The following is a 222,403-nucleotide window of genomic DNA, read 5'->3' on the forward strand; positions in this document are numbered from 1 at the left end:
GGGCGACCTCGTCGGCGGCGACGTGGTGCTGCGCATCCTGCGCGGCCTCGGCGCGACCACCGGCGATCCCCGCTACCGGCCGAGCCCGTGGCTCACCGAGCGCGTCGCCCTCGGCCTGCCGCTGACGACGGCCGGGACCACCCCGTCCGACCTGCTTGAGTCCTAAGAGGACTTACCGGACGACCTGGACTTCGTCGCCCGTCTCGAGGGTGTTGAAGAACTTCAGCGACGCCGCACTCGAAAGGTGCACGCAACCGGCCGAGTACCTGCTGAGGCTGCCCTCGTGGAACGCGATGCCGCCGGGGGCGAAGAAGACCGAGTTCGGCATCGGGGCACCGTCGAACTCGGTGCTGTGGTGCAGCTTTTCCTTGTACTGCACCTTCCACTTGCCCACCGGGGTCGGGTCGTCCTTCTTGCCGGGCAGCATCTTCACCGGGCCGTACACGATCTTGCCTTCGTCGAGCAGCCAAGCCTGCTTGCCGGAAAGGGACACGCACGCCTTCGCCGTGATCGTGCACGGGACCCCGGCCGCCATCACCGGTTTCGCCTTGGCCGGGGCCGACGTCGGAGTCGGCTGCGGAGCCGAGCTCGGAGCCGGGGCGGAGGTTTCCGGGGTGGACGAGGGCGTGTTCGCCGCCAGCCGGACGTCCGCGGACCCGCCGGCCGAACAGGCGGTCAGCACGGCCGCCGGCGGCCAAAGTGGACAGAGCAGCCAGAACGCGCCGCACGCGCATGTGGTCCCCCAGAAGTTCGTGTTTCCTGCTTTCTGCCACCCAAGACGTGCGGTGGTGGCCCGAGGTTGAGCGGGCGGGAGAAATCTTCGTGGCGGGTCACCAGCGACGATCTCGGGGCCCGGCGTAGGTGTAGGTGATGTAGCCGCCCTCGAAGTCGCTGCGCCACCCGCCGCTCGTCGCGTACTCGTCCGACTTCGGGTAGTGCAGGTAGGAATACTCCCAGCCGAGGGCCGCCCAGCGCTTGCGGATCTCGCCCTTCACCACGTGGGCGCCCGTGGACCACGTGTAGTAGATCGAGCCGCCGGCGGTGAAGTGGTTGTACCGGCCGCGGCCGTCCGGCGTGCCGAGCTCGTCGGTCGCCGGGTAGCCGAGACCGCGCTCGTAGTCGAGCGCCGCCCACTTCTTCCGGATCTCCCCGTAGATGGCGTGCGCACCCGTCCACGGCGTGTAGTAGATCGATCCGACGTTGCCGTTCTTGACGAAGTGGTTGTAGCGAGCCACCCCGTCCGGCGTCCCCAGCTCGTCAGTTGTCGGATATCCGAGACCACGCTCGTAATCCAGCTCCGCCCACTTCTTCCGGATCTCCCCGAAAATCGCGTGCGCACCCGTCCACGGCGTGTAGTAGATCGACCCAATCGTGCCGTCCTTGACGAAGTGGTTGTAGCGAGCCACCCCGTCCGGCGTCCCCAGCTCGTCGGTCGTCGGATACCCGAGACCACGCTCGTAATCCAGCTCCGCCCACTTCTTCCGGATCTCCCCGAAGATCAGGTGCGCGCCCGTCGCCGGCGTGGAGTAGATCGAACCCACCGTGCCGTTGATGAGCGTGTGGTTGTACTGGGCCACTCCGTCCGGGGTCGTCAGCGTGTCGGACAACGGCGGGCCGAGCACGCTGTGCCCGCCGTAGGAGAGGTACTTCTCCAGCACCGGGCCGGTGAGGTACCGCGTGCCGGTTTCGGCGCTCCAGTACATCCGGCCGTTCGCGTACACCCGGTAGTGCACCGGACCGTCGGTGATCTCGGCCGCCGCCGGCGCGCCGAGGGTCGCCCGCACCGCCGCGTCGGCGTCGTAGCGCTGGTCGATCGGGGTCGTGTAGTTCGCCGTCAGCGTCAGGTCGGTCGCGCCGACCGTGATGACCCAGGTCGGGTCCGCGGGGCCGTCCTGCCAGCCGGAGAACTTCGACGCGCCGTCGGTGGCCAGCGGCGCGGCCTCGACGTCGAAGGAAGCGCCTTCGGTGACCATGGCCGAGCTGGCCCCGCCCGCCACCGGGATGCTCAGCGCGGCGGGTTGCGTGCCGCGCAGCGTGATCCGGTGCTGCCGCGGCATCGCTGTGTACGTCTTGGCCGTGGATACACCCGCGCTGTCGGTCACCGTCGCGGTGAATTCCATCCGCGAGTCCGGGTGCCCGGTGAACGCCTGCGAGAAGCTCGCGCCGGTTCCGCCGACGCCCGGGTGCGAGTGGCACGTCGCTTCGCTCGGGCAGTGCCGCACCGCCGTGGTCCAGGTGATCGGCAGGGTTCCGTCCTCGGCGTCGGTCGCGGTGGCGCGCACGGAGACCGTCTGGTTCACGGCGAACGTCGTGGCCGCGGGCGGGGTCAGCGTGAGCACCGGGGTGCGGTTGCCGGGCGCCACCGCGATGGTGGCTTCGCCGGTGAGCCCCAGCGGGTCCCGGACCCGCAGCTTCGCGGTGACCGACGCGGTGACCGCCGCGTAGGTGTGCGACACCTTCGGACCGGCGTCGGCCGCGGTGGCGCCATCGCCGAAGTCCCAGTCGTACCTGAGCACGTCGTTGTCGTAGTCGACCGAAGCCGAGCCGTCGAACGACACCGTGCGGGTGTCCGGGTCCGTCGACGTCGTGGCGTTCGCCACCGGCGCGGTGTTGCCCGCGGTGTAGGCCAGCCGGCGCAGGTTGCCGGACACGATGTCGGCGTAGACGATGTCGCCGTTCGGCGCGGCCGCGAACTTCACCGGACCGCCGACGCCGTCGAAGACCGGCGGGTTTTCCGGGGCCTGCACGAGCTTTCCCTGGTCGTCGTACCGCAGCGTCCAGATCCGGTTCGACACGTAGTCGCCGAAGAAGTACGCGCCGCGGTAGGCCGCCGGATAACTGGATCCACTGTAGACAATGCCGCCGGTGATGCTGTTGCCCGTCATCACCCCGTCGCCGTGCGGGAGCTCGAACAGCGGCGGCTGGTTCGGCACGCCGGCGCACCCCGGGAGGGAGCTGTAGCCCGGCGTCTGGTGGTTGCCCTCCCAGCACGGCCAGCCCTGGTTGGCCCCGCGCTGGACGACGTCGAGCTCTTCCCAGCTGCCCCAGCCGACGTCGCCGCCGACCGGCAGGCCGAGACTCGGGTCGAGGCTGAAGCGGAACGGGTTCCGGAACCCGCGCGCGAACACCTTGCTCGCGGTCGCGTCCGGGGCGGCCGCGTCGTAGTACGGGTTTCCCGGCACACCCTGGCCGTCGGCGGTCAGGTGGAGGAGCTTGCCGTACGGCTGGCCGACGTCCTGGGCGCGCAGCGCGCCCGGGTCGACCTGCCGGTAGTCGCTGTCGTCGCCGACGGACAGCCACAGCGTCCCGTCCGCGGCGGCGAGGACGGTGTCGATGCCGTGGACGTCGAAGGTGCCCGGCGCCTCGAACACCGGCCGCTCACCGGTCAGGCCGGCCGGCGCGCCCGCCGCGTCCACGGTCACGGTGAACCGCGACAGCCGCATGACGAAGCCGCCGGCGGTGTTGATCGACCGCGTGAGGTAGACGGTCCGCGAGGTCGCGTAGTCCGGCGCCACGGCCAGGCCGACGAGCCCGAGGTCCCCGTCGGCGCGGACCGGCAGCGTGGCGATGGTCCGGCCGGCGCCGGTGGCCGGCAGCCAGCGGACACGGCCGTCCTTGCCGGTGGCGAGGACGGAGGTGTCGGGCAGGTACGCGAAGTCCGTGAGCTGGTACGGCCCCAGCCCGGAGTCGGTGTCCCGGAGCACGAACCCGGGCGGGAGCGTCGCCGCGGCCGCCACTGCGGGGGCGATCACGGGCAGCAACGTCCCGGTCAGGACGGTCGTCAGCAGCAGGCGAAGCTTCCGAAAGGCCATCTGGCCCCCCTTCCCATGCGACTGTTGTCGCAAGAGCAGGGGGGCCGGTTGCAGCAATCGGGAAAAGTTGATCTTAATGTGACCTACCCCACGTGACCGTGGGTAGCGTCCTTACGGGACGACCTGCACGACGTCGCCGACGTGCAGCGTGTTGAAGAACTTCAGGGACGCGCCCGCCGACAGGTGGATGCAACCGTGCGAGTACACCGAGAGGCTGCCCGTGTGGAAGGCGTCGCCCGGGTAGAAGAAGACCGAGTTCGGCATCTCCGCGTTGTCGAACTCCTTCGACAGGTGCATCTTCTCCTTGGAGAGGACGTGGAACGCGCCGGTCGGGGTCTCGTAGCCCTTGCGGCCCGGCAGCATCGGCACCGGACCGTAGACGACCTTGCCGCCCTCCAGCAGCCACGCCTTGTGCGCGGAGATGTCGACGCAGGCGGCCGTGCCAGCCGACGCGGCCGCCGCGGCGCACGGGACGCCCGGGTCCGGCGCGGGCTTCGGGGTCGGCTTCGGCGTCGGCTTGGGCTTCGGCTTGGCCGAGGTGCTGGTCGGCGTCGGTTTCGTGGACGACGGGGTCGGCGTGGCCGACGGCGTCGGCACGGTCACGGTGCTGGTCGGCGCCGGGGTGGTGCTGGAGGTCGTCGGCGTCCCGCCGCCGGTCCCCGCCGCGGCGACGGCCCCGCCGCCCGCGTTCGCACCACCGGCCGAGCCCCCGCCGGAGCACGCGGCCAGCACGAACGCGGTGGCCAGCGCGGCCGCTCCCGCCAGAAGCCTCTTCACGATCCGTTACCCCCAGCTGTTTCGATCATCGCGTTTGGACACCGGTAAAGACGGCGTTCACCCGGTCGAGGTTCGTCGGCGAAGGTCACGATTTGGGCAGGCGCCGCTCAACCCGGGGGTGGAGGCCGGAATCCACCCGGATCCGGCCCGCAGACCGACGAATCCGCGCCGCCGGCCGCCGAAGCTGAGGAGACCTTCGAAAACCCAGGGGAGCTCCGAAATGCCCGAAGTCCTGCTCTACGCCGCCATCGCCGGTCTCGTCCTCTACCGGGTCGTCTACCAGCAGGTCCGCGGCACGCTGCTGAGCCTCCGGACGCTGGTCGTCATGCCGCTGCTGCTCACGGTGCTGGGCGGGTACCTGGCGCTGAAAGCGCTGCCCGGCGCGTCCGCGGCGGAACTGGGCGTGCTCGCCGCCGACCTGCTGGTGCTCGCCGGGCTCGGTGTGCTGCGCAGCACCACGACCACGCTCACCGAGCGCGACGGGACGACGTTCCAGAAGGGTTCGGCGATCACGATCGGGTTGTGGGTGCTGACGGTCGCGGTGCGGATCGGGGTGGCCGCGCTGGGTACCGCCCTCGGCGTCGACGGTTCGCTGACCTCGGCGTCGATCGCGCTGACCCTCGGCGTGAGCATCGCGGTGCAGAACGCGACGACCTACCGGCGCATCCGGCGCCGCGGCCTGCCGCTCGCCGACCGGCGCCCGGCGGTCAGCCGCTGACCCGGCCCAGCATCCGCGCGTACATCCGGCCCGGGCTGGGCACCGACGGCGGCACCAGGAACCCCGGCAGCGGCGGCAGCCCGCCGACGAACGCGCCCAGCCGCTCGTACAGCGCGGCGGCGCCCGCCGGGCGGGCCTCCGGGTCCTTGGCCAGCACCTCGGCGAGCAGGCGGTTCAGCGGTTTCGGCAGGCCCGGGACCGGCGGCGGCAGCTCCTTGACCTGCCGCTCGAACACCGCGTACGCGGTCGGCCCGTCGAAGAGCCGCCGCCCGGTGAGCATCTCGTGCAGCACGCAGCCCAGCGCGTAGAGGTCACTGCGCGGTTCGGCGCCGCCCCGCTGGATCTGCTCCGGCGCCATGTACGACGGCGTCCCGAGCAGCTGCCCGGCCCGGGTGAACTGCGCCGCGTCGGCTTCGCGGAGCACGGCCAGCCCGAAGTCCATCACCTTCACGCCGCCGTCGGGCCCGAGCATCAGGTTGGACGGCTTGAGGTCGCGGTGGCAGACGGCGAGCGCGTGAGCGGCGGTCAGGACCGCGCACGCCTGCGCCGCGATCGCCGCGGCCCACGACACCGGCAGCGGCCCGTGCTCGGCGAGCAGGTCGGCCACCGTCACGCCCTCGACGAACTGCATGACCTGGAACAACCGGTCGTCGTGGGTGCCGTAGTCGTACAGCGTCGGGACGCCGGGGTGGTCGAGCGTCGCCAGGATGCGGGCCTCGCGGGCGAAGCGGGCTTCGAGTTCTTCGTCGCGGCCCGGCAGCCTGAGCAGCTTGATCGCGACGCGGCGGCCCAGCCTGCGGTCGTACCCGCCGTGCACCGCGCCCATCCCGCCGCGGCCGAGCGGCAGCTCGTCGAGCTCGTAGCGGTCGGCGATCAGCATCCGTTCCCCTATTGGCCCGGCTTGAGCCGTCCTTCGACAAGTCCCGCGAAGCCTAGCCGGACCAGGTCGCGGCCCGTTTCGGCCGCCTGGCGCAGCGCGGTGTCGAACTCGGCGAGCTCCCTGAAGATCCCGCCGTACTCCCGCTGAACGGCGATCGGCAGCCGCGGGATCCGCACGCGCCTGCCGTCGATCCGGGTGGACGCCGACGCCGTCGGCAGGTCGGCCGCGCGCAGGCAGCCGGCGAGGAAGTCCGCGTCCAGCCGCTCCGCGTCGACGCGGTACACGGTGAGCCCGGCCCCCACCGGCCGCGGTGGTCCACTGTGGACGTACGCGATCCCGGTCACCGACGCGACGACGTCACCCGCCTCGGCCGGCGGGTGCTCGGCGTCCGCGCGCACCGGCGCGTACCTGACCTCGACGACCCCGGCCTTGACCAGCTCGCCGATCGTCGTGAACACCGGTTCGGCGGCCGCCGGTTCGAGCGGCGGCAGCCGCGGGGCCAGCTCGGCGAACCGGGCGCGCACGGCCTGGAAGGCCTGCCCCGGATCCTCGTCCCGAGTGCGGCGGCGGGCCGGCGTCAGGTCGACGTCGTCGTCGAGCAGATCGATGATCCGGACGCCGGATTCCGGGTGGGCGTGGAACTCCCGCCACATTTCTTCCACTGTGGACAGTTCGTCGCCCGCTTCGGCGAGCAGCACGGTGGACGGCGCGCGCTCGCCGGGAGCCGGCCGCCGCAGCAGCCACAGGTCGGGCCCGGCCGGCGTCAGCGTGACGACCGCGCGGACCGCGCCCGCGCGCAGCAGGTTGCCGCGGATGCGCTTGCCGCTGCGCCGCCCGGCCGCCGCGCCCGGCATCAGGATCGCCACCGTGCCACCGGGTTCGACGTGCGCGAGGCAGTGCTGCACCCAGGCCAGCTCGGGTTCGCCGCGCGGGGGCAGGCCGTACTCCCAGCGTTCGTCGCCGACCAGTTCGTCGTGGCCCCACGCGCGTTCGTTGAACGGCGGGTCGCACAACACCGCTTCGGCGGTGCGGCCCGTGAAGGCGTCTTCACGCAGCGCGTCAACCGCGTGGACCTCGGCCTCGATGCCACGCAGTTTCAGGCGCAGGGCCGCGATCGACGCCGTCATCGGGTCACTGTCCTGCGCCAGCACGGTTTTCGCGCCGCTCGCCAGCGCGAGCGCGCCGAACCCGCACGCGGGGTCGAGGATCGTCGACACCGGACCGGCGAGCCGGGCCATCAGCTCGGCGACCGGCTCCGGCGTGGCCGACAACCGACGTGAATGCGCCTCGAAGTACCGGCGGCACAACAGCTCGAACGCCTCGACCGGCCCCGACCGGTGCGTCATTTCGCTGAGCAGGGTCAGCAGCTCCGGGTCGTCGAGTTCGCTGTCGAAGGTGTCGAAGACGCCCGCCTGGAAGGCGAAGAAGCCGCCCGCGCGGCTGACGCGCTCGGCGAGGTCGAGGTCGTCACCGAGGGCGCGCAGGCGCTGCCACGCGCGTTCGCCGGCGCTCAGCTCGAACTTCTTGCCGCGGGCGCGGAACCAGCCGGCGACGGCGGAGAGGCCGAACAGCGGGCTCGACGCCGTGCCGCCGATCGGCTGCGGGAAGTCCGGGTAGCGGCGGCGCCAGTTGCTGACCGCGGCCCGGCCGACCCCGGCGAGCCGCGCGATGTCGGCCGCGCTGACCGTGGCGTCGTCGTCCATGGCGAGGACTCTATCGGAGGATGCTCCATTCAGCCGCCATGCTTGTGAACTCAGTCAACCAATGCTTTCATGGGAGGCATGACACACGATCGGTACGTCCTGCGGTACGCCGCCGGCTCGGACGTCGGACGGCGACGCCGGGTCAACGAGGACGCGGTCTACGCGAGTTCCCGCCTGCTCGCCGTCGCCGACGGCATCGGCGGCCAGCCGCACGGAGAGGTCGCCAGCGCAACGGCGGTCGACGTGCTGCGCGAGCTCGAAGTCGACCTCCGACGGCTCGACCTGACGAACGTGGACCTGGTCGCGACCCTGGCCGGCGTGGTCAAGTCGATCGACCAGCGGCTGCACGAAGTGGCGTCGCAGGAGCCGACGACCGAAGGCATGGGCACCACGCTGACGGCCCTGCTGTTCGACGGTGCCGAGTTCGCGGCCGCCCACATCGGCGACAGCCGCGGCTACCTCCTGCGCGATGGCGGCCTGCGCCGGCTGACCCGCGACCACACGCTCGTGCAGGCGCTGGTCGAGGACGGCCGCGTCGCCGCCGAGGACGCCGAGTCCCACCCGCGCCGATCGCTGCTGATGAAGGCGTTGCAGACGGCGGGTTCCGGCGACCCGGACATCTGGACGTTCAAGGCCGAGCCCGGCGACCGCTACCTGCTCTGTTCGGACGGCTTGAGCGGCCCGGTCCCCGAACCCACCCTGCGCGACGTCCTGGCGGCGGGCGCGGAGCCGGCCGAGGTCATCCCGGAGCTGATCCGCCTGGCCAACGAAGGCGGCGGCCCGGACAACATCACGTGCGTGGTCGCCGACGTAACCCACCTTCACGAGTGACGGAGGCCATCCGGTATCGTCTCCTGCGGAGGATTGGCCGAGCGGCCTAAGGCGCACGCTTGGAAAGCGTGTTGGGTTCACGCCCTCGCAGGTTCGAATCCTGTATCCTCCGCCGGTTGATCAGACGAACGCCGGGCCGTCCTCACGGGCGCCCGGCGTTTCGTCTTTCTCGCCCCTGTCACTCGAGTCCCGGCCGCACCGTGCGCCACCCACCGTCGGTATGTCCCGGACACAGTTGTGCGGCACTTTCAGCCCAGCCGAACGTGAAATGCCTTCGGTGCTGCGGAATTCTCTGCCTGTACGAGGAGTTACGAACAGGGCTGACCGAAGGCGCTTACTCCGGTCGCGCTAGTCTCACCAGCACCTCGCCCGCCCCTGTCGAGAAAGGCCAGCAGTGGCACGAAAACCGCTCTGACCTGGGGTAGCGCTGGCCGGCGACTTCAGTGTGCGGTACTGGCGCCGGGACAATCCCCGCACAGACCGTGATCGGCCCGGCCCCGGACGTGACACGTCCGGGGCCTTGCTGATTCCGGGCCCGCGATCACTCGGCAAAGTCTGATGATCACGCTGAGTCGCTGGATCTGTTTCAATGGAATCCGTCCCCGTACGACACCACAGATTCGAGGAGTAGAGGCCCGATGGCCGGAGTCGAAGAGATCCGCGCTGGCATCGCGCTCGCCAACGAGAAGGCGTCCGCGAGCATCGCCGCCCTGCAACAGGCAGCGCAGTCTCTCGAAGAAGCCCAGCAGTCGCTCGCACAGGCGACCCAAGGGAGCAGCCAGCACGAAGTGAGCCAGGCGCACGGACTCCTGGCGGAGGCCCTGCAAGGCATCAACGGCTTGCAGAGCACCGTCCAAGCAAGCATTTCCTCCGCCGACTCCTACTCGGCGCGTCTGTAAGCCGGATGACGCTCGCCGAACTCCACCAGCTGCTCACCGCTGCCGTGACCGGGCTCGCCGACGCGCGCGCCCACTCCGAACGGGCCACAAGCCTGCTCGGGGAAGCCCGGCAAGCTCTCGTGGACGCCCAGGCCAAGGCCGATCCTTGGCTTCCTTCCCAGTACGCACAGGCCGGCGAGGGGCTGGACCAGCTCCTCGTCCGCCTGCACGCCGCCGAGGATCTGGTGAGCGGATACCGGTCGCGCCTGTAATCCTTTTCAGGGGACACCATTTTCTTGGGGACGCCGATGGCCAACAAGTCAGCCGAGCAACGCAACCGCGTCGAGACCGCGCTCGACCGGGTCCGCCACCAGATCGGGCTGGTGCTGGGCGCGGCGGCCGGGGCGCGCCAAGCCGCGGAAGCCGACCTCGCCAAGCTCCGGCTGGAGCAGGACATCGTCAAGGTCGGCATGAACCACGCCACGGCCGAGCAGCAGAACGAGTGGTCCCGCCACCCCGCCGCGCACGAAGTGTTCGGCGCGCTCGGCAGCGTGCGAAGCGCTTTCTACACCGATTGGAGTCAAGGTCCCGCGACCCTGCGGGAACTGGTCGCCCAGAACGCACCCGGCGCGGCCGGGCTGCCGCCGGGCGACTGGCTCGGCACGGTCGGCCACAACCCCGGCCTGACCTCGCCCGGGCTGTGGCGCGTCGGCTCGGCCACCGCCGCCGGTGGCGACGCGACCCGCACGTTCGACGTCGCCGTCCCATTGCTCGACGAGTCGCACCTGGCGATCACCTCGGCGCCGAAAACGCGGCCCGCGATCGACGGCATCGTGCAGAACCTGCTGGTCCGCGTGCTCTCGACGTTCGAGCCCGGCGCGGTGCGCGTCCACCTGTGGGACATCGGGCAGCTGACCGCGATCCTGCCCGACCTCTACCCGCTCAGCCAGACCAGCGCGCTTTCGCTCTACGACCCGGGACGGCTCGAGGACCTCCTCGACGAGCTGGCCGGGCACATCCGCCGCATCCACGCCAGCTGCATGTCCGCCGGGTACACGTCGCTGCGGGAGATGCGGGCCAAGACCGGTCAACGCGGCGAGCCGTACCGCATCGTCGTGCTCTACGGCAACGGCGAGACCCTCGAGCCCGAACGCGCCCGCGACCTCAAGCGCGTCGCGAGCGGCGCCCTGGCCGCCGGCATCTGCCTGATCATGGTCGACGTGCCGACCGCGGTGAGCGCGCCCGTCGAGACGCTGAGCCTGCTCGACGACCGGCACGCGATCAGCAGCATGACCGGCACCGACCTGGTCGTCGACCTCGACGCCGCGATGCCGTCCGCGCAGGTGATCCGGGCCGTCGACACGATCTCCAAGGCGCTGATCGCCAAGCAGGGCGGCCCGCGCTCGTTCGACGACCTGCTGCCCGCCGAGCTGGGCCAGGAGAGCTCGGCGCGCGAACTGCGGGCCCCCGTCGGGTTCTTCGAGGGCGAACCGGTCGAGGTCGTGATCGGCGACGCGAGCCCGCACGCCCTGATCGGCGGTCCGTCCGGCTCGGGCAAGACGAACTTCCTGTACGCGCTGCTGGGCAGCCTCGCGGCCCGGTACACCCCGGAAGAGCTGGCGCTGTACCTGCTGGACTTCAAGGAAGGCGTCTCGTTCGCCGGCCTGGCGCCGGGCCGGAAGGACGCCAGCTGGCTGCCGCACGCGCGGCTGGTCGGCGTCAACGTCAACACCGACCGCGAGTTCGGCCTGGCGCTGCTGCGGTTCCTGGCCGACGAGCTGCGCCGCCGGTCCGCGGCCGCGAAGGAGCACGAGGTCACCAACCTCGCCGACCTGCGCGAAGCCGACCCGGGCGGGCACTGGCCGCGGATCGTCGCGGTGATCGACGAGTTCCAGTACCTGTTCGCGGGTCGCGACCAGGTGACGGCGACGGCGACGCAGCTGCTGGAGGACATCGCGCGGCGCGGTCGTTCGCAGGGCATCCACCTGGTGCTGGCCAGCCAGGACGTCGCCGGCATCGAGGCGTTCTGGGGTAAGCCGGCCGTGTTCGAGCAGTGCACGCTGCGGATCGCGATGCCGAAGGCGCGGCGCGTGCTGGCCGAGACGAACAACGCGGCGGTGTCGGCGCCGAAGTGGCACGCGGTGATCAACCACGACTCCGGTGTCGCGCACGGCAACCAGCTGGCCCACATCCCGGACGCGAGCAGCAAGAACGTGTTCGTGCGGCTGCAGCACCGGCTGTGGGAGGAGTACGCGGGCCGCTTCCCGCGGCCGCGCCTGTTCGACGGCGCGCACCAGCCGGTCCTGGAGCAGTTCCCGGCCTACCTGGACCTCAAGCCGAACTCGAAGCCGCGCGCCCTCCTCGGCCAGTCGATCGACGTCACCGAGACGGCGTGCGGCGTCGACCTGCCACGCGCGCCCGGCCGCAACGTCGCGGTGCTCGGCTCGGCGACCGCCGAGGCACTGTCCATCATGGACTCGTCGGCGCGGTCGCTGTCCCGGCAGTACGAACCGGGCGAAGTCGAGTTCGTGCTGAGCTGCCCGATCGACGCGTGCGCCCCGGCCGCGCTGGAGCTGACCGAACGGCTGCGCCAGGACAACCACGCGGCGTCGCTGGTGGACGACCTGACCGGCGTCCTGGAGTCGATGACCGGTTCGCTGTCGGGCGGCGCCAAGGTGCTGCTGCTCTACGGCGTCGACGCGGCTTTGCCCGCGCTGGAGGCCAAAGCGGTCGGCCAGCTGAAGAGCGGGCTCGACCACCTGCGGGTGCTCCTGAAGCAAGGACCGGGGCACGGCATCCACACGATCGGCTGGTGGCGCAGCATCGCCCGGCTCAAGGACACGCTGGGCTTCGGCGGCACCGACGACATCGGCACGTGGGCGGCGCTCGACGTCCAGGGCAACGAGCTGTCGCCGTTCGCGGCGGGCCAGGTCGTGCACTGGTCGCCGCGGCCGGGCCGCGCGTTGTTCTTCGACCGCACCACCCACGGCGCACCCGAAGTGATCATCCCGTTCCAGCGTCCGGAGAACGACCGATGACCGACGACGCCACCGCCGCCATGCGGTACAAGGAAATCATCGCCCTCTCCCGCGGCTCGGCGGAGAACCTGCGCGAGTGGGAACTGGCGCGAGCCGAGGCGCTGGAGGCCGAGATCGAGGCGGCGACGTCGGCGATCGAGGTGGCCACCGAGCGCGAAGCGAGGGCGGCCGAGCGGGCCACGCGCTGGTGGAAAATGGCGCTGCACAACATCCAGGGCCTGCCGTGGCTCACCCCGGGCGACGATCCGCGCCCGGTGCCCACCGCCCGCGCGGCCTACCTGGAGCGGTACCTCGAGGAGGTCAAGCCGAGTTACCAGGAGCTGGTCCAGGCGGTGCTGGCGCTGGGGTGGCGAGCCAAGCGCGCGGCCGCGAAGCGAGGCGAGCAGCCCCCGCCGGCTTAGATGTCGAACACGGTGTCGTAGGGGTCATCGTCCTCCGCCGGGGTCGGTCGGCGCTGCGGGGTTGCTTGGCGCGGTGGGGTTGCCTGGTGCGGTGGGGTTGCCTGGTGCGGTGGGGTTGCCTGGTGCGGTGGGGTTGCCGTCCCGTTGCCGGCGGCGACGGCTTCGCGGATGGCCGCGGTGATGGTCCGGCTCAACGTGACGGCGTCGAACCGCATGGCTTCGGGCGCAAGCCGGACCTCGCTGACGACCCCACCGGGCCCGGCCAGCACGGTGACGGACCGATCCGGCGAGACGACGGTCGTGTGGTCGCTACCGGCGATATTGGCCAGGAGGCGCTGGTTCTCGGCCTTGCGGTCTTCGATCTGCCGGAGCTGCCAGCGCATTTCCTCGATGAGCTGTGCGTTGTCGGTCATGCGCTCCTCCCGGTTCGAGTGGCGTGCAGACGAACCGTCGGACCAGCGATGACCACGACCGCCATCGTGCTGATCACGACGTTTCTCCGCTCCGGAGGCTCCAGGCCACCTTCGCCGTCGCCTCGGCCACGGCGGGCCAGGCGTCCTCGGACTCCGCGATGACCGAGAGGATCACCACGGACCGGCCGTCCGGCAGGGGGATCTGGTACTCCGCCTTGATCTGGGTGCGGACGTCCCGCTCGGGCAGGTGGAATTCGCCACCGCTGATCGCCACGATCGCCGGGCCGATGGGGAGCCGGACCGGCTGTACCACCGCGCGCTTGTGCCGGCCGCGGTAGTCCTCGGCCATCGCCGCCACCACGGCGTCGCGGTTGCCGGGTGCCTCCGCGGGCCAGTGGGCCACGCCGAGGGTCAGGGTGGCGACATCACCCTTTCGAGGTCCGACCGCGAACTTGCCGAACACCCGGATGCCATTGGCCTGCATGGTCGGGACCAGCGCCATCAGATAGCTGCCGAACTGCTCGGGACTCGCCCCGGACGCGACGTTTTCGGCGACCATCCAGGCGTGCCCGCGGTTGAGCCTGTCGTCGTTGCCCACCGGCATGCCCGCGAACCCGGGCGGCAGGTCGATTTCCAGAGGCATCAGTTCCACACCTCGTCTTCCGCCCGGCGGCGCCGGCGGTCCGGCGCGTTGTCGGCCTGCATCCCGGCGTCGGCCGCATTGCCCACTGCGACCGCGGCCCACGGACCAGGACCCGCGACGAGCGTCCCGGCGACGGCCGCCACCTGGCCCATGTCCTTCGGCACCCAGTAGGTCTTGAAGTCGTCCAACGGGCTTTCGAAGTTCTTCCCGGCGACGGCCTCGGCACCCAGTTGGGTGGCCAGCGCACCGTAGGTCGCGACCTTGATCACGGTGTCGGGCATCATCGGGTTGATCCCGGCGAGCGAAGTCGCCGCACCCGCCGCGTCGAAGATCAAGGTCTCGGGCGCCACATCCGCGCCGGCCGCCTTGGCCACCGTGTGACCGCCGAGTGCGGCCAAGCCGAACGTGGTCGCGACGAGGCTCGTGACCTCTCCGGCCGGGGAGGGGAGCACGTCACTCAGGACACCGAGGCCGTTGCCGATGTCGCCGATCACGTCCGAAAGCTTCGAGATCAGCTCCGCGTGGTCCTGGACGAAGTTCCACGCCTCGTCGACACCGTCGGCGAGGGTGTTCGACAAGTCGACAAGTGCCCCGCCGACCGCGTCGCTCAGCTTGTCGAGGAGGTCCGGCTCGTCCGGGGCCAGCTCCTTCGCCTTCTGCAGCTGTTCGGCGACCCTGGCCGCGGCCTCCGTGTGCTCCTGCTGGAGCTGCTTCGCCGCGTCTTGGACGTTCTGGCAGCCGTCGATGGCCGCCTGGAGCTGCTGACCCGCGTTGTCCAGGAGACGCTGGGCGAGCTGCAGGGACTGCTGGTCCGGGAACGTCCGGTTGGCCAGCGCCAGATCCGGGTTCGCGCGCGCCTGCTCGGCCGCTCGGGCCGCCGCTTCCGCTCGGGCCTCGAGGTCGGCCGCGCGTTTCTGCAGGTCACCGAGGTTCTGGGCCCAGCCTTCGAGCGCGTCGGCGGCTCGGGTCATCGATTTGGCCGCGTCGTCGAGGTACTCCGGTAGCGGGCCGACGCGCCGGGCGAAGGCTTCGCTCGCCTCGCCCTGCCAGATGCCCTGCTTGCGGACGATCCGGCGGAGCGCATCGTCGGCTTCGGTCAGGTTGCCGCCCACCGCGCGGTACTTGCCGGCCAGGTCGGTGATGCCGTCGAGGTCGCCGGGCGCCGGGTCGAAACCCAGGGCCGGGAAGTCGCGGGCGCTCACCGGTCGAGGCCGTTCAAGAGGTCGGTGATGCCGCCGGTCGCGCCGCCGCCCACCGGACCTTCGCCCGGATCAGGCTTCGAAGCGAGCTTGCCGATACCCGGCGCCCCACTGGTATAACCACCGCCCACCGGTCCCTCGCCCAGGTCAGAGCCAGGGTCGGTCTTCGCAGCGAGGCCGCCGATCCCGGGCACCCCTCCGGTGTATCCACCGCCCACCGGGCCGCCGTCCGGCTGCCCGATCCGCGGGTGGCTTCCCTTCACCCCACCCGTGGACTCCCCACTAGCGGGCCCCACCTTCCCCAGCTCCCCGCCGAACTCGGCCTCGATCTGCTCGTACTTCTGCTTCGCCACCTTCAGCCGCTCCGTCACCTCCGAAGCCGCTTCGCCCAGCTGGCCGATTCCGAACCGCCAGGCCTCCTCGAACTCGACCCCGGCCCGGCCCAGCTCCGGCGCGCCCAGCGAGCCGAACGCCCCACCGCCGCCGAGCTTCTTGTTGGCCTCGGTCATCCGGTCCGCCGCCGTGCCGAGGTCGTCGATGAGCTTGCCCAGCTCGTCGACCTTCACCGCGTAGCCGTCCACGCCACCCTCCCCTTGTGGTCCCGTCCACCGTAAGACGGCCGTCAACGCTCCGCGGTTTCCTCGTCACCCAAAAGGGTCAGGTACGAACAAGGCCACCTCCGCGCGGAGGCGGAGGTGGCCTTGTCAGCAACGAGAACTACGTGCCGAACACCTGCTCCAGCCAATCGAGGAAGTCGTAGAGCCCGTCCTCGACCGGGTTGCCCGCGCCCGGCCGGAACCGGACCACCTGCGGGTCGTGGTCGCTGGCCTGGTCGGCGAACTCCGCGTTGATGTGGACCATGTCGTAGTCCACCCCGCGCGGCGCCCGCGACGCCAGGATGTGGTCCAGCACCTGCGACTGGCCCTCGAAAACGTAGCTGTACCGCTCGGCTTCGGGCACCGACGCGATCAGGTCCTTCAGCGCGCCACCCGCGGTGAGCGTCTGGACCGCCGGCGAGAACGGGTAGTCGTTCAGGTCGCCCGCCACCACGATGTTCGCGTTGCGATCGGCCGCCAGCAACGAATCCACGAACCCGCGCAGCACCGTCGCCTGCTTAGCGCGCTGCACTTCGGAACTGCGCGCCGGAGGCTGGAACCGGCCGTGCGTCGGCTGGTCGCCGCCCTTGGAGTTGAAGTGGTTGGCGATGACGAACACCGTGCGGCCCTTGAACACGAACTCGCCGGCCAGCGGCTTGCGGCTGGTCGTCCACGCTTCGTTCGCCGGGTCGACGCGGCCCGGCGACGCCGTCAGGTGCGCCTTGCCGTGTTCGCGCACGACGCCGACGGCCGTGGTCGACGTCCCACCGGGACGGTCTACAAAGGACACGCGCGCCGGGTTGAACAGGAACGCCACGCGGATGTTGCCGCCCGGCTGCCCGCCGTCCTGGTCGTTGACCGGGTCGATCTCGCGCCACTGGTAGCGCGGGCCGCCCTTGGCCACGATGGCGTCGGTGAACTTCTGCAGCGTCTGGTCGGCCGCGACGGTGCCGTCGTCGGTCGCGCCCGTGTTGTCCTGGATCTCTTCCAGGTTCACGATGTCCGGCGTCGCCAGGTGCGTCACGATCGCTTCGCCGAGGCGGTCGTACTTCGCCTGCGGGTCGCTTGGCGCGAGGTTCTCGACGTTGTACGTGGCGACGGCGAGCTCGCCGGTCCGCTGCTTGCGCGTGGTCTCGCCCTGCAGCCCGTTGTCCTTTTCGGTCCCGAGCACGCTGGCGAACAGCGTGTAGCCACCGAAGTTGCTGTACTCGACCGGGCCGGACGTCGTGCCGGTCAGCACGTCACCGACGTTGAGCTTCGGGAACGGCCGCTCGGCGAACGGGATCAGCGACGAAACCTTCATGACGCCGCTGTTGAGCTGGTCGTAGCCCAGGTAGACGCTGCCGCCGCGGACCGACCGGTGCTGGTCCGGCTTCGACGTCACGTACAGCTCGTTGAACGAGTTCGACGGGCCGACGACACGGGCGTCGCTGATCGAAACGATCTCGCTCTCGTGCGACTCCCAGAAGTCGAGCGCGTACTTCGCCGGCTCCAGGGTCAGGGGCTCGATGTTCCCGCCGGGCGACGGCGCGTACGTCGTCGGCACGGTGTCCGGGTTCAGCATCGTCGGTGCCGGGAGGGCGTTCCCGTGCGAGTCGACCGTCCACTGTGCACTGCTCAGCTCGGTGAGCGACTGGTAGTTCGACGTCGCGGGCGCGTCCGGGTAGAACTCGCGCACGGTGCCGGTCGCGGTGACCGCGTCGCCGACCGCGACGGCCGGGCTCGTCGAGCCGGTGAAGACGAACAGGCCTTCGCTGGTGCGCGGGTCGGTGTCCGGGCTGGGGTCGGTGACCCAGAAACCGCGCGACGAACCGAACGTCCGGGTCGCGGTGACGATCCCGGTGACGCCGGAAACCTTCTTGTCCTTGAAGGGCGAAATCCGCGTGGTGCCCTGGATGTCGTGGATCTTCGCCGGGGTCGGCGCCGGGCCGGGGTCGCCGCCGGTCGACTCGCCCGCGGTGTTGGTCGGGGTCGGCTCGCCGGCGGTGAAGTCGGCGGCGTTGTCGTCGGTGTCGGCCAGTGCGGTGCCGCGCGCGACCGACGTCGTGTTCGACGGCGCCGCGGCCGGGTTGCCCTCGCGCACGGTCGCCGTGCCGAAGCCGACGAGGTCCTTGATCCGCGCGTCGGCGGCGCAGTCGGCCGCGGTCTTGCAGGTCAGCGCGGTGGTGCCGGAGACGAGGGCGATCGTGCCGGCGGTGGCCGACATCGCGATCGTGCCGGTCGCGTCCGGCGTCGGCAGCGCGACGGTGCCGCCGGAGCCCTTGCTCTCGGCGACGAGGTACCGGCCGCCCGGCGCGACGCTGCCGGCCAGCGGCGTCACCTGCCAGGTGCTCGACGGGCTCGCCGAACCCGGCAGGTACTGGACGCTGAAGCCGGCCAGGCTCGCGGCGGCCGCGCCGCGGTTGGCGAGCTCGACGAAGTCGCTGACGAGCGTCGCTCCGGAGTTGCCACCGCCGCCGTAGACCTCGGCGATGACCGCGTCGGCGCTCGGTGTGGCGAGCGCGGCCGGTGCCGCCACGCCGCCGAGCACCAGGCCCGACGCGACGGCCACCGTGAAGGCGGCCTTGGATCTGTGGGTCTTGGTCACCCTGAGTCCCCTTTGTGCTTGAACAGTCGTGGCATAGTCCCCCGAACAAGTGAGGAGGAGGAAGACAAAGATGCAACGATTCGTAACAACTACTTTCGTCGTCACTCACTCGGCAGAGCAGGTTTCGTGATCACGCTTGTCCTCGGCGGAGACGTCGGCTTCCCGGCTCGCACCACCCCCTCGGCGGCCTTCGAACGGTTGAACCCGCTGCTCGACGGGGCCGATCTCCGGTTCGTCAACCTCGAAGGCCCGGTCGACGCGGCCGCGGCCGAAGCGCTGAAGGCGACCGGCGTCGACGTCGTCTCGGTCGCCAACGACGCACCCCACTCACCGGCCGCGCTGGCGGTTCTCGACCAAGCCGGGATCGCGTACTGCGGCGCCGGCGCGAACCTCGAGGCCGCGCACGCACCCGCGGTGCTCGAACGATCCGGCCGCAAGGTCGCTTTCCTGGCGTACACCTCGATCCGCGCCCACGGCCAAGCCGCGCAGGCGGACTCCCCGGGCGTTGCGCAAGCGTTTGCGACGACGGCGTACCAGCCCGATCCCCGCGTCGGGGAGATTCCGGGCCGGCCACCGCTCGTCCGGACGGCACCCGTCCCCGAGCACCTCGCACGGCTCGTTGCCGACGTGAAGCGCGCGAAAGCCGAGAACGACCACGTCGTCGTCTCGATGCACTGGGGTCTGCCGGGGCCCGATCTGGCCGAGTACCAGGTCGCCTACGGGCACGCCGCGCTCGACGCCGGCGCCGACCTGGTCGCCGGGCACGGGCCGCAGACCATCCAGGCCGTCGAGGTGTACCGCCGCCGTCCCATCCTCTACAGCCTCGGCAACCTGCTCTCCGCGCGGCCGGACGGGCTGCTGGCCGGGTGCATGTTCGGCGCCGAACCGAGGCTCGAACTGATCCCGGTGCGGCGGAACGCCGGCCACCAGTGCGAGCCGCTCGCCGGGGACGAAGCGGACAAGGTGCTGCGGTACGTCGCGGAGATTTCGGCCCTGCGGTCGACGCCGGTGTCCGTCCAGAGCGGAATCGCCTCGGTACCTGTTGGTGCGTAACGGATTGCGCCCGCTCTGTGACAGCCGGACACGGGCGCGTCACCCATCCGGCGCATCTGCCTTAAATGAAGGTCAAGGGCCGGAGCAACCTGCGTGAAGCGGCGGTACGGTCTGCGTGAGCCGCCGGAAAAGTGGCACAGACCACTCCTCGACAGCTCGCGGTCGGCACGACACGGGGGGAGGGAGAACGATCATGTGGGGGCTGATTGTTCTCAGTTGCGTGTTCGTGCTGGTGCTGGGGATAGCCGCGGTCGTGGACCTTCGGGACCACGACCGCGGCGAACACCGCGTCTAGCGCACCGCCTGCCTCGCCTTGTACCGGCCGAGGAGCGAACGCGCGCCGGCCAGCGCGACCCGCCCGGCACCCTTCGCGCTCGCGGCCAGCACCGTCGTCCAGTCGAAGTAGTCGCGCCAGAGCACGATCCGGCCCGCCTCGACCTCGAACGTGCCGCACACCCAGAACTCCGCCTCCCACGCGCCGCGGCGCAGCACGTCGGTGCGTTCGGTGAGCACGACGTTGCCGTCTGCGGCGATGTGGTGGGTCCGCGCCTCGAACCCGGAGCCGTACTTGGCCATCACGCGCAGCTGCTTCTCGAACGCGGCGATGCCGCGGGCGGGCGGCAACGGCACGTTCTGGTACACGATGTCGCTCGCCACGAACGTCAGCGCCCGGTCGACGTCGAGGTCTTCGAGGGCCTTGAGGAAACCGGTCACCACTACCCGGGGTTCTTCGGTCATGACGCCAGGCTACTGCTCAGTAAGGCCGGTCGCCCGCGATCGCGACGCGCTCGGCGATCCGGACGTGCGGGTGGTAGTCGTTGACCGCGTAGTGCTGCGTCGCGCGGTTGTCCCAGAACGCGACCGAGTTCGGCCGCCAACTGAACCGGACCTGGAATTCGGGCGTGTGAGCCTGGAGGAACAGGTACCGCAGCAGCCGGTCGCTCTCGGCCCGGTGCAGGCCCACGATGTGCGTGGTGAACGCCTGGTTGACGAACAGGGTGCGCCGCCCGGTCTCCGGGTGCGTCCGGACCACCGGGTGCTCCACCGGCGGGAAGCGGTCCTGCCACCGCGCGAGCAGCGCGGGATCGGAGAACCGGTCGAAGCCGGGGAGGTAGTCGTGCACCGCGGTGAGCCCGTCGATCCGGTCGCGGACGTCTTCGGGCAGGTTGTCGTAGGCCGCGGCCATGTCGGCCCACATCGTGTCGCCGCCCACGGGCGGCACCTCGATCAGCCGCAGCACCGAGCCGAGCGCCGGTTCGGGCCGCCAGGTGACGTCGGTGTGCCAGATGTTCTCGTACCCCGGCATGGCCGCGGTGCGCTCGAACCGCGTGACGGCGTCGTCGTCGCCCTTCGGGATGAACGGGTTGGTCTCCAGCTCGCCCCAGTTCGCGGCGAACGCGCGCTGCTGCGCCGAGGTGATCCGCTGGTCGCGGAAGAAGAGCACTTTCCACTCGAGCAGGGCCTCATTCAGCTCTTCGCGCAGGTCAGGACCCACCGGCTCGCCGAGGTCGACGCCGTCGACCTCGGCGCCGATCACCCGGCCCAGCGGGCGGAGGGTGAACAGCTCGTACTGCTTCCGCTGCGGTTCCCGGAGAATCCGGGGGCCTTCGACGATGCCATCCGCGGGCGTGACGGCCCCACGCAGCTGAATCCGGGCAGGAAGATCTACGGACATGGTTGTGCTCCAAGGGTTTTCGGGGAGATCGGACGCGGGTTCGCGTCAGGCGGGCGGCGAACCCAGGCGGCCGCGGCGCAGCAGGAGCTCCACGACGCCCTCCCCGATCGACCGCGCGAAGGCCCGGATCGGTGCGCTTTCCGAGGTGGCGGGCATGCGTTCATGGTCGCTTTCGTCCCGGCGCGCGGTCAAGACGTCCACTGGGTGGAACGCCGCCAACGCCGCAGGTCACCGCGATGCGGGCGGCTCGGGAGCATGAGGCAAGATCTTCCCCGATCGGGTGAGCGCCCTTGATGACGGAGGTCCCCATGCCGGAAGGCAGAGGCTCGCGGATCAGTGACAACCCAGGGCTGCGCCCTGGGGCCGGGGGCTTCGCCACCCGGAACCCCCAGGAGAGGGCGGACCGGCTGCGCGCCGGAGCCGACCTGCTCGACCAGGCGGCCGCCGCCGACGACAAGGCCGCGGGGAGGTTCGCCGAAGCCCGCGTCGATTCGACGCCGTTCGGCATCTCGCCGCAGGCGCGCGAGCTCGCGGCACGCTGGGCGACGGCGCTGGCGGCGCGGGAGGCGGACGCGCGCGTCCTCGGCGACGCGACGTCGGACCTGGCGGGCCGGCTGCGCATGTCGGCGGTAAGCACCCGGAGCACCGGCTTCCGGGGGCGGTTAGCGGTGGCGCCGTGACCGTCGAGGTCTTCGAACACCCGGCCCTGACGACGGCGGCGGCCCAGCTGGCCACGTTGCGCGCGGCGGCCGGGCGCCTCGGCGTCGCCGACCCGGTGGCGGCGCTGCGGCACCTCGACTGCTCGCCGTCGTCGATCCGCACGTCCGCCGCCGCGATCGACACCGGCGGGTTGGCGGTGACCGCGGCACAGGCCGAGTTCCGCGCCGGCGTCGACCGCGCCGAAAACGGCGGCAGCGCCGAGACGTTCGGCACCTGGGCGGACACAGTGGACGGTCAGTACGGCGCGGCGGCGCGCGCGGCCGCGTCGACGGCGGCGTTGGGTGTCCGCATCGCCGACCGGCTGGACGAGCTGGCGGTGGCCGCGTCCGAGGAGGTGTGCGCGCTCGCTGCCGCCGCCTCGACCGCGGTGTCGGCGGTGCTGGACGGCGACCGCTCGGCCGAGGTGGTCAGCGAGGTCGGCGCCACGTGCGCGGCGGTGGTCCGGGCCGTGCAGGAGAAGGTCGCGGCGCTGACCGCGCTGGCGGCCGAGCTGGAGCCGCTGACGGCCCCGGCCGTCCAGCTCAGCTGAAGTGCTCGCGGGCCCACTCGGCGAAGGGCCGCGCGGGATGCCCGGTCACCTGCGCCACGTCCAGCGAGACGGGCTCGGGGTCGTCGACGAGCGACGCCCAGTAATCGACGGCACTCGCCGCGAATTCCACTCCCATGTGGACGCTCAACTGCGCTTTCGCATCCTCCGGCGGCTGTTCTTCCCAGGCGACCGGCTTCCCGAGCGCTTCGCCGATGAGCCGCACCTGCTCGGCCTGCGCCACGGCTTCCGGGCCGGTGACGAGGTAGATCCGCTTCGCGTGGTCTTCGGTGAGCGCCTTGACGGCCATGTCGGCGACGTCGCGTTCGTGGACGACCGACCGTTTCGCCTGCCCGTAAGGGGCCCGCACGACACCCGTTCCGGCCTGCTGCGCCCAGGCGAGCGCGTTGGTGGCCAGGCCCGTGACACGGAGGAAGGTCCAGTCGTCGGTGACCTTTTCGATCGCGGCTTCGACGTCTCCCCACACGCCGCCGTCTTCGGCGGACATGGCGGAGAGGTAGACGATTTTCTTGCCTCTGAAGGGTTCGAGGGTTTTCTCGATGCCGTCGGCGGAGAAGAAGGGCCAGAGGAGGTAGACGGCGTCGACCCCTTCGGCAGCTTCGGCGAGATCGGTGATGTCGCCTTGGACGACGTCGACGCCTTCGGGCGCTTTGGTCTTGTCTCGAACGAGGACTGTGGTGTCGACGCCCGCGGCTTCGAGCCCGGCGACGACGTGCCGTCCGGTGTGGCCGGTGGCCCCGGTGACGAGAACGGTCATGGTGCGCTCCTGGTGATCAGCTGGTGCCGACCACGGTCACACTTCAAGAGCCCTTCAAGTCAACAGGCCGCCGCCCAGCAGGACACCGGCGAGGCGAGGATCGCGGGCCACACCTGCGTCTGCATGGCGCACTTCATACCAAAGAACAGCAAAACGCCCGGCGATCTTCTCGAAGATCACCGGGCGTCTGGCCACAAGAGCGGTGGCGGTGGGATTTGAACCCACGGACGGGGATTAGCCGTCACACGATTTCGAGTCGTGCTCCTTCGGCCGCTCGGACACGCCACCGGGAAGAACAATACCGGAGCCTCCGGGCGGCCCTCACGAGGGGTCCTCCACGAGCTCAGCGGCGGATCGCGAAGTACGTCTCCAGCACCGCGGCGCACTGAGGCTCGAGCACGCCGCCGTGGACTTCCGGGCGGTGGTTGAGCCGCCGGTCGCGGACGACGTCCCAGAGCGACCCCACCGCGCCCGTCTTGGGCTCCCACGCCCCGAACACCAGCCGGGCGATGCGGGCGAGCACCAGCGCGCCCGCGCACATCGTGCACGGCTCCAGCGTCACCGCCAGCGTGCAGCCCTCGAGCCGCCAGCCGTCGCCGACCACCGCCGCCGCCGCGCGCAACGCCAGGATCTCCGCGTGCGCTGTCGGGTCGCCCAGCTCGACGCGGGCGTTGCGGGCCGCGGCCAGCGGGGTGCCGTCGGGGCCGAAGACCACGGCCCCGATCGGCACGTCCGCACCGGGGGCGCGCGCCGCTTCCAGCGCGGCCTCCACGGCCTCGGTGTCGGACGGGCGTCTCAGAGCTCGTCCAGGAACTTGGCGAACTCGCTGCCGAACCCGCAGCGCTGCGCGACCATCTGGAGCTGCTCGTCCGGATAGAGGTCGACCTCGCCGACGATGACCTCCAGCTCCGGCCCGGGCAGCCCGAGGTCCGCCAGGATCTCCAGGTCACCCTCGGGCCAGACGGAGTCGTCCTCCTCGTCCGGCGGGTCGACGCGCAGGACGTCGAGGACGTCCGCCGCGATGTCGTAGTCCAGCGCCGCCGCCGCGTCCGAGAGCAGCAACGACGGCCCCCGCGGGCTGGGCCGGACGATCACGAAGAACTCGTCGTCGACCGCCAGCAGCCCGAAGCTCGCGCCGGTGGACCGTAGTTTGCCCAGTTCAGTGATCGCTGCGTCCAGCTCGGTCAACGCCCCCGGGTCGAGCGCACTGCACCGCCACCGACCGTCTTCCCGGACCACAGCCACCGCGAAGCCCGTGACCGGCTCATCCACCGCCATGCGCACACCGTATTCCGCCGGTGGGTCCGGCGCACGCACGGTGCGCCCGAAGCGCCGCATGCGGCACTATCGTGACCATGACCGGCCCCACTGACCTGCCCACCTTGCCCGGCACGCCGTTCGCCGGGCTGCTCGACGACGCGCGGGCGCTGCAAGACCGCACGGTCGCCCTCCGGCGGGCCGTGCACCGCCACCCGGAGCAGGGCCTCCACCTGCCGCGGACGCAGGCGGCGATCCGGGAGGCCCTCGACGGCCTGCCGCTCGAGATCACCGAAGGCAAGGCCACGACGTCCCTGACGGCCGTCCTGCGCGGCGCGCGGCCCGGTCCGGCGGTGCTGCTGCGCGGCGACATGGACGCGCTGCCGCTGACCGAGGAAACCGGCCTCGACTTCGCGTCGGAAGACCCGGAGTCGATGCACGCGTGCGGGCACGACACGCACGTGGCGATGCTGGCTTCGGCGGCGCGGCTGCTCGCCGAGCGCCGGGACCGGCTGGCCGGGTCGGTCGTGTTCATGTTCCAGCCGGGTGAGGAGGGTCACCACGGCGCCCGGTTCATGATCCACGAGGGCGTCCTCGACGCGGCCGGGACCCGGGTCGAGCGCGCGTTCGGCGTGCACATTCTGGCCAACGCGCCCAGCGGCCTGCTGCAACTGCGGCCCGGCCCGCTGATGGCGTCGGCGGACTCGTTCCACGTGCGCGTCACCGGCAAGGGCGGGCACGGCTCGGCGCCGCAGCACACGATCGACCCGGTGCCGGCCGCCGCGGCCATGGTCGGGGCGCTGCACACGATGATCAGCCGCCGGGTCAGCGTGTTCGACCCCGCGGTGCTCTCGGTGACCCGGATCCAGGCCGGCACGACGTCGAACATCATCCCGGAGACCGCCGAGCTCGAGGGCACGATCCGGACGCTGTCCGAGCAGACGCGCGCGCTGGTCCGCGCCGAGCTGCCGAAGGTGTGCGAGCAGGTCGGCGCGGCCTACGGCTGCCGCGTGGTCGCCGACGTCGAGCCGGGCTACCCGGTGACGGTGAACGACGACCGGATCGCCGCCGAGGTGCTGCGGCTCGGCGCGGAGGTGCTCGGCCCGGACAACGTCGAGCTGCTCGCGGACCCGCTGATGGGCGCCGAGGACTTTTCGTACGTCCTGCAGCGCGTCCCCGGTGCGTATGCGTTCCTCGGCGCGTGCCCTCCCGGCGTCGACCCCGCCGAAGCGGCGGCGAACCACTCCAACCGCGTGCTCTTCGACGAGGACGCGATGCCCCACGGCGTCGCGATGCTCGCCGCCTTCGCGCTCGACGCCCTGCGTCAGGGCCCGGTCCGCGACGGGCGGCCGTCCTCCAGGTGACCGGCGAACCGGCGGCGCCACCCCGGCGTCTCGAACGTGACGTCGTACCAGCCGTTGCTGGTCGGCACCGGGAAGTCGTGGGCGCCGCCGGGCGGAAGGGTGACGCCGTTCAGCGTGACCGGTGACGGCCCGCGGTTGGTCACCGTGACCCGCAGCGCGGGCGCGCCGGTGTAGGTGACGGCCGCGTCGAGGTCCAGGCCGCCCGAAGCCTCGACGACGAAGCCGTTCGGGCCGTGGATGGCGACGTCGTACGTCCCGCCGTGCGCGACTTCCCCGGTGAGCTCGCTCTTCGGGCCGACGTCGAAGCGTTGTGACGCCCCACCCGCGTGGTAGGCGTACGCGGCCAGGTGCAGCGCCTGCGTTCCGTGGTTGGCCAGGTGCAGGTGCAAGGCCTGCGGATCGGCCATGACCCAGGCGACCGGCTGGTACGGCAGCGGGCGCGCCTTCGCCGTGCCGGGGTCCTGCACCAGCGCGGCCGGGCCCAGCCCGGGCTTCGGGAGCCGTCGCTGCGTGCGGTCGGCTTCGGCGCGCAACGCGTTCGCGTCGGGCAGCAGCGGGATGGTGGTGTCGGGCGCGCGGAAGTCGAAACAGCTGGTCAGGTCGCCGCAGATGGCCCGGCGCCAGGCCGAGATGTTCGGCTCGCGCACGCCGGTCCAGGTCTCCAGGAACCGCAGCACCGACGTGTGGTCGAAGACCTGCGAGTTCACCCAGCCGCCGCGGCTCCACGGCGAGACGACGGTCATCGGCACCCGCGGGCCCAGCCCGATCGGGAGGGGCGGCCCGGACGGCTCGCCCTTCTCCGGCCGGTTCCCGGGCAGGTACTCGCCGGGGGTGCCGGGCGGCGGCGTCGGCGGGACGACGTGGTCGAAGAAGCCGTCGTTCTCGTCGTAGTTGATGAAGACGACGGTCGATTCCCACAGGTCCGGCTTGTCCCACAACGCCTTCAGCATGCGCTGGACGTACGCGGCGCCGTCGACCGGACGCGCCGCCGGGTGCTCGCAGTAGCCGTACGGGGCCACCACCCAGGAGACCGCGGGCAGCGTGCCGGCCGCGCAGTCGGCGATGAACTCGGCCAGCACGTGGTCGAGGTCCTTCCCCTTCCCCGAGTCGGGCTTGAGCTGCTTGCGCAGGTTCCCGCGTTCGGCCAGCCGTCGCTTGACCGGGTCCATCGAGTACAGCGCGTCGTGGAAGTTCTGGAACAGCCAGAGCGGGTTGTCGCCGTAGTCGCCGACGAAGTGCTCGGGGACGCCGCGCTCCTCGTCGTTGGCGTAGATCCGCCACGAGATGCCCGCGGCCTCGAGCCGTTCGGGGTAGGTCGTCCAGCGGAAGGAGGGTTCGTAGTCCGGGGCGTTGTGCGTCGCGGGGCCGCCGGCGAGGCCGTCCGGGTCGATGGTGCCGGTCCAGTGGTAGAGCCGGTTCGGGTGCGTCGGGCCCTGGATCGAGCAGAAGTAGTGGTCGCAGAGGGTGAACGCGCCGGCCAGCGCGTGCTGGAACGGGATGTCGTCGCCGGTGAAGTACCCCATGGTCATCGGGCTCTTCGCCGCCGTCCAGCGGTCGTAGCCACCGCCGTTCCACGCGCGGTGCGTGCTGTTCCAGTCGTGCGGCAGCTCGCCGAGGTCCTGACCGTCCACAACGGACGTGTCGATCCGGAACGGCAGCACCGGGCCGCCCTTGTCGCCGCGCTGGCGGAAGACGTCGCGCAGGGCCGTGCGGTCGCCGAAGCCGCGGACGCCGGCCATGGTGCCGTAGTAGTGGTCGAACGACCGGTTCTCCTGCATGAGGACGACGACGTGGCGGACGTCGTCGATCGTGCCCTTCCGCGGCGCGGGGGCGCAGGCGGCGGACAGCGCACCGGCGGCCGTGACCGCGGCCGCGCCGCCCAGCACCGTGCGACGCCGGATCCGGCCCATGCCTCACCTCCTCGCCTGTTGTACGGACGCCGTGGTCGTCCAGTTCATCACTGGTAATTACACAACAGTGTTGATTTAATGCTTGCATGACCGAAGCCGACCGCCTCGCCCAGCTCGCCGAGCAGGAGGAACGCCTCCAGTTCACCCGGTTCGACAACGAGACCGCCCTCGCCCTCGGCCAGCACCTGCTGGCGGCCGCCCGCGACCGCCGGCTGCCGGTGACGATCTCGGTCCGGCGCAACGGCCAGCGGCTCTTCCACGCCGCGCTGCCCGGGACGTCGGCCGACAACGACGCCTGGATCGACCGCAAGAGCCGGGTCGTCGACCGCTACGGGCACAGCTCCTTCCTGATCGGGACGCAGTTCCGCGCGACGGGCGGCTCGTTCGAGGAGGACTCCCGCCTCGACCCGGACCGCTACGCGGCCCACGGCGGCGTCTTCCCGGTGCTGGTCCGCGGAGTCGGGCCGGTCGGCACGGTCGGCGTCTCCGGGCTCCCGCAGGCCGACGACCACGCGTTCGTCGTCGAGCAGCTGGAGCTGTTCCTCGGCTCGTGAAAACGGTTGGCGGCCGCTGCTACCGTCGATCCCATGAAGCGCGCAGCACAGACGACGACGCCGAGGAGTGTCCCGGCGCGCTGAAGCATGCTCACGAAGCCCGGGGCGGTTGCCCCGGGCTTTCGTCTTGTGGTCTCCCGCCTCGCCGTCCACGAGGGAGTCCACCATGCCCGACCACCGCAAGCTCGGCCGCGAACTCGGCCTGTTCGGCACCGATCCACTGATCGGCGCCGGCCTGCCCTACTGGCTGCCCGACGGCGCGATCGTCCGCCACAGCCTGGAGCAGTACGTCCACGACCTCGAACGGCGCGCGGGGTACCGGCACGTCCACTCGCCGGTGCTGGGCAAACGCGAGCTGTACGAGATCTCCGGGCACTGGGCCCACTACCGCGACGACATGTACCCGCCCATGGACGTCGGCGGCGAGCAGCTCGTGCTGCGGCCGAGCCTGTGCCCGCACCACGCGCTGATCTACCGTTCGCGCGGCCGCAGCCACCGCGAGCTGCCGCTGCGGCTCGCCGAGATCGGCGGGATGTACCGGGCCGAGCTCTCCGGCGCGCTCGGCGGGCTGAACCGGGTGCGCGCGATCCAGCTCAACGACGCGCACGTCTTCTGCACCCTCGACCAGGTCGAAGCCGAGGCCGCCGCCGCGCTCGCCCTGATCCGGCGGGCCTACGACGCGCTCGGCATCAGCCCGGCGCGCTACCGGCTCTCGCTGCCCGGCCCCGGCGGGAAGTACGTGCCCGGGAACTGGGCCGACGCCGTGGCCATCCTGCGGTCGGTCCTCGGCGGCCTCCCGTACGACGCCGTCGAGGGTGAAGCGGCGTTCTACGGGCCGAAGATCGACGTCCAGATCGCCGACGGCGCAAGCCGCGAATCGACCCTGCCCACCGTCCAGGTCGACTTTCACCAGCCCGCGCAGTTCGGCCTCGAGTACGTCGGCGCGGACGGGGCCAAGCACCGGCCGGTCATGGTGCACCGGAGCATCATCGGCAGCGTCGAGCGCGCGGTCGCCCAGCTGATCGAGGTGCACGGCGGCGCCTTCCCGGCCTGGCTGGCGCCCGTGCAGCTCCGGCTGCTGCCCGTGTCCGCCGCCGAGCTGCCGTACGCCCAGGACGTCCTGGACCGGTGCGGCGATCTGCGGGCCGAGATCGCCGTGGACGGCAGCCTCGGCGCACGGATCCGGGACGGCCGCCTGGTGCCGTACCAGGCCGTGATCGGCCCGCAGGAGGTCGCCGCGGGGCAGCTTTCCGTACGGCTGCGTGACGGGAGCCGGCTCGACGCCCAACCGGCGGAGGACGCGCTGGCCTCGATCCTGGAGGCGGTCAGGCAGCCATAGCCTCGGCCAGCCAGTCGAAGGCGGGAGCCAGGCTTTCCGGTGCCGCCCAGCCGTTGATCACCCCCAATAGCTCCACGTAGCGCTCGCGGCGCGGATCGTTGACGACACCGAGCCATTCCCGGAGCTCGCCGGGATCGCGCCCGAGGCCGTCGACGATCGCCTTCGCCTCCGGGGATTTCGGCACGATCGCGGCCACGACGGCCGGGGTGACGACCTCCCGCACCTCGGCCGCCAGGTCGCGACGCAACCCGCCTTCGTGGCCGTCCGCGAGCCGGCGCAGGTTCGCGCGGAACTCCGTGTCCCGCATCAGCGCGGCCAGCTCGACCCACGCCTCGGCCTGCTCGGGGGTGGGATCCTCGGGCAGCTCCGGGGTCAAGGTGCGGGCGATCCCCGCCAGCTCGGGACGATCACCCAGGGCATCGGCGAGGAAGTCGCCGACCAGGCATTGTCGCTCCACTTCGGACAACAGGGCGCGTTGGTGCACGAGACTCCTTTCCTCGGGGTGCCGGCCGCGACTCGCCACCGCGTCCAGCACCGCCCTTCGACGGCGCAGCACGCCGATCTGCGCCTCCACCGCCGCAGCGTGCTCGGCCGCCACCTCCGCGACGGTGGTCTCGCCCTCGATCACCCGCCGGATGGTGGCGAGGTCGATACCGAGGTCGCGGAGGACGCGGATGACGTCGAGCCGGGCGAGCGCGGCGTCGTCGTAACGGCGCTGGCCCGCGGCGTTGCGCCCGGACGGCGGCACGAGGCCGCGATCCGAGTAGAACCGGACGGCCTTGACCGTCAGCCCGGTCCGGTGGGCGAGTTCGCCGATCGAATACTGCATGCCGCCAGCGTGTCAGCTCCCCTCGGGGGAGGCGCAAGACCTGCGGGTTCGCTCGATCGTGTCGATCATGCGTTCGACTTTTCGCGGTAGAGTCGAACACGTGAGCGAGCCGGTCAGGTCTCCTCGCGGATCCGGGTCACCAGCTGGGTCGGGTTCACGAACCGCAACGCGATGAGAAGGAGCACGAGCATGGAAGCGGTGTAGATGGTCGCCATGGCGTCGACGGACTGGTTGGCGCGGATGCCGGCGGCGAACACGGAGTTGTAGAGGGCCACCACGAGGGTCGTCGAGTCCGGGCCGGCGGTGAGGAACGTCAGCTCGAACATGCCGACCGTGCGCACCAGCACCAGGATCGACGCGGCCAGGATGCCCGGCAGCAGCAGCGGGCCGAGGATGCGGGTGAACACCGAGACGGTCCGCGCGCCGGACATGCGGGCCGCGGCCTCGATCTTCGGGTCGATCTGCTCGATGAACGGCGTCATCGTCAGCACGACGAACGGCACCGAGGGCACGAGGTTGGCCAGGATGACGCCGGTGATCGTGCCGGCCAGGTGGAACTTGTACAGCACGGTGGCCAGCGGGATGCCGTAGGTGATGGGAGGGATCAGGATCGGCAGCACGAACAGCAGCATCACCAGGCGTTTGCCGGGGAAGGAGCGGCGGGCCAGCGCGTAGGCGGCCGGAACGCCCACCGCCACCGACACGGCGATCACCACGAGCGCGACGACCGCCGTCGTGAGGAGGACGTCCGAGAGGCCGAACTCGCGCCAGGCGTCGGCGTACCAGTGAGTGGTGAAGCCGTCCGGGAGCCAGGTGCCGAACCACTGCGTGCCGAACGAGTCGACGACCACGGAGAGGACCACGCCCGCGAGGTTGACGAAGAAGAACACCACGACGGCCCAGACGACCCAACGTCCGGGACGCGCGACCCAACCGGTCATCCCTTGCCTCCGGTCGCTCCGCGGTACAGCGTGCCGCGCCACGCCATGACCAGGCCGATCACGATCAGCATGACCACCGCCATGAGCATCGCGACGGCCGAGCCCATCGAGTAGTCGTACTCCTCGAACGCGGCGTGGTAGGCGGCGATCGAGATGACGCGGGTCTCGTTGGCGGGGTCGCCGACGAGCTGCGCGCTCGGGAAGACCGAGAACGCCATGACGAAGGAGAGGCAGAAGGTGATCGCCAGGCCGGGCGCCAGCAGGGGCAGGGTGATCCGCCGGAAACGCTGGACGCCGTTGGCGCCGAGCGTCGCGGCCGCCTTCTCCAGGGAGGGGTCGATGCCCGAGAGATAGGACAACGTGAGCAGGAAGGAGAACGGGAAGCCGGTGATCACCAGGGACAGCAGCACGCCGGTGTAGTTGTGGATCAGCGGCAGCGGCTGGTCGGTGACGCCGAGGACGGTGAGCACCTTGTTCAGCCAGCCCGCCGGCCCGCCGTACATGATCAGGCCCTGCGCGGTGAGCACCGTGCCGAGCGTGATCGGCACGACCAGGATCGTCGTCAGGAGGCGCTTGCCGCGGACGCGGCCGCGCATCACGTAGGCGATCGGGATGCTGGCGAGGACGTTGATGAAGGTCGCCGGCAGGGCGATGCCGAGCGTCGTCCAGATGGTGTTGCGCAGGTAGGGATCGCCGAAGAAGCGCGCGTAGTTGGCGAAGATCCCGCCCTTGCGCGGCGCGAACGACAGTTGGAGGCCGTAGAGGAAGGGGTACAGGAACAGGCAGGCGGTGACCAGCAGACCGGGCACCAGGAGCAGCAGGGTGCGGTCGATGCCGCGCTCGGCCAGGCGGTGCCGCAGCGCGGGGCGGGCGCTCGCGACGGCGGTCATGGCGCGACCTCCGCGACGCGGGCGGCAGTGATCCTTAACGGGTTCATGGCGCGAACACCAGGACCCGCTCGGCGGGGACGCCGATCCTGACCGGGTCTCCCGGAGCGAGGCGCTTGTCGGTGCGGAAGTAGACCGGCACACCGCTCTCGAGCCGGGCCGAGACGGACAGCTCGCGGCCGTGGTACTCGACGATCTCGACCGTGACGTCGAGGGCGTTCTCCGTGCCGTCGCCGACGACGAAGTCCTCCGGGCGGATCGCCACCTTCGCCGGGCCGTCCGTGAGCGTGCCGCGGCCGGTGAGGCGGACACCGGCGCCCTCCACGGTGACCGACGAGGCCGTCGCGGAAGTCACCGTCACGTCCAGGAGGTTGCGGTAGCCCATGAAGGAGGCGACATAACTGTTCACCGGCTGGGCGTAGACCTCCTCCGGCGTGCCGATCTGCTGCACCGAGCCCTCGCGCAGCACCACCAGGCGGTCGGCCAGTGACAGGGCCTCTTCCTGGTCGTGGGTGACGTACACCGTGGTCAGGCCGAGCGTCTGGTGGAGGCGGCGGATCTCCATCCGCATCTCGAGCCGGAGCTTGGCGTCCAGATTGGACAGCGGCTCGTCCATCAGGACGACCGGCGGCTCCAGGACCACGGCGCGGGCGATGGCGACGCGCTGCTGCTGCCCACCGGAGAGCTGGGCGGGGAACTTCGCCGCGTGCTCGGTGAGCTGCACCAGGCGGAGCGCTTCGTCGACGCGCCGGCGGGCCTCGGCGCGGCCGACCTTGCGCATCTTGAGGCCGAAGCCGACGTTGGCGCGCACGGACAGGTGCGGGAACAGCGCGTAGTTCTGGAAAACCATCCCGAACCCGCGCTCCTCCGGCGGCTGCCCGTCGATGCGGGTGTCGTCGAGCCAGATGCTGCCCGCCGTCAGGGGCAGCAGGCCGGCCAGGCAGTTCAGCGCCGTCGACTTGCCGCAGCCGGACGGGCCGAGCAGGGCCACGAACTCGCCACGCGTGATGGCGAGGTCGAGGCCGCGCAGGGCGTTCGCGGTGCCGAAGCTGCGCGAGACGCCGTCCAGCCGCAGCTGTACGAACGTCACTTCTTGCCGACCTTCGAGCCGCCGACCAGCTGGTTCCACTTGTCGAACGCCTTCACCTGCTGCTCGGCGGGCAGCGAGGTCTCCTTGGGGTACTGCGCGATCCAGTGCTCGTACTCCGGGCGGCCGAACTGCCGAAGAGTGTCCTGGCTCTTCTGCGGCGCCATCTGCAGGGTGACGTCCTTGACCGCCGGGCCGGGGTAGAAGTACCCGTCGTCGTAGGCGATCGCCTGCTGGTCCGGCTTGAGCATCCACGCGATCAGCTGCAGGATCGCCGACTCCTGGTCGGGCGAAAGGCCCTTGGGGATGAGGGCGTACTGGGCGTCGGTGACCCAGTGCATCGGCTGCATGATCGCCGTCTTGACCGTGTCGGGCACCGTGCCGAGCTTGCGCGGGTTGATGTCCCAGCCGGTGGTCGACATGATCATGTCCACCGAGCCGGACGCGAGGTTCTTCATCGTCTCCGTGGTGCCCGACGGGTAGTACTTCACGTACTTGCCGAGCTCCTGCAGGAACGCCCAGGTCTTGTCCCAGCCCTTGTCGGGGTCCTTCGGGTCCTTGTCGCCGAGCAGGTACGGCAGGCCCATCAGGAACGTCCGGCCCGGGCCGGAGTTCGACGGCTGGGCGTACTGGAACTTCTCCGGGTGCGCCTTCGCCCAGTCGAGCAGCTCCTGCGGCGACGCCGGGGCGGCGGGCACCGCGCCGGGGCTGAACTCCAGCAGCGGGCCCGACGGATAATAGACGACCTCGATGCCGTAGCCGTTGGCCAGCTCCTGCATCTTGGCCGCGGGCTCGAGGTAGTTCTGCATCAGGTTCGGGAACCGGCTCGAGAAGTCCGGCAGGACCTTGGCCAGGGTGCCGTTCGCGATGCCGGCCGAGAGACCGTCGGTCCCGCTCAGCACCAGGTGGGTCTGGGCGACGCCGCCGTCCTGCTCGGCCTTCAGCTTGCCCGCCATGCTCGGCGCGGGTGCCGTCGAATAGGTGACCTTCGCGAGCACGTCCGGGTGCGCGGCCTTGAAGTTCTCGATCATCTGCTTGGTGAGCTGCAGGTTGCCCGCGACGTCGAGGATGTTGAGCTCGACCGGCTTGCTCGGCTTGTCCGGCACGGCCTGGGGATCGGCCGCCTGGCCGCCGTCGCCACCGGGCGCACCGCAGGCCGCCAGACCGGCCGCGAGACCCACCGCCAGCAACACTCGTCGGAATCGGAAGCCGGTGCAACGCTGCATGGCTGCTCCCTAGGTCCGTGATAATGTTGTATGTCGCATCGTATATCAGATCGGACATGCCAGTGGCGCGCACTTCTTCGGCCCGAAGGCCGCCGCCGCCCGTCTCGCGGACGGATTTCGTGCGTGACGCGATCAAGGAAGCGATCTTGAGCGGGGAGTTCGGGCCGGGCGAAACGCTCGTCGAAGCCGAGGTCGGCGCCCTGCTCGGGGTGTCGAAGACGCCGGTGCGCGAGGCCCTCCGGATCCTGGCCGGTTCCGGTTTGGTCACGATGAGCACGTACAAGGGAGCGGCGGTCCGGGTCATGGACGCCGAGAGCGCGTACACGGTCTACGACCTGCGCGCGCTGGTGGAGCCCGAAGCCGTCCGGCGGGCCGTCGAGCGGGGCTCGGACTTCGGAGCAGCGCGGCAAGTGCTGGCCGGGGTCGAGACCGGCGCGGCGGCCGGTGACCGCGCGAAGGCCAGCCTGGCCAACCGGCTGTTCCACCGCGCGCTCTACGCCGGGTGCGGAAACCCGCTGCTGGTCGAGGTCCTCGACGGGCTGCGCGACCAAGCCGCGCTGATCACCGTCACGGGCTGGGGCATCAGCCCCACCTGGCAGGGCGAAGCGGCCGAGCACCGGGCGATCCTGAACGCCGCCGAGAGCGGCAACGCCCGGCAGACCGAACACCTGCTGCGCAAGCACATCACCGATTTCATCGACCGGATCGCCTTCGGGCTGTCCGGCGAACGCACCACCGAGACCGGCGATCCGAAGGGGGCCCGATGACGTTCGAGGAGCAGAGGCGGCGGCTGTCCGGGGTGGTGGCCATCCCGGTCACGCCGTTCGACGCCGAGGGCGCCGTCGACGGCCAGACGTACGCGAAGCTGGTGGATCGGCTGATCACCGGCGGCATCGAGGTCGTGACGCCGAACGGCAACACCGGCGAGTTCTACGCGCTCGACGCGGGCGAAGCGCGGCAGTGCCTGGAGGTCACCGTCGAGGCCGCGGCCGGCCGGGCGAGCGTGCTCGCCGGCATCGGGCACGACGTCGCGTCGGCGACGCGGTCCGCGATCCACGCGCGGGAGGCGGGCGCGGACATGATCATGATCCACCAGCCCGTGCACCCGTACATCTCCGGCGACGGCTGGGTCGACTACCACGCGGCGATCGCCGCGGCGGTGCCGGAACTCGGCGTCGTGCTCTACGTCCGCAACCCCGCGATCGCCGGCGAGCAGCTGCGTGCGCTCGGGGAGGCGGCGCCGAACGTCATCGGCGTGAAGTACGCGGTCCCGGACCCGGTGCGGTTCGGCTCGGTCGCCCGGGACGCGGGCTTCGACCGGTTCGTGTGGATCGCCGGCCTGGCGGAGCTCTCCGCGCCCGGCTACTTCGCCGTCGGCGCGACCGGCTTCACCTCCGGGCTGGTGAACGTCGACCCGGCGATCTCGCTGGAGATGTTCCACGCACTGTCCACAGCGGACTACCCGGCGGCGATGGCGGTCTGGGAGCGGATCCGGCCGTTCGAGGAGCTCCGCGCCGCCGACGGGAACGCCAACAACGTCAGCGTGGTCAAGGACGCCCTCGCCCAGCTCGGCCTGTGCCGCCCGGACGTCCGACCCCCGAGCCGCCTGCTGACCGAAGCCGAACGGGAGCACCTTTCCAGGCTGCTGTCGTCGTGGGGTCTCTCCTAGGTGACGCAAGTTACTGGAGCGTTAATAAGGAGTAAGCGGCCAACCCACAGCCGTCAGGACGGCATTTACGGGTGATCTCCGGGCCCGGTCGCGGGGGTGTCCTGGCGGGGTCCGATCCGCCGTGATGCCCGGAGGCACCCGTGACGCTCAGCGAGCTTCTTCCCAGCCTCGGCTGCGAAGCCGCCGATCACCTCGAGCCAGGAGTCTGGCCGCGAAGCACCCGAATCGGCGAAGACGGCGAGCTGCTCTTCGCCGGCGCGCCGGTCAGCCACCTCGCCGCCCGCTTCGGGACGCCGTCGTACCTCATCGACGAGCAGCAGGTCCGCGACACCGCCCGCGAGTACCGCGAAGCGCTGCCGGACGTCGAAGTCGCGTACGCGAGCAAGGCGCTCTGTACGCGGGCCGTACTGCGCTGGATCGCCGAAGCGGGGTTGTCGCTCGACACCTGCTCCGCCGGCGAGATCGCCGTCGCACGCTCGGTCGGCTTCCCCGCGGAGCGCATGCTGCTGCACGGCAACGCGAAGACGCCCGAAGACCTGAAGGCGGCGCTGAGCTACGGCGTCCGGCGGATCGTGGTCGACTCGCTCGACGAGATCGAGCAGCTCGGCGCGCTCGCCCACGGCGCCCAGCAGGTGATGATCCGGGTGACGCCGGGTATCGCGGCCGGGGCGCACGCCGCCATCAGCACCGGCACCGAAGGCCAGAAGTTCGGCTTCTCGCTCCTCGAGGGCGTCCCCGACAACGTCGACGCCGCTGTCGAGGCAATAACAAAGCAACCCGGGTTGCGGCTTCAAGGCCTGCACTGCCACATCGGCTCCCAGGTGACCAGGGTCGACCGGTATGAGGCGGCCGCGCGGCGGATGGCCGAGGTGCTCGTCCGGATCCGCGACACCCACGGCGTCACGCTGCGGGAGCTCGACCTCGGCGGCGGGCACGCGGTCCCGTACGTCGGCGGCGAGCCCGCGTTCGACCTCGGCGGCTACTCGCGGCGGCTGCGGGTGGCGCTGGCGTACGAATGCGCGGCGCACGGCTTTCCGCTGCCCCGCCTGACGATCGAGCCCGGCCGGGCGCTCGTCGGGCCGGCCGGGATCACGGTCTACCGGGTCTGCGCGGTCAAGCGCGGCAGCCGCACGTTCGTCGCGGTCGACGGCGGCATGAGCGACAACGCGCGCCCGTCCCTCTACGGCGCCCGCTACACCACGCGCCTGGTGGGACGGCGGTCGAAGGCGCAGCGCGTCCCGATGACCGTGGTCGGCAGGCACTGCGAAGCCGGGGACGTCCTCGCCGACGGCATCAACCTGCCCGCCGACCTGCACGTCGGCGATCTCCTCGCCGTCCCGTGCACCGGCGCGTACCACCACTCGCTGGCGTCGAACTACAACCAGGTCGGCCGCCCGCCGCTGGTCGGCGTCCGCGACGGCGTCGCGACCCTGCTGGTGCGCCGCGAGACCGAGGAGGACCTCAGCCGGCGCGATCTGGGGTGACGATGCCGTCGCCGCCGCGCGGCACGATCCCGCGCGGCAGGCGGCGGCCGGCGAAGAACTCCCGGCAGGCCCGGTGCACCGCGAACATCAGCGGCACCCCGAGCACGATCGACACCACGCCGATCACCGCGACACCGCCGATGCCGAACACCGTCGTCTCGCCCGCGTCCGGCCGCGCGTACTCGATCAGCGCGAACACCAGCACGGCCAGGAAGAACACGCCGCCGGTGAACGGCAGCAGCCCGCGCAGCACGAAGTTGCGCACGCTCGCGAACAGCGTCCGCCGGAACACCCAGACGCACGCCAGCGCCGTCATCGTGTACTCGATCGCGATGGTCAAGCCGACCGCGTCCACCGAGTCGGACAACACGTTGTCGCTGACCAGCGCCAGGAGCACGTACACCGCCAGCGAGACCAGCCCGAACGCCCAGGTCGCCACGGTCGGTGTCCGGAACCGCGGGTGCACGCGCCCGAAGACGCGCGGCAGGGCGCCGTGGCTGGCCATCGACAACGTCGTGCGCGCGGCCGGCATGATCGTCGCCTGGCTGGTGGCCGCGCCGCTGGTCAGCACGGACACGATCAGCAGCACGCCCAGGACCTTGCCGGTCGTCCCGTCGCCGAACACCGCGCCGCCCAGGCCGGCCAGGACGTCCTCCGAGTTGGCCTCGTTGGCCAGGCCGATCCCTTCGCTGCCGACCCCGGCGAAGGCGAGCGCGGCGACCGTCACCAGCAGGTAGTTCAGTACCAGCAACACCGTCGAGAGCACCGCCGCGCGGCCCGGCGCCCGGCGCGGATCGGCCGACTCCTCGTTGACCGACAGCGAGCTTTCCCAGCCCCAGTAGATGAACACGGCCAGCAGCACCGCCGAAACCGCGGTGGCGGCCGAGACCCCGCCCGGCCACAGCCAATCGAGCTTCGGCAGCGACGCCTGCGGCCCGGCCGTCCCGTCGAAGACGCGGACCAGCGCGACGACCGAGAAGAGCACCAGGACGGCGAGTTCCACGCTGAGCAGGATCCACTGCGCCCGCGCGGAGACCTCGATGCCGCGGTGGCAGAGCCAGCACAGCGCCAGCAGCCAGGCGGCCCCGATCGCCGTCGTCACCCACCGGTTGTCCGCGGCTCCGGACGCGCCGAACAGCAAGAGCGTGTACCGGCCGGTCAGTGCGGACTGGCTGCTCATCACCAGCAGCTGCGCGACCGTGACGACCCAGCCGGTGAACCACCCGGCGTGCGGGCCGAACGCGCGCGCGGCCCAGGTGAAGTTGGTGCCGCAGTCGGGTTCCGCGGTGTTCAGCTCGCGGAAGGCGAAGGCGACGAACAGCACCGGCACGAACGACAGCAGCACGAACGCGGCCGCCTTGAACCCGGTGCCGGCCAGCACGATCAGCCCCAGCGTGGCCGCGATGGAGTACGCCGGCGCCGTCGACGACATCCCGATGACCATCGACGACACCATGCCCAGCGCGCCGCCGCGCAGCCCCTTCGCGGGAACGGCGGGGGCGACGCCGAGCGCCACGGCCTCCGACATGCGTTGGTCCTCCTGGGGTTGCTTCGGACGAGAGAGCCGCCAGACGGTACCTGCCGCGGCCCCGGGAGCGCGTCCAGCTGTGCGCGGGCGCACAAAACCGCCTCGGAAAGCCTCGTCAGTTTCGCTCTTGACCACCGATTCCTCGGCTGAGCGCGGCGTGCACGTCGAATCGCGCGAAGCTGGCGCGGAGGGCTCGCTTTCTCCGCAGGTCTCGATACGCTGCGCACTTGACAAATCACATGCCGAAACACAGGGAGGGACGGCATGGGTGACGAAACACGTGCGCGCGCGCTGGACAATACGGACAGATCGCTGATCGACCTGCTCCAGAAGGACGGCCGGGCCTCGTTCACCGCGCTCGCCAAGGCGGTCGGCCTTTCGGAAGGAGCAGTGCGCCAGCGCGTGCAGCGGCTGCTGCGCGACGACCTGATGCAGATCGTCGCGGTGACCGACCCCGCCAACGTGGACCTGACGCGCCAGGCCATGGTCGGCATCAACGTCGACGGCGTCGATCCCCGCGATGTCGCCGACAAGCTGTCCGAGCTGACGAACGTGCACTACGTCGTGCTCTGCGCCGGGCGGTACGACCTGCTGGCCGAGCTGGTCTGCCGCGACGACGACCACATGCTGGAAGTGCTCGGCGAAGAGGTGCGCAAGATCCCGGGCGTGTCCGGGACCGAGCTGTTCGTGTATCTGAAGCTGGCCAAGCAGAACTACTCCTGGGGCCGGCTCACGGCCTAGCGGTGCGGGGATGACGGGTACCGCCGCCCGCCACCCCCTGCTCGCTACAGGAATCGCCGGTGCCCGGACCTCGCGGGCACCCCGGCCTCGGCGAGGCCGGTCAGCGCCGCCGGGAGCGGATCCCGGTGCAGCACCCCGAGGCGCTGCGTGGCGCGCGTGAGCGCGACGTAGAGCTCGGCCGCGCCGCGCGGGCCCGCGGCCAGGATCCGCCCCGGCTCGACCACGAGCACGGCGTCGAACTCCAGACCTTTGGCCGCCGCGGCCGGGATCGTTCCCGGGACACCCGGCGGACCGAGCACGACACTGGTGCCTTCCCGCCCGGCCTCGTCGCGGAGGAAGTCGTCGATGGCGTCCGCGAGCTCGTCGTCCGCCACTCGTCTGGACCACGGCCGCGTCCCGCACGCGCGCACCGACTCCGGCGCCCGCGCGTCCGGCGCGAACCGCGCCAGCAGCGCGCCCGCGACGGTCATGATCTCCGCCGGGGTCCGGTAGTTCACGGTCAGCTCGCGGTACACCCACCGGTCGCCGACGTACGGCGCGAACACCGGGCCCCACGCCGTCGCCCCGGCCGCCGAACGGCGCTGGGCGAGGTCGCCGACGACCGTGAACGACCGGCTCGGGCACCGCCGCATCAGCACCCGCCAGTCCATTTCGGACAGTTCCTGGGCCTCGTCGACGACGACGTGCCCGTACGTCCAGTCGCGGTCCGCGGCCGCCCGCTCGGCGAGGTCGCGGTGGTCGCGCTCGACGAACCGCTCGGCCAGGTCTTCGGCGCCGAGCAGGTCCTCGGCGACCAGCTGGACGTCCTCGTCGAGCTCTTCGGTGTCCAGCTTCATCAGCTCCATGACGCCGGAGGCGTACTCGGCCTCCGCTTCCGCCCGCCGGCGCGCGGCGGCGCGTTCCTCGGCGTCGTCCCGGCCGAGCAGGTCGACCAGCTCGTCGAGCAACGGGACGTCCGAGACGGTCCAGGCCGTGCCGTCCGCGCGGAACAGCGCCGGGTCGGCCCCGGCGGCCTCCAGGCGACGCGGGGACTCGTACAGCGGCGCCAGCAGCGTCTCCGGCGTCAGGCACGGCCACAGCCCGTCGAGCGCGGCGGTGAGCGCTTCGTGCGCCGCGAGCTCGTCGAGGACGTCGGCGCGCAGATCCGCCCACAGCAGGCGGTCCGCCGGGGTGAGCCAGCCCTCGCCGATCTTGGCCACGACCCGATCGGCGACGAGCTCGATGGCGTGCTCGCGGAAGATCGCGCGGGCTTCGTTGTGCAGCAGCCCGGTCTCGCGCGCTTTGAGCCGGGCCTGCGCCACGAGGTCGGCGTCGAGCGCCACCACGACGTCACCCAGGTCGATCGGCACCGGCTCCGCGGGCAGCTGCTGCCGGTCGGCGATCGCCGCTTCCAGCACGTCGAGGATCTCCAGCGATCCCTTGAGCCGCGCCACCTCCGGCGCGTCCTCGGCCGTGACGCGCAGGCCGGGGACGAGCCCGCCGGTGGTCGTGAAGACGACGTCCGACTCGCCGAGCGACGGCAGCACGCGGCCGATGTGGTCGAGGAACAACGGGCTCGGGCCGACCACGAGCACGCCGCTGCGCGACATCCGCTCGCGCCGCGTGTAGAGCAGGTACGCCACCCGGTGCAGGGCGACCGCCGTCTTGCCGGTGCCCGGGCCGCCCTCGACCACCAGCACGCCCGCGTGGCCGAGGCGGATGATCTCGTCCTGCTCGGCCTGGATGGTCGCGACGAGGTCCCGCATGCCCTCGCCGCGGGGCGCGCTGACGGCCGCGAGCAGGGCCGCGTCCCCGCGTTCGGCGTCCCCGGGGCGACCCAGGACTTCGTCGGTGAAATCGAGGACGCGACGGCCCATCGTGTGGAACTGACGGCGGCGGCGCATGTTTTCCGGCCGCGCCGCGGTGGCGACGTAGAACGGCCGCGCCGCCGGGGCCCGCCAATCCAGCAGGAACGGTTCGTAGTCGTTTTCCGCGTCGAAGAGCCCGATTCGGCCGATGTAGCTGGTTTCGCCCGAAAGGGCGTCCAACCGGCCGAAGCACAGACCGTTGTCGGCGACGTCCAGCCGGGCCGCCTCCCGCGACCGGCAGCGGACGTCGTCCTCTCGTTCTCCCGGCGACACCTCGGTTTGCCCGAGTGCGCCGTGGTACCGGGCCTGCGCCGCCGCGCGCTCGCGGTCGAGCCGCTCGTACAGCGCGGCGACGTAGGCCCGTTCTTCCCGCAATTCCTCGTCGTACCCCTGGTTTGACAAGTTCCCCTCACAGCGGTTAGACTCATATCAGGTTCGGCGATCGCTCCTGGTGTTTCCGGAGAGCACGCCGATTTTTTATTGTCCACCCGCTGTCAAGGGCCTCAGCCCAGCATGAATTCGCGCGGGTTCAGCGGCCGCCCCACCACCCGCACGTCACCCAGCAGCCCCGCGAAACTGCGGTCGACCTTCCCGCCGTAGGACGACGCACCGACCAGCCACGGCCCGCCCGGATCGGCGAGCCCGACCGCGGGCGTGGCCGGGTTCCGGACCACCGGGCAGCCGTCGACGTACATCGTCGTCCGCCGTCCGTCGTTGACCACGGCCACGTGCCACCACTTCTCCACCGGCAGCTCGTGACCCCAGTTGGTCGACGTCCGGTTCTGGTTCAGCGGGTACACCGCCCACTGCAGCTCGCCACCGTCCGAAAGGGACAGTGTGGCCGCCGACTCCTGCGGGTCGTCGCCGGTCTTGCCCGCGGCCGCGCCGCTGCCCTGCCGGGCGAACAGGCCGCACCAGCCGTGGTGGCCGTCTTTGAAGTTCGACGGCAGCCGGAAGAAGGCCTCGACGGTGTAGCCGCGCTCGAAGTCGAGCTTGTTGATCGGCGCCGTGTCGACCGTGCGCAGGTAGGCGCCGCGGCTCGGGTCACGCTGTCCGTCGAACCGCAGGCTCGCCCGCGACGGCTGCCGCGGCGAGAACTCGCTCGAGTACTTGAGCGAGTCGGGGCCACTGCCGGGCGCGGTGACGCGCGTGAGGTCGTTGCCGCCGCCGGTCTGGTCGCGCACGACGACGTCGTCCGGCACCGGCTTGCCGTCCTGGCCGCCTTCGAAGCGCCAGTACGCGACGGTGCCCGGGATCAGCAGCTGCTTCGCCGGGCGTCCGGGCGGGACCGGCACCGGCGCGAAGCCCTTGAAGCGTTCGGCGAAGTCGATCTCCAGGCTGAAGTAGTCGGCCGCGCCGCTGCGCTCGGCCTCGACCTGCTGCAGTTCGCTCAGGTGGTCCTGCGCGGCGAGCCACGGCGAGAACGTCCGGACGTCGATCACGCCGCGCGCGAGGTCGAACTGGTAGAGCCGGACCATCGCGCTGCCGCCGTAGTAGCGGTCCTGGTAGTTCGCGATGTGGACGTGGACGTCGTGCCCGGCGGCGTTCTTGCGGACGGTGCGCCCGGTCGGCCAGTAGTGGCCGTTGAGCGTGAGGAAGATCTGGTCGTTGCCCTGGACGAGCTCCTGCCAGACGTGCTCGCCGAACGTCGAGAACTGGGCCTGGTGGTCGTCGTCGGCCCAGACCAGCTCGTGGATGGTCAGGATCGCCGGCAGCGTCGGGTGCTGGGCGAGAACCTGCTTCGCCCAGTTCAGGCCGCCGGCGGACGGCCGCCAGTCGAGGGCGAGCAGGAGCCACTCCCGGCCACCGCCGCGGAAGATGTGGAACGTGTTGTAGCCGTCCTTGGACGCCCCCTTGAACGTCGGCGAGGTGCGCTGACGCTGCGGGCCGAACGCGTCGAGGTACGGCGACGGGCCGCGCTGGTCGTCCTTCGAGCCGTCGATGTCGTGGTTGCCCGCGAGGGTGCTGTACGGGAACCGGCGGCGGTCGAGGGCCTGGAACGAGCGGCTGATGCGGGCGAACTCGTCCGCCCGGCCGTTCTGCGTGAGATCGCCGAGGTGGGCGAGGAAGACAACGTTGTCGTCCTGCGCTTCGAGGACGTACCGCAGCGAGGCGTCCAGCGGGGCCGCGTCACCGCGGTCCTCGTCGAACAGGTACTGCGTGTCCGGCATGACCACGAGCGTGAAGCGCGGATCTTCGGTGTCCGGGCGGTGCCGGCCGGTGGCTTGGGCGGCGGGCGCGCCGAGGACGTTCGGCAGGGTCGCCGCGGCGGCGACGGCCGGGGCACCGAGGAGGAAGGTCCGGCGAGAAGTGTCAGTCACGGGCGGGAAGCTACGGGCGACTTCCGACCACCCCGGCAACTGCTGCCGAACACGGGATGAACAGCGGTACTGTGCCCGCATGAGCGGCCCGCGGGTGTTCCGGTTGATCCAGCCCGTCGACGACATCGAGGTCGCCGTCGCGTTCTACGCCGCCGTCTTCGGCGACCCCGGCGAACGCATCGCGGTCAACCGGCACTACTTCACCTGCGGTGGCGTGGTGCTGGCCTGCGTCGAGGCCCCCGCCGAACACCGCGAGCCACGCCCGCAACGCGACCCGCGGATCGTCTACCTCGCCGTCGAGGACGTCGAGGAGACGTTCGAGCGGGTGCGCGCGGCCGGGCCGCGCTGGGCCGACGACGCGATCGAGACGCAGTTCTGGGGCGAACGTTCCTTCTACGCCGACGACCCGTTCGGCAACCCGCTCTGCTTCGTCCAGGAGGACACGCTCTACTTGGGCGGCCCCGTCGGCTGAACGTCCCGGTGCACCTGGAACGGCATGACGAACCAGAGGATGCCGAAGATGAGCAGGCACAGCACGCCCATGATCGCCACGGCGACCCCGCCGTAAACCACCTTCGCGATCAAAGCGACCGTCGACGTGATCGCCAAGGCCAGGCAGACCAGCCCGGCGAGGACCAGCCGGTTGCCGACGGTGAGGATCCGCTCCCGGCTGCCGGTGCGGAACAGCAGCCGGTGCCAGGCCGCGGGCGCGGTCAGCAGGGCCGTGGCCGCGACCGCGAGCGTCACCGCGGACAGGTGCAGCGACTTCTCGAATCCGCTGGCGTCGTGGAACCGGTCGGTGAACACCACCGACAGCAGGAAGCCGAAGAGGATCTGCACCCCGGCCTGCGCGACCCGCAGTTCCTGAAGCAGCTCGCCGAGGTTGCGCTGCAGCTTCTCGTTGCGGGATTCGCCGGTGTGTTCGGGCACACAGGCACAATAACCGGACCCCGGAGCGGCCACACGCCGGGAAATCCGTGACTTTTCCACGAACTCCCGGCGTGCGACCGTCCGAAGTGGACTCGGTGCGCACGCTAGCGCGACGCCACCCGCCGCGCGTACCGCGTCCCGGCCGCCAGCAGCACCAGGCCCGCACCGAGGAACGCGCCGACCCTGGCCAGGCCGTCGAGTGCGGCGAGGTCGAACAGCACCAGCTTGAGCACGGCCGCACCGACCAGGATCAACCCGGTCACCCGCAGCGCGGCGACCTCGATCCCGCGCAGGAGCAGCACGAGCGCCGCGATCGTCCAGGACACGGTGATCAGCGCGTGGCCGAGGAGAAACCCGGTCCGGCCGGGGACGGCCAGCAGCGCCCCGCAGAGCACCACCCCGGCGGCGCCGTAGAGCGCCGCCAGCCCGGCGAGCAGCCAGATCGGCAGGTCGTCGGCCGGACCGCGGAACACTGCCAGCCGCGCCGCCGCCCACGGCAGCGCGACCGACACGGCGAGGATCAGCGCGGCGACCACGAGCGCGCCGGTCAGCTCGGCGGCCGGGTGGGGGCGGGGCACGATCAGCAGCGCGGGCGTGACGTCGAAGACCACGCCGAGCAGCCCGCCGATCGCCGCGAACCCGAGCGCGGCGGCGAGCGTGCCGCGGTTACGGGCGCCGACCGCGGCCACGACCAGCAGCAAGGCCTCGCCGAGCAGCACCCCGGCGCGGGCCGGGCCGTCGAACTGGGTGACCGTCGCCTGCAGGATCGCGACCAGCCCGGCCAGCCCGGCGACCTGCCCGGCGAACCCGGGCCACCAGCGGCGCGCCGCCCAGACGGCGAGCAGCAGGACGCCGGCCCCGGCCGTGATCGGCACCGCCTGGGCCTTCGGCAGCAGCAACGCGGCGACAAGCGTCGGAAGCACGGCGGTCGCCAGCAGAGCGAGTGCCGCGGGGTCGTTCTCGCGACGGCGCAGCACGATCAGCGCGAGCACGACGCCCGTGAGCCCGGCCCCGCCGGCCGCGGCGGTGTTGGCCCAGCTGCCGCCCCCGCCAAGCCACGCCGTGCTGATCACGGAGGCGAGCAGCGGCGGGATACCGGCGGCGAGGGTCAGCGACGACCAGTCGCGGCGCAGCTGCACCGGTGCCGTCGCGAGCTGGACCATCAGCAGGAAGGTGACCAGTTCGGGGGTGAACCCACCGACGATCATCGGCGCGCACACGACACAGCCGACGACGACGGCGGAGGCCAGCAGCCGCGACGCCCAGCGCACGGCCACCAGCAGCCCGCCGACGGCGATCGCCAGCCCGGCGGCGAGCCCGGCGAGCATCGGCAGGAACTCGTACAGCGAGGTCGCGGCGACGACGTCCAGGTAGAGCGTGGCGATCCCGGTGGCGGCCAGCGCGAAGGCCCCGGTGCGGCCGGCGGGCTTGCGGTGCAGCCACACGCCGGTGCCGGTCAGCGCGAGCCCGAACCCGGCGCCGACGAGCACCCGCGGCAGCGGCCCGAGCCAGCCCCGCTGCACGGCCAGCACGAGCAGCAGGACGACGCCGAGCAGCGTCACGGCCCCGCCGACCCAGGCGAGCACGCGGCTGCCGGCGCCCTCCTTGCCGAGCTTCTCGCCCAGCGTCTGCCGCGGAACGGGCAGGTAGGGCGACGGCGGGGTGTAGTGCTGCTGAGGCGGGACGTACTGCTGTTGGGGCGGGACGTACTGCTGCTGGGGCGGCGGCTGCCACTGGTACTGCGGCCACGGGACCGACTCGGGCCGCATCGGCCGAGGCTGCGGCTGGGGTTGCGGCTGGGGTTGCGGCTCAGGCTGGGGTTGCGGCTGTGCTTGCGGCGCCGGCTCCGGCTGGGCGGCCTGCTCGGGCTCTTCGGTGTCCGGGCGCTCTTCGGCCCGGACGGTCCGCAGTTCGGAACCCACCAGCGCGAGACGACGCCCCAGGTCGTCGATCTCGCCGGCGAGCCGGAGGAGCACATCTGCTTCGGTGGTCATACCGGACAGGGTCACGCACGGCGTCCACCTGCGGATCCGTAGCACTACTCAATCCCGGGTCACGTCCTGGTCGCGGCCAGCACCTCGTCCATGGTCGTCATGATCGAGACGGTCTCGGCCAGCGGCATGAGCGGGCTCTCGGTCTCCCCGGCGGCCAGCCGTAGCGCCACGTCGTCGGCCTGGTGCCGCAGGCCACGGCCCGCATCGACGTATTCGAAGCGGCTCCGCTCGCCTTCACGCGGAATGAAGGTGAAGGAGGCGGGAGCGTAGAAGGGCCCGTCGATCTCGATCCGCGCTTCCGTGCCGACGATCGACGCGGTGGTCGGCGAAACGGCACTCAAAGTGCAGGTCAGGACGGCTTGCGCCCCGCTCGCGTAGCCGAACAGCATCGACATCTGGGCGTCCACACCGGTGAAGGCGGGCGTCGCCATCGCGGCCACGCGTTCGGGCGGCCCGAGGACCATCGAAGCGAAGGACACGGGATAGATCCCGAGGTCGAGCAGGGCACCCCCGCCGAGTTCGGGAGCGAACAGCCGGAAGGCGGGATCTTCGGCAAACCACTGCCCATGATCGGCGGCGACGGTGACGACGTCCCCGAGGCGTGGCAGGAGCTCGCGGACGTGCCGGATGTGCGGCAGGAAGCGCGTCCACATGGCTTCCATCAGGAAGAGGTGCTTGGCCCGCGCCAGCTCGACGAGATCGCGCGCCTCATCGGCGTTCATCGTGAACGGCTTCTCGACGAGCACGGGCTTCCCGGCTTCGAGGGCAAGGCGGGCATTGGCGTGGTGGAGCGGATGCGGCGTGGCGACGTAGACGACGTCGACGTCCGAATCGTTCGCGAGGGCTTCGTAGCTGCTGTGGCGGGCAGGGATGTGGTGCGTCCCAGCGAACCGTTCGGCGCTCTCCGCCGAGCGCGATCCGACCGCGGCGACCACGCCGGACTCGGTGAGCTGCAGGTCCTCGGCGAAGGCGCCGGCGATCCCGCCGGTGCCCATGATTCCCCAGCGGAGAGGCGCGTTCGTCATACGCCGAACCCTATGCCCGGCCGAAGGACGAGACGATCACCGCGCGGCCGCGCTGGCGGAGCCGGCCGCCCCCTGGTCGCCGTGATCGACACCACAGGCGACAATGGAGGGCGTGACCGCCACCTTGAGCAAGCCCGCCCTGAAGATCGGCCCCTACGAGGTCGATCCGCCGGTCGTGCTCGCGCCCATGGCCGGCATCACCAACGTCGCCTTCCGGCAGCTGTGCCAGGAGTACGGCGCCGGCATCTACGTGTGCGAGATGATCACCGCCCGCGCCGTCGTCGAACGGCACCCCGGGACCATGCACATGATGACCTTCGGCGAACACGAAAAGCCCAGGTCCATGCAGCTCTACGGGGTCGACCCCAAGACCATGGCGGAGGCCGTCCGGATCATCGTCGGCGAGGGCCTCGCCGACCACGTCGACTCCAACTTCGGCTGCCCCGTCGCGAAGGTGACGCGCAAGGGCGGCGGGGCCGCGCTGCCGTTCAAGCGGAAGCTGTTCGAAGCCATCGTCCGCGAGTCCGTGAAGGCCGCCGGGGACACGCCGTTCACGGTGAAGTTCCGCATCGGCATCGACGACGACCACCACACCTTCCTCGACGCCGGCCGCATCGCCGAAGCCGAGGGCGCGGCCGCCGTCAGCCTGCACGCCCGCACCGCCGCGCAGCGCTACTCCGGCCAGGCCGACTGGACGAAGATCGCCGCCTTGAAGGAGGCCGTGACCAGCATCCCGGTGCTCGGCAACGGCGACATCTTCTCCGCCGCCGACGCCCTGCGCATGGTCGACGAGACCGGCTGCGACGGCGTGGTCGTCGGCCGCGGCTGCCTCGGCCGGCCGTGGCTGTTCGGCGAGCTCGAAGCGGCGTTCCAGGGCCGCCCGCAGCCGACCCCGCCCAACCTCGGCGAAGTCGCGCAGGTCCTCCGCCGCCACACCGAGCTGCTCATCGAGCACGACGGCCACGACAAGGCGATGCGCGACATCCGCAAGCACATGGCCTGGTACCTCATGGGCTTCCCGGTCGGCTCCGAGCTGCGCCGCGGCTTCGCGATGCTCTCGTCGATGGACCAGCTCGACGACCTGATCGCCCAGCTCGACCACGACGCGCCCTTCCCGGAGGCCGCCACCGGGCCGCGGGGGCGCCAGGGCTCCCCGGGCAAGGTCACGCTGCCGCATGGCTGGCTCGACGATCCGGACGACGACTGCGTCCCCGAAGCGGAAGACATGCATTCGGGCGGCTGAGCTGCACCAGGCTCAGGCCGAACAGCAACACCCCCAGCGGGACGTGCACGGTTTTGACGTGCGCGATCCCGAGGACCACCTGCGCGGTCACGAGCCCCAGGAACACGACCGCGTAGAGGATCATCCCCGGCGAGCCCCCGCCCGGCCGCCACACCAGGACCGCTGCCACCACCTGCACGACGGCGACGACCCACACCGTGTACGCCGAAACGCTGTGCAGGACGTGCCCGTTCGGGGTGGTCAGCAACAGCCCGGCGGTGACCGGCGCGAGGAAGGCCACCAGCGTCTGCAGCGCGATCGTGCCGCGCAAAAACGTCGTCATGCCTTGTAGACGGCGCAGCCGCCCGAAACGTGAGGTGACTACGATTGCTCGCGGCTCTTGCGCTTGATTTCCAGCGGCGGGTGCAGGGCCTTCGCGATCTCGGGGATGTCCTGCGGTCGCGCCTTGGAGACCAGGGTTTTCGCGGTCAGCCACTTGCAGAGCGGCCTGACGACAGAACCGACCGCGATTCCGCTCGCCATCACGATGGCCGCGAGTTCCGGAAGTCCGGCTGCCATACTCCGCTCCCTTGCCTACCCGATCGGGCGAGCAAAGCGCGCAAGCCGACCCGACCAGCGTTTCCACTGGGTAGGCCGAGGACCTCCCGTCTCAGCGCTAGCGACTTGCCGAGATGACTACCCCTCGCGTGGTGCCCCACAGAACCACAAGCGGTCAACTCAATCGCGGTGCCGATTCTAGCAAGCCGGTCGTGACATCTGTCAGCCCCAAGTCGTGGCGGACGGCATCCTTCCCGAGGTCCCCGCCGCGACAAGCTCATCCCATGACGACGAACCAGCCGGGAAGCGCCCTCCTCAAGACCCTCGCGATCGACATCGCCGTCCCGATCGGCGCCTACTACGCGCTCCACTCGCTCGGCGCGAGCGACTTCGCCGCCCTCGCCGCCTCCGGTGTCTTCCCGCTGGCCCGGACCCTCGTCCAGTTCGCCAAGGACCGCACGATCAACAGCCTCGCCCTGGTCGTCCTGGTCACGAACGTCGTCGGCATGCTGCTCACCTTCGTCACCGGCGACGCCCGGATGATGATCGCCAAGGACTCGCTCGGCAGCGGCATCACCGGCCTGGTCATCCTCGCCTCGGCCTTCACCGCGGCCCCGATCATGACCAAGACCATGCGGCCCTTCCTGACCCGCGGCAAGGCCGAAAACGAAGCGGCGTGGGAACGGCTCGGCGGCAACCACACCTTCAACGCCATCCTGCGGCGCTGCAGCGTGATCTGGGGGATCGGCTTCGCGCTGGAGAGCGCGATTCGCATCGTCGGCGCGTTCACGCTGCCCGTCTCGACCATGGTGTGGCTCAGCACCACCATCTTCGCGGTCGCCTTCGCGGTGATCATGGTCGTCTCCGGCAAGGTCGCCGAGAAGGCGGGCAAGATGATCGCCGCGGAGGCGCAGGCTCGCTCACTCGTGGCGGCTTGACCTGCGGCAACGCCGGGTGTACAGGTGTGGACATGTACAGCAAGCGGCAGCAGCTGGTCGGTGACCTCACCGACCTGATCCGCTCCGGGCGCCTCGCCCACGGCGAACGCCTGCCCGGCGAGCACCAGCTCGCCCTGCAGTACCAGGTCAGCCGCGGCACCGTCCGCAGCGCGCTGTCCGAGCTCCAGCAGCTCGAGCTCATCTCCACCCAGGCCGGGGTCGGTTCGTTCGTCACCTTCGACGGCGTCCAGCTCGACCAGCGGATCGGCTGGGCCCGCGCCCTCGCCGACGCCGGTGCGCCGGTCACCACCGAAGTGCTCGGCATCGAGACCGTCGAAGACGTCGCGCTCGAAGAGGAATTCGGCGAGCGGGCCTACGTCGCCGTGCGGCGGCTGCGGCGGGAGCACGACCGCGGGATCTCGCTCGAAACCGCCACCGTGCCCGCCGCCGGGCCGCTCGCCGACCTCCCCGCGACCGGCCTGCAGGACGGCTCCCTGACCAAGACCCTCGAAGCCGCCGGGCGGATCTCCGTCGGCGGCGACCAGTGGATCAGCACCGAACGCCTCGACGCCTGCGCCGCCGAAGTCCTCGGCCGTTCGATCGGCGAGCTCTTCCTCCGCGCCGAGCGCACCTCGGTCGACGTCGAAGGCCGGCTCGTCGAGCGCGTCGTCAGCCTGCTGGACCCGGACCGGTTCCAGTTCCACCTCACCTTCGGACACCGGTGACCGCGCGGGACCGGGCGCTCGGCGCGTTCACCGGGCTGGCCGTCGGCGACGCGCTCGGCATGCCGACGCAGTCGATGTCGCGCGCCGCCATCGCCGCCACCTACGGGCCGGTCACCGGCCTGCTCACCGCCGCCGCCGAACAGCCGGTCGCGCCGTCGATGCCCGCCGGCTCGGTCACCGACGACACCGAGCAGGCCGTCCTGCTGGCCCGGCTGCTCATCGACGGCCGGGGCGTCGTCGAGCCGCACGTCTTCGCCGACGCGCTGCTGATCTGGGAGGCCGACATGGTCCGCCGAGGCTCCGCGGACCTGCTCGGGCCGTCCACCAAACGCGCACTCGCCCGGCTCCAGGACGGCGTCCCGGCCGACGAAGCCGGCCGCACCGGCACCACCAACGGCGCCGCCATGCGGGTCACCCCGGTCGGCATCGCGACGCCGTCGGACGACCTGCACCGGCTGGTCGACGCCGTCGTCGCGACCGCGCGGGTCACGCACAACACCAGCCTCGGCATCGCGTCCGCCGCCGCGGTCGCGGCCGCCGTCTCCGCCGGGGTCGACGGCGCGAGCCTGGCCGAAGCACTCGACGCGGGCGAGCGCGCCGCCGTCGTCGGCGGGGAACGCGGGCACTGGGCACCCGGCGGCGAGATCGCCGCCCGGATCCGCTGGGCGCGCGGCTGGGTGCGGGGCATGGCCCCGGCCGCCGTCGCCGACGCGGTCGCGCGGGTCATCGGCACGTCGGTCGCTTCGCAGGAGTCCGTGGTGGCCGCGTTCGCGCTGGCCGAGGCCATGGGCGACGACCCGCCGTCGGCGTTGCGGCTGGCCGCCGGGCTGGGCGGCGACACCGACACCGTCGCCGCGATCTGCGGGGCGATGCTCGGCGCCGCGCACGGTGCCGGCGCGTTCCGCCCCGACGTCGTCGAGACCGTGCTCGCCGTCAACCGGCTCGAATTCGGGCCGCTCGTCGACGAACTGCTGAAGCTGCGCCGCCGATGACCGGGCGGCTGGTGCACACCGGACAGGTCGTCGTCGACCTCGTCATGACGGTACCGGCCTTGCCCCCGCCCGGCGGTGACGTCCTCGCTTCGTCGACGAACCTGTTGCCCGGCGGCGGTTTCAACGTCATGGCCGCCGCCGCGCGTTCCGGGGCGCGCGTGCTTTACGCGGGCAGCCACGGAATCGGCGGCTTCGGTGATCTCGCGCGTGCTGCTCTCGCGGCCGAAGGCGTTGCACTGGCCCATGAAGCAACGTCCGAAATGGACACTGGTGTCGTCGTCGTGTTGGTGGACGCGACCGGCGAGCGCACGTTTGCGACCGGCACCGGCGCCGAAGGGCGGCTGAGCGCGGAACTGCTCGACCGGATCACCCCAAAGAATGACGACGTCGTGTACGTGAGCGGATACAGTTGGTTGCACGAGATCAATCGCGGGGCCCTCGTCGAGTGGCTGCCCCGTCTTCCCGGCTCGAGGATCCTGTTCGATCCTGGCCCGCTCATCGGTGACATCAACCCTGGAGACCTTCATGACCTTTTGTCCACAGTAGACATAGTGAGCTGCACCGCCCGCGAAGCCGAGGTGCTGGGCGAGCTGCCGCCCGTCGCCGTCATCCGCGAGGGCGCGAAAGGCTGTCGTGTCCACGAAAACGGCCGGATCACCGACGTGCCCGGGTTCCCGGTCGACGTCGTGGACACCACCGGCGCCGGCGACACGCACTGCGGCGTGCTGGCCGCGGAGCTGTTGCGCGGCAGTACCGTCCTCGACGCCGCCGTGCGCGCCAACGCGGCGGCCGCGCTTTCGGTGACCCGGCGCGGCCCGGCGACCGCGCCGGGGCGGGAAGAGATCGACCGACTGGTGGAGGCCATGCGATGACCGGTACCCGCAGGCTCGAGGTGGAGACCAACGGCCTCGACGTGATCGACGACGCCGAGCGGCGCGGACGCCCGCGGCAGCTGTTCTGGCCGTGGTTCGGCGCGAACGTGTCGGTGCTGGGGCTGAGCTACGGCTCGTTCACCCTCGGCTTCGGCATCTCGTTCGGGCAGGCGCTGGTCGCCGGCGTCGTCGGCATCCTGTTCTCGTTCCTGCTGTGCGGGTTCATCGCCATCGCGGGCAAACGCGGGTCGGCGCCGACCATGCTGCTCTCGCGGGCGGCGTTCGGTGTGCGCGGCAACCGGCTGCCGTCGGCGATCTCGTGGCTGCTGACGGTCGGCTGGGAAACCGTGCTCGCGGCGCTGGCGACACTGGCCACGGCAACGGTGTTCGAACGCCTCGGCTGGGGCGGCGGAACGCCGACGAAGGTGGTCGCGCTCGTCGTGGTGGCGGCGCTGACCGTCGCCGCCGGCGTGCTCGGCTTCGACGCGATCATGCGGCTGCAGACGTGGATCACCTGGATCACCGGGGTGCTCACGGTCGTGTACGTGGTCCTCGTCGCCGGTGACGTGCACTGGGCGGCGGTGAGCGCGCTGCCGTCCGGCTCGGCGCAACAGTGGGTGGGCGCGCTGGTGTTCCTGATGACCGGCTTCGGCCTCGGCTGGGTCAACGCGGCCGCGGACTACTCGCGCTACCTGCCGCGGTCGTCGTCGAGCCGGGGCGTGGTCGGCTGGACGACGTTCGGCGCGTCGGTGGCGCCGGTGGTGCTGCTGGTGTTCGGGCTGCTGCTGGCCGGCTCGTCGCCGGACCTGAACAAGGCGATCGCGGCGGACCCGATCGGCGCGCTGACGACGTTGCTGCCGCTGTGGTTCCTGGTGCCGTTCGCGATCGTCGCGGTGCTCGGCCTGGTCGGCGGCGCGGTGCTGGACATCTATTCATCGGGCCTGGCGCTGCTCTCGACAGGCCTGCGCATCCCCCGCCCGGCGGCGGCGCTGGTCGACGGTGTGATCATGATCCTCGGCACGATCTACATCGTCTTCTTCGGCGGCGAATTCCTCGGCCAGTTCCAGGGTTTCCTGGTGACGCTGGGCGTCCCGGTGGCCGCGTGGTGCGGCGTGATGCTCGCGGACGTCCTGCTGCGCCGAGGCAACTACGCCGAGCGCGAGCTGTTCGACCCGGCCGGCCGCTACGGCGACGTCCGGTTCGGCCCGATCGCCCTGGTCCTGGTGGCGACGGCGCTCGGCTGGGGCCTGGTGACGAACACGTCCGCGGAGTGGCTGAAGTGGCAGGGCTACCTCCTGGAGCCGTTCGGACTCGGCGGCCGCGAAGGCGCCTGGGCCTTCGCGAACCTCGGCGTCCTGCTGGCACTGGCCCTCGGGTTCCTGGTGACATTGCTGACGCGGCGGCGGGTCCGCGAACAGGAGGCAGCGTGAGGAGAATCCTGGCGGTCATCGACCTGCAAAACGTGTTCGCCGACCCGGCAAGCCCGTGGTTCACCCCACGCTTCGCCGAGGTGGTCCCGCGGATCCACCGCCTGGTGACGGCGTTCGGCAACGACGTGGTGTTCACGAGGTTCGTCGCCCCCGCACGCCCGGATGGAGCGTGGAAGCGGTACTACGAACAGTGGTCGTTCGCCCTGCAGCCACCGGATGCCCCGCTGTACCAGGTGGTCGACACGTTCCAGCCACCATCCACAGTGGACGCAACCACGTTCGGCAAGTGGAACCCCCGCCTGGCGACCCGCGTCGGCGGCGCGGGCCTGGTGCTGGCGGGCGTCTCGACGGACTGCTGCGTGCTGTCCACAGCCCTGGCAGCAGCCGACGCAGGCGTCGCGGTCACCGTGGTTTCGGACGCCTGCGCGGGCGCGGACGACGAAAGCCACACGAAAGCACTCGATATCCTGCGGCTGTACGGGCCGTTGGTGACGGTTGCCACAACCGAGGAGGTGCTCGGCTAAACTGCCGCCGGTGAGCGGGCTAGAGGCATCAGCGATAGCTTTGACGACAGCGGTAGTGAAATCGGCGGCCAAGATCTGGTTCGGCGATCGGCCGGTCGCGGCCGATGTGTCGGCCAAGGTGTTCGATTTGCTGGAGAAGCAGCTCACCGGCCAGAACGACCGCCGCAAGCTGCGGCTGTTGTTCACGAATCTCGAGTCACGCGTGACAGACCGGCTGCTTCCGTTCCTCGACGTGGAGTTCCGCGCGCTGCCCGACCACGAGCGAGCCGCCGCGATCGACGCCGCAAGAGAGACGTTCGAGCGCGCCGCACTGACCGATGATGATCTTTTCGACATCGACCTCGACGCGGCTTTCCTCTACCGTTATCTACTCCAAACCGCGCCACGGATTCCGCACGAATTCCTCCTGTCGGCGGACGCCGTCGAGCTGTACCAGCGGGTCCTTCGCGAATGCTGCGCCTACCTGGTTCAGGTGACCAGCACCCTGCCCCGCTTCCAGCCGGGCGTGCTGATCGAGATCCTGCGCCGGGAGACGGAGATCCTCGAAACCGTCCGGAACGTGCTGAGTGCTTTGCCGGAACGCCGCCACCCAGACGACTTCGCCGCCGATTTCCGTCGTCAGGTGGTGACGACCCTCGACCGGATGGAACTGTTCGGTGCCGGCCTGACCGAAGCCACCCGGCTGTACCCGCTGTCGGTCGCCTACCTGAGCCTCAGCGTCGCCACCGACCGGACCGCGGTGCCCACCGATCGGATCGAACAGGTCCTGCCGCACACGTCACGCATCCTCCTGCGCGGCGAGGCAGGCTCAGGAAAGACCACGTTGCTGCAGTGGCTGGCCGTTCAGTGCGCGAGCCGGCAGCTGCGGATGGTCGACGGCTGGGCGAACCTGGAGCCGTTCCTCGTGCGCCTGCGCCGGTACAGTCAGTCGCCCCTGCCGCCGCCGGAACGCTTCCTCGACGAGGTCGGCCGACACATCGCCGACGAGATGCCGCCCGGGTGGGTACAGCAGCGGCTTCGCAGCGGCCTCGCGGTCGTCCTGGTCGACGGCCTCGACGAGCTGCCGGACGACCGCCGCCACGAGGTGCGTTCCTGGCTCCGCGAACTCATCACCGCTTTCCCGAGGGCGCGGTACGTCGTGACGACCCGGCCGGCCGCGGTTTCGCCCGACTGGCTGCGCCGGGAGAGCTTCACCGAAGTGCGGCTCCAGCCGATGACGCCGCGGGACGTCCGCACCTTTGTCACCCGCTGGCACGCGGCGATGCAGGGCGAGGGGCTCGTCGCCCAGCGCGACGCCCTCGTGGCCGCGATCAGCACGCGGAGCGCGCTGCGGCGGCTCGCCGAGAACCCATTGCTCTGCGCCTTGCTCTGCGCGCTGCACCACGAGGGAAACGGCAGCCTGCCGGACAACCGCATGGAGCTGTACGACCTCGCCCTGCGCATGCTCGTCGATAGCCGTGACATCGAGCGGCAGATCAAGCCCCACCTGCGGCTGTCGCGCACCGAGAAGCTCGTCCTGCTCCGCCACCTCGCTTACTGGCTGGTCCGCAACGACCAGACCGACATCTCGACGATGAGTGCCGAAGACCGGCTGTCGAAGAAACTCGCGGTGATGGGTCAGATCGACGCCGGCCCGCGGCGGGTGCTGCAGCACCTGCTCGACCGTGGCGGTGTGCTGCGCGAACCCGTGCCCGGCCGCATCGACTTCGTGCACCGGACGTTCCAGGAGTACATGGCGGCGCAGGCCGCGGTCGAAGAAGACGACATCGGCGTGCTGATCAAGAACGCGCACCTGGAAACGTGGCGCGAGGTGGTCGTCATGGCCGCGGAACGCGCTTATCCGGGGCAGCGGAAACAACTGCTGAGCGGGTTGCTCAAAGCGGAGGCAGACACGGCGCGGCGGCTCAAGCTCGACCTCGTCGCCCTCGCGTGTTTGGAGACCTCGCCCGAACTGAACGAAGACCTGCGGACGGAAATCCGGGTCCGCGCGAATTCTCTGATCCCGCCGAAAACGCTGATCGAGGCGAAAGCATTGGCGAAGGCCGGCGAATTCGTGCTCGACCTGCTCGGCGACTGCACCCCGAGCCCGGCCGACGTTCCGTTCCTGCTGCGCACGGTGTCGCTGATCGGTGGTCCCGGCGCGCTCGACTTGCTCGCCCAGTACAGCAACAGCCAGAACTACTCCGTTGTCCTCGAGCTCATCTCGGCCAGGGAACAGTTCGACCCGGCCGAGTACGCCGAGACGGTCCTGGCGGATTCTCCGCTGCTGAGCGGCTTCCTCGAGATCCGCGATCCGGTGTCGCTCTCCGGCCTCGAACATCTCAAGAATCTCGTATCACTCAAATGTCAGTTCGAAGACGGATACGGCCGGATGGATTTCGTCCGGTACCTGCCGAAGCTGAGAACCTTGGAGGTGGCCGACAGAGCCGGGTACGACCTCGAATCACTGACCGAGACGGACCTGATCCGGATCACGCTGTCGGAACCACTCGCCCAGTCGACCGACCTTTCCCCGCTCGCCCACGTGCACGGCCTGGAAACCATCAGCGTCATGGCGAAATCGCACGGATGGGCGGCACTGGCCGAGCTTCCGCGGCTGCAGTCACTCGAGCTGAGCTGGATCGGCGACCCGGCCCGGCTGACCGAACTCGCGAAGCTGCCCGGCCTGAACTCGTTGTCCCTGCACCACGTTTACCAGCTTCGCGAATTATCGCCGCTGGCCCTCGTGCCCGGTCCGAGCAATCTCGCCCTGGCCGACTGCCGGACGCTCCAAGACGTGTCACTGCTGTGCCACTGGTCTCCCTGGCTCCAGCAGCTGAGTTTCAGCGCCTGTCCCCGTGTGGATCCCGCGCCGTTGGCCGAGCTGACCGAACTCCGCCAGCTCGACCTCACCGGCATCCCGATGCCCGAGCTGTCGGTCCTGGCCGGCCTGACGCGGCTCCAGCAGCTCAAACTGCGGGTGAACGACGCCGTTCCCGACCTCGAGCCGCTCGCCGGGCTGCCCGAACTCGAAGCGCTGACGGTGACCGGGCAAGGGCTGCTGAACCTCCGGCCGCTCGCCGGGTGCCGGAACCTACGCATCAAGGTGGGCAGTCACGTCCGGACGATCGGCGGGTCGGAACTCGGCCCGGGCAGTGCTCTCGTGGTCATCGCCAACCGTTGACCCGGTGTTCGCCCGCGCGAAGTAGATTCGCCTGCGTGATCGACCACATCAGCATTCCCACCGAGGCCGGCTCCTTCGACGCCATCGCCGCCGGGCCCGAGGACGGGCGGCCCGTGCTGCTGCTGCACGGCTTCCCCGAAGCCGCGATCGAGTGGGAGCACCAGGTCGCCACCCTCGGGGTGCTCGGCTTCCGGGCTGTCGCGCCGGATCAGCGGGGTTACTCGCCGGACGTGCGGCCCGAGCAGGCGAGCGACTACTCCATCGATCACCTCGTCGGGGACGTCGTCGCGATCACCGAAGCGCTGGGGTGGCCCCAGTTCGACCTCGTCGGACACGACTGGGGTGGCGCCGTGGCCTGGTGGACCGCCGACGCGCACCCGGAACGGCTGCGAAGCCTCGCCGTCGTCTCCACCCCGCACCCCGCCGCGCTCGCCGACGCCATGAAGACCGACGAGGACCAGCACCTGCGGACCCGGTACATGACGGAGTGGCGGCAGACCCGCGTTACCGAACGGCGGATGCTGGAAAACGACGGCCGCGCGCTGCGGGACATGTTCGAGCGGCGCGTGTCGCCGTCGAAGGTCGACGACTACGTGCAGCGGCTGTCCGAGCCGGGCGCGCTCACCGCCGCCCTCAACTGGTACCGGGCCGGGCGGCCGGGCGGGAAGATCGGCAAGATCGCCGTGCCGACGCTGTACGTCTGGAGCACCGAGGACGTCTCCTTCGGCTCCACCGCCGCGCTCGACACCGCCAACTGGGTCACCGGGCCCTACCGGTTCGAGATGCTCGAAGACGTCACGCACTGGGCGCCCGAGGAAGCTCCGGAAGCCGTCACCACGCTGCTCGTGGAGCACCTCCACGCGCGGTGACGGCCCGTCACCCCGCCGGGCGGACTGCGGGTAACCCACCCGCCTCGCGGTACGGCGCGCCACGGCCCGTCGTGTTCACTGGGCACGTGGATACCGCGACCGAACCCGAGACCGAGCAGGTCGTCTTCGTCACCGAAGACGGCGTGCCCACCGGTGAGACCGGCCCGAAGCTGGCCAGCCACCACGAGCACACCCGGTTGCACCTGGCCTTCTCGTGCTACGTCCTGCGGCGCAGCGACAACGCCCTGCTGATCACCCAGCGCGCCCTCCACAAGAAGGTCTGGCCGGGGGTCTGGACCAACAGCGTCTGCGGCCACCCCGCACCCGGCGAATCCCTCGAGGACGCCGTCCTGCGCCGCGCGGACTACGAGCTCGGCTTGCCGTCGCTGTCCGGGTTGCACTGCGTGCTGCCGAAGTACCGGTACCGGACGCCGCCGTTCCAGGGGATCGTCGAGAACGAGTTCTGCCCGGTGTTCGCCGCGTGGGCCGACGACGAGCCCGCGCCGAACCCGGAGGAGGTCGGCGACTGGCGCTGGATCCCCTGGCCCGACTACGCAGAGTTGCTGAACGATGCGACAGCTAATGTGAGTTACTGGGCGAAGGACCAGTATGCCCAGCTCAAGGGCATCGAACCCTTCTCCGGGCTCTGAACCGAAGACTTCGGAGCGTAGCTGCAGCAGTCCCGTTTGAGCGAAATTCATCTTCGTCCGCACCGGTACCTCAAGGGCAACCGCCCCCACGACGACAACCATGGGGTGGTGGAGGTGGGGATGGTCGCCGAGGGCGAGGGCACGCCGGGCCGGACAGCCGGCCCGCGGCCGCCGGACCTGCTTCGCCTGCACGAGGCCATCGCCGACCTCTTCGCCACCCAAGGCGACTGGCGGCGCGCCTACCAGCACCTGCGGTCCGCGCTGGACATCGCCCGCGACGGCAATCTCCGTGACGCGCTGACGTCGAGTTACAACCGCCGCTATCTCGACGAGCGGCTGTACGGACCGTTCACCGATGGTCCGCCACTGGCGCTCGCGCTGATCGATCTCGACCGCTTCAAGAGCGTCAACGACACGTACGGTCACCTCGTCGGCGACCGCGTCCTGCGCCGGGTCGCCGATCTACTGCAGGAGAACCTTCCGCCGGGCGGCTTCTGCGCGCGCTACGGCGGCGAGGAGTTCGTGCTGTGGCTGCCCGGGATCGACGCCCGGCGCGCGGTGCACGTCGTCGAGGACGCCCGGGTGCGCGTGGCCCGTCATCCCTGGTCAGAGCTGCAGCCGGGGCTGCGGGTGACCATCAGCGCCAGCCTGGCGCACGAGTCCGGGACACCGCCGTCGCCGGAGCGCCAGCTGCGCAGCGCGGACGTCCTGCTTTATGCGGCAAAACGCGCGGGCCGCAACAAAGTCGCCTATCGCGACGCGCAAACGGCACAGTTAATGACCCACTCTGAGTAACGCAAAGCCCGCATTACTCCGCCCGCCGACAAGGGGCATCACCCGTTTGTCGACGCACACCGGCCGTTCGTCGACTCAAGGTGAAGAAAATTCCGGGAGGGTGTCGTCACGAACGGGGGGTATCCGTACGATAACGAAAACCTCGGCGGGAACGATCACCTCCTGCGGGGGAAGACGGCCAAGTCGAAGCCACCCCCTTCGAACGCGCGAAAGGAGACCGAGTGCCGGACGAGCTCGACAGCCCGGGAACCGGTCGCCGCCTCGACGGTCCCGCGCGGCCCCGGCCCGGACGGCGCCGGTCGATGGAGGACCAGGGCGGGATCAGCGTTTCGGACGTCGTCGCCAAGACCACCGGTGCCCGTCCGTTGCCGCCCCGCGAGCAGCAGGACCGCTCCGACCAGCCGGGACGCCGGGTCCCGCCGGCTTCGCAGCCGCGTGGCCCGATGTCGGCGCAGACCCCTGCGGACAACCCAGTACCCACGGACGCCACTCGTCAATCGCGCCCGCCCCGTCCCCGTCAGCCGCGCCGCACGACGGCCGCGGCCCCGCTGCCGGAGGCGCCGCTCCAGCGCCGCCCGCCGGCGGCGAACCCGGGCCCGCAGCAGACCTCGGCCGCCCCCCAGCCGCCCCGCCGCCCGCGCCGCCCGGCCGCCGAGCCGGCCGAAGGAGCTCGCCGCGCCCCGCAGCGACCGACGCCCGACAGCCCGGCACCCCGCCGAGCGGCCGATCGCCGCCCCGCGGTGGATGGCCCGGCGCCCCGACGCACGGGTGAGGCAGCCGTGCCCCCGCGGGCCACGCCGGACAGCCCGGCACCCCGGCGCGCCGGGGAGGGTCCTGCCGGCCGCCGGGCCGCTGACGGTCCGGCACCCCGCCGTGCCGCGGCCCCGGCCGAGGCAGCCGGTTCGGAGCCCCGCCGCGCCAGCGATGGCCCCGCAGGCCGCCGAGCCACGGCTCCGGGCGACGCCGCTGTGCGCGCGACACCGGACAGCCCAGCACCCCGCCGCACCGGCGATGGCCCCGCTGGCCGCCGGGCCGCGGCTCCGGCTGAGGCAGCCGGTTCGGAGGTCCGCCGCGCCGCCGACGCGGGCCGCCGCCCCGTCGGCGACGGACCCGCTGGCCGCCGAGCCGCGGCTCCGGCCGAGCGCGCCACACCGGACGGTCCGGGACCTCGCCGCACTTCCGAAGCAGCCGCAGGCCGCCGAGCCGCCGCTCCGGCCGAGGCTGCCGTACGCGCGACACCGGACAGCCCAGCACCCCGCCGCACCGGCGATGGCCCCGCTGGCCGCCGCCCCGCGGGCCCGGCCGAGACGGCCGTGCACGCCACACCCGACAGCCCCGCCCCCCGCCGCACCGCCGAAGCAGCCGCAGCGCGTCGCGCCGGGGCTCCAGCCGAGGCAGCCGGGCCCCAGCGCTCCACCGGCGAGGCTCCCGCAGGCCGCCGAGCCCCGGCCGAACCGGCGACCCCGCGCGCCGCCGCTGGTTCAGATGGTCCAGCCGTGCCTCCACGGGCCGCTCTTGATCCGCTGACCATGACCGACGAGATGGAAGCGATCGACGAGGCGACCCAGTACCGCCGCAAGATCGACCACACCCTCGCCCGGTTCTCCGCCGCCCACGACGAGATGGAAGCCGAAGAAGCGAAGCGGCGGGAACGCCGTGAACGGCTCTCGCCCGCCTCCATCATCGAGAGCACCCGGACCGCCCTGCAGCGCGTTGTCACCACCGGGCCCTCTGCCGAAGAAGAGGCCGCGCAGCAGGCCGAAGAGAGCCGGCTGCAGGCGAAGAAGCGGCGGACGGCGCTGGCCGGGCGGATCGCCGCCGCCGTGGTGGCCGGGCTCGTCTTCCTCGGGATCGGGGGCGCCTGGGGCGCCCAGACCTACTTCGACGCCAAGTTCACCCAGGTCTCCGCGCTCGACGAGAACTCCGCCGACATCCAGGACGCCGACGCGCAGGCCAACGACGAGAACTTCCTGATGGTCGGGTCCGACACCCGCGACGGCGCCACCGCCGAGGAAGGCGTCGGCACCGCCGACAGCACGCCGGGCGCCCGGAGCGACACCGTGATGGTCGCGCACATCCCGGCCGACCGGAAGCGCGTCGTGGTCACGTCGTTCCCGCGCGACCTCGAGGTCAACCGCCCGGACTGCCAGAAGTGGGACCCGGCGCAGAACAAGACCACCGACGAGATCTACAAGGGCGCGAAGTTCGCCAAGCTCAACACCGCCTACGCGGTTGGCGGCCCCGCGTGCGTCACCAAGGTGATCCAGCAGATCACCGGGCTGCGGATCAACCACTTCGTCGGCATCGACTTCAACGGCTTCAAGGAGATGGTCGACGCGGTGCACGGCGTCACCATCAACAACGAGATCCCGATCGACGACAGCATCCTCGGCAAGGTGCTGCTGCAGACCGGCGAGGTGACGATCTCCGGCGACCAGGCGCTGAACTTCGTCCGCGCCCGGCACGTCAAGGGCGACCCGACGTCCGACTACGGCCGGATCAAGCGGCAGCAGGAGTTCATCGGCGCGCTGCTGAAGAAGGTCATGTCCTCGGACGTCGTGCTCGACCCCGGCAAGCTCAGCGACTTCATCAACGCCTTCGCGAAGGCCACCTTCGGCGACAACCTCGGCGTCAAGCAGATGATGACGCTGGCGCAGTCGATGAAGGGCCTGGACCCGTCGAAGATCACGTTCCTCACCGTCCCCACGGTGGGCATGGCCAACAACCGCGGCAACGAGGTCCTCGTCGTCAGCAAGACGAAGGCCCTGTTCGACGCGCTGCGCAACAACACCCCGCTGCCCGACGCGAACGCGCCGGTCCCGGTGAGCGAGCAGGCCCCGCCGACCAGCACGTCGAAGGCGAAGCCCGGCGGCAGCTCCAAGTCGACGACCACCCGGAAGAGCACCTCCACGGGCTGATCCGCGAGGATCGTTAGTCCGGGTTCACGTGCGGTTCACCCGGCGATGCGGTATTTGGCCACGGTTGGCCGTAGGGTTGGGCCATGCGTGAGGCTTACCATGTCGAACTCGAACAGCTCGCCGACCACCTGGCCGCGATGTCGGTCCAGGTCGCCGAAGCGATGGAGCGCGCCACGCGGGCACTGCTGGAGGCCGATCTGAGCCTCGCCGAGCAGGTCATCAGCGACGACGCCAAGGTCGACGACGCCCGCGCCCAGTGCGAGGAGCAGGCGTACGCCCTGCTGGCCCTGCAGGCCCCGGTGGCGACCGACCTGCGCACGGTGCTCGCCGCGATCCACGCCGCGGAAAGCCTGGAGCGGATGGGCGACCTGGCGCTGCATGTGGCGAAGGCCGCGCGGCGCCGTCACCCCGAGCCGGTGCTGCCGGACGCGGTGCGGCCGTACTTCGCTGAGATGGGCGAAGTCGCGGTCAAGCTGGCCCGCCAGACCGAGCAGGTCATCAAGACGAAGGACGTCGAAGCGGCGAAGACGCTGGAGTCCGACGACGACCAGGTGGACGACATCCACCGCCACCTGTTCACGGTGATCATGGACCGCGAGTGGCCGCACGGCGTGGCCGCGGCGGTCGACGTGACGCTGCTGGGCCGCTTCTACGAGCGCTACGCCGACCACGCCGTCTCGGTCGCGAAGCGGATGATCTTCGTGGTCACCGGGAAGATGCCGGGCTACGGTTCCGGCGAAGACCTCTGAGCCACACCGACGAAGAAAGCCCCCGGCCGCGCGGCCGGGGGCTTTCTTCGTTCCACTGTGGACTCAGCCGAACCGGCCGGAGATGTAGTCCTCCGTGGCTTTTTCGTCCGGGTTGGAGAAGATCTTCTCCGTGTCGTTCAGCTCCACCAGCCGGCCCGGCTGGCCGACGCCGGCGAGGTTGAAGAACGCCGTCTGGTCGGAAACCCGGGCCGCCTGCTGCATGTTGTGCGTGACGATGACGATCGTGTAGTCCTTCTTCAGCTCACCGATCAGGTCCTCGATCGCCAGCGTGGAAATCGGGTCCAGGGCCGAGCACGGCTCGTCCATCAGCAGCACGTCCGGCTGGACCGCGATCGCGCGGGCGATGCACAGCCGCTGTTGCTGACCGCCCGAGAGCCCGCCGCCCGGCTTGTTGAGGCGGTCCTTGACCTCGTTCCACAGGTTCGCGCCGCGCAGGGCGCGCTCGGCGATGTCGTCGAGGGTCTTCTTCCCCTTGGTACCGCCCAGCTTCAGGCCCGCGACGACGTTGTCCTTGATGGACATCGTCGGGAACGGGTTGGGACGCTGGAACACCATGCCGATCGTGCGGCGCACCTGGACCGGGTCGACCGACGACGCGTAGATGTCCTCGCCGTCGAGCAGCACCTGGCCGTCCACGCGGGCGCCGGGGATCACTTCGTGCATGCGGTTGAGCGTGCGCAGCACCGTCGACTTGCCACAGCCCGACGGGCCGATGAAGGCGGTGACGTTGCGCGGCGGCACCGACAGGGTGACGCCGTCCACGGCGTGGAACTTGCCGTAGTAGATGTCCACGTCCTTGACGTCGATTCGCTTGGCCATCAGGAACAGCTCACTTCTTCTTCGGGGCGACGAGGCGCGCGAACACGGTGGCGAGGAGGTTGATCAGCGCGATGATGAGCACCAGGGTCAGTGCCGCGCCCCAGATCCGGTCGAAGCCGACCGAGCCCGGGTCCATCGGGTTGCTGACGCGCTCGTTGTTCATCAGCAGCGGCAGCGCGGCCTGCTCGCCGTGGAAGATGTCCCAGTTCGTGTAGGCCGAATAGCCGACGAGGACCAGCAGCGGCGCGGTTTCGCCCATCACGCGGGCCAGCGCCATCATGACGCCGCCGACGATGCCGGACAGCGCGGTCGGGAGCACGATCTTCATGATCGTCTTCCACTTCGGCACACCCAGCGCGTACGACGCCTCCCGCAGGTCGTCCGGGACGATCCGCAGCATCTCCTCGGACGAGCGGACGACCACCGGAATCATCAGCAGCACCAGGGCGAGCGAGACGGCGAACCCGCTGCGGGGCAGGCCGAGCGTGGTGATCCACAGCGCGTAGATGAACAGCGCGGCCACGATCGACGGGACACCGGAAAGGATGTCCACCATGAACGTGGTCGCCTTGGCCAGCCTGCCGTTGCGGCCGTACTCGACGAGGTAGATCGCCACCAGCATGCCGATCGGCACGGCGATGACCGCGCACACCAGCCCCTGCAGCAGGGTGCCGATGATGGCGTGCACCACGCCGCCGCCGACCTCGTCCGACAGGACGTCTCCGAAGTCGTCGGACCACCAGTTGCTGTACGGGATGCGCTTGATGCCGTACGCGATCACCGTGTACAGCACCCACACCAGCGGGACGACGGCGATCACGAACGACAGCCAGACCAGCGTGGTCGCCAGCCCGTTCTTGACCTTGCGGCCCAGACTGACCTGCTGGAACGCCGGAGTCGATGCGGGAGCTTCGAGCGTGGAGGTGGACATGCTCAGTCCCCCTTCTTGTCGCCGATGATGGACCGCGCGAAGAAGTTGACGACGAAGGTGAGCACGAACAGCACCAGGCCGGCCGCGATGTACGCGCCGGCCGAGACCTCGTTGTTGAACTCGCTGTAGTTCGCCGCGATCTTCGACGCGAACGTGGCGCCGCCGTCGAAGAGGCTCCAGTCGAAGTTCTTGCCCTGCGGGATGAGCAGGATGACGGCCAGCGCGATCGTCTCGCCCAGCGCGCGGCCGAGGCCGAGCATGGACGCGCCGACGTAGCCGGCCTTGCCGAACGGCAGCACCGTGGTGCGGATGACCTCCCAGCGCGTGGCGCCGAGGGCGAGCGCGCCTTCGATGTGCGGGGTCGGCGTCCGCTCGAACACCTCGCGGGAGAGCGACGTGATGATCGGCAGGATCATCACGGCCAGCACGATGCCGGCGGTGAAGATGGTGCCGCGCACGCTCGGCGCGACGTTGCCGGGCGCCAGGATCGGGAACCACGAGAACGTCTCGTTGATCCACTGCGCGAACGGCTCGATCGCCGGGGCGAACACCAGGATGCCCCAGAGGCCGAAGATGATCGACGGCACCGCGGCGAGCAGGTCGATGACGTAGGCGAACGGGCGCGCCAGGCGCGGCGGCGCGTACTGGGTCAGGAACAGCGCGATGCCCAGCGAGATCGGCATCGCGATGATCAGGGCCACCACCGACGTCGCCACGGTGACCTCGAGCAGGTCGAGGATGCCGAACGACATGTTCGCCGGGTCGCTGGTCGACCAGCCGTGGTTGGTCAGGAAGTTGACCTTGTCGGCCTTCAGCGCCGGGATCGCCTGGATCAGCAGGAAGAGCCCGATCAGGCCGATCAGGGCGACGACGAAGATCCCGGCCCCGGTGGTCAGGTTCTGGAAGATGCGGTCACCGGGCCGCACCTTCTTCGGTTTGTCGCTCGCGGGCGGCTGCGGCGCCGCCGGGGAGCCTGGCTGTTCCGAAATCGGGACCTCCGGGGGCGTCGTGACGGACGACGAACGCCCACCGGGGTCGCCGGTGGGCGTTCGCGTCGAGGATGACTCGCTCATCAGGGCTTCTGACCAGCCTCTATCACTCGGATGTCAGTCGCAACGCCGGGTCAGGAGATGGCCTTGACGGCGGCCAGCACCTTGGTCTGCAGCGACTGCGGGATCGGCACGTAGCCCTTGGCGGACAGCGGCTTCTGCCCGTCGGTGGCGGCCACCGTCAGGAACGCCTTGACGGCTTTCGCGACGTCCGGGTTCGCGTACTTCGAGCAGACGATCTCGTAGGTGGTCAGCAGCAGCGGGTAGGCACCCGGGGTGTTGCTGGCGTAGATGCCGTTGAGGTCGAGCGCGAGGTCGTTCGAGCCCTCCTTGAGGAACTTGGCCGCGTCCAGGGACTTCGCCACGTTCTCCGAGGTGAGCTCGACGCCGCCGGAGCCGCTGTCGATCAGGGCCGGGGTCAGGCCGTCCTTGGCGAACGCGCCCTCGACGTAGGTGATGCCGCCGTCGGACGCCTTCACCGCGGTCGCGACGCCGTTGGAGCCCTGCGCACCGTTGCCGACGCCACCGTTGAACTTCTTGCCGGCACCCTTGGTCCAGTCCGCCTTCGCGGCCGCGCCCAGGTACTTCTGGAAGTTGTCGGTGGTGCCGGACTCGTCGGCACGGGACACGACCTGGATCGGCTTGTCCGGCAGGTTCAGGCTCTCGTTGCCCTTGACCGCCTTGATGGCCGGGTCGTTCCACTTGGTGATGGCGCCGCTGAAGATCTTGGCGGTCACCGACGGGGTCAGCACCAGCTTGTCCACGCCGTCCAGCTTGTATGCGACCGCGATCGGGCCGACGACCAGCGGGATGTTCCAGGCGTCACTGGCGCAGCGGGCCTTGGCGGCCTCGGCGTCGGCGTCCTTGATCGGCGAGTCGGAGCCGCCGAAGTCGATCTGGTTGGCGGTGAACTGCTTGACGCCCGCGCCGGAACCGCTCGGGTTGTAGTTGACCTGCTGGCCCGAGCACTTCTTGCCGTACTGCTGCGTGAAGATGTCGATCGCGTTCTTCTGCGCCGACGAACCTTCCGCGGACAGCGGGCTCTTGCCACCGCACTGGACGTCGGCCGTCTCGGTCGCGGCGGGGGCAGCAGCGGAGCTCGAGCCGCTGCTGTTGGACGCCGCGGGGTCGGTGCCACAGGCGGCGAGCACGAGAGCGGCGCTCGCCACGATGCCGACCGCGCTCAGGGGCCGCATGATCTTCACTGCTGTTTCCTCCATCAGGAGCTTCGCCGGTTCGGCCGCGGCGGTGGTCGCCGTGCCGGAACCGGACATTAGGCAGCGCTGATGGACGGTCGGCCGTGAACAAATGAACGGAAAGTGAACAGACCCCCGGATGTGAGCAGTGCTACTAGCCCGAGAGGCCGCCGTGTCCGGGCTGTGACCTGCGCGTTTGCCGTCAGTGACGAGGTGCTCGCGCCGCGTCGACCGTGGTCACCGACCGTACTGGACGTCGGTTTCGTGACGACTGAACCCGAGCTTGGTGTAGACCGCCAGCGCCGGTGCGTTGTCGCCTTCGACGTACAGGATGATCTGCCGCAGCCCGCGGCCGGCGAGGTACCGCAGCCCGGCGAGGGTGAGCGCCCGCCCGAGCCCGCCGCCCTGCGCGGCCGGGTCGACGCCGACGACGTAGACCTCGCCGACGCGCTCGCCACCGAACCGGCCCGGCGTGGGTTCGTGCACCTTCGTCCAGTGGAACCCGATGACCTCGCCGTTCTCTTCCGCCAGGAAGAACCCGTCGGCGTCGAACCAGGAACGTGCTTCGTCGGCGCGGATGTCGTCGGCGGTCAGGGCGCCCTGCTCGGGGTGCCAGTCGAAGGCCCGCGCGTTGACCCGGACGACGGCGTCCTCGTCTCGGCCCGGCACGAACGTCCGCAGCGAGACGCCGTCGCGCACTATCGGCTCCGGCCAGTCCGCGCCTTCGACGTCGACGTGCAGGATCAGCAGCTCGCGCTTGCGCTCCAGGCCCGTCTTCACGGCCAGCTTCTGCGCGGCGGGGTGGTCGCCGTGCGCCCAGACGCGGAAGCCGACCGCGGCCCGCTCGTCGACCGCCTGGAGCAGCTTCGCGCCGTAGCCACGGTCACGGTGGGCGGGGTGCACGAACAGCTCGGCGACCTGGTGCCCGAAGGAGTCACCCGTGGTGTCGAGGTGCGCGTAGCCGACGACTTCACCCTCGACGCAGGCGACGAGGTGCTCCCCGCCGTCGAACTCGCCGGGTAGCGCGCCTTCGGGTTCGACCTCGGGCCGCCCGTCCGCCTCGCGCACGGCCAGCAGCAGCCCGCGCACGTCCGCCAGCTGCTTCTCGTCCAGTTCCTGCCGCCACTCTCCGGTCACCCCTGCGACCGTACCCGGGGAAGAGGCAACGCGACGGTTGTCGCCGCGTCCAGGTGAAGGTGGGGACGTCAGTGGGTGAGTTCGGCAGGCTCGGCTGGCGCTTCCGCCTGCGCGGGCACGCCCGGCCGCGGGCCGCCGCTCTTGGCGGGCCGCTCGAACTTGTAGCCGACGTTGCGCACGGTGCCGATCATCTGCTCGTGCTCGGGGCCGAGCTTGGCGCGCAGCCGCCGGACGTGCACGTCGACCGTGCGGGTGCCCCCGAAGAAGTCGTAGCCCCAGACCTCCTGCAGCAGCTGGGCGCGGGTGAACACCCGGCCCGCGTGCTGCGCGAGGTACTTGAGCAGCTCGAACTCCTTGTAGGTGAGCTCGAGGGTGCGCTTGCGCAGGCGCGCGGTGTAGGTCGCCTCGTCGATCACCAGCTCGCCGACCCGCAGCTCGGCGTCGACCTGCGCGGAACCGCCGTCGCGGGTGGTCACCAGCCGCAGCCGGGCGTCGACCTCGGCCGGGCCGGCGGTCGGGAGCAGGATGTCGTCGGTGCGCCACTCGGCGCTCACGGCGACGAGGCCGCCTTCGCCGACGACCGCGATGATCGGGGTGGCCGCCTCGTCCTCGCCGGTGCCCTTGAGCAGGCGGCAGAGGCTCTTCGCCGAGGCCAGGTCGCTGCGGGCGTCGAGGAGGATGACGTCACGGTGGCCCGCGTCGAGCAGGGCCGTCACCTCGGGAGCGCGGACGCGTACGGTGTGCGGCAGCAGGTCCAGCGCGGGCAGCACCGAGGTGGCGTCGGCCTCCGCAGTCAGTACCAGAAGGTCCAGGCTCATCAGCCGCACCGCCTTCTCGAGTCGTCGCCGCACAGCGGCGTTGGTCGGTGCTAAGTGAGAATAGCGGCTGAACGGCCGGGCACCTAACCCTTGCTGGATCGATCACACCTGGAGGAATCCGGGTGTCCCCGACGAACAGGAGTACGGACGCGATGGTGAGCAGGCCCGTGACCCGGGACGACCGACCCGCACCGAGGCCCGACGCACGACGCCGCGGACGCCGTGCCCGGCGCTGGGTGATCGCACTGGTCGTCCTGGTTCTTCTGCTGGTCGGCGCCGATTTCGGGGCCGCCGCCTTCGCCGAGCACATGATTTCCCAGAAGGCCCGGACGCAGCTGCAGCTGAACGACGACCCGTCGGTGACGATCCACGGCTTCCCGTTCCTCACCCAGGCGCTGGGCGGTGACTACCGTCACATCAGCGTGTCCGCCGCGGGCCTCCCCGTCGCCGGCAAGCTGCAGGACGTCGCGGTGAACGCCGAACTCGAGGACGTCACCGCGCCGCTGGCGGACATCACGAACGGCAACACGAAGGCGATCACCATCGGCAAGCTGACCGGCGCGGTCACCATCAAGGCCGCCGACCTGGCGCGCTTGTCCCCGCTGGACAAGATCAAGGACCTGCGGATCGAGCCGTCGACCACCGAGTACGTCCAGAACGGCGACAGCGGGCAGAGCGAGCCGGCGCCGACCACGACGAAGACCACCGAGGGCCAGCCGGACCAGGACGAGTCGAGCACCGGTGTCCGCATTTCGGGACACCTTCAGTTCGCGGGCAAGGATCTGGAAATCTTCTGCTTCGCGATGATCGAGGCCGATGCCGCGAAGGGCACGATCAACTTCCTCCCCAAGCGGCTGCAGTTCGGGAATGACCAGGAGACCACGGTCGTTCCCCAGGCGGTGCAGAAGGCGCTGATGCCGAACTTCAACGCGTCGATCAGCACGAAGGACCTGCCGCTGTCGGTGACCCCGACCGGCGTGCGGGTGCAGAGCGGATCGGTGACGATCAAGGGCAAGGCCGCGAACGTGTCCTTCGCGGACCTGAGCAGGTAGGGAGCGGTGCGGTGACGGGGCTGTGGGTGCTCGTGGCGACGCTGGTGGCCGCCGCGGCCGTCGGTGCGCTGCTCAAGGCCCGCAACGGCCGGGTGCGGGCCGCCAAGCCCGCCGCCCGCGAGCTGCCCGCCCCCGTCACCGACGTGCTCGACCCGGCGTCCGCGGTGACGCTGGTCCAGATCTCCACCACCTTCTGCGCGCCCTGCCAGCACGCGAAGGCGGTGCTCGCGCCGCTGGCCGAGCGCACCGACGGCCTGCACCACGTCGAGCTCGACGTGACGAACCAGCCGGAGGTCGCGCAGTCACTGGCCGTGCTGCGGACGCCGACCACGATCGCGCTGACCCCGGACGGCCGGGAGCTGCTGCGCGTCGGCGGCGTCCCCAAGGGCCCGGAACTGCTGGACGCCCTGCGGCCGCATCTCACGACTCGGACGTCTTGACCAGGATTCCTCCCGGATCCCGGGAATCGTCCCAAGGTATGAACGTGGTTCCCACCTTCAGAGAGCGCTGGGTACCCTCGCACCCGTGACCGGGCTGACCAGCTTCTTCTTGACGCAGCGGCGCGCAGTGGACCTCTGCCGCGTCCGCAGCAGCCTGTGTCGCGTTCAGTCCGACCGGCACTGAACTCCCGATCCGGTCCCCGCCAGCCCTGATGCCGCTGACGCGTGCCGTTCGCACGCACCCCTTGCTCCAGCTGGAGGCACCATGTCCGCCGGACCGGCCGTCGACCCGCGAGGCCCGCGGTTCGCCGCCATCCTGACCACGATCGTGCTCGCGGTCGTCCTGGTCACCGAGTGGTGGCCACTGCTGGCGATCCAGACCGTCGTCTTCGCCATCGGCGCGTTCATCGGGCTCAAACCGGCGCCGTACTCGCTGGTGTACCGCTATCTGATCGCCCCGCGCCTCGGTCCCACGACCGAGCGGGAGGACGCGGCGCCGCTGCGGTTCGCCCAGGCCGTCGGATTCGTGTTCGCCCTGGTCGGCACGATCGGCTTCGCCGCCGGGATCACCCCGCTCGGCATCGTCGCGACGGCGTTCGCGCTGTTCGCGGCCTTCCTCAACGCGGCCTTCAACTTCTGCTTGGGCTGCGAAATGTACTTGCTCATCAAACGCTTCAGCCCCGCCCGCGCGTCCTGATTGCAGTTCAACCAGAAAGAGAGTCCAAGTCCATGAGCCGTGAAGACGTCCTGGTCACCACCCAGTGGGCCGAGGAGAACCTGGACACCCCCGGCGTCGTGTTCGCCGAGGTCGACGAGGACACCACCGCCTACGACGCCGGCCACATCCGGGGCGCGGTGAAGTTCGACTGGCGGAACGACCTGCAGGACGGGGTGCGCCGCGACTTCGTCTCCAAGGAGGGCTTCGAGAAGCTTCTCTCGGAGAAGGGCATCTCCAACGACGACCTCGTGATCCTCTACGGCGGCAACAACAACTGGTTCGCCGCGTACGCGTACTGGTACTTCAAGCTGTACGGCCACGAGAAGGTCAAGCTGCTCGACGGCGGCCGCAAGAAGTGGGAGCTCGACGGCCGTGAGCTGAACTCCGACGAGGTCAAGCGCGACCGCACCGAGTACCAGGCCCAGGACCAGGACCTGTCGCTGCGCGCGTTCCGCGACGAGGTCGTCCAGTCGATCGGCTCGAAGAACTTCATCGACGTCCGCTCGCCCGACGAGTTCTCCGGCAAGCTGCTCGCCCCGGCGCACCTGCCGCAGGAGCAGTCCCAGGTCCCCGGCCACATCCCCGGCGCGCTGAACGTGCCGTGGGCGAAGGTCGCCAACGAGGACGGCACCTTCAAGACCGAGGAAGAGATCAAGGAGCTGTACAAGGACGAGGGCATCGACGAGGGCAAGGGCACCATCGCCTACTGCCGCATCGGCGAGCGCTCCTCGATCGCGTGGTTCGCGCTCCACGAGCTGCTGGGCTACCAGGACGTGAAGAACTACGACGGTTCATGGACGGAATACGGCTCGCTCGTCGGCGTGCCGGTCGAGTTGGGAGCCAAGTGATGGCGGTTGACGACAGCTGCGGCGCACCGGTCCAGGAGGCCACGCCGGCGGACTTCGACACGCGCGGGCAGGTCGTGCTCGCCGGCAAGGTGACCGGAGCGGACGGGCCGGTCGGCGGCGCGTTCGTCCGGCTGCTGGACGGCGGCGGCGACTTCACCGGCGAGGTGGTCTCCTCGGCCGACGGCGACTTCCGCTTCTACGCGGCGCCGGGCGAGTGGACCGTCCGCGCCCTGCACCGCTCCGGTAACGGCGAAGCCTCGGTCACCGCCGAGGGCCCCGGCCTGCACCAGCTGGCCATCTCCGTCGGCTGAGTCTTTTCCCGCGAAGGCCTTCCTGCTCCGGCAGGGAGGCCTTCGCCGCGTTCCGGGGCGGAACTTTCCCTATGAAAGCTCCGCCCGGGGCGGAGCTTTCATAGGGAAAGTGACCACCCGGGCGGTGACTGTGCTCACCGCGGCGACCCTGCGCAGGGCCGTCCCGGGCCGGGCGGACTATTCTGCGCGTGTGGAAGCCTTCTTTACGACTCTGCTGGTCCTCGCCGGCATCGCGATCACCTGGTTCGCCGTGTACGTCGTCTACCGGCTGTACGCGGACCAGCGCTGACCCATGACCGCCAGCGGCGACGAAGCCATCGTGGCAGCGGAGAAGCGCGCGGAGAGCACCCGCGACCGCAACCTCCCGCTGTGGGACGACCTGCCCATCCCCAACGACACGGCGAACCTGCGCGAGGGGCCGAACCTCAACGACGCCTGCCTCGCGCTGCTGCCGCTCGTCGGCGTCTGGCGCGGTCAGGGCGAGGTCGACTACCCGACCATCGACGGCCCGCGCAAGTTCGCGCAGCAGCTGACGATCTCCCACGACGGCCGCCCGTTCCTGATCCACGAGTCCCGGGCGTGGCTGCTGGACGATGAAGGCAACGTCATCCGCCCCGCCGCCCGCGAGTCCGGGTTCTGGCGGCCGCAGGCGGACGACACGATCGAGCTGCTGCTCACCCACAACACCGGCATCGTCGAGCTGTACTACGGCAAGCCGCGCAACCAGACGTCCTGGGAGCTCGGCACCGACGCGGTGATCCGCACGGCCACGGCCAAGGACGTCACCGCGGCCCAGCGCCTGTACGGCCTGATCGAAGGCTCCCTCGGCTACGTCGAGGAGCGGGCCATGGTGGGCCAAGAGATGCAGCCGCACACCTCGGCGCTGCTGCACCGCGTCGTCGGCTGACGCCGTGCGCTGGCGGCGGTGCGGCGAGGACGCCGCCCTGCTCGACTGCGACTCGCTCGACCAGGCACGGGCCGCCCACGCCACCGTGCTCGCCGCCCGGCCGCCCGGGGTCGTCGACCTGGTGCCGGGCGCGCGCAGCCTGCTCGTCGTCGGCGGCGTCGCGGCCGTGCGGGCCCTGCTCGAAGACGCCGATCTCGCGCACCCGCCCGCGGGCGAGCCCCGCGAAGTGACCCTCGACGTCCGCTACGACGGCGAGGACCTGGCCCTCATCGCTGCCGACGCCGGGATCTCGCCCGAGGCCGTCGTCGCGATGCACACCGAAGCCGTCTACACGGTCGCGTTCACCGGGTTCGCCCCCGGCTTCGGCTACCTGACCGGCCTTCCCCCGCAGCTCCGGCAGCCTCGCCTGGAGTCGCCGCGCACCCGCGTCCCAGCCGGGTCGGTCGGGCTGGCCGGCGAGTTCACCGGCGTCTACCCGCGGGAGTCGCCCGGCGGCTGGCGGCTGCTCGGGCACACGTCGGCGACGCTGTTCGACCCCCACGCGGACCCGCCCGCGTTGTTCGCGCCGGGGGACCGCGTCCGCTTCCGGAACGTCCGATGAGGCGCCTGGAGGTGCTCGACCCCGGGCGGTACGCGCTAGTCGAGGACCTGGGCCGACCCGGCTACGCCCACCTGGGGGTCGCGCCTTCGGGGGCCCTGGACACGGCGTCGCTGCGGCTGGCGAACCGGCTGGCGGGCAACGCCGAGGCCGCCGCCGGGATCGAGGCGCTGCTCGGCGGGCTCTCCGTGCGCTTCACGGCCGCGGTGACCGCGGCGGTGACCGGCCCGCCGGTCGACGTCCGGATCGATGGCCGGTCCGCTGGCTCCCACGTGCCGCTGGCGGTGCGCGCGGGGCAGACACTCACGCTGGGCACGCCCTCCGCGGGCCTGCGCTGCTACCTGGCGGTGTCCGGGGGCATCGCGGTGGAGCCGGTGCTGGGCAGCCGCTCCCGGGACGTCCTGTCCGGCATCGGCCCGCCGCCGTTGCGCGCCGGTGACGTCCTCCCCCTGGGCGAGCCCGGGATTCCCGTCGGTGCGGACGTCGTCGTGCCCGTGCGGGCACCGGGCGAACTCGTTGTGCCGGTGACGCTCGGCCCGCGCGACGACTGGTTCGACGACCCGGCAGGCGGGCTCTCGGCGGGCTGGACGGTCACGGCCGAGTCGAACCGCGTCGGCCTGCGCCTGGACGGGACGCCGCTGCGCCGGGCGGTCGACGGCGAGCTGCCCAGCGAAGGTGTGGTCACCGGCGCGATCCAGGTGCCGCCGAGCGGGCTGCCGGTGGTGTTCCTCGCCGACCACCCGACCACCGGCGGCTATCCGGTCGCCGCCGTGGTCGCAACGGCCGCGCTGAGCGCTCTCGCGCAGGCTCGGCCGGGTACCCGAATCCGCTTCCGGCCTTCCTGAGCAAGGCGTACCGCCGCGCGGGTGAGACCCGGGTCACCCGGTGCACCCGTCCGGGTAGGGGCTGGAACCTTGTCGCGCCGCCGCCCGTCCTCATGAGTGTGGAACAGGTGACGATCAGCGGTGGCACGGGTTTCCTCGACGTGAACGCGCGGGCGCGGGCGGAGCTGCCCCAGTCGCTGCGGATCGCGCTGGCCACCGGGCAGCTGCGCCGTCCGCTGGCCACCACGCTCGGACCGGTCCTCGACCTGCTCGTCGACGGCGACTACCGAGTGAGCGGCCCGGAGCGGCTGCCGGCCGACCGGCTGCTCACGCCGACCGACGCCTGGCCGCCGCCGGACGAGTCCCGCGTCGGCTACTACCGCGCCGCCATCCGCACCGGGCACCGGCCGGTCGCGGTGGTGCTGGCCGACGGCGAACGCGAGCTGATCCTCGACGGCCACCACAAGATCGCCGCCTACCGCGCCGAAGAGGTCGCCCCCGCCGTCGTCCGGATCACCCAGGGTCAGGCGTATTCGCCTTCGTAGGCCGCGACGAGCTCGGCGTACACCGCCGCGGAATCGGGCAGCCGCTCGCCGTCGAGCGTGTGCACCCGGGTCAGCTTGCGGACGCTGGAGGCCATGAACACGCCGTCGCCCTCGACGAGGTCGCGCACGGTCAGCGGCTCCACCTTGACCGCCCAACCCGCCTTCTCGGCGCCGCGGAACACCGCGGCCTGCGTGGTGCCCGGCAGGATCCCGATGCTCGACGGCGGCGTGTAGAGCGTCCGCCCCTTCGCGAGCACGACGGTCGAGGTCGGCCCTTCGAACACCGAACCGTCGGCCGCGGTGAAAATCACATCTTCGGCCCCGCGGCGCCCCGCCTCGCGGATCGCGGCCATGTTCATCGCGTACGACAACGGCTTCGCGCCGAGCAGCAGCCACGGCGCGCGCTCGGCGAGATCCGGCGGGAAACCGCGTTCGAGGGTGATCGCGGCGACGCCGTCCTCGCGGGCTTTCAGGATCGACGGCGCGACCTCGGAACCCAGCGCGAAGCCGGTCGGGACCGCGGCCGGATCGCCGTCGGATCCCCGCGTGTACACCAGTTTCAGCACCATTTCGGGTCCGCCGGCCCACCTTTCGAGCACCAGCGAAACGACCCGCTCCCACGCCGCGAGGTCCGGCTCGGGCAGGTCGAGCATGGCCGCCGAACGGGCCAGCCGCTCGAGGTGCGGCCGGAGCTCGCGGGGCTTGCCGTCGACGACGAGGATCGTCTCGAAGACGCCGTCGCCGCGCAGCAGCCCGAGGTCGTCGACCTTGATCTGGGCCTGGTCGGGGTCGGCCGGGGTTCCGTCGAGGAAGACGAGGACGCGCATGGGCACACGGTACTCACCTAGGCTGGGTGGTATGCCGTACCGCTCGCCGCTGCTGGACGTGCCCGGATCGATCCCTTCACCCGACGACCACCCCGAAGCCGGCGTCCCCTGGCACTGGGGAGACCCCTTCGCGGAGCAGCGCACGGCCTCGCGCAGCGTGGTCGTGATCGACCGGTCGCACCGCGAGTTCCTCGCCGTGACCGGTGAAGAGCGGCTGTCGTGGCTGCACCTGGTGATCTCCCAGCACGTGACCGGGCTGGCCGAGAGCTCGGGCACCGAGGCGCTGGTGCTCGACAGCCAGGGCCGCGTGGAGACGCACATGGTGGTCGCGCACCTCGACGGCACGGTGTACCTCGACTCGGACCCGGGCTCGAAGGTCACCAGCGCGCTGCCCAAAGGCGGCCCGCAGACGCTGCACGAGTACCTCGAGGCGATGAAGTTCTGGTCCAAGGTGGACATCCGGGACGCGACCGGCGAGCTCGCGCTGCTCACCGTGCTCGGCCCGGACGCCGAGCGCGTGCTGAGCGCGGTCGGCGCCGAAGTCGGCCCGGAGCCGTACGCGGTGGCGGCGCTGCCGGGTGGCGGGTTCGCGCGGCGGATGCCGTGGCCGGGCCGGTGGAGCGTCGACCTGGCGGTGCCCCGGGCTTCGCTGGTGGACTGGTGGAAGCGGCTGACCGACGCCGGCGCCCGCGCGGCGGGTAGCTGGGTGTTCGACGCGCTGCGCGTCGAGTCGGTGCGCCCGCGGCTCGGCGTCGACACCGACGACCGCACGATCCCGCACGAGGTGGGCTGGGTCGGCTCGGCCGCGCACGTCGCGAAGGGCTGCTACCGCGGCCAGGAAACCGTGTCGAAGGTCCACAACGTGGGACGCCCGCCGCGGAACCTGCTCCTGCTGCACCTCGACGGCTCGCCCGAGGTCACCCCGGAGACCGGCGACCCGGTGCTGCTCGACGGCCGGACGGTCGGCCGGATCGGCACGGTGATCCAGCACCACGAGCTCGGCCCGATCGCGTTGGCGCTGGTCAAGCGCTCGACGCCGGTGGGAGCGGAGCTGCTGGCGGGGTCGGAGGACAACCTCGTCCAGGCGGCGATCGACCCCGATTCGGTGCCCGCGGAACAGCCCGCGCCGGGGCGCGCGGCGGCGGCGCAACTCCGTGGCTGAACGAAAGCCCCTGACAGCGAGATCACGCTCAACCGGGATAAACTGCGCTGTGATCGAAGTGCGGCCCGGTGGCAGGCGGCGGATCGACCGCGTGCTCGGCCCGGGGTACCTCAGCGGCCTGGGTGAACTGCCGCTGGACGTGCTGCGCGAGCGGCGCGACGAAGCCGCGCAGGAAGAGACCGACCTGTCCTACCTGCGCCGTCTCCTGCACGCCCGGATCGACATCGTGCGCGCGGAGCAGGCCCGGCGCAGCTCGGGCGGCGAAGCGAGCATCGTCGACCAGCTGGCGACGATCCTGGCCGACAACGCACTGGGCCCGGCGGCGGGCTCGGGTCGTCACCAGCAGCTGGAACCCTCCCGCGCGGGTGAGCACCGGCGGCACGCGGAGGCCCTGATCGGCGATACGGACCTGACCGACGTCGGGTCCCTCTCGGACGAGAAGCTCGCCTCCGCTTTGGACACGTACGCGCGCGAAGAGCTGTCGGTGTCGTCGTTCCGCCGTGAGGTTCAAGGCGTGATGGACACGCTGAACGCGGAGATCGCGAAGCGCTACCAGCAGGGATCGGCCACAGTGGACGAGCTGCTGGAGAACGAAGGCGGCCGCGGCGAGTGACCAACCCCGTGCTCGCCGAAGTCGTGCGGTCGGGTTTCGTCGAAAGCGTCCACCGGGGCGCGCTCGTGATCACCGGCCCGGAAGGCGCCGCCCGGCTGGCCCTGGGAGACGTGTCCTCGCCGGTGTACCCGCGGTCGTCGAACAAGCCGCTGCAGGCGGTCGGCATGCTCCGGGCGGGTTTGGCCTTCACGGGCGAGGACCTGGCGCTGGCGTGCGCGTCGCATTCGGGCGAGCCCGGGCACGTGAAGCGGGTGCTGGAGCTGCTCTCGGCCGCCGGCCTGGGTGAGCGCGACCTGGCCTGCCCGCCCGACTTCCCGTTGCACGTGCCGAGCATGCGCGACGCGGCCGAGCCGCGGCGGGTGATGATGAACTGTTCGGGCAAGCACACGGCGATGCTCACGACGTGCGTCCGGGCGGGCTGGCCGGTGGCCGGGTATTTCGCGCCGGACCATCCGCTGCAGCAGGCGCTCGCCGCTGCCGTCTCCTCGCTGACGGGCGAGCCGATCGCCCACACGGGTGTCGACGGGTGCGGCGCGCCGTTGTTCGCGTTTTCGCTGACGGGGCTGGCTCGCGCGTTCGGCCGGATCGCGAGCGCGGTGGACGGGCCGTCGGCGGAGGTGGCTTCGGCGATGCGGGCGCACCCGTGGCTGGTGGCGGGGACGGGCCGCGAGGACACGGCGTTGATGTCCGGTGTGGAGGGACTGATCGCGAAGGCGGGCGCGGAGGGGGTCCAGGCGTTCGCGCTGCCGGACGGGTTCGCGGTGGCGATCAAGATGGACGACGGCGCGAAGCGGGCTTGCGCGCCACTGGCGGTTTCGGCGCTGCGGTACCTCGGGGTGGACGTGTCCGGGCTCGAGGAGCTGGCGCAGCCGCCGGTTTCGGGTGGCGGGCAGCCGGTGGGCGAGATCCGGGTGCCGGAACTGCGCTGACCGCTGGTGGGTGCCGGAGCTGCACTGACCGCTGGTGGGTGCCGCCTGCCCGGACCGCGCCGCCTGCCACTCGCCCCTGCCGCGCCGCCGGATGCCGCTGGCCGTCTCCGGCGCCCCGCCGGCTGCGGACCGCGACTGAGCAGCCCCCGTTTTCCACGCTACCGGCGGGCACCGACAGTTTTGGGCCGGAGGAGTCGCCGGGGCGTTCGGTTGTCCACTAGTTGGCGCGCTCGCGGGCGGCCACGTCACCCCAGAACTCGCGCAGGTCCGAGAACAGCTCGGCCAGCTCCTCGACGTTGCCCGAGCGCAGGGCGTCCAGGATGTCGTGGACCTCGTCGGCCGTGTTGTCGGCTTCCAGGACCGGGTCCGTGAACAACTGCACCAGGCCGCCGTAGTCGAGCTCGACCACCGAGTCCGCGTGGAAGTTGTCCAGCCAGCGGCGCGTTTCGAACAGCACGCGGCCCGGTCCGGAGTCGCCGAACGTCTGCTCCAGGAGCTCCCCGGCCTCGCGGGCGCGGTGCTGCGCGTCGGCCAGCGTCGCCCGCCAGGACAGTTCGCGCCGTGGGTCGGCGCGGCCGTTGCCGAGCACCAAGCGCCGCTCCTCCGGCTCGATCAGCACGAACCACGGCAGCGGGACGGTCCAGGTGGTCGACAACGTGTGCGCCGCCGACGTGCTCAGGTCCACCATCGCCGACTTCGTGCGGGCGCGGATCGTCTCCTGGGTGAAGCCGCCTTCGCCGAGGACGACGTTCTTCAGCGCCGGGTGCGCGTCGCCGAGGAAGGTGACCAGCGCGGCCGCCGAGCGGGCACGCAGTTCCAGCGGGCAGACGAGCGGACCGTGCTCGGCCTTGCCGCCCGGCACGTCCTCGGGGTCGAGCACCAGGACGTCGGTCAGCAGGCTGGGCGCCGGACGGCCGTCGGCGAGCTCGGCGGGCAGCAGCCGCCGCGGGGCGGCCACCTGTGACTTGAGCCACATGGCCTGCTCGCGCGCCCCCGCGTCCGTCCGCCTCAGCTTCGCCGCGGCGACGGCCGCACGCAGCCGCTCGTCCGGCGGATCGCCCAGGGCGAGCAGGGGTTCGTACACCCGCAGGTAAGCCACGAAGGGACGGAGCACGGGTAGATCGTGGCACGTCTACCTGCGCCGATCGCCACCGACCGGCCGGTAACCGGTGTCCGGGGAACACTGTCGTGACCGGCACACCGTGCCACGTCGCATCGAACCCCCCGGACACGGTACGGTGTGAGCAGGAAAGAATTGTCGAGACGATGCGGGGCCGCCGATTCCCCCGGCCGCCCCGCCCCTGTGCGAGGGGGTCGAGCCATGGGGCGCGGCCGGGCTAAGGCCAAGCAGACGAAGGTGGCGCGTGAGCTCAAGTACAGCTCGCACGAGACCGACTTCGATGCTTTGCAGCGCGAGCTGTCGAGTAACTCCTCCAGTGACAACCACCACGAGGAACCCGCCGACAGCCGGTATGAAGACCCGTACGACGACGGGTACGACGAGTACCGTCGTTGAGCACGCGTAACCGCGCGAGGGTGGTGCCCATCCGGCATCCGCCCTCGCGCGCTGCGTGCTGCCTGCAAAACATGCGGGTCGCGAAGCGGACGAAGGAGTGAGCCGGTGGTAAGTCGGGTTGGAGTCGTCGGGGCGGGCCTCATGGGGTCCGGCATCGCCGAGGTGCACGCGCGGTCCGGATTGGACGTCGTGATCACCGAGGTGAACCAGCCGGCGCTCGACGCGGGCAGGGCGCGCATCGAGAAGTCGCTGCAACGCGGCGTCAAGAGCGGCAAGCTGACCACCGAGGACGCCGACGCGGCGCTCGCGCGAGTCCGGTTCACCACCGACATCGCCGAGTTCGCCGACCGCGAACTGGTCATCGAGGCGATCCTCGAGCAGGAGCAGGCGAAGGTCGACGTCTTCCGCCAGCTGGACAAGATCGTCGAGGCCGAGGACGCGCTGTTCGCGTCCAACACGTCGTCGATCCCGATCATGAAGCTGGGCATGGCGACGAGCCGGCCGCAGCAGGTGGTCGGCATCCACTTCTTCAACCCGGTGCCGGTGCTGCCGCTGGTGGAGCTGGTGCCCTCGCTGCTGACCAGCGACGAGACCGCCCGCCGCGCGGAAGAGCACGCGACGACGGCGCTGGGCAAGACCGTGATCCGTTCGCAGGACCGCGCCGGGTTTATCGTGAACTCGCTGCTGGTGCCGTACCTGCTTTCGGCGATCCGCATGATCGAGTCGGGCTTCGCCTCGGCCGAGGACATCGACCGCGGCATGGAGCTGGGCACGGCCCACCCGATGGGTCCGCTGCGGCTGTCCGACCTGATCGGGCTGGACACGATCAAGGCCATCGCGGACTCGATGTACGCGGAGTTCAAGGAGCCGCTGTACTCGTCGCCGCCGCTGCTGCTGCGCATGGTCGACGCGGGCCTGCTCGGCAAGAAGACGGGCCGCGGCTTCTACTCCTACAGCTGACCCCGGTCGAAGGTCACGGGTGCCTCGAAGGCGGCCCGCCTGGCGGCGCGCCTCAGCACCGCCAGGACGGCGGGCCCCAGCAGGACGATGGCGACCGCGTTGGTGATGGCGCGACCGGTGTCCCAGCCGAGCGTCGAGGTCAGGACGGTGTACGCCGCGAACCGGCGAAGGTTGTCGAGGAGCGGCGCACCGGGCACGAAGCCGAGCTGCGTGCTATCCCCGGCGAGGAACGGCCACGACCACAGGCTCATCAGCATCCCGAAGAAGTAGGCCGCGAAGACGCCGTAGCCGACGAGCAGGGCGATCTCGGGTTTCCCGCGCGGGTTCCGCGGGAGCAGCCCGGCCCCGAGCCCGATCAGCGACGAGGCCAGCATCTGGAACGGCAGCCACGGCCCAACCCCGGCGGTGAGCAGCGCACTGGTGAACAGCGACGTCGACCCGAGCACGAAGCCGAAGCCGGGCCCGAAGACCCGCCCGGCGAGGACGAGCAGGAAGAAAACCAGCTCGATCCCGCCGGTGCCCGCGCCGAGCGGCCGCAGCCCCGCGTTGACGGCCGAGAGCACGCCGAGCAGCGCGAGCGCCTTGGCATCGATGCCCCCACGCGACAGCTCGGCGAGCACGACGAGGATCAGCACCGGCAGGCTCGCCATGAAGACGAAGGGCGCATCGGCGCTGTGCGCGGCGGCGGTCGGCTGGGGGTGGGCGAGCAGGGGCCAGCAGAACATGGCCAGCCCGAGGATGCTCGCGACGGTGAGGACCAGCGCGGGCCGCGGGGTCAGGCGGATCGTGCGGGGCGGTGGGGTGAGGAAGTCGGTCATGCCGGGATCACCGCCGCCGGTTCGCGGGTGATGGCGATGGTTGGTGGAGTGGGGCCTCGGCGCTGACCGATGGCCGAATGCGCGCCGGAACGGCTGGGCGCGCGGGGGACATCAGCGGCCATGATCCGCGGGTCGGCCCAGGCGCGGCTCGGCAGCCTCGGGTCATCGGCAACCGCGATCCGCGGGTCGGCCCAGGCGCGGCTCGGCAGCCTCGGGTCATCGGCAACCGCGACCCGCAAGCCCGCACAGCCATGCACCCGCCGGGCAGCGTCGGCCCCGGCCCGCGAGGCGGCGGGGCGCGCTCGTTTCCCTGGGCCCCCCCGCCCGCCCCCGCCCCCTCCCCTCCTCCCGCGCCCTTTCCCTCGCCCTCATGCCAGTGCCTCGGCTACCTCGTCCACCGTCAGCCACCGCTCCGGGGCCAGGATTTTGGCCACCTGCGGGGCGAACGCCGGTGAGGCGACGACCACCTGCTTCGTCGGGCCGTCCGCTACCACCTCGCCGTCGGCCAGGACCACCACGCGGTCGGCCACCGTGGCGACGAACTCGACGTCGTGGGTGGCCAGCACTACCGCGTGGCCCTGCGAGGCCAGCTCTCGCAGGGTCGCCGCGAAGCGCCGTTTTGCGTGGTAGTCGAGGCCGCGGGTCGGCTCGTCGAGCAGCACCACCGGTGGGGCCGACGCCAGCTGGATCGCCAGCACCAACGCCAGTCGCTGCCCTTCCGAAAGGTCGCCGGGGTGCGCTTCACCGGCGATTCCGGGGGCGAGCCGGTCCAGCAGGGCCCGAGCCGTTCCCGCCGGCACCTCCGACTCGGTGTCCGCCTGTGCGCACTCGGCGTCCACCGAATCGAGGTACAGCAGGTCGGCCGGGGTCTGCGGGACCAGGGCGACGCGCTGACGGGCCACTCGTGGCTTGAGCGACGCCGGGTCCACGCCACCGACGTCGACCTTCCCCGCCGACCTCGGGCCGCTGCCCTGCACCGCCCAGAGAAGCGACGACTTGCCGGAGCCGTTGCGTCCCATCAGCGCGACCACCTCTCCCGGTCCGACACGCAGGTCGACCCCGCGCACCGCCAGGACATCTCCGTATCGGACCACCACCCCTCTCACATCCAGTGCCGAACCGGTCACCGAGAGACTACGACCCACCACCGACAATTCCGCGAGCCGCGCGCGCAGCGGCCCGGCGACCCGCCGCGCGTCCCGGACCGACAGCGGCAGCGGTGACCAGCCCGCCAGCCGCCCGAGCTCGGCGATCGGGGGCGCGATCGGCGACGTCGCCAGGATCTCGGCCGGCGGCCCGGACCGCACCGAACCGTCGCCCGGCAGGTACAGGAGCCGGTCCGCGTACTGGGCCACGCGCTCCATGCGGTGCTCCGCGACGATCACCGTCGTCCCCAGGTCGTGCACCAGCCGGGTGATCGCCGCGAGCACGTCCTCCGCCGCCGTCGGGTCCAGTGCCGACGTCGGCTCGTCCAGGACGACGACGGACGGGTGCGCCGTGAGCACCGAACCGATCGCGACACGCTGCTGCTGGCCGCCCGACAGCGTCCGAAGTGGACGATTGCGCAGCTCCGCGATCCCCAGCAGGTCGAGGGTTTCCTCGACGCGCTTGCGCATGACGTCCGGCGGCACCGCCAGCTGCTCCATCGCGTAGGCGAGTTCCTCCTCGACGGTGTCGGTCACGAACCCCGCGAGGGGGTCCTGCCCGACGACGCCGACGACCGACGCCAGCTCCCGCGGCGGGTGCACAGCCGTGTCGAAACCACCCACGACCACCCGGCCGGACAGCCGCCCGCCGGTGAAGTGCGGGACGAGCCCGTTGATGGCGCCGAGAAAGGTCGACTTGCCCGCTCCGGTCGGCCCCGCGACCAGGCACAACTCGCCCTCGTCGATCAGCAGCGACACGTCCGACAGCACCGGCCGCGAAGCGTCCGGGTAGGTCACCGTGACCCGCGAGAACTCGATCACCGCACGACCTCCGGAACCGGGGGCGCCACGAACGCCGGCAACACCGCGACCAGCAGGGACACCACGTGCACCCAGGACACCTCCGGCCAGCGCAGCGGGCTCAGCGACGGGAACAGCCGGCCCGCGTCGATCCGCGCGGTCGCGAACAGCAGCACGCACGCCCCGACGCCGGCCGCAACGACCAGCGTCTCCGGCCACCGCCACGGGTCGGGCCGGTACGCCGTCCGCCGCACCCGGCGCCCGCCGAGGACGAAGCCCACGACCGCCACGACCAGCCCGGCCGCCAGCAGCGGCACCCCGAGCCAGGACGACGTCCCGTCGAGCACGCCGTAGACGCCGACGCACACGCCGACCAGCCCGGCCAGGACGCAGGCCGCGATCAGCACCCGCAGGCGCGTCCCGAGGTACTCACGGCGGCCGTAGCCCCGGGAGTCCATCGCCGCCGCCAGCCGCAAGGACCGGTCCATCGCGTCTTCCAGCACCGGCACCACGATGCCCTTCACCGCCCGCAGCCCACGACTCCGCCCCGCCCGCAGCCGGCGGGCCCGCCGCACCCGCTGCACGCTCTCGACGAGCTGCGGGGCCACCGTCAACGCCACCGTCACCGCCGTCCCCACCTCGTACAACGCCCCCGGTACCGCCTTGAGCAGGCGTTTCGGGTTGGCCAGGGCGTTCGCCGCGCCGACGCAGACGACCATCGTCGCCAGCCGCAGGCCGTCGTAAAAGCCACCGAGCAGCTCCTCCGCCGACGTCGGCCCGAACAGGGACAATCCCGCGGCGAGCGGGATGCGCGGCAGCGCGAACAGCACGTGCCCGCCGTCGTCCCCGCCGATCAGGATCCGGAACAGCACGCGCGAGGCGACGATCAGCGCGCCGACGTAGACGTACAGCCGGAACGCCAGCGCCCAGGGCGCGTCACTGCGCCGGTTCGCCACGACGAACCCGGCGACGGCGATGATCAGGCCGAGCAGCAGCGGGTTCGTCGTCCGGCTGGCCGCGACGGCCAGCGCGAGCGCCCACGCCCACCAGGCGCCGGGGTGCAGCGCCCTACTGGGCACGCCGACGCCGGGCGACGACGATCCCGGCGCCGCCGACCAGCACGATCACGACGGCCCCGGCGACCAGGCCCCAGGGGAACGAACTGCCCTGGTCAGAGGCGGCGGGCGCGGGCGAGGAGACCTGGCGGACCGGCGGCACGCGCGGCGGCGACGGCAGGTCGTTCGCCGACTTCGGCCGCGCGAACGCCCACCCTTCGAACCCGCCGGGAACCGGTTTCGCCGTCTGAGCGCCTTCCTGGCTCGACGTCCAGCTGCCCCCGGCGGGGGCGTGCCAGTAGCTCCAGTACGCCGTCGCCGACGGCATCCCCGCGCAGGACTCGACGTCGGGGCCCGGCTTGCCGTTGATCCGGCAGGCGACCGCGAGGCCGTACTTCTGCGAGCCGGCCACCTCGATCCCGGCCTCCTGCAGGGCGGCGATGCCGTTCGACGGCGTCCCGGCGGCGCAGCGGACCAGCGGCTGCGGGCCGAGGTCGCCGAAGTCGACGACCACCGTCACGCCGTCGCCCTCGGGGCAGGCTCCGTCGGTGCCTGCCGCCGACGCGGGTGCGGCGCCCACGAACGCGGCACCGAACAGAAGGGCGCAGACAACGGCGAACCGGGAGGCGATCATGCAGGCACTTTAACCAGGCGGATGCTCGCTGCAGGTGCGGTTTCTGCGCGACGCGGGACACACCTAGACTGCGGGCCGTGGGACAGCTCATCGCGGACGGACAACTGCGCGTCGGCCTGATCGGCGCCGGCCCGTGGGCGACGACGATCCACGCACCCGGACTGGCGGATCACCCCGGCACGGCGCTGACCGCGGTCTGGGCCCGGCGGCCGGAGGCGGCGCAAACGCTTGCGGAGACGCACTGCGCGGCCACCGCCGGCAGCGTCGAGGAGCTGTTCGAGCAGGTGGACGCGGTGGCGTTCGCCGTTCCCCCGGCGATCCAGGCCGAGCTCGGCGTGCGGGCGGCCGAGGCCGGGAAGCACCTGATCCTGGAGAAGCCGATCGCCGCCGACCTCGACGGCGCGCGGCGGCTGGCCGACGCGGTCGCGGCGGCCGACGTGGCCGCGCTCGTGGTGCTGACCTTGCGTTACTCCGCCCAGACGCAGGAGTGGCTCGCCGGCCTCGCCCAGGCGGGCGGCTGGGCGGGTGGCGGCGCGCGCTGGCTGTCCGGCGCCCTGCTCGGCGGCCAGTTCGCCGCCTCCGAGTGGCGGCAGGAGGACGGCGGCGCGCTGTTCGACATCGGCCCGCACGCGCTCGACATGCTCGACGCCGCGCTCGGGCCGATTACCGGGGTGGTGGCGGCCCGGCAGAGCCCCGGCGACCTCTGGCACCTGATGCTGGCCCACGAGGGTGGCGTGATCAGCACCGCCACGCTCTCGCTGCGGCTGCCGGTGCAACCGACCGTCGTCGAGGTCGCGGTCTGGGGCGAGCACGGCTACCGGACGCTCGGGCGCAAACCGGGCTCGGCGCAGGAGTCCTACACCGCCCTGCTGGACGATTTCGCGGCGATGATCGCGAGCGGCACGACGACGCACCCCTGCGACGTCCGGCGCGGCCTGCACCTCCAGGAACTACTCGAGCAGGCGCGCCAACTCGCCGCAGAGTAGTACACAGGGCGGTTTCCCGCTTTTTCGTTGCTCCACAACGTTTCCGCGCTTGTCCCCAGAATTCATCCACAGGGTTGTCCACAGCGTCCATTGTGGACAGTACGGTCCGTTCGAAATAAACCGGTTGCCCGCCGTGCCACCATGACCGGGAAGAGCCCGCTCGACTCCAAGGAATGACCGCCTATGCCTGGCGCCGTCTCCGGCGTCGGCCCCCGCTAGGCCCGACGCCCGGCGAACTGCCCGCACGCCCCGGTCCGGGGGCTGCGGTTCCTTGACGTGCTCTTCGAAAGGCTCACATGTCCGCCATCCAGACCTATGTCCGCGCGACGGCACCGCGCGGCCGGGAGACCGAGCAGGTCGGCCCGTTCCTTGCCACCTACTCGCCGAACCGGCACCCGATGCTCAACTACGCGATCCCGGACGACGGCGCCCAGCCGACGCCGGCCGAGATCGACGCCTTGACCGCGGTCTACCGGCGGCGGGATCGGCTCCCGCGGCTGGAGTACTTCACCGACGTCGCTCCCGGCCTGGAGAAACTGCTGGTCGAGGTGGGGTACGCGCTCGAACGGCGGGTGCCGTTGATGACGTGCGCACCGGCCGAGCGGATCGATCAGCCGGTCCCGGATGGAATCCGGCTGCGCGTACCGGAGTCCGAGGCCGACCTCAGGCAGCTGCGGGCCGCGCAGAACACCGCGTTCGGCGAACCCGCGGAAGTCGGCGACGGCGAGGTCGAGCACCTGAAAGCCGAGACCGGCGTGCGGCATCTGCTCGCGGAGGATCTCGGGACTAAAGCCGTGGTCGGCGGCGGGCTCGCGCTCGAAATCGTCGACGGCACCACCGAGATCGCCGGGATCGCCGTGCTCGAGCCGTACCGCGGCCGCGGGATCGCCGCGGCGCTCACCGCGCACCTCACCCGCGCGGTCCACGAGGCCGGTGCGCACACGGCGTTCCTCACCCCCGGTGATCTGGGGATCGGCACCGTCTACGCCCGCGTCGGCTACCGGACGGCCGGGGAGTGCGTGCACTTGTCCCTGAGTTAGTCGTCGAAGCGGCCGGAGCGGCCCTTCTTCACGTCGCTCCGGCGCTTCTTCGACGCCAGGCGGCGCTCCTTCGAACCCCGCGAGGGCTTCGTGGGGCGCCGTTGGGCGGGCGGCGGGGCCGACGCGTCGAGCAGCAGGTTGGCCAACCGCCCCCGCGCGGCCTCGCGGTTCTGCAGCTGGGACCGGTGTTCGCTGGCCGCGATCGTCAAGACGCCGTCGACGAGCCGGGACGCCAGCGCGGCCAGCACGCGCTCACGCAGGTGCCCGGGGATCGACGGCGACCCGGCGACGTCGAACGACAGCTCGACCCGCGAGTCCGTCGTGTTGACGCCTTGACCGCCGGGGCCGGACGACCGCGAGAAGCGTTCGCTCAACTCGGCTTCCGGGATGACGAACCGGGAGCCGACGACGACGTCCCCGGTGGCCACGCCTCAGAACCGCGGGTGGTCGCCCGAGAGGACCGCGCGCGGGCCGTCGACGTCTTCGGCGGGCTGGACGTCGCCCAGCACCCACGCCGGGACGTGCCGCGCGGTCAGCATGGCCAGCGCCCGGTCGACGTCCTCGGCGCCGACGATCGCGACCATGCCGACGCCCATGTTGAACGTCTTCTCCAGCTCGGCCCGCTCGACCTTGCCGCGGTGGCCGATCAGCGCGAACACCGGCGCCGGCGTCCACGTGCCGCGGTCGAGCCGGGCGACCAGGCCACGCGGCATGACGCGGGCGAGATTGGCCTCCAGGCCGCCGCCCGTGATGTGCGCGAACGTCCGGACCTCGGTCTCGGCGGCGAGCGCCAGGCAGTCCTTCGCGTAGATCCGCGTCGGCTCCAGCATCTCCTCGCCGAGCGTGCGGCCGAACTCCTCGACGTGCCCGTCGAGCGGCATCCGGGCGATGTCCAGCAGCACGTGCCGGGCCAGCGAGTAGCCGTTCGAGTGCAGGCCGGACGAGCCGAGCGCCAGCACGACGTCACCCGGGCGGACCTTCTCCGGCGAGAGCAGCTGCGACGCCTCGACCACGCCGACGCCGGTGGCCGACATGTCGTAGTCGTGCTCGCCCATCAGGCCCGGGTGCTCGGCCGTCTCGCCGCCGAGCAGCGCGCAGCCGGCCTGGACGCAGCCCTCGGCGATGCCGCCGACGAGCGCGGCGATCTTCTCCGGGTGCACCTTGCCGACGGCGATGTAGTCCTGCAGGAACAGCGGCTCGGCCCCGGTCACGACCAGGTCGTCGACCACCATGGCGACCAGGTCGATGCCGACCGTGTCGTGCTTGTCGAGGGCCTGCGCGACGGCGATCTTCGTGCCGACGCCGTCGGTCGACGACGCGAGCACCGGCTCCTTCCACTTGTCGAGCTTCAGGGAGAACAGCCCGGCGAAACCGCCGACACCACCCATGACCTCGGGCCGCGTCGCCCGCTCGGCGTGCGGCTTGAGCAGCTCGACGGCTTCATCGCCGGCGTCGATGCTGACGCCGGCGGCGGCGTACGTGGCGCTCGTGGACTCGCTCACGGTGGAAGGACTCCCTACTGGAAGGACGGTCAGGGACGCCGGACGGCGTCTTCGGCACCGTACCCGGCGGGACTGACGGGGGTTGCCGCGCCATTGACCGCGTCGAGGCTTTCGAGCAGGTGTTTCCCGATCAGCGCGTCCTCCGGCAGCGGGATCGGGTACTCGCCCGAGAAGCACGCCGTGCACAGCCGCGACTTCGGCTGCTCGGCCGCCGCGACCAGGCCGTCCAGGGAGATGTAGCCCAGCGAGTCGGCCCCGATCGAGCGGCGGATGCCGTCGAGGTCGACGCCGTTCGCGACCAGCTCGGCCCGCGACGCGAAGTCGATGCCGTAGAAGCACGGCCAGCGGACGGGCGGCGAGGCGATCCGGACGTGCACCTCGAGCGCGCCGGCCTCCCGCAGCATCCGGACGAGCGCGCGCTGAGTGTTGCCGCGGACGATCGAGTCGTCCACGACGACCAGGCGCTTGCCGCGGATGACGTCCCGCAGCGGGTTCAGCTTGAGCCGGATGCCCAGCTGGCGGATGGTCTGCGACGGCTGGATGAAGGTGCGCCCGACGTAGGCGTTCTTCACCAGGCCGGTGCCGTAGGGGATGCCTGAACCCTGCGCGTAGCCGATCGCGGCCGGGGTGCCCGATTCCGGCACTGGCATCACCAGGTCGGCCTCGACCGGCTGCTCCTTGGCGAGCCGGCGGCCGATCTCGACGCGGGTGGCGTGCACGCCGCGGCCGGCGATCGTGGTGTCCGGGCGGGCGAGGTAGACGTACTCGAAGACGCAGCCCTTGGGGTCCGGGTTCGCGAACCGGGACGAGCGCAGGCCCGCGGCGTCGATGGCGATGAGCTCGCCCGGCTCGACCTCGCGGACGAAGGACGCGCCGACGATGTCGAGGCCCGCCGTCTCGCTCGAGACGACCCAGCCGCGCTCGAGCCTGCCGAGCACCAGCGGGTGCACGCCGTGCGGGTCACGCGCCGCGTACAGCGTGTTCTCGTCGGAGAACACCAGGCAGAAGGCGCCCTTGAGGGTGGGCAGCAGCTCCATGGCGGCGGCTTCGATGCCCTTGTCGGCGGCGTTCGCCGCGAGCAGGCCGCAGATCAGGTCGGAGTCGCTGGACGAGCCGGTCAGGCCCGCGTGCGGCTTGAGCCCCGCTTCGATGGTGCGTTCGCGCAGCTCGGCCGTGTTGACGAGGTTGCCGTTGTGGGCGAAGGAGAGACCGCTGCCGGTCTCGGTGGTGCGGAAGATCGGCTGGGCGTTTTCCCAGATGGTCGCGCCGGTGGTCGAGTACCGGCAGTGCCCGACGGCGATGTGCCCCTGCAGCGACTGCAGGATCTGCTCGTCGAACACCTGGCTGACCAGGCCGAGGTCCTTGAAGACCACGATCTGCGAGCCGTCGGAGACGGAGATGCCGGCCGCCTCCTGGCCCCGGTGCTGCAGGGCGTAGAGGCCGTAGTAGGTCAGCTTCGCGACTTCTTCCCCGGGAGCCCAGACGCCGAAGACGCCACACTCCTCACGGGGTTCCGGTTCGGGCTGGTCGGACACGAGCTGCGGGTCGGAAACCACCGAGGAGCTCCTGGGAAGACGTGGTCAGGCCAGTGTCAGTGTAGACGGTCCGGACATGAGCCAGGCCCCGCCGGGCGTGGTTCTGACCACTTCGGACGGGGCCTGGAAGCCTGTACGTCTAACACGCATCCGGCAGCGAAAGAATCTCCGTCAGCACCTGCGCACCTTCCCCGCGGCGGCGCCACAGCCACCGCTCCGGCTCGAAGATGTTCTCTTCGGAGCCGGGCATCCTGGTCGCCACGACGTCGTCCTCGGCGTTGAGCCGGACCACGTCCACCACGTCGTCGTGCACCCGCACGCCGACGACCGCGAGGACTTCACCGCGTTCGTCGGCGGGGTGGACGAACTGGTAGCCGCGGGCCACCAGTTCCTGCAGTCCGGTTTCGATGTCGAAGACGGGGGCGACGGCCTCAGCCGAGGACATCGTCGAATTCACCGTCCTTCGCGCCCGCCAGGAACGCCGCCATCTCGGCGCGCGTGTACACGAGCGCCGGGCCGGTCGGGAACCGCGAGTTGCGCATCGCGATCTCGCCGTTGGACAGCGGCGCGACCTCCACGCAGTTGCCGTAGGCACCGCTGTAGCTCGCCTTGCGCCACTCGGCACCGGACAGCCGATCGGCCGGGATGCCGTTCTCGAATCGCTCAGCCATGTTCCCACCTCTCGATGCGGAAAACCCTGAGGCAATGCATATGCATGTGCATTTGCCCGCGTGTTCGAGGCTAGCACGTGTGACTGCAACGGTAAATGCACGTGCAGAATTTCTTGCAAAGTTCGCGGACGGTAAGAATTACCAGATCGCCGTTAACCTATCCAGTGACGCGCGTGTGCACGAATGGAGTAACAACTACGGTTCGTTACCGCTCAGCGGAGCAGATTTGCCTGCGGAGACAGGCAAAAGGGCAGCTAGATCTCTTGGCGGCGCTTCCCGAGCATCGACCGGCTGCGCTCGGGCGTCTCCGCGTCGACCGCGAGCATGTCCAGCGCGCGGCTGTACTTCTCGATCTCTTCGCGCTTCTCGATGTAGTGCGCGCCGGTCATGTACTCGACGTAGGCGATGTTCGGCAGTTCCGGTTCGCCGAAGCGCAGCAGCGAAAACGCGTGTTCCGCGGACAGGCCGCTGCGCGAGTACGGCAGGACCTGGATCGACACGTGCGGCAGCGCGCTCATCTCGAGCAGGTATTCGATCTGCTGCTTGAGCACCTTCATCCCGCCGATCGGGCGGTAGAGCACCGACTCGTCGAGCACCATCCAGACGCGCGGCGCGTCCGGCCTGCTGAACATCTTCTGCCGCCGCATCCGCAGCGCGACCAGCTGGTCGACCCGCTCGTCGGCCATCTCGGACCGGCCGTGGCTGAAGATCGCCCGCGCGTACGGCTCGATCTGGAGCAGGCCCGACACGTAGAGCGGCTCCCAGATCTGGATCCGGGCGGCGGCTTCTTCGAGGCCGACGAGGTCGGTGAACCAGTTCGGCATGGTGTCGCCGAAGCGCCGCCACCAGCCCGGCTCGTTCGACTGCTTGACCATGTCAAGGAACGCCCGGCGCTCCGTCGGGTCGTCGACGCCGTACATCGTCAGCAGGTCGGTGACGTCGCGTTCCTTGAACCCGACCCGGCCCAGCTCCAGCCGGCTGATCTTCGACTCGGAGCCACGGATGTTGTAACCGGCCTGCTGACGGGTGATGCCGGCCTCTTCACGGAGCCGCCGCAGCTGCGAGCCCAGGATCATGCGGCGCGCCGTGGGGCCGATGTTCTGTTCACCTGCGGACGCGTTCACCGCGTTCATTCCCGGCCCTTCCGCGCTCACGTCACCAGGGGGTCCTAGCCCGACTACCGAAAGTACACGTTGGGCCGTCCTGCGCAAAGAGGTGACCCGGTTTACCGCATGCGTGTGGAGTCCTACTCTACGTAGAGTACGAGACTTTCAACACAGAACTTGCGAGGTTCAACATGCCCGACGCCGCGACCCGGACCGAACGAGTTCCCGTGGGGGTCGACCCGACCCGAGCGAGCATCGCGCGCGTGTACGACGCCTTCCTGCTCGGGAAGGACAACTACGAAATCGACCGCGAGGTCCTGCACAAGGTCCAGAAGGCGGCCCCGGAAGCGCAGGACCTGGCGTTCGAGAACCGGGGCTTCCTGATCCGCGCCTGCCGCTTCCTCGCCAGCCAGACCGGCATCACGCAGTTCCTCGACTGCGGCTCCGGCCTGCCGACCGCGGAGAACACCCACCAGGTCGTCCAGCGGATCAACCCGGAGATCAAGGTCGTCTACGTCGACAACGACCCGGTCGTGCTCGCCCACGGCCGCGCGCTGCTCGAGGAGAACGAGAACACCCACTTCGTCGCCGAGGACATCTTCGAGCCGCAGCGGATCCTCGAGCACGAGGTCGTCCGGCAGCACATCGACTTCTCGCAGCCGGTCGCCCTTCTCCAGATGGGCACGCTGCACCACTTCAACGGCCCGGACGAGCGGCCGGCCGAGATCATGAAGGAGTACATCGACGCGCTGCCGTCGGGCTCGTTCGTGGCGATCTCGCACTTCTTCGACCCGGAGGACGAGGACTCCGCGACCGCCCGCAAGATGGAGGACTTCTTCCTGCACAGCCCGATGGGCTCGGGCACCTTCCGGACGCAGAAGCAGATCGAGGACCTGTTCCCCGGGCTCGAGATGGTGCCCCCGGGCGTGGTCCGGTGCGCCGACTGGTGGCCGGACGGCCCGCGGCTCAAGGACCTCAACGTGGCCCAGCGGACCATCGCCGGCGGCATCGGCCGCAAGCCGTAGGGCAGTTCCCGGTCCCCACCGGCCCTGCGTCAGTCCTCGAAACCCGTGCGTCCGATCCGCAGCAGCGGAAGCCAGTGCGACAGGTCGGCCCGGGAGCCCGACGCCGACACCCGGCCGTCGGCCACGGCCGTGATCCAGTCCAGTTGCCCGGTGGCCAGTTCGAGCCACGTGCGCGGGTCGGTCTCGATCACGTTCGGCGGCGTGCCGCGCGTGTGCCGCGGGCCCTCGACGCACTGCACCGCGGCGAAGGGCGGCACCCGCACCTCGACCGACCGGCCCGGCGCGTCCGCCGCCAGGGCACGCAGCGACAGGCGGACCGCGGCGGCCAGCTCCGGGCGCGCCGGATCCGGCGCGTCGCCCTGCAGCCACGGGGAGATCGCCAGCACCGCCGCACGTAACTGTCCGGGGTCGACCGAACGCGAAGAGGCCATGGGCAAACAGTAGAGTGGCGCACCAAGACTTGGCAGGCACACCCGAGAACATGGGGATGACGATGGCGCAGCGGGACGAGGCGGATCGGATGGTTTCGCAGCAGCCCACCGGAAGCGAAGCCGATCGCCCCGGGGGGCACGGCAAGCACAACCGCGCCGCGCGGCGCGAAGGCAGGCAGGCGCGGCGCAGCGGCAAGCACGGGACGCCCGAGATCACCGCGGAGATGCGCGCGAACGCCCGCGCCAATCCCGACAGCTGGCTCTACGTCATCGACGAGGCCTTCGACCCGAACGGCCCGGTGCCGTCGTGGGCGGTCGTCGGCGCGTACCCGGTGAACGGCGCGGGCGACGTCATCGCCGACTTCCACCCCAACGACCGCTACCGGCCCTCGCCCAAGGCGCTCGGCTTCCCGGACCCGGCGAACGACCTCGAGCACCTGCTGCAGCTCGTGCGCACCGAGCACCGCCCGCCGTCGGACCTGCCGAAGGCCGTCCTCGACGCGACGCTGTTCGTCTACGCGATGTCGCCGGTGCAGCGGACCGTCATCGGCTTCCACAACACCGACGGCCGGGTCATGGTGCCCGCCTACACCCGCAAGTCGCTGGTGCCGCGCGAGTGGCCGCACGCGCGGGCGGTGGTCGGCCGCGACATCGTCGACCTGCTCGGCGGGCACCCCGTCGCGATCAACCCGCACGACCTCATCACCGCGGTCGTGCCGGCCGAGCACCTGCTGAAGGCCATCGCCGACGAGCGGCGCTGACCTGCGGGTTCAACCCCATCGAGTGATCATCGAGTCGCCGATCCGGCGGTGCCGGTGCATCGTGAGACTGAAGAAGTCTCACGAGATCGGTGGGGAGCCAGAGGGTGAAACGACGTTCGCTGCCCTTCGCCGCCGTCCTCGCGTCCGTCCTGCTCGTGGCCGGGCAGACGTCGGCGAAGGCCGACGACCCCTACGCCGGCGCGGAGGACCACTACGCGGGTTCGCAGATCGCCGAGGTCGAGGGCGTCGGCGAGGGCCCCGACGTGCTGTACGGCGGTGACGACCAGCTGCTCGGGCACGACGTCAGCGGGCACCAGGGCCCGGTCGACTGGCCCGGCGCGGCGGGGGCGGGCGCCAAGTTCGTCTACGTCAAGGCGACCGAGGGCACCGGGTTCGTGAACCCGCAGTTCGCGCAGCAGTACAACGGCTCCTACAACGTGGGCCTGATCCGCGGCGCCTACCACTTCGCGCGGCCGGACATCTCCGACGGCGCGTCGCAGGCGCGGTACTTCCTCGCCCACGGTGGCGGCTGGTCGGCCGACGGCAAGACCCTCCCGGGCGCGCTCGACGCGGAGTACAACCCGTACGGCGAAACGTGTTACGGCAAGGACGCCGCCGGCATGGTCGCCTGGATCCGCGCCTTCTCCGACACCTACCGCGCGGCCACCGGCCGGTTTCCGACGATCTACACGTCGACGAGCTGGTGGAAGCGGTGCACCGCGAACAACGGCGAGTTCGGCGCCAACCCGCTCTGGATCGCGCGCTACAACAGCTTCATCGGGGAACTGCCGTCGAGCTGGAGCATCCACACGATCTGGCAGTTCGCCGACCGCGGCACCCTGCCCGGCGACCAGAACTGGTTCAACGGCTCGGCGGACCGGCTGCTCGCCCTGGCGCTGGGCTGAACGGCCCAACCGTCCAATAATAGGTGTTAACTCGTCACCGATTAACGATCTTCTCGCCGGGAAAATCACCCACACGTATACCCAATTTCACGGAACTGAGTGACAAACGCCACTTCGTCCTCAACAATCGTGCTCGGGCGGCTACCTGCAGTTAGCCGCTCATCGCGAGGGTATCTGTGAAGGGAACCAAGATGTCCACTTCCCGAAGAGGGCGGCTGTTCGCTGCCCTGGTCGTCCCGGCCACGCTGCTCCTGCTCGGCAGCACGGCGCAGGCGACGACCTTCTCCCCCGAAGTCGACCCCGTGGCCGCGATCAACGCGGACATCGCACAGCACAACCACGAGCTGGGGTCGCAGATCCGGCGCGTCGAAGGCGACACGTCGACTCCGGACAGCCAGAAGTCGGCGCAGCAGCCGCAGCCCGGACAGGCCATGCCCGGCCAGGTGCTGGCCACGGTGGCCGGCATGGACGTCGCCAGCTACCAAGGCAACGTCGACTGGGCGAACTGGTGGAACCAAGGCAAGCGGTTCGTGTGGACCAAGGCCACGGAGAGCACCAACTACACCAACCCGTACTTCACCCAGCAGTACAACGGCTCCTACAACCAGGGCTTCATCCGCGGCGCCTACCACTTCGCCACGCCGAACACCTCGAGCGGCGCGGCGCAGGCCCGGTACTTCGTCGCCCACGGCGGCGGCTGGTCCAAGGACGGGAAAACGCTCCCCGGCGCGCTGGACATGGAGTACAACCCGTACGGCGCGACCTGCTACGGGCTGAGCAAGGCGGGGATGACGTCGTGGATCCTCGACTTCCACGACACCTACCACTCGCTGACCGGCCGGTACCCGGTGATCTACACGTCGACGAGCTGGTGGGGCAGCTGCGTGAGCGGTGACTTCTCCAGCACGGCCCCGCTGTGGGTCGCGCGGTACGCGTCGTCGGTCGGCACCCTGCCCTACAACTGGGGCTACTACACCGTCTGGCAGTACACCTCGAGCCCGCTCGACCAGGACACCTTCAACGGTGCCTACGACCGGCTCCAGGCCCTCGCCAACGGCTGATCCACCCCACAACCGGCTCCCGGATCGTGACGGCTTCGCGCCGTTGCGATCCGGGAGCCGGGTTCATGCCGTACCGTCCGAGCTTGCAGAACGCCGCAGCCACGTCCTGGGGGAACCGCACGCCGCCACCGGACGTCGGAAGCGCACGAACACCCAGCGCCCGGAAGGCACGAACCCGATGACCTACCCGCCTCAGCCGGGCCAGCCCGGCCAGCCCGACCCGTACGGCCAGCCGCCTTCCGGCGGCTTCCAGCAGCAGGGTGGCTGGGACCCCAACCAGCAGCAACAGCCGTACCCGACGCAGCAGTACCCGCAGGGCTGGGACCCGAACCAGCAGCAGGGCTACCCGCCGGCGTCGGGCGGCTTCCCGGCGAACCCGCAGCCGGCGTGGGGCGACCCGTACGCCCAGCAGCAGCAGCAGTCGGCGTGGGCGGACCCGAACGCGCAGCAGTACGGCCAGCAGGCCTGGGACCCGAACGCGGCCGGCCAGGTGTCCGGCTGGGACCCGGCGACCGGGGGCTACACGCAGGGCTTCGGCGGGCCGCCCGCGCCGCCGAAGAAGAGCAAGACCGGGATGTGGATCGCCATCGGCGCCGCCGTGGTCGTCGTGCTCGCCCTGGTGGGCATCACGGGCTTCGTCGCACCCGGGTTCTTCCTCTCGAAGGACGACACCAACACGGCCGCGGCCCCGACGTCGAGCACGTCGGCCAAGCCGTCGGCGCCGACGTCGAAGCCGACGGCCAAGAAGCCGACGGTCACGAAGCCGACGACGCCCGACAGCGGCGGCGGCAGCTCGGACGCCAAGGCCGTGCTGCAGGGCTTCATCGACAAGCTGAACGCGGGCGACAACAACGGGGCGGTCGCGCTGGGCTGCGCCGACTCGAAGGAACTGCTCAGCTCGTGGCTCGAGACGTTCCTCAAGCCGCCGCTGCAGCTGCAGCTCGGCGACGTGCCCGCCGACAAGTACCTGGTGGAGGGCGAGGTCACCGGGACGTCCGCCGGCAAGCCGGTGAAGGGCACGCTGAGCGCGACGAACTTCGACAAAAAGGGCTTCTGCGTCAGCACCATGCTGGTGTCCTGAGCGCCGTGAAGCTGTGGCGATCGCCGCTGGCGTGGACGTTCCTCGCGTCGGTGGTGCTGCTGCTCGGGGTCGGCGGCTGGCTGCTGACCGACCCCGCCACCAGCCGCAGTGACGCGCTGAAGACGGGCGGCCTGGCCGGCGGCGCGATCGTGGCGCTGTACGCGCTGTGGCTGAACGACCGCCGTCGCCGGGTCGAGGAGCGCCGCCAGGACATCGAGCGGCAGCGGCACGAACTCGAGGCGCAGCGCGCGGAACAGGACCGCGAGCGGGTCGCGGACGAACGGTTCGCGAAGGCGGTCGAGCTGCTCGGGCACGCGGCCGACCAGGTGCGGGTGGGGGCGCTGCACGCGCTGGCGGGGTTGGCGCGGAGCCGGCCGGACTACACTCAGACGGTGCTGGACGTGCTGTGCTCCTACCTGCGGCGGCCGTTCGAGCACCCGCGGTACGCGGCAGGCTTGGAGCGCCACGTCCGCAGCGACACCCGAGGCGACCCCGAGCAGGAGCAAGAACTCCAGGTGCGCCTCACCGCACAACGGCTGCTCAAGGACCTGCTCCCGGCCACCGACGTGCCGGATGCGCGGGACTACTCCCTCGATCTCACCGGCGCCGTCCTCGAATACCTCGATCTCGGCGGGCGCAGGATCGGCGGGATGCTCCTGCGGTACGCGGCGCTGCACAGCAGCACGAACCTCAACGGATGCCGCTTCACCGGCCGCGTGTACTTCACCGCCGCAGGCACCGGCGACGGTCGGCTGATCGGCGCCTTCCGTTGCCGGGGAGCGGTGTTCGAAAGCCACGCGTGGTTCAGCGGAACCCATTTCGCCGAGCTCGCCGACTTTGCCGAGACCACGTTCGCCGGGCCAACGGCGTTCAAGGACGCGGAGTTCGCCGCCGATGCGGTCTTCACCGGGGTGAAGGCCACCGGCTCACTGGACCTGCGGCGGGCTTCGTTCGAGGGGCAGACCGATCTGCGGTTCTTCTCGCTGCCGTCGTCGGTTTCGCTGTACAACACCTTGGTGCGCAACGAAAAGGACGTGCGCATACCCGCGGAGTGGGACCTGGAGGAACTGCGGGACGGGACGGCCCGGGTCGTCGCCAAGGCGGGCTGAGCAGCCCCCGTTTTCCACGCTACCGGAAGGCACCGACAATTCCGGTTTCCGTCCACAGTGGACGTCACCGCCGGGCGATGGCGGCCGCGACGCCGTCCAGGATCAGGTCCAGGCCGAACGTGAAGTCGTGGTCGGCCGGGTCCACGCCGGACGGCTCGAAGACCTGGGCCCCGAACAGGCCGGCCGCGTACGGGAAGCGCTGGGGTTCCACCAGCTCCGCCAGCGTCCGGCCGTAGTCGCGCTCCACCTCGGCCTGGTCCGCCGCCGCGTACTGGCGAGCCAGCAGGGTCGCGTTGCGCACGTGGCCACTGACCGCGTTCAGCACGCCCGCCTGGGTGCCGAGATCCAGCCCGGTGCCGCGCAGGGCGCGCAGCAGCGCGTCCACCCAGCTGATGGCGTTCGGCCCGCGTGGGGGGCCCGCCATCGGCACGTCCACCAGCCACGGGTGCTCGGCGTACCTCGCCCGGACCGCCGTCGCCCACTGCCGCACGCCGTCGCGCCAGTCCGGCGGCTCGCCGAGGTCGGGCGCGGGACCGGTGGCGTGGTCGGCCATCAGCTCGAACAGCTCGTCCTTCGAGCCGACGTGCCGGTACAGCGCCATCTTCGTGAAGCCGAGGTGCTGCGCCACCTTCTGCAGCGTCACCCCGGCGAGCCCGTCGCGGTCGGCCAGGTCGACGGCCGCGCTCACCACGCGGTCGACGTCCAGCTCGGCCGGGCGGCCCCCGCGCGGCGGCGCCGGACGCCGCCACAGCCGGCTCAGGGCAGCGGGCAGCTCCCGATCAGGCACCGGACTTCCTCCACTTAGTGTCCAAGGGATAGTATCTATGGGACATTAACTACTGACCTGGGGAAACACCGTGACCAGACCGCTCACCGCGGGGAAGACCCGCGTGCACGACGTCGATGCCCTGCGCGGGTTCGCGCTCCTCGGCATCTTCATCGTCAACATCACCTTCATGGCCTCCGGCTACCCCGGCAGCCTCGTCACCGACCCGGCGTTCTCCTCGACCTTCGACGACGTCGTCCGCGGGCTGTCGTCGGTGTTCGTCGACATGAAGTTCTACCTTCTCTTCTCGTTCCTCTTCGGCTACAGCTTCACGCTGCAGGTGCAGGCCGCGGCCCGCGCGGACGCCGCCTTCGCGCCGCGCATGCTGCGCCGCATCGCCGGCCTGTTCGCGCTGGGCGTGCTGCACATCGTGCTCCTCTACGGCGGCGACATCCTCACCACCTACGCCGTGGTGTGCCTGATCCTGTTCTGGATGCGGGGCGTCCGCGACCGGACGGCGCTGCGCGTTGCGGCCGTCGTCTACGGCGTCGTCCTGTTCAGCGCGCTGGTGAGCGGGCTCTTCCTGGACCGGTCGGCGTTCGTGCCGTCCGGCGCCGAAGCGCTGGCCAACGCCGAGCGCTCGACGAACGCGCTGCTCGGCGGCTGGGGCGACGTCATCGGCGAACACCTCGACGGGCTGTCGCTGCTGGTCGTGCAGGCCGTCTCGCTGCAGGGGCCGGCCGGGCTCGCGATGTTCCTGCTCGGCATGGTCGCCGGCCGCCGTCGCCTGTTCGCGCTGGTGCGCGGAGACGAGCCGGTGCTGCGCCGGATCCAGTGGCTCGGCTTTCCGATCGGGATCGCCGGTGGCGTGGTGTACGCGCTCGGCGGCGGGAACGGGAACACCCTCGCCGTCTCGGCCAGCATCGCCACCGCGCCGCTGCTGACCGCGGCCTACGTCGCGACGCTGCTGCGGGTGATGCACCGGGCCGCTTTCGTCCGCGACGCTCTCGCGCCGGCCGGGCGCATCGCGCTCACCAACTACCTCGCCCAGGCGCTCTTCGGCCTGCTGGTCTTCACCGGCGTCGGGCTCGGTCTCGCCGGCACGTTTTCCCCACTGGCCACGACGGGACTGGCGGTGGCGTTCTTCGCCGTCCAGCTCGCGGGCAGCGCGTGGTGGCTGCGCCGGCACCGGTACGGGCCCGCCGAATGGCTGCTGCGCTGGATCACCAACGCGCGGCGCCCGGCCTGGCGCGCGTAACCGGGTTGGGGCCTCCGGCCGCGCCGAAGGCCCCAACCGGTCAGTCGAACAAGGCGGGAAGGGTGCGCTCCCAGGCCTCACGCAGCTCGTCGAGCGTGAACTCCGTGATGCCCTGCAGCTCCAGCGTCCCCGAATCCGGGTCGACCACGCCGGTCTTGCGCCACGGGAGGCCGCGCGCGGTGCACATCTCCGTGAAGCGGAGCTCTTCCGTGCGCGGGACCGCCACCAGCACGCGGCCCGCGGACTCGGAGAACAGCTGCACGAACGGGTCCTGGTCGGCGTCCAGGAACACCCGGGCACCGCACTGTCCGATGAGGACGGTCTCGACCAGGGTCTGGATCAGGCCGCCGTCGGACAGGTCGTGGGCCGCCGAGATCATGCCGTCGCGGGACCCCGCCACCAGGATCTCGCCCAGCAGCTTCTCGCGGGCCAGATCCACCTTGGGCGGAACGCCGCCGAGGTGGCCGTGGAGCTCGCGGGCCCAGGCCGAGCCGTCCAGCTCGTCGTGCGTCTCGCCCAGCAGGAGCAGGGTTTCGCCCGCCTCCGCGCCGATGCCGGTCGGAATGCGGCGGGTCACGTCGTCGATCACGCCGAGGACGCCGATCACCGGCGTCGGGAGGATGGCCGTCGACCCCGTTTGGTTGAAGAAGCTGACGTTGCCACCGGTGACCGGGATGCCCAGCTCGACGCAGCCGTCCGCCAGGCCGTGCACCGCCTGCTCGAACTGCCACATCACGCCCGGGTCGGTGGGGGCGCCGAAGTTCAGGCAGTCCGACACCGCGACCGGCGTCGCGCCGCCGGTGGCGACGTTGCGGTACGCCTCCGCCAGCGCCAGCTGCGCGCCGCGGTACGGGTCCAGGTAGACGAACTTGCTGTTGCAGTCCGTCGCGACCGAAACGCCGCGACCGGTCGACTCGTCGATCCGGATCATGCCGGAGTCCGAGGGCTGGGCCAGCACGGAGTTGCCGCGCACGTACCGGTCGTACTGCGACGTCACCCATTCCTTCGACGCCTGGTTGGGCGCGGAGATGAGCTTGAGGACGTCCGCGCGCAGTTCGTCCGGAGTGGACGGACGCGGCAGCTTCGCCGAGGTGTCGGCGATCAGGGCGTCCTGAAAGGACGGACGCTCGATCGGGCGGTCGTACACCGGGCCCTGGTGGGCCACCGTGTGCGCGGGGACGTCGACGACGACCTCGTCGTGCCAGGTGATGACCAGGTGCTCGCCGTCGGTGACCTCGCCGATGTCGGTGGCGATGACGTCCCACTTGCGGCAGACGGCCATGAACGCCTCGACGTTCTCCGGCGAGACGACCGCGCACATGCGCTCCTGCGACTCGCTGGAGAGCACCTCGGCGGGCGTCATCCCGGTGGCGCGCAACGGAACGCGGTCGAGGTAGATGTGCATGCCGCCGTCACCGGCCGCGGCGAGCTCCGACGTCGCGCAGGACAGCCCGGCGCCGCCGAGGTCCTGGATGCCGACGACGAGTTTCTGGGCGAACAGCTCGAGGCAGCACTCGATGAGCACCTTCTCGGTGAACGGGTCGCCGACCTGGACGCTCGGGAGCTTCTTGCGGCCCGACGCGGACTCGTCACCCGAAAAGGTGTCACTCGCCAGGACGGAAACGCCGCCGATGCCGTCGAGGCCGGTGCGGGCGCCGAACAGGATGATCTTGTTGCCGGTGCCGGACGCGAAGGCGAGGTGCAGGTCCTCGACGCGCATCGCGCCGACGCACAGCGCGTTGACCAGCGGGTTGCCCGAGTAGGACGGGTCGAAGACGAGCTCGCCGCCGATGTTCGGCAGGCCGAGGCAGTTGCCGTAGCCGCCGACGCCGGCGACCACGCCAGGCAGCACACGCTTGGTGTCCGGGGCGTCGGCCGGGCCGAAGCGCAGCGCGTCGGCGACCGCGAGGGGCCGCGCGCCCATCGCCATGATGTCGCGGACGATGCCGCCGACGCCGGTCGCCGCGCCCTGGTACGGCTCCACATAGGACGGGTGGTTGTGGCTCTCCACCTTGAAGGTGACCGCCCAGCCCTCGCCGATGTCGACGACACCGGCGTTCTCGCCGATGCCGGCCAGCATCTTGGCCTTCATCTCGTCGGTGGCGGTCTCCCCGAAGTAGCGGAGGTGCTTCTTGGAGGATTTGTACGAGCAGTGCTCGCTCCACATGACCGAGTACATCGCCAGCTCCGCGTCGGTGGGCCGGCGGCCGAGGATCTCCCGGATGCGGGCGTACTCGTCGTCGGCGAGGCCCAGTTCGCGGTAGGGCTGGGTGTGGTCCGGGGTCGCCCCGGCGCGCTCGGTGGTGTCAACGGTGCTGGTCACGGTGTCCGTGTCAGGGTTCGCCACGGCCGTCAGGATACGTGCCGGGCCCGGCCGCCCCGGACGGTGGGCCACTGAACCGGGAGGGCCCTTCGAGGGTGTGACCGGGGCGACATCCGGAGCGGCTCGGGCCGGTGGCGCGCATTGTGGACAACTCGGGTGCGGCCTGGGCGCGCGGCCCGGAATTGTCGGTGGCCGCGAGTAACGTTGAACTCGGGGGTCCCCCGAGCGCCGGCGGTGCTGCTGGGGACAACTCGGGCGCGTGCGCGCCGTTGGGGACAACTCGAGGCGCGGCTCGGGCGGCGGTCCGGAAATGTCGGTGGCCGCGAGTAACGTTGAAACCGGGGGTCCCCCGAGTGGCTGGGGCGCGCGGCTGCCCGGAAGGGCACCCGGCGGTGGCGGTCGGAGCGCGCGAAAATCGGTCGCCTTCTGCTGGTCGGCGGCTTACCGTCGGGAATCGTGCTTTCCGCCACGTATCCCTTTCCGCCGCTGCGGCTGCCCGCGCGGCCGACCGCGAGCCGCTTCCTGCTCGCCGTGTTCCGGGCCCGGCTCGGCACGGTGCTCGGGGCCGCCGCGATCGGTGTCGTCTGGGCGCTGCCCGGTGCGCTGCTGCCGCTGGTCGTCGGGCAGGGCATCGGCGCCATCGGCGCGCACGACGGTGCCGCCGTCGCGCGGTGGGCGCTGGTCGCGGCCGCGCTCGGGCTGGTGCAAACGCTCTTCGGGACCTGGCTGCACTTCCTCAACTACGGCCTGTGGCTGCACGGCGCGGGCTCGACCCAGCGGCTCGTGTCGGCGCACACCACGCGCGTCGGCGCCGGGCTGCGCGAGCAGACCACGACCGGCAACCTCGTCGCGATCTCCACCACCGACATCAACCACATCGGCAACACCGTCGAGATGACCGGCCGCGCGTTCGGCTCGCTGCTGGCGTTCGTGGTGGTCGCGGTGTGGCTGGTTTCGACGTCGCCGCTGCTGGGCGTGGTCGCGCTGGTCGGCGTGCCCGTCGCGGTGCTCGGCATCGGGCCGCTGCTCGCCCCGCTCCAGAAGCGCAAGGCGAAGCAGCGCGAGAAGCGCGGAGACGTCAACGCCCTCGGCGCGGACATCGTGTCCGGCCTGCGGATCCTGCGCGGCATCGGCGGCGAGCGGCGGTTCTTCGCCCGCTTCCGCGACACGAGCCAGCGGGTGCGGCGGGCCGGCGTCGAGGTCGGCAAGGCCGAGGCGTGGCTGGCCGCGGCGGAGATCGCGCTGCCCGGCCTGGTCACCGTGGTGATCACCTGGCTCGGCGCGCGGCTGGCCGTGGCCGGCTCGATCGACGTCGGCCAGCTGGTGGCGTTCTACGGCGTCTCGGCCTTCCTGATCTGGCCGGTCAACGCCGCGACGGAGGCCGTCGGGTCGATCACGTCGGGCCTGGTCGCGTCGCGGAAGGTGGTGGCGCTGCTGGCGATCCGCCCGAAGCTGGCGGACCCGGAGACGCCGGTGCCGCTGCCCGGCGGCCCGCTGGAACTGGTGGACACCGAGTCCGGGGTCCGGGTGGCGCCCGGCCGCCTGACGGTCGTCGACTTCGGGGCCGGCGGCGAAGCGGTGGCCGACCGGCTGGCGCGGTTCGCCGATCCGGCCGAGGGCGAAGAGGTGCTGGTCGGCGGCGTCCGGGCGGACCACGTGGCGCTCGCGGAGCTGCGGCGGCGGATCGTCTACGCGCACAACCAGGACATCTGGTTCTCGGGCGTGCTGCGCGAGCAGCTGGCGCCGGCGCGGCCGGGCGGCGTCAGCCTCACCGAAGCGCTGTACACGGCCGACGCCGACGACATCGTCGAGGCGCTGCCCGACGGCATCGACGAGGTGATCGGCGAGCGCGGCCGCGAGGTGTCCGGCGGCCAGCGACAACGGCTGAACCTGGCCCGCGCGCTGGCGACCGACGCCGACGTCCTGGTGCTCGACGAGCCGACGTCGGCCGTCGACGCGCACACGGAGGCCCGCATCACCGAACGCGTCGCCGAGCTGCGGCGCGGCCGGACGACGGTGGTGTTCAGCCAGAGTCCCTTGTGGACACATGTAGCGGACGAAGTCTTCACGGCAAAGGCAGTGACGGTATGAAACGGCTTCCCACGGCGGCCCGGCGGGACGTCCGCCGCTGGGCCTGGCAGACGACCATGAGCCACAAACGCGAGTTCGGCCTGCTGCTCGGCTCGCTGGCCGTGGCCACGCTGATCGGCCTGGCCGGGCCGCAGCTGCTCGGCTCGCTCGTCGACGACGTCGCGGCCGGCACCACGACCACGCACGTCGACGTGCTGGCGGTGGTGTTCGTCGCCATCCTGCTGCTGCAGGCGGTGGCGCGGAAGGTCGCGCGGATGCGTGGCGCGGTGTTCGGCGAGCTGGTGCTCGCCGAGACGCGCGAGGAGTTCGTCGGGACGGCGCTGCAGCTGCCGCTGGGCACGGTCGAGGCGGCCGGCACCGGCGACCTGCTCAGCCGCGCCACCACCGACCTCGGCCGGATCGACCACGCGGCGCGGTTCGCGGCGCCGGAGATCCTGGTCGCGACGGTGACCGTGGTGTTCACGATCGTCGCCATGGTGGTGACGTCGCCGCTGCTGTCGCTGGGCCTGCTGGTCGCGCTGCCGCTGCTGGTGCCGGTGAACGTCTGGTACCAGCGGCGGATCCCGTCGGTCATGCAGTGGATGCTCGACCGCTGGGCCGACCTGACCACCAGCGTCCACGAGACCGCGGAGGGGGCGCGCACGACCGAGGCGCTCGGGCTGACCGAGCGGCGGATCGGCGCCGCGCACGACGCGCTGGAGCAGAGCATCTACGGCGAACGCCGGATGCGCGCGCTGCAGCTGCGGTGGCTGCCGTCGCTGGAGATCAGCTACGTGCTGCCGCTGGCGGTGATGCTGGTGCTGGGCCTGCTCGCGTACGCGCAGGGCTGGGCCGGGCTCGGCGAGATCACCACGATGCTGCTGTACGTGCAGGGCATGGCGGCGCCGCTGAACGAGGCCCTGTTCTGGCTGGAGGACCTACAGGTCGCGGCGGCCGCGGCGCGCCGGATCCTCGGCGTCCGGTCGGTCGCGGTGGAGGACGTGGCGAAGGTGGCGGAGGTGCCGCGCGGGCGGGACATCGACGTGCACGACGTCCGGTTCAGCTACACCGCCGACCGCGAGGTGCTGCACGGCATCGACCTGCGGGTCCCGCGCGGCGAACGGCTCGCGATCGTCGGGCCGTCGGGCGCGGGCAAGTCGACGCTCGGCCGGCTGCTGGCCGGCATCGCGGCACCGTCGGCGGGCTCGGTGCGCATCGGCGGCCAGGACGTCTCGGCGCTGGCCGACGACGTGCTGCGCGGCGAGGTGCTGCTGCTGACCCAGGAGCACCACGTGTTCTCGGGGACCCTGCGGCAGAACCTCGCCCTGCCGGCCCGCCGCGCGGGCGGCGACTGGACGGACGAGGAGCTGACGGCGGCCCTGGCGTCGGCGGGCGCGGCGGACTGGGTGGCGACCCTGCCGGCCGGGCTGGACACGAAGCTGGGGCCGGGCGAGCACCCGGTGCCGGCGGCGATCGCGCAGCAGCTGGCGCTGGCCCGGGTGGTGCTGGCGGACCCGCACACGCTGGTGCTCGACGAGGCGACCTCGCTGCTGGACACGGGCTCGGCGCGGGACCTGGAGCGGTCGCTGAACAGCGTGCTGGCGGGCCGGACGGTGATCGCGATCGCCCACCGCCTGCACACGGCCGCGGCGGCGGACCGCGTCGCGGTGGTCGAGGGCGGCCGCATCACGGAGCTGGGCCCGCACGAGGAGCTGCTGTCGGCGGGCGGCTCGTACGCGCGGCTGGTCGCGGCGGCGAGCTGAACCCAGGCCGAGGCGAACATCCGCCTCCTCGGCCCGGCCCGGCCGCCGCGAGGGCCGAGCCGGACCGTGGCGGCCGAGCTGGGCCCGCAGCGGGCGGCGAGCTGAACCGGGCGGGGGGCGGATTGGTCCGGAATGTCCGGAGCAGCGGACGTGTTGCTCCCCAGGGAGACGATCTTCTACCTGGGGAGTGCCATGTCTTTCGTGATGACCGCGGCCGAACGCGAGCAGTTCCTGAGCGGCGCGCACGTCGGGGTGCTGGCGGTGGAGCGCGCCGGCCGGGCGCCGCTGGCCGTGCCGGTTTGGTACGACTACGAACCCGGCGGCGAGCTGCTGATCTGGATGGAGCGCGACACGGTCAAGGACCGGTCGATCCGCGCGGCGGGCCGGCTGAGCCTGGTGGCCCAGGACGAGAACCCGCCCTACAAGTACGTGACGGCCGAGGGCCCGGTGATCGCGAACGACGAGCCCCCGACGCGCGAGCAGGCGCTGCGGATCGCGAAGCGGTACTGGCCGGAGGACCAGGCGACGGCTTACGTCGACTCCGCGCTCGGGGAGCGGTCGGTGCTGGTCCGGGTCCGGCCCGAGAAGTGGCTGTCGAACGACCAGAGCAAGAGCTGACCTTGCTCCGGGGCTGTGGACAACTCGAGTCCGCAGCCCCGGAACTGTCAGTGCCCCCCGCTAGCATGGATACCGGGGGGCGCGGCCCGCCCTCAGGCCTTGACCAGCGCGTCCACCGCGCTGAAGAACATGCCGAGCCCGTCGTCCGACGGCCCGGTCAGCGCGTCGATCGCGTGCTCCGGGTGCGGCATCAGCCCGACGACCCGGCCGTTTTCGCTGCGGATCCCGGCGATGTCGTTGCGCGACCCGTTCGGGTTGCCGCCGACGTACCGGAACACCACGCGGCCTTCGCCCTCCAGCTCGTCCAAAGTGGACTGCTCGGCCACGTAGCAGCCGTCGATGTTCTTCATCGGGATGAGGATCTCCGCGCCTTCGTCGTAGCGCGTGGTCCACGCGGTGGACGTGTTCTCCACGCGCAGCCACTGGTCGCGGCAGATGAAGTGCAGGCCCTGGTTGCGGATCATCGCGCCCGGCAGCAGGCCGGCCTCGCACAGGATCTGGAACCCGTTGCAGATGCCGAGCACCGGCATGCCCGCGCGCGCCGCCTCGATCACCGGCGTCATGACCGGCGCGAACCGGGCGATCACGCCCGCACGCAGGTAGTCGCCGTAGGAGAAGCCGCCCGGGACGACCACCGCGTCGACGTCACGCAGGTCCTCGTCGGCGTGCCACAGCGGCACGGCCTCGCCGCCGGCGTAGCGGACCGCGCGGGCCGCGTCGCCGTCGTCCAGCGTGCCCGGGAAGGTGATGACACCGATGCGCGCGCTCACGCGTCCACCCGCTTGATCGTCCACTGCTCGATGACGGGGTTGGCGAGGAATCCCTCGGCGATCTTCTCGAGCGTCGCGTCGTCGACCGTGTCGTCGACCTCGATCTCGAAGTGCTTGCCCTGGCGGATCTCCTTGATCCCGGTGAACCCCAGGCGGCCGGCGGCGCCGAGCGCGGCCTGTCCCTGCGGGTCGAGGATTTCGGGCTTCGGCATGACGTCGACGACGACTCGGGCCACGGCAGGCTGCTCCTTATTCACGCAGGTCGTGGGTACCTCCCGAGCATAGTTCACCCTCTCGACCCCCTGGCGGGGCCCACCGGGAAACCTAAACTGGCCGACGGCGCGGAGCTGCGCCATGATGAGTCGTTGACATCTCGCCAACAGGAGGCACCGTGGCCGTCCAGGAGTCCTACGACTACGTCATCGTCGGCGCCGGCAGCGCGGGGTGCGTCCTCGCCAACCGCCTCACCGAAGATCCTTCGGCCCAGGTCCTGCTCCTCGAAGCGGGCGCGGAGGACACCGCGGACGAGATCCACATCCCGGCCGCGTTCCCGTCGCTGTTCAAGACCAAGTGGGACTGGAACTACGAGACCGTCGAGCAGAAGCACACGGGCAAGACGTCGTACTGGCCGCGCGGGAAGGTGCTCGGCGGCTGCTCGTCGATCAACGCGATGATCTACATCCGCGGCAACCGCGCCGACTACGACGGCTGGCGCGATTCTCACGGCGCTACCGGATGGGGCTGGGACGACGTCCTGCCGTACTTCAAGCGCGCCGAGGGCAACCAGCGGCTCGGCGGGCCGCTGCACGGCACCGACGGCCCGCTGCACGTCGAAGACCGCCGGTTCACCCACGAGCTGTCGCACGCCTGGGTCGACTCGGCCGTCGCGTGGGGCCTCAAGCGCACCGACGACTTCAACGGCGAGAGCCAGGAAGGCGCCGGCGTCTACCAGGTGACGTGCAAGAAGGGCCGCCGGTGGTCCACGGCGGACGCCTACCTGCGCCCGGCGCTTTCGCGGCCGAACCTGACGGTGAAGACGCTCGCGCCCGCCACCCGGGTCGTCTTCGAGGGCACGCGCGCGGTCGGCGTGTCCTATTTGGACAACGGGGTGGAACGGACGGCGCACGCTTCAGCCGAGGTCATCCTTTCGGGCGGCGCCGTCAACTCGCCGCAGCTGCTGATGGTGTCGGGCGTCGGCCCCGCCGAGCACCTGCGCGAACACGGCATCGACGTCGTCGTCGCGCTGCCCGGCGTCGGCGAGAACCTGCACGACCACCCGGCGTGCGGGATCATCTGGTCCACCCGCGACACGACCGACCTGGTCGACGCGGCTTCGCTCTTCGGCCTGGCGCGGTACCAGCTGACCCGGCGAGGTCCCTTGACGTCGAACATCGGTGAAGCGGGCGCGTTCTACCCGACCACGGACGGCCTGCCGGCGCCGGACATGCAGATCCACGTGGCGCCGACGTTGTTCTACGACAACGGGTTGCGCGAACCGACGGTTTCCGGGTTCACGTCGGCGGCGACGCTGGTGGACGTCGCGAGCCGCGGACGGCTGCGGCTGAAGTCGGCGAACCCGTTGTGGAAGCCGGAAATCGACCCGGCGTACTACGCCGAGCCGCGGGACATGGAGACGATGATCGCCGGGCTGCGGGCGTTGATCGAGATCGGGCAGGCGGGGCCGCTGCGGCGGTTCCTGGACAAGCCGTTCCTGCCGCTGCGGCACGATTTGAGCGATTCCGAGCTGGCCGAGCACATCCGGGAGAACACGCAGACGCTCTATCACCCGGTCGGGACTTGCTCGATCGGGTCGGTGGTGGATCCGGAGCTGCGGGTTCAGGGCGTGGCGGGGCTGCGGGTGGTGGATGCCTCCGTGATGCCCGTGGTGCCGCGGGGGAACACCAACGCGCCGACGATCATGGTGGCGGAGAAGGCGGCGGACCTGATCCGGGGGCGGTCGGTTTAGCGCGGCCGCGGCCCTCGGCCCCCCGGTTGTCCAGTTTACCGGCGGGCACCGACAGTTTCGGCGCTGTTCCGGGGTTGTGGACCCGAGTTGCCCACAACCCCGGGTGGCTCAGCGCTTGCCGTGGAGGATGGTCACCAGCTTGGTGACCAGCGCGTCCGTCGATTCCTTGCGGCTGAACGAAGTCAACGTGAGCGGGGCCGTGAAGCGCTGGCGGGCGATGGCCTTCGTGCGGGCGAACTCGCGCAGGCCCTCCGGTCCGTGGATGCGGCCGAAGCCCGAATCGCCGACGCCACCGAAGGGCAGCGACGCGATTCCCGCGAAGGACAGGGGCGCGTTGATCGCCGTCATGCCCGTGCGCAGCTTCTCCGCCAGCTCCACCCCGCGGGACTTCGAGAACACCGTCGAGCCCAGGCCGTACTTCGTGTTGTTCGCGCGCTCGACCGCTTCGTCCATGTCGCGGACTTTGGCGATCGTCACCGTCGGGCCGAACGTCTCCTCCGTCACCGCCTCGGAATCCTCGGGGACGTCCACCAGGACCGTCGGCTGCGCGTAGCGGTCGCCGACCGCCTCCTCGCCGCCGAGCACCGCCTTGCCGCCGCGGGACAGGGCGTCGTGGATGTGGCGTTTGATCACGCCCAGCTGGGACGGCATCGTCACCGGGCCGTACTGGGCCGCCTCGTCCGAGCCGGCGCGGACGTCCTTCGACTTCTCGACCACCTTCGCCACGAACTCGTCGTGGACCTTCTCGTGCACGTACACCCGCTCGACGCCGATGCACGTCTGGCCGGAGTTGGAGAACGCGCCCCACACCGTCGCGTCCGCCGCCGCGTCCAGATCCGCGTCCGCGTCGACGAGCACCGGGTCCTTGCCGCCCGCCTCGATGACCACCGGTGTCAGCGTCTCGGCCGCCGCGGCCATGATGCGCTTGCCCGTCGCCGTCGAGCCGGTGAAGGCGATCTTGTCGACCCCGGCTCGCACCAGCGCCGCGCCCGTCTCGCCGAAGCCGGTGATCAGCTGCAGCACCGGCTGCTCCGGGACGATCTCGGCGAACGCGTCGACCAGCCACTTCCCCACGCCCGGGGTGTACTCGCTCGGCTTGAACACCACCGCGTTGCCCGCTGCGAGCGCGTACGCGACCGAGCCGAGCGGGGTGAACACCGGGTAGTTCCACGGGCCGATCACGCCGACCACACCCAGCGGCTGGTACTCGACGGTCGCCGCCTGGTTCGACATCAGCAGCCCCGCGGACCGCTTCTGCTTGCCGAGGATTTTCTTGGCGTGCTTGCCCGCCCACGCGATGTGCTCGATGGCCAGGACGCTCTCCAGCTGCGCGTCGGCGATCGGCTTGCCGGTCTCGTTGCGGACCACCTGGCACAGCTGCGGCAGCCGCCGCGTCAGCACGCCCTTCCAGCCCTTGAGCCGCTCGGCGCGCCCGGCGAAGCCGAGGCCCGCCCACCACTCCGCCGCGACGCGCGCCCGTTCGACGGCCGCCTTGACGTCCTCCGCGGTGTGGATCGGGTAGGTTCCGACCACCTCGTCGGTCGCCGGGCTGAGCGAGTCGAAGGTCTCGCCGACCGTCGTCGGCTTCGGCTGGACGGCAGTCATCGGCGTCTCCCGTGGGTCGAGGGTCAGCCCAGGTTACGACGTTACTGACACTGTGCCAATAGATCGTCCGGGCTTCCGCACCAGCATTGCACCGGCGATCGCCGCGGCAAAGACACCGAACAACGGGGTCACCCACAGCGGCAGGACGCCCACGGCCAGCGAGCCGAGGCCGAAGCCGGCCGCCTGCACGGTGAACGACAGCGAGAACCCGGCTGACCTGCGGTTCTTCGGCAGGACGTGCTGCAGGTTGACCGACGTCGTGGCCACCAGCGGCCCGGTGCAGCCGCCGATCACCGCGACCGACCCGACCAACCCGGGCCAGCCCAGGTCGGCGGCGAGCGCGAGCCCGCCGGCCATGAACCCGGCGAGGAACAGCCGCGGATCGCCGGTCCGGCCCCGCCACGCGTAGAGCGCGCTGCCCGCGATGCTCGCGCCGCTCAGCACCGCGATCACCACCGGCGCGGCGGCCGCCGGTGCCCCGAGGCGCTGGACCAGGGGCAGCGGCGCCACCTCGATGGTCGACAGCAGCAGCCCGACGGTGAACGCGCAGCAGAGCCACGGCAGGTAGGCGCGGAGGCGGGCCGCCGGGACGTCGTCACCGGACTCCACTGGATCGGGCTCGCCCCGGCGGCGCGGGACGAGCACCGCGGCCGCCACGCTGACCGCCGCCATCACGGCGAGCGGGACGAACGTGCCGGCCACGTCGAGCAGCGCGACCAGCGCCGGGCCGCCGACCAGCACGCCTTCCATGATCATCGCGTCGACGGAGATGGCCCTGGGCAGCAGCGCGTCGTCGACCGTGTCGGCCAGGAGCGTCCGGAAGCCGCCCGAAAGCGCGCCGCCCGCGATGCCCGGCAGCAGGACGAGCGCGACCAGGACCGGGGCCGGAGCGTCGGCGGCCAGCGCCAGCACGGCGTACCCGGCGGCGGTCAGGAGCAGCAGCGCGGGCAAGCCGCGCGAAGGGCCGACGCGGTCGAGCAGCCGCCCGACCGGCACCGCGCACACCATCTCGGTGGCGACGTAGACCGACATCAGCACGCCGCCGAGCCGGTAAGAGCCGGTCGTGGCCGTGGTGAGCAGGGTGAACGCGAGCGGCGCCATGGTCGCCGGCAGCCGGGCGAACTGGACACCCGCCGACCAGCGCCAGTACGCGCGATGGGTCATCAACGACATGCCGTCACGCTCTCCTGGCGCGCTCCCGCGGCATACTGATTCGGGTGAGAGCGAATCAGCCGTGATCGAGCTGGCCCTGACCGCGGCCGGGAGCCAGCGCGTCCGCTTCGCGATCTCGCCGCTGGAGGAGGTGCTGGGCGCCGTCCAGACGCTGCTCGGCATCCGGCGGCACCCCGCGCCCCTGCCGTGGCTCTCCGGCGTCCCCGACGTGCCGGAGCTGACGGCGGTGCTGAGCGCGCGGCACTACATCACCGAGTTCCTGAGCCCGCCGCCCGACGGCCCCGAGACGACCGCCGAAGCGCAGCTCGAGGTGGTCCGCGCGACGCCGCCGGAGCAGGTGGCGCTGGAGCTGGACATGGTCGACGCGGACCTGTCCGGGCTGCCGGCCGACCCGGCGGCCGCGCGCGACCTGCTGGCCGGCCAGCTGGAGACGGTGTGGCGGTCGGTGCTGGCGCCGCAGTGGCTCCGCCTGCGCGAGCTGCTCGCGGCGGACATCGCGCACCGGACGCGGCAGCTCGGCTCGGGCGGGCTCGCGGCAATGCTGGCGGAGCTCCACCCGCGCGTCCGGCTGTCGGGGACGTCGGTACTGGTCGACGTCCGGGCCCGCGAGCGGCTTTCGATCGACTCGCGCGGGCTGCTGCTGATCCCGGCGGTGTTCGCGTGGCCGAACGTCGGGGTGGTGACGGTGCCGCCGTGGCAGGTTTCGCTGCTGTACCCGGCGCGCGGAGTAGGTTCGCTGTGGAGCACCTCCGCGCCGTCCGAACCGCTGGTCGAGGTGCTCGGCCGGACGCGAGCGCTGCTGCTGACCACGCTCGACACCCCCGCGGCGACGACCGACCTGGCCCACCGGCACGGACTGGCGGCGGCGACGGTTTCGGCGCACCTGACGGCGTTGCGTGGCGCGGGGTTGCTGGCTTCGGAGCGGCGGGGGCATCGGGTGCTGTACCGGCGGACGGAGCTGGGAGACGCGTTGCTGACGGGGAAGCTTTGACCAGCAGTTGTCGACAAATTCTCCAGCAAGCGACCAGGGAATTGTGGTTGAGTCAGCCTTTCGTGGGTTTCGGCGGACACGGAGTCGTCGAGGCGCTAGAGTCGCGGTCTTCGGCCGGAACCTCGGCCGGACTGGTGTGATGACTAAGTCGAGGATGGTCAATGATTCACCAAGGTGGCGAAGGCGGAGACACGTAGTTTCGCCTGCAACAGCCCCGTCGCTCGGACGGGTTACCTCGGCTTTTTGAGGTCGAGGCGCATCCCGACGCGAAGGCGTGGCGGGATGTTCCTCGCCACCAGGCACACCTCGGTGGGCCCGGCACCGTTGCGCCGGACCGCCAGCGAGTAGTCGTGCTGCCCCTTCAGCAGGCCGATCGCATCACAGGCCACGTCACTGCCTTCGGGCAGTTGAATCGCGTACTCCAAGTAGTCGGTGACACACGCGAACCTCAACGCGAATTCGTCCGGGCGCCGATCCCGCATCAGGGGAGCACATTTACCGGGCCACACCTTTTCGATCACCATGACGATTTCGTCGCCCCGCCTCGCCGGACTGCCGAAATGCGCGATGATTTCGAGCCTTCCATCGTTCAGCCAAGTCGAAGTCGCATCTCGACGGGTGCCGCCGATACCGTCGACTTCCAGCGACTTGACATCCACCTTCACTTTGCGGCGCGCGCGTTCGGACTGCTTCCACCCCGCACCCGTGCGGATGGCGAAGAAGTCGAGCAAATCGCATTCGACGATCGCCTTGACGGTGATCACCTCGCTGGCGTCGCCGTTCGGCCGCACCACGGCGGACTCCACCCAGCTGGCGATCCGCCACGAGTGACCGTGGCGCTCCTTGAGGACCGTGCAGTAGTACTGGAGCAACCGGCGGTCGAGCTCCGTTCGTGACCGCCATTCCACCCGGTTCGCGATCAGGAGGATGTACAACCCGATCACCCCGAGCAGCACCGCCACGATTGCGCCCGCCTTTATCGCCGAGTTGCCCAGCAACGCACTGAGCAAGCCGCCGAAGGCCAGGATTCCCAGCACGCCTTCCACCAGACCGACAATGCCGGTGTAGATGACATATTCTCGGAGCCAGCCGAGGAAGCTCTTCAGCATTGGGCGCCCCACTCCCTTGCCGCAACGGGTGCCGGACGCTCAAGAATAAGTCATTGCCGCATCTTCCGACCAAGTTGCTCCGTCCGAGTGGACAAATTGGTGACATTCTCGAAAAACGGAAACCGAGCGTCACCGCCGCCGCGGATTTCGGTCCGGCAGCGGAGGAGGGGCCGCCCCTCGGCCACCGAGCGTGTTGGCGGGCCGCCGACAACCTGCCTAGGCTGGGATCGACCACCCGTGAAGGAGTACCAACGATGCGTATCGTCCATTTCGGACACGCCTGCCTGTTGCTGGAGACCGGTTCCGAGCGGATCCTGATCGATCCCGGCGTCTTCTCCACCGGCTTCGAGGGTGAGCGGGAGCTGTCCGCCGTGCTGGTGACGCACCAGCACTTCGACCACCTCGACGTCGAGCGGCTGCCCCGGGTCCTCGAAGCCAATCCCGGTGCCAAGCTGATCGTCGATCCCGGCTCCGCTCCCGAGGTCGAAAAGCTGGGCCTGGAGTTCGACGTCGCCAACGTCGGGGACGCCTTCGCCGTCGGGGACACCTCGATCAAGGCCGTCGGCGGGGAGCACTCCGTCATCCACTCCGACATCCCCGTCATCCCGAACATCGGGTACGTCTTCGACGACGGTGCCTTCTTCCACCCCGGCGACTCGTTCTTCGTTCCGGAGCAGAAGATCGACGTGCTCGGGCTGCCCACCGGCGCTCCGTGGCTGAAGGCCGGGGAGGCCGTCGACTACCTGCGGGCCGTGGCGCCGCGGGTGGCCGTTCCCATCCACGAAGCCGTGCTCGCCAATCCGGCCATGCACTACGGCCTGTTCGGCAACCTCGCGCCCGAAGGGTCCGAGGTCAAGGTGCTCGACCGGGGTGAACCGGCGAAGTTCTAGGCCGCGACCGCGCGCAGCGAACCGTAGGTCGCGCCGAACGCGCGGTTCTCCAGGGCGACGTCCACCGCGTCGAGCAGGGCCTGGCGGAGGCCGGGTCGGGTCAGGTCCGTGGCTGTGACCCCCAGCCGGACCAGCCCGCCCCGGCGGGCCGAGCGCGCCGCCGCCAGCACCAGCGCGAAGCAGCGCACCGTCTCCGTGCGGTGCGACTGGCTCGTGAACTCACTCACCCGCGCGCGGCGCACCTCGCCGGTGACGAGGTCCCGCACCGCGCCGAGGTCCGCGCACAGCCGGAAACCGTGCTCGGCCAGCGCCTGCAGCGTGCCGGGGGAGGCGATCCAGCGCGGCGGCGCGAAGCCGTCCACCGACAGCCCCGCGTTGTCCAGCGCGGCCTTCGCGGCGATCAGGCGCAGGCGTGCCTCGTGCGCCGGCAGCGCCGCGAACTCCGCCTTCTTGCCCAGGTGCACCGTGCGGTGCGTGGGCGTGACGGTGTGGTCGTAGCCGTGCAGCAGCACGGAATCACCGCCGCGGGCGCGGGTGCGCACCCACTCCGTCACCGGGCCTTCGCCGGTGCGGGCGGCGTACAGCACCGACAGCGGCACCTTGCGGCGGTCGAGCTCGGCCGCGAGGTCGGCGCACCGGTGCAGCGTGCGCGGGGTGATTCCCGACAGCGATACCAGCAAGCGAGCGTCCACGCCTTCATTGGGACGCACGCGTCTGACGTCGCCGTGAACTGCGCAGAACGGGCGAGCGTCCGTTGCCGGAAGGGTCAGGCACCCTGGCGCAGCCGCGACACCGCCACAGCGATCCGGCCGCGCAGGTCGGGATCGGCGACCTGGCCGTCGGCGACGTCCGCCCGCGAGACCGGGATCCGCGCGCACGCCTCCTCGACGATCTTCGCCCCCGCGTACGTCAGGACCTTGCGCAGCGAGTCGTGGGCGTCCCGGCCGCCGGTCGGGGCCGCGACCGAGGACGCGTTGATCCACGCCACCGGCTTGCCGTACATCTCGCCGCCGCCGACCGTCCAGTCGAGGAGGTTCTTGAACGAGCCCGGCAGGCCGCCCGCGTACTCCGGCGTGCAGATCAGGACCGCGTCGGCCTCCTTCAGCGCGGCACGCAGCGCCGCGACCTCGGGGTGCAGCGGGTCGCGGTCGTCATCGGGGTTGAAGTGCGGCAGGTCGCCTAGGCCGGTGTACGTCTTGCTCGCGGTGAGGGTCGCGACGGTCCCCAGCACCGCCGCATTGCCCGAGCCGGCTCGCAGGCTGCCGCAGATCAGCAGGATCACGCGGCCAGTCTGCCAGCGAAAGCCCGGTGATGCGGTGGTACGCCTCGAAGTACCGGTCGCGCGTGGCCGTCACCACTTCGGGTGGCAACGGCGGCAGCGCGGACACGCAGTCCCAGCCGGACGCCGGGTCGACCAGCCAGTCGCGCACGTGCTGCTTGTCGAACGACGGCTGCGGGACGCCGGGCTGGTGACCGTCGGCGAGCCAGTAGCGCGCCGAATCCGGCGTCAGCAGCTCGTCGGCGAGCACCAGGTCGCCGTCGCGGCCGATGCCGAACTCGAACTTCGTGTCGGCCAGCAGCAGGCCCTGCTCGGCCGCGCGCGCCGCGCCCCGGCGGTACAGCTCCAGGGACGCCTCCCGGACCTCCTCGGCGAGCGCGCGGCCGAGCACCGACACGCAGGTGTCGAAGTCGATGTTCTCGTCCTTCTCCCCCGGCAGCGCCTTGGTGGACGGCGTGAAGATCGGCTCGGGCAGCCGCGCCGATTCCGCCAGCCCGGGCGGCAGCGCCAGCCCGCACACCCGCCCGGACCGGCGGTAGTCGGCGTATCCGCGGCCGGTGAGGTAGCCGCGCACGACCGCCTCTACCGGCAGCATGTCGAGCCGCTCGACCAGCAGCGCGCGGCCGCGGACGGACTCGGGGATGAGCGGCCCCTCGCACGTCACGAGGTGGTTCGGGAGGACGTCGGCGAGCTCGCGGAACCAGAACACGCTCATCGCGGTGAGCACGAGGCCCTTGCCGGGGACCGGCGTGGGGAAGACGCGCTCGAAGGCGGAGATGCGGTCGGAGGCGACGACCAGCAGGTGGTCGCTTCCCACGGCGTAGAGGTCGCGGACCTTGCCCGTGGCGAGCCGCTCGAGGGTGGGGAGGGGTGTCACGCACCGAACCCTAACGGGCACCCTCCGCCACCATGGATGATGCTGGCATGGCGTACGACTGGATCTCGGTGACGACCGACTACGGCCTGCGCGACGGCTTCGTGGCGGCCTGCCACGGCGTGATCGCGCGGCTCGCGCCCGCGGTGCGGGTGATCGACGTGACCCACGAGGTGCCGCCCCAGGACATCCGCCACGGGGCGATGGCGCTGGCCCAGACCGTCCCCTACCTGCCGGAATCGGTGCACGTGGCCGTCGTCGACCCCGGTGTCGGCACGACCCGGCTCGGCGTGGTCGTCGTCGCGGAGGACGGGCTGCTCGTCGGGCCGGACAACGGCCTGCTGCTGCCGGCCGCGCAGGCTCTCGGCGGGGTCCGGGCGGCCTACGAGCTCGCCGAGCCGTCGCTGCGGCTGCCGGCGACGTCGGCGACGTTCCACGGGCGGGACGTCTTCGCGCCCGCGGCCGCGCACCTGGCCCTGGGCGTCGCCCCGTCGGACTTCGGCGACCCGGTGGACGGCCTGGTCGCGATGCCGGAGCCGTTCGTGGCGGCGTTCCCGGGGAAGCTCGTGTCGGAGGTGCTGACGGTCGACCACTTCGGCAACGTCCAGCTGGCCGCGACCCCGGCGGACCTCGAGCTCTCGGGCCTGTCCGGCGCGGTGACCGTGCACAGCGAGCGGGTGGCGGTGTCCACGGTGCTCGGGCGGACCTTCGCCGACGTGCCCGCCGGCGCTTCGGTGCTCTACACCGACTCGGCGGGACGGCTCGCCGTCGCCGTGAACGGCGGCTCCGCGGCGGCCGTGCTCGGGCTCGGGCCGGCCCAGGAGTGCACGATCACCTCGTCGCCGACGGCGACCTGACCGGGGCGCAGCACCGCGGCCTTCATCCCGAAGACGACGCCGCCCTGCGGAGAACGCCGGTAGGTCGCGAGGGTGCGGATCGGCTCGGGACCGGCCCTCGCGCCGGTCTCCTGGTCGATCATCGGGACCTGGCAGCGGACGCACTGCTCGGCGTACCCGATCCGCGCGGTGCCGACGGTCAGTTCGCGGGCGTCGTCTTCGCGGTGGGGTTCGGCCCAGCCGGCGATGACGATGTTGGGGCGGAAGCGATCCATCGGGACGGGCTCGCCCTGCCCGGCGGCGATCCGCTCATTCAGGGTGTCCAAAGAGGACTCGGAAGCGACGAGCAGCGCGTGCCCGTCGGGGAAGGCGGCCGCACCCGGGGTCTCACCGCCGGTGACGCGGTGGTGGTCGGGGGTGAGGCCGATCAGTTCGGCGGCCCGGCCGAGCAGATCGGAGAACCACTCGTCGGCTCGGGGGTCTTGCCGGACGCCTTCGCCGTCCCACCCCGCCATCGACACCGGGCGCCGCGGGCCGTCGCGCCGGATGCCGACGACGAGGTCTTCACGGCCGGGAGCGGACAGCGCGAGCCGGTCGCCGAGCACCCGCGGCCGGACGGTCGCCAGGACCGGGTGCGGCCGCTGGGTGAGGATCTCGCTGTCCGGGGTGATGACCTGGAAGACGCGGTCGTTCGGGAGCCCGGTGCGGGTCACCTCGGCGGCGGGCACGTCGATGCCGGCGCAGGACTTGACCGGGTAGTACGTCAGCCGAGCGATTCTCGCCATCTTCGCAGGTTACCCGGGCTGCGGCCGCCGAAGCGTCCTCTTTTCAGAGCACCCTGCGAGGTTCACAGGACCTGCGAGAGGAACCGCTGCAAGCGGGGGCTTTGCGGCTCGTCGAAGATCTCCGCCGGTGGGCCCTGCTCCACGATGCGGCCCGCGTCCATGAACGCCACCTCGTCGGCCACGCTCCGGGCGAAGCCCATCTCGTGCGTCACCACGATCAGGGTCAGGCCCCGCGAGGCCAGGCCCGCCATCAGGTTCAGCACGCCCTTGACCAGCTCCGGGTCCAGCGCGCTCGTCGCCTCGTCGAAGAGCATCACCTCGGGGTCCATCGCCAGCGCCCGGGCGATGGCCACGCGCTGCTGCTGGCCGCCGGACAAGGCGCTGGGCCGGTACGGGGCCTTGTCCGCCAGGCCGACGTCCGCCAAGCGCGCGCGGGCGATGGCCGAGGCCTCCTCCTTGCTCAGTTTCTTCACGCTGCGCAGCGGGAGCACGATGTTGTCCAGCACGCTCCGGTGGCCGAAGAGGTTGAAGTGCTGGAACACCATGCCGACGCGCTGGCGCAGCGCGTCCGGATCGGCCTTGATCACCGACTCGCCGTCGAGCAGCAGGTCGCCGGAATCGGGCTCCTGCAAGCGGTTCACGCAGCGCAGGAGCGTCGACTTGCCGGAGCCGGACGGGCCGATGACGCACGTCGTCTTGCCGCTTTCCACGCGGAGGTCGACCCCACGCAGGACTTCGAGCGTGCCGAAGCTGACGTGGATGTCCCGCAGCTCCACACTGGACGAACGCACCGCCGTGGTCACGAGGGGACCTTTCCGCTGGCCACCAGGTCCAGCTCGTCTCCGTCGCCCGGCTCGTCGACGCGCACCTTGCGGCCGGTCCGGAGCTTCTTGTCGATGTAGTTGACCAGGTGCGTCAGCGGCACGGTGATCACCAGGAAGAACACGCCCGCCGCGACCAGCGGGGACAGGTTGCCCGTGTTCGCCGCGAGGTCCTGGCCGATCCGGAACAGCTCGCGCTGCCCGGACAGCAGGCCGAGCACGTAGACCAGGCTGGAGTCCTTGACCAGCGCGATGAACTGGTTCACCAGCGCCGGCAGCACCCGCCGGACGCCCTGGGGGATGATCACCAGCAGCATCGCCTTGGTGTAGCTCATCCCGAGCGCCCGGCTGGCCTCCATCTGCCCCTTGTCGACGCTCTGGATGCCGGACCGGAAGATCTCGCCGATGTAGGCGGCCGCGATCAGCGACAGCGCCAGGATGCCCATCGGGTACGGGTTCGTGCCGACGACGTCCCGCGCCAGCGTGCCGAGGCCCTGGCCGATCAGCAGGATCGTCAGGATCGCCGGCAACCCGCGGAAGATGTCCGTGTACACCCGCGCGGGCCAGCGCAGCCACCACTTGGTGGACAGGCCCATGACGGCCAGCACCATGCCCACCACCGTGCCGATCAGCGCCGAGGACACCGACAGGATCAGCGTGTTCAGCAGGCCGGTCTTCAGCAGGTCCGGCAGGACTTGGGAGATGTAATCCCAGCTGAGGAACGTATTGATGAAATCGTTCACAGTGGACTACTGCCCCGGCTTGAACTCGGCGGGCACCGGCGCGGTGGGCTCGAACTGGTCGTGCACCTTGACCCAGGTGCCGTCCGCGATGACCTTCTTCAGGCCGTCGTTGATCTTGTCGATCAGCTCGGTGTTGCCCTTCTTGAAGGCGAACCCGTGCGGGATGGTCGTGGTGATCGCTTTGGTCACCTTGAGCTTCGCGTCGGCGTTGTTCTTCGCGTAGTCCTCGGCGGTGGCCTGGTCGAACACCGCGCCGTCGATCGCGCCGGTCTTGAGGGCGTTGAGGGCGGCGGCGTCGTTGGGGAACCGGACGGCCTGCGCGGTCGGCGCGTTCGTGCCGAGCCAGGTGTCCGAGACCGTGCCCTGGACGACGCCGACCCGCTTGCCGGACAAGGAGTTCTCGTCGGTGATGCCGGCGGTTTCCTTGGCTTCGATGCCGAGGGCCTGGTAGTTGTACGGCGCCGAGAAGTCGACCGTCTTCTTGCGGGCGTCGGTCTGCGAGATCGCCGAACTGCCGATGTCGAACGTGCCGTTGGCGACCTGGCCCAGCAGCGCCGAGAACTCGGTCGCGGCGAACTCCAGCTTCAGGCCCTCCTTCGCCGCGATGGCCTTCAGCAGCTCGTTGTCGAAGCCGGTGTAGTTGCCGTTCTCCTGGTAGGCGTTCGGCTTCGAGTCGCTCAGCGTGCCGACGCGCAGGGTCTTCCCGCCGCCGTTGTCCGAGCCGCCGCACGCCGTGAGCGCGGCCAGCAGGGTCGCGGTGAGCGCCGTGACCAGTGTCTTCCTCATGCTTCTCCTAACCCTGGAACCCGGCCGGCACCGGAGCGGTCGGCAGGAACTGCTGGTGCAGCTTAAGCCAGGTCCCGTCGGAGATCACCTGCTTGAGCCCGTCGTTGATCTTGCCGAGCAGCTCGGCGTTGCCCTTCTTCACCGCGAAACCGTGTGGCACGTCCGTGACGAAGCTCTTCACGACGACCAGCTTGGCGTCCGGGTTGTCGGTGACGTTCTTCTCGGCAATGGACTGGTCCAGGATGTACGCGTCGACCGCGCCGCTCTTCAACGCGGTCAGCGCGGCGGCGTAGTCCGGGAAGCGCACGGCCTGGGCGCTCGGCACCGTGCTGGTCAGCCAGTGGTCGCCGACGGTGGCCTGGATGACGGCGACGCGCTGGCCGGCCAGGCCCTTTTCGTCGGTGACCGGCGTGCCCTGCTTGGCCTGGATGCTCATCGTTTCGAAGTCGTAGGCCGCGGAGAAGTCGACCGTCTTCTTGCGCTCGTCGGTCTGCGCGATCGCCGAGCTGGCGATGTCGTAGCGGCCCGACGCGACCTGCCCGAGCAGCGCGGAGAAGTCGGTCGCGGCGAACTCCAGCTTCAGGTTCTGCTTGGCCGCGATGGCCTTGAGCAGCTCGTTGTCGAAGCCGGTGTAGTTGCCGTCCTTGAGGTAGATGTTCGGCGGGGCGTCGCTCAAGGTGCCCACGCGCAGCGTCGAGGAAGCGCTGTCCGAGCCGCCGCACGCGGTCAGCGTCAGGACGGCGGCCAGCACGGTGACGATCAGCTTCTTCATGTCACGCACCCAGGTTCTTCACGGGCAGGCCGGGGCCACCCTGCTGGAGTTCCTTCGACAGCGGGGTGTTCTTGTAGAACTGCCCGTAGATGCGGGCGACCGTGCCGTCCGCAATGGCCTTCGCGAGGCCGTCGTTGAGCTTGTTCAGCAGGTCGGTGTTCTTCTTGGCCACCGCGAACGCCGACGGCGTGTCCTTGTCCTCGACCGTGTACCCGAGCTCCAGCGGGACGGCCGGGTTCTGGTCCAGGTACTTCTGCCCGATGTCCTGCGGCACGACCCAGCCGTCGAGGGTGCCGTTCTTCAGCTGCGCGAAGCCCGCGTTGTAGTCCGGAAAGCGGACGACCTGGGCCCCGGCGACCTTGCCCGCGAACTCGTCCTGCACCGAGCCCTGGACCACGCCGAGCCGCTTGCCGCCCAGCGCGGCGACGTCCTTCAGGTTTGCGCCCTTCGCCGTGACGACCGTGGTGAAGCCGGTGTTGTAGCCGTTGGAGAAGGCGACCGTCTTCTTGCGTGCCTCGGTGCTGGAGATCGTCGAGCTGCCGATGTCGAACTTGCCGCCCGCGACACCGGCCAGCAGGCTGGAGAACTCGGTGCCGACGAACTCGACCTCGAAGCCCTCCCGCTTGGCGATGTCGCGCAGCAGCTCGTTGTCGTAGCCGGTGAACCGGCCGTTCTCCAGGTAGATCGACGGCGGGGCGTCGCTCAGCGTCCCGACGCGGAGGGTCTGCCCCGCGGCCGAGCTCCCCGAACCACCGCAGGCGGCCAGGGTCAGCGTCAGCGCGCCCGCGGTGACGGCCGCGGCGATTTTCGACAGCGTGGATCTCATCGCTTCTTCCAGAGGTTGGCGCGCCCAGGGCGCGAGGAAAGCACGTCAGGTCACTGGGTAAACGTCCTGACGCTCCGGTTTCGTGCGATCGAGATTAGGGATTTCGCCCGTTCGTGTGGATTCGTTCCACTCCGTGGACGGGTGCGTCAGCTCACAGGATCGGCTGCGGCACGTACCCCGCGGCCTCGGGGAACCGCTCGAGCACCTGCGCGACGCGCTCGGCCACCTGCGTGACCTGACGCCCGGCCGTGCCGGTGAACGAAATCCGGTCGGCGAGGAGTTTGTCCAGCTCACCGCGGTCGAGCGGGATGCGCTCGTCGGCGGCGAACCGGTCGAGCAGGTCGTTTTCCGCGCGGCCTTCACGCATCTCGAGCGCGACGGCGACCGCGTGCTCCTTGATCGCTTCGTGGGCCGTCTCACGCCCGACGCCGGCGCGGACCGACGCCATGAGCACCTTCGTCGTGGTGAGGAACGGTAGATAGCGATCGAGCTCATGCTCGATCACCGCCGGGAAGGCGCCGAACTCGGCGAGCACGGTGAGGAACGTCTCCAGCAGGCCGTCGAGCGCGAAGAAGGCGTCCGGCAGCGCGACGCGGCGGACGACCGAGTCGGAGACGTCACCTTCGTTCCACTGGTCGCCGGCCAGTTCGCCGATCATCGAGAGGTAACCGCGCAGCACGACGGCGAGGCCGTTCACGCGCTCGCAGGAGCGGGTGTTCATCTTGTGCGGCATGGCGGACGAGCCCACCTGACCGGGCTTGAAGCCCTCGGTGACCAGCTCGTGGCCCGCCATCAGCCGGATCGTCTTGGCCAGGCTCGACGGCGCCGCGGCGAGCTGGACCACAGTGGACAGCACGTCGAAGTCGAGCGAGCGCGGGTACACCTGGCCGACGCTGACGAACCGCCGATTGAAGCCGAGGTGCTGCGTCACGCGGTCCTCGAGCTGGTCCAAAGTGGACTCGTCGCCGAGCAGGTCGAGCATGTCCTGCGCGGTGCCGACCGGGCCCTTGATGCCGCGCAGCGGGTACCGCTGGATGAGGTTGTCGAGGCGCTCGAAGGCGACCAGCAGCTCGTCGGCCGCCGTCGCGAACCGCTTGCCGAGGGTGGTGGCCTGCGCGGCGACGTTGTGCGAGCGCCCGGCCATCACGGTGTCGGCGTGCTCGACGGCGAGGGTGGCCATCCGCGCCAGCACCGCGGCGACGCGGGTGCGCACCAGCTCAAGGGAACGGAGCAGCTGCAGCTGCTCGACGTTCTCGGTGAGGTCGCGCGAGGTCATGCCCTTGTGGATGTGCTCGTGGCCGGCGAGCTCGCTGAACTCCTCGATCCGCGCCTTGACGTCGTGGCGGGTGACGCGCTCGCGGGCGGCGATCGAATCCAGCCGCACGTCCTCGAGCACGCGCTCATAAGCCTCGATCACCCCGTCGGGCACCTCGACGCCGAGGTCCTTCTGCGCCTTGAGGACGGCGAGCCAGAGCTGCCGTTCCAGGACGACCTTCTGCTCCGGGGACCAGAGCGAGACCAGCTCCGCCGAGGCGTAGCGGGCGGCGAGCACGTTCGGAATGCGGGGCTTGTCCGTCACGCCTTCACCCTACCTGCGCAGGTCAGCGCGGTAGTGGCCCGGGGTTTCACCACTCGGCGAAGCTCCCGTCATCGTGGCGCCAGATCGGCGAGCGCCAGGCGTGCCCGGCCTCGTCCGCCCGGCGCACGGCTTCTTCGTCGACCTCGATGCCGAGTCCAGGGCCCAGTGGGCGGGCCGCGTAGCCGTCCTGGAAGGCGAAGACCGACGGATCCGTGAGGTACCCGTGCTCGCGTCCCTCGTGGTAGTGCATGCCCACACTTTGTTCCTGGATCAGGAAGTTCGGCGTCGCGAAGGCGACCTGCAGCGACGCCGCCAGCGAAATCGGGCCCAGCGGGCAGTGCGGCGCCAGCGAAGCGCCGTACACCTCGGCCAGCGCCCCGATCCGCCGCAGCTCCGAGATGCCGCCGGCGTGCGACGGGTCGGGCTGCACGACCGCGACCCCGGCGTCGAGCACCGGCTTGAACTCCCAGCGCGAGTAGAGCCGCTCGCCGAGCGCGATCGGCACGGTGGACGCTTCGACGACCGAGCGCAGCGCGTCGCCCTGGATCTCCGGCAGCACCGGCTCCTCGATGAACATCGGCTGGACGTCCTCCAGCAGCCGCACCAGCCGGCGCGCCATCGCGGGCGAGACGCGGCCGTGGAAGTCGATGGCGAGGTCGCGGTGCGGGCCGAGCGCCTCCCGCGCTTCCCAGGCGCGCGCCACCGCCGCGTCGGCCTCGGCCGGGGACGCGATCGCCGTCAGCGGGCCGGCGACGTTCATCTTCACCGCGGTGAACCCGGCCTCGACCTGCGCCGCCACGGCCTCTCGGATCCCGGACGGCCGGTCGCCGCCGACCCAGCTGTAGACGCGGACGCGGTCGCGGACCGGACCGCCGAGCAGCTCGTGCACCGGCGCGTCGCGGACCTTGCCCGTGATGTCCCACAGCGCGTGGTCGAACCCGGCCAGCGCGCTGGAGAGCACCGGGCCGCCGCGGTAGAAGCCGCCGCGGCGCAGCACCTGCCAGTGGTCCTCGATGCGCAGCGGGTCCTGGCCGACGAGCAGTTCGGACAGCTCGTGCACGGCCGCGCGGACGGTCTCCGCGCGGCCCTCGACCACGGGTTCGCCCCAGCCGCTGATCCCCTCGTCCGTGCTGACCTTGAGGAACAGCCAGCGCGGCGCGACCAGGAACGTCTCGATGGCGGTGATCTTCACCCGGTACCCCTGATTTCTACGCGGAATCCTTGGCGGCGGACCAGCCGCCGTCGACGGTCAGTTCGGCGCCGGTGACGAACGACGCGGCGGGCGAGAGCAGGAACGCGATCACGTTCGCCACCTCGGCCGGGTCGCCGAGGCGGCCCGCCGGCGTCGCCCGCGCGCTGCGTTCCCGGTCCGCCGCCGAGATGCGGTTCCACGCCTCGGTGAGCACCGGCCCCGGCAGCACGGAGTTGACCCGCACCTCGGGGGCGTACTCGACGGCCAGCTGGCGGGCCAGCGCGACGAGCGCGCCCTTGCTCGCGGCGTACGCGGGGTGGCCCGGCAGCCCGAAGTGCGCGTGCACGGACGAGACCAGCACGATCGCGCCACGCCGGTCCCGCAGCGACGGCAGGCACGCCCGCACGGCGAGGTAGGTGCCGGTGAGGTTGACGTCGAGCTGGCGCTGCCACTCGGCCCGGTCGATCTCGTGCAGCGGCCCGGTGCTGGGGACGTAGGCGTTGCTGACCAGCGCGTCCACCTCGCCGATTTCTGCCCACGTCGCTTCGTCGGCCACCGAACCCCGGATCGGCGTGACCCCCTCGGGCAGTTCGGCGATGTCCACGCCCAGTACCCGGTAGCCGTCGTCGATGAGCTTTCGCGCGGTCGCCGCCCCGATCCCGGACGCCGCTCCGGTCACCACCGCTGTCGGCATCGCTTCTCCCGTCCTCTGCGTGCGCAGAATAAATCCTAATTTAAGGGTTCACAAGGTAACCTGGGCCCATGACCTACCGCTGGGAGATCACCGCAGCCGCTCTGCACCAGGGTGTCGTGGGCATCGTGCGCACGCACGATGCGGAGTCCGCGGTCACGGCGGCCCGCGCGGCCCTCGAAGGCGGGCTGCGCTCGATCGAGCTGCCGCTGACGAACCCCGGTGCGCTGGACGCGATTTCCGGACTGGCAGCCGCCTACCCGGACGCGACGATCGGGGCCGGCACGGTGCTCGACGAGACGTCCGCGGTGCTGGCGATCCGCGCGGGGGCGCGGTTTTTGGTGTCGCCGTCGGTGGACACCGCGGTGATCCGGACCGCGCACCGGTACGGCGCGGCGGCCTTCCCGGGAGCCGGCTCGGTGACCGAAATCGTGCGCGCGCTGGAGGAAGGGGCCGACGCGGTGAAGGTGTTCCCGGCGTCGGCGCTGGGGCCGTCGTGGGTGGCGGACGTGCGGGCGGCGCTGCCGCAAGCGCCGCTGGTACCCACCGGCGGCATCGGCCCGCAGGACGTGCCAGGCTGGCTCGCGGCGGGTGCGGTCGCCTGCGGGATCGGCTCGGCGCTGACCCGCGGCACGGCCGCGGAGATCGCCGACCGGGTCGAGACGCTGTTGAGGAGCGCGCATGGCTGAGCTGGTCTTCGTCGGGTGCTACACCGGCGACGCGGGGAACGGCACCGGGATCACCACGCTCTCCCGGTCGCCGTCCGGCTCACTGCGCGAAGTGGCTTCGCTGCCGCTGGAGTCGCCGTCGTGGCTGGTCCGCCACCCGTCGTTGCCGGTGCTGTACGCGGCCAACGAGACCGGAACCGGCGGCGTGACGGCGTTGACCTTCGACGCTTCGGGCTCGACGTCGGTCCTCGGCACGGCGGAAACGGGCGGCGCGCACCCGTGCCATCTCGCGGTGACGCCGGACGGCCGGTTCCTGTTGTGCGCCAACTACACCGGCGGCAGCGTGGCGGTGTTCTCGCTGTCCTCCTCCGGCGCATTGGTGTCGCGGACGGCGTTGGTGGAGCACAGCGGCAGCGGGCCGGTGTCCGACCGTCAGGAGGCGGCGCACGTCCACATGGCGGTCCCGTCGCCGGACGGTTCCGTCGTCAGCGCGGTCGACCTGGGGACCGACGAGATCCGGAGCTACACGCTGACGTCGTCGGGCGGCCTCGAGCCGCTGGCGGTGTCCTCGCTGCCGCCGGGCACGGGACCGCGTCAGCTGGTGCGGCGTCCGGGCACGGACCTGGCGTACGTCGTCGGCGAGCTGGCCGGGACGCTGGTGACGGTCCGGGAAAAGACGCCGGGCGCGTTCGAGGTGGTGGCCTCCACGGCGTCCACCCTCAAGGCGCCGTCCGGGCCGAACCTGGTGGCGCACCTCGAACTGGCCGACTCGCGCCTGTACGTGTCGAACCGCGGCCCGGACTGCGTGACGGAGTTCGCGCTGGACGACGCGGCGGCGGTGGCGGACCAGCCGTGCGGCGCGAACCCGCGGCACTTCGCGCTGGTGGACGGGACGTGTTACGTGGCGGCGCAGTCGGAGGACGCGATCACGGCGTTCACGCTGACCGCGTCCGGCGAGGCGGAACTGCGGTACTACCCGACCGGCTCGCCGACGTTCGTGCTGCCGGTGTCGCTGCCTTGACCCGGCCTTCATAATGCGGTCATCACCTCCTGGCGGAGAGGGCCCTCCATTGACCGAACACCGGCCACGCGGGTTGCACGGCCAGACCGTGGAGGCCCTGGCCAGCCGGATCCTCTCCGACGAGTGGGGCGAGGGCGCCGTCCTGGACCTGCCCGCGCTGCGCGAAGAGCTCGACATCAGCCTGACCGCGCTGCGTGAAGCGCTGAAGGTGCTGGCCGCCAAGGGCATGATCGACGCCCGGCAGAAGCGGGGCACCTTCGTGCAGCCGCGCGAGAAGTGGAACATGCTCGACGCCGACGTCATGCGCTGGCAGACCGCGGCCGCCGACGACCCCGGGCTGCTCGACGAGCTCACCGAGGTCCGCGCGGTCGTCGAGCCCGCCGCCGCCCGGATCGCGGCCGGGCGCGCGTCGGAGGAGGACCTCGAGTCACTGCGGGACGCGCTCGCGGACATGGCCGCCGCCGGCGACGACCCGGAGGCCAGCGTCCAGGCCGACCTCGCCTTCCACCGGCGGCTGATGGCCGCCACGCACAACGACTTCCTGGTGCGGATGGAACGGATCATCGCGATCGGGCTGGCCGAGCGGGACAAGCTGGTGCACAGCGCGCCGGCGGCGGAAGACCCGGTGCCGAGCCACCGGAAGGTGTTCGACGCGATCGTCGCGGGCGACCCGGCCGCCGCGGAACAGGCGATGCTCGCCCTGGTCACCAAGGCCCAGGACGACCTCGAGAAGGCTCAGCGCACCCGCTCGTGAGTGGTAAGGCGGGTTCTAACCCGCTTTTTCACTCACGACCGGCTGCGGCAGGGTGCTCACCGGCGAGGGCGGCCTGGAGCATGCGGGCGGCCGCCGCGCGCGGTTCCGGGTCGATCGCGATCAGAGCGTTGACGACCGCGCCGTCGACCAGCGCGACCAGCCGCTCGAGCTCGGTCGCGGTGACCGGGGTGCCCGAGCGTGCGAAGATCTCCGTCAGCAGCTCGTTGAGCTGGGCCGACAGCGTCCGCATCAGCGGCCGCAGGTACGGGCGGCGGCCGGTCGCGACCAGCCGCTCGTAGCGCAGGAGGACGGCTTCGGCGTCGGCCGCCGGGTCACCGCTCTCCGGGCCGAGCAGCATCTCCAGCACCAGGTCGACGGTCGCCTGCACGCCGCGGTGGCGGGTCGCGAGCTCCTCCAGCCGGGCGCGGCCGGTCGCCAGCTCGGCGTTCGAGTGGTGCTCGACGGCCGCCGTGACCAGGTCTTCCAGCGAGTCGAAGTAGTACGTCGTCGACGCCAGCGGCAGGCCCGCCCGCTCGGCCACCGCCCGGTGCCGCACGGCGTCGAACCCGCCTTCGACGAGCAGTTTCGCGGCGGCCTCGACGAGCGCGGCGCGCCGTCGCTCCCCCTTCGGGGTGGTCGCAGCGGTCATGGCCGGTCATTCTGCCAACCGGGCGGAGCCGGGCTCAGAACTGGGGCGCGAGAGCGCGCGCGAACTGGTCCACCTGGCCCGCGTACGGCGCCGCCGAGCCCGCGGAAGGCACGCTGACCAGCACCAGCACCCCACCGGACGCCGTCCCTGCCCGGGCCGTGACCGTGCCGGCCGGCTGGGACTTGAAGACCTCCGGGATGCCCTTCGGGTACACCGCCGCGGCGACTTCGCCGCCCGGAACCGGGAACCCCGCGGACCGCGACACCGTCGAACAGGCGCCGCCCGGGATCGCCTGGGCGGCGACGACGTGGCCGGGGAGCTCGCCAGCGAGGGCAGTGGCGAGCTCCCCGTCCACCTGTTCGCACCCGGAGGCGCCTTCGGCCAGCTGGCCGGTCCTCCCGTCCCCGGCACCCCCCTGCTGAGGTGGCTGGGACGAGAAGTTCGGTGACTCCCCACCGACTTCAGGACGCATCGAGCCGTCGCCGGGTTGCGCCACGCCGGGTCCGGAATGCGCGGGTACGGCGTTGTCCGTCGCGAGCATCGACTTCGGGGTACCCGCCGAGAGCACGCCGTACGCGCCGAAGCCGACGACGACCAGCGCGGCCGCGCTCACCCCGGCGGTGATCCGGTTCCGGCGGCGCAGGCTCTGGCGGCGGGATTCGCGGACGACGTCGTCGCGGCCGAACGTCGGCGACGGCGGGTCCGGCGGCGCGGCGGAGAACAACGAGCGCAGTTCCTGCTCATCCATTGGTCTCCACCTCCCGTTCGAGGACCTGCCTCAGGTTCGCCAGCCCGCGGGCGGTCTGGCTCTTCACGTTGCCTTCGCTGCAGCCCAGCGCCTTCGCCGCGCCGGTCACGTCGAGTCCTTCGAAGAACCGCAGGACCAGCACCGCCCGCTGCTTGGGCGGCACTTCCTTCAGCGCCGCGAGCAGGCCCTCCCTGGTCGCGACGAGGTCGTCGAGGCCGGGCGTGTCGTCGGACGGCTCCGGCAGCGTCTCGGTCTGCCACTCGCGCCGCCACGGACGCCGCGATTCGTCGATCGACGCCCGGACGAGCGTCTTGCGGACGTACGCGTCGGTCGCCGCGCGATCCCTGATCTTCTTCCACCTCCGGTGCAGTGCCACGAACGCCGTCTGCGCGAGGTCGTCCGCCCGGTGCCAGTCGCCGCAGAGCATGTACGCGGTCCGGCGCACGGCGTCCCGCCTGGCGGCGAAGTACTCCGCGAACTCCTGCTCGTCGCGCTGGTCCACGCGCAGTCGTGCTCCGCTCGGTCGTCGGTCGTCCGTGAGGACGGAATCAGGGGCGTCCACGGTTGCACGGACGGAGTGGGTTCGACCACTCAAGGGCTGTTTGATCCCCACGACGTGGGTGTGATGTGATCGCACCGTGACCTTGAGCCCGCCCGTACTGGACTTCCGCTCCGACACCGTCACCCGGCCGGATGAGGCGATGCGGGCGGCGATGGCCTCCGCCGACGTCGGGGACAACGTCCTCGAGCGCGATCCCACGGTCGCGGTGCTGGAGGAGCGGGCGGCACACGTCCTCGGCATGCAAGCGGCCCTGTGGACGCCGAGCGGGACCATGGCCAACCTGATCGCGCTGAGCCTGCACCTGCAGCGCGGCGACCGGTTCCTGGCCACCCGGGGCGCGCACGTGCTGGTCAACGAACTGGGCTCGGCGGCGTGGCTGGCCGGCGGCATGCCGGACATCCTCGAGCACGACGGCGGCCCGGGCCGTCCGTCTCCCGACGCCCTCGCGGCCGCGATCGGACAACCCGGGCCATATTTCACATTACGGACATCGCTGCTCTGCCTCGAGAACACCCACAACGCGGCCGGTGGCGCGGTGACGCCACCCGACGAGCACGCCCAGCTGCTGTCGGTCGCCAAGGAAGCCGGCCTGACCGTGCACCTCGACGGCGCCCGGCTGTGGCAGGCCGCGGTCGCGCTCGAAGTGCCGCCGGCCGCCCTCACCGTCGGCGTCGACACCGTGTCCGCCTGCTTCAGCAAGGGCCTCGGCGCGCCGGTCGGCTCGGTCGTCGCGGGCAGCACGGCGTTCGTCGAGCGGGCGCGCCGGATGCGGCAGATGCTCGGCGGCGGCGTCCGGCAGGGCGGCATCCTGGCCGCGGCCTGCCTGGTCGCGCTGGACCGCATCCCCGAGCTGGCCGAATCGCACGAGAACGCGCAGCGGCTCGCCGAAGGCCTGCGCGAACACGGCTGGCCGGCCAACACCCCCGACACCAACATCGTGCTCGCCGAGGTCCCCGACATCCCGACCACGCTGGCCTGGCTCGACTCGCTCGGCATCCGCGCGGTGCCGATGGCGGGCAAGGTCCGGTTCGTCACCCACCGGGACCTGAGCGCGACCGACGTCGAAGAAACCTTGCGCCGGATCAAGACCGGCGCCTGAAGAAAGTTCTGGGGACCCTGGTGAACTGGATCGTGTTCGACTACGGCGACGTGCTGAGCAAGCCGAGCGCCGCCCTGCCCGACCTGGCCGCGGCGATGGGCGCGCCACTGCCGGAGTTCCTGGAGGCGTACTGGGCGCACCGGATCCCCTACGACGCCGGCAGCACCCCGCTCGAGTACTGGCAGACGGTCGGCGACGCCGTGGGCGCGCCGGTCGACGAGTCGCTGTCGGCCGAACTGACCCGCATCGACGTCGAGGGCTGGGGCCACCTGGAGCCGTCGTCGAAGGCGCTGCTCGAAGCGCTCTCCGAGGCCGGCGCGAACCTGGCGCTGCTCTCGAACGCGCCGATCGCGTTCGGCGAGTGGGTCCGCGCGCAGGACTGGGCCCGGCTCTTCCGCGTGACGCTGTTCTCGGGCGACGTCCGGTGCGTCAAGCCGGACGCGAAGATCTTCCGCCTCCTGCTCGACGAACTCGGCGCCGAACCGGCCGACTGCCTCTTCTTCGACGACCGCGAGTCCAATGTGGAGGGAGCGCGGGCGGTCGGGCTGCGGGCCCACGTGTGGAACGGCGCCGACGCGGCCCGCGCCTGGCTCGGCTGAGCAACTCACGCGAACCACACGGCCGCCTACCCGCGGTGATCTCCATGTCCTAGGCTGAGCGTCCCCACACTCCCCGGTAGGTGCGCATGGTGACGAGCGAACGGCCATCGGCCCACGTCGACTTCGAACGGCCGAGCATCGCCCGCGTCACCGACGCGCTGCTGGGCGGGCAGAACCACTACGAGCCCGATCGCGCGGTCCTGCGGCAGCTGACGGCGATCGCGCCGGAAGCCCCGGCGATGGCACGGGAAGTGCGGCAGTGGCTGGTGCGCGCCGTCCGCTACCTGACCGAGCGGCTGGACGTCGACCAGTTCCTCGACCTCGCGTCCGGGTTCCCGACGGCGGAGAACACCCACCAGGTGGCGCAGAAGTACAACCCGGAGGCGCACGTCGTCTACGTCGGCGACGACCCGGTGGTGGAGGCGCACGGCCGGGCCCTGCTCGTCGACAACGACTTCACGCACATCTGCGGCGCCGACCCGCTGAACCCCGGCGAAACCCTCGCCGGGGTCGGGCGGTTCATCGACTTCGACCGGCCCGCCGGGCTCGTGCTGTGCGGGGTCGTCGACCACATCGCCGACCTCCAGCAGGCGCAGCAGGTGGTCAAGTCCTACGTCGGCGCGCTGGCGCCCGGCTCGTACCTGCTCCTGCTGCACCAGCACAACCCGGCCGACGGCTCCGACGCGGCCGACGTGGCGACGTCCCTTCAGGACCGCTTCGGCCGCATCGGGCTCGACACGCTCTACCGCACGCGGGCCGAGATCACGTCGTTCTTCGACGGCCTCGAACTGCTCGAACCCGGGCTGACCGCGCCGCACCTGTGGTGGCCGGACGGGCCGCGCCTGGCGCCGCTGACGCCGGTCAACTGGACCGCGCTCGGCGGCGTCGCGCGGATCCCCTAGTAGCGGTTGATGCGCCGGGGGTCCCTCTTGCCACTGGTGACCGCCTTGTAGCCGGCCGCGCCGAGGAAGGCGATGCCGCCGATGATGGCGATCCACAGGACGGCCTTGAACACGAAGCCGATCACGGCGCCCAGCACCATGAACGCCACCCAGGCGACGATCAGGCCGCCGACGATCTTCCAGAACATGGCTCCTCCGACTCTTCCCCGTGGCCCCACCGGCCCGATGACTCCACACTGCCACCCGGCGTCGGGAAACTCCCCTCGTAGCGCCAACGTTCGGGGTTAAATCAGGGTTCCCCCTGGCCGAGCCAGGCGCCGAGGCGCCGGACCCCTTCGTCGATGTCCTCCGCGCTGCCGGCGAAGGAGAACCGGACGTACCTGCCGCCGTCGACCGGGTCGAAGTCGACGCCGGGGGTGATGGCGAGCCCGGTGTCGGCGAGCAGCCGCTGGCACCAGCTCAGGCTGTCGTGCGTGTACGCGCTGACGTCGGCGTACGCGTAGAAGGCGCCGTCGGCGGGGGCGAGCTTGTCGAGCCCGATGCGCTGCAGGCCGGCGAAGAGGCGATCGCGGTTGGCGCGGTACCGCTCGACGTGCGCGTCGGCTTCCGCGTACGCCTCGGGCGTGAAGGCGGCGAGGGCCGCGTACTGCGAGACCGCGGGCGGGCAGATGGTGAAGTTGCCGGTCAGGACGTCGATCGCGCGGTGCAGGCGTTGCGGGGCGAGCATCCAGCCGAGCCGCCAGCCGGTCATCGCGAAGTACTTCGAAAAGCTGCCGAGCACGATCGGCTCCCGGCCGTACTGCCACGCGCAGTCGAGTTCGGCGCCGTAGGAGATGCCGTGGTAGATCTCGTCGCTGATCAGCTGGACACCGTGCGACGAGCACCACCCGGTGATGGCAGCGAGCTCCCCGGGCGGCAGCACGGTGCCGGTGGGGTTGCTCGGGCTGGCGACGATCAGGCCGTCGATCGGGCCCAGCCGGTCCAGCAGTTCGACGGTCGGCTGGAAGTTCGTCTCGGCGGTGGTGGCGAACTCGACGACCTCGCAGCCCAGGACGGAGAGCAGGTTGCGGTAGGCGGGGTAGCCGGGCCGCGCCATGGCGACCTTGGCGCCGGGGTCGAAGGCGCTGAGGAAGGCGAGCAGGAAACCCCCGGAGGACCCGGTGGTCAGGACGACGTCGTGCGCCTGGACGTCGACGTCGTACCGCTTCCGGTAGTGCCCGGCGACGGCCTCGCGCAGCTCGGGGACGCCGAGCTGTTCGGTGTAGCCGAGGGTGCTCTTCCGGAGCGCTTCCTGGGCGGCCTCCAGCACGGGTTTCGGCGCGGGAGCGGACGGCTGCCCGGCCGCGAGCGACACGAGATCGCCGTGACTGCGCTGCCGCGCCCCGGCCGCGGAGAGGACGTCCATGACGTGGAAGGGCGGCACGCCGGCCCGCAGCGCGGGCCCGGCGAAAGCTCCGAGGTCGGCCATGGGGCCAGGCTAGTAGCCGCGGTAGGCACCGCCGTGGGCCATGGCCTTGATGCCGGGCACGTTGTCGAGGCTGCCGTACCGGTCGAACGAGTACCGGACCCCGGCGATGATGTTGTCGACCGGGTTGTAGATGTTGTCGTGCCCGGGGAGCTTGTGGGCGTTGAACGTGGAGTCGATGCACTGCATGAGCCCCTTGGACGGGTGCCCCGCGGCCGCATTCGAGTTGCCGGTCAAGAAGAGGTGATCACCCTCCCGGGCCGTCCAGGTGCCCAGCTCGGTGGTCACGCACCACACGTCGCTGCGTCCGGCGGCTTCCTTCCGCAGGAATGCCCCGGTGACGATCGGGTTGTTCAGGTGCACGGAGAATTCCGGGCGCCACGTCTCCGGCTGGTTCTTGCGCGCCACGGGCAGCACCCGGGGCCGGGCCCCAGACAGGTAACCGGCCAGCGCGATCGCGTCGAGGACGGCACCGGGCGCCTGGTAGAGGACGACTTGCGGGTGTGAGTAACCGGACCGCACGTACCGGGTGCCTTCGGCGTCGGTGATCGCTTCGAGCCACGCCTCGCGCTGCGCGGTGGACATCGCGAGAACCTGAGCCACCGCATCGGACCGGGGGTGCCCGGCCCGCGCGATCAGGTCCTGGGCGTAGTCGTGGTCCAGCCGGAACTGGTGCCGGGGCCCGCACCCGCCGCGGTCGTCGACGTACAGCGCGTGCGGCACCCCGTCGAGGAGCTTGCGGAGCTTCGCCACCATCTCGGGCTTCGACTGCGCGATCGACATGGTCGGGCGGTGCCGGCGGGACTCGATGTGACCGTCACCGGCGATCCACCCCAGGATGGCTGCTTCGGACACGCTGATGTCCAGCGACGACTCGGTCGCGGCCGGCGCAGCCAGGAGGATCCGATCGCGTGACCGGACGTCTTCGGTGGTGACGAAACCGGCCTCGGTCGCGTAGCCGTGCTCCTGCTTCGGCGAAACGAAGCCGTGCTTCTTGCGCCGGTGCACCGCGACGCCGTTGGCCGGCTGCCGCGCCGCCCGCGGCTCCCACCCGCATTCGGGGCAGACCACCGCCAGATCAGCCCGGCCGACACTGACTCGCGGGAGGGTGAGCCAGCGGTGGTTGGGCGTCGTGGTCGCCTGCCACCGCGAGTTGAACATCCGGACCAGCTCGGCGTCTTCGTGGTGGATAACCCGGGTGATTCGCGTCCACTCGCTGCGTCCGGTGGCCCGGTTGAAGCCGATCGTCTCGTCGCCGACCTCGACCGCATCGTGCTTGAGCAGGCCGCGCCTGGTCACGATCTGCGTGTCCAGCGGCACGCAGTCCCAGTTGTTGATGGCGTTGGGATTTCCACCGGATTCGTGCTGGATGATGGCCCAGATCTTCGGGATATCGGCGTCCGTCACCGGAATTCCCGCGGCCTGGAGGGCCTTCATGGCCTCCTGAATCCATTGTTGCACATTGCCGGGAGGCGGCGAAGAAGGCGGGCCGCCACTGGGCCCGAGGCCGCCGCCACCACCGCCGCCGCCACCCCCACCGCCGCCGCCTCCGCCGCCGTGGGAGGAGCCGTTGCTGTGGATGCCGCCCGTGCTCTTGGGGGCCGACGCCGAGCTGCTCGGCAGGGGGACCTGGTCGTAGCCGCCCTGGATCTGCTGGGACATCAGCTGCTGCGAGGCCTTGATCGCCGTGTCCGCCTGGGTTTGCAGGCCCGTCACGTCGCCGTCGAAACCGGCCGTGATGGTGTGGATGTCGGTCTTCGCGGTGGCCAGGATCTCCTCGGCGCTGGGGCTGGGCCCCGGTTTGCCTTCGTCGTGGGCCTTCTTCGCCGCGGCCAAGGCGTTGTTGATGTCGGTTTCGGCCTTGGCGTTGCGCTCGTTGACCGCCTTCTCCGCGGCCAGCTGCTTGTCCCCGACGTTCTTCTTGATCTGGTCGAGGGACTTCGCGAGGTCGTCGAGGTCCTTGGCGACGTCTTCGAGGTGGGTCTGCACCTTGGTGCCGGCGTCGCGGACCTGGCGGACGTACTTGAAGAACTCGTCGGCCGCGGGGCCGGCCCACACCTGCGCGTCGAGGGCGTCGGTGGAGCTTTTCAGGGATGCGTTGTGGTCACCGGCGTTCTTGCCGGCCTCGCGGAATTGCGCGGCCGCTGCGGTGATTTTTCCCAAATCGACCTTTTCGACCTGGTCGACCTTCTTCATGAAGGCTTCCCAGTTGTCCGGCGTTCCGGCGCCGCCCCCGTTCAAACCCACTTCGGTGCCCCCGAGCTCACTTGTCGACGTGCAGTTTCAGGTCGCTCGCTCCGACCTGGTCGGTTTCGGCGATCAGGCCGGCGGCCTTGCGCATGGCGAACCCCAGCGCCTCCATGTGCTTGCCCGCGGCGTCGAACTGGTTGTGCACGCCGTCCTTGAACTTGCCGACCGCGCTGTGCGCGTCGCCCGTTTCGTCCATGCCGCCGAAGGGGCTTTCCTTCTCGTGGTCCAGGCCGGTGACCTTCTGCTTGGACTTTTCGAACTCGTCCTTCAGCTTCTCCACCTGGCGGGCCGCGATGGCCATCGACTCCGGGTCGTAGACAGGCACGGTTCGTCATCCCCTTCGGAAACTTGTCTCCGCCCGATCAGACGTCGCCGTGACCAGGACGGTTCCCGCGCTTACCTTATGACTTCCCGAGGAGCGCGCGGGCGGTTCCCGGCCAACTTCCACCCGGCGGGGCTCAGGCCTCCGCCACCAGCTCGCGGATCCGGGTGGCCAGCAGGGCGTTGTCCGCCGGGGTGACGGTGGCCCACTCGCGGCCGTCGCCGTCGCGGCCCACCTGGAACAGGTAGCGGCCCGCGTCGGTGTCGAAGAACGCCACCACCCGGTTCGCGCGGTGCACCACGCCGTCGCGCGAGGTGCGTTCCGCGCCGAACTGGCCGCGGGCCTCCTGGCCCAGCAGCATGCCGGAGAGCTCCTGGGCCTGGAAGAGCGGGATCCCGCGGTCCTCCAGTGCCGTGACCAGCGCCTTCGCGTCGCCTTTGGCTGCCGCGTCGGCGGCTTTCACGACGTCGTAGGGGAGGCTGACCGTCTGGCCGATGCCCGGGCCGAGGTCGCCGGCCACCGAGACCGCGGCCTCCGCCAGGCCGTCCTCGGTGGCCGGGATCAGCCAGACCTCGCCGTTGTCCACCACCGCCAGCACCGCCTGGCTGCGCAGACTGACCGCGCGGCCGCGGATCTCGCGGTCCGCCCACACCCACACGTCGATCCCGTACTGGGGGCGCGCCAGCAGGTGCAGCAGGTCGGCCAGCTCGCCGGAAGCCCGCCGGTTGCGGGCCAGGCGCCGCTCGCTCAGCGACGTCCACGCCGACTCGACCAGTTCGAGCCGCTCGGAGCGGGTGGTTCCCTCGCTCGGCACGTCGAGCGCGACGTGCCGACGGGGCAGTTCGAAGGACTCCCAGAGCACGTCGAACTCGAGGGCCGACAGGACGAGCGACACGGTCAGCGCACATCCCCGCCGTGGTCACCGAGCACGTCGGGGGAAACCATCCGCTGGTCGGCGAACAGGTCCTGGTCGTCGACGCCGTAGCGGCGGACGTGCTCGGCGTCCTCCTCCTGCGGGGCCGCTTCGGACAGGAACTTCGTCTCGCCGGGCTGCTGCTTCGGGCTGATCTGCTCCGACTTCCGCAGCGCGACGGCTTCCTCCTCGGGCAGCTCACCGACCGGCAACGGCCGCACCGGGCCCTTGGGCTGGCTCTTCTCGCGCCGCTGACGCTCCTTGTCGCCGCTCAGCGCGCCGCCGGCCACGCCCGCGCCGACCGCCGCCGCGCCGGCGCCGATGTCGCCCGGGGTCGCGCCGGGCTTGGCGACGAACCCGCGTTCGCCGGTGTACTGGCCCGGCTGGAGCGGGGCCTGCGGCATCGCGCCGACCGTGCGGCCCTTGGCCAGCAGGCTGTCCGGGCCACGGCCGGCGGAGCTGTCGATGCCGGTCGAGCCACCGGGCGTCCCGCCGCCCCCGCCGCCGCCGAGCGATTTGATCGGCGCCGTCGGCGGGGCCGCGCCGGGCGGCAGCGCGCCGGGCGCACCCGGCGGGCAGAACGGCTCGCCCTGGCCCCCGGCCCCCGGGCCGGGGGTGAAGCGGCCGGACGGGTCGCCGGAGGAGGTGCCGCGGCCCGGAGTTTGGACCCAGCCGGGGCCGGGCTGGGCCACCGGCGGCTTCGCGCCCGACGGCGTCGTCGACGAGCTCGGCGTCGTGTGCTGGGCGGCCGCCGCGCCGGCGGTGCCGACCGCGCCGGTCTGGCGGGCCGGCTGCTGCACGGCCGCGGCAGGCTGCTGCTGCTGCGGTTGCTGCGCGGCGACGCCGTAGAGCGGGGTCGGCGGATCGGCGTGCACGGTGTGGGACACCGGCTGCACCACCGGCGGGTCGACGTGCACCGACCGGACCTTGTCCGAGGCCGGCTTCACGCCGCCGTCCGGGGTCACCGCGACCGCGGCGCCGGCGACGTCCAGTACCCCCGGCGCGATGCCCGGGGCGGCCAGCTTCAGCGATTCCGGGTCGGACAGCGACTGCGTCGAGAGCAGGTTCGTGCCGCTCTGCTGCGCGTACTCGTTCAGCGCCTGCTGTGCCTGGGCCTTGGCGTCGTTCGCGGCCTCGACCTGCCGGGCGTGGTCGGTCTCGAAGCCGATGAGGCTCATCAGCAGGCCGTCGGTGAGGGTGAAGCCGCCCGCGCCCTTCCGGACCGTCTCGGCGTCCGGCAGCTTGTACTTGGTCCGGTTGAAGGCCTCGCCCTGCTCGAACACCATTTCCGCGGCGTGCGCGACCTTCGTCGTGGCGTCCTGGGAGAAGCCGGCCTGCTCGGTGAACACCTGGCTCGCCGCGCCCCCGGCCTGGCTCTGCCACTCGACGCCGAGCTTCAGCAGCTGCGCGCGCAGCGTCTGGTCGGTGTGCGCGAGGGCGGTCGCGACGGCCTTCAGCGCGTCGACGGCGGTGCCGATGCTGCCGGTGCCGTCGCCGTTGATCATCCGGGTGATCTGGTCGGCGATCGCGGTGTTGGTCCAGCCGTCGAACCGGTGGTTCTGGATCCCGGCCGCGAGCTCGGAGAATTCCACGCGCCCTCCCTAGTTGCGTGCTTTCAGTGACTGCAGCGCGATGTCGGCGGCGTGCGCCGACATCTCGCACAGCTGCGGCTGCGTGAGCTTGCCGCGGGTGATGGCGAAGGTCTGGACGGCCAGCGTCTGGCCCTTCGCGACGCCGACGAGCGTCTCGCAGTCGGCGGGGTCGCCTGCCGCGCGGTAGTTCGTCAGCGCCGGGTAGCCACCGATGGTTTTGGGCTCGGTGGTCATGCTGTTCTTCTTGCGGGTGCCGGTGATCCACTGGTCGAGGTCCGCCGACACGGCCCGTACGTGGTAGGAGTGCACCGGCTCGGCGCCGTCGGCGTCGAACACGCAGGTCCGGCCGTTCTCCTCCGGCGCCTTGCGGGGGACGCTGGTGATCTTCAGCGCGTCGAGCTGCACCTGCGGGAAGATCTCACAGAGGTCGACGCCCTCCAGCGACAGGTCGGACGGCCGCTGCGGCAGCTGGGCGGCCTTGGCGCTCTGCGACGCGGCCGTGGCGGCCGTTTCGACCGGGTACGGCGTGCCTTCGGTGCCCGCGGAGCAGCCGGCGAGCGCCGCCGTCGCGAGCACGCCTCCGGCGATCCGGTTACGCACCGTGCTTGCCGCGGTCACCGAACACCGCCGCCTTCTCCTCTTCGCTGACCTTGTAGTCCTTCGCGGCTTCACGCAGCTGCGAGACCAAGCGCTTGAGCCCGGCGACGTACTCGCGGACCTGCCCGGCGTAGGAGCGGTCGCCGTCGGCGATCAGGGTGTTCCAGGCCTGGACCGACTGGGTGCTGATCACGTCGGCCGACGGCGCGTCGATCCGCAGCTGGCCGAGCCGGGTCAGCAGCTGGTCTTCGAGCGCGTTGGCCTGCTCTTCGACGATCCGGGCGACGTCGAGGAGTTTGTCCGGGTGGACCAGGACGTCCGCGGCCGCCGGTGCCACCGGGACAGCCGAGCTGAGGTCGTACGAGGGTCCTGACATGCTCTCCCCTGACGTCATACGGACAGTGACCGGCCGGCTCCCGTCGAGGCTACCAATGCGAACGTGACAGCAGCCTGAGTTTGGACGAAGAGCACGCCCGGCCGGTTCCCCCGATCCGTGGAATCAGGCGCGCTGTTTGGCGGCCGGGGCGGCGATCTCGCCGTTCGCCGCCTTCAGCGCGATGTCCGTGCGGTGGTGCGAGCCCGCGAGGTGGACCTTTTCGACGATCTCGTACGCGTGCTTGCGCGCCGACTTGAGCGTCTTGCCGGTGCCGACCACCGAGAGCACGCGGCCGCCCGAGGAGACGACGGCGCCGTCGTCCCGGCGGCGGGTGCCGGCGTGCAGGACGCCTTCGAGTTCGGCGCCGGTGATGACGTCACCGGTGCGCGGCTTGCCCGGGTAGCCGTCGGCGGCGATCACGACGGTGACCGCGGCGCCGCCCGACCACTCCAGCGGCGGGTGCTCGGCGAGCTTGCCGGTGGCGGTGGCGTGCATGAGCCCGGCGATCGGGGTGCGCAGCAGGGCCAGCACGACCTGCGTCTCCGGGTCGCCGAAGCGGCAGTTGAACTCGATGACCTGCGGGCCGTCGGAGGTCAGCGCGAGGCCGGCGTAGAGCAGGCCGGAGAACGGCGCGCCGCGGTTGACCAGCTCGTCGGCGACCGGCTGGACGACGGTCTCGACCAGCTCGTCGACCAGGTTCCCGGGCGCCCAGGGCAGCGGCGCGTAGGCACCCATGCCGCCGGTGTTCGGGCCGGCGTCGTCGTCGCCGACGCGCTTGAAGTCCTGCGCGGGCAGCAGCGGGACGACGGTGTTGCCGTCGACGAAGCAGAAGAGGGAGGCTTCCGGGCCGTCCAAAAAGGACTCCAGGAGGACCGGGTGGCCGCCGTCGAGCAGCATGATGGCGTGCTTGCGCGCGACGTCGATGTCCGGCGTGACGACGACGCCCTTGCCGGCGGCCAGCCCGTCGTCCTTGACCACCCAGGTGGGGCCGAAGCGGGCGAGCGCGGCGTCGAGGCGGGCCGGGTTGTCGACGACCTCGCTGCGCGCGGTCGGCACGTTCGCGGCGGCCATGACGTCCTTCGCGAAGGCCTTCGACCCTTCGATCCGCGCGGCGGCGGCGGAGGGGCCGAAGCAGGCGATACCGGCCTTCCGCACGGCGTCGGCAACGCCGGCGACGAGCGGCACCTCGGGCCCGACGACGACGAGGTCGGCCTGCCAGCTCTTCGCGAGCCCGGCGACCGCTTCGGGATCGGCGGCATCGACGCCGAGCTGTTCGGCGACGGAGGCCGTCCCGGCGTTGCCGGGCGCGCAGGCCAGGGCCGTGACGGCGGGATCGCCGGACGCAGCCAGGACGAGGGCATGCTCCCGGGCGCCGGAGCCGATTACCAATACGCGCACGCCGCACAGCGTATCCGGCCGGGTTCGCGGAGGACATCGCGCCGTCGCCGGGGCTGGTCCGGGTGGCCGCTGCCACGGGACGGGCGGCGGGTGGTGGGTGGCTCGGCTGGGTTTCATCGGGCCGGTGAACGCGGTTTTGTCGGCACGGGGGTGCGCGGTGATCCACAAGTCACCGGGGGTGTGGACAGGGCGGCCTGCGGTGCCGGTGAAGCGCAGGTTTTGTCCGCCGCCGCCGATACGCTGAAGGCGGGGGTGGCCCCCAGGGAGGGCGGGTCACTGCCTGAGGGGCCTGTCCACAAGTCGGCGCCGGTGTGGACAACCCGGCTTCCGGCGGCACAATCCGGCCGGTTCCGTCGGTCCGAGCCGATACGCTGGAAGCGGGGGCAGCCCCCAGGGAGGGCGGGCCGTTTCCGGGCCAGTCGCGGCCTGTCACCAGGTGCTCCACCGGCCCGAACGGGACGCTGACGCCCAAGGCCGCGCCCCACCCAGACCTCCCCCACCGCCCCGATCCGAAGCCACAACACGGTCGGCAGTGCCGGGTCAAGGCACGCTTTCCCGCCTTGACGCGGCGCTGCCGGCCGTAGTCACAATCGCGGCTTCGGGGTGGTGGGCACCAAGCCCGCATTTCTCCGGCGACCGCTACTCGCCTCGACCCACCGCCGAGCCCCGGTCATGCCGCACCGCAAACCGGGCGAACAGGAGTCCACGCGCCGTTTACCGCGTCGACCGCCCAGGTACGTACTTCGGATGCTTGCGACACCGAGGGTGGCGCGAGTAGTCAGGGCACACCCTGTGTGAAAAGAGGTCACCAGATGAAGCGCAAACGTGTCGGATTGCTCGCACTCGCCGGGCTGGCGCTGCTGAGCGTCACCGGCGTTGCGGCCGGGTCCGCAAGTGCCGCCGAAAGCGGGTCCGCCGATGCGGCCGCGCGCGGGCGGGGCCACGATGTCCCCGTGATCATCGGACACCGCGGCGCGCCCGGGTACCGGCCGGAGCACACCCTCGCCTCCTACGAGCTCGCCTACCGGATGGGCGTCGACTGGGTGGACGTCGACCTCGTGCCCACCAAGGACGGCCAGCTCGTCGCCCGGCACGAACCCGAGATCGGCGGCACCACCGACGTCGCGAAGCACCCGGAGTTCGCGAACCGGAAGAAGACCGTCGTGCTCGACGGAGTCACCACCACCGGGTGGTTCACCCAGGACTTCACGCTGGCCGAGCTGAAGACGCTGCGCGCGGTCGAGCGGATCCCGCAGAACCGGCCGCACAACACGCTGTACAACGGGCGCTACCAAATCGCCTCCTACCAGGAGGTCCTCGACCTGACCAAGCGCCTCGGCCGCGAGCTGCACCGGACGCTGGGCACCTACCCCGAGGTCAAGCACTCGACGTTCTTCCAGTCCATCGGCAACCCGACCGAGCCGAAGCTGGTGGCGATCCTCAAGCGCAACGGCCTCGACCGGCCGGACGCGCCCGCGATCATCCAGTCGTTCGAGGTGTCGAACCTGATCGCGCTGCACAAGCAGGTCCGGACGCCGCTGCTGCAGCTGACCTCGGCGACCGGCGCCCCGGCGGACTTCGTCGCGAACGGCGACAAGCGGACGTACGCCGACCTTGTGACGCCGCAGGGGCTGCGTGAGGTCGCGAAGTACGCGAAGTACCTGGGGCCGGACAAGGCGCAGATCATCCCGCGCGACAAGAACGACAACCTCGGTACGCCCACCGCGCTCGTCGCGGACGCGCACAAGGCGGGGCTGAAGGTGCAGCCGTACACCTTCCGGAACGAGAACCCGTTCCTGCCCGCGAACCTGCGCTCGTCGGCCGAGCCGGACGCCTACGGTGACGTCTTCACCGAGGAGGCCGCGTTCTTCAAGGCCGGCGTCGACGGCTTCTTCGCCGACCAGCCGGACACCGCGCTGGAATCGCTGCACGCCTTCCTGGGCCGGTAATCGCTTTGCCGCGAAGGGCGCTTCCGTGGACGCTGAGTCCATGGAAGCGCCCTTTTCCGGTGTGGTGCTGGTCAGCCGCGGCGACGAGACGCTGCTCGCCGAAGCGTCCGGGTACGCGCACATCGCCCACGGCGTCGAGAACACCGTCGACACGCGGTTCGCGATCGCCAGCGGCACGAAGGGGTTCACCGCGCTGGTCGTCGTGGGCCTGGTCGCCGAGGGACGGCTGGCCCTGTCGACGACCGCGCGCGAGGTCCTCGGCGACGACCTGCCGCTGATCGACGACCGGGTGACCGTCGAACACCTGCTGACGCACACCTCCGGGATCGGCGACTACTGCGACGAAGAGGCCGAGCCACCGCCGAACCCCCTGCTCGCCACGTCGGCCGACTACCTCGCCGCGCTGGACGGGTGGCCGCAGGTTTCCCCGCCCGGCACGGATTTCCGGTACAACAACGGCGCCTTCGTCGTGCTGGGGCTGATCGCCGAACGGATCGCGGGCATACCTTTCCCCGAGCTCGTCCACGACCGGGTCTGCCGTCCCGCCGGGATGACGGACACGGCGTTCCTCCGCTCGGACGCGCTGCCCGCCCGGACGGCCACCGGCTACCTCGAGGACGGCCGCACCAACGTGTTCAGCCTCCCCGTGGCAGGACACGGCGACGGCGGGATCTACAGCTCCGCGCCGGACTTCCGGAGATTCTGGCCAGCGCTGCTCGAGGGCCGGATCGTGCCACCCGAGTGGACGGCCCGGATGCTGCGCCCGCACGCGGACGGCTACGGGCTGGGCTTCTGGCTGCCCTGGCCCGGTGTGGTCCGGCTGGAGGGCGGCGACCACGGCGTGGCGTTCCGGAGCACGCACGAGCCGTCGTCCGGGCTGACCGCGACGCTGATCTCGAACGACCACCGAGGTGGCGGGCCCCTGCTGGGTCGGCTGGACGAGTTCTTCACGAAGGCTTGACACCCTTCGGGACCAAGGCTACTTTCGGCGAATTCAATGGTCTGGCCGCATACCTTTCAAGAGGTGCCCGATGGATGTTTCCGACCAGCAGACCACCCCCGACCACGCGGACGACGACAGCGCCCGGCTGCACCAGCTGGGGTACGCCCAAGAGCTCAAACGGACGATGTCGGCGTTCTCGAACTTCGCCGTCTCCTTCACGATCATTTCGATCCTCTCCGGCTGCCTCACCCTCTACGGCACCGGGATGAAGACCGGTGGGCCGGCCGCGATGATCTGGGGCTGGGTGCTGGTCGGCTTCTTCGTGATCCTCGTCGGCCTCGGCATGGCGGAGGTGTGCTCCAGCTACCCGACCGCCGGCGGGCTGTACTACTGGGCGGCGAAACTGGCGCCCCGCAACGGTGCGGCCTGGTCGTGGTTCACCGGCTGGTTCAACCTGATCGGCCAGATCGCCGTCACGGCGGGCATCGACTTCGGCGCCGCGCTGTTCCTCAACGCGTTCCTCGACCTGCAATGGGGCTTCGCGGCGACGCCGGGGCACACGATCCTGCTGCTGGCCATCATCCTCGTGGTGCACGGGCTGCTGAACACCTTCGGCGTCCGGCTGGTGGCGATCCTCAACAACGTCAGCGTCTGGTGGCACCTGGTCGGGGTGCTGGTCATCGTGTCGGTGCTGGCCTTCGTGCCCGCCAAGCACCAAGAAGCCGGCTTCGTCTTCGGGCAGTTCGTCAACCAGACCGGCTGGACCTCGCCGGTCTACGTGTTCGCGCTGGGTCTCCTGCTCGCGCAGTACACGTTGACCGGCTACGACGCTTCGGCGCACATGACGGAAGAGACGAAGAACGCCGCCAAGGCCGGGCCGCGCGGCATCGTCACCTCGATCCTCGTCTCCCTGGTCGCCGGGTGGATCCTGCTGATCGGCCTCACCTTCGCGATCCAGGACTACGACGGCGCCGTCGGTTCCGCGACCGGCGTGCCGCCCGCCCAGATCTTCATCGACGCCACCGGGGTCACCACCGGCAAGTTCCTCCTGCTCATCTGCATCGGCGCGCAACTGTTCTGCGGGATGTCTTCGGTGACGGCGAACTCGCGGATGATCTACGCGTTCGCCCGCGACGGCGCGATCCCCGGTTCGGCCTTCTGGCACCGGATCAACAAGCGGACCCAGACCCCGACCAACGCCGTGTGGCTCGCCGCCATCGGCGCGTTGATCCTCGCCCTGCCGTACCTGTGGAGCGCGACGGCGTACTACGCGGTCACCTCCATCGCGGTCGTGGGCCTCTACGTCGCCTACGTGATTCCTGTGTTCCTCCGGGTCCGCCGGGGCGATTCGTTCGAAGCGGGCCCGTGGAACCTCGGCAAGTGGGGCAAGCCGATCGGCATCGTCGCGTCCGTCTGGGTCGCCTGCATCTTCGTGCTGTTCATGCTTCCGCCGGCTTCGCCGATCACGGTGGACTCCTTCAACTACACGCCGGTCGCCTTCCTCGTGGTGCTGGGCGGGGCCGCCCTGTGGTGGGTGCTTTCGGCCCGGAAGTGGTTCACGGGGCCGAAGGTCCAGGGTTCCGAGGCGGAACTGGCCGCGGTGGAACAGGAACTGAAGGAGCTGGGCTGAGCCGTCGTGAGTGGTAAGGCGGGTTAGAACCCGCCTTACCACTCACGAGCTGCCGCGGCGGGCTCAGGAAGTTGCTTGGCTTTCCGGGGCCGGGGCGCGGCCTGGCGCCGGGGAACGGCGGCCGGGGCGGACCACCGTCACGGCCGCCGCGCCCAGCGCACCGACGGCCGCGAACGCGTAGAAGCCCCACGGATACGCGATTCCCGCCGTCAGCAGCGCGCCGCCGAGGAGCGGGCCCGAGATCGCGCCGACCCGGCCGATGCCGGCGGACCAGCCGAGGCCGGTCGCGCGGATCGCGTCCGGGTAGATCCGGCCGATGTAGGCGTACACCAGCACCTGGGCGCTGAACACGAAGCAGCCGGTCAGGAACACCGCCGCGTACAGCCCGACCGCGGGCAGTTTCACGCTCAACAGGGCCAAGAACACCGCACCCGCGCAGAACCAGGCGATGGCCGACGGGCGGATGCCGACGCGGTCGGCGACCCGGCCCGCGACGAGCAGGCCCACGATGCCCCCGACGTTCAACGTCAGCAGCAGGCTCAGCGCGGCGCCGAGCGGGTACCCGGCCTGGCGCATGATCTCCGGCAGCCACGTGTTCAGGCCGTAGACCAGCAGCAGGCCCATGAACGAGGTGACCCAGAAGGCGATCGTCGCGCGCAGCAGCCCGCCGCGGAACAGCCCCTTGACGGCGTGCCCCGCCGACCGCTCTGCCTCGCGGACCTGCTGGAACGTCTCGGATTCCGGCAGGTACTTCACCATCAGCGGGACCAGCACGACGGCCGGGATCGCGCCGGCGACGAACATCGCGCGCCACCCCAGCGGCGAGATCAGCACGATGCCCAGCAGCGCGGTCAGCACCGCGCCGACGTGGTAGCCGGTCATCACCGTGGTGGTCGCGCTGCCGGACCTGCCCTGGCGCGCGTACTCCGTGACCAGCGTGATCGCCGTCGGCAGGCAGCCGCCGAGGCCGAGCCCGGCGACGAACCGCAGCAGGCCGAAGACGAACGTCGACGGCGCGAACGCGCACAGCAGGGTGCACAGCGAGAACAGCGTCACGGAGATGATCAGGGACTTCCGGCGGCCGATGACGTCGGTGACCGTGCCGATCGCCAGGCCACCCAGCATCATCCCGGCGAGCCCGACGGTCGACACGACCGACGCCGTGGCGGGCGTCAGGCCCCAGACGTGGCCTTTCAGCAGCACGGGCAGCACCGTGCCGAGCACGACCAGGTCGAACCCGTCGAGCAGGACGGCGGTCCAGGCCAGGGGCACGACCCAGGAGCGGGCGCCAGGGGACATCGGAACCTCCGGAGGTGCGTCGGTGCACGTCTTCCGCACAGGTGTGCGTATTGCGAACAAGTATGCACCCGGGGTCCGACACAATCCAGCGGCTTTCCGCTCACCGGAAGTCGAGCAGGGTGGCCCGACCTGCGGAAAGATCGGCCGGGTGGAAATTCTGACGCTGATGGGCGTGCTCGCCGGTTCGCTGGTGCTGACCGCGATCGCCCGGCGCTGCAACCTGTCGGCGCCGCTGCTGGTGGTGGTCGTCGCGCTCGGCGTCGCGCTGATCCCCGGCGTGCCGCGGCTGGAGCTCGAGCCGGAGCTGATCCTCAGCCTCGTGCTGCCGCCGCTGCTCTACTCGACTTCGCTCGAGAGCTCGCTGACGCACTTCAAGCGGGCACTGCGGCCGATCGTCGCGCTCGGCGTGGTGCTGGTCGCCGTGACCGCCGTGGTCGTCGCCGTCGTCGTGCACCTGCTGCTCCCGGACGTGCCGTTCGCGTCGGCGCTGGTCCTCGGCGCGGTGGTGGCGCCGCCGGACGCGGTGACGGCGGTGGCGATCGGCCGCAAGCTCGGCCTGCCCCGGCGGGTGATGACCGTGCTGACCGGGGAAAGCCTGGTGAACGACGCCGCCGCGCTGACGCTGTACAAGGTCGCCCTCGCCGCCGTCGCGGGCACCGCGGGCTCGACCGGGCACGGGTTCGCCGTGTTCGGGGTGGCGACCGTGCTGGGCATCGGCGTCGGACTGGCCATCGGCGCGCTCGTGGTGCTGATCCGGCGGCAGCTCGACGACCCGCTGATGGAGTCGGCGTTCGGGATCATCGTGCCGTTCGCCGCGTACGTCACCGCCGAGCACCTGCACCCGTTCAGCGAGGACTTCAGCGGGTCCGGCGTGCTCGCGGTCGTCGCGGCGGGCCTGCTCCTGGGCCACCGCACGCTGTACGCCTCACCGGCGACCCGCATGCAGGACAGCTCGGTGTGGGCGTCGATCGACGTCCTGCTGGAGGCGCTGGTCTTCGCGTTGATGGGGCTGCAGCTGCCGTTCGTCCTCGACGAGGCGCAGCACGCGGCCCGCGACAACCGGACGCTGGTGCTGGTCGCCGTGGCCGTGCTGGCGGTGACGATGCTGGTCCGGATTCCCGCGGTGTTCACGTCCGCGTACCTGCCGCAGACGGTCCGGCTGTTCGGCCGCGACCGCGAGGCACCGTCGTGGCGGACGCTGGCGGTGGTGTCGTGGACGGGCATGCGCGGCGTGGTGACGCTCGCCGCGGCGGCCGGCGTCCCGGCGAACACCCCGGGACGTGCGGAGATCCAGCTGTTCGCGTACACCGTCGCCATCGGCACGGTGCTCATCCAGGGGCTGACGCTGCCCCCGCTGATCCGCGCACTGAAGGTCGAGGACCCGTCCGAGGCCGCCCGCGACGAGGAAGAAGAGCTTGCCGCGCGCGCAGTCGCGAAGAAGGCGGCGCAGGAGCGGTTGCGCGAGATCAGCCACGAGCGGCTGGCCGCGCTGGACCTGCCCCAGGAGAAGGTCGACCGGCTCAAGGAACGGCTCCAGCGGTTGATCGACATGCGCTACCGGTTCGCCAAGGCGGCGATCACGCTGTCCGGCGAGGAACATTCCGGCAGCCCGCAGGCCCAGTTCGCGAAGGCCCGGCGCGAGCTGCTGATCACCCAGCGCAAGGCGATGATCGAGGAGAACCGCGCGGGCCGGCTCGACGACGAAGTGCTGCGGAAGGTGCTGCGGGAACTGGACCTGGAGGAGATGTCGGTGTCGGCGACGCTCACGAACCGGATGAGCTGAGCGCCGCCCAGGTCCGGAGCCGCTCTTCGGCGGAGCGGATGCCGGTCTGGGTGAGGACGACGTCGGTGGCACCGGCGTCGTAGTACCGCCGGATCCCGTCCGCGACGGTCTTCTCGTCGCCGATCAGGGCCAGGTCCGCGGGGTGGTCCACGCCTTCCGCGTCGAGGATCTTCCGGTACGACGGGATCTGCCCGTAGAAGGCCATCTGCTCGACGGCGAGCGCACGGACGGCGTCGGGATCGTCGGTGACCACGGCGGGAACGGCGGCGATGACGCGTTTGCCGTCGGGGAGGGCCGGGACGATCACTTCGGAGAGCGCGCGCGGACCGGCGAGGTAAGGGAGGGTGCCGTCGGCCAGTTCCCCGGTGACGGCGAGGGCCTGCGGTCCCATCGCGGCGACGATGACCGGGATGTCCCCGCCACCGGCCACAGTGGACGGTCCGAGTGCCCGCGCGGTGATCGTCTCGCCCGCGAACTCGACGGTCTCCCCGGCGAAGACCCGCCGCAGGACGGTCAGGTATTCGCGCAGGTGCCGGATCGGTGGCGGGTATTCGACGCCGTAGACGGGCTCGAGGAAGCCTTTCGAGCCGAGCCCGATCCCGAGGGTGAACCGGCCGCCGGTGGCGGCCTGCGCGGTCTGCGCGGCGCTCGCGACCAGGAACGGGTGCCGCGGGTAGGTGGGCACGACCGAGGTCCCGATTTCGATACCGGGCACCTCCCGCCCGGCCAGCGCGGCGATCGCGACGGCGTCCTGGCTGAGCGGCAGCTGCGAGAACCAGACCGACTTCAGGCCGGCCTCCGCGGCTTGGCGGGTCTGGGTGATCAGTTCGTCGACGAGGTTCGGTGCCGAGTCCGTGTCCCCGGCCGGCAGCGCGACTCCGATGGTCATGAACCCAAGTTAGCGAGCGGCGCCACCGATTTCCGGCTTCCCAGAGGCTGGGACCGGCGGCGCGCACGGCGAGCCCCCTCGCCCCGCCGTGCGCCCCGCCCGTCGACCCCACCGTGGCAGCGAGGCTGTACAGGATCGGCACATCCGGCGAACATCGAACGAGCACGCCAAGCGCACGGGGAGGGATGGCGTGGAGTTCCTGCTCCTCGGCCCGGTCGAGGTCCGGTCGGGATCCGGGCACCTGCAGCTGGCCTCACAACGGCAGCGCGCCCTGCTCGCCGCGCTGCTGCTGGCGCCCGGCGCGGTGGTCGCGCCGCACCGGCTGATCGAGGTCATCTGGGGCGAGACGGCTCCGCCGTCGGCGGCGGCGAACCTGCGCACCCACGTCGCCCAGCTGCGCCGGCAGCTCGCCACGCTCGACGGCGGTGCCCGGCGCATCCACGCCCGGGCCGGCGGCTACCTGGTCGAAGTCCGGCCGGGCGAACTCGACACCGAGCGGTTCGAGCACCTCGCCGCGGCAGGGCGCCGGGCGCTGCTCGCGGGCGACGACGAGTCCGCCGCGGCGACACTCGGGCGCGCTTTGGCGCTGTGGCGCGGCCATCCGCTGGGCAACCTCGCGACGACCACCGCGGTGGAGGGCGAGGCACAGCGGCTGGTCGACGCCCGGCTCGCCGCCGTCGAACACCACTGCCGCGCGCGGCTCAACCTGGGTGCGTGCGCCGAGGTGGCGGCCGAGCTGCACCGGCTGGTGGCCGATCACCCGCTGCACGAACGGCTTTGGGCCTTGCTCATGCTCGCGCTGGCCGCCGCCGGGCAACCGGCGGCGGCGCTCGACGCCTACGACACGATCACCAGCAGGCTGGCCGGTGACCTGGGTGCCGAACCCGGTCCGGATCTGCGCGAGGCACAACTGGCCGTGTTGCGGCACCAGGTCGCCGCCGCCCCCTCGCCACTGCGTCCCGCGCAGCTTCCCCGTGCCGCGGCCGGCTTCCGCGGCCGCCGCACCGAACTGCTGGCCCTCGACCGGCTGCTGCCCGGCGGCGACGGGCCGCGCCTCGGCGTCGTCGTCGGAACCGCCGGGGTCGGCAAGTCGGACCTCGCGACGCAGTGGGCGCACCGCGTCCGCGACCGGTTTCCCGACGGGCAGCTGTACGCCGACCTCCGCCGCTCGGCCCGGCCGGGACCGGTTCTCGCGCGGTTCCTGCGGGCGCTGGGTGTCCCGGCCCGGCAGATCCCCGAGGACGTCGACGAAGCCGCGGCGTTGTACCGGTCCGTGCTGGCGGCCAAGTCCGTGCTCTGCGTGCTCGACGACGCGCTCGATCCCGGGCAGGTCCGGCCGCTGCTGCCCGCGGCACCGGACTGCGTGGTCCTGGTGACCAGCCGCAACCGCCTGGACGGCTTGGTCGCCCTCGACGGCGCCCAGCGCGTTTCGCTGGACGTTCTCGACGCGGCCGACGCGGCGGCCGTCCTCGCGGCCGCGATCGGGTCCGGACGGGCAGCCCGCGAACCGGCGGCCACCGCCGAGCTGGCCGAGACGTGCGCGCGGCTGCCGATCGCCCTGCGCATCACCGGCGCCCAGCTCCGGCACCGGTCCGGCCGCCGGATCGCCGACCACCTCGCCGACCTGCGCGCCCACGGCGTGCTGGACAGCCTGACGACCGACGGCGAGACCAGCGCGGTCCGCGGCGCGTACGACCTTTCCTACGCCGCCCTGGACACCGCGACCCGCCGCACGTTCCGGCTGCTCGGCCTGGTGCCCGGGCCGGACACGACTTCCGCCGCCGTCACCGCGCTGACCGGTGCGCCGGCCGCGACGACGGCTCGCCACCTCGAACGGCTCGCACTGGCCCACCTCGTCCAGGAGCACGCGCCGGGCCGCTACCGCCTGCACGAGCTCCTCCGCCAGTACGCCGCCGAGCGCGCGGACCTCGAGTGCGACGAGGAGGAACGCGACACGGCGACGCGTGCCCTGCTGGAGCACTACCTCGTCCACACCGGCGCGGCCGCCGGCCTGCTGTACCCGGACCTCCTGCGGCAGAACGCGCCGCAGCGGCGCGTGTTCGGAAGCGAGCAAGCCGCGCGGACGTGGCTCGACGACGAAGTCCCCAACCTCGTCGCGGCGATCCGGCACGCTCACGCCCACCGGTACCACCGGACGGCCTGGCAGCTCGTCGACGCCCTGCGCGGGCACAGCATGACGGCCTGGCTGGCGGAAAGCCCGGAACTGGCCCGGATCGGCCTCGCCGCCGCCGACGCCACCGGCGAGGCCGAACTGCGCGCGGCCGCGCACAACAACCTCGCGGCCACCAGCGCACTCCGCTACGACTTCGAGCCCGCCGTCACGCACTTCCGGGCCGCTCTCCGGCTCTACCGCGAACTCCGGTTCCGGCGGGGCGTCGTCGGCGTGCTGGAAAACCTGGCGACCCTCCACCTCTTCACCGGCGACCTCGACCGGGCGGGCACGCTGTTCGCCGAGGCCGCCACGCTGGACCCGGAGCGCAACCCGGTCTGCCGCCGCAATGTCGGCATCCTCCACGAACACCGCGGCCGGCTGGCCGAGGCAACCGCGATGCACAAGGCGCTGGCCACCGACACGCGGTGTCCGGACGACCTGCTCCTGCTCGCCCGCGTGGTCGCCCGCGCGGGCGACTACGGCACGGCCCGTTCGATCGCCCAAGAAGCCGCCGAGCTCGCCCGGCACATCAACGACCGGTGCACCGAGGCCTACGCGTTCGCGGTGCTCAGCAGGGTCCACGCCGGCACCGGTCACACCGCACGAGCCGTTCGCCTGGCGGAGGAAGCGCTCGAAGCCGCGCGCGGTATCGGGGACACCGGCGCCGAGATCGCCGGGCACGCTGCGCTCGCGGTGAGCAGGCTCGCCGGCGGGCGCCACGAGCAGGCTCTGCTCAGCGGCCACCACGCACTCCGCCTGGCCCGGCGGGCCGGCGTCCGGTTCGACGAATGCGAAGCGCTCATCACCATCGGGCACGCCCACCGGGCAGCCGGTGCACCCGAGCAGGCCGGCCACTACCTCGGGGCCGCTCTGGAACTGGCGAAAACCCACGGGTACCACGGACTCGCGGCCGTCGCCGGGGGCGCGTGACCCGCGGATATCGGCTGCCGCGGCTGCGGGCAAGCGCTTCCGGATGCCGGACACCCCGGCTCCCAACGCATGAGAACCCGAGCGGGCCGCCGTGACATCGCCCACCCTGAAGCGAAATCACGATCTTCAGGAGAACCCATGTCGCTGACCGAAGTCATCGAAGGCACCCGCAAGGCCGTCGACGCCGATCCGCACAACGCCGCGGTTTCCTTCAGCGTGGACCACGCGCTCAAGCCGGGGACCAGGACCGAAGTCGAGGTTAAGGTGCGGGATCACCGCTTCACCATCGATGAACCACCCGCGCTCGGCGGGACCGACCAGGCCGCCAACCCCGTCGAGTTCGCGCTCGCCGCCCTCGGGTCCTGCCAGGTGATCACCTACCAGTTCTGGGCGGCGAAACGCGGGATTCCGCTCGACTCCGTCAAGGTCACCGTCGACGGGGACCTCGACCTGCACGGCTTCTTCGGCTTCTCCTTCAACACGCGGCCCGGCTTCGGGGACGTGCGCGTGTCCGTCGAACTCGAAGGGCCGGCGAGCCGGGAGCGCTACGAAGACCTCAAGCGCGAGGTCGACGAGCACTGCCCGGTGCTCGACCTGTTCCGGAACGAAACGCCGGTCAGCACGAAACTGACCTAGACGACAGCGCCTTAAACAAACGTGTGCCGCACGATCGTCTGCTCCCGGCCCGGGCCGACGCCGATCGCGGAAATCCGGGCGCCCGACAGCTCTTCCAGGCGCTCGACGTACGCGCGGGCGTTCGCCGGGAGCTCCTCGAACGTGCGGCACGCCGAAATGTCCTCGAACCAGCCCGGGTGCTCTTCGTAAATCGGGATCGCGTGGTGCACGTCGGTCTGCGTCATCGGCATGTCCTGCGTGCGGAATCCGTCGACTTCGTAGCCGACGCACACCGGAACCTTCTCCAGGCCGGACAACACGTCCAGCTTCGTGAGGAAGTAGTCGGTGATGCCGTTGACGCGCACCGCGTACCGCGCGATCACCGCGTCGAACCAGCCGGTGCGCCGCGACCGGCCGGTCGTGACGCCGAACTCGCCGCCCTGCTTGCGCAGGTACTCGCCGGACTCGTCGTGCAGCTCGGTCGGGAACGGGCCGGAGCCGACGCGCGTGGTGTAGGCCTTGAGGATGCCGAGCACCGTCGTGATGCGGCCCGGCCCGATGCCCGAACCCGCGCTCGCGCCGCCGGACGTCGGGTTCGACGACGTCACGAACGGGTACGTGCCGTGGTCGACGTCGAGCAGCGTGCCCTGCGAACCCTCCAGCAGCACCGTTTCGCCGCGCTCCAGGGCCTGGTTGAGCTGCAGGCGCGTGTCCGCGATGCGGTGCGCGAACTTCTCGCCAGCCGCCAGCACCTCGTCGGCGACCTGGTCGGCGTCGAGCGCCTTGCGGTTGTAGACCTTCACCAGCACCTGGTTCTTGAACTCCAGCGCGGCTTCGACCTTCTGGCGGAAGATCTTCTCGTCGAGCAGGTCCTGCACGCGCACGCCGACGCGGGCGATCTTGTCCTGGTAGCACGGCCCGATGCCGCGGCCGGTGGTGCCGATCTTGCGGCTGCCGAGGTAGCGCTCGGTGACTTTGTCGATGGCCACGTGGTACGGCATGATCAGGTGCGCGTCGGCCGAGATCAGCAGCTTGGACGTGTCGACGTCCCGCGCTTCCAGGCCGGACAGCTCCTCGAGCAGCACGCCGGGGTCCACCACCACGCCGTTGCCGATGACGTTGGTCACGCCCGGGGTCAGGATGCCGGACGGGATGAGGTGCAGGGCGAAGTTCTCGCCGTTCGGCAGGACCACCGTGTGGCCGGCGTTGTTGCCACCCTGGTAGCGGACGACCCACTGGACGCGGTCACCCATCAGGTCGGTGGCCTTGCCCTTGCCTTCGTCTCCCCATTGGGCACCGATGAGCACGATGGCCGGCATGTGACACTCCAGGTGTTCGACGACTGAGGTTTAGTGTCCCGGACGGACACCGGTGGCGCTGACGAAATGCCGGTGCATGACTGTAACGGAGGACCTGCGGGTGCGCGGAATCGTGGTGGCCTGTGGCGACGGCGCGGCCGGCTTCGAAGAGGTCGACGACGTCGAGTCGATCCGCGTCCCGAGCCGTCCCGGCAAGGCGGAAATCGACCCCTTGCTGGGCGAACACGATCATCTGGTCGTCTCGGGCACGGACGCCGACCTCGCCGCGGTGGTGCTGCGCCTGCTCCGGAAGGACGCGATCTCCGGCGTGTCGGTCGGGTTCGTGCCGTCGTCGCCGGACTCGGTCGTCGGCGCGCTCTGGGGACTGCCGAAGACGCCGCTGCAGGCGCTCGCGCTGGCGTTGCGCGGCGAGGTCGACCCGGTGCCGCTGATCCGAGACGACGTCGGCGGCGTGCTCGTCGGACGCGGGCAGCTGCGGCTGGTCCGCGGCGTCGCGTACGCCGACGAGCAGGTGGCGCTGCGGGGGCCGGCCGCGTCGATCGAGGTGACGCCGGACCCGGGCGGCCCCGGCCTGGCCGTCCGCGTCGTGAAGGGCACCGTCTTCAAGCGGCCGACGACGCTGTACTCGCGGGCGTTCCAAATCGGCTGCATCCCGACCCGGCCGGTGCGCGACGACGTCGTCTTCGAGCGCGCGGTGAACAAGTGGACCTGGTACCGGCACACCGAGGACCTGCGGCTGGTCCGGGGAGCCATTTGACGGACAGCAACATGTCACCTATACGTGTTGTACGCGCCACTCCCGTGCTTCAGGGTTAGCTGTCCCCACCCCTGACCCGGAGGCGGCAAGATGCCAACCAGGCGTGCTGTTCGTCATTCATTCACCGTCCTCGCGATCGCCACCGTGCTGTCCGGAACCCTGGCCGGCGTCGCGGACGCGACCCCGCCCGGGATCCCGTCGGCCACCACGGCGAAGTCCGAGCTCGCGGCCCTGACCGTCAAGGCCGACGGCTCGCAGACCGGCTACAGCCGCGACAAGTTCCCGCACTGGATCGACCAGGGCAACAGCTGCAACACCCGTGAAGTGGTGCTGAAGCGCGACGGCACGAACGTGGTGACCGATTCGAGCTGCGCCGCGACCTCCGGCAAGTGGGTCAGCCCGTACGACGGCGCGACCTGGACCGCGGCGTCCGATGTGGACATCGACCACGTCGTGCCGCTGGCCGACGCGTGGCGCACCGGTGCGTCGTCGTGGACGACCGCGCAGCGCCAGGCGTTCGCGAACGACCTGTCGGATCCGCAGCTGATCGCCGTGACCGACAACGTGAACCAGGAGAAGGGCGACAAGTCGCCCGACCAGTGGAAGCCGCCGCTGGTCGGCTACTGGTGCACCTACGCGAAGATGTGGGTGGCCGTGAAGTACAAGTTCAAGCTGACGGTCAATTCCGCGGAGAAGACCGCGTTGACCGACATGCTCGGCCGCTGCTGAAAAACCGGTACGCTCGGGGCGGTGCGGATCCTCATGACGTGCCGCCCGGCGTACGGCCACCTCTTCCCCCTGCTGCCGCTGGCGAACGCGGCGCGCGCGGCCGGGCACGAGGTCGTCTTCGGCACCGGCGAAGCGTTCGTCCCCAAGGTCCGCGAACTCGGCTTCGAAGCCCACCGCGTGGGCGTTTCCATGGCGGACGCGGAAGCCGAGGCCAAGCGGCGGCACGGCGAGGACGCCGGCTTCCACGACGTCGGCATCACGATGTTCGCCGAGGTGCTGCCGCGGGCGACGATGGCCGACCTGCGGCCGCTGCTGCCCGGGCTGCGCCCGGACCTGGTGGTCTACGAGCAGAGTGACGTCGGCACCGGTGCACTGGCGCAGCGGGCGGGCATCCCGGCCGTCTCGCTCGTGATCGGCCGGTCGGTGTCCCCGGAGGTCCTGTCCGTGGCGGCCGAACGGCTGGCGCCGCTCTGGGACACCCCGCCCGCGGACGCCATGCTCGGCGACGCCTGCGTCGACGTCTGGCCCGACAGCGTCCGCGATCCCGGTACGGCGGCCGTGCCGAAGGTGTTCCGGATGCGCCCGACGCCGTACGACGCCGACGTCCCGCTGCCGCCGCTCCCGCGAGACGGCTTCGTGTACCTGACGCTGGGCACGGTGGTCTTCGGCGCGACCCAGGTGCTGCGCGGGGCGATCGCCGCCCTGTCGCGGCTGCCGGTGGACGTGGTCGTGGCGGTCGGCCCGGGTGATCCCGCGGCGCTGGGCCCGGTGCCGGAGAACGTGCGGGTGGCCGGATTCGTGCCACAGGCCGAAGTGCTGGAACACGCGGGCCTGGTGGTGCACCACGGCGGCACGGGGACGGTGCTCGGCTCACTCGCCGCGGGTCTGCCGCAGCTGATCCTGCCCCAGGGGGCCGACCAGTTCGCCAACGCGGAGGCGCTCTCGGCCCTCGGCGCGGCGAAGGCACTGGTGGGCGACGCCATCCGCATCGACGCGATCGAAGCGGCGGCCCGGGAACTCCTGGACGGCTCGGCGGCGCGAGAGATCGCGCAGGGCGTTGCGGCCGAAATCGCCGCCATGCCCGCCCCCGAGACAGTGCTCGACGATCTGGTCGCCTGGAGCTGGGAACGCAATGAATGACTCATTCCTGGCGTCGGACGCCAGGAATGAGTCATTCATTGCATCGCGGGGTTGGCCAGGGCCAGGATTTCGCGGGCTACGGCGTCGTTCTGGCGGAAGGACAGCGCGTTCGTCCGCGGCCGGGTAAAGGCCGCCGCCGAGCGGGCGCTCGTGTGCGGGCCCACCGCGAACCGGTGCGGGTGGGGGCGGCCCGTCCCGTCGAGCAGGCGGGAATCCGACACCCGCGTGTGGATGCGGCCCGACGGCAGCAGGGCCCCCGTCACCGGGTCCGCCACCGTCTCCTCCGCCAGTTCGCCCGCGTCGCGCAGCTGCCGGAGCAGGCCGTCGGCCGCGCGGGTCACGCTCGGCTCCGGCAGCCGCGCCTCGATCAGCGTGCGGGCCTCGACCGTCTCCGGGTGGCTCGCCGACGACGCCACGAAGACCCCGCGCTCCGCCGTCACCCGCATTTCCGCGCCCGCGAAGGACACGATCCCGGCTTCGTGCAGGGCCAGCAGCTCCTCCAGGCGGCGCGGCGGCGGACCGCTGGCGTAGTAGGAGAAGAAGCCGTGGAACCAGCCGTCCATATCGGACACCTGGGACGCCGCGTCCAGTCGTCCTTTGTGGACAAGTACGGGCAGCTGGCCGTACACCGACAGCAGCGCCATGAAGGCGCCGAGGTCGGCGCTGAACTCCTGGTTCGCTCGGCGCGCCAGGTCGGCCTCGACGTACTTGCGCAGCTCCTTGCCGAACTCCTCCGCCGTGCCGAACTCGCGTCCCGCCATCGGCCGGTCCAGCCGGTCGAGGTCGAGCCGGTCGGCCTCGGCCGGGACCGCTCGCGCGACGAGTTCACGCATGGACGGCGAGTCCCACGCCAGGTCGGCGAAGGCGTCGGCGAACACGGCGAAGTCCATGCGGACGCGCTCGGGGTGCCCGGTGAACAGCTCGCTGTAGTAGCCCCAGGCCAGTTCCTTGGCGATCAGCGGCCAGACGTCGGCGCGGAAGTCGAGCGCGTCCCCGGCCAGCGCGTCCATGGCGTACGCGTCGAAGAACCTGGGCAGCCGCAACGGTTTCCCGCGCAGCCGGTAGCCGATCTTCGCGTGGTAGGGCACCCCGCGCCGCGAGCCGACGTGCAGCACCGGCTCCGCGCCGCTCGGGTGGTAGCGCAGGCCGCCGCACGGCAGGTCCTCGAACCGGCCGCCGCGGCCCTCGGTCAGCAGCAGCATCAGGTCGACGAACGCCAGCCCGAACCCGCGCACCAGCACGGTTTCCCCCGGTTCGACACCCGCGTAGTCGACGTCGGCGGTGTAGCCGGCCGGGTAGTAGGCCAGCCCGTGCCGCGCGGCGAACGCCACCAGCTCGCGCTCTCGCTCATCGGGTTCGGCGTCGAGGTGCCCGACGGTGAAGACGACGGCGTCCGCCACGACCGCCGAGCCGTCGGACAGGTGGACGGTGCGGCCGTCGACCCCGGTCGCGCGGGCCGCGTGCTCGACGACGTCGATGCCGTCGGGCAGGTCCTCGACGACCTTCCGGTACACCCAGGTCAGGTAGGCGCTCTGCAGCCGCCGCGTGGGGAAGTGGAAGGGGTCGAGCGCCGTCAGCTCGCCGGCGACGTCGGGCGGCACGTCGGCGTCGAGCCCGCCGTCACGCACCTTCCGCGCCCACTCCAGCAGCGACGGCCCCGGCCGCACCGGGCCCGCCATCTTCACCGACTCGTCGGTGAACATCGTGACGTCCTCGGGCATGGAGTTCATCCGCAGCAGCGGTGACTGGTCGTAGCGCCACACCCGGCCGGGCCCCGGCGGGAACGGGTCGATCAGGTGCACCTCGAGCCGGCGGCCGCCGGACAGCTCCGCGGCGTTCGCGCCGAGCCGCTCGAGGACGCCGACCCCGCGGGGTCCGGCGCCCACGACAGCCAGGGTGAACGGCGCGAGATCGGCCACGAACCCGAAGCTACGCCGGGGTTCCGGCGCCGGAAGCCCTTCCCACAGGGCGGAACCCATCCACGCCGCCCCCGGCTCCGAATCCCTCGGGCACACCGGCGAAAGGAGCGAACTTGACCTTCGTCCACCCAGGCGCCCGGGCCTCGAACACCGACCTCCACCTGCGAATACTTGGCCGATGAGATCGGTTCGCCGCACCGCGTCCACACCGCGCAGGACGTGGTCGGCACCCTGCTCCGGGGGAACTGGGCGATCTTCGCCCACGAATGGGCCGATCCGGACGGGATCGACCCCGAGCACTGGCGGGACGTCGTCGAGGCCGCCGCGGAGGCGGCCGGGGTCGACGTCGAGTTCGTGGTCATCCCGCGCCGGTCCCTGACCGTCGTGTTCAACCGGGCGGCCCCGCCCACCTTCGAGCAGGTCCGCGCGTCGATCGAGGTCATCGAACGCGCGCGCGGCCGGAACTGAGGCGCCCGTTTCCCCGGGAGTCACCTCCCGCTCGCGAGGTGGCTACTTTTGCCCCTGGCGACCGACCAAGCGGTACGGAATGATCCATCGGTGACTCCTGGGCGACCGGTCAGACACTGCGGGCTATCGTCTGACCCGTTCGGGAAAGCTCCGTGACACCTTCGATACCGGCGAAAGAACCTAGAGATTTACCAACAGTCACGGGACACTGGCTGAGGTAACTCACGTACCGTGACTGCCTCATGACCGACTGGTCGTCTCGTCACCGGAGGTCATGCGAGGGTCGCGGTCTGCACAAGAGGTCGGGAGAAAACGCATGGCAGCACCGCCGGATCGCGTCACGTTCCGCGAGGTGTTCGGGATCGCCGAGTTCCGGGCACTGTGGTTCGGCGAGCTGCTCTCGATCGCCGGCGACCAGCTGGCCAGGGTCGCGCTGTCCATCCTCGTGTTCACCGGGACGAACTCCGCGACGCTCACCGGCCTGACCTACGCGCTGACGTACGCGCCGTCGCTGCTGGGCGGCATCTTCCTGACCGGCTTCGCCGACCGCTTCCCCCGCCGCAGCGTGATGGTGCTCGTCGACCTGCTGCGGGCCGGCCTGATCCTGCTGGTCGCCCTGCCCGGCATGCCGTTCTGGCTGATGTGCGTGCTGGTCGGCGGCGTGTCCCTGGTCAACCCGCCGTTCAAGGCGTCCCAGCTCGCCCTGCTGCCGCAGGTCCTCGAAGGCGACCGGTTCGTCGTCGGGATGGGCATCCGGAGCATGACCGTGCAGACCGCCCAGCTGCTCGGCTTCGCCGGCGGCGGCGCGCTGCTGATCGCCCTCGACCCGCACGTGGCGCTGGTCGTCGACGCGGCCACCTTCGTGCTCTCGGCCCTTTTCGTGCGCTTCGGCGTCCGCGCCCGGCCGGCCGCGGCGACCGGCGAGCAGCGCAAGTCCTTCTTCGCGACGCTCGGCGGCGGTGGCCGGACGGCGTTCGCGAGCGGGCCGCTGCGGACACTGGTGCTGTTCACCTGGCTGATGGGGCTGCTGCCGGTCTACGAGGGCATCGCCGCGCCGTACGTCACCGCGGCGGGCGGCGGGCCCGAGGCGATCGGCCTGCTGCTCGCGGCCGACCCCATCGGCAGCGTCATCGCGACCTTCGCCTACACACGCTGGGTGCCCGCGCGGCTGCGGCCGAAGCTGATCGGCCCGCTGTCGGCCCTGTGCGCCGTGCCGCTGGTGCTCTGCTTCCTGAACCCCGGCCCGGTCTCGTCGATCGTCCTGTTCATCGTCTCCGGCGGCCTGGGCACGGTCTGCCTGCTGCAGGCCACCGCGTCGCTGACCCTGGCCGTGCCCGACGAGCAGCGGGCGCAGGTGATGGGCCTGTCCAACACGGGCCTGACCACGATGATGGGCATCAGCCCGCTGATCGGCGGCGTGCTCGCGGATCAGCTGACCCCGCACGGGACGGTCGGGATCTTCGGCATCGCGGGGATCGTGCTCACGCTGCCGCTGGCGGCGCTGTGGAGCCGGGCGCTGTCCGGCGAGCCGGATCGATGGATCGACAAAGAAGCCGCACGCGCCGAACATGCATGACATGCCCCGCGCGTGGGCTCGACCTGCGCGACCTTGCGGTGCGCTGTGCGGTCACTGTTCTTTGCCGCGCATCGCTGGCCACCTCTCGTTCCGGTGTCAAAGAAAAAGTACACACCGAAAGCCCTTGTGGACAGCAGGCGAACGGTCTGAAACTGTCCGTGAGTACTTTGTCACCGTACAACCACGCAAGGGTCTGGGGGAAAAATGGTCACATCGGGGGAACAGCGCGGCCAAGACTTGATTTCTCGGGCGCGGGGCTGGGCACTGTGGACCCGCCCCCGCGACTGGATCATCGCGACGCTGACCGCCATCACGGTCATGCTGAGCTGGACGGCCGTCTCGCTGTTGACCGTGCCGGTCACCGTCGCCCAGCTGGGCACGTTTGCGCTGCTCACAGCCCTGGCCGTGGCGCAGACGGAGGTCAGCAGGCGGCTGGAGCGGCAGCGCCGCATCCTCAGCAACGGGCCCTACATCTCGATGACTTCGGTGTGGCTGCTGCCCGCCGGCCTGCTCCTGCCGGCCCAGCTGATCGCCGCGCTCGGCGTCGTCCTGTACGTCTACTTGGCGTTCCGTAGCTGGTCTGGCACCCGTCCGGGTGAATTTCACCGCGTGGCCGCGAACGCGACCACGATGATCCTGTCGGCCTTCTCCGCCGGTGTCGTCGGTCACATGACCATCGGCAGCGGCGTGGCGACGGTGACGCTGGCCGCGCTGGCCTTCTTCACGGTCAACACCGCGCTGACCGGCCTCGGCCTCTACCTGGCCGACCCGAAGAACGCGACCCCGGTGTCCTGCCTCGGCACCATGGACGACAACCTGCTCGAGCTGTCCACTTTGTGCGTCGGCGCGCTGCTGGTGATGGTCCTCAACGAGGAGCCGCTGCTGTCGGTGCTGGTCATCCTGCCGCTGTACGTGCTGCAGCGGTCCGTGCTGATCAAGCGGCTGGAGGAGCTGGCCACCACCGACCAGAAGACGCAGCTGCTCAACGCCACCACCTGGCAGGACGGCGCCCAGCGCGAGATCTCGCGGGCGGAGCGGGAGAACGGCAGCTTCGGCGCCATGATGATCGACCTCGACCACTTCAAGCGGATCAACGACACCTACGGGCACCTCGCGGGGGACGACGTGCTCAAGGCAGTCGCCGCCGTGGTCAAACAGGAGACCCGGGCGCACGACCTGGTCGGCCGGTTCGGCGGCGAGGAGTTCGTCGCGCTGCTGCCGTCGACGTCCAAGGAAGACGCGATCGTCACCGCGGAGCGGATCCGGCAGCGGGTCAGCGAGCTGATCATCAGCACCACGACCAACGAGGGCGCCGCCGTCGACATCGAACGGCAGACGGCGTCCATCGGCGTCGCCGCGTACCCGCTGGACGGTTCGTCCATCGAGGAGGTGATGGCGTCCGCCGACGCGGCCGTGTACGCGGCCAAACACGGCGGGCGCAACCGGGTGGTGGGGTCGGCCGCGGCGGCCTTGGCCGCGGCTTAGCTACCGCAGCCGGTCGATCACGTCGCTCGCCTTGGTCTGCAGGCGGGCGACGCCGCCCACGGTGAATTCGGTGAGCAGGTCGATCAGGGCGTCCTGGTCCGGCGGCTCGCCATCCCAGGTGGCCTGGACCAGTGACTCGGTCATCGCGAAGAACAGCGTGACGAGCGCGCGGTCCGCACGGCCGGAGTCGATGCCGTGGGCGGCCCACCGCTTGCGGCTGGCTTCGGCGTAGACGACGGCCAGCCTCTCCCTCAACCGGGTGAGAGCGGGGTCGCCCGCGCGCTCGGCCGCGCGGAGCACGCCGTAGCCCTCGGGGTGGTCGGCGACGAAGGTGACCATGTTGGCGTAGTTGGCCCGCGCCCAGGCCCGCAGCCCGGGCTGCTCGTCGGCCACCGAAGGGCCCGCGATCGCGGTGAAAGCCCTCTCTTCGGTTTCCGCCACGACCTCGGCGAACAGCGTCGCCCGGTCGCCGAACTGCTCGTAGACGGCCTGTCGCGAGACGCCGGCCTCGCGCGCGATCTGCTCGATCGTCGCGCCCTGCATCCCGTGCTGCGCGACGACCCGCGCGGTCGCCTGCAGAACGCGGGCGCGCTGCTCCGAAACCGGGAGCTTGCGCGGCCGCCCGCGCGGAGCGGGGCTTGACATAGTGGTCCACCTCACGTGACTCTTTTTCCGACACCTCTGTCTAAAAAGGTGTTCCCCGCGCACTCGACCTGCTCAACGAGGAGCAAGCATGCGTATCTTCCTCCGCCGCGCCCTCTCCGCGGCCGTCGCCACGGTTTCCGTTCTGGCGCTGGCGACGCTCGGCCCGCCCGCGGCCTCGGCGGCGTCCTTCTACGATCCGCCGTCGCCCCTGCCCGCCGGCGGCAACGGCGACGTCATCCGGCACGAGGCGTCGACGTTCTACATCGATCCGATCCAGCTGATCAAGGCCGACGCGGGTGTGCAGCGGATCATGTACCGCAGCACCGACACGCACGGCTCGCCGATCGCCGTCACCGGCACGGTGCTGACGCCGAACTCGGCGTGGCACGGCACCGGGGTGCGCCCGATCGTCTCCTACGCCGTCGGCACCCAGGGCGAGGGCGACGACTGCGCGCCGTCGAAAGCGCTTGCCGCGGGCTTCGAGTACGAAGGCCCGTTCATCGCGGGGCTGCTGGCCCGCGGGTACGGCGTCGTCGTCACCGACTACGAAGGGCTGGGCACGCCCGGGGACCACACGTACGTCAACCGCGCGTCCGAGGGCCACGCCGTGCTCGACGCGATCCGCGCGGCGCAGCGGCTGCCGGAAGCGGGACTCCCGGACGACGGGCCGGTCGCGATCGCGGGCTACTCCCAGGGCGGCGGCGCGTCGGCCGCGGCGGCGGAACTGCAGCCGGGCTACGCGCCCGAGCTGAAGCTGAAGGGCGCGTACGCGGGGGCGGTGCCGGCGGACCTCGCCGAGGTGGCCAAGAACCTCGACGGCCACTACGCGGTCGGCTTCCTGGGCTTCGCGCTGGTGAGCATGAACTACGCGTACCCGGAGCTGAACATCCCGGCGCTGCTCAACGCGCGCGGGAAGCAGCTGTTCGAGCAGGTCCGGACCGAGTGCACGGTGGAGGCGATCGCCGCGCACGCGTTCACGCAGTCTTCGACGCTGACCACCGACGGCCGCTCGCTCACCGCGTACCTCGGCGAGGAGCCGTACGCGTCACGGGTGGCCGAGCAGAAGATCGGGACGCTGAAGCCGACGGCGCCGGTGCTGATCGTGCACAGCGCGCTCGACGACATCGTGCCCTACGCGCAGGACCGCGACCTGGGCCGGACGTGGTGCGGCAAGGGCGTGAAGGTGCAGTTCAGCACGTCACTGGTGCCCACCCACGTGCTCGGCGCGGTGCGGGCGTACCCGGAGGCGTTCGCCTGGCTCGAGGGCCGCTTCGCGGGCCTCCCCGCGCCGGTCAACTGCGGCTGGTTCTGATCCTTCCCGCACCGCTCGTGAGTGGTAAGGCGGGTTCTAACCCGCCTTACCACTCACGAGGGGCGAGGGTCACTTGAGGCCGGTGGCTTCCGCGGCGGCGGGGTCGGAGTCGGCGAGGAACGTCCGGCAGCGGTCGTACTCCTCGGTCTCGCCGATCTTGCCGGCGGCCTTGCCCAGGACGGCGAGGGCACGCAGGAAGCCCTGGTTGGGGCGGTGCGACCACGGCACCGGGCCGAAGCCCTTCCAGCCCGCGCGGCGGAGCTGGTCGAGACCCCGGTGGTAGCCGGTGCGGGCGTACGCGTACGCGGCGACGGTCTCGCCGGCGTCCAGGGCCTTCTCGGCCAGCGAAGCCCATGCCTCGCTGTAGTCGGGGTGTTCGGCCGCGACGGTGGCCGGGTCGGTCCCGGCGTCGAGCGCGGCCTGGGCGGCGGTGTGCTCCGGCAGCAGCGTCGGCTCGGGGCCGAGCAGGTTGTGCGTCATGTCCCCATTCTGCCCACGGGTCAGAAGAACAGGCCCGCCAGGATCCCGCCGCCGGCCAGCACCAGCGCGGCGACGAGCACGGCCGCGACAACTCGTTTCGGCATCATGGCGCGACACCATGCCAAGCCGGGCGCGGGAGAGCAAGTTCGTGACCCTTACGGGTGAACCCCGGTTTTTCGAGGTCTTAGCCCGCTCGTGACCATGACCGGCCATGATGTCCGGCATGGCCAAGGCAGTCGACGTCCCGGTGGACGTGATCCCGCGCAGTCCCGTCGCGAAGACGCGGCTGTTCTTCTCGCGGCACTGGCACCGCGGCGCCCCCGGGCAGCCGACCCCGGACTGGGTGCTCCGGTTCTGCTACGGGATGTGGCTGGCGGCGTTCGCGTTCAAGCTGATCGGCTCGTCGTGGGACATGTCGTGGCACTTCATGTGGCTGCGCGACGACCTGGCGCCGCCGCACCTGATCAACACCGTCGGCACGGTGATCATCGTGGTGCTGGTGGCCATCCACAGCTACACGGGCCTTGGCTGCGACAAGCGGTCGCTGCGGCTGATGCAGATCGGCCTGCTGACGTTCCTGGTCGCGGCGCCGCTGGACGTCATCAACCACCGCGTCAACGGCCTCGACCTGACCGCGTGGAGCCCCTCGCACATGATGCTCTACCTGGGCACGGGCATCATGCAGGCCGGCGTCCTGCTGGGCTGGCTGCGGCTCGCGCCGCCGGGCCGCTTCCGCACCGGCGTGCTGCTCGGGCTGTGGGCGTTCTTCCTGGAGAACACGTTCTTCCCGAACGGCCAGCAGGAGTACGGCATCCTCGGCCTGCGCGCCTGGGAGCGCGGGGAGCCGGAGGCCGAGAAGTCGCTGCTGGACTTCGCGGCCAACCAGATCGGGCACCCGGTCGACCGCACCGCTGTGCTGCACTTCACGATGCCGATCCCGGAGTGGGTGTACCCGCTGTGGGGCATCGGCGTGATGGCGTTGATCCTGGTCCTGGCACGCCGGACGCTGGGGTTCCGCTGGGCGGCTTCTTCGGTGGCTCTGGCGTATGTCGCCTACCGGTCGGTGATGTGGCCCCTGCTGCTCGGGCTGGGTTTCCCGGTGTCGACGGTGCCGTTCTACCTGCTCTTCGTCGGGCTGGCGGTCGACCTGGCGTTCGTGATGGGCAACGGCGCCGTGCGCGCGGCCGCCGGAGCGCTGCTGGTGACCGCCTTCGGCTACGGGGCCTTCTGGCTGCAGTCGCAGTTCCGGCCCTGGGTGCTGGGTGACGCGCACACGGAGTCGGCTCCGCCGGCGGCGTACTGGACGGCCCTGGTGGTGCTGGCCGGGGTGTTCGCCCTGTGGGCGGCGGCCGGTCCCTTCGCTCAACGGTGGACCGCTCGACGAGGTTCGGCTGTAGCACAGGGTGCTACACTGGAGTTGTGAAAATCATCAGCCAACGGGAGCTCCGCAACGGCTCCGCGGCGGTCATGGACGCCGTCGAGGCCGGCGAGACGTTCCACGTCACGCGCAACGGCGTGGAGATCGCCGAACTGCGCCCGCTGGCGCAGCGACGCCAGCTCACGACCGAGGAGATCATCGCCCGTCGTCGCCGGCTACCTCGCGTCGACGCCGCAGAGCTGCGCCGGGACATCGACGAATTCTTCGGCGAGGACCGCCTGGCCGATGATGACAATCCCTGGGACCGGGTACGTGGCTGACCGGCACGAACTCGGCGTGATCGACACCTGCGTCTACCTCGACCTCGTCGACCTGGATCCGGAGAAGCTACCGGTCGTCCATCACATCACGACGGTGACGATGGCCGAACTCCACCAAGGTGTTGTGCTGGCGAAGGATCCGTTGACCAAAGCAGCTCGCACGGAAGACGTTGCCGCGGCGATCGTGCACTACTCGCCGCTTCCGTTCGACGCGGATGCCTCCACCCGGTTCGGTTCATTGGCAGCGCTCACTGTGGCAGCGAAGCGCGACCCGCGACCACGCAAGATGGACTTGATGATCGCGGCGATCGCTTCATCGCGGAACCTGCCGCTGTACACCCGCAACGCGAAAGACTTCAAAGGCCTGGAGAACCTGCTCGAAGTCGTCGAAGTCTGAGCACGACGAAGGGGCGGGCACTTTCCCGGGAAAGTGCCCGCCCCTTCTCGCGTGATTACTTGAGCTTCGTGCCCGCCGAGCCCAGCGCCTGGCAAGCCTCAACGACGCGAGCGGCCATCCCGGCCTCCGCGGCCTTCAGGTACGAGCGCGGGTCGTAGACCTTCTTGTTGCCGACCTCGCCGTCGATCTTCAGGACGCCGTCGTAGTTCTTGAAGAAGTGGTCCACGATCGGGCGCGTGAAGGCGTACTGCGTGTCCGTGTCGACGTTCATCTTCACCACGCCGTAGGACACCGCCTCGCGGATCTCCTCCGGGAGCGAACCCGAGCCGCCGTGGAAGACCAGCTCGAACGGCTTCGAACCGGCGTCCAAGCCGAGCTTCTTCGCCGCCGCCTCCTGGCCGCCCTTCAGCACGTCCGGGCGCAGCTTCACGTTGCCCGGCTTGTACACGCCGTGGACGTTGCCGAACGTCGCCGCCAGCAGGTAGCGGCCCTTCTCGCCGGCGCCCAGCGCGTCGATCGTCTTCAGAAAGTCGCCTTCGGCGGTGTACAGCTTCTCGTTGATCTCCGCCTCGACGCCGTCTTCCTCGCCGCCGACGACGCCGATCTCGACCTCGAGGATGATCTTCGCGGCCGCCGTCTTGGCCAGCAGGTCCGCGGCGATCTCGAGGTTCTCGTCGAGGTCGATCGCCGAGCCGTCCCACATGTGGGACTGGAACAGCGGGTTCTGGCCGTTCTTCACGCGCTCGGCCGAGATCTCGATCAGCGGCCGCACGAAGCCGTCCAGCTTGTCCTTCGGGCAGTGGTCGGTGTGCAGCGCGACGTTGACGTCGTACTTCGCCGCCACGACCTGCGCGAACTCCGCCAGCGCGGTCGCGCCGGTCACCATGTCCTTGACCTTCTGGCCGGACGCGAACTCCGCACCGCCGGTGGAGAACTGGATGATGCCGTCGCTCTCCGCCTCGGCGAAGCCGCGGATGGCGGCGTTCACGGTCTCGGACGAGGTCACGTTGATGGCCGGGTAGGCGAACTCGTTCGCCTTAGCCCGGTCGAGCATCTCCGCGTAGACCTCGGGGGTGGCGATGGGCATCGTTACTCCTCCTTGGCACAGGGTGGGTCCCGACCGCATCGTACGAGGTCGGCCGCCGCCGCACACCGGTCCCCGCGCAGAAATCTTCCCGCACGTCGAATCGGTTCAGAAGGAGGGTGTCCGGCCGCCGGGCGCACCGGCGGCCGGACGAGAATCACAGCAGTTCGGAGGCCAGCGCGCGGTAGGCCGGCCACGGGTCTTCGTTGAGCACCTGGACGACCACCTGGTCCGCCCCCGCCTCGAGGTGGGCCGACAGCCCGCGGGCGATCGTCGCCGCGTCGCCGTGCAGGGCCAGCGCGTCGACCAGGCGGTCGCTGCCCTCACCCTCCAGGTCGGCGTCCGTGAACCCCAGTTTCCGCAGGTTGGCGACGTAGTTCGACAGCCCGAGGTAGTATTTCACCGTCTGCCGCCCGATCGCCCGGGCCTCGGCGGCGTCGGTCGACAGGACCACCTTGTGCTCCGGCGCCAGCAGCTTGCCCGAGCCGAGGATTTCGCGCGTGCCGCGGGTGTGCTCCGGGGTCGTCAGGTACGGGTGCGCCCCGGCGGTGCGCTCACCCGACAGCGCCACCACCTTGGGGCCCAGCGCCGCCAGCGCCCGGCCCTCGACCGGGACGCCCGCCGCGTCCAGGCCGTCGAGGTAGTCGACGAGAGCCGCGTACGGCTTCTTGTACTCCTTCGTCGCTTCGCGGTGGCCCGCGCCGACGCCGAGCAGGAACCGGTCCGGGTACTTGCCCGCGAGCCGCTCGTAGACACGGGCGATGTCCGCGGGCTCGTCCTGCCAGATGTTCACGATGCCGGTCGCGATGACCAGGGAGTCCGTCGCCGCGAGGATGTCGTCCACGGACGCGAGGTCGCCCGCGCCGGGTGAGCCGCCCAGCCAGATCGCGCCGTAGCCCGCCTTCTCCGCCTCCGCCGCGAACGCCGCGTCCACGTTCGCGTGGTACCGCCAGATGCCCAGCTTGCCCAGTTCGATAGCCATGGAACACTCCAACGCACGGGACGGCGATTTTCCTCCCGGATCCGGCGAACTACCGTCGATGGTATGACCAAGCTGGGCAACACCGACCTCGACGTGTACGGCCTCAACCTCGGCTGCAACGTCTTCGGCTGGACGGCCGACGAGCCGCAGTCCTTCGCCGTCCTCGACGCCTACACCGCGGCCGGCGGCAACTTCCTGGACAGCGCCGACCTCTACGGCGGCGGGGGCGGCTCCGAGACGATCATCGGCAACTGGCTGGCCGCGCGCGGCCGGCGGGACGACGTCGTCGTGGCGACCAAGGTCGGGCTGTGGGACGGACGGCCGGGCCTGTCCGCGAAGAACATCCAGGCCGCGGCGGAGGACTCGCTGCGGCGTCTGCGAACCGACCACATCGACCTCTACTACGCCCATCGCGACGACCCGGACACCCCGCTCGAAGAGACCCTGGCCGCGTTCGACGCCCTGGTCCGCGCGGGCAAGGTCCGCTACCTGGGTGCGTCCAACTACACCGCCGGACGGCTCGCCGAAGCACTGTCCATTGCGGACCAGAACGGCTTCGCGCGGTACGCCGTGCTACAGCCGCACTACAACCTCGTGGAGCGGGACTACGAGCACGACCTCGCGGCGCTCGTCGAGTGGGAAGGCCTTGCGACGCTGCCGTACTTCGCCCTCGCCAGGGGTTTCCTCACCGGTAAGTACCGCACGAAGGACGAGCCCGGCGACAGCCCGCGCGCCGCCCGCGCACTGTCCTATTTGGACGCCGACGGCGAACGCGTCCTGGCCGCGCTGGATGAAGTCGCGCGGGCGCACGGGGTTTCGGTCGCCTCCGTTTCGCTCGCCTGGCTGCGGCAGCAGCCGACGGTCGCCGCCCCGATCGCCAGCGCCCGGACGCCCGAGCAGCTCACCGACCTGATCGCGTCCGTCACGCTCGACCTGACCCCGGCGGAGCTGGCGTCACTTTCATAGGGAAAGTGCGCCTACTCTTGGGTAGCTTACCGCGGGTAAGTTGAGGTACGGTGCCCTCAAGGAACGTCTAGGAGGGCACCGTGGCCAACCCGTTTTCGCTGCTGAGCGGCACCAAGAAGGTAGACGGCAAGGTCGTGCTGATCACCGGCGCGGCCCGCGGCATCGGCGCCGGGCTGGCCGAGCGGCTCGCCGCCCGCGGCGCCAAGGTCGCGCTCGTCGGGCTCGAAGCCGAGGAGCAGCAGAAGGTCGCCGACCGGATCGGGCCCAACGCGCACGCCTGGGAAGCCGACGTCACCAGCTGGGACGCCCTCGAGCAGGCGACGAAGGGCGTCGTCGAGCACTTCGGCGGGATCGACATCGTCATCGCGAACGCCGGCATCGCCACCGCGGGCTTCGTCCGCTCGGTCGACCGGGCCGCGTTCGAAAAGGTCATCGAGGTCGACCTGCTCGGCGTCTGGCGGACCTTCCGCGTCACGCTCCCGCACGTCATCGAGCGCAAGGGCTACCTGCTGGCGATCTCCAGCCTCGCCGCGATCACGCACGCCCCGGGCATGGCCAACTACGCCGCCGCGAAGGCCGGCGTCGAAGCGTTCTCGAACAGCCTCCGCGCCGAGGTCGCCCACTTGGGCGTGAAGGTCGGAGTGGCGCACCCGACGTGGATCCGCACGGACCTGGTCGAGAGCGCGGACGCGCACCCGGTGTTCGGCAAGCTCCGCGCGTCGATGCCCGGCCTGATCGGCAAGACGTACCCGCTGGACGTGGCCCTGGACGACCTCGAGGCGGGCATCCTCAAGCGCGCCCGGACCATCCACGTGCCGCGCTGGGTCGGCGGCCTCAAGCTGCTGCGCGCCTTCCTGCCGCCGGTGATCGAGATCGGCTCGCGCAGCCGGGTACCGTCGGCGGACAAGGCCGCGCTGGCCGACATCGAGGCCCGCGGCGCGTTCGAGTCGGCGGTCACCGGCCACGGCGGCCGAGCCGCCACCAAGGGGTGACCATGTCCCGTCGCGACCAGATCAGGATGACCGACGACGAAGTCCGCGCGTACCTCGCGGAGCAGAAGGTCATCAACGTCGCCAGCGTCGGCCCGAACGGCCGCCCGCACCTCGCGCCGCTCTGGTACTTCCCGCACGAAGACGGCGTCGCGACCTGGACGTACGGCACGTCGCAGAAGGCCAAGAACTTCCGGCGGCTGCCGGAGGCGACCGTGCTGGTCGAGGACGGCGACAGCTACGAGAAGCTCCGCGGCGTCTCGTTCGAAGCCGACGTCGAGATCGTCGAGGACACCGCCGAGGTCACCCGGATGGGCACCGCGCTGATGCAGCGGTACTCCGGCGCCAAGCCGGGCGACCCGGCACCGGCCGAACTGCAGGCCTTCATCGCAGGTCAGGCCGCGAAACGCATCGGGCTGATCTTCCGGCCGACCAAGGTCGCCAGCTGGGACCACGGCAAGCTCGGCGGGACGTACTGATCGGTAGGGAGTACTTCCAGGTAACTGTTACTTGAGGTAACGTCATCTGGGCAGGATCCCCGACGCAGCGGAGGCCGACAGATGACCGAGCGGTTCAAGGTCGTGATCGTGGGCACCGGGTTCTCCGGGCTCGGCCAGGCGATCCAGCTCGAGAAGGCCGGCATCCGGGACTACGTGATCCTGGAAAAGGCCACCGAGGTGGGCGGCACCTGGCGCGACAACTCCTACCCCGGGTGCGCGTGCGACGTGCAGTCGCACATGTACTCGTTCTCGTACGAGCAGAACCCGGGCTGGTCGCGGTCGTTCTCGCCGCAGCCGGAGATCTTCGACTACCTCAAGCGGGTCGCGGACAAGTACCGGCTGCGCGAGAAGATCCGCTTCGGCGTCGAGCTCACCGGCGCCCACTGGGACGAGCGGGAGCGCCGCTGGACGGCGACGACCAGGGACGGCCGCGAGTTCGTCGCGCAGTTCCTCGTCTCCGGTGTCGGCGGCCTGCACATCCCGCAGGTCCCCGAGCTGCCCGGCGTCGCGAACTTCCAGGGGCAGACCTGGCACTCCGCGCGCTGGAACCACGAGTACGACCTGCGCGGCAAGCGTGTCGCGGTCGTGGGCACCGGGGCCAGCGCCGTCCAGTTCGTCCCGAAGATCGCCCCGGACGTCGCCGCGCTGACGCTGTTCCAGCGGACGCCGCCGTGGATCATGCCCAAGCCCGACCACGCGATGCCGTCGTGGGCGCGGACGCTGTTCAAGCGCGTCCCGGGCACCCAGCGCCTCTACCGCAACGCGCTGTACTGGCTGCTCGAAGCCCGCGCCATCGGCTTCAACGGCCACCCGGCGATCATGAAGGCCGGCGAGCTGATCGCGAAGCGGAACATCGCGAAGGGCATCAAGGACCCCGCGCTGCGCAAGAAGGTCACGCCGGACTACACGATGGGCTGCAAGCGCGTCCTGATCTCCAACGACTACTACCCGGCGCTGGCCCGGCCGAACGTCGACGTCGTCACCGACGGCATCCAGGAGGTCAAGGCGCACTCGATCGTCGATTCCGCGGGCGTCGAGCACGAGGTCGACGCCATCGTCTACGGCACCGGCTTCAAGGTCACCGACGCGCTGGAGTACCTCGACATCACCGGCGTCGACGGCCGCAACCTGGCCAAGGAGTGGGCGACCGAGGGCATGCGGACCCACAAGGGCATCACCGTCTCCGGCTACCCGAACCTGTTCTTCCTGCTCGGCCCGAACACCGCGCTCGGCCACAACTCCGTGGTGTTCATGATCGAGTCGCAGGCGCGGTACGTCGTCGACGCCATCAAGCTCGCCGACTCGCGCGGCGCCGCGGCGCTGGACGTCCGGCCGGGCGTGCAGGACGAGTTCCAGCGCGAGATCCAGGACAAGCTGGTCAAGGGCGTCTGGACGCAGGGCGGCTGCAAGAGCTGGTACCTCGACGCCCAGGGCGTGAACCGGACGATCTGGCCGGGCTTCACCTGGCGCTACTGGCTGGAGACGCGCAAGGTCGACCCGGCCGACTACGAGCTGTCCGGCCGGGCCTGACCCCGCCTACGACTCCGCGGGCAGCCAGGCGCCGAGCACCGGCTTGAACTCGCGGACGGACCGCTGCGCGATGACGCCTTCCAGGAAGTACGGGTCCTGGTCGATCGTCTCCTTCAGGTGCGCCTCGTCGTCGGCTTGGTACAGCGTGACGCCGCCGGTGCCGTCGCCGAGCGGCCCGCCGACCGCGACGCGGCCCTCCGCGGCCAGTTTCGACAGGAACTCGCGGTGGCGCGGCCGGACGTCCGGCATCTTCTCCTGGACGTAGGTGATTTCGACGAGGAACCAGGCCATGTGGATCTCCGGTGGTCGGGCGGGCGTGACGGATCCGACGCTACCCGTGTCACAGTTCTGTACCAGCGGCCGATCTGTGGCACCGGCATCCGAACCCGATAGGCTGGGCACGCGTCAGTACCTGTGTGAGCGCTGTGAATACCGTGAACCTGCTGACGCGGCACACCGTGCAAACCGGGGTCGAGAACAGGCAGGGGTTCATGCTCGAGGGCAATGCGGAACGCAGTGTCGAGGCGACCCTCGGCCACCTGCGGGTCATGGACGGTCCGGCCCCGGCGCAGACCGCCGCGCCACTGACCCTCGAAGACCTCTACCGCCAGCACCGCATGCGGCTGGTCCGGCTGGCGATTCTGCTGGTCGACGAGCCCGCGACGGCGGAAGACGTGGTCCAGGAGGCCTTCACCGGGCTGCACCGCAACTGGGGCAGGCTCCGCGACGCCGCGGCCGCGGTCGGCTACCTGCGCACCGCGGTGGTCAACGGGTCGCGCAGCGTGCTGCGCCGCCGCAAGACCGCGCGCGAGTACGTGCCGCCGCACGCGGTGAACGCGCGCTCCGCGGAGAGCCTCGCGATGCTCTCCAGCGAGCACCAGGCCGTGGTCAGCGCGCTGTCGAAGCTGCCGCCCCGCCAGCGCGAAGTGCTCGTGCTGCGGTACTACGGCGGGCTGAGCGAGGCCGAAATCTCTGAGGCCGCAGGTATCTCCAAGGGTACCGTTAAATCGACCGCCAGCCGGGCGCTCGAGGCACTCCAGAAGGCCATGCAAGCCCCACAGTGACCCGGGTGGACCATTCCGATCACTGAGTCGTATCACCATGCTTGGTCCAGACCAATATATGCTGGGGTGCGTGAGAGGCGCCGGAGATTTCGTGATCATGGGCGGCCGGGTCGCCGCCCCGGACCGTGTACTCGACGACGGCTGGGTAGCCGTCTCCGACGGGCGGATCGCCGGCGTGGGTTCCGGGACCCCGCCGTCCGGCGAGCACGTGGACGTCGGCGGGGCACTGGTCGTGCCTGGTTTCGTCGACACCCACTGCCACGGCGGGGGAGGTGCTTCGTTCACCTCCCTCGATCCCGACGAACTCGTGACGGCGGTGCGGGCGCACCGCCGTCACGGCACCACGACCATGCTGGCCAGCCTGGTTTCGGACCCGGTGGACATCCTGCGTGAGCAGGTCGCGGCCCTGCGTGAGCTCGTCCAGGACGGCGAGGTCGCGGGCATCCACCTGGAGGGTCCGTTCATCTCCAAGGCCCGCTGCGGCGCGCACGACCCGGAGACGCTGCTCGAACCGGACACCGGCACGGTCGAGAAGCTCCTGCGCGCGGGCCAGGGCGCGATCCGGATGGTCACCATCGCCCCCGAGCTGCACGGCGGGGTGAAGGCCGTCCGCCAGCTGGCCGAGTCCGGCGTCATCGCCGCCATCGGGCACACCGACGGCGTCGAGGAGCAGCTGCTGCCGGCGATCGACGCGGGCGCGACGGTGGCGACCCACCTGTTCAACGGCATGCGGCCGCTGCACCACCGCGAGCCCGGCCCGGTCGGCGCGCTGCTGGACGACGAGCGCATCACGATCGAGCTCATCTGCGACCTGGTCCACCTGCACCCCACGGTGGTCCGCCTGGCGGCGAAGCACGCGGGCCGCAACCGGACGGTTTTGATCACCGACGCGATGTCGGCCACGGACGCCGCGGACGGCCGCTACACCCTGGGCCGCCTCGAGGTCGACGTCCACGACGGCGTCGCGACGCTGGCGGACAACGGGTCGCTGGCCGGCAGCACCCTGACGATGGACACCGCCTTCCGCAATCTGGTCCGGGGTGCGAAACTCGGCATCCTCGACGCGGTGCACGCGACGTCGCAGCGGCCGGCGGAGCTGCTCGGCATCGCCGACCGCACCGGGATGCTGTGCTCCGGTTACCAGGCCGACATCGTGGTCCTCGACGAGGACCTGCGACCGGCGAAGGTGCTGCGCCGGGGAGAATGGGTCGCCGAGGTGGGAACGGCTACCTTGAGTACCTAGGTTTCCTGCGAGCGAACGGGCGGAGATGAGCGAGCCGAAGGACCCCGAGCAGCTGCTGGCGGACGCCCTTCGCGCGCAAGCCGTCTTCGCACCGCAGGTATCGCCGTCTTCCACGGGGTCTTCGCCCGCGGTCCCGGCTGGGGAACCGGCCACGGACGCGGTCCCGACCAGCGCGATCAACGAGCTGCCGTCGGCGTACGGGCTGCTGTCGGGCGCGAGCGCGGACTCACTGGAGCGCGAACGCGCAGCCCTGGACGCGGAGGCCCCGACGACGTTCACCCCGCGCCCGCCGGAGCCGGTGCGGACGTCCGCGCAGCTTCCGGCGTACTGGATCTTGATGCTGGCGGTGCTGCTGGGGCTCGCCGCGGGGTCCGTGGTCGGGCTGCTGACCCTGGTCTGACCGGGTCTCAGTCACGACTCAGGGTGACCCTGTACCGTTTTCGGGGTGATTCTCGCCCAGAGCACGGTCAACACGATGTCGCTGCTGCCGTCATGGCTGGACCCGAACGTCCTGCTCGACGGCGTGGCCGGGCCCGCCGTGGCGGTGCTGTGCCTTGTCATCTTCATCGAGAGCAGCATCTTCCCGGTGCTGCCCGGTGACTCGCTGCTCTTCACGGCGGGGCTGCTCATCGCGAACGACAAGCTGTTCCCCCTGTGGCTGACCTGCGTGCTCGTCACCGTCTCGGCGCTACTGGGCAACGTGGTCGGCTACTACCTCGGCTACTTCGCCGGGCCGAAGCTGTTCAACCGGCCCGACTCGAAGTTCTTCAAGCGGGAACACGTCGACAAGACGCACGCGTTCCTGGAGAAGCACGGGCCGAAGGCGGTCGTACTAGCCCGGTTCGTGCCCTTCGTCCGGACCTTCATCACCTGGATCGCCGGCATCGGCCGGATGAGCCCCAAGACGTACTTCACGTACACGGTGATCGGCGGCATCCTGTGGGCCGCGGGAATCACCGTGCTCGGCTACCTCCTCGGCGACATCCCCTTCATCGGCAAGAACATCGACGCGATCTTCGTGCTGATCGTGCTGGTCTCGGTGGTCCCGATCGTGATCGAGTACCTGAAGGCCCGCCGGGAGAAGAAGGCCGTCACGGAGACCGACCCGGAAGTCACCCAGCGCATTCCCCGCATCCGGGACTGAGCCAGCCAAACTGTCGTACCCCCGCGGTAACGTGAAAACAGGGGGCCCCCGGGCGGGGACCCCCTGTTGGCGCGAAGTCTCAGGTCATCGAGAACATCGAGCCCGGGTTGAACAGGTTCTCCGGGTCCAGCGCCCGCTTGATCTGCTGGTGCACCCGCAGCCCCACCGGCCCGATCTCGCGCGCCAGCCACTCCCGCTTGATCTTGCCGACCCCGTGCTCCCCGGTCACCGTCCCGCCCAGTGACAGCCCCACCTCGAGGATCTCGTCGAACGCCCGCTGCGCCCGCTCGAACTCGGACGGGTCGTCCGGCTGGTAAACGATCGTCGGGTGCATGTTGCCGTCGCCCGCGTGGCCGACCACCGCGATCCGCAGCCCCACCTCGGAACTGATCTTCTCGCAGCCCCGGATCAGCTCGGCGATCCGCGTCCGCGGCACGCACACGTCGTCGGTGAGCCACAGCCCGTACGTCTCCAGGGCCGTCAGCACCACCCGGCGGGCCTGGAGCAGCATCCGGCCCTCCTCCAGGTCCTCCGTCGTGTACGCCAGGTCGGCTCCGCAATCGACGCAGATCTGCTCCAGCGCGGCCAGCTCCCGCCGCGCGACCTCGCCGCCCGCGTCGGACTGGCCCAGCAGCAGCGCCTGGCAGTCCGAGCCCGCGCCGAGGTCCGTCTTCAGGTATGCCTCGGACGCCTTGATCGAGGACGCGTCCATGATCTCCAGCAGTGACGGCACCAGCCCCTCGCGGACGACCCGCGCCACCGCCTCCCCCGCGGCCTCGGTGGTGCTGAAGCCCGCGACGAGCGTCGCCGGGGCCTGGGGCAGCGGCTTGAGCTGGACCGTGGCCTGGGTGATCACCCCGAGCGTGCCCTCGCTGCCCACGAACAGCCGGGCCAGGTCGTAGCCCGCGACACCCTTCACCGTGCGGCGGCCGGTCTTCAGCAGCGATCCGTCGGCCAGGACGACCTCCAGGCCGAGCACCGAGTCCGTCGTCACGCCGTACTTCACGCAGCACAGGCCGCCCGCGTTGGTGGACAGGTTGCCGCCGATCGTGCACCAGTCGTAGCTCGACGGGTCCGGGGGGTAGAACAGCCCGTGCTTCTCCACGGCGTTGCGGAAGTCCAGGTTGACCACGCCCGGCTGCACGACCGCCAGCCGGTTGCCCGGGTCGATCTCGACGATCTCGTTCAGCTTGGTCAGCGACAGCGTGACGCACCCGTCGATCGCGTTCGCCGCGCCCGACAGGCCGCTGCCGGCCCCGCGCGGCACGATCGGCACCTTGGCCTCGGCGCAGGCCTTGACGACCGCCTGCACCTCGGCGGTGTTCGCGGGCAGCACCACGGCGAGCGGCGTGCCCGACGGCGCCAGCGGCATCATGTCGCGCGCGTAGGACGCCGTGACGTCGGAGTCGGTGAGCACGGCGCTCTTGCCGAGCAGGTCCCGGAGCCGGGTGACCAAAGCTTCGTTGCTCATGGCCTCATCGTAAGCCCGGACAGTCCGCAGTGCGGAAATCTTCTTTCGAAACCAGCCGGATCGGACCAGTGCCTCAGCGGACCAGACCCAGCAGCTTGTCGATGTGCACGGTCAGCAGCACCCGCTGGTCGGTGACCATGGCCTGGCGGTATTCGGCCCAGTCCGGGTGCTCACCCGACACGCGGCGGTAGTAGTCGACCAGCGCTTCCACCGTGTCGTCGTCGGGTGCCGCGGCCGGCGCGGTGAGCGAGGCGCGCCCCTCGGCGACGACGTAGCTCCAGCCGTCCTCGCTGCTCACGTGGAACGTCACCCGCGGGTCGCGGCGCATGTTCTTCGTCTTCGCCCGGGTCTCGGTGATCGAGGCGATCAGCGTCCCCGCGTCGTACAGGTACGTGATCGTGGACAGCTGCGGCCGGCCGTCGCGGCGGATCGTGGCGAGGACGCCGTGGCGGCGGGCGGCGAGGAAGTCCTTCAACGCTGTGTCGTCGGTCATACCGTTCTCAACCCGCGGCGGGCGCCGTTGTTCCGGCGGCAACCCAGGAGAAATGTGCTTGCATACGGCAACTAAAGTGTGTTCTGCCACATCACGAGGTACTCCGCTTGCACAAACCGCCAGTGAAGGCACATCCTTGCCTGAGGCAACTAGTTGCAGCCGCCAACCAACGCCGTGAAGGACACCCATGGCACCGAACAACTCCGCCACCCGGCCGAAGGCCGAGCTGGACCTCGCCGACCAGCTCGGGCACGAGCTCGTGCGCCTGGTCCGGCTGATCAACAAGGCGAAGTCCCAGGTCTCCAAGCAGGGTCCGGACGGCATCGAGCGGGCGGCGTACGCGATCCTCTTCACCCTCATCCACGAGGGCCCGCAGCGCACCAGCAAGCTGGCCGAGTCGCTCCACTCCGAGATCTCCACGATCAGCAGGCAGTCGAGCTCGCTCGTGCAGCACGGGCTGGTCGAGCGCCAGGCCGACCCGGAGGACGGGCGGGCCTGCCTGCTCGCCCCGACGGCCGAGGGCATGCGGGTGTTCGAAGAGAACCGCAAGCTGCGCAACCAGTGGCTGGCCGAAGTGCTCGGGGACTGGACGGACGGGGACATCCAGACCCTGAACCGCCTCTTCGGCCGGCTCAACACAGGTATCGAGAACCACTCTCCACAGCTGGCCGACGCCCACGCGTCCGCCGGTGCACCGGCCAAGGGGGCCAACGCATGAGCACCACCACCGTCGAACAACCCGTGGCGAAGGAACCGCCACGGCTGAGCCACCGCCAGATCGTCACGATCCTGAGCGGCCTGATGTGCGGCATGTTCCTGGCCGCGCTCGACCAGACGATCGTGGGTACCTCGATCGTCAAGATCGCCAACGACCTGCACGGCTTCGACCTGCAGGCCTGGGCAACCACGGCGTACCTGATCACCTCGACGATCGTCACGCCGATCTACGGCAAGCTCTCCGACATCTACGGCCGCAAGCCGTTCTACCTGGCCGCGATCGGCATCTTCGTCGCCGGTTCCGCCGCGTCGACCTTCTCGACGTCGATGTACGAGCTGGCCGCGTTCCGCGCGGTGCAGGGCCTCGGCGCCGGCGGCCTGATGTCGCTGGCCATGACCATCCTCGGCGACATCGTGCCGCCGCGTGAACGCGCCAAGTACCAGGGTTACATCCTGGCCGTCTTCGGCCTCTCGACCGTGCTCGGCCCGGTGCTGGGCGGCCTCTTCGCCGGCATCGACGACCTGGCCGGCATCGACGGCTGGCGCTGGGTCTTCCTGATCAACGTCCCGATCGGCGTGCTCGCGCTGTTCGTCGTGGCCAAGGTGCTGAACGTGCCGCACGAGCGCCACGAGCACAAGATCGACTGGTGGGGTGCGCTGACGATGGTCGTCGCGGTCGTGCCGTTCCTGATCGTCGCCGAGCAGGGCCAGAAGTGGGGCTGGGGCGACCAGAAGGCCATCTGGTGCTACGTCATCGGCGGCGTCGGCGTGATCGCGTTCATCGTGGTCGAGCGGCTGATGAAGGACGCCGCGCTGATCCCGCTGCGGCTGTTCAAGAACTCGACGTTCACCGTGGCGATCATCGGCGGTGTCATCGTCGGTGTCGCGATGTTCGGCGCGATCACCATGATCCCGCAGTTCATGCAGGTCGTGCAGGGCTACACGCCGACCGAGTCCGGCCTGCTGATGCTGCCGCTGATGGCGGGCATCATGCTCAGCTCGATCGTGTCCGGCCGGCTCACCGGGAAGACCGGGCGCTACAAGATCTTCCCGATCGTCGGCACCATCCTGATCGCCGGCGGCGCGTTCTTCTTCGCCCAGGTCAAGTACGACTCGGCGCTGTGGCACCCGCTGGTCGCGGCGGCCATCATCGGCCTCGGCCTCGGCCAGTGCATGCAGACGCTGATCATCGCGGTGCAGAACGCGGGCCCGCGCAGCGACATGGGCGTCTCGACCGCGTCGGCGACGTTCTTCCGCCAGATCGGTGGTACCGCCGGTGTCGCGATCTTCCTGACCGTCCTGTTCAACACCCTGCTGCCCAACATCACCAAGGCGTTCGGCGGCCAGCTGCCGGCCGGCGCCGGCGCGGGCATCGGCAACCTGTCCGAGAACACCAGCGGCATCCAGAACCTGCCCGAGGCGATCCGGACCCCGGTGCTGATCGGCTTCACCGAGTCGATCACCACGGTGTTCTACATCGCGGGCGCGGTGGCCCTGCTGGCGACGGTGGTGCTCCTGTTCATGAAGGAAATCCCGCTGACCAACGCGGCACCGGCCGCGGCGGCCATGGAAGGCGGCGAGGCGCTGCTCGAGGCGGACGACCACGCCGACGAGCCAACCGTGATCGTCGAGCCGGTGCGCCCGATCGACCGTGAACCCGCCCTCGTGGGCGGCGGCAAGCACGCGCTGAGCACCAACGGGCACGGCGACTACCAGGCCGTTTCGGGTGCCCTGCCGATCACGAACTCGCTGGCCGACACCGAACCGGACACCCCGGTCGGCGCGGGCGGGCTGCCGGTGACCGGGCACGTCCGCCGCCAGGACGGCAGCCACGTCGCGGGTGCCGCGCTGACCCTGATCGACCAGCGGGGCCGCCAGGTCGCGCGGGCGACCGGGGCCGCGGACGGCAGCTTCTCCGTGCCCAGCCAGGGTCCGGGCGCGTACGTGCTCATCGTCTCCGCGCACGGCCACCAGCCGCAGGCCTCCAGCGTCGTGATCAGCAACGGGCCGGCCACGGTCGACGTCACGCTCACCGGGTCCGGCGAGCTGACCGGCACCGTGCGGGCGGCCTCGACCGGCCAGCCACTGCCGAACGTGACGGTGACGCTGACCGACGGCCGCGGCGAGGTGAACGGCGCGTTCATCACGACCGCGGACGGCACCTACGCCTTCGTCGGGGTCGGCGCCGGGGCGTACACCCTGGTCGCCAGCGGCGCGGGCTACCGGCCCTTCGCGGTGACGCTCACCGTGCCCGACAGCGGCGTGCTGCGCCACGACGTCGAGCTCGCCAGCTCGGTGCTGCTGACCGGCACCGCGCGGACCGAGGGCGACCGGGTGGTGCCGGATGCGCGGATCACCGTGCTCGACGCCGAAGGCAACGTGGCCGCGGTCGCGCGGACCGATGGCGAAGGCCGGTACGTGGTCAGCGACCTGCCCGCGGGCGCGTACACCGTGGTCGCGAGCGGCTACCCGCCGGCGACCAGCCAGGTGGACCTGACCGGCGGCGAGGCGGGCCACGACGTCCGGCTGAGCTACGACCAGGCCCTCGACGAGCTGGTCGACCGGTCATGACCGGCTTGCGCGCGACCTTCCGCACGGACGGGGGCTGGGCGGTGGAGCACGCGGTGCTCACCGTCACCGACCCGGCCGGGCGGCAGGTCGCCCGCCAGGCGGCGAACGTCCGCGGCGAGGTCGTCACCGACGCGCTCGCGCCGGGTGTGTACACCGCGGTCGTCACCGCGGCCGGGTACACCCCGGTCGCGCGGACGGCCCAGATCGCCTCGGACGGCAGCGGCTCGCTCGGCGACGTCGTGCTGGCCCCGGTGGCCGAGGCGATCGAGCTGCCGCCCGCCGGGCCGTGGGTGATCGACCCGATGCACTCGTCGGTGGTCGCGACCGCGCGGCACCTGGGCATAGCGAGCATCAAGGCGCGGTTCCCGGACGTCTCCGGCCGGATCGAGATCGGCCGCCCGGCCGAGCGGTCGTCGGTGCACGCCGAGATCAAGGCGGCGAGCATCGACACCGGCATCCGGATGCGCGACGACCACCTGCGCTCGCCGGACTTCCTCGACGTCGACGTGCACCCGGTGATCACGTTCACCAGTACCGGACTGCGTCGGCGCGGCGCGGACTCCTGGACGCTGCTGGGCGAGCTGACGCTGCACGGCGAGCGCCGCGAGGTCGAGCTCGAGCTGACCTACGGCGGCTGGGGTCCGGACCCGTGGGGCGGCGTGCGCGTCGCGTTCCACGCCGAGACGACGCTGCATCGGAACGACTTCGCGATCAACTACAGCGCGATGGTCCGGGCCGGGGTCGCGGCGGTCGGCACGACGGTGAAGATCGAGCTGGACGTCGAAGCGGTGCAGGGTGAAACGCTGCCGCAGTTCTGAGCTGTTTCTTCCGGAGGCCCCCTCACCGCTGGGTGAGGGGGCCTTCACCGTTCGTAGCACCTGAATAATCCGGACCGCTCGATTTGACCGTTAGCCGTGGGCCGTTCACCCGGGCCACGTACCCTCGCGGTGTGAACGTCGTGAGCATCGAGGCCGCGGGCGTCGGCGTGAGCTGGCTGGACACCGCCGGCCCGCTGCTCGTCTGGGTGATCGTGCTGAGCTTCGTACTGGTCGAGTGCGCGCTCATCATCGGGCTGTTCCTGCCCGGTGACTCGCTCCTGTTCGGGGCGGGCGTGGTGCTGGCCCAGCACGGTTCGGACGCCAACGCGTGGTTCCTGTCGGGCGCCGCGCTGATCGTCGCGGTCCTGGGCAACCAGATCGGCTACTACATCGGCCGCACCGGCGGGACGAAGCTCATCGCGCGGCGCGACGGCAAGGTGCTGAACCGGCAGGCTCTCGAACGAGCGCAGCGGTTCCTGGACCGCCGGGGTTTCTTCGCGATCGTGGCGGCCCGCTGGATCCCGTGGATCCGCACGCTGGCCCCGCTGATCGCGGGCGCGGCCCGGATGGACCCGCGCCGGTTCATGGCGGCGACGGCGCTGGGTGGCCTGCTGTGGGTGCCGACGCTGGTCCTGCTCGGTTACTACGGCGCGGGCCTGCTGGACGCGTTGCCGTGGCTGAAGACGGCGGCGCTGTGGATCAGCATCGTGTTCTTCGTGGTCGGCACCGGGTACGGCGTGCTGCGGTACCGCCAGGAGATGCGCCGCCCGGTCGACGAGCGGGACGACGCGCGGGCCTGAGCCTTCAGAGCTCCGGGTCGGCCCAGATCTCCAGCTGGATGCCGTCCGGGTCGCGGAACACGACGACCCGCGAGCCTTCGAAGGTGCGTGACGGCGCCGCGTCCTGGTAGTGCACGCCGAACTCCTGCAACCGGTTCTCCCATTCGGCCAGCTCGGCGGCCGAATGCACCCGGAAGGCCACGTGGTCGAGGCCGGTGCGGCGTTCGTCGAAACCGCGGCGGCCGGTGTCCGCGTGCTGCACCAGGACCACCGAAAACTCGTCGCCGGCGGAGCGCAGCACGACCTTGCGCAGTCCCGTGTCCGGCTCTTCGCGCCGGGTGACCTCCTCGAGGTCGAGGACACGCACGTACCACGGCACGCTGCGGTCCACGTCGGTCACGGTGAGCGCGAGGTGGTGCACGGACATGAGTTTGGCCATGGCTTCCGAAGCCGTCCTTTCTCGGTGCGGCTCCCCAGAGTTGCACAGCGTTCGACCGCCGAAACCGAGGTGACCAAGTCCGCGTCCGATCGTGATCTCGCCGTCTCCGGCCGTCCCAGCAGGCGGACGCAACCTACCGGCGGTCACACCCGTCTTGCGGATGGTGACCGCCGGTGACACTCACTGGTCGAGCAGGCGCATCCGGCCTTCCTCGTGGATGCGCCGGGTCGTCACCCGATCGGGATAGCAGCGGGTGAACATGTTCGTGAAGTGCCTGCCGTAGTGGATGCCCTCGTCACCGCCGTCCAGCGGGCGGACGGTGACGCCGAACGCCGGCTCGTGGAAGTACGCCAGCGTGTAGCGCTCCCGGTCCGCGAGCCGCACCTTGTGCGGTGTCGACAGCAGCCGCCCGCCGGTGAGGAACTGCAGGATGTCACCGGGGAAGACGGTGAACACCGCCGGCTCGGGTTCGACGAAGTGCCACGGCTCGTCGTCCTGGTACATCCCGGCTGTGCTCTCCTCCGGCAGCCAGTTCCGGCGCCGCGGCTCACCGGGCACCGGCGGCCGGATGAACAGCCCGCCGACGTCGTCCTGCGCCGCGATCACGAGCAGGCCGTAGTCGGTGTGCGCGCCGATCCCGCGTTCGGTCGTCGCGGACCGGGCCGGGAACCGCAGCACGCGCATGTGGTGCCAGCCGTCGCGGGTGAGCCGCGTCAGCCGGTCGATCTCCACGCCCAGCCCGAGCGCGACGAGCTTCAGGAGCTTCTCGCCGATCTCGCCGACTTCCCGCAGGTGGGCCTCCATCGCCCTCCGGTAGCCGTCGTCGGGCCACGGCACCGGTCCGTGGCAGGGCCAGCCGTCCGTGACGCGGGGGTCGCTGAGCGGGATGTCCGGGCACACCGTGAAGATCTCGGAATAGTCGGCCTCGCCGGCGGTCACTTCTTCACCGGAAGCGATGTAGCCGCTGTAGGTCAGGTCGCTGACGAATCTCGCTTTCTCCGGCAGGGATCTCGCGAAGAACCGCCGGCTTTCGGCGAGCGCCTCGCCGGTGGCGGCGGCCTGCTCGGCGGTGGCGGCGACCTGGAAGATCCCGTCTTCCTCCCAGGTCCGGATCAGCTGCCTGCCCAGTATCCGGTCAACGGTCGTCCCGCTCACCGAATCGGGCAGCTCGAACGTACGCATTGTTGTTCACCTTTCGCGCGGTTCCGGGAACGCTCACCACACGAAAGCCGGGAAATGCCGGTTCACAAGGATCAGCGGCCGCCGCCGACGTCGAGGAGTGCGCCCGTCGTGAACGACGACGCGCTCGACAGCAGGAACAACACCGCCTCGGCGATCTCCGTCGGCTGACCGGGCCGGCCCAGCGGAATCTGCGGCGCGTACCTCGCCATCCGGTCCGGCATGCCCGCGGCCGCGTGCAGGCCCGTGTCGATCATGCCGGGCCGGACCGCGTTGACGCGGATGCCGTCCGCCGCGACTTCCTGGGCGAGCCCGAAGGTCAGCGTGTCCACGGCCGCCTTCGACGCCGCGTAGTGCACCCACTCGCCGGCCGAGCCGGTGCGCGCGGCCGTCGAGGAGATGTTGACGATCGCGCCGCCGTCGCCGCCGTGGCGGGTGGACATCCGGCGGACCGCCTCGCGGCAGCAGAGGAACACCCCGGTGACGTTGACGTCGAGGGTGCGCCGGACGACGTCGACCTCGTAGTCCTCGAGCCGCCCCGGGGTGTTGCCGACGATCGCCGCGTTGTTGACCAGGCCGGTGACGGGCCCCAGCTCGGCCGCCGCGTCGAACAGGGCGCGGACGTCGTCCTCGTCGGAGACGTCCGCGCGGAACGCCAGCGCCCGCCGGCCCGCCGCCCGCACCTGCTCGGCCACGGCTTCGGCGGGTGCGGGGTCACCCGAGTAGTTGACGACGACGTCGTGACCCCGGGCGGCGGCCAGGGTGCAGATCGCCGCGCCGATTCCCCGGCTGCCGCCGGTGACGATGAGCATCAGATCGCGAAGTTGGCCAGCGGCAGGTTCTCCAGCACCAGGTCGGCGCGGTCGCGCGTCTGCGAGATGAGGTCGGCGTTGCGCTGGTCCGAGCCGAGGGCGCGCTGCCGGGCCTCGACCAGCGAACGGCCGTAGCGGCGGTGGCGCGACACGAGCCGCTCGATGCGCTCGGGCTCGTCCGGGGCGAGGAACCAGGCCTCGGTGAGCAGCGGCCGGATCGCGCTCCACGGGTCGTCCGGGAGCAGCAGGTAGTTGCCCTCGGTGATCACCAGCTGGACCTCCGGCGGGACCGCGACGGCCCCCGCGATGGGCTCCTCGATCTCGCGGCGGAACTCCGGCGCGTACACGGTTTCGCGGCCTTCGGCGAGGCGGCGGATCAGGTGGTAGTAGCCCGCGGCGTCGAACGTGTCCGGGGCGCCCTTGCGCTCGGTGCGGCCCAGCCGGCGCAGCTCGACCTGGGCGAGGTGGAAGCCGTCCATGCCGACCACCGCCGCGCGCGAGCCGAGCGCGTTGGCCAGCGCCCAGGCGAGCGTGGTCTTGCCGGACGCGGGCGCGCCCACGATCCCGAGCACGTTGCGCTGCCCGCGCACGGTCAGCCCCTCGGCCCTGGCCAGCAGGTCGTCGAACGCCGTCATGTCCTGTTCCTTCCTGCGATCGCGGTCGTCCACGACCGCGGTCCCACATGCCGCACCCGTTCGGCGGCCACCTCGTTGGCGAAGCGGATCCGGTCCGTCACCGTCCGTTCGCGGGCCACGGCCACGGCGAGCGCGCCGTGCCAGACGTCGCCCGCCCCTAGTGTGTCCCGCGCTTCCACCGCGGGCACAGGCACCTCACCCGAGCCGCCGTCCGCAGTGGACCAGCGCACCGGGCCGGGCCCCGCCGTGGTGATCACGGTGGGGACACCGCGCTCGTGCAGGCCGGGTCCCGGCGCGCTGAAGTGCGCGGAACACGCGGCGATGTCCACCAGGGGCAGCAGCTCGTCGAGCACGGGCTTCCAGCTCCCGGCGTCGAGCACCACCGGCGCCTCCGCTCCCCTCGCGACCCCCAACGCCAGTTCCGGATAATGCCCGTCCAGCAAAATGACATCGGCTGCCAAAAGTGGAACTTTCCCTATGAAAGTGGCGTCCGCGGCGTTGCGGGAGACGACGGTGCGCTCGCCGTCGCGGGTGCGGACGGTGGCCGCGCTGACCGGTGGTGGGTCGGTGCGGTCGGGGGCCAGGTCGATGAGGCGGACGCCGTTGGCTTCCAGGTCGGCGCGGGCGAGGGCCGCCAGCGGGTGGGCACCGAGGACGGTCAGCAGGGTCGCTTCGGCGCCGAGCGCGGCCGCCGTCGCCGCGGCGTTCGTCGCGGGCCCACCCGCGGCGACGTCCACCTGCAGCGACTGCACCTTCTCGCCCGGCGCCGGCAGCTCCTCGACCCGCTGCACGACGTCCACCGTGCACAAGCCCGCCAGCAGCACCTTCATTTCAACCCGGCCACGTGGGTCGCCCCGGCTTCTTCGACTTCGCCGTTCTCGTTGAGCCGCAACGCGCCCGTGAGCAGGCCGACGACCTGGTTCATCGAGTGTGTCTTCGGCGAGACGAGCGCGACGCGCTTGCCGAGGCGGTGCACGTGGATGCGGTCGGCGATGTCGAACACGTGCGGCATGTTGTGGCTGATCAGCACCACCGGCAGGCCGCGGTCGCGGATCCGGCCGATCAGGTCGAGCACCTTGCCGGACTCGGCGACACCCAAAGCGGCGGTCGGCTCGTCCATGATCACGGCCTTGGTGCCGAACGCGGCCGCGCGCGCCACCGCGACGCCCTGGCGCTGGCCGCCGGAGAGCGTCTCGACGGGCTGGCTGATCGACTTGATGTTGATGCCCAGCTCGTCGAGGATCCGCTGCGCCTCGGCCCGCATGGTGCCGGTGTCGAGCTTGCGGAACAGCCCGAGCGGCCCCTTGAGCCGCTTTTCCCGGCCCAGGAACATGTTCGACGCGATGTCGAGCGCGGGCGCGACGGCGAGGTCCTGGTAGACCGTCTCGATCCCGTAGTGCCGAGCGTCCAAAGGGGACTTGAAGTGGACGGTCTTGCCGTCCACTTTGATCTCGCCTTCGTCCGGGATCACCGCGCCGGACAGGGCTTTGATGAGCGACGACTTCCCGGCCCCGTTGTCGCCGACCACGGCGAGCACTTCGCCGGGCAGCAGGTCGAAGTCGGCGCCGTCGATGGCGGTCACCCGGCCGTAGCGCTTGACCAGGCCGCGGGCCTGGAGGATCGGTTCGGTCATGACTGCTGCTGCCTCCTCGCGATCCGGTCCACCACGACGGCGGCGATGAGCAGGGCGCCGGTGGCGAGGTCCTGGTAGTTGCCGTCGACGTTCATCTGCGTCAGCCCGGACCGCAGCACCGCCACGACCAGCGCACCCATCAGCGTCCCGAGCACCGAACCCCGGCCGCCGAAGAGGCTCGTGCCGCCGAGGACGACGGCGGTGATCGAGTCGAGGTTGCCGAGCTGGAACTGGTTCGGGTCGGCGTTCGGCGTCCGGCCGAGCGCCTGCCAGGCGGCGATGCCGAAGGTCAGGCCGGCCACGATGTACACCGAGAGCACCGTGCGGTTGACCTTGATCCCGGACAGCCGCGCGGACTCCGGCGCGTTGCCGACCGCGTAGACGTGCTTGCCCCACGCGGTTTTCGTCAGCGCGTACCAGATGCCGAGGTACATCAGCAGCGCGAGCGTCATGCCGTAGGTGATCGGGATGCCGCCGAAGAGGTAGCGCTTGGTGCCGAGCCACTGCAGCAGCCCGTCGGTGACCGGCACGGCCTGACCGCCGGCGATCAGCTTCGACACCGCGGTCAGCATGGTGAACGTGCCGAGCGTGATGATGAACGCCGGCAGCTTGATCCGCGTCGCGAGCCCGCCGATGAAGATGCCGACGAGGACCGTCAGCACCACCCCGGCGAGCAGCGCGACGAAGCCGTTCGTGCCCGCCGCGGCGAGTTTCGCCATGATCAGCGTCGCGACGACCATCGAGGCCGCGTTGGACAGGTCGATGCCCGCGATGAGGATGACGAGCGTCTGGCCCAGCGCGAGCGTTCCGACGACCAGCGACTGCTGGACCACCGTGGACAGGTTGTCGAGGTCGAAGAACGTGTCCGTGGCCAGCGAGAACACCACGATCGCGACGACCAGCGCCAGCGCCGGGCCGACCGCGGGCGCGCGGAGCAGGAAGTCGCCGAGCGATTCACGGTCCTTCGTTGCCACTGCCGTCGTCATTTCGAACCTCCCCAGCAGTTCTGCAGGCCCCAGGCGGAGTCGTGGCTCTCGATGCCGGGCAGGGGCTTGTCGGTGATCACAGCCGATCCGGTGTTCACGAACCCGGACGGCTTCTTGCCGGTCTTGGCGTATTCGACGGCGGCGAGCACGCCCTGCTCGGCCATCTTCTTCGGGAACTGCATGACGGTGGCGGCGAACTGGCCGTTCTTGACGTTCTGAACGCCCTCGCAGCCGCCGTCGATCGAGCCCATGACGATCTGGTTCGTCAGCCCGCGGGCCTTGAGCGCCGCGTACGCGCCGCGGCCCATCGGTTCGTTCATCGAGTAGACGGCGTTGATGTCGGTGCTGCGCTGCAGCAGGTTCTCCATGCCCTGCTGGGCGAGGCTCTGGTCGCCGTTGGCCGCGGTGTGGCCCTTGATCTCCGGCGAGCCGTCGGTGAGCCCGATGCCCTTGAGGAAGCCGCCGTGCCGCTGGGTGTCGACCGTGCTGCCGGCGGTCCCGTCGACCATCAGCAGCTTGGGCGGAACACCGTTGAGCGCGGCCTTGACGTAGGCGCCCTGCTGCTCGCCGGCCGCGAAGTTGTCGGTGGCGAAGGTGGCGTCGACGGCGTCGGCCGGCTCGGTCGCGGTGTCGAGGGCGATGACCAGGACCCCGGCGTCGCGGGCGTCCTTGATCGCCTTGAGCACGCCGGTCGACGAGCTGGGCGTGATGAGGATGGTGTTCGCGCCCTGCTGGCGGAGGTTCTCGATGGCGCGGACCTGGCCGTCGTTGTCGCCGTCGAACTGGCCGGCGAGCGCGCTGAAGTCGGCGCCGTTGGCCTGCGCGGCCGCTCTCGCGGCATTGCGGAGTTCCACGAAGTAGGGGTTGGTGTCGGTCTTGGTGACCAGGCCGACCTTGGCTTTGCCGCTTCCGCCCGTGTTGGTGTTGCCACCCCAGTGGCGCTCGACCGTGCACCCGGTCGTCGCGGCGAGGACGGCGGCCAGCGTGAGCGCGGTGAGACTTCGCTGTCTCATGGTTTCCCAGCCTTTGTTCGTGTCGAGGCTTGCCGATGGTCGGGAAGGTAGACAGACTGCTCTCGGCGCGCAAGCGTTTGCGCAAACGCTTGCCGGAAAGGATCGGGATGCCCTCATCGAAGTCTTCGCGACCGACTCAGCGGGACATCGCCGAGCTCGCGGGCGTCTCGATCACGACCGTCTCGCACGTGGTGAACGGGACGCGCGCGGTCGCCGAGGACACCAAGGCGGCGGTGCTGCGGGCGATCGAGGCGACCGGCTACACCGGCGACGCGATCGCGCGTTCGCTGGTCACCGGGGGCACCCGGTCGATCGGGATGGCGATCTCGCTGGTCGCCAACCCGTACTTCGCGACGCTGATGCAGGCCATCGAGCGGGAGGCGTCGCTGCACGGCTACACCGTCCTGCTGGCGGACACGCACGACGCGGTGGAAACGGAGCGTGACACCGTGCGGGCGCTGCGCTCCCGCCGCGTCGACGGCCTGCTCATCACCCCGGCGCCCGGCGACGGCCCGGTGATCGGCGAGCTGGTGTCCCTCGACGTCCCGACCGTGCTGATCGACCGCCTGTCCACCCGCACCGACGTCGACCAGGTCGGGTCGGAGAACATCCAGGCGACGTCGGCGCTGACCGCGCACCTCGCGACGCTCGGGCACCGGCGGATCGGGATGATCAGCGGCGTGCCCGGGCTGTCGACCAGCGAGGAGCGCGTGCTCGGCTACCGGCTCGGGCTCGGCCGGTCCGGGCTGACCTGGTCGTCGGACCTCGTGGCCTGCGGGAACTCCTCGCGCGAGGGCGGCGCGCTGGCGTTGAGCACGCTGCTGGCGCTGCCCGAGCCGCCGACGGCGCTGGTCGTCGGCAACGACAGCATGATGGTCGGGGTGCTGCACGAGGCCCGGCGGCGCGGGCTGCGGATCGGGCGTGACCTGCCGGTGGTGGTTTACGACGACGTCGAGTGGGCGGACCTGGTCGATCCGCCGCTGACGACGATGGCGCAGCCGATCGAGGAGATCGGCCGCCAGGCGGTGCGGCTGCTGCTGGCCCGGATCAACGACCCGGCGCGCAAGGCCGAAACGGTCCGGCTGGCACCCACCCTGCGTCACCGTGAGTCGTGCGGCTGCCCACCGGTTCACTCACTTCAGTGAATCTGGGTTCCTGACACCTCCGTACGGCCGTTCAGCGGATACGTTGCCGCTGAGCGTCTGCGAGGGCTTATGACCGCACTTTCGCCGGACCTCCGGTTGTGGGACCCCCCGGTCACCTACCGGATCGGCGTCGCGATGGGGGTTTCCGCGAACCCGTACTCGGGTGAACTGCTGCGCGCGATCCGGGCGGCCGCGGCGCAGGCGGGCTGCGACGTCGTCCTGGCCGACACCGGCGACACCGGCAGCGATGAGGCCGAGGTGGTGCGCGGGCTGCGGGCAGACCTGGTGGACGGCGTCCTGCTGGTCCCCTCGCCGGGCGCCGAACCGGTGATCAACGGCCTGGTCCGGATGGGTGTGCCGACGGTGCTGGTGGACCGGGTGGCCGCGCGCAACGACGTCGACCAAGTGGGCACGGAGAACGTGCACGCGGTGGCGTCGCTGGTCCGCCACCTGACCGAGCGGCGGCACCGCAAGATCGGCCTGATCTCGGGCGACGAGAGCCTGGAGGTCAGCCGCGAGCGCGTCCGCGGCTACCGGCTGGGCCTGGAGCAGGCGGGCCTGCGGTTCAACCGCGAACTGGTGGAGTGCGGTTTCTCGAACCCGGGCGGCGCCACCCGCGCCACGGCGAAGCTTCTGGACGGCTGGCCGTCCCCGACGGCGCTGGTGGTGGCGGACGAGTCGATGCTGGTGGGCGTCCAGTACGAGGCCCACCGCCGGGGCATCCGCATCGGCTCCGAGCTGGCGGTGGTGGGCTACGGCGACATGGACTGGGCGCGGCGGGTGAGCCCGGCGGTGACCACGCTGGTCCAGCCGATCGCGGACCTGGGCCGCCGGGCGGTCCAGCTGCTGATGTCGCGCATGGCGGACCCCGACCGGCCCCCGGAGTCGGTCTGGCTGACCCCGAAATTCCTCCACGGCGCTTCCTGCGGGTGCTGATCTCTGCCGCGGCCCTCGTGAGTGAGAAACAGTGTTAGAACACTGTTTCTCACTCACGACAGGGTGGCTGCGGCTTCCAGGAGCATCCAGCCGCCCACCTGGACCGACATGTCCCTTTCGGGCGCGTCCTCCGGGAGGGGCCACGGGGCCGGACGGGCCCACTCCGCGCTGAACACCAGGCCGGTGGCCGCGCCTGACCAGCACGCCTCCGCTGACGTCAGCACCAGCGACCGGGCCGTCGCCGCCTCCGGGCCCGGCAGCGCACGCGCCGCCAAGGCCAGGTAGCGGGCCAGGATCGCCGCGAACAGGCCGCCGTCGCCGCCGCCTTGTCCGCGGATCACTCCTCCGGGAGCGAGGTGCTCCGCCACCGCACGCACAGTCCGCGCAGCATCGTCCACTAGGGACAACTCGAGGCAAGCCCCGAGGTAGACCCCTTGGCAGTACGTGAAAATATGCTTCACCAGTTCGCCCGTGTCGGCCCGGATCCCGTCCCAGACCAAACCGGACGCCGGATCGACCAAAGTGGACGTCAGCCACGCAGTCATCTCGCGAGCCTGGGAGAGATTCCCCGATCGGGCGTGGAAGATCGCCGCCGGACCGTTGGCCGGGGCGTTCTTGAAGTCGTCGCCGCGGCGCCACCAGATTCCGCCGCCCGCGGCCGACGTCCAGCCCGACAGGAGCTGCGTGTCGATCGCGGCCAGCGCCGGGCCGACGTCGATCCCCAACGCGGAAACCCGTTGCAGCGCAAGGCCGAGCCACGCGATGTCGTCGTAGTAATCGTTGGTCCACTTGCCGAAGTTGCGCAACCGCACCGAACGCACGAAGGACCGGATCAAGGCGAACCGACCGGAAGAAGGAGCACGCAGCTGGGCGTCGACCAGCGTGTCCAGCAGGTGCGCCTGCCACCAGTAGTTCCAGTGCCAGTGCAGCCGCTGGTCCACCGCGGCCGGCCAGCGGCTGCGGCCCAGGACCGTGCCGGGCAGCGCCCACACCCGGCGCAGGTGGCGCGAAGTCACCGCGTGTTCCGCGGCCGAGACGTCCATGACGCAATCGTGCCTTGCCCATCCACATACCGCTCGGTATGTTCGGTGGTCATGACGACGGCCCACGTCACCTGCCCGCTGTGCGAAGCCACCTGCGGTCTCGAAGTGACGCTCGACGCGAACCAGCAGGTCACGCGCGTCCGAGGTGACGAGCAGGACGTCTTCTCGCGCGGGTACATCTGCCCCAAGGGCGCGTCGCTCGGCGCGCTGCACCACGACCCCGACCGGCTGACCGCCCCGCTGCTCAAGCGCGACGGCGAGTTCGTCGAGGTCAGCTGGCAGGAGGCCTACGACGAGATCGCCCGCCGCCTCCCGCCGATCATCGAGCAGCACGGCCGGGACGCCGTCGCCGTCTACGCCGGCAACCCCGGCGTGCACAACATCGCGCTGACGCTCTACGGCCGCGTGCTCTACAAAGCCTTGGGCACCAAGAACTTTTACAGCGCCACCTCCGTCGACCAGCTGCCGAAGCACTTCTCCGCCGGCACGATGTTCGGCGACCCGCTCGCCATCCCCGTCCCCGACCTGGACCGGACGCGGCACCTGCTGATCCTCGGCGCCAACCCGCTCGTCTCCAACGGCAGCCTGATGACCGCGCCGGACATCCGCGGGCGGCTGCGCGGAATCCGCGACCGCAGCGGCAAGATCGTCGTCGTCGACCCGCGCCGCACGCGCACCGCCCAGTTCGCCGACGAGCACCACGCCATCCGGCCCGGCACCGACGCACTGCTGCTGTTCGCGCTGGTCAACGTCCTGTTCGCGGAAGAACTCGTCGCGCCGGGGCGCCTGGCAGAACACCTCAACGGCCTCGACGACGTCCGCGAGCTGGCCCAGCCGTTCACCCCGGAAGCCGTCGCGCCGCTCACCGGCATCGGCGCCGGCGAGATCCGCCGGATGGCCCGGGAGCTGACCTCGGACAACGCCGTGGTCTACGGCCGGATCGGCACCACCACCCAGGCCTTCGGCACCATCGCGAGCTGGCTGGTCGACGTCCTCAACGTGCTCACCGGCCACCTCGACACCCCGGGCGGCGCGATGTTCCCGCTGGCCGCGTGCCAGCCCACCGGGAACCGGCGGCCGTTCGCCGTCGGGCGCTGGCGCAGCCGCGTGCGCGGCCTGCCCGAGGTCGTCGGCGAACTGCCGGTCGCGACCCTCGCCGACGAGATCGAAACCCCGGGAGAGGGCCAGGTCCGCGCGCTGATCACGGTCAGCGGCAACCCGTGCCTGAGCACGCCGAACGCCGGACGGCTGGCCGCGGCCCTGGACAGCCTCGACTTCATGATCTCCGTCGACGTCTACCTCAACGAGACGTCCCGCCACGCCGACGTCATCCTGCCCGGCCCGTCGCCGCTCGAGCGCCCGCACTTCGACCTGGCCTTCTACCAGCTCTCCATCCGCAACGTCGCCAACTGGACCCCCGCGACGCTCCCCTCGACGCTGCCCCAGGAATGGGAGACCATGCTCCGGCTCACCGGCATCGTCGCCGGTCAGGGCCCGGAGGCCGACGTCGCGGCGCTGGACGACTTCGTCGCCGCCGACGTCGCCCGCCGCGCGGGCCTGGAGGTCACCCACGACCGGACCGGGCCCGCGCGCCTGGTCGACCTGATGTTGCGCGCCGGGCCGTACGACGTCACGCTCGCCGACCTCGAGGCCGCGCCGCACGGGGTGGACTTCGGGCCGCTGAAGCCGCGGATTCCGGAGGTGCTGTGCACCGCGTCCGGGCGCATCGAGCTGGCCCCCGGGCCGATCGTCGCGGACGTCCCGCGGCTGCGGGAAGAACTCGCGAAGACGGCGGACGACGGGCTCGTGCTGATCGGGCGGCGGCACCTGAGCTCGAACAACTCGTGGATGCACAACCTGGCCCCGCTGGTCCGCGGCGGCAACCGGTGCACGGTGCAGGTCCACCCCGCCGACGCGACGCGCCTCGGCCTCACCGACGGCGGCCTCGCCTCGGTCACCTCCCGCGCCGGAAAACTGCAGGTCCCGGTCGAGGTCACCGACGAGGTGCGGCCGGGCGTGGTGAGCATCCCGCACGGCTGGGGCCACGACGTCGACGGCGCCCGGACCCGCGTGGCGCGGGCGAACCCGGGGGTCAACTCGAACCTGGTCGCCGACGAAACGCTGCTGGACGTTCCGTCCGGAACGTCGGTGCTGAACGGAATCCCGGTCGAGGTCGCACCCGTCTGACCCTTGACGTCCGGCGGGCCGTCGAGGATTCTCGACCCGGCATGTTTACGTGAACATCGGAGTTCGCATGGCCCGCCTTCGTCACTGCCTGCTCGCCCTCCTGCTCGTCCCCCTCTTCGCCGTCCCGCACGAAGCCGCGGCCGCGACCAACGCCTTCCGCGGCGTCAACTGGGCCGACGCCCGCGACAACTACGTGGACGGCTGGGTGATCCCGACCGGCCTCACCGCCGGGGACAGCTACGACAGCGTCCGCGGCAAGGCCGACGGCATCATCACCGGCTTCCAGCAGAAGCTGGGCACGAACACCGTCCGGCTGCCGATCAACCCGCAGAGCGTCAACTCGGACTGGTGGGGGCGGTACAAGGGGGCCGCCGACTCGGCCCTGTCCCACGGCATGAAAGTCGTCTTCGGCTACTGGGAAGCGAACAAGGACGGGTTCGTCGACGACACGAACGCCTGGAACACCATGTGGGACAAGGTCACCGCCGACTACGGCGGCAACGGCAACGTGTACTTCGAGCCGATGAACGAACCCTTCGGCTACAGCCTCAACGACTGGGTGTCCCTCTGCTCGACCTGGCTTTCCCGGCACTCGAACATCTCGCGCGGCCGGGTGCTGATCAGCGGCACCGGCTACAACGACAACGTCACCGGAGTCGGCGCGGCGAGCGCGTTGAACGGCACGCTGCTGTCGCTGCACTTCTACGGCTTCTGGGCTTCGGACACGACCCGCTCGGCCTGGACGGCGAACCTGAGCAACCGGCTCGGGTCGTACTCCTCCCGCACGATCATCGACGAGGCCGGTGCCCCGATGACGACCGGCCTGGACTACTCCGCCGGCCACCAGGACGGCAACAACTTCACCGCGTACTTCGCCGCCACCACCGACCTGGCGCGCTCCCGGCAGATGGGCGTCGTCTACTGGCCCGGCCTGCGGTCCGGCGACACGTACTCGATCACGCGGCAAAGCGGCAGCGGCCTGGAGACCAACAACGCGTCGGGCGTGGTCCAGCTGCGCTGGGGCTGGGGCCTGTAGGCGTCACCACGCGCGGCCGAGATCGGCGTGCTGCCGGATCCAGGCGTGCATGACAATCCCGGCCGCGACCCCGGCGTTGATCGAGCGGGTCGTGCCGAACTGCGCGATCGACACCACCAGCGACGCGGCTTCCTGCGCCTCCGCGGAAAGCCCGGGCCCTTCCTGGCCGAACAGCAGCACGCAGTCGCGCGGGATCTCGGCCGTCTCGACCGGCTGCGAGCCCGGCGTGTTGTCCACCGCGACGACGGCGAGGCCGTGCCCGGCCGCGAAGGCGACCAGGCCGCCGACGTCGTCGTGGTGGCGCAGGTGCTGGTAGCGGTCGGTCACCATGGCCCCGCGCCGGTTCCATCGGCGGCGGCCGACGATGTGCACCTCGGCCGCGGCGAAGGCGTTGGCCGTGCGGACGACGGTGCCGATGTTGTGGTCGTGCTGGAAGTTCTCGATCGCGACGTGGAACGGGTGCCGTCGGCTGTCCACATCGGACACGATGGCCTCGCGGCGCCAGTAGCGGTAGGCGTCGACGACGTTGCGGCGGTCGCCCTCGCGCAGGAGCTCGGGGTCGTACCGCTCGTCCGCCGGCCACTCACCCGGCCACGGGCCGACGCCGACCTCTTCGCGGCTCACCCACTCGGTGGGTCCGGGTGTTGTGTTCACCCGGTGATTCTCGCTCAGCCCAGGTGGACGGGACGCACGTGGGTTTCCTCGTCGTGGCGGTGGCGCCAGCGGTGGTAGACGCCGACGTAGGAGTAGGCGACCACCGCGATCGCGCCGATGCCGATCGCCGGCAGCCACGACTGCGGGAAGACCGTGCCGTAGAGGTAGTAGGCGTTGAAGCCGCCGGGCAGGTCGCCGAGGCCCTGCTGGTGCCGGAAGTAGTTCTCCAGCGCGGTGAACGGGCACGCCACCGGCGCCACGTTGACCAGGATGCCCCAGGCCAGTCCGAGCATGTGGATGAAGATCAGCTTCGGCCAGCGCCAGGCGACGAAGCCACCCAAACCGATGAGCAGCAGCGCCAGTATGTGCACCACGACGGTCACGTCGGCCAGGAACTTCGCCATCGCACCCCCTCCACCAATCCCCCTACCAGCGACTTTACTCCGCCGACCGGAGTTGTCCCCTCCTCAGAGTGCCCATCCGCGTGATGTTCAACCCAGCAGAGCAACCCGTTCACCGGGGCGGTGACGGAGGGGTTACGCCGGGTGGGAATTCCGGCGGCCGCTTGCCGGGGTACTGCGTCGGTTCCTCGTGCGGGTACTGGTCCGGCGCGCCGTCCGGCTTCTTCCGGTTCGGGTCGCGGGGGCGCTGGGGTTCCGGCGGCTCGCCGGGCTTCGACGGCTCGTCCATGCGCTCGACGGTACGCCCGGGCCCGCACCGCGGCTGTGCGGTTTCGCGCTCAGCCGAACGCGGCGCCGTCGAGGTCGGTGACGACCAGCCGCAGCCGGGCGTTCGCCCACGCGGTTCCCGCCAGCACCGGCCGCACCGCCTCGGCGGCCTGGTCCAGGAGCGGCGGGATCGGCAGCCGCGTGGCGATCAGCCGGATCTCGACGCGCTCCGCCGTCAAGTCGACCGCCGCGCCGTCCCGGCCCATCGGCACCGCCGGGGTCGCCGGGCGGAGGCCGTCCACCTGCGCGAGAGCGCCGACGATCCGCTCGACGGCTTCGGCCGCGGTCACCGGGCTTCCGGCTCGATGTCCAGGATGGACACCCACACCTCGTCGACGGCCAAGCCGGTCTGCTCGGCCACGAACCGCGTCACCGAGCGCTGGACGGCCCGGCCGACCGCGGCGGCCTGGTCGGCCCCGGCCGTGACCAGGTCGATCTCGACCGTCAGCCGGCCGTCGGCGGTGCGGACCCGGACACCGTCCGACGGCGCCGGGTCGAGCCCCTTCCAGCGCCCGCGGGCCGCGCGCGTCCACGCCGTCACCAGGCCGCGCAGGCCCGGTTCGAGCCGCACCACACCCGGCGTGGCGATCGCCGCCCGCGCCGCCACCCCGGCGATCACCGGGTCGGCGATCACGTAGTCAACGCTCACGGCCCTGGCTCCCCGGCGTCTTCCTCGAAGATGTCTTCCACGAGCAGGTCGAGCTTCGCCGGCGTCAGGCCCACCCGGGCCGTGGCCGCCGCGGTCACCCGCTCCCGCACCTTCGCCAGCGCGGCCCCGCCCGCGGCAGTCCGCAGGCTCACCGCGAGGGTGAGTTCCACCTCGACGCCGTCCGGCCCGGTCCGCACCCGGCACCGCCGCGCCCGGACGCCGTCGACCGTGTCCGCCGCATACCGCAGCACCGCCGCCACCGCCTGCTCGCTGACCTCGACGAACCCGGGTTCCGGAGTCGGCAGGCGCACCGTCGAGCCGCGCCGCACCTCGGCCCGCACCGCCGACATGATCCGCCCGAACAGGGCCGGCGACGGCGCGTCCTCCTCGGCGGCCAGCTCAGTGGTGGCCTCGCGCAACGCCAGCAGGCTCTCGCGCGCGGCCGCGCAGTGCGGGCAGCCGAGCTCGTGCTCGTCGGCGACCGCGTCGAGCCGCTCCCACACCTGCTCGACATCGCGTTCGCAGGGCAGCTCGTAGCCCGTCATCGCCACGGCTTCATCACCTCCGCCAGCTGGGCACGGGCGCGCGCGATCCGGCCGCGGACCGCGGTCGCGTTCACGCCGACGATTTCGCCGATCTCGTCGTAGGACCGGCCGTGCACTTCGCGCAGCAGCCAGCAGGCCTTCTGTTCGGGCGTCAGCTGCGCCAAGGCCGCGTTCAACGCGGCGAGCTGGCCGCTCACCTGGGCGGCCCGCTCCGGCTGGAGATCGGCCCGGGGCGACTCGGCGGTGTCGAGGTCGACGTCGGCCTGCGGCTTGCGCGCCCGGATCGTGTTGAGGCAGCGGTTCGTGGTCGCCCGGTAGAGCCAGCCGACGAAGGCGGCGTCCTCGCTCAGCTGGCCGAGCTTGCGCCAGGCGTTGAGGAACACCTCCTGCACGACGTCTTCGGCGTCGCCGCGGTGACCCAGCATCTTGACGGCGAGCCGGAACATCGGGCCCTGGTAGCGCAGCACGAGCTGTTCGTACGCCCGGACATCGCCGTCCCGCGCCCGGCTGACGAGCGTCACGTCGTCCAGCGGCGTAGTCGTCGTCACGGCACCTCCTCGCGGGGAGGACACCGGCGGGCGGAAAACGTCACGCAGTGATTCTGGGTGACGGCGGGCACCGGGGCGAATCCGGCGATCCGCCCCGGCGGGGGTTCACTCCAGGCCGAGGTCGTCCTTGCCGAGGACGTACCGGTACTCGAGGCCTTCCTTCTCGATCGCCTCGCGCGCGCCCGTGTCGCGGTCGACGACCGTCACCACGCCGACCACGTTCGCGCCCGCTTCGCGCAGGGCCTCGACCGCCGTCAGCACGCTGCCGCCGGTCGTGGACGTGTCCTCGACCGCGAGCACGCGCTGGCCGCGGACCTCCATGCCCTCGATGCGCCGCTGCATGCCGTGTTCCTTGACCGACTTGCGGACGACGAACGCGTCCAGCACGACCCCGTCGTTCGCCGCCGAGTGCAGCATCGCCAGCGCGACCGGGTCGGCGCCGAGGGTCAGGCCGCCGGCCGCCACGTAGTCCCAGTCCGCCGTCAGCTGACGCAGGAGCTTGCCGATCAGCGGCGCGGCCGCGTGGTGCAGCGTCGCCCGCCGGAGGTCGATGTAGTAGTCGGCTTCCTTGCCGGACGCCAGGGTCACTTTTCCGTGCACCACGGAAAGATCGGTGACCAGCCTGGCCAGTTCGAGTTTCGCCGCTTGATCCAACCCGGGGTTCGCCACGGCCGTGAGTCTTACACACGGCCGGGCTCACTCACCGACGGATGTGGCATCGACCGCACGCCCGCGCGTCGCGGCCCAGGCCGGGACCAGGATCGCCACCAGCGCGAGCACCACGGCGATCGCCAGCACCGTCAGGTAGATGGTCACCGGCCCCGACGGCAGCGGCGAGCCGGTCACCACCAGGCAGAACGGCACGATCGCGCCCGCCGCGGTCAGCGTCCCGAGCAGCACCGCGATGGTCGCGATCAAGCCGCCTTCGACGCCGGCCATCCGCAGCACCTGGCCGCGGGTGAAGCCGCTCAGCCGCTGCACCCCGAACTCGCGCCGCCGCCGCGCGGTGGCCGTCACCAGCGTGTTCACCACGGAGATCACCGTGTACGCGATGATCATCCCGACGAGCAGGTAGTTGACCCAGGCGCCGACCTCGTTGCCCTTCGCGTGCGCCGCGATCAGCGTGCCGCGGTCGCCAACAGACACGGGCAGCCCCGCGGTCGCCTCGCGCAGGCGTGCGGTCAGCGTTGCACTGTCGACGCCGGGAGCGGCGCGGACCAGCAGCTGCGGGGCGAGCCCGAGCGTGGTGTGCGGGGCCAGCAGGCTCGCGGGCAGCACGAGCTGTTCGAACCCGGGGCGCTGGTCGACGACGGCGGTGACCCGGACGTCCGCCGGCGTCCCGTCGCCGAGCCGCAGCGACAGCGTGTCGCCGACGTGGTGGCCGAACGCCGAGGGCACCTCGACGGTGTTCCCGGTCAGCTCGCTGACGCCCAGCGCGGGCCGGCCGTCGTCGTTCTGCCCCGAGTCGAACGGCTTCTCGACGAACACCGTGCTCGTCACGTACTCCGACGCGCTCGCGACACCCGGGACGGCGCGCACGCGGCCCGCCACGGACGGATCGAGCCCGCTCGGGCCGGCCACGACCGCGTCCGCGCGCAGGTCCTCGGTGTAGGCCTGGTTCGAGACGGCTTCCTGGGTGGTCTGCAGGTAGATGTTGGCGGTCGCGATGCCGACCGCGAGCATGATCGGCGTGACCGCGCCGGCCGCCCGCACCGCGCCGACGCGGGTGTTGCGCAGCGCGACCCGGCCGTTGACACCGGTGAGCGCGTGCACCGGCCCGCTCAGCAGCGTGGCCACCAGCTTCGTCACGCCGGGGCTGATCGCCGCGAGCCCGAACGCCCACAGCATCACCGCCGGGCCGGCCGTGCTGGCCGCGACCGGGCCGGTCATCACCGCGACCGTGACGATGCCGAGCGCCGTCCCGCCGCCGAAGCACAGGATCGCGGTGATCAGCCGGATCGGCGTCAGCCAGCGCCGCTCGACGGCGGCTTCGGCGAGGGCTTCGGTCGGGCGGATCCGCGAGGCCCGCCGTCCCGCCACGAAGGACGCACCGACGACGGCCAGCAGCGACGCACCCGCGGCGACCACCGCCGGCACCCAGCCCTGCGCGAACACCAGCACGTCGGGGACGACGTGGTGGTCGGCGAGCTCGCCGAACAGCCACCTCGCCAGCACCGGGCCGAGCACGACGGCGGCGCCGACCGCGAGCAGCCCGACGACGAGCGCCTCGCCGAGCACCATCCGCCGCAGCTGGCGCGGGGTCGTGCCGACCGCGCGCAACAGCGCGAGTTCGCGCTGGCGCTGCTGCGTCGACAGGGTCAGCGTGCCCGCCACGACGAACACCATGACCATGGCCGAGAGCCCGCCCGAGACGGCGGCCAGCACGATCAGGTTCTCGCCGCTCTTGCTCGTTTCGGGGAACTCCAGCGCGCCGCGGTCGACGCCGGTCGTCACGACCCCGGCGTCGCCGACGGCCGCGGTCACGGCGGCGACATCGCCGCCGAAGACGCCGATGGTGTCGAAGCGGCCCGGGTGCCCGGAGAGCGTCTCGGCGTCCGAAGGCGCGAAGAACACGGCCGCGTCCCGCATGGCCTGGGGTGCTTCGGCGATGCCGGAGATCCGGTACTGGCCGGCGCGGCCGTGCGCGGCGATCGGCAGCGTGTCGCCGACGGCGAGCCCGAGCCCGGCGTCGACGACGACTTCGCCGGGCTTCGGCGCGTCGCCCTTCAGCGTGTACGGCGTCAGCACGGCGGAATCCCAGGCGTGCCCGAGCGCGCTCACCGGCCCGGACTGGACGGGGAAGCTGTATTCGCCGACGACGTTCGTGACACCCGGGACCGCGCGCAGGCGGTCGGCCAGGCCCGCGTCGAGCCGGACGCGCTCGGGCAGGGTCGCGTTCTCGAACTTGTGCTTGTCGTCCGGCTCGAGGGTCGCCGGGTCCTCCTTGGGCAGCTCGAGCGTCTGCTGCCCGCCGACGACGATCGGCGCCGCGGCCAGCCGCTGCACCGGCGTCTCGGACCGGATGCCGGTCTCCATCAGGCCACCGCACGCCGAGACGACCAGCGCGCCGAAGAACACGGCGACGAACGTCGCCAGGAAGCCGCCTTTGCGCAGGCGGAGGGTCCGCAGGGCGAGCTTGAACATCAGGCCGCCACCCGGCCCCAGGCACCCAGGTGCGTCATCCGCTCGGCGACGGCTTCCGCGGTCGGCCGGGCCAGCTGCCCGGCGATCCGGCCGTCGGCCAGGAAGACGACCTGGTCGGCGTAGGACGCGGCGACCGGGTCGTGCGTCACCATGATCACCGTCTGGCCCGACGCACGGACGGAGTCGCGCAGCAGGCCGAGCACCTCGGCGGCGGTGCGCGTGTCGAGGGCGCCGGTCGGCTCGTCGGCGAACAGCACGGCAGGGTCGGTGACCAGGGCCCGCGCGATCGCGACGCGCTGCTGCTGACCGCCGGAGAGCTGCCCGGGCAGGTGCTTGCGGCGCCCGTCCAGCCCGACGTGCGCGAGGATCCGGGCCACCAGCCGCTTGTCCGGGCGCTTGCCGGCCAGCTGCAGCGGCAGCACCACGTTCTGCTCGACCGTCAGCGCCGGAAGCAGGTTGAACGACTGGAAGACGAAGCCGACGCGGTCGCGCCGCAGCTTCGTCAGGTAGGTCTCGTTCTTGCCGTCGAGGTCCTGGCCGTCGAGCACGACCCGGCCGGACGTGGGCCGGTCGAGCCCGGCCGCGCAGTGCAGGAACGTGCTCTTGCCCGAGCCGGACGGGCCCATCACCGCGGTGAACCCGCCGCGGGGGAACGAGATCGAGACCCCGTCCAGCGCGACCACGCCGCCGTACTCCTTGCGCACGGCTTCCAGCCGGACCGCGTCCGCTGCCTCGTGCCACCCAGTTGTCATGGGGAAAACGCTAGGGGGACGACCCGGCGATCACCCTGGTGCGCGCGTGCGTCTTCCGGGTAGGGACAGCCCTACCGAGGGCACTTTCCCGTGAAAGTGCCCTCAGGTGCGGCCCTTGCCGCCGAAGCCGCCGCTGATCCGGCGCAGCACCGCGCGCGGCAGCAGGCCGCCGACCGCGACGACGGCCTTGTACTGCAGGCTCGGCACGGAGATCACCTTGCCGCGGCGCAGGTCCGCCAGAGCCTCGTTGACCACCTGTTCGACACCCAACCAGGCGATTTTCGGGCCCGGTTTGCCGATGCCGGCCCGTTCGTGGAACTCCGTCGCCGTGAAACCGGGGCAAAGCGCCATCATCCGGACACCCTTCGGCAGCGAAGCGGCGATGCCTTCGGTGAACGACGTGACCCAGTTCTTGCTCGCCGTGTACGTCGAGCCGCGGCCGCTGAAGAACCCCGCCACGCTGCTGACCTGGATGATTTCGCCGTGGCCGCGCTCGATCATGCCGGGCAGCACGGCCCGGGTGAGCCGCAGCACGGCGGTGACGTTGACGTCGAGCTGGCGCTGCAGCGCGTCCGGCGGGATGGTCCAGAAGTCGCCGTTCAGCCCGAAACCGGCGTTGTTCACCAGGAGGTCGACCGGCCCGGCCGCGAGCCGCTCCTCGACCGCCGTCCGTCCGTCCACTTCGGACAGATCGGCGGGCAGTACCTCGACCGCCACGCCGTGCTTTTCCCGCAGCTCAGCGGCGTAGGCCTCCAGCCGCGCGGCATCGCGGGCGACGAGCACCAAGTCATGTTTTTCGGCCGCGAGCGTGCGCGCGAACTGCGCGCCGATGCCCGCCGTGGCACCGGTTATGAGGGTGGTGGTGGTCATGTGGGTGAACATACTCGCTGGTCACGGGCGGACGTGCGTTCGATTCGGCGGGGAAGTATCGTCCGCCGCATGGGTAAGCACACCAGGCGCAAAAGCGGCTATCTGCCGAAGGTCGCCGTGAGCGCGGCGCCCGCCGTGCTGCTTTTCGCCGCTCCCGCCACGGCGCTGGCGAGCCCGGCGGAGCTGACCCTGCCGCTCTACCACCGCGACGACAGCACCTTCCGCCGCGACGTCGAGACGTCGGGCGAGGACGGCACGTCGGTGGTGCGCGAGACCGTGACCACGGTCCGCCACGACTTCCTCGCGAAGGAGATCGCCGGCGCGGTGCTCGACACGGACCTGACCGAGTCCGCGATCACCCACCGCGAAGAACGCCAGGCCGGGACGTCGGCCGCGGCGCAGGAAACCGAATCGTTCGCCCGCGCCGGCCGGCACACCTTGCGGTGGGGCGACGTCCGCGCGGGCACCGCGAACAGCCAGCGGCTCGGCCAAGGCGCGTCCCGGAGCCTGTCGATCTCGCCCCTCGGCGGCGGCGCCGAGCACCGGGTCGGCCTCGGTGAAGGCATGAGCCACGGCGTCTGGGCCGCCGACGGGATCGACGTGCTGAGCCAGCACGCCGAGGAGGTGGACACCGGCCTGTTCGGCAGCTTCGCCGGCGACCTCGACGGTGCGCTGGCGGCCCGCCGGTCCTCCGGCCAGGTGGCCGACCTCGGCCGGCTCGGCGCGGTCGGCACGACGTCCGACCAGTACGCGGCCGGACGGCTCACCGGCGTCCTGGACCTGGGCCAGAGCCACGAAGCCGGGGCTCAGCTGGGCCCGGCGTGGGCACTGGCGGGCACGAGCCAGTCGCTCGGCCCGGCGGGACCGGCCGGCTCGATCAGCGGCGACCTCGGCGTGGACCACGTCGTCCAAGCGGAGGGCAGCACGACGTCGGTGCGCGGCACCCTCGACCGGTCGGGCTCGTTCAGCGTCCTCGACCAGCGATTGCTCGGCTTCTAGCTCTCACTCGGCTTGGGGTTCGGCTCCGCGTCCGCGGGCGGCTGCTGGACCGGCGTCCCCGCCGCCGGGGTGCCCGGGGCCGGAGCCGCGGCCGGAGCGGGCGCCGGGGCCTCGGCCGGGACCGGGGCGCTCGCCTGGTGGCGGCCCGCGTCGTAGTCCTCGTCGAACGGGTCGACGATGTCCGCGATCTCGCCCAGGTCGCGCAGCAGGCGCTCGAGCCTCGACGGGCCCGCCGTCGGGACCACGCTGGCCAGCACCCACTCGTTCTCCAGCCAGGCCACGCCGACGTCGCCGCCCAGCTGGTCGGCCGCGTCGACGAGCTCTTGCGTGATCACCACGCGGGCTCCCTCCGCGTCGTCCGCGAAGGCGTAGCGGGCGCCGATCGGGCCGAGCATTTCGGGCATGTCCGCGCGCTGGAACGGGACGCTGGACAGCCACATCTCGATCGGGATCCGGTGCTTCTTGTTGCAGCGCACGGCGACGACGACCGCGGGGATCTGCCCCTCGGTCTCGATGTCGAAGATGAACACCGGGCGGCGGCCGTCGGAGGTGAAGGTGGAACCCGCGACGACGTTCACGGCCGCGTCCGCGCCGAAGTAGCCGATCGCGCCGCCGGACCACTGCTGCGGCAGGCGTTCGTCCTCCTCGACGAACTGCCAGCCGCGCAACTGCGCCCAGCGCATGCGCTCGCGGTTGCGCGAGCCCTCCTTCGCCCGGTCGGCGGCGAGCAGCCCCAGCCCCGCCACCAGGGCGACGGCCGCGATGACGAACCAGATCCACGCCGGAATACCCACGTCGGCCAGGGTATCGCCTGTTACGCCGGAGGGATGATCGCCGGTCCCCGTGTCGTCGGGCCCATTCGGAGCATTTTCCGCACCGACCGGGTCGACAAATCGCCACGAACCACTGTGGACACACTCCGGTGAGTGGTCTGCCGCAGCTTGTCGTGAGTGGTAAGGCGGGTTAGAACCCGCCTTACCACTCACGAGGGGTCAGACGCGGGTGACGGTCAGCGCGTCACCGGCCTCCAGCTCCGGGGCGTCGACGCGCACGGTGTCGCCGTCCCGGATCTCGCCCGACAGCAGCTCCTTCGCCAGCTTGTCGCCGATCGCCGACTGGACCAGCCGCCGCAGCGGGCGGGCGCCGTAGATCGGGTCGAAGCCGTTGAGCGCGAGCCACTCGCGGGCGCCGTCGGTGACGTCCAGGTGCAGCCGCCGCTGTTCCAGCCGCTTGGCGAGCCGTGCCACCTGGATGTCCACAATGGACGTCAGCTGCTCGGTGCCGAGCGAGTGGAACACGACGATGTCGTCGAGCCGGTTGAGGAACTCCGGCTTGAACTGCCGCTGCACCACCTCGAGCACGGCGTCCCGCCGCTGCCGCTCGTCGAGCGACGGGTCGGCGATGGCCTGCGAGCCGAGGTTCGAGGTCAGGATCAGGATGGTGTTGCGGAAGTCCACCGTCCGGCCCTGGCCGTCGGTCAGCCGCCCGTCGTCGAGGACCTGCAGCAGCACGTCGAAGACGTCCGGGTGGGCCTTCTCGACCTCGTCGAGCAGCACCACCGAGTACGGGCGGCGCCGCACGGCCTCGGTCAGCTGGCCGCCCTGGTCGTAGCCGACGTACCCGGGCGGGGCACCGACCAGGCGCGCCACCGAGTGCTTCTCGGCGTACTCGCTCATGTCGATGCGCTGCATCGCGCGCTCGTCGTCGAACAGGAACTCGGCCAGCGCCTTGGCCAGCTCGGTCTTGCCGACGCCGGTCGGGCCGAGGAACAGGAACGAACCGGTCGGCCGGTCGGGGTCGGCGACGCCGGCCCGGCTGCGGCGGACCGCGTCCGCGACGACCTGCACGGCCTCGGCCTGCCCGATGACGCGCCGGGTCAGCTCCTCCTCCATCCGGAGCAGCTTGCCGGTCTCGCCCTCCAGCAGCCGTCCCGCCGGGATGCCGGTCCACGCGCTGACCACGTCCGCGACGTCGTCCGCGCCGACCTCTTCCTTGAGCATGACGTTCTGCTGGCTGACCTCGCTCGCCGCGGTGGCCGCCTCGAACTCCTTCTCCAGCGCGGGGATCCGGCCGTAGCGCAGTTCGGCGGCCTTGCCGAGGTCGCCGTCGCGCTCGGCGCGCTCGGACTCGCCGCGCAGCTGCTCGAGCTGCTCCTTGAGTTCGCGGACCTTCTCGATCGAGCCCTTCTCGTTCTGCCAGCGCGCGGTGAGGGCGGTCAGCGTCTCGCGCTTCTCCGCCAGCTCGGCGCGCAGGTTGCTGAGCCGCTCCTTCGAGGCGGCGTCGCTCTCCTTCGCGAGCGCCATCTCCTCGATCTCCAGGCGGCGGACCGCCCGCTCGACCTCGTCGATCTCCACCGGCCGCGAGTCGATCTCCATCCGGAGCTTCGACGCGGCCTCGTCGACCAGGTCGATCGCCTTGTCCGGCAGGAAGCGCGCGGTGATGTAGCGGTCGGACAGCGTGGCGGCGGCGACCAGCGCGGCGTCCGTGATCCGGACACCGTGGTGCACCTCGTAACGCTCCTTGAGCCCGCGCAGGATCGCGATCGTGTCCTCCGGCGACGGCTCGCCGACGAGCACCTGCTGGAAGCGCCGCTCCAGGGCGGCGTCCTTCTCGATGTGCTGGCGGTACTCGTCGAGCGTGGTCGCGCCGACCATCCGCAGCTCGCCGCGGGCGAGCATCGGCTTGATCATGTTGCCCGCGTCCATCGCGCCGCCCTCGCCGGTGGCGCCGGCGCCGACGATCGTGTGCAGCTCGTCGATGAAGGTGATGACCTCGCCCGCGGAGTCGGTGATCTCCTTGAGCACGGCCTTCAGCCGCTCCTCGAACTCGCCGCGGTACTTCGCGCCGGCCACCATCGACCCGAGGTCGAGGGCGACGACGCGCTTGCCGCGCAGCGACTCGGGCACGTCCCCGGCGACGATGCGCTGGGCCAGCCCTTCGACGATGGCCGTCTTGCCGACGCCCGGCTCGCCGATCAGGACCGGGTTGTTCTTCGTGCGCCGCGACAGCACCTGCACGACGCGGCGGATCTCGGTGTCGCGGCCGATGACCGGGTCGAGCTCGCCGGCGCGGGCGCGCTCGGTGAGGTCGACGCCGTACTTTTCGAGCGCCTTGAACGTGCTCTCCGGGTCCGCGCTGGTGATCCGGGCCGAGCCGCGGACCTTCGCGAACGCCTCCTGCAGCGCGTCCGGCGTCGCCCCGTGGCGCTTGAGCAGGTCGGCGACCTGCCCGCCCTCGGTGGCGAGCCCGACGAGCAGGTGCTCGGTCGAGACGTACTCGTCGCCCAGCTCGGTGGCGAGCTTCTGGGCGCGCGTCAGACACTTGACCGCGTAGGTGTCGAACTGCGGGCTCGACACGGTCGCGCCGGTCGCCGACGGCAGGGCCGCGATGAGCGGCTCGAGCTCCTTGTGCACCAGCTCCGGGTCGGCCCCGACCGCGGTCAGCAGCGGTGCGGTCAGCCCCTCACCCTGCGCCAGCAGGGCGCCCAGCAGATGGGCGGCCGACACGTGCGGGTTGCCGGCCATGGTGGCCGCCTGCGCCGCGGACGAGATCGCCTGCTGGGTCTTCGTGGTCGGGTTGAAAGCGTCCATCCCTCACCTCATGCTCGGTACTGCGAGAAGTCCTGGTGACAGGCCTGACCGTGACCTGACACTGTCTCTAACGCACGAAAACTTGAGTCTGTTCCGCTCAACTTCGACCGGGGGTCACGGCGCTCGCCGGCAACCGCGGGCCGAGGGTGCCGAGCCCGGCCACGGCGAGACCGGCGCACGCCCCCACCAGCACCCAGGGTAACCAGTCGGCGACCGAGAACAAGGCCACCACGGCGGGCGCGATCACCTGCGCCACGGTGAACGCGTACTGGTACGCAGCGAGATAACGTCCGCGGGCGACCGGAGGTGCCGCGGCCTCGGCGAGCGCCCCCGACCTCGGCCCGAAGACCAGGTCGCCGGCGGCGAACACCAGCGTCGACACGAGCAGATAGGCCACCCGCCAGGCTTCGGGCACGAGCAGCACACCCAGGCTGACCAGGCACCACGCGGAGAACAAGGCCGAGCCGACGCGCATCGCCGCGATCCGCGTCAACCGGGCGGTGAGCCGCAGGGCGAGCGTGCCGCCGACGCTGGTCAGCACGGTCAGCAGGGCGAGGATCGCGCCCGGCAGCCAGACCGGGCCGTGCAGCCGGTCGAGGACGAACACCGGCGTGCCGATCAGGAAGAAGTCCAGCGAGAGCCCGAAGAGCCCGCTGAACAGGATGAGGGCCAGGTACGGCCGGTCACGCAGCACGCGGACCGACCGTTCGCGGACCGGCGGGTGCGGCCGCGCCAGCTGGACGAAGAAGACGAGGATCGACGCGGCCACGAAGAACGTCAGCGCGTCCACGGCGAGCGCGATGAGGTAGCCGGTGTCCCCCAGCCACGTCAGCATCGCCCCGGCCGCCAGGCCGCCCAGGCCGAAGCTGGCGGCGCGCACCATCCCCACTTCGGCGAACGGGCGGTCCTTCGGGCCCTCGCCCGCGATGTCGGCGATGAGCACGAACAGCGAGCTGTAGAAGAGCTGCTGACCGGCGGACAGCAGGACGGCGGCGATCACCACCAGGCCCGCGTTGTCGGCCAGCAGGTACGCCCCGACCCCGGCGGCCTGCAGCAGCTGGGCGCCGATCACCACGGCCCGCGGCCCGACGCGGTCGACGAGCCGCCCGGCCAGCGGCGGCACGACGAGCCCCCCGATGGCGCCGAGCGTGACGGCGGTGCCGGCCATGGCCAGCGGCACGCCGACCACCTGCGTCACGTAAACCAGTGCCAACGGGAGGAACAGACCTGAGCCGAAGTTGTCGATCCCCAGCGCGCACAGCAGTGCGACCCGGTCACGCGTCACCCACCGACGTTAACCCCGGCGAATGCCCCTGAGTCAGGACCGAACGGACACTTTCCGCAGGGGAAAAAGACACTTCCGGTGTGCCTTTTTCCCCCGGTGTCACTTGTTCGTGTCGGCCAGGCAGGCGTCGCTGCCGAGGGCGCGGCGGAGATCGGCGTTCATCTCCGCCAGCCGGGCGGTGAGGTCGGTGACGCGCTGGTCGTCCCAGCCGCCGAGCGCCTTCTCCATGAACTCGATGTAGTTGGCGCGCCAGCGGGCAAGCTCGGCCCGGCCCTTCTCGGACACGCTCACCAGGGATGCCCGGCCGTCTTCGGGCGCGGGACGGCGGTCGACCAGCCCGGCCGCCGACAGCTGGGTGATCTGCCTGCTCACGACCGAGAGGTCGACGAACCGGCGTTTCGCCAGCTCGGACGGCCGCGTCTCGCCGTTCTTCGCCAGGTCGGACAGCAACATCGCGGCCGCCGGGTGCAGCCCGGGCTCGCTCTGCCAGGCTTGCATGATCCAGGCGTGCTGCAGCTGGGAAGCGGTCTTGAGCTCGCGCATGAGCTCGACCCGGACGTCGTCGTCGGTGTCGTCGAAGCTCATAGGCACCTCCCTTAGTTGTGCCATACAAGTATATTCCGGACACTTGCTCGCGACAACCATCTCGCCGGTGAGGTCCCCCACGCCCGGCCGGGCCGGGTACACCCGGTCGGAGCAACAATGCGGGCAAAAGGGCGCCCGGCGGCTACCCTGCGGACGGGCGGTGCGCGCGGCGCATTCCGGTGACGTCGAGTGACGAGGTGGCAGCAGTGGCGAAGGACCCAGGAGGCGGTCCCCGACCCGTGAACAACCGCTCATGACAGCCGATTCCGTCAGCCCGCTCCCCAGGTCCTCGGCCCCGCGCGAAGCCCCCGCGGCCGTGACCGCGATGGTCCGGCTCATCCGGGACAGCTGGGCGATGTCCGAGCCGTACATCGCGGACATCTCGCAGTTCTTCTACGGGATGCTGTTCACCCTCGCCCCGACCACGCGCGACTTCTTCCCGATCAACATGGAGATCCAGCGCGGCAGGCTGGTGCGCGCGCTGGTGCACATCGTGCAGATGGTCGACCGGCCCGACGACCTCGCGCCGTTCCTGCGCCAGCTGGGCCGCGACCACCGCAAGTTCGGCGTGGTGCCGCGCCACTACGAAGCGGTCGGCACCGCGCTGCTGGCGTCGCTCAAGAACCACCTCGGCCCGGCGTGGACGCCCGAGGTCGAGCGGGCGTGGGCCGAGGCGTTCACCATCGCCGCGCGGGCCATGCAGGACGCGGCCGCGGCCGACACGAACCCGCCCTCGTGGTCGGCCACCGTGGTCGAGCACCGGCGGCTGACTTGGGATCTCGCGCTGGTGCGGCTGGTGCCCGACCAGCCGGTGCCCTACCACCCCGGCCAGTACGTGAGCGTCGAAGTGCCGCAGCGGCCCCGGCTGTGGCGCTACCTTTCGCCGGCGAACGCGCCGCGCGAGGACGGCGGCATCGAGTTCCACGTCCGCGCGATCGACGGCGGCTGGGTCTCCCGCGCCATCGTCAGCCACACCCAGCCCGGGGACGTCTGGCGGCTCGGGCCGCCGCTGGGCCGGATGACGGTCGACCGCGAGACGTCACGGGCCGTGCTGATGGTCGCCGGCGGCACCGGCGTCGCGCCGCTGCGGGCGATCCTCGACCACCTCGCGCTGTGGGGCGAGAACCCGAAGACGCACCTGTTCTACGGCGGCCCGACTCGCGAGGACCTCTACGACCTCGAAGAACTGCGCGCGCTGGCCGCGACGAACCCGTGGCTGACCGTCACGCCGGTCGTCGAGCGCGGGGGCGACGTCCCCGGCTTCGAACAGGGGACGCTGGCCGAGGCCGTCACGCGGTACGGCGCCTGGCCCGGGCACCACATCCTCGTGTCCGGCTCGCCGGCGATGATCCGCGCGACGGTGTCGCGCATGCTGGTCGCGGGCAGCGCGCTGGACCAGATCCAGTACGACCCGTTCACGATCGACTAGCCACCGGCAATCCGCCGTCCGGTGAATCATTCGTTACGCTTCGGAAATCGGCAACGAGTAACGGATTAATCCGGGCGTGATCATTTTTACGCTATGACAGACCGGGTTGACCGGGCGTACTTGAATTGCTCCGTTCGAGCGGGAACGCGCGGAATCACGCGCATCTGCACGGGAATTCGCCTACAGTCGGGAACCCTCGGGGGCGGCACCGCCACAGCGACGCCGCATGCACGGCGCGAACGCCTTTGCACGACTGGAGATTGCCGTTCCCGATGAGTGCTGAATCCGTGAAGATCTCCACCGCGCCCGCGACGGTTCCCGTTTCGGCTGTGGAAGGTCGAGAGATGGCCCGGTTGATTCGTGAGAGTTTTGCGGAGGTCGAACCGAAAGCAGATGAACTGGCGCAGTACTTCTACGGTGCGTTGTTCGTGGTCGCCCCCGATTGCCGGGAACTGTTCCCGGTCACCATGACGACGCAGCGCAGCAGGCTGCTGCGCGCGCTGGTGTACGTGGTGCAGATGGTCGACCGGCCCGACGAGTTGGTCACCTTCCTCGGCCAGCTGGGCCGCGACCACCGGAAGTTCGGCGTCGTCTCGCGCCACTACGACGCCGTGGGCGTCGCGCTGATCGCCGCGCTGAAACGGTTTCTCAAGGAGAAGTGGACCGCCGAGGTCGAATCGGCGTGGACCTCGGCCTACGGGCTCATCGCCAAGACGATGCGCGAAGCCGCCCAGGCGGAGACGGGACCGGCGACGTGGTCGGCGACCGTGCTCGAGCACCGGAAGCTCAACCGCGACGTCGCGCTGGTGAAGGTGCGCACCGAAGGCCTGCTGCCGTACCGCGCCGGCGGGTACGTCAGCGTGGAAGTGCCGCAGCGGCCCCGGTTCTGGCGGTACCTCTCGCCGGCCAACGCACCCCGCGGCGACGGGGAGCTCACCTTCCACGTGCGCGCGGTGCCCGGCGGCTGGGTCAGCGGGAGCATCGTCAACCACACCAGGCCGGGTGACGTCTGGCGCCTCGGGCCGTCGATGGGCGTGCTGAACGTGCGCCCGACGTCGACGAAACGGCGGCTGCTCATGATCGGCGGCGGCACCGGGATCACGCCGCTGCTGGCCATTCTCGACGACCTGTCGCGCTGGAAGCGGAACCCGCCGGTGCACCTGTTCTTCGGCGGACGGCGGCCGGAGGACCTGTACGCGCTGGAGGAGCTGCGGCGGCTGGCCGCGACGTCGAAGTGGCTGACGGTCACCCCGGTCACCGAGGAGGGCGCGCTGTCCGGCGGCGACCGCGGCACGCTCGCCCACGCCGTCACCCAGCGCGGCACGTGGCGGAACCACGACGTCCTGGTTTCCGGTTCGCCGCCGATGATCCAGGCGACCGTCGCCAAGCTGCTGGCCAGGGGGATCGAGCTGGAACGAATTTCCTACGACCCGTTCACCCTGGACTGAGATTTGTCCGAAATGCGCTGAGGAACTCTCAGCGTGCGGCGCCGGAGCGGGGAATTCTCGCTATCTTCACCGATATGGAGATGACTATTCCGGTTTCGGACGGCACCATCGGCGGATACCTGGCGGAACCCGGCGGCCCGGGCCCCCACCCGGGCGTGGTGCTGATCCACGACGCGTTCGGGCTGAGCCAGGACACGAAGAACATCACCGACCGCTTCGCCCGCGAGGGATATCTCGCGCTCAGCCCGGACCTGTATTCGCGCGGGGGAATGCGCCGCTGCGTGCGCCGGGTGTTTTCGGACATGTTCGCCCAGCGCGGTCGCTCCTTCGACGACATCGAGGCGGCCCGTGCGCTCCTGGCCGGCCGGGAGGACTGTTCGGGCCGAATCGGCGTCGCCGGGTTCTGCCTGGGCGGCGGCTTCGCGCTCGTCGCGGCGTCACGCGGGTTCGAAGCGTCCGCGCCGTACTACGGGCAGCTGCCGAAGAACCTGTCGGTGCTCGACGACGCCTGCCCGATCGTCGCCAGCTTCGGCAAGAAGGACTTCGGGCTGCGCGGCGCCGCGGCGAAGCTCGAGACGGCCCTCACCGAGCGCGGCATCCCGCACGACGTCAAGGAGTACCCGGACGCCAGCCACGGGTTCGCCAACAAGATCGACACCGCGGCCCCGGTGAACCTGCTGCTCAAGGTCGTCGGCTTCACCTACCACCACGAATCGGCCGAAGACGCGTGGCGCCGAGTGACGTCCTTCTTCGGCGAGCACCTGCAGCAGCCGGCCCGACCTTCGCACTGAGCCGACCGGAGCAGCGAACTCGTCGAACGGCGGTAGTTCGTTGACCGTTGTGCCCGAATCGCCTTATGGTCTAGACCACATCTTCCCCGGATGTGCTCGTTCGTCCTTCCTCCGGAACGACGCTGTTCCCCTTCGAGGAGCCCGAAATGACCTGGAAACGCAAGCTCTTCGCGGCCGCTGCCGGAGCCCTGCTCGCGCCGGTGCTGGTCGTCGTCCTCCCCGCCGCCTCCGCGAGCGCCCACGGTTACGTGTCCGACCCGCCCAGCCGGCAGGCCAACTGCGCGGCCGGGAAGGTGCCCAACTGCGGCCAGATCGTCTACGAACCGCAGAGCGTCGAAGGCCCGAAGGGGCTGCGCAGCTGCAACGCCGGGCTGTCCCAGTTCGCCGAACTGGCCGACGAGTCGAAGCCGTGGCCCGCGAAGTCGGTCGGCAGCACGGTGACGTTCAACTGGGTGTTCACCGCGCGGCACGCGACGTCGAACTACGAGTACTACGTCGGCAACACGCGCGTCGCGGTGTTCAACGGCAACGGTCAGCAGCCGCCGTCGACGCTGTCGCACACGGTGAACCTGGCCGGCTATTCGGGCCGGATCAAGGTGCTGGCCATCTGGAACATCTCGGACACGGCCAACGCCTTCTACAGCTGCATCGACCTGCAGGTCGGTGGCGGCGGCACGACCACGCCGCCCACCACGACCACGCCCCCGACCACGACGACCCCGCCCACCACGACCAAGCCGCCGACGACCACCACCACCCCGCCTTCGAGCGGCACGTGGTCGGCGGGCACGGCGTACAAGACGGGTGACGTCGTGACGTACAACGGCGTGAGCTACCGCTGCCTCCAGCCGCACACGGCGATCGCGGGCTGGGAGCCGCCGAACACCCCGGCGCTCTGGCAGCGCCAGTGAGAGTGGTCTTGGCCGTCGTCGCGCTGCTCCTGACAAGCTGCGCGACGACGGCCGCTCCACCGCAGCACAACGCGGCCGACGTGATGTTCCTGCAGATGCTGATTCCCCAGAACCAGCAAGGGATCGAGATCGTCCGGCTGGCGGCGGCACGCCCGCTCCCGGCCTCGGTGAAGGAGCTGGCGGCGGCGATCGAGGTGACGCAGAAGACCGAGATCGACGACATGCGGGGCTGGCTCCGCGAGTGGAACCAGCCCGAGACGATGGCGATGGACCCGCAGGCCCACGCGGGCCACGGCGGCATGAAGATGACCTCGCCGGACCTGGTGGGAGCGCTGAAGGCGGCGCCGGACGGCGAGTTCACCCGCCGGTTCCTGGACGTCCTGACCGGACAGCAGCAGGGCGCGGTCGAGCTGGCCCAGACCGAGAACGGGACGAGCGGCGGGGTGAACCCGCAGGCGCGGGACCTGGCGCGACGGGTGATCGAGTCCCGGACGGCCGAGGTGAAGCAGCTGCTGAACGTCAAGACGTGACCCCGCGGCGGTGAGCAGCCGGGAGGGACTGCTCACGCAAGAAGGCCTCCCCGGTCGCCCGGGGAGGCCTTCGTCGCTCTGGTCGTCAGCGGCGCTTCGGCCGCCAGACCACCATCGCCGTCTGCTGGTTGAGCGGCACCAGGTCCCGGCGGTAGGACGCGTGGGCCGCCGCCGCGGCCTGTTCCGCCGCCACGTACGCCGCGGTCAGTTCCTCGGTCAGCTCGGTGATCCGGGCCCGCAGCGCGTCGACCTGGTTCTCCAGCTCGATGATGCGCTTGATGCCGGCCAGGTTGACGCCGTCCTCCTGCGACAGGCGCTGGACCTCGCGCAGCAGCGCGATGTCCCGCATCGAGTAGCGCCGCCCGCCGCCGGGGGTGCGGCCCGGTGAGACCAGGCCCTGCCGGTCGTACGTGCGCAGCGTCTGCGCGTGCATCCCGGCGAGCTGGGCCGCCACCGAGATGACGAACACCGGGGTCTCCTCGTCCCCTTCCTGGGGAATCCCGCCGAACACCACTCTCACCTACCTTGCAGCAGCTCGGTGATCTCGGGCCGGGGGTCGTGCCCGGCCATCGCCTCGGCGTACGCCTGCAGTGCTTCGCGCGCCTTGTCGTCCAGTTTGGCGGGAATCGCCGCCTGGAGGGTGACGAGCAGGTCACCTTGCGAACCGTCGCGCTTGGCGATGCCCTTGCCGCGCACGCGCAGTACCCGCCCGCTCGCCGTGCCCGGCGGCACCTTGAGCGAGACCTTCGCTTCCAGCGTCGGCACCGTGATCGTGGTGCCGAGCGTAAGTTCCGTGAAGTCCACCGGCACGGTGATCGTCAGGTCGAGCCCCTTGCGCCCGAAGAGGGCGTGCGGGGCCACGTGCACCCGGACGTACAGGTCGCCCGCCTGCGCTCCGCCCCGGCCGGGCTCGCCCTGGCCGGCCAGCCGGATGCGCTGGTCGTCGTCGACGCCCGGCGGGATCCGGACGGTCAGCGTGCGGGTCCGCGTGCTGATGCCTTCGCCGCCGCATTCGGGGCACGGGTCGTCGATGATCGTCCCGCGGCCGCGGCAGTCGCGGCACGGCTCCGAGAACGCGAACGCGCCCTGGCTGCGGCTGACCAGCCCCGACCCGGAACAGGTCGGGCAGGTCCGCGGCGACGTGCCCGGCCGGGCGCCGTTGCCGTGACAAGTCGCGCAGGTCGCCGGGCTCGACAGCCGCAGCGGCAGGGTCGCGCCCTTGACCGCCTCGGTGAAGTCGATCCGGACGTCCGTCTCGACGTCGGCCCCGCGCTGCGGCCGGTTCGCGGTCGCGCCCGCCGACGACCGCCCGCGGCCGAAGATCCCGCCGAGGATGTCGCCGAGCCCGCCGAAGCCGCCCTGCTGCCCGGCGCCGGCCTGGCCGAAGATGTCGCCCATGTCGAAGCTGCCGGTGCCGCCGCCACCGGGGAAGTTGAAGCCGCCCCCGCCGCCGAACAGCCGCCGCGCCTCGTCGTACTCCTTGCGCTTGCTCGCGTCGGAGAGCACGCCGTAGGCCTCGGAGACCGCCTTGAACTTCTGCTCCGCCTGCGCGTTGCCGGCGTTCGCGTCCGGGTGGTTCTCCTTGGCCAGCTTCCGGTAGGCCTTCTTGATTTCGTCCGCGGTGGCGTCGGAGGAGACGCCCAGTTCACGGTAGAAGTCCTTACCGATCCATTCCCGTGCACTCATCGGGCGTCTCCTCCTCCCACTGGGTTCCTGTTACTGCTGCTGCTCATCGGCTCCGCCGTCGAGTGGCGCCTCGCCACCGACGGACGGGGCCGCAGCGGGCTCGTGGTCGGTCACGCCGACCAGCGCCGCCCGCAGTACGCGGTCCCCGAAGCGGTACCCGCGGCGCATGACCACGGTGACCGTCGGGCCCGCCACGTCCGGCGAGGTGTTGTGCTGCACGGCCTCGTGCACGCTCGGGTCGAACGGCTCGCCTTCGGCACCGAACGACTCGAGGCCCGCGCGCTGCAGGCCGCTGACCAGCTTTTCGCCGACCGCCTTGAACGCGCCGGTGAGGTCACCGTGCTGCTCGGCCCGCTCGAGGTCGTCGAGCAGCGGCAGCAGGTCGTTCACCACGGTCGCCTTCGCGCCGATCACGACCGCCTCGCGATCACGCTCGACCCGCTTGCGGTAGTTGGCGTACTCGGCCTGCAGGCGCTGGAGGTCGGCGGTGCGCTCCGCCAGCTCCTTCTCCACGTCGGAGACGACCGACACCGCGTCGTCCATGATCGTGTCGCCGAGCGAAGGGCCCGCGTGCTCCACGGGCGCCTCCTCCGGCTCCGGCGCGGCGTGGGCCGGACCGGGCGGGCGAACCTGCCCGGTCTGGGGGTCCACCCGACGACGGTCCCGCACGACCACCGGCTCCTCGGGGCCGCGGCCCTGGTTCTCGGATTCGTCGTAGCTGTGGGTCACTTCTTCTCGTCCTCTTCGACGATCTCGGCGTCCACCACGTCATCGGCCTTGGCCTGGCCGCCGGCCGCACCGGCGTCGCCGGCCGCACCCGCGCCCGCGGCACCTTCGGCGCCCGCCGCACCGGCGTTCGCGTTGGCGTACAGGG

At 71.0% G+C, this 222,403-nt stretch carries 225 protein-coding genes, 2 tRNA genes and 2 pseudogenes (2 of these 229 only partly in view); 107 read left to right on the top strand and 122 right to left on the bottom strand.

Annotation, left to right across the window (positions count from 1 at the left end):
• A protein-coding gene (locus tag ACFPLC_RS12135; RefSeq protein WP_378190376.1) for a 3-hydroxyacyl-CoA dehydrogenase crosses the window boundary here: on the top strand, positions 1-166 show its 3' end. The gene continues 1,358 nt to the left of window position 1, outside the view; 166 of the gene's 1,524 nt are visible here — the last part of the coding sequence; its start codon lies off the left edge, out of view; it ends in the stop codon at positions 164-166.
• A 6-nt stretch (positions 167-172) separates the two neighbouring features.
• Here the strand turns inward: ACFPLC_RS12135 and ACFPLC_RS12140 are convergent, their stop codons facing one another.
• Positions 173-493 carry a L,D-transpeptidase gene (locus ACFPLC_RS12140; RefSeq protein ID WP_378235814.1) on the bottom strand — a complete coding sequence of 107 codons (321 nt, stop codon included), beginning with the start codon at positions 491-493 and terminating at the stop codon, positions 173-175.
• Here ACFPLC_RS12140 and ACFPLC_RS12145 point away from each other — a divergent pair.
• The gene (locus ACFPLC_RS12145) at positions 477-803 is read left to right on the top strand and encodes a hypothetical protein (protein WP_378235815.1); all 327 of its coding nucleotides are present in this window, start codon (positions 477-479) and stop codon (positions 801-803) included. The genes ACFPLC_RS12140 and ACFPLC_RS12145 overlap by 17 nt on opposite strands.
• 27 nt (positions 804-830) lie before the next feature.
• Here the strand turns inward: ACFPLC_RS12145 and ACFPLC_RS12150 are convergent, their stop codons facing one another.
• Positions 831-3,812: a PQQ-dependent sugar dehydrogenase gene (locus tag ACFPLC_RS12150; RefSeq protein WP_378190380.1), complete on the bottom strand. Its 2,982-nt coding sequence runs from the start codon at positions 3,810-3,812 to the stop codon at positions 831-833.
• A 111-nt stretch (positions 3,813-3,923) separates the two neighbouring features.
• A complete protein-coding gene (locus tag ACFPLC_RS12155) occupies positions 3,924-4,589 on the bottom strand; it encodes a L,D-transpeptidase (protein WP_378190382.1) in 666 nt (221 codons plus the stop codon).
• Between the two features lie 220 nt (positions 4,590-4,809).
• On the opposite strand from ACFPLC_RS12155, the gene ACFPLC_RS12160 reads away from it, so the two are divergent.
• Positions 4,810-5,307, top strand: a complete 498-nt coding sequence (locus tag ACFPLC_RS12160; protein ID WP_378190385.1) for a hypothetical protein — start codon at positions 4,810-4,812, stop codon at positions 5,305-5,307.
• Here the strand turns inward: ACFPLC_RS12160 and ACFPLC_RS12165 are convergent.
• Positions 5,297-6,187 carry a serine/threonine-protein kinase gene (locus ACFPLC_RS12165; RefSeq protein WP_378190387.1) on the bottom strand — a complete coding sequence of 297 codons (891 nt, stop codon included), beginning with the start codon at positions 6,185-6,187 and terminating at the stop codon, positions 5,297-5,299. The genes ACFPLC_RS12160 and ACFPLC_RS12165 overlap by 11 nt on opposite strands.
• A gap of 8 nt (positions 6,188-6,195) precedes the next feature.
• Positions 6,196-7,890, bottom strand: a complete 1,695-nt coding sequence (locus tag ACFPLC_RS12170) for an HsdM family class I SAM-dependent methyltransferase (protein WP_378190390.1) — start codon at positions 7,888-7,890, stop codon at positions 6,196-6,198.
• A gap of 78 nt (positions 7,891-7,968) precedes the next feature.
• Between ACFPLC_RS12170 and ACFPLC_RS12175 the strand changes: the two genes are divergently transcribed.
• The 6 genes from ACFPLC_RS12175 (at position 7,969) to ACFPLC_RS12200 (ending at position 13,038) form a co-directional block, all read left to right on the top strand.
• A complete protein-coding gene (locus ACFPLC_RS12175; protein ID WP_378190392.1) occupies positions 7,969-8,721 on the top strand; it encodes a PP2C family protein-serine/threonine phosphatase in 753 nt (250 codons plus the stop codon).
• A 27-nt stretch (positions 8,722-8,748) separates the two neighbouring features.
• Positions 8,749-8,833 (top strand) — tRNA-Ser (locus ACFPLC_RS12180).
• A 526-nt stretch (positions 8,834-9,359) separates the two neighbouring features.
• Entirely contained in the window at positions 9,360-9,620 is a 261-nt protein-coding gene (locus ACFPLC_RS12185; RefSeq protein WP_003056176.1) for a hypothetical protein, read from the top strand.
• A gap of 5 nt (positions 9,621-9,625) precedes the next feature.
• The gene (locus ACFPLC_RS12190; protein ID WP_003056173.1) at positions 9,626-9,871 is read left to right on the top strand and encodes a hypothetical protein; all 246 of its coding nucleotides are present in this window, start codon (positions 9,626-9,628) and stop codon (positions 9,869-9,871) included.
• A 36-nt stretch (positions 9,872-9,907) separates the two neighbouring features.
• Entirely contained in the window at positions 9,908-12,637 is a 2,730-nt protein-coding gene (locus ACFPLC_RS12195) for an FtsK/SpoIIIE domain-containing protein (RefSeq protein ID WP_378190395.1), read from the top strand.
• Positions 12,634-13,038, top strand: coding sequence for a hypothetical protein (locus ACFPLC_RS12200; protein ID WP_378190397.1), 405 nt, complete (start codon positions 12,634-12,636; stop codon positions 13,036-13,038). The genes ACFPLC_RS12195 and ACFPLC_RS12200 overlap by 4 nt, the downstream gene beginning before the upstream one ends.
• Here ACFPLC_RS12200 and ACFPLC_RS12205 read toward each other — a convergent pair.
• The 5 genes from ACFPLC_RS12205 to ACFPLC_RS12225 form a co-directional block, all read right to left on the bottom strand.
• Positions 13,035-13,451, bottom strand: a complete 417-nt coding sequence (locus ACFPLC_RS12205) for a YbaB/EbfC family DNA-binding protein (protein WP_378190399.1) — start codon at positions 13,449-13,451, stop codon at positions 13,035-13,037. The two genes, ACFPLC_RS12200 and ACFPLC_RS12205, sit on opposite strands and share 4 nt — an antisense overlap.
• Before the next feature lie 73 nt (positions 13,452-13,524).
• Positions 13,525-14,094, bottom strand: coding sequence for a hypothetical protein (locus ACFPLC_RS12210; RefSeq protein WP_378190401.1), 570 nt, complete (start codon positions 14,092-14,094; stop codon positions 13,525-13,527).
• Positions 14,094-15,296: a putative T7SS-secreted protein gene (locus ACFPLC_RS12215; protein ID WP_378190403.1), complete on the bottom strand. Its 1,203-nt coding sequence runs from the start codon at positions 15,294-15,296 to the stop codon at positions 14,094-14,096. The genes ACFPLC_RS12210 and ACFPLC_RS12215 overlap by 1 nt, the downstream gene beginning before the upstream one ends.
• Positions 15,293-15,874: a hypothetical protein gene (locus ACFPLC_RS12220; RefSeq protein ID WP_378190405.1), complete on the bottom strand. Its 582-nt coding sequence runs from the start codon at positions 15,872-15,874 to the stop codon at positions 15,293-15,295. The genes ACFPLC_RS12215 and ACFPLC_RS12220 overlap by 4 nt, the downstream gene beginning before the upstream one ends.
• A 136-nt stretch (positions 15,875-16,010) precedes the next feature.
• Positions 16,011-18,476: an endonuclease/exonuclease/phosphatase family protein gene (locus ACFPLC_RS12225; RefSeq protein WP_378190407.1), complete on the bottom strand. Its 2,466-nt coding sequence runs from the start codon at positions 18,474-18,476 to the stop codon at positions 16,011-16,013.
• Positions 18,477-18,602: 126 nt separating this feature from the next.
• On the opposite strand from ACFPLC_RS12225, the gene ACFPLC_RS12230 reads away from it, so the two are divergent.
• On the top strand, positions 18,603-19,529 hold the full coding sequence (locus tag ACFPLC_RS12230) for a CapA family protein (protein WP_378190410.1): 927 nt from the start codon (positions 18,603-18,605) through the stop codon (positions 19,527-19,529).
• Between the two features lie 291 nt (positions 19,530-19,820).
• Here the strand turns inward: ACFPLC_RS12230 and ACFPLC_RS12235 are convergent, their stop codons facing one another.
• Entirely contained in the window at positions 19,821-20,267 is a 447-nt protein-coding gene (locus ACFPLC_RS12235) for a limonene-1,2-epoxide hydrolase family protein (protein ID WP_191315590.1), read from the bottom strand.
• A 16-nt stretch (positions 20,268-20,283) separates the two neighbouring features.
• Positions 20,284-21,204 (bottom strand): TauD/TfdA dioxygenase family protein, encoded by a 921-nt coding sequence (locus ACFPLC_RS12240; RefSeq protein WP_378235816.1) that lies wholly within the window; start codon positions 21,202-21,204, stop codon positions 20,284-20,286.
• A 308-nt stretch (positions 21,205-21,512) separates the two neighbouring features.
• Here ACFPLC_RS12240 and ACFPLC_RS12245 point away from each other — a divergent pair, with 308 nt between their 5' ends.
• Positions 21,513-21,884 carry a hypothetical protein gene (locus ACFPLC_RS12245; protein WP_378190412.1) on the top strand — a complete coding sequence of 124 codons (372 nt, stop codon included), beginning with the start codon at positions 21,513-21,515 and terminating at the stop codon, positions 21,882-21,884.
• A complete protein-coding gene (locus tag ACFPLC_RS12250) occupies positions 21,881-22,453 on the top strand; it encodes a hypothetical protein (RefSeq protein WP_378190414.1) in 573 nt (190 codons plus the stop codon). The genes ACFPLC_RS12245 and ACFPLC_RS12250 overlap by 4 nt, the downstream gene beginning before the upstream one ends.
• Here ACFPLC_RS12250 and ACFPLC_RS12255 read toward each other — a convergent pair.
• From ACFPLC_RS12255 to ACFPLC_RS12275, 5 genes are all read right to left on the bottom strand, one after another.
• Complete coding sequence (locus tag ACFPLC_RS12255; RefSeq protein ID WP_378190416.1) at positions 22,446-23,228, bottom strand: SDR family oxidoreductase; 783 nt, start codon at positions 23,226-23,228, stop codon at positions 22,446-22,448. The genes ACFPLC_RS12250 and ACFPLC_RS12255 overlap by 8 nt on opposite strands.
• Before the next feature lie 54 nt (positions 23,229-23,282).
• Positions 23,283-23,408 (bottom strand): hypothetical protein, encoded by a 126-nt coding sequence (locus ACFPLC_RS12260; RefSeq protein ID WP_378190418.1) that lies wholly within the window; start codon positions 23,406-23,408, stop codon positions 23,283-23,285.
• 20 nt (positions 23,409-23,428) lie between these two features.
• Positions 23,429-23,516: transfer RNA gene (locus tag ACFPLC_RS12265), tRNA-Ser, on the bottom strand.
• A 55-nt stretch (positions 23,517-23,571) separates the two neighbouring features.
• Positions 23,572-24,000, bottom strand: a complete 429-nt coding sequence (locus tag ACFPLC_RS12270) for a nucleoside deaminase (RefSeq protein WP_378190420.1) — start codon at positions 23,998-24,000, stop codon at positions 23,572-23,574.
• Positions 24,001-24,023: 23 nt separating this feature from the next.
• Entirely contained in the window at positions 24,024-24,506 is a 483-nt protein-coding gene (locus ACFPLC_RS12275) for a tRNA adenosine deaminase-associated protein (RefSeq protein WP_378190422.1), read from the bottom strand.
• A gap of 77 nt (positions 24,507-24,583) precedes the next feature.
• Here ACFPLC_RS12275 and ACFPLC_RS12280 point away from each other — a divergent pair, with 77 nt between their 5' ends.
• The gene (locus ACFPLC_RS12280) at positions 24,584-25,849 is read left to right on the top strand and encodes a M20 metallopeptidase family protein (protein ID WP_378190424.1); all 1,266 of its coding nucleotides are present in this window, start codon (positions 24,584-24,586) and stop codon (positions 25,847-25,849) included.
• Here the strand turns inward: ACFPLC_RS12280 and ACFPLC_RS12285 are convergent.
• Positions 25,810-27,759 (bottom strand): phosphocholine-specific phospholipase C, encoded by a 1,950-nt coding sequence (locus tag ACFPLC_RS12285; RefSeq protein WP_378190426.1) that lies wholly within the window; start codon positions 27,757-27,759, stop codon positions 25,810-25,812. The two genes, ACFPLC_RS12280 and ACFPLC_RS12285, sit on opposite strands and share 40 nt — an antisense overlap.
• An 86-nt stretch (positions 27,760-27,845) precedes the next feature.
• On the opposite strand from ACFPLC_RS12285, the gene ACFPLC_RS12290 reads away from it, so the two are divergent.
• Together ACFPLC_RS12290 and thrS are read left to right on the top strand one after the other, a co-directional pair.
• Positions 27,846-28,313, top strand: coding sequence for a heme-degrading domain-containing protein (locus ACFPLC_RS12290; protein ID WP_191315578.1), 468 nt, complete (start codon positions 27,846-27,848; stop codon positions 28,311-28,313).
• Between the two features lie 127 nt (positions 28,314-28,440).
• The gene (thrS, locus tag ACFPLC_RS12295; RefSeq protein WP_378190428.1) at positions 28,441-29,652 is read left to right on the top strand and encodes a threonine--tRNA ligase; all 1,212 of its coding nucleotides are present in this window, start codon (positions 28,441-28,443) and stop codon (positions 29,650-29,652) included.
• Here the strand turns inward: thrS and ACFPLC_RS12300 are convergent.
• The 5 genes from ACFPLC_RS12300 to ACFPLC_RS12320 all read right to left on the bottom strand — a co-directional run bounded on the left by ACFPLC_RS12300 (position 29,639) and on the right by ACFPLC_RS12320 (position 34,622).
• Entirely contained in the window at positions 29,639-30,481 is an 843-nt protein-coding gene (locus ACFPLC_RS12300; protein ID WP_378190430.1) for a MerR family transcriptional regulator, read from the bottom strand. The genes thrS and ACFPLC_RS12300 overlap by 14 nt on opposite strands.
• 113 nt (positions 30,482-30,594) lie before the next feature.
• A complete protein-coding gene (locus ACFPLC_RS12305) occupies positions 30,595-31,422 on the bottom strand; it encodes an ABC transporter permease (protein ID WP_378190432.1) in 828 nt (275 codons plus the stop codon).
• Positions 31,419-32,312: an ABC transporter permease gene (locus tag ACFPLC_RS12310; protein ID WP_378190434.1), complete on the bottom strand. Its 894-nt coding sequence runs from the start codon at positions 32,310-32,312 to the stop codon at positions 31,419-31,421. The genes ACFPLC_RS12305 and ACFPLC_RS12310 overlap by 4 nt, the downstream gene beginning before the upstream one ends.
• Positions 32,313-32,355: 43 nt before the next feature.
• Positions 32,356-33,399, bottom strand: coding sequence for an ABC transporter ATP-binding protein (locus ACFPLC_RS12315; RefSeq protein WP_378190436.1), 1,044 nt, complete (start codon positions 33,397-33,399; stop codon positions 32,356-32,358).
• Complete coding sequence (locus ACFPLC_RS12320) at positions 33,396-34,622, bottom strand: extracellular solute-binding protein (RefSeq protein WP_378190438.1); 1,227 nt, start codon at positions 34,620-34,622, stop codon at positions 33,396-33,398. The genes ACFPLC_RS12315 and ACFPLC_RS12320 overlap by 4 nt, the downstream gene beginning before the upstream one ends.
• Positions 34,623-34,684: 62 nt before the next feature.
• Between ACFPLC_RS12320 and ACFPLC_RS12325 the strand changes: the two genes are divergently transcribed.
• From ACFPLC_RS12325 to lysA, 3 genes are all read left to right on the top strand, one after another.
• Positions 34,685-35,389 (top strand): GntR family transcriptional regulator, encoded by a 705-nt coding sequence (locus tag ACFPLC_RS12325; RefSeq protein ID WP_378190904.1) that lies wholly within the window; start codon positions 34,685-34,687, stop codon positions 35,387-35,389.
• Complete coding sequence (locus ACFPLC_RS12330) at positions 35,386-36,291, top strand: dihydrodipicolinate synthase family protein (RefSeq protein WP_378190440.1); 906 nt, start codon at positions 35,386-35,388, stop codon at positions 36,289-36,291. Before ACFPLC_RS12325 ends, ACFPLC_RS12330 begins: the two co-directional genes overlap by 4 nt.
• A 140-nt stretch (positions 36,292-36,431) precedes the next feature.
• Positions 36,432-37,775: a diaminopimelate decarboxylase gene (lysA, locus tag ACFPLC_RS12335; protein WP_378190442.1), complete on the top strand. Its 1,344-nt coding sequence runs from the start codon at positions 36,432-36,434 to the stop codon at positions 37,773-37,775.
• Here the strand turns inward: lysA and ACFPLC_RS12340 are convergent.
• The gene (locus ACFPLC_RS12340) at positions 37,753-39,303 is read right to left on the bottom strand and encodes an APC family permease (RefSeq protein ID WP_378190444.1); all 1,551 of its coding nucleotides are present in this window, start codon (positions 39,301-39,303) and stop codon (positions 37,753-37,755) included. The two genes, lysA and ACFPLC_RS12340, sit on opposite strands and share 23 nt — an antisense overlap.
• Positions 39,304-39,567: 264 nt before the next feature.
• Here ACFPLC_RS12340 and ACFPLC_RS12345 point away from each other — a divergent pair, with 264 nt between their 5' ends.
• A complete protein-coding gene (locus ACFPLC_RS12345) occupies positions 39,568-40,044 on the top strand; it encodes an Lrp/AsnC family transcriptional regulator (RefSeq protein ID WP_191315568.1) in 477 nt (158 codons plus the stop codon).
• Between the two features lie 44 nt (positions 40,045-40,088).
• Here the strand turns inward: ACFPLC_RS12345 and helR are convergent, their stop codons facing one another.
• The gene (gene helR / locus ACFPLC_RS12350) at positions 40,089-42,293 is read right to left on the bottom strand and encodes an RNA polymerase recycling motor ATPase HelR (RefSeq protein WP_378190448.1); all 2,205 of its coding nucleotides are present in this window, start codon (positions 42,291-42,293) and stop codon (positions 40,089-40,091) included.
• A gap of 101 nt (positions 42,294-42,394) precedes the next feature.
• Positions 42,395-44,212, bottom strand: coding sequence for a laminin G domain-containing metallophosphoesterase family protein (locus ACFPLC_RS12355; protein WP_378190450.1), 1,818 nt, complete (start codon positions 44,210-44,212; stop codon positions 42,395-42,397).
• 79 nt (positions 44,213-44,291) lie between these two features.
• Here ACFPLC_RS12355 and ACFPLC_RS12360 point away from each other — a divergent pair, with 79 nt between their 5' ends.
• On the top strand, positions 44,292-44,684 hold the full coding sequence (locus tag ACFPLC_RS12360; protein ID WP_191315565.1) for a VOC family protein: 393 nt from the start codon (positions 44,292-44,294) through the stop codon (positions 44,682-44,684).
• Here ACFPLC_RS12360 and ACFPLC_RS12365 read toward each other — a convergent pair.
• The 3 genes from ACFPLC_RS12365 to ACFPLC_RS12375 form a co-directional block, all read right to left on the bottom strand.
• Positions 44,660-45,142, bottom strand: a complete 483-nt coding sequence (locus ACFPLC_RS12365; RefSeq protein ID WP_378190452.1) for a DUF6328 family protein — start codon at positions 45,140-45,142, stop codon at positions 44,660-44,662. The genes ACFPLC_RS12360 and ACFPLC_RS12365 overlap by 25 nt on opposite strands.
• 104 nt (positions 45,143-45,246) lie before the next feature.
• Positions 45,247-47,136 (bottom strand): DUF2339 domain-containing protein, encoded by a 1,890-nt coding sequence (locus tag ACFPLC_RS12370; RefSeq protein ID WP_378190454.1) that lies wholly within the window; start codon positions 47,134-47,136, stop codon positions 45,247-45,249.
• Between the two features lie 59 nt (positions 47,137-47,195).
• Positions 47,196-48,161, bottom strand: coding sequence for a Gfo/Idh/MocA family protein (locus tag ACFPLC_RS12375; RefSeq protein WP_378190456.1), 966 nt, complete (start codon positions 48,159-48,161; stop codon positions 47,196-47,198).
• Positions 48,162-48,264: 103 nt separating this feature from the next.
• Between ACFPLC_RS12375 and dusB the strand changes: the two genes are divergently transcribed.
• Positions 48,265-49,404 carry a tRNA dihydrouridine synthase DusB gene (gene dusB / locus ACFPLC_RS12380; RefSeq protein ID WP_378190458.1) on the top strand — a complete coding sequence of 380 codons (1,140 nt, stop codon included), beginning with the start codon at positions 48,265-48,267 and terminating at the stop codon, positions 49,402-49,404.
• Here the strand turns inward: dusB and ACFPLC_RS12385 are convergent.
• Positions 49,325-49,726, bottom strand: a complete 402-nt coding sequence (locus ACFPLC_RS12385; protein WP_378190460.1) for a hypothetical protein — start codon at positions 49,724-49,726, stop codon at positions 49,325-49,327. The genes dusB and ACFPLC_RS12385 overlap by 80 nt on opposite strands.
• Positions 49,727-49,764: 38 nt before the next feature.
• The gene (locus ACFPLC_RS12390; protein ID WP_378190462.1) at positions 49,765-49,962 is read right to left on the bottom strand and encodes a hypothetical protein; all 198 of its coding nucleotides are present in this window, start codon (positions 49,960-49,962) and stop codon (positions 49,765-49,767) included.
• 263 nt (positions 49,963-50,225) lie between these two features.
• On the opposite strand from ACFPLC_RS12390, the gene ACFPLC_RS12395 reads away from it, so the two are divergent.
• The 10 genes from ACFPLC_RS12395 (at position 50,226) to ACFPLC_RS12440 (ending at position 60,899) form a co-directional block, all read left to right on the top strand.
• Complete coding sequence (locus tag ACFPLC_RS12395; protein WP_378190464.1) at positions 50,226-50,879, top strand: VC0807 family protein; 654 nt, start codon at positions 50,226-50,228, stop codon at positions 50,877-50,879.
• Between the two features lie 32 nt (positions 50,880-50,911).
• On the top strand, positions 50,912-51,604 hold the full coding sequence (locus ACFPLC_RS12400) for a GntR family transcriptional regulator (protein WP_378190466.1): 693 nt from the start codon (positions 50,912-50,914) through the stop codon (positions 51,602-51,604).
• Positions 51,601-52,596: an ADP-ribosylglycohydrolase family protein gene (locus ACFPLC_RS12405; protein ID WP_378235817.1), complete on the top strand. Its 996-nt coding sequence runs from the start codon at positions 51,601-51,603 to the stop codon at positions 52,594-52,596. The genes ACFPLC_RS12400 and ACFPLC_RS12405 overlap by 4 nt, the downstream gene beginning before the upstream one ends.
• Entirely contained in the window at positions 52,593-53,468 is an 876-nt protein-coding gene (locus tag ACFPLC_RS12410) for a PfkB family carbohydrate kinase (RefSeq protein ID WP_378190471.1), read from the top strand. Before ACFPLC_RS12405 ends, ACFPLC_RS12410 begins: the two co-directional genes overlap by 4 nt.
• Positions 53,465-54,898 carry a purine-cytosine permease family protein gene (locus ACFPLC_RS12415; RefSeq protein ID WP_378190473.1) on the top strand — a complete coding sequence of 478 codons (1,434 nt, stop codon included), beginning with the start codon at positions 53,465-53,467 and terminating at the stop codon, positions 54,896-54,898. Before ACFPLC_RS12410 ends, ACFPLC_RS12415 begins: the two co-directional genes overlap by 4 nt.
• Positions 54,895-55,422, top strand: coding sequence for an isochorismatase family protein (locus ACFPLC_RS12420; protein WP_378190475.1), 528 nt, complete (start codon positions 54,895-54,897; stop codon positions 55,420-55,422). The genes ACFPLC_RS12415 and ACFPLC_RS12420 overlap by 4 nt, the downstream gene beginning before the upstream one ends.
• A gap of 40 nt (positions 55,423-55,462) precedes the next feature.
• Positions 55,463-58,585, top strand: a complete 3,123-nt coding sequence (locus ACFPLC_RS12425) for an NACHT domain-containing protein (RefSeq protein WP_378235818.1) — start codon at positions 55,463-55,465, stop codon at positions 58,583-58,585.
• Between the two features lie 35 nt (positions 58,586-58,620).
• Positions 58,621-59,454 (top strand): alpha/beta fold hydrolase, encoded by an 834-nt coding sequence (locus ACFPLC_RS12430; RefSeq protein WP_378190479.1) that lies wholly within the window; start codon positions 58,621-58,623, stop codon positions 59,452-59,454.
• A gap of 86 nt (positions 59,455-59,540) precedes the next feature.
• Positions 59,541-60,104 (top strand): isopentenyl-diphosphate Delta-isomerase, encoded by a 564-nt coding sequence (idi, locus tag ACFPLC_RS12435; RefSeq protein ID WP_378190481.1) that lies wholly within the window; start codon positions 59,541-59,543, stop codon positions 60,102-60,104.
• Between the two features lie 120 nt (positions 60,105-60,224).
• The gene (locus ACFPLC_RS12440) at positions 60,225-60,899 is read left to right on the top strand and encodes a GGDEF domain-containing protein (protein ID WP_378190906.1); all 675 of its coding nucleotides are present in this window, start codon (positions 60,225-60,227) and stop codon (positions 60,897-60,899) included.
• Positions 60,900-61,054: 155 nt separating this feature from the next.
• On the opposite strand, the gene ACFPLC_RS12445 is transcribed toward ACFPLC_RS12440, so the two are convergent.
• Entirely contained in the window at positions 61,055-62,218 is a 1,164-nt protein-coding gene (locus ACFPLC_RS12445; RefSeq protein ID WP_378235819.1) for a hypothetical protein, read from the bottom strand.
• Between the two features lie 177 nt (positions 62,219-62,395).
• Here ACFPLC_RS12445 and ACFPLC_RS12450 point away from each other — a divergent pair, with 177 nt between their 5' ends.
• Both ACFPLC_RS12450 and phoU read left to right on the top strand, forming a co-directional pair.
• Positions 62,396-63,817, top strand: coding sequence for an LCP family protein (locus ACFPLC_RS12450; protein WP_378190483.1), 1,422 nt, complete (start codon positions 62,396-62,398; stop codon positions 63,815-63,817).
• Between the two features lie 83 nt (positions 63,818-63,900).
• Positions 63,901-64,566, top strand: a complete 666-nt coding sequence (phoU, locus tag ACFPLC_RS12455) for a phosphate signaling complex protein PhoU (protein ID WP_191315235.1) — start codon at positions 63,901-63,903, stop codon at positions 64,564-64,566.
• A gap of 63 nt (positions 64,567-64,629) precedes the next feature.
• On the opposite strand, the gene pstB is transcribed toward phoU, so the two are convergent.
• The 6 genes from pstB to ACFPLC_RS12485 all read right to left on the bottom strand — a co-directional run bounded on the left by pstB (position 64,630) and on the right by ACFPLC_RS12485 (position 70,537).
• Positions 64,630-65,406 carry a phosphate ABC transporter ATP-binding protein PstB gene (pstB, locus tag ACFPLC_RS12460; RefSeq protein WP_125308653.1) on the bottom strand — a complete coding sequence of 259 codons (777 nt, stop codon included), beginning with the start codon at positions 65,404-65,406 and terminating at the stop codon, positions 64,630-64,632.
• 10 nt (positions 65,407-65,416) lie between these two features.
• Positions 65,417-66,337 carry a phosphate ABC transporter permease PstA gene (pstA, locus tag ACFPLC_RS12465; RefSeq protein WP_378190486.1) on the bottom strand — a complete coding sequence of 307 codons (921 nt, stop codon included), beginning with the start codon at positions 66,335-66,337 and terminating at the stop codon, positions 65,417-65,419.
• A gap of 2 nt (positions 66,338-66,339) precedes the next feature.
• Complete coding sequence (gene pstC, locus ACFPLC_RS12470) at positions 66,340-67,263, bottom strand: phosphate ABC transporter permease subunit PstC (protein ID WP_191315313.1); 924 nt, start codon at positions 67,261-67,263, stop codon at positions 66,340-66,342.
• 197 nt (positions 67,264-67,460) lie between these two features.
• Positions 67,461-68,591, bottom strand: coding sequence for a phosphate ABC transporter substrate-binding protein PstS (gene pstS / locus ACFPLC_RS12475; RefSeq protein WP_378190908.1), 1,131 nt, complete (start codon positions 68,589-68,591; stop codon positions 67,461-67,463).
• 228 nt (positions 68,592-68,819) lie between these two features.
• Positions 68,820-69,719 carry a mycothiol synthase gene (gene mshD, locus ACFPLC_RS12480; protein WP_378190488.1) on the bottom strand — a complete coding sequence of 300 codons (900 nt, stop codon included), beginning with the start codon at positions 69,717-69,719 and terminating at the stop codon, positions 68,820-68,822.
• A gap of 68 nt (positions 69,720-69,787) precedes the next feature.
• Positions 69,788-70,537: a winged helix-turn-helix transcriptional regulator gene (locus ACFPLC_RS12485; protein WP_191315239.1), complete on the bottom strand. Its 750-nt coding sequence runs from the start codon at positions 70,535-70,537 to the stop codon at positions 69,788-69,790.
• Positions 70,538-70,689: 152 nt separating this feature from the next.
• On the opposite strand from ACFPLC_RS12485, the gene ACFPLC_RS12490 reads away from it, so the two are divergent.
• The 9 genes from ACFPLC_RS12490 to ACFPLC_RS12530 all read left to right on the top strand — a co-directional run bounded on the left by ACFPLC_RS12490 (position 70,690) and on the right by ACFPLC_RS12530 (position 76,780).
• A complete protein-coding gene (locus ACFPLC_RS12490) occupies positions 70,690-71,589 on the top strand; it encodes an LmeA family phospholipid-binding protein (protein WP_378190490.1) in 900 nt (299 codons plus the stop codon).
• 11 nt (positions 71,590-71,600) lie between these two features.
• Entirely contained in the window at positions 71,601-72,029 is a 429-nt protein-coding gene (locus tag ACFPLC_RS12495; protein ID WP_378190492.1) for a TlpA family protein disulfide reductase, read from the top strand.
• 265 nt (positions 72,030-72,294) lie between these two features.
• On the top strand, positions 72,295-72,726 hold the full coding sequence (locus ACFPLC_RS12500; protein WP_378190494.1) for a DUF4395 domain-containing protein: 432 nt from the start codon (positions 72,295-72,297) through the stop codon (positions 72,724-72,726).
• Positions 72,727-72,758: 32 nt separating this feature from the next.
• Positions 72,759-73,595: a sulfurtransferase gene (locus tag ACFPLC_RS12505; RefSeq protein WP_378190496.1), complete on the top strand. Its 837-nt coding sequence runs from the start codon at positions 72,759-72,761 to the stop codon at positions 73,593-73,595.
• Positions 73,595-73,906, top strand: a complete 312-nt coding sequence (locus ACFPLC_RS12510; RefSeq protein ID WP_191315244.1) for a DUF1416 domain-containing protein — start codon at positions 73,595-73,597, stop codon at positions 73,904-73,906. Before ACFPLC_RS12505 ends, ACFPLC_RS12510 begins: the two co-directional genes overlap by 1 nt.
• 292 nt (positions 73,907-74,198) lie before the next feature.
• Complete coding sequence (locus ACFPLC_RS12515) at positions 74,199-74,813, top strand: heme-binding beta-barrel domain-containing protein (RefSeq protein WP_378190498.1); 615 nt, start codon at positions 74,199-74,201, stop codon at positions 74,811-74,813.
• 4 nt (positions 74,814-74,817) lie between these two features.
• Positions 74,818-75,414, top strand: coding sequence for a 5-oxoprolinase subunit PxpB (gene pxpB / locus ACFPLC_RS12520; RefSeq protein WP_378190500.1), 597 nt, complete (start codon positions 74,818-74,820; stop codon positions 75,412-75,414).
• The gene (locus ACFPLC_RS12525) at positions 75,411-76,256 is read left to right on the top strand and encodes a 5-oxoprolinase subunit C family protein (protein ID WP_378190503.1); all 846 of its coding nucleotides are present in this window, start codon (positions 75,411-75,413) and stop codon (positions 76,254-76,256) included. The genes pxpB and ACFPLC_RS12525 overlap by 4 nt, the downstream gene beginning before the upstream one ends.
• A 98-nt stretch (positions 76,257-76,354) precedes the next feature.
• Positions 76,355-76,780 (top strand): hypothetical protein, encoded by a 426-nt coding sequence (locus ACFPLC_RS12530; RefSeq protein WP_191315314.1) that lies wholly within the window; start codon positions 76,355-76,357, stop codon positions 76,778-76,780.
• On the opposite strand, the gene ACFPLC_RS12535 is transcribed toward ACFPLC_RS12530, so the two are convergent.
• The gene (locus ACFPLC_RS12535; protein ID WP_378190506.1) at positions 76,759-77,607 is read right to left on the bottom strand and encodes an aminodeoxychorismate lyase; all 849 of its coding nucleotides are present in this window, start codon (positions 77,605-77,607) and stop codon (positions 76,759-76,761) included. The two genes, ACFPLC_RS12530 and ACFPLC_RS12535, sit on opposite strands and share 22 nt — an antisense overlap.
• Before the next feature lie 31 nt (positions 77,608-77,638).
• Between ACFPLC_RS12535 and ygfZ the strand changes: the two genes are divergently transcribed.
• The 3 genes from ygfZ to ACFPLC_RS12550 are packed head-to-tail and all read left to right on the top strand — an operon-like array spanning position 77,639 to position 80,311.
• The gene (gene ygfZ, locus ACFPLC_RS12540; protein WP_378190508.1) at positions 77,639-78,769 is read left to right on the top strand and encodes a CAF17-like 4Fe-4S cluster assembly/insertion protein YgfZ; all 1,131 of its coding nucleotides are present in this window, start codon (positions 77,639-77,641) and stop codon (positions 78,767-78,769) included.
• Between the two features lie 49 nt (positions 78,770-78,818).
• Positions 78,819-79,382 carry an RsiG family protein gene (locus ACFPLC_RS12545; RefSeq protein WP_378190510.1) on the top strand — a complete coding sequence of 188 codons (564 nt, stop codon included), beginning with the start codon at positions 78,819-78,821 and terminating at the stop codon, positions 79,380-79,382.
• Positions 79,379-80,311 (top strand): asparaginase, encoded by a 933-nt coding sequence (locus ACFPLC_RS12550; protein WP_378190512.1) that lies wholly within the window; start codon positions 79,379-79,381, stop codon positions 80,309-80,311. Before ACFPLC_RS12545 ends, ACFPLC_RS12550 begins: the two co-directional genes overlap by 4 nt.
• Before the next feature lie 217 nt (positions 80,312-80,528).
• On the opposite strand, the gene ACFPLC_RS12555 is transcribed toward ACFPLC_RS12550, so the two are convergent.
• Positions 80,529-81,425, bottom strand: coding sequence for a DUF8083 family protein (locus ACFPLC_RS12555; protein ID WP_378190514.1), 897 nt, complete (start codon positions 81,423-81,425; stop codon positions 80,529-80,531).
• 207 nt (positions 81,426-81,632) lie between these two features.
• Between ACFPLC_RS12555 and ACFPLC_RS12560 the strand changes: the two genes are divergently transcribed.
• A complete protein-coding gene (locus ACFPLC_RS12560) occupies positions 81,633-81,827 on the top strand; it encodes a DUF3073 domain-containing protein (RefSeq protein WP_378190516.1) in 195 nt (64 codons plus the stop codon).
• Positions 81,828-81,932: 105 nt separating this feature from the next.
• Entirely contained in the window at positions 81,933-82,787 is an 855-nt protein-coding gene (locus tag ACFPLC_RS12565; RefSeq protein WP_268246926.1) for a 3-hydroxybutyryl-CoA dehydrogenase, read from the top strand.
• Here the strand turns inward: ACFPLC_RS12565 and ACFPLC_RS12570 are convergent.
• The 4 genes from ACFPLC_RS12570 to ACFPLC_RS12585 form a co-directional block, all read right to left on the bottom strand.
• A complete protein-coding gene (locus tag ACFPLC_RS12570; RefSeq protein WP_378190518.1) occupies positions 82,778-83,605 on the bottom strand; it encodes an ECF transporter S component family protein in 828 nt (275 codons plus the stop codon). The genes ACFPLC_RS12565 and ACFPLC_RS12570 overlap by 10 nt on opposite strands.
• A 368-nt stretch (positions 83,606-83,973) precedes the next feature.
• Positions 83,974-85,572: an ABC transporter ATP-binding protein gene (locus ACFPLC_RS12575; RefSeq protein ID WP_378190520.1), complete on the bottom strand. Its 1,599-nt coding sequence runs from the start codon at positions 85,570-85,572 to the stop codon at positions 83,974-83,976.
• The gene (locus ACFPLC_RS12580; RefSeq protein ID WP_378190522.1) at positions 85,569-86,630 is read right to left on the bottom strand and encodes a CbiQ family ECF transporter T component; all 1,062 of its coding nucleotides are present in this window, start codon (positions 86,628-86,630) and stop codon (positions 85,569-85,571) included. Before ACFPLC_RS12580 ends, ACFPLC_RS12575 begins: the two co-directional genes overlap by 4 nt.
• Positions 86,620-87,240 (bottom strand): hypothetical protein, encoded by a 621-nt coding sequence (locus tag ACFPLC_RS12585; RefSeq protein WP_378190524.1) that lies wholly within the window; start codon positions 87,238-87,240, stop codon positions 86,620-86,622. Before ACFPLC_RS12585 ends, ACFPLC_RS12580 begins: the two co-directional genes overlap by 11 nt.
• 77 nt (positions 87,241-87,317) lie before the next feature.
• On the opposite strand from ACFPLC_RS12585, the gene ACFPLC_RS12590 reads away from it, so the two are divergent.
• Positions 87,318-88,226: a Gfo/Idh/MocA family protein gene (locus tag ACFPLC_RS12590; RefSeq protein ID WP_378190526.1), complete on the top strand. Its 909-nt coding sequence runs from the start codon at positions 87,318-87,320 to the stop codon at positions 88,224-88,226.
• A 296-nt stretch (positions 88,227-88,522) separates the two neighbouring features.
• A complete protein-coding gene (locus tag ACFPLC_RS12595) occupies positions 88,523-89,266 on the top strand; it encodes a GNAT family N-acetyltransferase (RefSeq protein WP_378190528.1) in 744 nt (247 codons plus the stop codon).
• Here ACFPLC_RS12595 and arfB read toward each other — a convergent pair.
• The 6 genes from arfB to ACFPLC_RS12625 all read right to left on the bottom strand — a co-directional run bounded on the left by arfB (position 89,263) and on the right by ACFPLC_RS12625 (position 94,107).
• Entirely contained in the window at positions 89,263-89,694 is a 432-nt protein-coding gene (arfB, locus tag ACFPLC_RS12600) for an alternative ribosome rescue aminoacyl-tRNA hydrolase ArfB (RefSeq protein ID WP_378190530.1), read from the bottom strand. The genes ACFPLC_RS12595 and arfB overlap by 4 nt on opposite strands.
• Positions 89,695-89,697: 3 nt before the next feature.
• Positions 89,698-90,768 carry a phosphoribosylformylglycinamidine cyclo-ligase gene (gene purM, locus ACFPLC_RS12605; RefSeq protein WP_378190532.1) on the bottom strand — a complete coding sequence of 357 codons (1,071 nt, stop codon included), beginning with the start codon at positions 90,766-90,768 and terminating at the stop codon, positions 89,698-89,700.
• A gap of 29 nt (positions 90,769-90,797) precedes the next feature.
• Positions 90,798-92,324, bottom strand: coding sequence for an amidophosphoribosyltransferase (gene purF / locus ACFPLC_RS12610; protein WP_191315261.1), 1,527 nt, complete (start codon positions 92,322-92,324; stop codon positions 90,798-90,800).
• Between the two features lie 118 nt (positions 92,325-92,442).
• Positions 92,443-92,748: a hypothetical protein gene (locus ACFPLC_RS12615; RefSeq protein WP_191315262.1), complete on the bottom strand. Its 306-nt coding sequence runs from the start codon at positions 92,746-92,748 to the stop codon at positions 92,443-92,445.
• Positions 92,735-92,974: a DUF397 domain-containing protein gene (locus ACFPLC_RS12620; RefSeq protein ID WP_013230745.1), complete on the bottom strand. Its 240-nt coding sequence runs from the start codon at positions 92,972-92,974 to the stop codon at positions 92,735-92,737. The genes ACFPLC_RS12615 and ACFPLC_RS12620 overlap by 14 nt, the downstream gene beginning before the upstream one ends.
• 254 nt (positions 92,975-93,228) lie before the next feature.
• Entirely contained in the window at positions 93,229-94,107 is an 879-nt protein-coding gene (locus tag ACFPLC_RS12625) for a helix-turn-helix domain-containing protein (protein WP_378190535.1), read from the bottom strand.
• 200 nt (positions 94,108-94,307) lie between these two features.
• Between ACFPLC_RS12625 and ACFPLC_RS12630 the strand changes: the two genes are divergently transcribed.
• Positions 94,308-95,105 carry an SAM-dependent methyltransferase gene (locus tag ACFPLC_RS12630; protein WP_378190537.1) on the top strand — a complete coding sequence of 266 codons (798 nt, stop codon included), beginning with the start codon at positions 94,308-94,310 and terminating at the stop codon, positions 95,103-95,105.
• Between the two features lie 29 nt (positions 95,106-95,134).
• Here ACFPLC_RS12630 and ACFPLC_RS12635 read toward each other — a convergent pair whose 3' ends face one another.
• On the bottom strand, positions 95,135-95,536 hold the full coding sequence (locus ACFPLC_RS12635) for a sterol carrier family protein (RefSeq protein ID WP_378190539.1): 402 nt from the start codon (positions 95,534-95,536) through the stop codon (positions 95,135-95,137).
• Positions 95,537-95,592: 56 nt separating this feature from the next.
• Between ACFPLC_RS12635 and ACFPLC_RS12640 the strand changes: the two genes are divergently transcribed.
• The 5 genes from ACFPLC_RS12640 (at position 95,593) to ACFPLC_RS12660 (ending at position 100,453) form a co-directional block, all read left to right on the top strand.
• On the top strand, positions 95,593-96,297 hold the full coding sequence (locus ACFPLC_RS12640; protein WP_378190911.1) for a type VII secretion system-associated protein: 705 nt from the start codon (positions 95,593-95,595) through the stop codon (positions 96,295-96,297).
• Between the two features lie 104 nt (positions 96,298-96,401).
• Positions 96,402-97,202 (top strand): lysozyme, encoded by an 801-nt coding sequence (locus ACFPLC_RS12645; RefSeq protein ID WP_378190540.1) that lies wholly within the window; start codon positions 96,402-96,404, stop codon positions 97,200-97,202.
• Between the two features lie 191 nt (positions 97,203-97,393).
• Entirely contained in the window at positions 97,394-98,263 is an 870-nt protein-coding gene (locus tag ACFPLC_RS12650) for a lysozyme (protein WP_378190542.1), read from the top strand.
• A gap of 178 nt (positions 98,264-98,441) precedes the next feature.
• Complete coding sequence (locus ACFPLC_RS12655) at positions 98,442-99,344, top strand: hypothetical protein (RefSeq protein ID WP_378190544.1); 903 nt, start codon at positions 98,442-98,444, stop codon at positions 99,342-99,344.
• Positions 99,345-99,349: 5 nt separating this feature from the next.
• The gene (locus ACFPLC_RS12660) at positions 99,350-100,453 is read left to right on the top strand and encodes a pentapeptide repeat-containing protein (RefSeq protein WP_378190546.1); all 1,104 of its coding nucleotides are present in this window, start codon (positions 99,350-99,352) and stop codon (positions 100,451-100,453) included.
• 64 nt (positions 100,454-100,517) lie between these two features.
• Here ACFPLC_RS12660 and ACFPLC_RS12665 read toward each other — a convergent pair whose 3' ends face one another.
• A complete protein-coding gene (locus ACFPLC_RS12665; RefSeq protein WP_378190548.1) occupies positions 100,518-101,240 on the bottom strand; it encodes a TetR/AcrR family transcriptional regulator in 723 nt (240 codons plus the stop codon).
• A 70-nt stretch (positions 101,241-101,310) separates the two neighbouring features.
• Here ACFPLC_RS12665 and ACFPLC_RS12670 point away from each other — a divergent pair, with 70 nt between their 5' ends.
• Positions 101,311-102,477: a DUF418 domain-containing protein gene (locus tag ACFPLC_RS12670; protein ID WP_378190550.1), complete on the top strand. Its 1,167-nt coding sequence runs from the start codon at positions 101,311-101,313 to the stop codon at positions 102,475-102,477.
• Between the two features lie 40 nt (positions 102,478-102,517).
• Here ACFPLC_RS12670 and purL read toward each other — a convergent pair whose 3' ends face one another.
• A complete protein-coding gene (purL, locus tag ACFPLC_RS12675; RefSeq protein WP_378190552.1) occupies positions 102,518-104,824 on the bottom strand; it encodes a phosphoribosylformylglycinamidine synthase subunit PurL in 2,307 nt (768 codons plus the stop codon).
• 432 nt (positions 104,825-105,256) lie between these two features.
• Here purL and ACFPLC_RS12680 point away from each other — a divergent pair, with 432 nt between their 5' ends.
• From ACFPLC_RS12680 to ACFPLC_RS12690, 3 genes are all read left to right on the top strand, one after another.
• Positions 105,257-106,891: an ABC transporter ATP-binding protein gene (locus ACFPLC_RS12680; protein ID WP_378190554.1), complete on the top strand. Its 1,635-nt coding sequence runs from the start codon at positions 105,257-105,259 to the stop codon at positions 106,889-106,891.
• On the top strand, positions 106,888-108,633 hold the full coding sequence (locus tag ACFPLC_RS12685) for an ABC transporter ATP-binding protein (protein ID WP_378190557.1): 1,746 nt from the start codon (positions 106,888-106,890) through the stop codon (positions 108,631-108,633). Before ACFPLC_RS12680 ends, ACFPLC_RS12685 begins: the two co-directional genes overlap by 4 nt.
• 192 nt (positions 108,634-108,825) lie before the next feature.
• Positions 108,826-109,251, top strand: coding sequence for a pyridoxamine 5'-phosphate oxidase family protein (locus ACFPLC_RS12690; protein WP_378190558.1), 426 nt, complete (start codon positions 108,826-108,828; stop codon positions 109,249-109,251).
• 92 nt (positions 109,252-109,343) lie between these two features.
• On the opposite strand, the gene purQ is transcribed toward ACFPLC_RS12690, so the two are convergent.
• The gene (gene purQ / locus ACFPLC_RS12695) at positions 109,344-110,021 is read right to left on the bottom strand and encodes a phosphoribosylformylglycinamidine synthase subunit PurQ (RefSeq protein WP_191315274.1); all 678 of its coding nucleotides are present in this window, start codon (positions 110,019-110,021) and stop codon (positions 109,344-109,346) included.
• Entirely contained in the window at positions 110,018-110,257 is a 240-nt protein-coding gene (gene purS, locus ACFPLC_RS12700) for a phosphoribosylformylglycinamidine synthase subunit PurS (RefSeq protein ID WP_125308766.1), read from the bottom strand. The genes purQ and purS overlap by 4 nt, the downstream gene beginning before the upstream one ends.
• A gap of 155 nt (positions 110,258-110,412) precedes the next feature.
• On the opposite strand from purS, the gene ACFPLC_RS12705 reads away from it, so the two are divergent.
• The gene (locus ACFPLC_RS12705) at positions 110,413-111,987 is read left to right on the top strand and encodes a GMC family oxidoreductase (RefSeq protein WP_378190563.1); all 1,575 of its coding nucleotides are present in this window, start codon (positions 110,413-110,415) and stop codon (positions 111,985-111,987) included.
• Between the two features lie 108 nt (positions 111,988-112,095).
• On the opposite strand, the gene ACFPLC_RS12710 is transcribed toward ACFPLC_RS12705, so the two are convergent.
• Both ACFPLC_RS12710 and ACFPLC_RS12715 read right to left on the bottom strand, forming a co-directional pair.
• The gene (locus ACFPLC_RS12710; protein ID WP_378190565.1) at positions 112,096-113,592 is read right to left on the bottom strand and encodes an aldehyde dehydrogenase family protein; all 1,497 of its coding nucleotides are present in this window, start codon (positions 113,590-113,592) and stop codon (positions 112,096-112,098) included.
• 33 nt (positions 113,593-113,625) lie between these two features.
• Positions 113,626-114,765, bottom strand: a complete 1,140-nt coding sequence (locus ACFPLC_RS12715) for an MFS transporter (protein WP_378190567.1) — start codon at positions 114,763-114,765, stop codon at positions 113,626-113,628.
• 61 nt (positions 114,766-114,826) lie between these two features.
• On the opposite strand from ACFPLC_RS12715, the gene ACFPLC_RS12720 reads away from it, so the two are divergent.
• A complete protein-coding gene (locus ACFPLC_RS12720; RefSeq protein ID WP_378190569.1) occupies positions 114,827-115,756 on the top strand; it encodes an ArsR/SmtB family transcription factor in 930 nt (309 codons plus the stop codon).
• Between the two features lie 230 nt (positions 115,757-115,986).
• On the opposite strand, the gene ACFPLC_RS12725 is transcribed toward ACFPLC_RS12720, so the two are convergent.
• Positions 115,987-116,865: a hypothetical protein gene (locus ACFPLC_RS12725; protein WP_378190571.1), complete on the bottom strand. Its 879-nt coding sequence runs from the start codon at positions 116,863-116,865 to the stop codon at positions 115,987-115,989.
• A gap of 254 nt (positions 116,866-117,119) precedes the next feature.
• Here ACFPLC_RS12725 and ACFPLC_RS12730 point away from each other — a divergent pair, with 254 nt between their 5' ends.
• Positions 117,120-117,755 (top strand): MBL fold metallo-hydrolase, encoded by a 636-nt coding sequence (locus tag ACFPLC_RS12730; protein WP_378190573.1) that lies wholly within the window; start codon positions 117,120-117,122, stop codon positions 117,753-117,755.
• Here the strand turns inward: ACFPLC_RS12730 and ACFPLC_RS12735 are convergent.
• The 3 genes from ACFPLC_RS12735 to ACFPLC_RS12745 all read right to left on the bottom strand — a co-directional run bounded on the left by ACFPLC_RS12735 (position 117,752) and on the right by ACFPLC_RS12745 (position 119,911).
• Positions 117,752-118,447, bottom strand: coding sequence for a DUF2334 domain-containing protein (locus tag ACFPLC_RS12735; RefSeq protein WP_378190575.1), 696 nt, complete (start codon positions 118,445-118,447; stop codon positions 117,752-117,754). The genes ACFPLC_RS12730 and ACFPLC_RS12735 overlap by 4 nt on opposite strands.
• A gap of 74 nt (positions 118,448-118,521) precedes the next feature.
• Entirely contained in the window at positions 118,522-118,986 is a 465-nt protein-coding gene (locus tag ACFPLC_RS12740) for an NADPH-dependent FMN reductase (RefSeq protein ID WP_378190577.1), read from the bottom strand.
• Positions 118,907-119,911, bottom strand: a complete 1,005-nt coding sequence (locus ACFPLC_RS12745; RefSeq protein WP_378190579.1) for a phosphoribosylaminoimidazolesuccinocarboxamide synthase — start codon at positions 119,909-119,911, stop codon at positions 118,907-118,909. Before ACFPLC_RS12745 ends, ACFPLC_RS12740 begins: the two co-directional genes overlap by 80 nt.
• Positions 119,912-119,958: 47 nt before the next feature.
• Between ACFPLC_RS12745 and ACFPLC_RS12750 the strand changes: the two genes are divergently transcribed.
• A complete protein-coding gene (locus tag ACFPLC_RS12750) occupies positions 119,959-120,765 on the top strand; it encodes an SAM hydrolase/SAM-dependent halogenase family protein (protein WP_378190581.1) in 807 nt (268 codons plus the stop codon).
• Here ACFPLC_RS12750 and ACFPLC_RS12755 read toward each other — a convergent pair.
• The 9 genes from ACFPLC_RS12755 to ACFPLC_RS12795 form a co-directional block, all read right to left on the bottom strand.
• Positions 120,648-121,529: an MOSC domain-containing protein gene (locus tag ACFPLC_RS12755; RefSeq protein ID WP_378190583.1), complete on the bottom strand. Its 882-nt coding sequence runs from the start codon at positions 121,527-121,529 to the stop codon at positions 120,648-120,650. The two genes, ACFPLC_RS12750 and ACFPLC_RS12755, sit on opposite strands and share 118 nt — an antisense overlap.
• A gap of 62 nt (positions 121,530-121,591) precedes the next feature.
• A complete protein-coding gene (locus ACFPLC_RS12760) occupies positions 121,592-122,332 on the bottom strand; it encodes an amino acid ABC transporter ATP-binding protein (protein ID WP_191315285.1) in 741 nt (246 codons plus the stop codon).
• Positions 122,329-123,093 (bottom strand): amino acid ABC transporter permease, encoded by a 765-nt coding sequence (locus tag ACFPLC_RS12765; protein ID WP_378190585.1) that lies wholly within the window; start codon positions 123,091-123,093, stop codon positions 122,329-122,331. The genes ACFPLC_RS12760 and ACFPLC_RS12765 overlap by 4 nt, the downstream gene beginning before the upstream one ends.
• 6 nt (positions 123,094-123,099) lie before the next feature.
• Positions 123,100-123,879, bottom strand: a complete 780-nt coding sequence (locus tag ACFPLC_RS12770; RefSeq protein WP_378190587.1) for an ABC transporter substrate-binding protein — start codon at positions 123,877-123,879, stop codon at positions 123,100-123,102.
• Between the two features lie 7 nt (positions 123,880-123,886).
• Positions 123,887-124,651, bottom strand: coding sequence for an ABC transporter substrate-binding protein (locus ACFPLC_RS12775; RefSeq protein ID WP_378190589.1), 765 nt, complete (start codon positions 124,649-124,651; stop codon positions 123,887-123,889).
• A gap of 1 nt (position 124,652) precedes the next feature.
• Positions 124,653-125,477 (bottom strand): ABC transporter substrate-binding protein, encoded by an 825-nt coding sequence (locus tag ACFPLC_RS12780; RefSeq protein ID WP_378190591.1) that lies wholly within the window; start codon positions 125,475-125,477, stop codon positions 124,653-124,655.
• A 151-nt stretch (positions 125,478-125,628) separates the two neighbouring features.
• Complete coding sequence (gene purB / locus ACFPLC_RS12785) at positions 125,629-127,056, bottom strand: adenylosuccinate lyase (RefSeq protein ID WP_378190593.1); 1,428 nt, start codon at positions 127,054-127,056, stop codon at positions 125,629-125,631.
• A 46-nt stretch (positions 127,057-127,102) separates the two neighbouring features.
• Complete coding sequence (dgoD, locus tag ACFPLC_RS12790) at positions 127,103-128,248, bottom strand: galactonate dehydratase (protein ID WP_378190595.1); 1,146 nt, start codon at positions 128,246-128,248, stop codon at positions 127,103-127,105.
• A 16-nt stretch (positions 128,249-128,264) separates the two neighbouring features.
• Positions 128,265-128,942: an SDR family NAD(P)-dependent oxidoreductase gene (locus ACFPLC_RS12795; RefSeq protein ID WP_378190597.1), complete on the bottom strand. Its 678-nt coding sequence runs from the start codon at positions 128,940-128,942 to the stop codon at positions 128,265-128,267.
• Positions 128,943-129,010: 68 nt separating this feature from the next.
• Here ACFPLC_RS12795 and ACFPLC_RS12800 point away from each other — a divergent pair, with 68 nt between their 5' ends.
• Genes ACFPLC_RS12800 through ACFPLC_RS12810 form a run of 3 tightly spaced genes read left to right on the top strand, consistent with a single transcriptional unit; the run spans position 129,011 to position 131,382 of the window.
• Positions 129,011-129,628 carry a bifunctional 4-hydroxy-2-oxoglutarate aldolase/2-dehydro-3-deoxy-phosphogluconate aldolase gene (locus ACFPLC_RS12800; RefSeq protein WP_378190599.1) on the top strand — a complete coding sequence of 206 codons (618 nt, stop codon included), beginning with the start codon at positions 129,011-129,013 and terminating at the stop codon, positions 129,626-129,628.
• Positions 129,621-130,628 (top strand): lactonase family protein, encoded by a 1,008-nt coding sequence (locus ACFPLC_RS12805; RefSeq protein WP_378190601.1) that lies wholly within the window; start codon positions 129,621-129,623, stop codon positions 130,626-130,628. Before ACFPLC_RS12800 ends, ACFPLC_RS12805 begins: the two co-directional genes overlap by 8 nt.
• A 49-nt stretch (positions 130,629-130,677) precedes the next feature.
• Positions 130,678-131,382: a FadR/GntR family transcriptional regulator gene (locus ACFPLC_RS12810; RefSeq protein WP_378190603.1), complete on the top strand. Its 705-nt coding sequence runs from the start codon at positions 130,678-130,680 to the stop codon at positions 131,380-131,382.
• Between the two features lie 28 nt (positions 131,383-131,410).
• On the opposite strand, the gene ACFPLC_RS12815 is transcribed toward ACFPLC_RS12810, so the two are convergent.
• From ACFPLC_RS12815 to ACFPLC_RS12825, 3 genes are read right to left on the bottom strand one after another with little or no spacing between them, the layout of a single operon-like run.
• The gene (locus ACFPLC_RS12815; protein WP_191315296.1) at positions 131,411-132,031 is read right to left on the bottom strand and encodes a TetR/AcrR family transcriptional regulator; all 621 of its coding nucleotides are present in this window, start codon (positions 132,029-132,031) and stop codon (positions 131,411-131,413) included.
• A 34-nt stretch (positions 132,032-132,065) separates the two neighbouring features.
• Positions 132,066-132,779: a hypothetical protein gene (locus tag ACFPLC_RS12820; protein ID WP_378190605.1), complete on the bottom strand. Its 714-nt coding sequence runs from the start codon at positions 132,777-132,779 to the stop codon at positions 132,066-132,068.
• Complete coding sequence (locus ACFPLC_RS12825; protein ID WP_378190607.1) at positions 132,772-133,281, bottom strand: SigE family RNA polymerase sigma factor; 510 nt, start codon at positions 133,279-133,281, stop codon at positions 132,772-132,774. Before ACFPLC_RS12825 ends, ACFPLC_RS12820 begins: the two co-directional genes overlap by 8 nt.
• Before the next feature lie 136 nt (positions 133,282-133,417).
• Here ACFPLC_RS12825 and ACFPLC_RS12830 point away from each other — a divergent pair, with 136 nt between their 5' ends.
• From ACFPLC_RS12830 to ACFPLC_RS12840, 3 genes are all read left to right on the top strand, one after another.
• On the top strand, positions 133,418-134,440 hold the full coding sequence (locus ACFPLC_RS12830; protein WP_378190609.1) for a threonine aldolase family protein: 1,023 nt from the start codon (positions 133,418-133,420) through the stop codon (positions 134,438-134,440).
• A gap of 20 nt (positions 134,441-134,460) precedes the next feature.
• Positions 134,461-135,039 (top strand): HAD family hydrolase, encoded by a 579-nt coding sequence (locus tag ACFPLC_RS12835; protein WP_378190611.1) that lies wholly within the window; start codon positions 134,461-134,463, stop codon positions 135,037-135,039.
• Between the two features lie 86 nt (positions 135,040-135,125).
• Positions 135,126-135,941 (top strand): SAM-dependent methyltransferase, encoded by an 816-nt coding sequence (locus ACFPLC_RS12840; RefSeq protein WP_191315301.1) that lies wholly within the window; start codon positions 135,126-135,128, stop codon positions 135,939-135,941.
• Here the strand turns inward: ACFPLC_RS12840 and ACFPLC_RS12845 are convergent.
• The 10 genes and pseudogenes from ACFPLC_RS12845 to purD form a co-directional block, all read right to left on the bottom strand.
• Positions 135,938-136,129, bottom strand: a complete 192-nt coding sequence (locus ACFPLC_RS12845) for a hypothetical protein (RefSeq protein ID WP_378190613.1) — start codon at positions 136,127-136,129, stop codon at positions 135,938-135,940. The two genes, ACFPLC_RS12840 and ACFPLC_RS12845, sit on opposite strands and share 4 nt — an antisense overlap.
• 101 nt (positions 136,130-136,230) lie before the next feature.
• A complete protein-coding gene (locus ACFPLC_RS12850; RefSeq protein WP_378190615.1) occupies positions 136,231-137,409 on the bottom strand; it encodes a pyridoxal phosphate-dependent aminotransferase in 1,179 nt (392 codons plus the stop codon).
• Between the two features lie 9 nt (positions 137,410-137,418).
• A pseudogene (locus ACFPLC_RS12855) lies at positions 137,419-137,634 on the bottom strand (transglycosylase SLT domain-containing protein); the annotation flags it as partial.
• A 1,713-nt stretch (positions 137,635-139,347) separates the two neighbouring features.
• A pseudogene (locus ACFPLC_RS12860) lies at positions 139,348-139,602 on the bottom strand (WXG100 family type VII secretion target); the annotation flags it as partial.
• A 67-nt stretch (positions 139,603-139,669) separates the two neighbouring features.
• Positions 139,670-139,981, bottom strand: a complete 312-nt coding sequence (locus ACFPLC_RS12865) for a hypothetical protein (RefSeq protein ID WP_191315305.1) — start codon at positions 139,979-139,981, stop codon at positions 139,670-139,672.
• Between the two features lie 133 nt (positions 139,982-140,114).
• Entirely contained in the window at positions 140,115-140,873 is a 759-nt protein-coding gene (locus ACFPLC_RS12870; RefSeq protein WP_378190618.1) for an ESX secretion-associated protein EspG, read from the bottom strand.
• Between the two features lie 2 nt (positions 140,874-140,875).
• Positions 140,876-142,483, bottom strand: a complete 1,608-nt coding sequence (locus tag ACFPLC_RS12875) for a hypothetical protein (protein ID WP_378190620.1) — start codon at positions 142,481-142,483, stop codon at positions 140,876-140,878.
• Positions 142,484-142,492: 9 nt separating this feature from the next.
• Entirely contained in the window at positions 142,493-143,059 is a 567-nt protein-coding gene (locus tag ACFPLC_RS12880; protein ID WP_378190913.1) for a DUF3558 domain-containing protein, read from the bottom strand.
• 16 nt (positions 143,060-143,075) lie between these two features.
• The gene (locus ACFPLC_RS12885; protein WP_378190621.1) at positions 143,076-143,456 is read right to left on the bottom strand and encodes a hypothetical protein; all 381 of its coding nucleotides are present in this window, start codon (positions 143,454-143,456) and stop codon (positions 143,076-143,078) included.
• A gap of 123 nt (positions 143,457-143,579) precedes the next feature.
• The gene (gene purD / locus ACFPLC_RS12890) at positions 143,580-144,854 is read right to left on the bottom strand and encodes a phosphoribosylamine--glycine ligase (protein WP_378190623.1); all 1,275 of its coding nucleotides are present in this window, start codon (positions 144,852-144,854) and stop codon (positions 143,580-143,582) included.
• A gap of 812 nt (positions 144,855-145,666) precedes the next feature.
• Here purD and ACFPLC_RS12895 point away from each other — a divergent pair.
• From ACFPLC_RS12895 to ACFPLC_RS12905, 3 genes are all read left to right on the top strand, one after another.
• The gene (locus tag ACFPLC_RS12895; protein WP_378190625.1) at positions 145,667-146,803 is read left to right on the top strand and encodes a glycerophosphodiester phosphodiesterase; all 1,137 of its coding nucleotides are present in this window, start codon (positions 145,667-145,669) and stop codon (positions 146,801-146,803) included.
• A gap of 40 nt (positions 146,804-146,843) precedes the next feature.
• Positions 146,844-147,764, top strand: coding sequence for a serine hydrolase domain-containing protein (locus ACFPLC_RS12900; protein ID WP_378190627.1), 921 nt, complete (start codon positions 146,844-146,846; stop codon positions 147,762-147,764).
• A 70-nt stretch (positions 147,765-147,834) separates the two neighbouring features.
• A complete protein-coding gene (locus ACFPLC_RS12905) occupies positions 147,835-149,376 on the top strand; it encodes an amino acid permease (protein ID WP_378190629.1) in 1,542 nt (513 codons plus the stop codon).
• A gap of 63 nt (positions 149,377-149,439) precedes the next feature.
• Here ACFPLC_RS12905 and ACFPLC_RS12910 read toward each other — a convergent pair whose 3' ends face one another.
• Entirely contained in the window at positions 149,440-150,675 is a 1,236-nt protein-coding gene (locus ACFPLC_RS12910) for an MFS transporter (RefSeq protein ID WP_378203809.1), read from the bottom strand.
• Between the two features lie 148 nt (positions 150,676-150,823).
• Here ACFPLC_RS12910 and ACFPLC_RS12915 point away from each other — a divergent pair, with 148 nt between their 5' ends.
• A complete protein-coding gene (locus ACFPLC_RS12915) occupies positions 150,824-152,458 on the top strand; it encodes a Na+/H+ antiporter (RefSeq protein ID WP_378203806.1) in 1,635 nt (544 codons plus the stop codon).
• On the opposite strand, the gene ACFPLC_RS12920 is transcribed toward ACFPLC_RS12915, so the two are convergent.
• Positions 152,439-153,347 (bottom strand): TIGR03564 family F420-dependent LLM class oxidoreductase, encoded by a 909-nt coding sequence (locus ACFPLC_RS12920; RefSeq protein ID WP_378203803.1) that lies wholly within the window; start codon positions 153,345-153,347, stop codon positions 152,439-152,441. The two genes, ACFPLC_RS12915 and ACFPLC_RS12920, sit on opposite strands and share 20 nt — an antisense overlap.
• Positions 153,348-153,537: 190 nt before the next feature.
• Here ACFPLC_RS12920 and ACFPLC_RS12925 point away from each other — a divergent pair, with 190 nt between their 5' ends.
• Positions 153,538-156,450 (top strand): ATP-binding protein, encoded by a 2,913-nt coding sequence (locus tag ACFPLC_RS12925; RefSeq protein WP_378203800.1) that lies wholly within the window; start codon positions 153,538-153,540, stop codon positions 156,448-156,450.
• Between the two features lie 138 nt (positions 156,451-156,588).
• Entirely contained in the window at positions 156,589-157,086 is a 498-nt protein-coding gene (locus ACFPLC_RS12930; protein WP_191315821.1) for an OsmC family protein, read from the top strand.
• Positions 157,087-157,097: 11 nt separating this feature from the next.
• Here ACFPLC_RS12930 and ACFPLC_RS12935 read toward each other — a convergent pair whose 3' ends face one another.
• Positions 157,098-158,384 carry an adenylosuccinate synthase gene (locus ACFPLC_RS12935; protein WP_043787377.1) on the bottom strand — a complete coding sequence of 429 codons (1,287 nt, stop codon included), beginning with the start codon at positions 158,382-158,384 and terminating at the stop codon, positions 157,098-157,100.
• A 112-nt stretch (positions 158,385-158,496) separates the two neighbouring features.
• Between ACFPLC_RS12935 and ACFPLC_RS12940 the strand changes: the two genes are divergently transcribed.
• The 3 genes from ACFPLC_RS12940 (at position 158,497) to ACFPLC_RS12950 (ending at position 161,010) form a co-directional block, all read left to right on the top strand.
• Positions 158,497-159,141 carry a hypothetical protein gene (locus ACFPLC_RS12940; RefSeq protein ID WP_191315881.1) on the top strand — a complete coding sequence of 215 codons (645 nt, stop codon included), beginning with the start codon at positions 158,497-158,499 and terminating at the stop codon, positions 159,139-159,141.
• A 90-nt stretch (positions 159,142-159,231) separates the two neighbouring features.
• On the top strand, positions 159,232-159,870 hold the full coding sequence (locus tag ACFPLC_RS12945; RefSeq protein ID WP_378203795.1) for an HNH endonuclease family protein: 639 nt from the start codon (positions 159,232-159,234) through the stop codon (positions 159,868-159,870).
• A gap of 21 nt (positions 159,871-159,891) precedes the next feature.
• Positions 159,892-161,010, top strand: coding sequence for a glycosyltransferase (locus tag ACFPLC_RS12950; RefSeq protein WP_378203792.1), 1,119 nt, complete (start codon positions 159,892-159,894; stop codon positions 161,008-161,010).
• A 35-nt stretch (positions 161,011-161,045) separates the two neighbouring features.
• Here the strand turns inward: ACFPLC_RS12950 and ACFPLC_RS12955 are convergent, their stop codons facing one another.
• Positions 161,046-162,929, bottom strand: a complete 1,884-nt coding sequence (locus tag ACFPLC_RS12955; protein WP_378203789.1) for an FAD/NAD(P)-binding protein — start codon at positions 162,927-162,929, stop codon at positions 161,046-161,048.
• 171 nt (positions 162,930-163,100) lie between these two features.
• Between ACFPLC_RS12955 and ACFPLC_RS12960 the strand changes: the two genes are divergently transcribed.
• The 3 genes from ACFPLC_RS12960 to ACFPLC_RS12970 all read left to right on the top strand — a co-directional run bounded on the left by ACFPLC_RS12960 (position 163,101) and on the right by ACFPLC_RS12970 (position 166,458).
• A complete protein-coding gene (locus ACFPLC_RS12960) occupies positions 163,101-163,397 on the top strand; it encodes a hypothetical protein (RefSeq protein ID WP_378203786.1) in 297 nt (98 codons plus the stop codon).
• Positions 163,398-163,713: 316 nt separating this feature from the next.
• Positions 163,714-164,973, top strand: a complete 1,260-nt coding sequence (locus ACFPLC_RS12965) for an MFS transporter (protein ID WP_378203783.1) — start codon at positions 163,714-163,716, stop codon at positions 164,971-164,973.
• Between the two features lie 321 nt (positions 164,974-165,294).
• Positions 165,295-166,458, top strand: coding sequence for a GGDEF domain-containing protein (locus tag ACFPLC_RS12970; RefSeq protein ID WP_378203814.1), 1,164 nt, complete (start codon positions 165,295-165,297; stop codon positions 166,456-166,458).
• On the opposite strand, the gene ACFPLC_RS12975 is transcribed toward ACFPLC_RS12970, so the two are convergent.
• Positions 166,459-167,103, bottom strand: coding sequence for a TetR/AcrR family transcriptional regulator (locus tag ACFPLC_RS12975; protein ID WP_191315828.1), 645 nt, complete (start codon positions 167,101-167,103; stop codon positions 166,459-166,461). It lies immediately after the preceding gene.
• A gap of 88 nt (positions 167,104-167,191) precedes the next feature.
• Between ACFPLC_RS12975 and ACFPLC_RS12980 the strand changes: the two genes are divergently transcribed.
• Entirely contained in the window at positions 167,192-168,415 is a 1,224-nt protein-coding gene (locus ACFPLC_RS12980) for a lipase family protein (RefSeq protein WP_378203779.1), read from the top strand.
• 69 nt (positions 168,416-168,484) lie between these two features.
• On the opposite strand, the gene ACFPLC_RS12985 is transcribed toward ACFPLC_RS12980, so the two are convergent.
• Positions 168,485-168,895 carry a DUF3151 domain-containing protein gene (locus ACFPLC_RS12985; RefSeq protein WP_043787367.1) on the bottom strand — a complete coding sequence of 137 codons (411 nt, stop codon included), beginning with the start codon at positions 168,893-168,895 and terminating at the stop codon, positions 168,485-168,487.
• 223 nt (positions 168,896-169,118) lie between these two features.
• On the opposite strand from ACFPLC_RS12985, the gene ACFPLC_RS12990 reads away from it, so the two are divergent.
• Genes ACFPLC_RS12990 through ACFPLC_RS13000 form a run of 3 tightly spaced genes read left to right on the top strand, consistent with a single transcriptional unit; the run spans position 169,119 to position 170,990 of the window.
• The gene (locus tag ACFPLC_RS12990; protein ID WP_378203776.1) at positions 169,119-170,318 is read left to right on the top strand and encodes a hypothetical protein; all 1,200 of its coding nucleotides are present in this window, start codon (positions 169,119-169,121) and stop codon (positions 170,316-170,318) included.
• Positions 170,315-170,593, top strand: a complete 279-nt coding sequence (locus ACFPLC_RS12995) for a type II toxin-antitoxin system Phd/YefM family antitoxin (protein ID WP_378203773.1) — start codon at positions 170,315-170,317, stop codon at positions 170,591-170,593. Before ACFPLC_RS12990 ends, ACFPLC_RS12995 begins: the two co-directional genes overlap by 4 nt.
• Positions 170,559-170,990: a type II toxin-antitoxin system VapC family toxin gene (locus tag ACFPLC_RS13000; RefSeq protein ID WP_378235820.1), complete on the top strand. Its 432-nt coding sequence runs from the start codon at positions 170,559-170,561 to the stop codon at positions 170,988-170,990. Before ACFPLC_RS12995 ends, ACFPLC_RS13000 begins: the two co-directional genes overlap by 35 nt.
• A 55-nt stretch (positions 170,991-171,045) precedes the next feature.
• Here ACFPLC_RS13000 and fbaA read toward each other — a convergent pair whose 3' ends face one another.
• Both fbaA and ACFPLC_RS13010 read right to left on the bottom strand, forming a co-directional pair.
• On the bottom strand, positions 171,046-172,077 hold the full coding sequence (gene fbaA, locus ACFPLC_RS13005; protein ID WP_378203767.1) for a class II fructose-bisphosphate aldolase: 1,032 nt from the start codon (positions 172,075-172,077) through the stop codon (positions 171,046-171,048).
• A gap of 154 nt (positions 172,078-172,231) precedes the next feature.
• Complete coding sequence (locus ACFPLC_RS13010; protein WP_378203764.1) at positions 172,232-173,056, bottom strand: LLM class F420-dependent oxidoreductase; 825 nt, start codon at positions 173,054-173,056, stop codon at positions 172,232-172,234.
• A gap of 63 nt (positions 173,057-173,119) precedes the next feature.
• Between ACFPLC_RS13010 and ACFPLC_RS13015 the strand changes: the two genes are divergently transcribed.
• The 4 genes from ACFPLC_RS13015 to ACFPLC_RS13030 all read left to right on the top strand — a co-directional run bounded on the left by ACFPLC_RS13015 (position 173,120) and on the right by ACFPLC_RS13030 (position 177,041).
• Positions 173,120-174,022 carry an aldo/keto reductase gene (locus ACFPLC_RS13015; protein ID WP_378203761.1) on the top strand — a complete coding sequence of 301 codons (903 nt, stop codon included), beginning with the start codon at positions 173,120-173,122 and terminating at the stop codon, positions 174,020-174,022.
• A gap of 80 nt (positions 174,023-174,102) precedes the next feature.
• Positions 174,103-175,014 carry an SDR family oxidoreductase gene (locus ACFPLC_RS13020; protein WP_378203758.1) on the top strand — a complete coding sequence of 304 codons (912 nt, stop codon included), beginning with the start codon at positions 174,103-174,105 and terminating at the stop codon, positions 175,012-175,014.
• A gap of 2 nt (positions 175,015-175,016) precedes the next feature.
• The gene (locus tag ACFPLC_RS13025) at positions 175,017-175,490 is read left to right on the top strand and encodes a pyridoxamine 5'-phosphate oxidase family protein (protein WP_191315835.1); all 474 of its coding nucleotides are present in this window, start codon (positions 175,017-175,019) and stop codon (positions 175,488-175,490) included.
• Positions 175,491-175,571: 81 nt separating this feature from the next.
• Complete coding sequence (locus ACFPLC_RS13030; protein WP_378203755.1) at positions 175,572-177,041, top strand: flavin-containing monooxygenase; 1,470 nt, start codon at positions 175,572-175,574, stop codon at positions 177,039-177,041.
• A gap of 6 nt (positions 177,042-177,047) precedes the next feature.
• Here the strand turns inward: ACFPLC_RS13030 and ACFPLC_RS13035 are convergent, their stop codons facing one another.
• Entirely contained in the window at positions 177,048-177,332 is a 285-nt protein-coding gene (locus ACFPLC_RS13035; protein WP_378203752.1) for a YciI family protein, read from the bottom strand.
• Positions 177,333-177,532: 200 nt separating this feature from the next.
• Between ACFPLC_RS13035 and ACFPLC_RS13040 the strand changes: the two genes are divergently transcribed.
• From ACFPLC_RS13040 to ACFPLC_RS13055, 4 genes are all read left to right on the top strand, one after another.
• Positions 177,533-178,105 (top strand): RNA polymerase sigma factor, encoded by a 573-nt coding sequence (locus ACFPLC_RS13040; protein ID WP_163046624.1) that lies wholly within the window; start codon positions 177,533-177,535, stop codon positions 178,103-178,105.
• A gap of 91 nt (positions 178,106-178,196) precedes the next feature.
• Positions 178,197-179,348 (top strand): N-acetylglucosamine-6-phosphate deacetylase, encoded by a 1,152-nt coding sequence (gene nagA, locus ACFPLC_RS13045; RefSeq protein WP_191315883.1) that lies wholly within the window; start codon positions 178,197-178,199, stop codon positions 179,346-179,348.
• 25 nt (positions 179,349-179,373) lie between these two features.
• A complete protein-coding gene (locus tag ACFPLC_RS13050; RefSeq protein WP_378203749.1) occupies positions 179,374-179,748 on the top strand; it encodes a hypothetical protein in 375 nt (124 codons plus the stop codon).
• Between the two features lie 45 nt (positions 179,749-179,793).
• Positions 179,794-180,492 carry a DedA family protein gene (locus ACFPLC_RS13055; RefSeq protein ID WP_378203746.1) on the top strand — a complete coding sequence of 233 codons (699 nt, stop codon included), beginning with the start codon at positions 179,794-179,796 and terminating at the stop codon, positions 180,490-180,492.
• A 79-nt stretch (positions 180,493-180,571) separates the two neighbouring features.
• Here the strand turns inward: ACFPLC_RS13055 and ACFPLC_RS13060 are convergent, their stop codons facing one another.
• Together ACFPLC_RS13060 and ACFPLC_RS13065 are read right to left on the bottom strand one after the other, a co-directional pair.
• Positions 180,572-181,963, bottom strand: coding sequence for an FAD-binding oxidoreductase (locus ACFPLC_RS13060; protein WP_378203743.1), 1,392 nt, complete (start codon positions 181,961-181,963; stop codon positions 180,572-180,574).
• Between the two features lie 73 nt (positions 181,964-182,036).
• The gene (locus tag ACFPLC_RS13065; protein WP_378203740.1) at positions 182,037-182,456 is read right to left on the bottom strand and encodes a PPOX class F420-dependent oxidoreductase; all 420 of its coding nucleotides are present in this window, start codon (positions 182,454-182,456) and stop codon (positions 182,037-182,039) included.
• Between the two features lie 187 nt (positions 182,457-182,643).
• Here ACFPLC_RS13065 and ACFPLC_RS13070 point away from each other — a divergent pair, with 187 nt between their 5' ends.
• The 4 genes from ACFPLC_RS13070 to ACFPLC_RS13085 all read left to right on the top strand — a co-directional run bounded on the left by ACFPLC_RS13070 (position 182,644) and on the right by ACFPLC_RS13085 (position 187,362).
• A complete protein-coding gene (locus tag ACFPLC_RS13070) occupies positions 182,644-183,174 on the top strand; it encodes a MarR family winged helix-turn-helix transcriptional regulator (protein WP_378203736.1) in 531 nt (176 codons plus the stop codon).
• Positions 183,171-185,744, top strand: coding sequence for an MFS transporter (locus ACFPLC_RS13075; RefSeq protein WP_378203733.1), 2,574 nt, complete (start codon positions 183,171-183,173; stop codon positions 185,742-185,744). Before ACFPLC_RS13070 ends, ACFPLC_RS13075 begins: the two co-directional genes overlap by 4 nt.
• On the top strand, positions 185,741-186,562 hold the full coding sequence (locus ACFPLC_RS13080) for a YceI family protein (protein ID WP_378203730.1): 822 nt from the start codon (positions 185,741-185,743) through the stop codon (positions 186,560-186,562). The genes ACFPLC_RS13075 and ACFPLC_RS13080 overlap by 4 nt, the downstream gene beginning before the upstream one ends.
• A gap of 131 nt (positions 186,563-186,693) precedes the next feature.
• Positions 186,694-187,362 carry a DedA family protein gene (locus tag ACFPLC_RS13085; protein ID WP_378203727.1) on the top strand — a complete coding sequence of 223 codons (669 nt, stop codon included), beginning with the start codon at positions 186,694-186,696 and terminating at the stop codon, positions 187,360-187,362.
• Positions 187,363-187,366: 4 nt separating this feature from the next.
• Here the strand turns inward: ACFPLC_RS13085 and ACFPLC_RS13090 are convergent, their stop codons facing one another.
• The 8 genes from ACFPLC_RS13090 to ACFPLC_RS13125 form a co-directional block, all read right to left on the bottom strand.
• Complete coding sequence (locus ACFPLC_RS13090) at positions 187,367-187,780, bottom strand: VOC family protein (protein WP_191315848.1); 414 nt, start codon at positions 187,778-187,780, stop codon at positions 187,367-187,369.
• Positions 187,781-187,960: 180 nt separating this feature from the next.
• A complete protein-coding gene (locus tag ACFPLC_RS13095) occupies positions 187,961-188,962 on the bottom strand; it encodes a 2OG-Fe(II) oxygenase family protein (RefSeq protein ID WP_378203724.1) in 1,002 nt (333 codons plus the stop codon).
• 71 nt (positions 188,963-189,033) lie between these two features.
• Positions 189,034-189,771, bottom strand: a complete 738-nt coding sequence (locus tag ACFPLC_RS13100) for an SDR family oxidoreductase (RefSeq protein WP_378203721.1) — start codon at positions 189,769-189,771, stop codon at positions 189,034-189,036.
• Positions 189,771-190,406, bottom strand: coding sequence for a nucleoside/nucleotide kinase family protein (locus ACFPLC_RS13105; RefSeq protein ID WP_043787338.1), 636 nt, complete (start codon positions 190,404-190,406; stop codon positions 189,771-189,773). Before ACFPLC_RS13105 ends, ACFPLC_RS13100 begins: the two co-directional genes overlap by 1 nt.
• Positions 190,403-191,236, bottom strand: a complete 834-nt coding sequence (locus ACFPLC_RS13110) for a PfkB family carbohydrate kinase (protein WP_378203717.1) — start codon at positions 191,234-191,236, stop codon at positions 190,403-190,405. Before ACFPLC_RS13110 ends, ACFPLC_RS13105 begins: the two co-directional genes overlap by 4 nt.
• Positions 191,233-192,039, bottom strand: a complete 807-nt coding sequence (locus ACFPLC_RS13115) for an ATP-binding cassette domain-containing protein (protein WP_378203714.1) — start codon at positions 192,037-192,039, stop codon at positions 191,233-191,235. Before ACFPLC_RS13115 ends, ACFPLC_RS13110 begins: the two co-directional genes overlap by 4 nt.
• Complete coding sequence (locus tag ACFPLC_RS13120) at positions 192,036-193,025, bottom strand: ABC transporter permease (RefSeq protein ID WP_378203711.1); 990 nt, start codon at positions 193,023-193,025, stop codon at positions 192,036-192,038. The genes ACFPLC_RS13115 and ACFPLC_RS13120 overlap by 4 nt, the downstream gene beginning before the upstream one ends.
• Positions 193,022-194,038, bottom strand: coding sequence for a substrate-binding domain-containing protein (locus ACFPLC_RS13125; protein ID WP_378203708.1), 1,017 nt, complete (start codon positions 194,036-194,038; stop codon positions 193,022-193,024). The genes ACFPLC_RS13120 and ACFPLC_RS13125 overlap by 4 nt, the downstream gene beginning before the upstream one ends.
• Positions 194,039-194,145: 107 nt before the next feature.
• Here ACFPLC_RS13125 and ACFPLC_RS13130 point away from each other — a divergent pair, with 107 nt between their 5' ends.
• Both ACFPLC_RS13130 and ACFPLC_RS13135 read left to right on the top strand, forming a co-directional pair.
• Positions 194,146-195,183, top strand: coding sequence for a LacI family DNA-binding transcriptional regulator (locus tag ACFPLC_RS13130; RefSeq protein WP_378203705.1), 1,038 nt, complete (start codon positions 194,146-194,148; stop codon positions 195,181-195,183).
• A 69-nt stretch (positions 195,184-195,252) separates the two neighbouring features.
• Positions 195,253-196,119, top strand: coding sequence for a LacI family DNA-binding transcriptional regulator (locus ACFPLC_RS13135; RefSeq protein ID WP_378203702.1), 867 nt, complete (start codon positions 195,253-195,255; stop codon positions 196,117-196,119).
• 53 nt (positions 196,120-196,172) lie between these two features.
• Here the strand turns inward: ACFPLC_RS13135 and ACFPLC_RS13140 are convergent, their stop codons facing one another.
• On the bottom strand, positions 196,173-197,162 hold the full coding sequence (locus tag ACFPLC_RS13140; protein WP_378203699.1) for a glycoside hydrolase family 76 protein: 990 nt from the start codon (positions 197,160-197,162) through the stop codon (positions 196,173-196,175).
• 51 nt (positions 197,163-197,213) lie between these two features.
• Here ACFPLC_RS13140 and ACFPLC_RS13145 point away from each other — a divergent pair, with 51 nt between their 5' ends.
• A complete protein-coding gene (locus ACFPLC_RS13145) occupies positions 197,214-199,349 on the top strand; it encodes a molybdopterin-dependent oxidoreductase (protein WP_378203696.1) in 2,136 nt (711 codons plus the stop codon).
• Between the two features lie 67 nt (positions 199,350-199,416).
• Positions 199,417-200,385, top strand: a complete 969-nt coding sequence (locus tag ACFPLC_RS13150) for a cellulase family glycosylhydrolase (RefSeq protein ID WP_378203694.1) — start codon at positions 199,417-199,419, stop codon at positions 200,383-200,385.
• A gap of 3 nt (positions 200,386-200,388) precedes the next feature.
• On the opposite strand, the gene ACFPLC_RS13155 is transcribed toward ACFPLC_RS13150, so the two are convergent.
• The 11 genes from ACFPLC_RS13155 to ACFPLC_RS13205 form a co-directional block, all read right to left on the bottom strand.
• Positions 200,389-201,039 carry a TrmH family RNA methyltransferase gene (locus ACFPLC_RS13155; protein ID WP_378203691.1) on the bottom strand — a complete coding sequence of 217 codons (651 nt, stop codon included), beginning with the start codon at positions 201,037-201,039 and terminating at the stop codon, positions 200,389-200,391.
• 14 nt (positions 201,040-201,053) lie between these two features.
• A complete protein-coding gene (locus ACFPLC_RS13160; RefSeq protein ID WP_378203688.1) occupies positions 201,054-201,443 on the bottom strand; it encodes a DUF2784 domain-containing protein in 390 nt (129 codons plus the stop codon).
• A gap of 109 nt (positions 201,444-201,552) precedes the next feature.
• Positions 201,553-201,729 (bottom strand): hypothetical protein, encoded by a 177-nt coding sequence (locus ACFPLC_RS13165; protein ID WP_378203685.1) that lies wholly within the window; start codon positions 201,727-201,729, stop codon positions 201,553-201,555.
• Positions 201,730-201,778: 49 nt separating this feature from the next.
• The gene (locus tag ACFPLC_RS13170) at positions 201,779-202,057 is read right to left on the bottom strand and encodes a hypothetical protein (protein ID WP_378203681.1); all 279 of its coding nucleotides are present in this window, start codon (positions 202,055-202,057) and stop codon (positions 201,779-201,781) included.
• The gene (locus ACFPLC_RS13175) at positions 202,054-202,416 is read right to left on the bottom strand and encodes an Asp23/Gls24 family envelope stress response protein (protein ID WP_191315863.1); all 363 of its coding nucleotides are present in this window, start codon (positions 202,414-202,416) and stop codon (positions 202,054-202,056) included. Before ACFPLC_RS13175 ends, ACFPLC_RS13170 begins: the two co-directional genes overlap by 4 nt.
• Positions 202,413-202,967 (bottom strand): Asp23/Gls24 family envelope stress response protein, encoded by a 555-nt coding sequence (locus ACFPLC_RS13180; RefSeq protein ID WP_378203677.1) that lies wholly within the window; start codon positions 202,965-202,967, stop codon positions 202,413-202,415. The genes ACFPLC_RS13175 and ACFPLC_RS13180 overlap by 4 nt, the downstream gene beginning before the upstream one ends.
• Entirely contained in the window at positions 202,958-203,509 is a 552-nt protein-coding gene (locus ACFPLC_RS13185; protein ID WP_378203674.1) for an RNA polymerase sigma factor, read from the bottom strand. The genes ACFPLC_RS13180 and ACFPLC_RS13185 overlap by 10 nt, the downstream gene beginning before the upstream one ends.
• Positions 203,510-203,614: 105 nt before the next feature.
• Positions 203,615-204,178: an orotate phosphoribosyltransferase gene (pyrE, locus tag ACFPLC_RS13190; RefSeq protein WP_191315865.1), complete on the bottom strand. Its 564-nt coding sequence runs from the start codon at positions 204,176-204,178 to the stop codon at positions 203,615-203,617.
• Between the two features lie 27 nt (positions 204,179-204,205).
• Positions 204,206-206,653 (bottom strand): ABC transporter permease, encoded by a 2,448-nt coding sequence (locus ACFPLC_RS13195; RefSeq protein ID WP_378203669.1) that lies wholly within the window; start codon positions 206,651-206,653, stop codon positions 204,206-204,208.
• Positions 206,653-207,405, bottom strand: coding sequence for an ABC transporter ATP-binding protein (locus ACFPLC_RS13200; RefSeq protein WP_378203665.1), 753 nt, complete (start codon positions 207,403-207,405; stop codon positions 206,653-206,655). The genes ACFPLC_RS13195 and ACFPLC_RS13200 overlap by 1 nt, the downstream gene beginning before the upstream one ends.
• 102 nt (positions 207,406-207,507) lie before the next feature.
• Positions 207,508-208,275 carry an SDR family NAD(P)-dependent oxidoreductase gene (locus ACFPLC_RS13205; protein WP_378203662.1) on the bottom strand — a complete coding sequence of 256 codons (768 nt, stop codon included), beginning with the start codon at positions 208,273-208,275 and terminating at the stop codon, positions 207,508-207,510.
• Positions 208,276-208,344: 69 nt separating this feature from the next.
• Between ACFPLC_RS13205 and ACFPLC_RS13210 the strand changes: the two genes are divergently transcribed.
• On the top strand, positions 208,345-209,274 hold the full coding sequence (locus tag ACFPLC_RS13210) for a hypothetical protein (RefSeq protein ID WP_378203659.1): 930 nt from the start codon (positions 208,345-208,347) through the stop codon (positions 209,272-209,274).
• Here ACFPLC_RS13210 and ACFPLC_RS13215 read toward each other — a convergent pair.
• The 4 genes from ACFPLC_RS13215 to ACFPLC_RS13230 form a co-directional block, all read right to left on the bottom strand.
• On the bottom strand, positions 209,271-210,068 hold the full coding sequence (locus ACFPLC_RS13215; RefSeq protein WP_378203656.1) for a type III secretion system chaperone family protein: 798 nt from the start codon (positions 210,066-210,068) through the stop codon (positions 209,271-209,273). The two genes, ACFPLC_RS13210 and ACFPLC_RS13215, sit on opposite strands and share 4 nt — an antisense overlap.
• Before the next feature lie 198 nt (positions 210,069-210,266).
• Complete coding sequence (clpB, locus tag ACFPLC_RS13220; protein ID WP_378203653.1) at positions 210,267-212,864, bottom strand: ATP-dependent chaperone ClpB; 2,598 nt, start codon at positions 212,862-212,864, stop codon at positions 210,267-210,269.
• 97 nt (positions 212,865-212,961) lie between these two features.
• A complete protein-coding gene (locus tag ACFPLC_RS13225; RefSeq protein WP_378203650.1) occupies positions 212,962-214,149 on the bottom strand; it encodes an MFS transporter in 1,188 nt (395 codons plus the stop codon).
• Positions 214,150-214,248: 99 nt separating this feature from the next.
• Entirely contained in the window at positions 214,249-214,734 is a 486-nt protein-coding gene (locus tag ACFPLC_RS13230) for a MarR family winged helix-turn-helix transcriptional regulator (RefSeq protein WP_191315873.1), read from the bottom strand.
• Positions 214,735-214,987: 253 nt separating this feature from the next.
• Between ACFPLC_RS13230 and ACFPLC_RS13235 the strand changes: the two genes are divergently transcribed.
• From ACFPLC_RS13235 to ACFPLC_RS13255, 5 genes are all read left to right on the top strand, one after another.
• Positions 214,988-216,163: a globin domain-containing protein gene (locus tag ACFPLC_RS13235; protein WP_378203647.1), complete on the top strand. Its 1,176-nt coding sequence runs from the start codon at positions 214,988-214,990 to the stop codon at positions 216,161-216,163.
• Between the two features lie 344 nt (positions 216,164-216,507).
• Entirely contained in the window at positions 216,508-217,611 is a 1,104-nt protein-coding gene (locus ACFPLC_RS13240; protein ID WP_378203644.1) for a globin domain-containing protein, read from the top strand.
• A 74-nt stretch (positions 217,612-217,685) separates the two neighbouring features.
• A complete protein-coding gene (locus tag ACFPLC_RS13245) occupies positions 217,686-218,402 on the top strand; it encodes a dienelactone hydrolase family protein (RefSeq protein ID WP_378203641.1) in 717 nt (238 codons plus the stop codon).
• Between the two features lie 146 nt (positions 218,403-218,548).
• Positions 218,549-219,313, top strand: coding sequence for a lytic polysaccharide monooxygenase (locus ACFPLC_RS13250; RefSeq protein ID WP_378203638.1), 765 nt, complete (start codon positions 218,549-218,551; stop codon positions 219,311-219,313).
• Positions 219,310-219,843 (top strand): DUF305 domain-containing protein, encoded by a 534-nt coding sequence (locus tag ACFPLC_RS13255; RefSeq protein WP_378203635.1) that lies wholly within the window; start codon positions 219,310-219,312, stop codon positions 219,841-219,843. The genes ACFPLC_RS13250 and ACFPLC_RS13255 overlap by 4 nt, the downstream gene beginning before the upstream one ends.
• Positions 219,844-219,928: 85 nt before the next feature.
• Here ACFPLC_RS13255 and ACFPLC_RS13260 read toward each other — a convergent pair whose 3' ends face one another.
• The 4 genes in view from ACFPLC_RS13260 to dnaK are tightly spaced (at most 30 nt apart) and all read right to left on the bottom strand, a layout consistent with a single transcriptional unit that may run on beyond the window.
• Positions 219,929-220,354 carry a heat shock protein transcriptional repressor HspR gene (locus ACFPLC_RS13260; RefSeq protein ID WP_378203632.1) on the bottom strand — a complete coding sequence of 142 codons (426 nt, stop codon included), beginning with the start codon at positions 220,352-220,354 and terminating at the stop codon, positions 219,929-219,931.
• A 5-nt stretch (positions 220,355-220,359) separates the two neighbouring features.
• Positions 220,360-221,529, bottom strand: a complete 1,170-nt coding sequence (gene dnaJ / locus ACFPLC_RS13265) for a molecular chaperone DnaJ (protein WP_378203628.1) — start codon at positions 221,527-221,529, stop codon at positions 220,360-220,362.
• Positions 221,530-221,559: 30 nt separating this feature from the next.
• A complete protein-coding gene (gene grpE / locus ACFPLC_RS13270) occupies positions 221,560-222,258 on the bottom strand; it encodes a nucleotide exchange factor GrpE (protein WP_378203625.1) in 699 nt (232 codons plus the stop codon).
• Positions 222,255-222,403, bottom strand: the end of a protein-coding gene (gene dnaK / locus ACFPLC_RS13275) for a molecular chaperone DnaK (protein ID WP_191315880.1). Its footprint extends 1,723 nt past the window's final position; only the last 149 of its 1,872 coding nucleotides appear in the window; its start codon lies beyond the right edge, outside the window — the gene reads right to left on this strand; it ends in the stop codon at positions 222,255-222,257. Before dnaK ends, grpE begins: the two co-directional genes overlap by 4 nt.

Source organism: Amycolatopsis plumensis, from assembly GCF_042652605.1.
Lineage (GTDB): Bacteria > Actinomycetota > Actinomycetes > Mycobacteriales > Pseudonocardiaceae > Amycolatopsis > Amycolatopsis plumensis.

What these genes read in the sequence shown, in the direction of transcription:
- ACFPLC_RS12800 (WP_378190599.1), top strand. Translation starts at nt 129,011, where the DNA reads ATGACCTACCGCTGGGAGATCACCGCAGCCGCTCTGCACCAGGGTGTC.
- ACFPLC_RS12885 (WP_378190621.1), bottom strand. Translation starts at nt 143,456, where the DNA reads ATGTCAGGACCCTCGTACGACCTCAGCTCGGCTGTCCCGGTGGCACCG.
- ACFPLC_RS12340 (WP_378190444.1), bottom strand. Translation starts at nt 39,303, where the DNA reads ATGTCGGAGGCCGTGGCGCTCGGCGTCGCCCCCGCCGTTCCCGCGAAG.
- ACFPLC_RS12975 (WP_191315828.1), bottom strand. Translation starts at nt 167,103, where the DNA reads ATGTCAAGCCCCGCTCCGCGCGGGCGGCCGCGCAAGCTCCCGGTTTCG.
- ACFPLC_RS12195 (WP_378190395.1), top strand. Translation starts at nt 9,908, where the DNA reads ATGGCCAACAAGTCAGCCGAGCAACGCAACCGCGTCGAGACCGCGCTC.
- ACFPLC_RS12710 (WP_378190565.1), bottom strand. Translation starts at nt 113,592, where the DNA reads ATGACTGCCGTCCAGCCGAAGCCGACGACGGTCGGCGAGACCTTCGAC.
- ACFPLC_RS13165 (WP_378203685.1), bottom strand. Translation starts at nt 201,729, where the DNA reads ATGGACGAGCCGTCGAAGCCCGGCGAGCCGCCGGAACCCCAGCGCCCC.
- ACFPLC_RS12920 (WP_378203803.1), bottom strand. Translation starts at nt 153,347, where the DNA reads ATGACCATCGGAGTCGCGCTGCCGGCCGGGGACACGGACTCGGCACCG.
- ACFPLC_RS13250 (WP_378203638.1), top strand. Translation starts at nt 218,549, where the DNA reads ATGACCTGGAAACGCAAGCTCTTCGCGGCCGCTGCCGGAGCCCTGCTC.
- ACFPLC_RS12500 (WP_378190494.1), top strand. Translation starts at nt 72,295, where the DNA reads ATGTCCGCCGGACCGGCCGTCGACCCGCGAGGCCCGCGGTTCGCCGCC.
- ACFPLC_RS13200 (WP_378203665.1), bottom strand. Translation starts at nt 207,405, where the DNA reads ATGACAACTGGGTGGCACGAGGCAGCGGACGCGGTCCGGCTGGAAGCC.
- ACFPLC_RS13145 (WP_378203696.1), top strand. Translation starts at nt 197,214, where the DNA reads ATGACGACGGCCCACGTCACCTGCCCGCTGTGCGAAGCCACCTGCGGT.
- ACFPLC_RS12615 (WP_191315262.1), bottom strand. Translation starts at nt 92,748, where the DNA reads ATGTCCTCGGCTGAGGCCGTCGCCCCCGTCTTCGACATCGAAACCGGA.
- ACFPLC_RS12905 (WP_378190629.1), top strand. Translation starts at nt 147,835, where the DNA reads ATGGATGTTTCCGACCAGCAGACCACCCCCGACCACGCGGACGACGAC.
- ACFPLC_RS12490 (WP_378190490.1), top strand. Translation starts at nt 70,690, where the DNA reads ATGGTGAGCAGGCCCGTGACCCGGGACGACCGACCCGCACCGAGGCCC.
- ACFPLC_RS13065 (WP_378203740.1), bottom strand. Translation starts at nt 182,456, where the DNA reads ATGACCGACGACACAGCGTTGAAGGACTTCCTCGCCGCCCGCCGCCAC.
- pstB (WP_125308653.1), bottom strand. Translation starts at nt 65,406, where the DNA reads ATGGCCAAGCGAATCGACGTCAAGGACGTGGACATCTACTACGGCAAG.
- phoU (WP_191315235.1), top strand. Translation starts at nt 63,901, where the DNA reads ATGCGTGAGGCTTACCATGTCGAACTCGAACAGCTCGCCGACCACCTG.
- ACFPLC_RS12345 (WP_191315568.1), top strand. Translation starts at nt 39,568, where the DNA reads ATGGGTGACGAAACACGTGCGCGCGCGCTGGACAATACGGACAGATCG.
- ACFPLC_RS12535 (WP_378190506.1), bottom strand. Translation starts at nt 77,607, where the DNA reads ATGCGCGTCCTCGTCTTCCTCGACGGAACCCCGGCCGACCCCGACCAG.
- ACFPLC_RS12965 (WP_378203783.1), top strand. Translation starts at nt 163,714, where the DNA reads ATGGCAGCACCGCCGGATCGCGTCACGTTCCGCGAGGTGTTCGGGATC.
- ACFPLC_RS12730 (WP_378190573.1), top strand. Translation starts at nt 117,120, where the DNA reads ATGCGTATCGTCCATTTCGGACACGCCTGCCTGTTGCTGGAGACCGGT.
- ACFPLC_RS12170 (WP_378190390.1), bottom strand. Translation starts at nt 7,890, where the DNA reads ATGGACGACGACGCCACGGTCAGCGCGGCCGACATCGCGCGGCTCGCC.
- ACFPLC_RS12715 (WP_378190567.1), bottom strand. Translation starts at nt 114,765, where the DNA reads ATGTCGTTGATGACCCATCGCGCGTACTGGCGCTGGTCGGCGGGTGTC.
- ACFPLC_RS12585 (WP_378190524.1), bottom strand. Translation starts at nt 87,240, where the DNA reads ATGATCGCCTCCCGGTTCGCCGTTGTCTGCGCCCTTCTGTTCGGTGCC.
- ACFPLC_RS12185 (WP_003056176.1), top strand. Translation starts at nt 9,360, where the DNA reads ATGGCCGGAGTCGAAGAGATCCGCGCTGGCATCGCGCTCGCCAACGAG.
- ACFPLC_RS12510 (WP_191315244.1), top strand. Translation starts at nt 73,595, where the DNA reads ATGGCGGTTGACGACAGCTGCGGCGCACCGGTCCAGGAGGCCACGCCG.
- ACFPLC_RS13210 (WP_378203659.1), top strand. Translation starts at nt 208,345, where the DNA reads ATGGGTAAGCACACCAGGCGCAAAAGCGGCTATCTGCCGAAGGTCGCC.
- ACFPLC_RS13140 (WP_378203699.1), bottom strand. Translation starts at nt 197,162, where the DNA reads ATGGACGTCTCGGCCGCGGAACACGCGGTGACTTCGCGCCACCTGCGC.
- ACFPLC_RS13240 (WP_378203644.1), top strand. Translation starts at nt 216,508, where the DNA reads ATGGCCCGGTTGATTCGTGAGAGTTTTGCGGAGGTCGAACCGAAAGCA.
- ACFPLC_RS12300 (WP_378190430.1), bottom strand. Translation starts at nt 30,481, where the DNA reads ATGCAGTATTCGATCGGCGAACTCGCCCACCGGACCGGGCTGACGGTC.
- ACFPLC_RS12570 (WP_378190518.1), bottom strand. Translation starts at nt 83,605, where the DNA reads ATGACCGACTTCCTCACCCCACCGCCCCGCACGATCCGCCTGACCCCG.
- ACFPLC_RS12235 (WP_191315590.1), bottom strand. Translation starts at nt 20,267, where the DNA reads ATGACCGAAGAACCCCGGGTAGTGGTGACCGGTTTCCTCAAGGCCCTC.
- ACFPLC_RS12515 (WP_378190498.1), top strand. Translation starts at nt 74,199, where the DNA reads ATGACCGCCAGCGGCGACGAAGCCATCGTGGCAGCGGAGAAGCGCGCG.
- clpB (WP_378203653.1), bottom strand. Translation starts at nt 212,864, where the DNA reads ATGGACGCTTTCAACCCGACCACGAAGACCCAGCAGGCGATCTCGTCC.
- ACFPLC_RS12320 (WP_378190438.1), bottom strand. Translation starts at nt 34,622, where the DNA reads ATGCAGCGTTGCACCGGCTTCCGATTCCGACGAGTGTTGCTGGCGGTG.
- ACFPLC_RS12805 (WP_378190601.1), top strand. Translation starts at nt 129,621, where the DNA reads ATGGCTGAGCTGGTCTTCGTCGGGTGCTACACCGGCGACGCGGGGAAC.
- ACFPLC_RS13070 (WP_378203736.1), top strand. Translation starts at nt 182,644, where the DNA reads ATGGCACCGAACAACTCCGCCACCCGGCCGAAGGCCGAGCTGGACCTC.
- ACFPLC_RS12200 (WP_378190397.1), top strand. Translation starts at nt 12,634, where the DNA reads ATGACCGACGACGCCACCGCCGCCATGCGGTACAAGGAAATCATCGCC.
- ACFPLC_RS13075 (WP_378203733.1), top strand. Translation starts at nt 183,171, where the DNA reads ATGAGCACCACCACCGTCGAACAACCCGTGGCGAAGGAACCGCCACGG.
- ACFPLC_RS12990 (WP_378203776.1), top strand. Translation starts at nt 169,119, where the DNA reads ATGGCCAAGGCAGTCGACGTCCCGGTGGACGTGATCCCGCGCAGTCCC.
- ACFPLC_RS12620 (WP_013230745.1), bottom strand. Translation starts at nt 92,974, where the DNA reads ATGGCTGAGCGATTCGAGAACGGCATCCCGGCCGATCGGCTGTCCGGT.
- ACFPLC_RS13125 (WP_378203708.1), bottom strand. Translation starts at nt 194,038, where the DNA reads ATGAGACAGCGAAGTCTCACCGCGCTCACGCTGGCCGCCGTCCTCGCC.
- ACFPLC_RS13245 (WP_378203641.1), top strand. Translation starts at nt 217,686, where the DNA reads ATGGAGATGACTATTCCGGTTTCGGACGGCACCATCGGCGGATACCTG.
- dnaJ (WP_378203628.1), bottom strand. Translation starts at nt 221,529, where the DNA reads ATGAGTGCACGGGAATGGATCGGTAAGGACTTCTACCGTGAACTGGGC.
- ACFPLC_RS13090 (WP_191315848.1), bottom strand. Translation starts at nt 187,780, where the DNA reads ATGGCCAAACTCATGTCCGTGCACCACCTCGCGCTCACCGTGACCGAC.
- ACFPLC_RS13035 (WP_378203752.1), bottom strand. Translation starts at nt 177,332, where the DNA reads ATGGCCTGGTTCCTCGTCGAAATCACCTACGTCCAGGAGAAGATGCCG.
- ACFPLC_RS12240 (WP_378235816.1), bottom strand. Translation starts at nt 21,204, where the DNA reads ATGTCCGTAGATCTTCCTGCCCGGATTCAGCTGCGTGGGGCCGTCACG.
- ACFPLC_RS12310 (WP_378190434.1), bottom strand. Translation starts at nt 32,312, where the DNA reads ATGACCGCCGTCGCGAGCGCCCGCCCCGCGCTGCGGCACCGCCTGGCC.
- ACFPLC_RS12685 (WP_378190557.1), top strand. Translation starts at nt 106,888, where the DNA reads ATGAAACGGCTTCCCACGGCGGCCCGGCGGGACGTCCGCCGCTGGGCC.
- ACFPLC_RS12285 (WP_378190426.1), bottom strand. Translation starts at nt 27,759, where the DNA reads ATGGGCCGGATCCGGCGTCGCACGGTGCTGGGCGGCGCGGCCGCGGTC.
- ACFPLC_RS13100 (WP_378203721.1), bottom strand. Translation starts at nt 189,771, where the DNA reads ATGCTCATCGTCACCGGCGGCAGCCGGGGAATCGGCGCGGCGATCTGC.
- ACFPLC_RS13030 (WP_378203755.1), top strand. Translation starts at nt 175,572, where the DNA reads ATGACCGAGCGGTTCAAGGTCGTGATCGTGGGCACCGGGTTCTCCGGG.
- ACFPLC_RS12175 (WP_378190392.1), top strand. Translation starts at nt 7,969, where the DNA reads ATGACACACGATCGGTACGTCCTGCGGTACGCCGCCGGCTCGGACGTC.
- ACFPLC_RS13105 (WP_043787338.1), bottom strand. Translation starts at nt 190,406, where the DNA reads ATGACGGCGTTCGACGACCTGCTGGCCAGGGCCGAGGGGCTGACCGTG.
- ACFPLC_RS12985 (WP_043787367.1), bottom strand. Translation starts at nt 168,895, where the DNA reads ATGACGCACAACCTGCTCGGCCCCGAGCCGACGCTGCTGCCGGAGCAC.
- ACFPLC_RS12690 (WP_378190558.1), top strand. Translation starts at nt 108,826, where the DNA reads ATGTCTTTCGTGATGACCGCGGCCGAACGCGAGCAGTTCCTGAGCGGC.
- ACFPLC_RS12650 (WP_378190542.1), top strand. Translation starts at nt 97,394, where the DNA reads ATGTCCACTTCCCGAAGAGGGCGGCTGTTCGCTGCCCTGGTCGTCCCG.
- ACFPLC_RS12595 (WP_378190528.1), top strand. Translation starts at nt 88,523, where the DNA reads ATGTCCGCCATCCAGACCTATGTCCGCGCGACGGCACCGCGCGGCCGG.
- ACFPLC_RS12330 (WP_378190440.1), top strand. Translation starts at nt 35,386, where the DNA reads ATGACGTTCGAGGAGCAGAGGCGGCGGCTGTCCGGGGTGGTGGCCATC.
- ACFPLC_RS12750 (WP_378190581.1), top strand. Translation starts at nt 119,959, where the DNA reads ATGGCGTACGACTGGATCTCGGTGACGACCGACTACGGCCTGCGCGAC.
- ACFPLC_RS12485 (WP_191315239.1), bottom strand. Translation starts at nt 70,537, where the DNA reads ATGAGCCTGGACCTTCTGGTACTGACTGCGGAGGCCGACGCCACCTCG.
- ACFPLC_RS12935 (WP_043787377.1), bottom strand. Translation starts at nt 158,384, where the DNA reads ATGCCGGCCATCGTGCTCATCGGTGCCCAATGGGGAGACGAAGGCAAG.
- ACFPLC_RS12635 (WP_378190539.1), bottom strand. Translation starts at nt 95,536, where the DNA reads ATGGCCTCTTCGCGTTCGGTCGACCCCGGACAGTTACGTGCGGCGGTG.
- ACFPLC_RS12245 (WP_378190412.1), top strand. Translation starts at nt 21,513, where the DNA reads ATGCCGGAAGGCAGAGGCTCGCGGATCAGTGACAACCCAGGGCTGCGC.
- ACFPLC_RS12755 (WP_378190583.1), bottom strand. Translation starts at nt 121,529, where the DNA reads ATGGCGAGAATCGCTCGGCTGACGTACTACCCGGTCAAGTCCTGCGCC.
- ACFPLC_RS12895 (WP_378190625.1), top strand. Translation starts at nt 145,667, where the DNA reads ATGAAGCGCAAACGTGTCGGATTGCTCGCACTCGCCGGGCTGGCGCTG.
- ACFPLC_RS13110 (WP_378203717.1), bottom strand. Translation starts at nt 191,236, where the DNA reads ATGAAGGTGCTGCTGGCGGGCTTGTGCACGGTGGACGTCGTGCAGCGG.
- ACFPLC_RS12280 (WP_378190424.1), top strand. Translation starts at nt 24,584, where the DNA reads ATGACCGGCCCCACTGACCTGCCCACCTTGCCCGGCACGCCGTTCGCC.
- ACFPLC_RS12255 (WP_378190416.1), bottom strand. Translation starts at nt 23,228, where the DNA reads ATGACCGTTCTCGTCACCGGGGCCACCGGCCACACCGGACGGCACGTC.
- ACFPLC_RS12560 (WP_378190516.1), top strand. Translation starts at nt 81,633, where the DNA reads ATGGGGCGCGGCCGGGCTAAGGCCAAGCAGACGAAGGTGGCGCGTGAG.
- ACFPLC_RS12275 (WP_378190422.1), bottom strand. Translation starts at nt 24,506, where the DNA reads ATGGCGGTGGATGAGCCGGTCACGGGCTTCGCGGTGGCTGTGGTCCGG.
- ACFPLC_RS12980 (WP_378203779.1), top strand. Translation starts at nt 167,192, where the DNA reads ATGCGTATCTTCCTCCGCCGCGCCCTCTCCGCGGCCGTCGCCACGGTT.
- ACFPLC_RS12305 (WP_378190432.1), bottom strand. Translation starts at nt 31,422, where the DNA reads ATGACCGGTTGGGTCGCGCGTCCCGGACGTTGGGTCGTCTGGGCCGTC.
- ACFPLC_RS12930 (WP_191315821.1), top strand. Translation starts at nt 156,589, where the DNA reads ATGTCGCTGACCGAAGTCATCGAAGGCACCCGCAAGGCCGTCGACGCC.
- ACFPLC_RS12850 (WP_378190615.1), bottom strand. Translation starts at nt 137,409, where the DNA reads ATGGCCGACCTCGGAGCTTTCGCCGGGCCCGCGCTGCGGGCCGGCGTG.
- ACFPLC_RS12775 (WP_378190589.1), bottom strand. Translation starts at nt 124,651, where the DNA reads ATGAAGAAGCTGATCGTCACCGTGCTGGCCGCCGTCCTGACGCTGACC.
- ACFPLC_RS12210 (WP_378190401.1), bottom strand. Translation starts at nt 14,094, where the DNA reads ATGCCTCTGGAAATCGACCTGCCGCCCGGGTTCGCGGGCATGCCGGTG.
- ACFPLC_RS12840 (WP_191315301.1), top strand. Translation starts at nt 135,126, where the DNA reads ATGGTGACGAGCGAACGGCCATCGGCCCACGTCGACTTCGAACGGCCG.
- ACFPLC_RS12525 (WP_378190503.1), top strand. Translation starts at nt 75,411, where the DNA reads ATGAGGCGCCTGGAGGTGCTCGACCCCGGGCGGTACGCGCTAGTCGAG.
- ACFPLC_RS12770 (WP_378190587.1), bottom strand. Translation starts at nt 123,879, where the DNA reads ATGAGGAAGACACTGGTCACGGCGCTCACCGCGACCCTGCTGGCCGCG.
- ACFPLC_RS12505 (WP_378190496.1), top strand. Translation starts at nt 72,759, where the DNA reads ATGAGCCGTGAAGACGTCCTGGTCACCACCCAGTGGGCCGAGGAGAAC.
- ACFPLC_RS12160 (WP_378190385.1), top strand. Translation starts at nt 4,810, where the DNA reads ATGCCCGAAGTCCTGCTCTACGCCGCCATCGCCGGTCTCGTCCTCTAC.
- ACFPLC_RS13115 (WP_378203714.1), bottom strand. Translation starts at nt 192,039, where the DNA reads ATGACCGAACCGATCCTCCAGGCCCGCGGCCTGGTCAAGCGCTACGGC.
- ACFPLC_RS13135 (WP_378203702.1), top strand. Translation starts at nt 195,253, where the DNA reads ATGACCGCACTTTCGCCGGACCTCCGGTTGTGGGACCCCCCGGTCACC.
- ACFPLC_RS12385 (WP_378190460.1), bottom strand. Translation starts at nt 49,726, where the DNA reads ATGACGACGTTTTTGCGCGGCACGATCGCGCTGCAGACGCTGGTGGCC.
- ACFPLC_RS13230 (WP_191315873.1), bottom strand. Translation starts at nt 214,734, where the DNA reads ATGAGCTTCGACGACACCGACGACGACGTCCGGGTCGAGCTCATGCGC.
- ACFPLC_RS13000 (WP_378235820.1), top strand. Translation starts at nt 170,559, where the DNA reads ATGATGACAATCCCTGGGACCGGGTACGTGGCTGACCGGCACGAACTC.
- ACFPLC_RS13040 (WP_163046624.1), top strand. Translation starts at nt 177,533, where the DNA reads ATGCTCGAGGGCAATGCGGAACGCAGTGTCGAGGCGACCCTCGGCCAC.
- ACFPLC_RS13120 (WP_378203711.1), bottom strand. Translation starts at nt 193,025, where the DNA reads ATGACGACGGCAGTGGCAACGAAGGACCGTGAATCGCTCGGCGACTTC.
- ACFPLC_RS12165 (WP_378190387.1), bottom strand. Translation starts at nt 6,187, where the DNA reads ATGCTGATCGCCGACCGCTACGAGCTCGACGAGCTGCCGCTCGGCCGC.
- ACFPLC_RS13205 (WP_378203662.1), bottom strand. Translation starts at nt 208,275, where the DNA reads ATGACCACCACCACCCTCATAACCGGTGCCACGGCGGGCATCGGCGCG.
- ACFPLC_RS13150 (WP_378203694.1), top strand. Translation starts at nt 199,417, where the DNA reads ATGGCCCGCCTTCGTCACTGCCTGCTCGCCCTCCTGCTCGTCCCCCTC.
- ACFPLC_RS12780 (WP_378190591.1), bottom strand. Translation starts at nt 125,477, where the DNA reads ATGAGATCCACGCTGTCGAAAATCGCCGCGGCCGTCACCGCGGGCGCG.
- ACFPLC_RS12900 (WP_378190627.1), top strand. Translation starts at nt 146,844, where the DNA reads ATGGAAGCGCCCTTTTCCGGTGTGGTGCTGGTCAGCCGCGGCGACGAG.
- ACFPLC_RS12845 (WP_378190613.1), bottom strand. Translation starts at nt 136,129, where the DNA reads ATGTTCTGGAAGATCGTCGGCGGCCTGATCGTCGCCTGGGTGGCGTTC.
- ACFPLC_RS12190 (WP_003056173.1), top strand. Translation starts at nt 9,626, where the DNA reads ATGACGCTCGCCGAACTCCACCAGCTGCTCACCGCTGCCGTGACCGGG.
- ACFPLC_RS12910 (WP_378203809.1), bottom strand. Translation starts at nt 150,675, where the DNA reads ATGTCCCCTGGCGCCCGCTCCTGGGTCGTGCCCCTGGCCTGGACCGCC.
- ACFPLC_RS12410 (WP_378190471.1), top strand. Translation starts at nt 52,593, where the DNA reads ATGACCGGGCGGCTGGTGCACACCGGACAGGTCGTCGTCGACCTCGTC.
- ACFPLC_RS12360 (WP_191315565.1), top strand. Translation starts at nt 44,292, where the DNA reads ATGAGCGGCCCGCGGGTGTTCCGGTTGATCCAGCCCGTCGACGACATC.
- dusB (WP_378190458.1), top strand. Translation starts at nt 48,265, where the DNA reads ATGGAGGGCGTGACCGCCACCTTGAGCAAGCCCGCCCTGAAGATCGGC.
- ACFPLC_RS12375 (WP_378190456.1), bottom strand. Translation starts at nt 48,161, where the DNA reads ATGACGAACGCGCCTCTCCGCTGGGGAATCATGGGCACCGGCGGGATC.
- ACFPLC_RS12945 (WP_378203795.1), top strand. Translation starts at nt 159,232, where the DNA reads ATGCCAACCAGGCGTGCTGTTCGTCATTCATTCACCGTCCTCGCGATC.
- ACFPLC_RS12640 (WP_378190911.1), top strand. Translation starts at nt 95,593, where the DNA reads ATGACGATGGCGCAGCGGGACGAGGCGGATCGGATGGTTTCGCAGCAG.
- ACFPLC_RS12795 (WP_378190597.1), bottom strand. Translation starts at nt 128,942, where the DNA reads ATGCCGACAGCGGTGGTGACCGGAGCGGCGTCCGGGATCGGGGCGGCG.
- ACFPLC_RS13050 (WP_378203749.1), top strand. Translation starts at nt 179,374, where the DNA reads ATGAGCGAGCCGAAGGACCCCGAGCAGCTGCTGGCGGACGCCCTTCGC.
- ACFPLC_RS13080 (WP_378203730.1), top strand. Translation starts at nt 185,741, where the DNA reads ATGACCGGCTTGCGCGCGACCTTCCGCACGGACGGGGGCTGGGCGGTG.
- ACFPLC_RS13195 (WP_378203669.1), bottom strand. Translation starts at nt 206,653, where the DNA reads ATGTTCAAGCTCGCCCTGCGGACCCTCCGCCTGCGCAAAGGCGGCTTC.
- ACFPLC_RS13235 (WP_378203647.1), top strand. Translation starts at nt 214,988, where the DNA reads ATGACAGCCGATTCCGTCAGCCCGCTCCCCAGGTCCTCGGCCCCGCGC.
- ACFPLC_RS12625 (WP_378190535.1), bottom strand. Translation starts at nt 94,107, where the DNA reads ATGAACGCGGTGAACGCGTCCGCAGGTGAACAGAACATCGGCCCCACG.
- ACFPLC_RS13010 (WP_378203764.1), bottom strand. Translation starts at nt 173,056, where the DNA reads ATGGCTATCGAACTGGGCAAGCTGGGCATCTGGCGGTACCACGCGAAC.
- ACFPLC_RS12205 (WP_378190399.1), bottom strand. Translation starts at nt 13,451, where the DNA reads ATGACCGACAACGCACAGCTCATCGAGGAAATGCGCTGGCAGCTCCGG.
- pstA (WP_378190486.1), bottom strand. Translation starts at nt 66,337, where the DNA reads ATGTCCACCTCCACGCTCGAAGCTCCCGCATCGACTCCGGCGTTCCAG.
- ACFPLC_RS12415 (WP_378190473.1), top strand. Translation starts at nt 53,465, where the DNA reads ATGACCGGTACCCGCAGGCTCGAGGTGGAGACCAACGGCCTCGACGTG.
- ACFPLC_RS13095 (WP_378203724.1), bottom strand. Translation starts at nt 188,962, where the DNA reads ATGCGTACGTTCGAGCTGCCCGATTCGGTGAGCGGGACGACCGTTGAC.
- ACFPLC_RS12390 (WP_378190462.1), bottom strand. Translation starts at nt 49,962, where the DNA reads ATGGCAGCCGGACTTCCGGAACTCGCGGCCATCGTGATGGCGAGCGGA.
- ACFPLC_RS13130 (WP_378203705.1), top strand. Translation starts at nt 194,146, where the DNA reads ATGCCCTCATCGAAGTCTTCGCGACCGACTCAGCGGGACATCGCCGAG.
- ACFPLC_RS12655 (WP_378190544.1), top strand. Translation starts at nt 98,442, where the DNA reads ATGACCTACCCGCCTCAGCCGGGCCAGCCCGGCCAGCCCGACCCGTAC.
- ACFPLC_RS12395 (WP_378190464.1), top strand. Translation starts at nt 50,226, where the DNA reads ATGACGACGAACCAGCCGGGAAGCGCCCTCCTCAAGACCCTCGCGATC.
- ACFPLC_RS12725 (WP_378190571.1), bottom strand. Translation starts at nt 116,865, where the DNA reads ATGCTGAAGAGCTTCCTCGGCTGGCTCCGAGAATATGTCATCTACACC.
- ACFPLC_RS12400 (WP_378190466.1), top strand. Translation starts at nt 50,912, where the DNA reads ATGTACAGCAAGCGGCAGCAGCTGGTCGGTGACCTCACCGACCTGATC.
- ACFPLC_RS13160 (WP_378203688.1), bottom strand. Translation starts at nt 201,443, where the DNA reads ATGGCGAAGTTCCTGGCCGACGTGACCGTCGTGGTGCACATACTGGCG.
- ACFPLC_RS13025 (WP_191315835.1), top strand. Translation starts at nt 175,017, where the DNA reads ATGTCCCGTCGCGACCAGATCAGGATGACCGACGACGAAGTCCGCGCG.
- ACFPLC_RS12820 (WP_378190605.1), bottom strand. Translation starts at nt 132,779, where the DNA reads ATGGATGAGCAGGAACTGCGCTCGTTGTTCTCCGCCGCGCCGCCGGAC.
- ACFPLC_RS12440 (WP_378190906.1), top strand. Translation starts at nt 60,225, where the DNA reads ATGGTCGCCGAGGGCGAGGGCACGCCGGGCCGGACAGCCGGCCCGCGG.
- ACFPLC_RS13015 (WP_378203761.1), top strand. Translation starts at nt 173,120, where the DNA reads ATGACCAAGCTGGGCAACACCGACCTCGACGTGTACGGCCTCAACCTC.
- ACFPLC_RS12815 (WP_191315296.1), bottom strand. Translation starts at nt 132,031, where the DNA reads ATGACCGCTGCGACCACCCCGAAGGGGGAGCGACGGCGCGCCGCGCTC.
- ACFPLC_RS12150 (WP_378190380.1), bottom strand. Translation starts at nt 3,812, where the DNA reads ATGGCCTTTCGGAAGCTTCGCCTGCTGCTGACGACCGTCCTGACCGGG.
- ygfZ (WP_378190508.1), top strand. Translation starts at nt 77,639, where the DNA reads ATGCCGTACCGCTCGCCGCTGCTGGACGTGCCCGGATCGATCCCTTCA.
- ACFPLC_RS13060 (WP_378203743.1), bottom strand. Translation starts at nt 181,963, where the DNA reads ATGAGCAACGAAGCTTTGGTCACCCGGCTCCGGGACCTGCTCGGCAAG.
- ACFPLC_RS12290 (WP_191315578.1), top strand. Translation starts at nt 27,846, where the DNA reads ATGACCGAAGCCGACCGCCTCGCCCAGCTCGCCGAGCAGGAGGAACGC.
- ACFPLC_RS12370 (WP_378190454.1), bottom strand. Translation starts at nt 47,136, where the DNA reads ATGACCACCGAAGCAGATGTGCTCCTCCGGCTCGCCGGCGAGATCGAC.
- fbaA (WP_378203767.1), bottom strand. Translation starts at nt 172,077, where the DNA reads ATGCCCATCGCCACCCCCGAGGTCTACGCGGAGATGCTCGACCGGGCT.